Consider the following 230686-nt stretch of genomic DNA (forward strand, 5'->3'; position numbering starts at 1 on the left):
TCGGGCAGGCGCAGCTGGCGCAGCACGAACAACGTGAGCAGCGCGAGGCCGGCCCCGAAGGTGACGACGGCGACGCCGGGCTGGTCGCCTTCGGCGAAGGCCTTCACACCGTAGACGAACGAGATCATGCCGGCCAGCGAGAGCAGCATGCTCGAGATGTCGATCCGGCCGGGGTTCGGGTTCTTGCTCTCCGGGACGAGGGACGGCGCCAGGGCGAGCAGCAGCACCATCACGGGGAGGTTCATCAAGAACGCGGCATGCCAGCTGAACACCTCGATGATCCAACCCCCGATGATCGGTCCCGCGGCTGCCCCGAGGGCTCCGGTCGCGGACCACACCGCCATGGCGATCCGTCGCTGGTCGCGGTCGAGGAACATGTTGCGGATCAGCGAGAGGGTCCCCGGCATGATCGCCGCGCCACCGATGCCCAGCAGCGCGCGGGCGGCGATCAGCATCCAGGGAGCACTCGACAACGCGCCGAGCACCGATGCGACGGCGAACACCACCGCGCCGATCAGCAGCACCTTGCGCCTGCCGAATCTGTCGCCGAGTGCGGACGTCGTGACGAGCAGGCCGGCGAGCATCAACGAATAGACATCGAGGATCCACAGTTGCTGGGTGCCGGACGGCTCCAGGTCCGTGGTGATGTCGGCCAGTGCGAAGACCAGCACCAGGCCATCGATGGCGATGAGCAGCATCGGGAGCACCAGCACGGCCAGGCCCACCCAGGTGCGGGTCGTCGCCCGCTGCGTGGTTCGGTTCATCGGTCCCACTTCCTCGTCGTAGTTACTTCACCATCTGGTGAACTTCACCAAACGGTATACTAATGAGGACGAAGGAGGCCAAATGGCGCGACCGAGCGCACGACCGAAGCTGATCGAGGCCGCACTGCGGGTGGTGGCCGAACGGGGGGTCACCGCGCTGACCCTGGATGCGGTGGCCGAGGAGGCCGGGGTGACCAAGCGCGGCCTGATCTACCACTTCCCGAACAAGCACGCGCTCATGGTCGGGATCCACGAGGAGCTCGCCGCCCGCGTCGAGCGGGACCTCGTCGCCGCCACGGGAGGAGACCCCGAGGGCGCGAGCCTGGTCGACCGCACCAGGGGCTACGTCCGAGCGTCCCTCGAATCGATGACCAACGTGGAGCTGCCGCTCATCATGGAGGCCGCCAACGAGCCGGAGTGGATGGCGCCGTGGGTGCGCGTCTACCGCCGTTGGTTCCCCGAGGACGGGCAGCCCGTGGAGGACCTGGACGACCGGTCGCTGCGTTGCCTGGTCGCTCGCATGGCCGCCGACGGCACCTGGGGGTACGAGAGCATCCTGCCGTCTCCCATGAGTCCCGAGGCACGCGAGCGCCTCACGGCCGCCATCCTCGCCGGGTTGGACGAGGACCAGCAGCCCGGGTGAGTAAGACACCCGGCGGGGCGGGGGCTGGCCGGGCCAGCTACCCGGGAGGGTGGGTGAGAGCGGCGGGTCGGATCAGCTCGACGTCGGCCCTGGCGACGTCATCGCTTCGGCCCGCCGATTCCGAGGACGCCGGCCGGGGCCGACGGGCACACTGTCGCGGTGATCAAGAAGCCACTGGCGCTGGTCGTCGCCGCAGCGACCGTGAGCGCCCTGCTCGGCGCACCGTCTCCGTCCTCGCATGCGGAGCCGACGATCGCCGCCCAGCCGTCCTCCCATCGCGATGCCCGGGCGGCCGACTACCCGTGGGTCGGCAGGTACTCCCCCGCCGACTCCTACTCGCTCACGGTCGTGCGCGGGATCGGCCCGGCCGCCGTCAAACGGGCCCTTGCCCCCCTGGGCGAACGGGTCGGTGACGCGACACCGACACAGGCGTTAATGCAGGTCTTCGACGACGACTTCGACATGGTCGCCGACGTCGTGCAGATCTCGCGGCGCGGATCGGCCGTCGTCGTCTGGGAGCCCTACGGCTACCGCGCCAGCGACGCTCTGGAGCGGCTGAGCCGGCGCGGCGTGGCGTTCAACTTCGGCACCTTCCCGGGCGAGAACTACGTCAGCATCTACCGCGAGGGGAAGTGGGTCCGTTCCTTCGAGCCTCCGTTCTCGCTCTGGCCCGCCGAGGCCCTGCCGATCGAGAAGGGCCTGCGCTTCAAGGGCACTCGGGGCTCTGTGCATCGCAACGTGTGGGCCCTGATGGAGCAAGCGGCCCGAGTCCACATCTCCCAGCGGTGGTTCGAGGGTGAGCACCCCACGTGGGTGCGGCCGTACCGCTGAGCGCGCGCCCGGAGTCGACAGGAGTCCGGGTCAGCATGGGCCGGGACGGACTGGACCGACCGACCTCGATCGCCCCGGAGTCTGCGAACTGGGCGGCCGAAACCTGAACTTGTCGGCCGATATATCGCCCGACAAGTTCATATTTCCCCGGTCGACCGGGGAAATCCCGCCCCGCCCGGCCAGAAAAGCAACCGGCCCGCCCTCGCGTGGAGGACGGGCCGGTGAGCTGACCGATGGGTCAGGCTGGGTGCATCAGCTGGACTCGATCAGAAGTCCATGCCGCCCATGCCGCCGGTCGGGTCGCCCATGGGGGCGGCCTTCTCGGGCTTGTCGGCGACGACGGCCTCGGTGGTGAGGAAGAGCGCCGCGATGGAGGCGGCGTTCTGCAGGGCCGAGCGGGTGACCTTGGCCGGGTCGATGATGCCGGCCGAGATCATGTCGACGTACTCGCCGGTCGCGGCGTTGAGGCCGTGACCCGGCTCGAGGCTGGTGACCTTCTCCGCGACGACGCCGCCCTCGAGGCCGGCGTTGACGGCGATCTGCTTGAGCGGAGCGGAGGTGGCGACGCGGACGATGTTCGCGCCGGTCTCCTCGTCGCCCTTGAGGTCGAGGTCGTCGAAGACCGCGGCACCGGCCTGGATGAGCGCGACGCCGCCACCGGCGACGATGCCCTCCTCGACGGCCGCCTTGGCGTTGCGGACGGCGTCCTCGATGCGGTGCTTGCGCTCCTTGAGCTCGACCTCGGTGGCCGCACCGACCTTGATGACGGCGACGCCGCCGGCGAGCTTGGCCAGACGCTCCTGGAGCTTCTCGCGGTCGTAGTCGGAGTCGGACTTCTCGATCTCGGCGCGGATCTGGTTGACCCGGCCCTCGATCTGGCCCTGGTCGCCGGCGCCCTCGACGATGGTGGTCTCGTCCTTGGTGACCACGACCTTGCGGGCCTGGCCGAGCAGCTCGAGGCCAGCGGTCTCGAGCTTGAGGCCGACCTCCTCGGAGATGACCTGGCCGCCGGTGAGGATCGCGATGTCCTGGAGCATGGCCTTGCGGCGGTCACCGAAGCCGGGGGCCTTGACGGCGACCGACTTGAACGTGCCGCGGATCTTGTTGACGACCAGCGTGGACAGGGCCTCGCCGTCGACGTCCTCGGCGATGATGACCAGCGGCTTGCCGGACTGCATGACCTTCTCCAGCAGCGGCAGCAGGTCCTTGACGTTGCTGATCTTGGAGTTGGCGATGAGGATGTAGGGGTCCTCCAGGACCGCCTCCATGCGCTCGGGGTCGGTGACGAAGTAGGCCGAGATGTAGCCCTTGTCGAAGCGCATGCCCTCGGTGAGCTCGAGGTCGAGGCCGAAGGTGTTCGACTCCTCGACGGTGATCACACCCTCCTTGCCGACCTTGTCCATCGCCTCGGCGATGATCTCGCCGACGGTCGGGTCGGCCGCGGAGATCGAGGCGGTGCTGGCGATCTGCTCCTTGGTCTCGACGTCCTTGGCGACCTTGAGCAGCTCGTCGGAGACGGCGGCGACCGCGGTCTCGATGCCGCGCTTGAGACCCATCGGGTTCGCGCCGGCCGCCACGTTGCGCAGGCCCTCGCGGACCATCGCCTGGGCGAGCACGGTGGCCGTCGTCGTGCCGTCACCGGCGACGTCGTCGGTCTTCTTCGCGACCTCCTTGACCAGCTCGGCGCCGATCTTCTCGTAGGGGTCCTCCAGCTCGATCTCCTTGGCGATGCTCACACCGTCGTTGGTGATCGTGGGGGCGCCCCACTTCTTCTCCAGCACGACGTTGCGGCCCTTGGGACCGAGGGTGACCTTGACGGCGTCGGCGAGCGTGTTCATGCCGCGCTCGAGGCCGCGACGGGCCTCCTCGTTGAAAGCAATCAGCTTGGGCATAACTCCTGGGATTCCTTGCCTGTGGAGTTCGGATCCGGAGGTGGTGGGCTGCCCGCGACGGACGACCGGCCCCGCCCGGCGAACCATTTCTCGCCGGCGGACTGGCCTCAGCTGACACCGCTCCGGTTTGTCACTCTCATGGTATGAGTGCCAGCCTCATGTTTAGCACTCGCCCCCTGAGAGTGACAAGCCCGTGGGCTGCCCGGGCCCTCAGACGAGGGCTTGGGAGGCCCAGCTGGCGACGTAGAAGTCGTTCGGAGGGACGCCGGTGATCTGGGTGGCGACACCGAACTCGTGCGTACCCACCTGCCAGCGCACCAGACTCGGCCGGTCGGTCCGGGACTCGTAGAACACTCCTCCGTCGGGCGCGAACGCGACCACCGGGCAGCACAGCTTCGAACGCCAGTTCTCCGGCGGGATGACCAGCCGGTGCTGCAGCCCGTCCCCACTGACCAGGATCGACTCGGCATCGCCGGTGCCCCCGTCGTACGGGAGCTGCTGGAACATCTCAGACCTCGCCGTGGCGAGTCCGCCGCCCGCGGCAGGGTCGAGCCGGACATCGAGCCGGGCACCGTAGAGGCTGCCCTCGGCGATGTTGACCAGCGGGACGCCGAGGGTGGGCTCGAGGCCGGGGAGCGTGAAGCCGGCCTGCTTGCCGGGGGCCGGGAAGTCGACGTACGGAACCAGCCCGTCGTCGCGCTGCCAGACCACACCGGTCAGCTCTCGACCCGCGAAGCCGGGCGGGTCCACGCGCATCCAGGTGCCCGTGGTGATGTCGAAGATCTCGATGTGGTCGCCTTGGCCGAACCCCAGATATCGGCCGGTGGGCGAGAGCATCGTCGCGGACACCGGGTCGAATCCGTTCTCGCCGTCCGACCTGTCCTTGAGGTGCGACACGTCGAGGTACCGGTTCCCGTCGGCGCCGACGAGGAGGACCCGGTCGGTCCGCTGGTCGCCGCTGACCGCCACCGCGGCCAGGGCGACGCCGAGCGGGCTCGTCTCGGCGGAGACCGTCGCCGGGTCGTCGAGGACACCGAGGTCGATCGTCTCCGGGAGCGCCGTGTCGACCTGCGGCAGTCGCGCCTCCTCCGCCCGCGTCGGCCCGTCCCACATCTCGGTGCCGTCGACGACGGCGTCGGGCTCGGTCGGCGCCGGCTCCGGGTCCTTCGGCGGGGGCGAGGCGGTGTCGGTGAGCCCGGACGGCGGGTTCGTGGGGCCGGCGGGCCGGCCGTCGTCGCGGGCACTCGGCGTCGTGGCCCACCAGGTGCCGCCGGCAGCGGCGACGACGGCGGCGGTGGCCCCGCCGACGATCGCCAGCGAGCGCCGGCGACGCTGACGTCGTCCGGTGCGCCAGGCCGCGGGGGCCAGGTCGAGGTGGGTCTCGTCGGCGACGCGTTCGTGCAGGAGGTCGCGCAGGTCCTCGGTACTCATGTCGGATCTCCGATCAGCTCGGCGAGCTCGGGGGCCGCCTCGCGCAGGCGGCGCAGGGCGAGGTGGGTCTGGCTCTTGACGGTGCCGACGCTCACGCCGAGGGTCTCTGCGGTGTCGCGCTCGGTGAGGTCTGCGTAGTAGCGCAGGACGACGACGGCGCGCTGGCGCGGGGTCAGGCTGGCGAGCGCGTGGTCGAGGAGGAGGCGGCGGTCGGTCCCGTCGCCGTGTGCGTCGGGCCGCTCGGCGACGTCCTCGACGGTGATCTCGCGGCGGTGCTTGCGCCACCACGAGATGTTGCCGCGCACGATCACCTGCCGGGCATAGGCCTCGGGATTCCCGTCGTGGAGACGTCGCCAGCGAGCGGCGACGGCGGCGAGGGCGTCCTGGACGAGATCCTCGGCGCGGTGACGCTCGCCGGTGAGCAGCAACGCGGTACGCAGCAGCGTCTGCTGGCGCGCCCGGGCCCACTGGGTGAAGCCCTCCTCATCGGCATCCATACCCCATCTCAACGCACCAGCGCGCCGGAAGGTTGGAGGGCGACCTCACCGCTCGGGGATCCGGTGCCCGAAGGGAACGTCGTCGTGCAGGCCGAGCGCGGTAAGCACCGAGGGCAGCAGCGCCTCGGCGGTCCGCCGATAGCCCTGACCGCTGGGGTGGAAGCGGTCGATGCTGAACATCTGGTCGGGGTCGGCCAGGAAGTGGGGCCCGACGACGTGCGCCAGGGAGACCGCGTGGGCACCCGCACCGACCGCGGCCGCCGCCTGCGCCGCGGCGAGTTGGCGGGAGGCGACCGAGCCGAGCGCCCGCAGGGGCTGCGGGACCGGGCGCAACGCGCCGAGGTCGGGACAGGTGCCGACGACGACCTCCGCGCCGCGTGCGCGGAGCGCGGCGACGGCGTCCTGGAGATGACCGACCGACGTCGCCACCGGCACCCGGTGGGTCACGTCGTTCCCGCCGACGACGATCACCGCCACGTCGGGCGCGTAGTCGGAGGGGAGGCCCGCGAGCTGTGCGGCGAGCATCGAGCTCTCCGCACCGACGACCGCGGCCACCTGCAGCCGGACCGCGCGGCGGGTCTGCTTGGCCAGTCCCTTCGCGAGCCGGCCGCCGAGAGTGTCCTTCCGACGCTCGGCGCCGAGCCCGGCCGCGATCGAGTCGCCGAGGAGGAGCAGGTCGAGGGGGGCGCCGTACGACGACTTCCAGACCCGCTCGGCGTCCGGCGGGCTCTCCCCCAGCGGCTTGCCGATGAGTCGGCGCGCGGTCGCGGCCTGGCGGCGGAGCAGGGCCGGGGCGCCGATGGAAGCGCCCAGCACTCCCACGCACACCGCCGCAGCGGCGATCAGTCGGGCCCTCACTCGCACGACCTCTGTCCATCACACCGGCCTGAACCGGCGACGACCTGCCGTCGAGCATCGGGTGTCGAATTCGATGCCCGGTCGGCGTCATAGCAGTGACAGGCACCTTCGCCCGAGGAGAGGATCACCGCATGGCCACCACCTACGCAGTCACGCTGATCGGCGACGAGTCGATCTGGGAGGGGCTCGCGCCCGAGGAACAGGCGGGCGTCTTCGCCCGCCACGAGAAGTTCGCGGCCGCGCTCGCCGAGCGCGGTCACCGCATCGTCGCCGGCGCGGAGCTCACTCATTCGCGCGCCACCCGGCAGATCAGGCGGATCGACGGGGAGGTCACAGTGAGCGAGGGTCCCTTCGTCGAGACTGTCGAGCAGATCGGCGGTCTCTACCTCATCGAGAGCGACGACCTCGACGACCTCGTCTCCCTGTGCGCGATCATCACCGACGAGTACGGCGCGGTCGAGGTCCGCGCCACCACGACGGAGGGCCAGTCATGACTCGCTTCATGATCCAGCTGACCGAGCCCGGCCACTTCGCGAAGTGGGCTGCCGCGGACGACGCACTGCGCCAGCGGGTACGAGACGACTTCGCCGCCTTCGACCGGGCCGTCGGCGAGCGCGGCAGCATCGTCAGCGGTGAGGCGCTCAGCGACACGAAGACGGCTCGGACCCTCGGCCCCGGGCCCGATCGCACCCTGACCGAGGGGCCCTTCGCCGAGACCGTCGAGCAACTGGGTGGCTTCTACGTCATCGACGTCGCCGACCTCGATACCGCCGTCGAGCTCGCACGCCTGCTGCCCAGCGAGTACACGCTCGAGGTCCGTGAGTGCCTCGACGTCGAGTAGGTCGAGTAGTCGTCGTTGACTGACGTAGGCCGGTTGCTGCGCGAGGAGTGGGGGCGCCTGCTCGCGCTCCTCGTCGCGCAGTACCGCCGACTCGACCTGGCCGAGGACGGGCTCGCCGACGCCTTCGAGGCGGCCGCGCGCCGCTGGCCCGACGACGGCGAGCCGGCCAATCCCCAGGGCTGGCTGCTGGTGACCGCTCGCCGCCGGATCCTCGACCGCCTGCGGGCCGAGGCCGTCGCCGCGCGCTCGCTCCCGTTGCTGGCCGTCGAGTCCGATCTCTCCCAGGAGGTGAGCCGGGTGCTCGCCGACGGATCGATGCCCGGCGAGACCGGCGTGGTCGACGAGCGGCTACGGCTGGTCCTGCTGTGCGCTCACCCGACCCTCGCGCGCGAGCACGCGGCCGCGCTGAGCCTGCGGCTCGTCCTGGGCGTGCCGACCGCCGACATCGCCCGGCTCTTCCTGGTGCCCACCCCCACCATGGCCGCTCGGCTCACCCGTGCTCGCAAGCGCCTGGCGGGGGCGACCTTCGCCGTGCCCACGGGCGAGGCCCTGCGACGACGCGTCGCCGACGTCGCAGACATCGCCTACCTCGCCTTCACCGCCGGCTACGCGCCCGGCACGGGTGGCGACGTCGTGCGCGTGGCCGAGGCCGGCGAGGCACTCCGGCTGGTGCGGGTGCTGCGTGAGGTGGCTCCGAGCGAGCTGGCCCCCGACGTCGAGGCGCTGCTCGCCCTGATGCTGCTCCAGCACTCACGCCGTGAGGCGCGGGTCGCCGACGGGGCCCTCGTGCTGCTCCCCGACCAGGACAGGCGCCTGTGGCGCGCCGACGAGATCGCCGAGGCGATCGATCTCTTGACGCCGCTGGCGGCCTCGATGCCCTCGACGCCCTACCTGCTCCAGGCCCTGATCGCCGCCGAGCACGCGATCGCGCCCAGCGCCACTGCCACGGACTGGAGGCGGATCGCCGGCTGGTATGCGGAGCTGGAGGAGCTCACCGGATCACCGGTGGTGCGGCTGAACCGGGCGGTCGCGGTGGCCGAGGCCGAGGGCTCCGACGCCGGACTGGCCCTCCTCGAAGGGCTCGACCTTCCGGGGCACCGGCTGCCCGCCGTCCGGGCCGAGCTGCTGGCGCGCGCCGGCCGGGCGCGCGAGGCGCTGGCTGCCTACGACGCCGCACTCGGGGCCTGCGAGCACGAGGCCGAATGCGATCACCTGCGAGCACGACGCGACAGGCTCAGGCGCGACCGCCACGGTCGGGGGTGACGCGCACCCTCGACCGTGGCCGGTCGGGCCCCGCGTGGGTTCAGCCTTGGTACTGGAGGACGGGCACCAACCGGGCCGCCAGCTCCCGCGCGCTCTCGAGCCCGGCGGCGTCGGCATTGGGATCGGCCGTGACGACGACCGTGAGCAGGTCGGTGTCGTCGAACCGGTAGCCGATCGCCCCGGGATAGGTCTCGCAGACGAACGCCGTGTCGCCTTCCGCATCCACGTCGGTGGCCTCGTCGTCACACGCCTCGCGGGTGCCGTCGATGTACTCGGTGAGGTCGAGTTGCACCTTGGTGTAGTTGATCGTGATGTCGGTGTCGGGCCCGACCAGGGTGAAGAAGCAGAGCTCCGGGCCTGCGGCGCCGGCCTCGATCTCCTGCCCGGCCGCGGCGGAGAGGTCCTCGGCGGACGCGAACGCGCAGGCGTCGCCGGCCGGCTCGGTGTCCCCGGCGTCAGCGTCCCCGGTGTCCGTGTCGCCCATGTCGGTGTCGTCGGTGTCGCCCGTGTCTCCGGTGTTGCCGGTGTCGCTCGTCGGCGCATCGGAGGGCTTGTCCTGGTCGCCCTGGTCGTCGTCGGAGCCACACGCGCTCAACGACAGGGCGAGGACGCCGAGCACGGCGGGGATCGCGAGACGGGTGGCGAGCGAAGCGGTCATGGTGGGTCTCCTGGACGTGGGCTGTGGCCGGCCCTTCGCCGGCGACGTCCGGTTCGACGCACGCCGCCCCGACCGGGTTCCCGAGGGCGCGCCGATCCTAGGATCGGGTCCGGATCAGCCGCCGGCGACTGCCGGAATCACCGAGATCTGGGCACCATCGCGCGTCGCGGTGGCGAGGTTGTCGAGGAACCGGACGTCGTCGTTGTCGACGTAGACGTTCACGAACCGTCGCAGCTTGCCGTCCTCGTCGAGGATCCGGCCACGGATGCCGGCGTAGTTGCTCTCGAGGTCGTCGAGCACCTCGGCGAGGGTGGCGCCGTTGGCGCTCACCTCGGACTCGCCGCCGGTGTAGGTGCGCAGGATGGTGGGGACGCGGACGGAGACGCTCATGGTGTGCTCGCTTTCGCAGTGTCAGAGGCCGGTGGCGCGGAAGGCGTCGTAGGACGGCTCGATGGTGGCCGCGGCCGAGACGGAGCCGGAGACGGCGTCGAGTGTCTTCAGGCCGTGGCCGGTGTTGATGACCACGGTCTCGAGCGTCGGGTCGAGCTGGCCGGTCTCGACGAGCTTGCGGGTGACCGCGACGGTCGTGCCGCCGGCGGTCTCGGTGAAGATGCCCTCGGTGCGGGCCAGGGACACGATGCCCGCGCGGACCTCCTCGTCGGTGACGTCCTCGACCGCTCCGCCGGTCTGGCGGCAGATGTCGAGCACGTAGATGCCGTCGGCCGGGTTGCCGATCGCCAGGCTCTTGGCGATGGTGTCGGGCTTGACCGGGCGGATGGCGTCGGTCTCGGCCTTGTAGGCCGTCGAGACCGGCGAGCAGCCGGTGGCCTGAGCGCCGAAGATCCGGTAGGGCTTGTCCTCGACGAGGCCGAGCTCGATCAGCTCCTTGAAGGCCTTGTGCACCTTGGTCAGCTGGGAGCCGGACGCCACCGGGATGACCACCTGGTCGGGCAGCCGCCAGCCGAGCTGCTCGGCGATCTCGTAGCCCAGCGTCTTGGACCCCTCGGCGTAGAACGGGCGGACGTTGACGTTCACGAACGCCCAGCCCTCCTCCTCGCCGGCGATCTCCGAGGCGAGCTTGTTGACGTCGTCGTAGTTGCCGTTCACCGCCACGAGCGAGTCGGTGAAGATCGCGGAGTTCACCTGCTTGGGCTGCTCGAGGTTGCTGGGGATGAACACCACGGTCTTGATGCCGGCTCGGGCTCCGGCAGCGGCGACGGCGTTGGCGAGGTTGCCCGTGCTCGGACAGGCGAACGTCGTCGCGCCCAGCTCGCGGGCCGCGCTGAGCGCGCAGGCGACGACGCGGTCCTTGAAGGAGTTCGTCGGGTTCGTCGAGTCGTCCTTGACCCACAGGTTGTCGATGCCGAGCTCGGCGCCGAGGTTCGCGGCGCGCAGCAGGCGGGTGAACCCGGGCTCGGTGTTGGGGCTCTGCTCGATGTCGGTGGGGACCGGCAGCAGGGCCTTGTAGCGCCAGATGTTGCGCGGGCCGGCCTCGATCTCCTCGCGGGTGACCGAGGGGAAGTCGTAGGCGATCTCGAGTGGGCCGAAGCACTCCGGACAGGCGTAGAACGGGCCGAGGTCGACCTGGTGGCCGCATTCGCGGCACGCGAGGGCCCGGGCGTTGCCGAAGGCCCCCTCACGAAGTCCGCTGCCGGTCTCGGTCGTGGGGCGGTCGAGGGTGGGTGCGCTCACGGAAGTTCCTCCTCCTCATCTTCCCCGGGGCGACGGTCGCATCCGGGCGGAATTGGCACCGTTTCCACCATTCCGTCCGGAGTGGTCCGGAGGCGGAGGCAGGTGGCGGTTGCCGGGACGTCGACGGGCCGTTCCCTCAGTCCCTCGTGATGAGCTGCCGCCCACTCTACGACCATGCGTCTCACCATGCGTCACCCGGTCCCGCCATCCGGACCGGTGCGCCGAGCCGGCCCGCGAGTCCGCGGCTCGGCTTCCGGCACGTTCATCTGGGCGTCACCCGGGCGAGGGGACGACGTCACCCGGTGGCACCAGGGTCGAAAGGTACGCAGCAGCGGGACCCGACCCCACTCTCCGGGAGACGACGTGAGCCATTCGCACGACCACGACCACGAGCACCACCACGAGCACCACCACGAGCACAGCCACGAGCACGAGATCGACGCCGGCGCCGAGGCTGCCTTCGACACCTCCGTGCCCGACGCCGACCTGTCCGGCACCGAGCTGAGCCGCCGCGGCCTGATGCGGGCGGCGGGGGTCTTCGGCGCCGTGACCGCCGGCATGGCCGGGATGAGCGGGGTCTCCCCCGCCCTGGCCGACGACGCCCAGCGCGGGGCCGCGCGGACCTCACGCGGGCCCGGCGGCCTGTACTGGCTGGCCGGTGACCACCACATCCACACCCAGCACAGCTCCGACGGCATGTACACGGTGCTCGACCAGGCCCAGCACGCCCGGGCCAACGGCCTCGACTGGCTCGTCATCACCGACCACGGCGGCGCGACCCACGCCCGGATCGGCGTCGACCTGGTCAACCCCGACATCGTCGCGGCTCGCGCCGAGCTCGACGACACCCTGATCTTCCAGGGCCTGGAGTGGAACATCCCGGCCGCCGAGCACGGCACGGTGTTCGTCGCACCCGGTCGCAACGAGGTCGCGGTGCTCAAGCAGTTCGAGCGCGACTACGACGGCAGCGTCAAGGGTGCGAGCAGCAGCAGCCCGGCGAACGAGGCGCTCGCCGTCTCCGGCATCCAGTGGCTCGGGCAGCAGGTGGACAAGCGCCGCGTGGACGCCGCGCTGTTCCTCGCCAACCACCCGGCGCGCAATGGCATCGACAGCCCGCACGAGATCCGCAACTGGCGCGATGCCGACCCGCGGGTCGCGATCGGCTTCGAGGGCGCACCGGGCCACCAGGCCGCCGGCCTGCCCGCCGGATACGGCCCCGGCTCGGCACGCGGCTACTACGGCAACGCACCGGGACCGAACTCGTTCGCGGCCTACCCCCCGGAGAGCTACCGGACCTGGGGTGGCTTCGACTGGATGACCGCTACCGTCGGCGGGCTGTGGGACTCGCTGCTCGCCGAGGGCAAGCCGTGGTCGATCACCGCCAACTCCGACTCCCACGTCAACTGGACCGACACCGCCAAGCGACCCGACGGATCGACGTCGGAGCAGTTCAACGCCGACGGCCGCTACGGCGACCCGGTCTACGGCGGCGGCGTCAACCTCACCGCCGGCGACTTCTGGCCGGGCTTCTACAGCCGCACCCACGTGGGCGCCACCAAGCCGAGCTACCAGGCGGTGATGCGCGGGATGCGCGACGGACGGATCTGGGTCGACCACGGCGGCCTCGTCAAGTCCGTCGACGTCCGCATCAAGGCCTCCGGACGCGGCGGCGCGTCCAGCGAGAGCCTGGGCGGCACGCTGGTGGCCCGCAAGGGCAGCGACCTGCAGCTGATCGTGACGATCACCGCGCAGGACGTGCCGAACTGGTCGCAGTTCGTGCCCCAGCTCAACCGGGTCGACCTGATCCGGGGAGCGGTCCAGCCGGCGGCGGCGAAGAAGGACCGTGACCTGTTCACCGCGCCCGACACCAAGGTCGTCCGGCGCTGGGACACCTCGCGCCGGTCAGGGACGTTCACGCTGCGCTACGACCTCGGCAAGCTCGAGGAGGCGTTCTACGTGCGCCTGCGCGGCACCGACGGCAACCGCACCCAGGAAGGCTTCCTCGGCCGCTCGATCGACGCCGAGGGCCCGGCGCTCGACGTCGTCGGCGACGCCGACCCGTGGATCGACCTGTGGTTCTACACCAACCCGATCTGGGTCGTGCCGCGCAAGTGAGTGCGTCCTCCCTGGTTGTCGCCGTCGCCGTCGACGCCGGGGCACGCGATGTCGCGGGCGCCGAGCACCTCGTCGGGCTCCTCGACGAGGTGCTCCCGGCCGGGGCGCCGTCGTACGTCGCGAGCACCCACGTGGTCGAGAGCGAGGACGGCCGGCGGGTCGCGGTGGCTGCGTCGTGGGAGCCGGACGGTGCGGATGAGACGGACGAGGCGGCGTGGCTCGCGCGGCTCCTCGCCGCCGTCCCCGGGGCCGCCGCGGTGGTCGGCGCCCGCACGGGCGGTGCACCGGCGGCCGCAGGCGCCCTCGCAGCGGCCCGTGCCCACGCCGCGCGCACGGACGGGCGGGTCGCACGCTTCGGGGGCCAGGCCGGGATCGAGCGGGTGCTGGCCGTCGGGGAGGTCGTCGCCTCGAGCCTCATCGAGGAGGTCGTGGCGCTGGGCTCCCCGCCCTTGCCGCCGGAGACCGTGGTCGACCTGCGCGAGTGGGCCCGCCCCACCTGGCGGGCCGGGCGACTCGTGCTCACCGTCCAGCAGTCCCGCGACGGTCTGGTTCCCTTCGAGTCACGGCACCAGATCGCCTGCTGCGCCGATCACTGAGCCCGGCACTGAGCCCGGCAGAGCTCAGACCCGTCGTCCGGCGAGGTCGCCGGTGAAGCCCCGCAGCAGCTCGAGGACGCCGTCGGGGCCGTCGACGACGACGTCGGCCTGCTCGACCAGCGCGTTCTCCTCCTCCGAGCCGGACGCGACGCGCAGCGTGGGCAGCCCGTCCTCGGCGAGCTCGCCCAGGGCGCCGAAGGCGGGGAGGTCGCCGAGATCGTCACCGGCGTAGAGGAACCCCCCGGCGTCCAGGTCGGCGACCAGGGTGCGCACCGCGCCGCCCTTGTCGGAGCCCGGCGCCCGGATCTCCACCACCGCCCGGCCGGGCTCGACCGCGAGTCCGTGTCGCTGCGCCAGCTCGGTGAGTCGCGGGAGCAGCCGCTCGAAGGCGGCCTCGGGCTCGGCGAGCCGGCGGGTGTGGACGGCGACGGCGAGGCCCTTGTCCTCGACCCAGGCGTCGGCGGCGTCGGCCTCGCGCAGGACCCGCGGCAGGTCGGCCTCGAAGCCGGCCAGGCCCGAGGGCGGCCGTGGTCCGACGACCCGGCGATCCGAGCCGCTCCACCGCTCGTTGCCGTACTGGCCGAAGACGAGCAGCTGGCATCCCTGGGTGGCCAGCGCGTCGGCGAGCTCGTCGAGGCCGCCGAGGGCGACGGCCTGCCGGGCGGGGCGACCGGTGATCACCGCGATCGCCCGCACCTGGCCGCCGAGCTCGGCGAGTGCGGCGTGTGCCTCGGGGTGGATGTGGGCGCGCTCGGGGTCGTCGACGATCGGGGCGAGGACGCCGTCGAAGTCGAGGCCGACGACGACCTCGTCGCCCGCGCGCACCAATGCGGCGTAGCGCTGCTGGCCCTGCGGAGTGAGCTCCATGCGTCGAGGTCGGCGGACCGACGGGCTCAGAGGGGGCCGGTGAGGATGACCGTCAGCCGGTCGAGCCTCATCGCACCGACCGCGGGGGCGGTGCGATCGATCCCGAGGTCGAGGGCCAGCTGCTTGGCGGCGCTCTCGAGCTGCTTGGGATAGAAGACGGTGTTGCCGTTCACGGTGCCGTACCAGTTGTCGGTGCCGACGACCTTCCAGCCGGCATCGGTGGCGCTGGCGCCGGCGCTCCCGGCCAGGCCGCTGATCCCGGAGTTGTTGTAGACCTCGACGTAGACCTTGTCGCGCTGGACGGCCGGCTTCTTTTTCTTCTTCTTCTTCTTCGGCGCGGTGGTCGGCTCGCTGGTGGGTCGCGCCGACGGCGAGTCGCTCGTGGTCGAACGCGAGGGGGCGACGACCTCCTTGTCGGGGGCATCGTCGCCGCGGGTGACGAAGAAGGCCACCGCAGCCATGGCGACCGCGATGATGCTCAGGACCACGACCGGCGAGGGGAAGACCACGCCGCGCTGCGTGGATCGCTCGGACACGATGCGCCCTACAGCTCGAAGCCGAGTCGGCGGGCCGAGCGCTGGCGCTGCCGCTCGGAACGGAGCCGGCGCAGACGGCGGACCAGCAGCGGGTCGGCCTCGATCGCCTCAGGCCGGTCGATGAGGGCGTTGAGGACCTGGTAGTAGCGCGTCGAGCTCATGTCGAACTTCTCGCGGACCGCGCTCTCCTTGGCACCGGCGTACTTCCACCACTGCCTCTCGAACGCGAGGATCTCGCGGTCGCGCTCGCTCAGGGTCCCGGTTTCGGGCGCGCCCTGATTGCTCGCGTCGTCGTGCCGCTGGGCTTCCATCGCTCATCTCCCGCGAGGCTGTCGTCAGATCTGTCGGGACTACTGTAGACGGCGAATCACAGTCATGTCATTCGCCCCGCGCAACCGTACCCGACCGATCGAGCGTGGTGGCGCGAACTCCGGGCCGCCCGAACTGCCTCCGGGCCGCCCAAACGGCGCAATTGCGCGGTCCGGGCCCGCCTACCCGGCAGTAACCGTGCCAACCGGCGCAATTGCGCCGAACGGGTCGCACCAGAGCCGCCCTCGACGGCGCCTCACCCCCGCAGGAACCGGACGACGGCGAGGACCCGGCGGTGGGCGGCGTCGTCGTCGGGGAGGAGGCCGAGCTTGGCGAAGATCCGCTGGGTGTGCTTCTCGATCGCGCCCAGGGTGACGGTGAGCTCCTCGGCGATCGCGGTGTTCGAGCGGCCCTCGGCCATCAGCGCCAGCACCTCGCGCTCGCGGGGGGTGAGGGCGGCGAGCGGGTCGTGGCGGCGTCCCATGAGCTGACGGACCACGAGCGGGTCGAGCACGGTGCCGCCGTCGGCGACGGTCTGGACGGCGGCGAGGAACTCGTCGACGTCGCTGACCCGGTCCTTCAGCAGGTATCCGGTGCCGCCCTGGTCGACCGGGCCGGAGGCGAGCAGGTCGTCGGCGTAGGACACCTCGACGTACTGGGAGAGCACCATCACCCGGGCCTCCGGCCACCCGGTGCGGACCTCGACGGCAGCGCGCAGACCCTCGTCGGTGTGCGAGGGCGGCATCCGGACGTCGACGATCGCGAGGTCCGGACGGTGCTCGAGCACCTCGGTCACGAACGACGGACCGTCGCCCACCGAGGCGACCACCTCGTGGCCGGCCTCGGTGAGCAGCAGCTGGAGACCCTCGCGCAGGAGCACCGAGTCGTCGGCCAGCACGATCCGCAGCGTTCGGGTCACGCTCGCTCGTCCCCCTCCACCGGCGACAGGTCGACCGGGATCGTCGCACGCACGACCGTCGGTCCGCCGACCGGGGACTCCACGTCGAGGCTTCCGTCGACGCCGCCGAGCCGCTGGCCGAGACCGGCGAGACCGCTGCCCTTGGCGAGACTGGCGCCGCCCACGCCGTCGTCCTGGACGACGACGCCGACCCAGCCGTCGGCGTAGGTGACCGCGAGCGCCGCCCGCTCGGCCTGGCTGTGCTTGGCGATATTGGTGAGCGCCTCGGCCACCACGAAGTAGACGGTGGTCTCGACGTGCGGCGGGAGCTTGTCGGGCACCTCGATGTGGGCGCTGACCGGAATGGTGGCCCGCTGGAGGAGCTCGTCGAGCGCGACGCGCAGACCGCGGTCGACCAGCAGCGGCGGGGCGATCCCGCGCGAGAGCGTCCGCAGCTCGCTGACGGTCTCGCGGGCCTGGCGCAGGGCGTCGTCGAGCAGCGCTCCGGCGCGCTCGGGGTCGGACTCCATCTGCTTGCGGGCCCGGCCGAGGTCCATCGTGAGGCGGACCAGGCGCTGCTGGGGACCGTCGTGGATGTCGCGCTCCAGACGGCGCATCGAGGCGGCCTCGGCGAGGCGGGCCGACGTCCGGGCGTCGGAGACCTGGCGCACCTGCGACTGGAGCTTGGCCCGGCTGCACAGCAGTGCGTCTGCGATACCGGCCTGGATCACCGCGCAGCCCCGCATGACCAGGGGGAGGGTGACCAGGGCGACCAGGCCCAGCACGAACTGGAAGATGCTCTCGTCGCGGCGCCCCTCGCCCCAGCCGATCAGCTCGACCAGCGAGGTGTCGCCCTCCGGCAGCCACTGCGACCAGAACCAGTAGGTGAGCCCAGCACCGGCCGTCGCCCACCAGATCATCGCCACGCAGAAGCCGAAGAGGCCGGTGAAGAAGCCCACCAGGCCCCACAGCATGTCGAGCCACGACTGGGGGTCGCGCAGCGGCGTCAGCACCCGGCGCACGAGCGAGGCGTCCGCCGGCGCCTCGAGGTAGACCGGCAGCGGCGCCCGCTTGCCCAGCAGGGTGCGCTGCTGGAAGCGCTCGAGGTGGGCCAGACCGCGCGAGGCGTAGGCGGTGGCGGTGAGGACGGCGAGGCCGACCCAGACCACGAGCAGGCCGAGCCCGGCCGACAGCCCGGCGACGGTCACCACGAATCCGGCGAGCCCGAGCCCGAAGCCGGAGCAGAGGTAGGCGGTGTCCTGGAGTACGCGGCGCAGGAACCCGGGGCGTTCGTGCACCGGCTCGCCCCGCTCGGTCGCGGCGAGAGGCCCGGCCGGCGCGACGCCGGACTCGCGGGCGACGGCGGGCGGCTCGGAGTGAGGTTCGGGACTGGGAAAGATCATCGTGTCTGTCATGACTCCAGGCTCGTGCGCTGGCGCGTCACGCACGATCCTGCCACCACCCGCATCCGGTGTCGGGCTAGCCCGACAACCGGACCGGGCCACGACGCTCACCCTTTCGGTGCGGCGAGCTTCATCTAGGGTCGAGGCGTGCCCGCCGACCTCGTGATCGTCGCCAACCGGCTCCCCGTGGACCGGGTCCCGCTGCCCGACGGCGGCTGGGAGTGGAAGCCGTCGCCAGGTGGCCTGGTGGCCGCTCTCGAGCCCGTCATGCGTGCCAACGACGGCACCTGGGTCGGGTGGCCCGGGGGCCCGGTCGAGGACGCCGATCCGAGCGAGCTCGAGCCGTTCGACGCCGACGGCCTGCACCTGGTGCCCGTCGGACTCACCGCCGAGGAGATCGAGCTCTTCTACGAGGGCTTCGCCAATGGCACGATCTGGCCGATCTACCACGACCTGGTGGCCAAGCCGGAGTTCCACCGCGAGTGGTGGGACAGCTACGTGCGGGTCAACGAGCAGTACGCCGCCAAGGCGGCCGAGGTCGCGGCGGAGGGCGCGACCGTGTGGGTGCACGACTACCAGCTGCAACTGGTGCCCCAGATGCTGCGCGACCTCCGGCCCGACCTGCGCATCGGCTTCTACCTGCACATCCCGTTCCCGCCGGCCGAGCTCTTCGCGCAGCTCCCCTGGCGGCGCCAGATCCTCGAGGGCCTGCTCGGCGCCGACCTGGTCGGCTTCCAGCTGCCCGGCGGCGCCGCGAACTTCGTGCGCCTGGTGCGCCAGCGGGTCGGCTACAAGACCCACCGCGACCTGGTCTACCTCCCCGACGGGCGCACCGTGCGAGCAGCCGCCTTCCCTATCTCGATCGACGTCGCCGGGTTCGAGGAGCTGGTCCACGACGAGTCGGTGCGCGCCCGCGCCGCAGCGATCCGTGAGGCGCTCGGCGGCCCTCGCAAGATCTTCCTCGGCATCGACCGGCTCGACTACACCAAGGGCATCTACGCGCGGCTGCGCGCCTACGCCGAGCTCGTCGAGGCCGGGGAGCTCGACGTCGAGGAGGCCGTCTTCGTACAGGTGGCGGTGCCTTCTCGCGAGCGGGTCGAGCAGTACCGGCTGCTGCGCGACGAGATCGACCGTCTCGTCGGGCGGATCAACGGCGATCTCGGCCGGATCGGCCGCCCGGCGATCAGCTACCTCCACAACTCCTACCCCCGCGCGGAGATGGCCGCCCTCTACACCGCCGCCGACATCATGGTCGTCACCCCCTTCCGCGACGGCATGAACCTGGTCGCCAAGGAGTACGTCGCCTGCCGGGTCCACGACGACGGCGCGCTCGTGCTCTCCGAGTTCGCCGGCGCCGCCGCCGAGCTCCGGCAGGCCTGGCTGGTCAACCCCTACGACATCAACGGCATGAAGGCCGCTCTCCTCGAGGCCTACCACGCCGACGAGAAGGACCTCACCCGGCGGATGAAGGCGATGCGCCGCACGATCCAGCGTCACGACGTCGCCGCGTGGGCCGACAGCTTCCTGACCGAGCTGGCGGAGGTCGCGCCCCACACCAAGAGCCCACGGCAGGCGCGCGGACGATGACCTCGCCCGGAGGCGCTCCTGCCGCCGCAGGCTGGGCCGACGTCGTGTTGATGAGCGACGGGGCCGTGACGTCGGTCGGCGTGCACGAGTCCGGCGCGCCATTGGTCGACGTCGAGAGTGCCGCGGGCGTGGTCGCGTTCACCGGAGACACCGTCGCGGGCCGGCAGCTGCGCGGCCCCGTGCTCGACCGGCTGGCCGAGGCGAACGCCGCACTCCCCCGCGACCTTCGGATCGCCCTCAACGAGGGCTACCGCACACCGCAGCTGCAGCGCTTCTACTTCGAGCGGTACGCCGCTCGGCTGGCTGCCGAGCATCCGCACGCCGACACCGCCACGGTCCACCGCCTGGCCAGCCGGTTCATCTCGCCGCCCGAGGTCGCTCCGCACACGGCGGGAGCCGCCGTCGACGTCGTCCTCACCACCGTCGAGGGCGACCCCCTCGACGTCGGATGCCCGATCGACGCCAGCCCCGAGGACAGCGGCGGGCGCTGCTACACCGCCCATCCGGACGTGAAGGGGGAGGCCGCCACGCTGCGTCGCGAGCTGGTCCGGGCGATGTCGGGAGCCGGCCTGGTGAACTACCCCACCGAGTGGTGGCACTGGTCGTTCGGCGACCGCTACTGGGCGATGGTGACGGGCGCTCGGTCGGCGCTGTTCGGCACCATCGAGTTCGCTGACCCGGCGGGCTCCCTAGGGACAACCGGGTAGGTTCCGGACGTGCACCCAGAGCCGCCGCCGGACGGCCCCGTCCGCCACACCCGGCCGCGTCCGGACGCCTCGCCCAAGATCCCGGCGGGCGACTCATGGGGCACCCCCGAGCCGCCGCCGTCGACCGCGGACCGTCCCCAGACGGCGACGCCCGGCCTTCCGGTGCCGATCGATCCCCCAGGGGCGAACCCGCCGCCGCCCGGTCCGGGGACCGGATGGGACGCACCGGGCGGCCCCCCTCCCCCGGACCGGAGCCGAACCGTCCTCGCCGTCATCCTCGGCGTGGTCACCCTCGCCGTCGTCGTCGCCGGCGTCGCGTTGGGCGTCGTGCTCACCCGGGACGACCAGGGCGAGACCAGCGCCGGTCGCGAGGGCACGGCGCAGCCCGACGGGACCGCGGGCCCCCGTACCGGCGAGAGCACCGCTCCCCAGGCCACTAGTACCTCGTCGCCGGACGACGGAGGGGCCGCCGAGCCGCCGGACACGGCCCCGACCACGCAGCCGCCCGGCGCGGCAGTCCCGTTCAGCTACCGCGAGTTCGGTCAGGACTGGAGCTTCACTCCCCCGGACTCGCTGCCGCTGCGAGCCACCTTCCAGGTGGGCTGGGACTACGACACCTGTGCGCCGGTCGAACTCGCCCGCACCTTCACCCGGATGGGGTGCGTGCGCGCCTCCCAGTGGAGCTACCGCGCGCTGGACAGTCAGGTGGCGCTCACCCACGTCGTCCTGACGATGCCCGATGCCACCTCGGCCGAGGCGGCGGCGCTCAGCGGCCGGATCAAGCCCGGCACCTGGCGCCTGGAGCCGGCGGCGGTCGTGCCCGGAGGGAAGGTCTCCTGGACCGTCGACCACGCCAACGAGTACGTCGTCCTCACCGTGGTGACGCGGCTGCCGGGCGCCACGGTGGAGCAGGCGACCGAGTATCTGGACTACTCCAACGCCGATATCACCGCCGCGCTGCGCTTCCGCTCCTGAGCGCGCCGGCGCCAGGTAGATTCCCCGTGTGGATCTGATCCCCAAGCCCGACCAGGTCGTCTCCGCCGCGGGCAACCTCGCGCACACGGTGTTCTACGGCGGACTCGCCGACCTGCGCCCGATGCCGCGCACGCTCATCGACGACGACAACCTGCGCGAGGTCTACCACTACCGCCCGGCCGCCACCGCCCGCGAGCACGGGGACCCCGTCCTGCTCGTCACTCCGCTCGCCGCACCCGCCCTGTGCTATGACCTGCGCCGCGGTTGCTCGCTGGTCGAGCACCTGGTCACCTCGGGGCGTCCGACCTACCTGGTGGAGTACGGCCAGGTCTCCTTCCGCGACCGCAACCTCGGCATGGAGCACTGGATCGAGGAGGTCGTCCCGGCGGCGATCCGTGCCGCGTCGGCCCACGCGGGCGGCCGGCCGGTCCACGTCGTCGGCTGGAGCCTGGGCGGGCTGTTCTCCCTCCTGACGGCTGCCGCGGATCCCGATCTGCCCATCGCCTCCCTCGCCGTGCTCGGCTCGCCGGTCGACGTCAGCCTGGTCCCGCTGGTCGCGCCGCTGAGACCTCTGCTCAGCCTCGCCGGAGACCGGGGAGGCGTGGTCACCCGCGCCTACCGCCTGCTCGGCGGCGCCCCGACGCCCCTGGTGCGCTGGGCCTTCCAGCTCAGCTCGTTCCACAAGCACATCACCAAGCCGATCGCCAAGGCGACCCACTACGACGACGCCGACTACCTCGCCCAGCTCGAGGCCGTCGACCGGTTCACCGCCGCCATGACGGCCTATCCCGGGCGGACCTTCGGCCAGCTCTACCACCGTTTCGTCAAGGGCAACGCCTTGGTCGGCGGCCGGTTCGAGGTGGGCGATCGCGAGGTCTCGCTGTCCGACGTCCGGGTGCCCGTGCTGGTCTTTGCCGGCGCCAACGACACGATCGCGCCGGTCGGGGCCGTGAAGGCTCTGGTGCCGCTGCTGAGCGGCTCTCCCGACGTCCGGTTCGAGATCGTGCCGGGCGGCCACCTCGGCATGCTCACCGGCCGCGCGGCGCGCACCTCCACCTGGCCGGCGCTCGACGCCTGGATCGGCGAGTGGTCGGCACCCCTCGACCCGGATCCGGGTGCCGCGGACGCGGCGTCCGACCGGTCCACCATCGGCACCTCCAAGCGCCGTCGGCACCGTTCGGGAGCATCGCGCGCGCTGGCGCGCTGAGGCCGAGGGAATCACTGATCGATGCGGGTGGATGCCAGCGTCGTTCGGGTGGTGGCCGGCAAGGCGCCGGCGCCGTCCCGGCATTGATCAGTGGTTCCCAAGGGTTACCCCCCTTTCGGAGTGTGGAGTCCGGCCCGAGGGTTGAAGCACGGATCCCCGCACTCGGAAGGACCGATCCATGTCAGTGATGCCCAGACTCCGTGCCCTGCTCGCCACCGTCGCGCTCGTCTGCGCCGGCCTGGTGGCCTTCGACGTCGCCGCTCCACCGGCCGCACACGCCGATGAGTGCTATACGTGGTCGGGCAACCTCGCCGAGGGCTCCAGCGGCCCGGAGGTCGCCGAGCTGCAGATCCGGGTAGCCGGCTGGATCGGCGACGGCACGAACATCGCCATCGACGGCGAGTTCGGCCCGCAGACCGCCCGCGCGGTACGGGGCTTCCAGGAGGCCTTCGGCCTGGGCGCCGACGGCGTCGCCGGACCCGAGACGTACAACAAGATCTATGAGCTGCAGGACGCCGACTGCTCGCCGGCTCACTTCGACTTCGCCGAGGTGAGCCAGAACTGCGGCACCGGAGGCTACTCGGGCGGCGCGGTCTCGGCTGCGGAGGTCCAGGAGAACCTCAAGCGCGTGATGTGGCGAGCCGAGGCCCTGCGCCAGCGGATCGGCAACCACCCGCTCACCGTCACCGACGGCTTCCGCGACTACTCCTGCAACGACTCCGTCGGCGGCGCCGGCGACAGCCGCCACCTGTACGGCGACGCCCTCGATCTAGTCGGCTACGACTTCTGCTCGTTGGTGAGCGGAGCGACCACGACCGGCTTCGGCGGCATCCTCGGCCCCGGCTTCCCCGGCCACGACGACCACGTCCACATAGACCTGCGCGGCTCCCAGTACTGGAGCGCCCCCGACTGCGGCCTCTGACCGCCGCGCACCAACCCACCCACTCTGCGCTGACCCGTCCGCTATAGCTGACGGGTCAGCGTCAATTTCAAGGTGACCCGTCCGCTATGGCTGACGGGTCAGCGCAGCTGTGGGGACGGTGGGTGGGTGGGTCGGCCTCGCGGGCGGGTTCGAGGCGCCGCCCGACCGGCTCAACCTCCGGCGGCGGGTGGCCGGGGCCGTTAGGGTGCGGCGGTGAGTTCAGCGACGTCGCTGCCGCGTTCGGTGCGGATCGGCTACGGATGCGGGTCGGTGGCGACCGGAGCCTTCGGCACCGTGCCGGGGCTGATGCTGCTCCCGTATCTCACCGACACCCTCGGCGTCACCGCCGTGATCGCCGGACTCGTCGTGGTGCTGCCCAAGGCCTGGGACGTGGTCCTCAACCCGATCGCGGGCCGGATCAGCGACCGGACCGACGACGCCCGCGGCCCGCGGCGCCCCTGGCTGTTGCGGGCCGGGATCGTCCTCGCGATCGGGTTCGCGCTGCTCTTCGCCGCCCCGGACGTCGACTCACGCGTCTTCGAGACCGCGTGGGTGCTCGTGGTCTTCCTCGGCTGCGCCTCGGCGTATGCGTTCTTCCAGGTGCCCTTCGTGGCGATGCCTGCCGAGATCACCGCCGACTACGGCGAGCGCACCCGGCTGATGACCTGGCGCGTCGGCCTGCTCGCCTTCACGATCCTGCTGGCCGGGGCGTCGGCTCCAGCCATCCGCGACGCCGTCGGCGGTCGCGACGGCTACCGCGTGATGGGAGTTGTGATCGGTGCTCTCATTCTCGTGGGCGCACTGGCCGCCTATCGCGGCACCCGATCGGCGCCGGTCGGCACCGTGGCGCCCGGCGCCGGGACGCTGCGCGACCAGCTCCGCATCGTCGCCAGGGCCCGAGACTTCCGGATGCTCCTGACCGGCTTCGTGCTCCAGGCGCTCGCGACGGGGTGCATGCTCGCCGGCGTCGACTACCTCGCCGGGGACGTGCTCGAACGCGACGGCGCCGCGACGGTGCTCTTCGTCTGCTTCGTCGGACCGGCGCTGCTGCTCACCCCGGTGTGGTCGGCGATCGGCGCGAGGGTCGGCAAGCGCCGCGCCTACCTGGCGGCGTCACTGGTGCTGGCGGCGGGTGCCGTCGGCGCCGCCACGGCCCAGGTCGCGCCGGCAGCGGTGGTGTTCGCAGCGGTCGCGGTGGTCGGCGTCGGCTATGCGGGCGCCCAGGTCTTCCCGCTCGCCATGCTCCCCGACGTCGCCGCCGCGGACGCCGCGAGCACCGGTGAGAACCGGGCCGGGGTCTACACCGGCGTCTGGACGGCCGGGGAGACCCTCGGCCTGGCCCTCGGTCCCGGCCTGTACGCGATGGTGCTGGCCCTGGGCGACTACCGCTCAGGCACGACGGGCGACCTGACCCAGCCCGACAGCGCACTCACCGCGATCACGCTCGGCTTCTCAGTGCTCCCGGCCGTGCTGGTGGCGGCGAGCCTGATCTGGCTGATGCGATACCGACTCGACGACCGACTCGACGACCGGCAGGAGGCCGAACCCGTATGACCGAGTCCTTCCACCCGCCGATGGGTGAGCGACTGGCCGCCCTGCGCACGAACGATCTGCCGGTGCACGGCGGCCGGACCCTGGCCTACGTCTACGACTCCGGACTGGCCGAGGTCGATCGGGTCGCGCGGGAGGCGGTCGCCGCCTTCTCCGGGACCAACGGGCTGGACCCGACGGCGTTCCCGAGTCTCCTGCGCATGGAGAACGACCTGGTCGCCTTCGCCGCCGGGCTGGTCGACGGGCCCGACACGGTGGTCGGCTCGATCACCTCCGGCGGGACGGAGTCGGTGCTGCTCGCGGTCCAGAGCGCGCGCGATGCGCGACCCGACGTCGAGCATCCCGCGATGGTGCTTCCCGACACCGCCCATGCCGCCTTCCACAAGGCTGCGCACTACTTCGGCGTCGAGGCTGTGTCGGTGCCGGTCGGCGCCGACTTCCGGGCCGACGTGGCCGCGACCTCGGCGGCCCTGGACCGGCTCGGCGATCGCGCGGTGCTGCTGGTGGCCAGCGCGCCGTCCTATGCCCACGGGGTGATCGACCCCGTCACCGACCTGGCGGCGCTCGCCTCCAGTCGCGGCCTTCGCTGCCATGTCGACGCCTGCATCGGTGGCTGGGTACTCCCCTACGCCGCCCGGCTCGGCCGTGCCGCGGCCCCCTGGACCTTCGCCGTCGACGGCGTCACCTCGATCTCGATGGACCTGCACAAGTACGCCTATGCGCCCAAGGGCACCTCCGTGCTCCTGCACCGCACTCCCGCGCTCCGCAGGGCGCAGTACTTCGCCAGCGCCGACTGGCCCGGCTACACGATGCTCAACTCCACGATGCAGTCGACGCGCTCGGGCGGTCCTCTCGCGGGCGCGTGGGCAGCGGTTCAGTCGATCGGAGACGGCGGGTACCTGGACCTCGCGCGCGAGGTCTTCGAGGCAGTCGACGCCATCGCGGCGGGCATCGCCGACATTCCCGGGCTGCACGTCGTCGCGCGGCCCGACTCGACCCTGATCGCATTGGGCACCGACGAGTCGTGCGATCCGTTCACGATCTGCGACGAGATGTCGGCGCGCGACTGGTACGTGCAACCGCAGATGTCGTTCGCCGGTCGGCCGGCCACGATCCACCTCTCGGTCAGCGCCGCGACCCGGCCCCACGTGCCCGAGTTCCTCACCGCGCTCGCGGAGGCGACCGCCGTCGCCCGTGCGGCAGGACCGGTCGTGGTCGATGCGGCCATCGCGGACTTCGTGGCCGCCCTGGATCCGGCACAGCTCGACGACGCGGAGTTCGACGGCCTGCTGGCCGCCGCTGGCCTGCTGGGCGCCGACGCGGATCCCGACGAAGGCGAGCTCGCCCTGCCGACGCGGATGGCGGAGGTGAACGCGCTGCTCGACCTTGCCGCGCCGCGGCTGCGCGAGGCCGTCCTGATCGCCTTCCTCGACCGGCTGCAGCGTCCTCAGCCGTCGCGAGGGACAGATCCGTGAGCACCTCCCACGGGCGTGACCTGCTGCGGATCCTGCGCGACGAGGGACCGCAGACCAAGGGAAGTCTCGCCCAGCGCCTGGAGACGCCGCGCACGACCTTGAGCGCCACGCTCCTCACCCTGACCGAGAGCGGAGCCCTGGAGGAGGGGGCGGCCGAGCCGAGCTCCGGCGGACGGCGCGCGAAGCGGGTCCAGCTCCACAGCGGACTGCGCTTCGCCGTGGTCTCCCTGGGCGAGCGACGGCTGCGGGTGGCGGTGGTCGGGCCGCAGCTGCGGATCATCGACGGCGTCAGCATCGAGGTCCACGTCGGCGACGAGGTGAGCGCCCACGCCGCCCGGGCCGCGCAGGCGGCCGCCGACCTGTTGGGGCCGGTCGCGCCGGCCTGTCTCGCCGTGGCCGTAGCCGACATCGAGCAGTCCTCGGCGACGGAGTTCGCCGAGGAGGTGGCGAACCGGCTGGGAGTGCCGCGGACGCCAGCGCTCGCGGCGGTCCGCGCGATGGCGGTCGGGGAGCGCCATGCCGGCCGCACCCGGGGGCTCGACGACTTCGTCGCGGTGCGGCTCGGCGACGGCGTCACCATGGCCGCGATGGTCGATGGCCGCGTCCTGAACGGGGCCGCGGGGCGCGCCGGCTCGATCGGCCACCTCCGCGTCGAGGAGTTCGGACCCTCCTGCCGGTGCGGGAGCACCGGCTGCCTCGACGCCTTCGCCGGGCTTCCCGCACTCGGCGAACGGGCCACCGAGGTCGCCGAGCGCGGACGTTCGCCGCGCCTGGCCGCGGCGCTCGCAGCGGCCGGCGAGGTCACCATGACCGACGTCGTCGACGCCGTCCGCGCAGGCGATCCGGTCGTGGTCCAACTGGTCCGCGATGCCGGACGACGGCTCGGCCAGGTGCTGGCGATGCTCACCGCCGCGCTCGACCCGCGCCACCTCGTGCTCGGCGGCCCGGGCGCGGCCCTGGGTGAGCACCTGGTGGCCGAGGTGCGCACCGCCCTGCACCGCAACGCGCCGCTGCGCTCGGTCGACGGCGTGTCGCTCACCCTCAGCGAGATCGGCGAGCGGGCGGTCCTGATCGGGGCCGCGCACGCCGCGGTCGATCACTGGATCGCCGCCACCGCTGCGCTGTCGGAAACTTTTGACGTGAATCAGCATAAGTAGTGCGACTTTCGCCCGAACTCGACAAGTCGTGCGGCCTGATTCGCGGAACGCCCTTGTGGACCGCGAGATCCGGCCTTTAGTTTGGGCGACGCCCCAACAAACCATGTGAAGGGCATCACACCTTTCTCGGGAGGGTGATCGCACACCCCCCAGCCCCGTACCGGGTAAGCCGTCGACTCGGCCACCCGGTACGGGCCCCCCAACCGCGCCTCGGGCTACCCACAGATCAGGCCCCACGAGCGGTAGCGCGGCCCTGCCCGCACGCCCAGCCACCAGCCCAGGAAGGAGTCGGTGATGTCGACCCACGAACAGCCCCCCAGCCCCCACAGCGTCGCCAATCTCGACCTGAGGCGCTCCAACCTCGGCCTGGCGCTGCGCTACCTGCGCGACCACGGGCCGCGGACCCGCGCGAGCCTGGCCTCCGAGCTCGGCATGACGAGGTCGACGGTCTCGACGCTGGTCACCGAGCTGATCCAGCGCGGCCTGGTCACCGACGGCGAGCAGGTCCAGCGCACCACCGTGGGCCGACCGGGCACCGCCGTCGAGCTCGACGGCCGCGGTATCGCCGGTCTCGGCGCAGAGGTGAACGTCAACCACGTCGCAACCCTCGCCCTCGACCTGCGCGGCGAGGTGATCGAGGAGCAGCGGCTCGCGCTGGACGCCCGCTCGCTGGACGCCGACCGGGTGCTGGCCCACCTGGCCGACCAGATCCGGGAGACGGTCGCGCGCCTGGAGAAGCGCAAGGTGCTGCCGATGGGCCTCACGGTCGGCGTGGCTGGCCTGTTCGACCGGACCCGCGACGTGCTCACCCACGGCCCCAACCTCGACTGGCACGACGTCGCGGTGGGCGACATCCTTCGCGAGCAGCTGCGCAGCCGGTTCCCCGTCGTCATCGACAACGAGGGCAACCTCGCCGCCGCTGCCGAGGCGACACCGGGCGACCCCCGTCGGCAGGACCTCCTCGTGCTGCACGGAGAGATCGGCGTCGGCGGGGGGATCGTGGCCGGCGGCCGTCTGCTGCGGGGGAGCCAGGGTTTCGCGGGCGAGTTCGGACACATGATCGTCCAGCCGAGAGGGCGCCAGTGCGGCTGCGGCCGGATCGGCTGCTGGGAGACCGTCAGCGGACTGCGCGCCCTCCTCGAGCTGGCCGCCGACCCCGACGACCCCGTCCGCAATGCCTCGATGGCGATCGACGAGCGCCTGGCCGAGCTCAACCGGCGCGCCGACCTCGGCGACGTCCGCACCATCGAGGCACTCGAGCAGGTCGGGACCTGGGTCGGCATCGGCGCAGCCGTGCTGGCCAACACCCTCAACCCTGCCAGCATCGTGCTCAGCGGCTACTACGCGGCGGTCGGGCACCACATGGTTCCGGCGATCGAGCGCGAGCTCCGCGCCGGCGTCCTGGCTCCCGACTCCGGCGGCACCCAGGTCGAGCTGTCCGCCTTCGGCTTCGCGGCAGCCGTCCGTGGCGGCGCCACCGCCGCGCTCGACGCCGTGTTCGCCGACCCCACCCTCGTCCCCCGACTCACCGACCTCGCAGGAGAGTCCGCATGAACCAGACGCCCGATCCAGCCACCACCGGCTCCACGGACGCCGCCCCGCTGCTCCGGATGACCGGCATCGTCAAGGAGTTCCCGGGCGTCCGCGCGCTCGGCGGTGTCGATCTCGACGTCCGGGCCGGAGAGGTCCACTGCCTGCTCGGCCAGAACGGCGCCGGCAAGTCGACCCTGATCAAGGTCCTCGCCGCGGCGCACCGGCCCGACGAGGGCGAGCTGGTCTGGGACGGCGAGCCGGCCACCTTCGGCTCCCCGCAGGCCGCGATCCGTGCTGGCATCTCCACGATCTACCAAGAGCTCGACCTGGTGCCGCACCTCAGCGTCACCGAGAACATCTTCTTGGGCCACGAGATCTCCCGCGGCGGTTTCGTCCAGCGTGCCCGCGGTCGCGACCGTGCTGCTGCGCTCCTGGCCCGGCTCGGGCACCCGGAGATCTCCCCCTCCCGCACGGTCGGCTCGCTCTCCCCTGCCGGTCAGCAGATCGTCAGCATGGCCCGCGCGCTCTCCCACGACACCCGGCTCCTCATCCTCGACGAGCCGTCCGCCGTCCTCGACGCCGACGAGGTGGCCAACCTCTTCCGCACGATCCGCGGCCTCACCGCAGAGGGCGTGGCCATCGTCTACATCTCCCACCGGCTCGAGGAGATCCGCGAGATCGGCGACCGGATCACCGTGCTCAAGGACGGCAAGACCGTCGCCACCGGACTGCCGGCCGCCTCGACCCCCACGGCCGAGCTGATCCGGCTGATGACCGGCCGCGACCTGGAGTACGTGTTCCCACCCCGTGATGCCGCGACGGTCCCCGCCGGAGACCCCGTCCTCGAGGTCCGCGGGCTGGAGCTTCCCGGTCACTTCACCGGCGTGGACCTGAGCGTCCGTGCCGGGGAGGTCGTCGGCCTGGCCGGCCTCGTCGGTGCGGGGCGTTCGGAGATCCTCGAGACGCTCTACGGCGCCCGCCGCGCCAGCGCAGGCACGGTCGAGGTCGACGGGAAGCGCCTGCCGCGCGGCTCGGTGAACGCCGCGGTGAAGGCCGGCGTGGGCCTGGCACCCGAGGAGCGCAAGAGCCAGGGGCTGCTCCTGGACCAGGCGATCTACTCCAACATCACCGTCTCCTCGCTGCGCCGCTTCGCCAAGGCAGGCTTCCTCGACCGCGGTGCCGAGAAGAGCCGCGCGAAGGCGCTCACCGAGTCGCTCGACGTCCGGCCCGCCGGCGTGACCCGCGCGGTCCGCACCCTCTCGGGGGGCAACCAGCAGAAGGTCGTGCTCGCCCGCTGGCTGCTGCGCGAGTGCCGGGTGCTGCTCCTCGACGAGCCCACTCGCGGCGTCGACGTCGGCGCCCGAGCCGAGATCTATCAGCTGATCCGCACCCTCGCCGACTCCGGTGTCGCCGTCGTCGTCGTGTCGAGCGAGGTCGAGGAGGTGCTCGGTCTGGCCGATCGGGTCCTCGTCGTCCGCGAGGGCCGGGTCGTACACGAAGCACCGGTGGCCGAGATCGACGAGGCCAAGGTTCTCGACCTCGTCATGGAAGGAAGGGTCGCATGAGCGAGAGCAACATCAACCTGTCGAAGGAAGGCACGGGCCCACCGGGCGACAGCCTCGCCGTCGAGCGGGCCGCGCTGGAGACCTCCAAGCGGTCCAACCCGGTGCTGGACCTGCTGCGCACCAGCGTGGGCAGCAATCTCGGGCTGCTCCTGGCCCTGCTGATCATCTGTGCCGTGGGCGCGTTCACCGCCGGCGAGCGATTCGTCGACGGCCAGAACGCACTCACCATCCTGCGGCTCGCCTCGACCATCGGGGTCGTCAGCATCGGCATGACCTTCGTGATCATCAGCGGCGGCATCGATCTGTCGGTCGGCGCCATCTTGGCGCTGGCCTCGGTGTGGTGCACCACGGTGGCCACCCAGAACATGGCCAACGACACCCACTGGCTGGTGATGGTCGGCGCCGCTGTCGCCGTCGGCGCGGGCTGCGGCCTGATCAACGGGGTCCTGGTCGCCTACGGGAAGGTCGTGCCATTCATCGCCACGCTGGCCATGCTGGCCAGCGCGCGAGGACTGGCGGAGATCATCTCCGAGAAGAAGACGCAGATCGTCAACGTCCCCGACTTCAAGAAGGCGTTCACCACCGACCTGCTCGGCGTCTCGCTCCAGATCTGGATCTTCGCCGTCGTCACCGTCATCGGCTGGGTTCTCCTGAACCGGACGACGTTCGGCCGGCGCACGGTCGCCGTCGGCGGCAACCCCGAGGCCGCCCGACTCGCCGGCATCAACGTGAACCGGCAGATCGTCATGGTCTACGTGCTCCTCGGCGTGTGCTGCGGCATCGCGGCCCTGATGCTCGTAGCCCGGACCACCACCGGCAGCTCGACCCACGGCACTCTCATGGAGCTCGACGTGATCGCGGCTGTCGTGATCGGCGGAACCCTCCTCTCCGGAGGGCGCGGCAGCATCGTCGGCACCGTGCTCGGTGTGCTGATCTTCATGACCCTGACCAACGTCTTCACGCTCAACGACCGCTCCATCTCCGAGCAGCTGCTGCTCAAGGGCGCCATCATCGTCGCCGCCGTGCTGCTCCAGCAGCGTCTCGCCAAGCGATCCGACTCCTCGTGAGACACGCGACTCCCGCCGGACCCGGCCGCCTCGTTCCGCCTGCACCGCAGGCGATCTCTCGGAATCCACCCGCAGTATCCCAGCAAGTACTCACCGCAGTTCACATCCAAGTAGGAGCCGCACGATGAAGTCTCTCTCCACCACCCGGAAGGTCGCGCTCTGGGCGACCGCAGCCCTCACGGCCGTGACCCTGTCGGCCTGCACCAGCAACTCCGACGACAAGGACGACAAGGACCTGGGTGGCGGCACCGGCAACGCCGAGGCCGGCTCGAACGACGAATCCGGCGACAAGGTCGTGATCGGCTTCTCCGCTCCCGCCGCCGACCACGGCTGGATGGGCTCGATCACCGAGTCGGCGAAGAAGGTCGCCGACCAGTACGACGACGTCGAGCTGCGGGTCGCCGACGGCACCAACAACGTCGACCTCCAGATCAGCCAGGTCGAGACCTTCATCAACGAGGGCGTCGACGCGATCGTGCTGCTGCCCTTCGACGGCGCCGCGATGACGCCGATCGCGCTCAAGGCGATGGAGGCCGGCATCCCGGTGATCAACGTCGACCGCGAGTTCGACGACCCCAACGCCGCCCGGGTCACCGTGCTCGGCGACAACTACGGCATGGGCATCTCGGCCGGCCAGTACATCTGCGAGCAGATCGGCGACAAGAAGGACGCGGTCATCGCCGAGATCGCCGGCATCGACTCGCTGCCGCTGACCCAGGACCGCAGCCAGGGCTTCAAGGACGCGCTCGCCGAGTGCGGCCAGGACGTCGACAACCGGGTGGCCGCCGACTTCACCATCGAGTCCGGCGAGAAGCAGACCTCCCTCCTGCTCCAGGCGGCGCCGAAGATCGACGCCATCTGGAACCACGACGACGACCAGGGCGTCGGCGTCCTCGCGGCGATCGAGCAGGCCGGGCGCGACGAGTTCTTCATGGTCGGTGGCGCCGGATCGGCCAACGCCATGGAGTCCATCAAGGCCGGGGACGGCGTCCTCCAGGCGACCGTGGTCTACCCCTCCACCCAGGCTGCTGACGGCATCAAGCTGGCCCGGCTCCTGGTGCAGCAGAAGGCCCTCGACGACCTGGTCGAGGTGGAGGTGCCGCGCACCGTCCAGCTCTACGCCCCCGTCGTCACCGCCGAGAACGTCGACCAGTTCCTGCCCAACGCCTTCGAGTCCTGACCCACACCCGGCCGGGCCGGGAACCGATGGTTCTCGGCCCGGTCGCGGAGCGGCCCCCACCGGGCTCGTGCACGGTGACGGGCCTCTTCAATCCTGCCCTCGGACGGAGGAACCATGAGCAACCCCGCCCTTCGCGTGGCCATGATCGGGCACGCGTTCATGGGAGCCGCGCACTCCCAGGCCTGGCGTAGCGCACCCCGATTCTTCGACCTGCCGCTCGATCCGGTGATGAGCGTGCTCGTCGGACGTGACGCAGAGCGTGCCGCCGCCGCGGCTGCTCGGCTCGGCTGGCAGTCCTCGGCCACCGACTGGCGCGAGGTGATCGCCCGCGACGACGTCGACCTCGTCGACATCTGCACCCCCGGCGACTCCCACGCCGAGATCGCGATCGCCGCCCTCGAGGCCGGCAAGCACGTCTTGTGCGAGAAGCCGCTGGCCAACACCGTCGCGGAGGCGGAGGCCATGACGGCGGCCGCGAACGCCGCGGCCGAGCACGGCGTCCGGGCGATGGTGGGCTTCACCTACCGGCGCGTGCCTGCGATCGGCCTGGCCCGCCAGCTGATCGAGCAGGGCCGCGTCGGCGAGATCCGGCACGTCCGTGCGCAGTACCTCCAGGACTGGATCGCCGACCCGATGGCCCCGATGTCGTGGCGCCTGGACAAGGAGCGCGCCGGGTCCGGCTCGCTCGGTGACATCGGCGCCCACATCGTCGACCTCACCCAGTACCTCACCGGCGACCGGATCGCCGAGGTCTCGGGACTGCTGCAGACCTTCGTCAAGGAGCGCCCCCTCGCCGAGGAGCACAGCGGCCTGGCCGGCACCGCCGGCTCGGGAACCGGCACGGTCACCGTCGACGACGCCGCGGTGTTCCTCGCCCGGTTCGGGGGCGGCGCGGTCGGGGTCTATGAGGCCACCCGCTTCGCCAGCGGCCGCAAGAACGCGCTCCGCGTGGAGATCAATGGCTCGCGCGGCAGCATCGCCTTCGACTTCGAGGACATGAACGTCCTGGAGTTCTTCGACGCCACCGAGGACGCCGCCACGGCCGGCTTCCGCCGCATCCTGGCCACCGAGGCCGACCATCCCTACGTCGCCGCGTGGTGGCCCCCCGGGCACGGCCTGGGCTACGAGCACGGCTTCACCCATCAGGTCGTCGACCTCGTCCGCGCCATCGGCGACGACACCGACCCCACCCCCACGTTCGCGGACGGACTCCAGGTCCAGCAGGTCCTGGACGCCGTCGAGAAGAGCTCCGATACCCGCAGCTGGCAGGAGATCCCGTCATGAGCACCTACACCCCCCGTCCCGAGGACAAGTTCTCCTTCGGCCTGTGGACCGTCGGCTGGGAGGGCGTCGACGTGTTCGGTCCCGCGAGCCGCCCGGCGCTCGACCCGGTCGAGTCGACGTACAAGCTGGCCGAGCTCGGCGCCGCCGCGGTCACCTTCCACGACGACGACCTGCTGCCCGACGACGACACCCGTGAGGCGACCCTCGAGCGGTTCCAGAAGGCCCTGGCCGACACCGGGATGCGCTGCGAGATGGTGACCACCAACCTGTTCAGCGACCCGATCTTCAAGGAGGGCGGACTCACCGCCAACGACCGTCGGGTGCGCCGCTACGCCACGGCGAAGGTGCTGCGAAACATCGACCTCGCCGCCTCGCTCGGTGCGGAGACGTTCGTGATGTGGGGCGGCCGCGAGGGCGCCGAGCACGGTGCCAGCAAGAACGTGCAGGCCGCCCTCGACCGGCTCGCCGAGGGCATCAACCTGGCCTGCGCCTACGTGCGCGACCAAGGCTACGACCTCCGCTTCGCCCTCGAGCCCAAGCCCAACGAGCCCCGCGGCGACATCCTGCTGCCGACCGTGGGCCACGCCCTGGCGCTGATCTCGGAGCTCGAGCACCCGGAGATGGTGGGGCTGAACCCGGAGGTCGGGCACGAGGAGATGGCCGGACTGAACTTCGCCCACGGCATCGCCCAGGCGATGTGGCACGGCAAGCTGTTCCACGTCGACCTCAACGGCCAGCACGGCCCGCGCTTCGACCAGGACCTCCGCTTCGGTGCCGGTAACCTGCGCGGTGCCTTCTGGACCGTCGACACCCTGCTCGGCAGCGGCGCCAACGAGCCCTACAGCGGCTACCTGCACTTCGACTACAAGCCACCGCGCGCCGAGGCCGTCGACGGCGTCTGGGAGTCCGCTGCCGGATGCATGCGCAACTACCTGATCCTGCGCGAGCGGGTGCAGGCGTTCCGAGCCGACCCCGAGGTCCAGGCAGCCCTGGACGCCGCCAAGGTGGGCGAGCTCGACGAGCCGACCCTGGGCGCGGAGGAGTCGGTGGCCGACCTGCGCGCCGAGAGCCACGACCGCACCGCTCTGGCCGAGCGCAGCGTCGCCATGGAGGCGCTCGACCAGCTCGCGATGGACCACCTGCTCGGCGTCCGCTGAGCACCCGCACCACCAGTAACCCAGCACCACCGCACGTCCAGCAGCACCGCACGTCCAGCAGCACCGCTCGTCCAGCACGACCGTCACACCAGTCACACCAGGGCCGAACGACCGGGGACCCGCCTCGGAACGCATGGAGCGCATCCATCCACATCCACCACATGGAGAAGGAGAACGTGATGACCAACCTCATCACGCGGTGGCGGAGTAGGAGCCGGCGCGCGCTGGCGACCTCCGTGGCCACGATCCTCGCAGTTCCCCTGGGGGCGACGGTCGGCCTCAGCCTGACGGCCGCGCCGGCCGGGGCCGAGGTCCCCTCGGCCTCGGCGGCCGGCCAGGTCACCTCGGTCGCCGAGGTCGCCGCGAACGCGGCACCCGGCGGCCTGGCCAGGCACGACGGGCACGTCAAGACCGATCCGTTCAAGGCGCTGGTCTTCAGCAAGACCGCAGGCTTCCGCCACGACAGCATCCCCGCCGGGATCGCTGCCATCAAGCAGCTCGGCGTCGAGCACGGCTTCACCGTCGACGCCACCGAGGACGCCACCGCGTTCAACGCCGCCAACCTGGCGCAGTACGACGTGGTGATCTGGCTCTCGACCACCGGCGACGTCCTCGACGACACCCAGCAGGCGGCGTTCGAGGAGTACATCCAGAACGGTGGCGGCTACGCCGGCATCCACGCCGCCTCCGACACCGAGTACAGCTGGCCGTGGTACGGCGAGCTGGTCGGCTCCTACTTCAACGGGCACCCCGACGGGACCCCGACCGCGACCGTCAAGGTCGAGGACCACGCGCACCCCTCCACCGCCGACCTTCCGGCCCGCTGGGAGCGCACCGACGAGTGGTACAACTACAACCCCAACCCGCGGGAGAAGGTCCACGTCCTCGCCTCGATGGACGAGTCCACCTACTCCGGTGGCACCAACGGCCTCGAGCACCCGATCGCCTGGTGCCACGACATGGACGGCGGCCGCAGCTGGTACACCGGCATGGGCCACACCATCGCGTCGTTCTCCGACCCGCTGTTCCTCGGCCACCTCCTCGGCGGCATCCGCACCGCCGCGGGCGTCCAGCCGGCCGACTGCGCCGCAACGCTCGAGGAGAGCTTCGAGAAGGTCACCCTCGACGACAACACCGCCAACCCGATGGACCTCGCCATCGCCGACGACGGCCGGGTGTTCTACATCGACCGCGGCGGCGACGTCCGGATCGTGCTGCCCAACGGCAACGTCGTGAAGGCCGGCTCGGTGCCGGTCTACACCGGACAGGAGTTCGGCCTGCTCGGCCTCGCCCTAGACCCGAACTTCGCGACCAACGGCTGGCTGTATCTCTACTACTCCCCCACCGGCGGCGAGTCCCTCGACCGGGTGTCGCGCTACACCGTCACCGGCAACACGATGGACCCGGCCAGCGCGACCAAGGTCATCGACATCCCGACCCAACGGGTCGAGTGCTGCCACGCCGGCGGCGCCCTGGAGTTCGACCACGACGGCAACCTGTACATCGCCACCGGCGACAACACCAACCCGTTCGACTCCGGCGGCTACACCCCCATCGATGAGCGCGACGGCCGGTCGGCCTTCGACGCCCAGCGCACCGCGGCCAACACGCTCAGCCTCAACGGCAAGGTCCTGCGCATCACCCCGAAGGCCGCGGGCGGCTACGACGTCCCGTCCGGCAACCTGTTCCCGCCCGGCACGGCCAAGACCCGGCCGGAGATCTACGCGATGGGCTTCCGCAACCCCTTCCGGATCGGCCTGAACGAGCAGACCAACAAGCTGATCGTGGCCGACTACGGCCCCGACGCCGGCGCGGACAACCCCAACCGCGGACCGAACGGCCGCGTCGAGTGGAACATCCTGTCCGAGCCGGGCAACTACGGCTGGCCCTACTGCGTCGGCGACAACGCGGCGTACAACGACTTCGACTTCGCCACCAGTGCGCCCGGTCCGAAGTTCAACTGTGCCGCGCCGAAGAACGAGTCGGCCAACAACACCGGTCTGACCGACCTTCCGGCAGCGATCCCGGCCACCATGTGGCAGTCGAACGGCGCACCCACCGGCTCCCCGGAGATCGGCTCGAGCGGTGCCCCGATGACCTCGGGCACCTACAGCTACGACCCCGACCTCGCCTCCGACCGCAAGTGGCCCGCCTACTTCGACAACAAGGCGATCTGGGCCGACTGGAACAACAGCCGCATCTTCACCGTCCAGCTCACCGAGGACGGCAAGGGCTACGACGACATCAACCGGTTCCTCCCGAACCTCGAGCTCACCCGGCCGCACGCCCTGCAGTTCGGGCCGGACGGCGCGCTCTACATGATCGAGTGGGGTAGCGGCTTCGGCGGCAACAACACCGACTCCGGCGTGTACCGCATCGACTACGTGCACGGGAACCGGGCGCCGATCGCCCGCGCCACAGCCGATCCCACGTCGGGTCCGGCACCGCTGCTGGTGAACTTCGACGGCACCAAGTCGCGTGACCCCGACGGCACGCCGATCACCTACGCCTGGGACTTCGACGGTGACGGCACGACCGACAGCACGGAGGTCAGCGCCAGCCACACCTACACCGCGAACGGCGAGTACACCGCGCGGTTGACCGTCACCGACGAGGACGGCCGCTCCGCGGTCTCCAACATCGACATCGTGGTCGGCAACACCGCGCCCACGGTGAACATCGTCGCGCCGCTCGACGGCGGCTTCTTCGAGTTCGGCGACACGATGCGCTACAAGGTCGAGGTCACCGACCCCGAGGACGGCTCGAACATCGACTGTGACCGCGTCGTCGTCCAGCCCGCGCTGGGCCACGACGACCACGACCACGACGACCAGGAGTACATCGGCTGCGAGGGCATCCTCACCGTCAACGGCGACGAGGGCCACACCGGGGCCAACATCTTCGGCACCGTCGTGGCGACCTACACCGACGGCGGCGCCGACGGCGTCCGGCCGCTGAAGAGCCAGGACACGGTGGTCCTGCACACCAAGCGCAAGGAGGCCGAGTTCTTCGACAACACCGGTCGACTCGCCGGCTCGACGTCGGGCGGCGACGCCGGCGTCAAGCGTGAGACCACCACCGACAGCGAAGGCGGCGGCCAGAACATCGGGTTCATCGAGCCGGGCGACTGGATCAGCTGGGACGTGATGAACCTGACGAACATCAACGCGATCTCGTTCCGCGCAGCCTCGCCCTCCAGTGCGACGTGGGAGATCCGCTCGGGCTCGCCCGACGGGCCGGCCCTCGCGACGATCAACGTCCCGAACACCGGCGGGTGGCAGAGCTATCAGAACCTCTCCGCCACCCTCGCGGCACCGAGCACGGTGAGTGCACCGCTCTACTTCGTGGAGACCGCCGGCCAGTCGAACATCAACTGGATCGACTTCGTCGGCGACGGGATCACCGAGAACAAGCGCCCGGTCCTCACCGCGACCGCCGACCGGACCTCCGGGGTCGCCCCGCTCGACGTCGCGTTCACGGCCTCGGCCACCGACCCCGACGGCAACGACCCGATCAGCTACGAGTGGTCCTTCGGTGACGGCGGCGTCGCCAGCACCGCGAACGCCACGCACACCTACACCAAGGCCGGCGAGTTCGTCGCGAAGGTGGTGGCGACCGACAGCCTCGGCGCCAAGGCAAGCAAGACGTTCAAGATCACCGTCGGCGCCCAGGAGGAGACCTGCTTCACCGGTCGCTCCGACGGCTTCGACGGCACCAGCCTGGACACCACGCGATGGGACGCCGTCGTGCGCGGCGACCAGTCGATGACGGTGGCCGACGGCCGCCTTCGGATCCCGCTGACCGCCACCGACATCTACGGCGGCAACGGCACCGCGGTGCCCAACATCGTGCTCCAGCACCTGCCCGGAGGCGCGTTCACGGCGACCACGAAGGTCACTCTGGCTGCCGTGCGGCAGTACCAGCAGGCCGGCCTGATCGTCTACGGCGACGACGACAACTACCTCAAGCTCGTCGTCAGCGGCCGCTCGGCCGAGCCGAACAAGGCCTCGAACATCATCCAGATGTCCAAGGAGCTCGCCGGGACCGCGGTCGAGAGCAACACCCCTGCTCTCGGTGCGGACTTCCCCGACACCGTGTGGCTGCGGCTGAGCAGCCCCGACGGGCTGGCGATCACCGGGTCCTACAGCACCGACGGCACGACCTACACCGCGCTGCCGGACGCACGGAACCTCTCAGGCATCAACGAGCCCCGGATCGGGATGACGGCCTTCGCCAACAACCCGAACGCCGTCGGGATCAACGCCGACTTCGACTACTTCTCGATCACGCCCGACGACCGGGCGACGCCCTGTGCGGGCGATGAGGAGCCGACCTGCTTCACCGGTCGCTCCGACGGATTCGAGGGCAGCGCGCTCGACGTGACCCGCTGGGACGGCGTCGTCCGCGGCGACGACACGATGACGGTCTCGGACGGGAAGCTCAACATCCCGCTCACCGCGAGCGACATCTACGGCGGCGGCACCGCGACGCCGGTGCCGAACATCGTCCTCCAGGACCTTCCGGGCGGCGCCTACACCGCGACGACCAAGGTGAACCTGGCGGCGGTCCGGCAGTACCAGCAAGCCGGACTGATCGTGTACGGCGACGACAACAACTACCTGAAGCTGATGCTCCAGGGCCGGTCGGCGTCCCCGGACAAGGCGGCCACGATCGTGCAGTTCGCCCGTGAGGCGAACGGCACGGCCACCGAGATCAACACCGCCGGGCTCGGGGCGGACTTCCCCGACACGGTGTGGCTGCGACTCAAGAGCGCCAACGGCACCGACGTGGAGGCCTCCTACCGCACCGACGGCTCCGGGTGGACCAAGCTGCCCGGGAGCTACGCGACGCCGCCGATGACGGCTCCGAGGATCGGGCTCACCGCCTTCGCCAACCAGGCAGCGGCTGCGAACATCACCGCGCACTTCGACTGGTTCACCCTCACCCCCGACGACACGGCGACCCCGTGCGAGGACGAGGACACCACCGCACCCGAGGTGGCGACCACGGTGACCGGCGACTACGCGGGCACGGTCCGCTCGCTGATCGACACCCCGATCGGCGGCACGGCCACCCTGACGTCGAGCCGCACCGGCGCGACCGGGGAGACCACGGCCGACGTGGAGCTCACCGGCCTCCAGCCGGGCGCCGGCTACGAGTCCCACCTGCACGTCGGGACCTGCGCCAGCCTCGGTCTGCACTACCAGAACCAGGCCGGCGCGGGCGGTACGCCGCCCAACGAGCTGTGGCCGACCAACCCGGGTTGGACCACAGGGCCACGCATCGTCGCCTCGGCCGACGGGACGTCGTCCGCGACCGCCACGGTGCCCTGGGCACCACGCACCGACGCGCGGGCGCTCGTGCTGCACAAGGAAGGGGCGATCGTCGCCTGCGCGACGCTCGACCTGACCGGACCCGGCACCGTCGTCCTCGACGCCAGCGACGACACCGCGGTCACCTCGGTGGAGTACCGGATCGATGACGGCGCGTGGGTCGCCTACGACGGCCCGTTCGAGATCACCGAGCCCGGCACCCACACGGTGGCCTACCGGGCCTCCGACGCCGCGGGCAACCAGTCCGACGGCACGATCGAGGTGGTCGTCCCCGACGACGGCCCCGACCCGGGAGCACCCACCGTGTCGGTGACCACCTCCCCCGCCACGCCGAACGGCTCCGCGGGCTGGTGGACGCGCCCGGTGACGGTCACCGCCACCGCGACCGGCGGGAGCGGGACCCTCGCGGTCGAGTACCGGATCGGGACCGGAGCCTGGACGGCGTACTCGGCTCCGGTGGCCGTCTCGACGGCCGGCACCCAGCAGGTCTCGGTGCGGGCCACCGACGCCGAGGGGGCGGTCTCCGAGGTCGCCACGGTGACGGTGAAGATCGACCAGACGGCACCGACGCTGACGCTCCGGGGCGTCCGCAACGGCCAGAAGCTGTCGGTCGCCCGAGTGGTGACGGCCAAGGCGATCGCCAAGGACGCGACGTCCGGTGTGGCAAGCACGACCGCCACCCTGGACGGCAAGAAGGTCGCTGTCCCGGTCAAGCTCGACGCCGTCCGGCTGGGGATCGGGAAGCACCGCCTCGTGGTCACGGTGACCGACGCGGCCGGCCTGGTCACCACCAAGGAGATCACCTTCCAGGTGATCGCCAACTACCGCGGCGGCAAGAAGCTGGTCAACCGGCTCGAGCGGGAGAAGCGGATCGGTCCGGCTGCGGCCAAGCAGCTCAAGCTGGCCCTGAACCAGGCCCAGCGCGCCGTCCGGCTCGGCGACGTCCGTGAGGCCCGCGCCGCGCTGAACCGGTTCGACAAGGTGGCCGCAGGGACCAAGGCAGGCGAGGTCCGGTCGGCCCTCAAGGGCCTGTCCCGCGCGCTTCGGGCGAAGCTCTAGCCCCGAGCGCGGAAGGAGACGTCTGGTGAGGGAGATCCGGCATCGCGTCGCGAGAGCGCGCACGCCGTCGAGATCGGAGGGGTCGGCCCGCTCTGACCTCCGACGGTCGCCGGGTCTCCCTCACGGACGGGGGTGTGGACTGGATCCACATCCCGCGACCGGTGCCGGGGCAGGGCGCTCCGCCCCGGCACCGACTCGCTAACCCAGTCTTCAACCCACCAACAGATCCCCCAGAGGAAGAGGTACACACCGATGGCACGACCGATCACCCTGTTCACCGGGCAGTGGGCCGACCTGCCCTTCGAGGAGGTCGCCCGCCTGGCCTCCGAGTGGGGCTACGACGGACTGGAGATCGCCTGCTGGGGCGATCACCTCGACCCGTGGCAGGCCGCCGAGGACGACGCCTACATCCAGGCCAAGCTGGACCTGCTCGACAAGTACAACCTGAAGGTCTACGCGATCTCGAACCACCTCAAGGGTCAGGCGGTCTGCGACGACCCCATCGACGGCCGGCACCAGGCGATCCTGCCGCCACAGGTGTGGGGCGACGGCGACCCGGAGGGCGTTCGTCAGCGCGCGGCGGAGGAGATGAAGCTCACCGCCCGCACCGCACAGCGGCTCGGCGTCGACGTCGTCATCGGCTTCACCGGATCCTCCATCTGGAAGTACGTCGCGATGTTCCCGCCGGCGTCCGCGGAGATGGTGGCCGCCGGCTACCAGGACTTCGCCGACCGGTGGAACCCGATCCTCGACGTCTTCGACGAGTGCGGGGTGAGGTTCGCCCACGAGGTGCACCCCTCCGAGATCGCCTACGACTACTGGACCACGACCGCCGCGCTCGATGCGATCGGGCATCGGGAGGCGTTCGGGCTCAACTGGGACCCCTCGCACTTCATGTGGCAGGACCTCGACCCGGTCTCGTTCCTGTGGGACTTCAAGGACCGGATCTACCACGTCGACTGCAAGGACGTGAAGCTCCAGGTCGGCAACGGCCGCAACGGCCGCCTCGGCTCGCACCTGCCGTGGGCGGACCCCCGCCGGGGTTGGGACTTCGTCTCCACCGGGCACGGCGACGTGCCGTGGGAGCGGTGCTTCCGGATGCTCAACGCGATCGGCTACGAGGGCCCGATCTCGGTGGAGTGGGAGGACGCCGGGATGGACCGCCTGGTCGGTGCGCCGGAGGCCTTGGAGTTCGTGCGCCGCCTGGCTTTCGAGGCGCCCGACGCAGCCTTCGACGCGGCGTTCGCCACCAAGGACTGACCTATGCCGCTGGTACTCGGTGTCGACTCCTCGACCCAGTCGACGAAGGCACTGCTCGTCGACGCCGACGACGGCACGGTGGTGGAGTCACGCACGGCGGCCCACCCCCCGGGCACCGAGGTGGACCCCGCGGCGTGGTTGACGGCGTTCGACCACGCCGCGGGCCCCCTGCTCGCCCGCGCCACCGCGGTGTCGGTGGGCGGGCAGCAGCACGGGATGGTGGCGCTCGACCGCGACGGCGTCCCGGTTCGCGACGCGCTGCTGTGGAACGACACCCGCTCGGCCGCCGCGGCCACCGAGCTGGTCGCGGAGCTGGGTGGACCGCAGGCGTGCGCCGATGCCGTGGGCAGTGTCCTGGTGGCCTCGTTCACCGCCGCCAAGCTCCGCTGGCTGCGCGATCACGAGCCGGACGCCGCTGCCCGGGTCGAGAGCGTGCTCCTCCCCCACGACTACGTCTCGCGGCACGTGAGCGCCGCCGGAACGCAGGCCTTCACCGACCGCGGCGACGCCTCGGGGACCGGCTACTTCGACGCCGCCGGCGACGGATGGCGGCCCGATCTGCTGGCCCGCGCTCTGGGCCGTGAGGCCTCGGTGCCGGTGGTGGTCGAGGGCGGCACGGTCGCTGCGGAGACCGCAGCCGGCAACCCGGTCGCCGCCGGCACCGGGGACAACATGGCCGCCGCCATGGGGATCGGGCTGGAGCCGGGCGACGTGCTGGTCTCGATCGGCACCAGCGGGGTGGTCTCGATGGTCAGCCCCGATCCGGTCGCCGACGGCACGGGCACCGTGACCGGCTTCGCCGACGCCCAGCACGGCTTCCTGCCGATGGCGACCACGATGAACGCCGCCGGGATCCTCGATCTTCAGGGGCGCTGGCTGGGCGTCGACCACGAGGAGCTGTCGCAGCTGGCACTGGCCTCCGGCGCCGGCTCGGGCGGTCTGACGTTCGTTCCCTACTACGGGGGGGAACGAACGCCGAACCGTCCGGACGCGACCGGCACCTGGCGCGGCTTGCGGCCGTCCACCTCGCGCGCCGACCTGGCGCGCGCGGCGTTCGAGGCGCTCCTGTGCTCGCTCGCCGATGCTCGCGACCTGCTGGTCGAGACCTCGGGGGCGGCCCCGCGCCGGACCCTTCTCGTCGGCGGCGCCACCCGCAGCCCGGCGCTCCAGGCACTCGCGCCCAGCTTCCTTCCCGGACCGCTGCTCCTCCCCCCGGCCGGCGAGTACGTCGCCCTCGGCGCCGCCCGCCAGGCCGCCTGGGCCCTCGCCGGCGGCTCGACTCCCCCGGCCTGGCCCGCCTCCGACATCGTCGTGCTCGACGAGGCGAGCGACACCGACCGCCAGGCCGCCCACGACGTCCGGGCTCGCTACGCCTCCGCGCGCGATGCCGACCTCGTCGGAGGTTGAGCAAGCTGGAGGGCGAGGAACGAGCCCGACAGCGCCGACGAAACCTCCCAGCCTCCTCGCGAACGCTGGCACGGAGGGTTTCCGGAGTTTCGTCGGCGCTCGCTTGCGCTCGCTTGCTCAACCTCCGGCGTGGGCGCGATAGCGTCCTCGCCATGGGGCTCCTCCACCCGCTGCTCGCCGCACGCTGGAGTCCGGCCGCGTTCGACGCGGGCGCCGAGGTGAGCGAGGCCGAGGTGGACTCGCTCCTGGAGGCGGCGCGCTGGGCGCCGTCGGCCGGGAACTCCCAGCCCTGGGCGTTCATCGCCGCACGTCGCGGCGAGCCGAACCACGAACGGCTGCTGCGGCATCTGGCGCCGAGCGCACGTCGTTGGGCAGCCGATGCGAGTCTGTTGCTCGCGAACCTGTCGCACCGACTGGTGGAGGACACCGACTGGGAGTACTCGGAGTTCTCCGCCTACGACCTCGGGCAGGCGGTGGCGCACCTGACGGTGCAGGCCCAGAGCCTCGGGCTGGCGGTGCGGCAGTTCCGCGCATTCGACCGCGAGGCACTCACCGCGGAGTTCGACGTACCCGCGCACTGGGAGGTCACCACCATGGCAGCCGTAGGCCGACCCCTCGAGTCCTCCGAGACCCCGCCCGACCGGGAACGGCGACCGACCGAGGACCTGCGCTGGCCGACGGGTGCGAAGACACCGGGCACCCTCGACGGCCTGGTCGAACGCGGGCTGATGGCTGCCGACTGGGCCGAGGCGCTGGCGCCGGTCGAGGCGCAGATCACCGAGATGGGCGAGTTCCTGCGCGCGGAACTGGCGGCCGGGCGACCGTACCTGCCCGCCGGCGACGCCGTGTTCCGAGCGTTCCGCGCGCCACTGGGCGAGGTTCGTGCCCTCATCGTCGGCCAGGACCCCTACCCGACTCCCGGCCATCCGATCGGGCTCAGCTTCGCGGTGGAGCGCGACGTGTGGCCGCTGCCGCGCAGCCTGCTCAACATCTACACCGAGCTGCGCTCCGATCTCGACATCGTGCCGCCACGCCACGGCGACCTCACCGCGTGGGCCGAGCAGGGCGTGATGCTCCTGAACCGATCACTCACCGTGCGCCCGGGGTCTCCGGCGTCCCATCGCGGCAAGGGCTGGGAGTCGATCACCGAGTGCGCGATCCGAGCGTTGGTCGCACGCGCCGAGAGCGGGGCTCCGTTCGTGGCGATCCTGTGGGGTCGCGATGCGCAGTCGCTCCAACCGCTGCTCGGGGACACGCCGACGATCACCTCCGCGCACCCCTCGCCCCTCTCGGCGTCGCGGGGCTTCTTCGGCTCCCGCCCGTTCAGCCGGGCCAACGCGCTCCTCTCCGAACGCGGCGCGGCCCCGATCGACTGGTCGCTGGGCGGAAGCCAGGATGCCGACTCGACACCGGAAGGTATAGTTGAAATATGAACGATCGCATGCCCGCGCTCTACATCGGCCACGGCGCCCCGCCCCTGCTCGACGACCCGGTCTGGTCGGGACAGCTCGCCACGCTCGCAGCGGAGCTCCCCCGGCCGAAGGCGATCCTCATCGTGAGCGCCCACTGGGAGGCCGCGCCCCTCTCGCTCACCGCCGACCGCGTCCCGCTGGTCTACGACTTCGGCGGCTTCGCCGAGAAGTACTACCGGATGACCTACGAGACGCCCGCCGCCCCCTGGCTGGCCGAGCGGGTCGCGGCGATGATGCCGGCCACCGAGCCGGTCCACCAGCACTCGAGCCGCGGGCTCGACCACGGCGCCTGGGTGCCGCTGAAGATCATGTACCCCGACGCGGACATCCCGGTGCTGCAGATGTCGCTGCCCACCCACGACCCGGGCCACCTGCTCGCCCTGGGGGCACGGCTGCGCGAACTGCGCGACGAGGGCGTCCTGATCATCGGCTCGGGCTTCCTCACCCACGGCCTTCCCTTCCTCAAGGACTGGCGGATCGATGCCGACGTGCCCGGCTGGTCCCGAGACTTCGACGCCTGGGCCGCCGAGGCGCTGGCTGCCGGCGACGTCGACGCCCTCGCCTCGTTCCGGGACCTCGCGCCCGGCATGCCCTACGCGCACCCCACCGTGGAGCACTTCTCGCCACTCTTCGTCACCCTCGGCGCCGCCACCGACCCCAGCGCCGCCGGGGAGCAGATCATCGACGGCTACTGGATGGGCCTCTCCAAGCGCTCGCTGCAGGTGGCCTGAGCCAGGCCCTACCGACCGTCGCTGCCAGCGTTTGCCAGTAAGGCTTCGGAGGTTTCGTCGGCGCTGTCGGGCTCGTTCCTCGCCCTCCAGCTTGCTCAACCTCCGAGGGCTGTCCGCTCCGCCGGAGGTTGAGCAAGCGAGCGCCAGCGAGCGCCGACGAAACCCCGGCTCGCTCAACCTCCGAGGTCGGGCTTGCTCAGCCTCCGAGGCCGGTGATCTCGTCGAGTTCGACCAGATCGGCCTCGGTGGGCTCCCAGCGCAGGGCGGCGGCGTTGCGGCGGACCTGTTCTGCCGAGCTCACACCCGCGATCACCGAGGCGACGGCGGGCTGGGCCGCCAGGCCCGCGATGGCGACGTCGATCGGCTCGAGGTCGCGCGCGGCGGCGTAGGCCTCCAGCGCCTCGATCCGGTCCCAGTCGGCCGACTCCAGCCACGGCGCGGGGGCCGACGTCGCGCGGGAGCCGTCAGGCGCGGCCTCGCCGCGGCGGTACTTCCCGGTGAGCAGGCCGTACTCGAGGGGGAAGAACGGCAAGATGCCCAGGCCGTACTCCTCGCACGCGGGCGTCACCTCGTCCTCGACGGTGCGATCGAGCAGCGAGTAGCGGTTCTGCACGCTCACGAAACGCTCCAGTCCCGCGCTGCGAGCGGTCCACTCGGCGTCGGCGATCTGCCAGCCGGCGAAGTTCGAGCAGCCGAGGTAGCCGATCACGCCCTCGTGCACCAGATCGGTCAATGCCGAGAGCGTCTCCTCCATCGGCGTGACGTCGTCGGGCGTGTGCAGCTGGTAGAGGTCGATGTGGTCGGTGCGCAGCCGCCGCAGGCTGGCCTCCACCGCGCGCCGGATGTAGCGCCGCGATCCCCGTACACCGTGATCGACGCCGTTGGCGCCGCGCATGTCCATGCCGAACTTGGTGGCCAGCACGAAGTCGTCTCGGCGGCCCTCCAGCGCCTGGCCGAGCAGCTCCTCGCTGCGTCCGGGCGGGTCGCCGTAGATGTCGGCGGTGTCGAGGAGGGTGACGCCGGCGTCGGTGGCGGCGTCGAGGATGCCCCGCACCCCGTCGAGGTCGACGCGGCGGCCGAAGGCGTTGCAGCCGAGGCCGACCGCGCTCACGATCAGTCCGCTCCCGCCGAGCGGGCGATATTCCATCTGGGTCGCCGTCATGACACCCGACGCTAGTCCAACCCCGATGCCGCCGGTCGGCTCCCCCGGACGCACCCGGAGGTGCAACGATGCGCGGGTGAAGATCCTCTCCATCCAGTCCTCGGTGGCCTACGGCCACGTCGGCAACTCCGCCGCGGTCTTCCCGCTCCAGCGCCTGGGCCACGAGGTCTGGCCGGTGCTCACCGTCCACTTCTCCAATCACACCGGGTACGGCGCCTGGCGCGGGCCGATGCTCGATCCCGGCGACGTCCGCGAGGTGATCGCCGGGATCGCCGATCGCGGAGTCCTCGGCGAGGCGGACGCCGTCCTGTCCGGCTACCAGGGCGACCCGGCCGTCGGCGCGGTCGTGCTCGACACGGTCGCCCAGGTGAAGGCGGCCAACCCGGAGGCCGTGTACTGCTGCGACCCGGTGATGGGTGACCTGGGCCGGGGCATGTTCGTCAAGCCCGGCATCCCCGAGTTCATGCGCGACGAGGTGGTCCCCCGCGCCGACATCGTCACCCCGAACCACTTCGAGCTGAACTTCCTGGCGGGCCGCGACACCACGACCCTCGACGAGGTTCTCGAGGCCGTCGACGTCGTGCGCGCCACCGGGCCGCGCGACGTCCTGGTCACCTCGGTGCTGCACAGCGACTCCGAGCCCGGCACCCTCGACGTCGTCGCGGTCTCCGACGACGGCGCCTGGGCGGTCACCACCCCGCTGCTGCCGATCACCCCGAACGGCTGCGGCGACGTCACCGCGGCGCTCTACCTGGCCCACCTGCGCAGCACCGGCTCGCCCGCCAGAGCGCTCGAGCTCACAACGTCGGCGATCTACGCGATCCTGGAGGCGACCATGGCCGCGGGCACCCGTGAGATCCAGCTGGTCGCGGCCCAGGACGCGATCGCTGCGCCCGAACCACGCTTCGAGGCCCGGCGACTGCGCTGAGCACGTGAGCGGATGGAGCCGGTGACAGGAATCGAACCCGCGACATCTTCTTTACAAGAGAAGCGCTCTACCGTCTGAGCTACACCGGCGCGGCGTCCGCATCGTACTGGTCGACACCGTCATCTCCGCAAGAACGGTCGGGCGCCGCCGAATCCGCGCTGCCATCCTCGGACCCATGACAGACCTGCCACTCCAGGGGCGCGTCGCCCTCGTCGCCGGAGGAACCCGCGGCGCCGGCCGCGCCATCTCGGTCGAGCTCGCGCGCGCCGGAGCCTACGTGTACGCCACCGGCCGCAGCAGCCGGGAGTCCGGCGCCTCGGAGATCCAGCGGCCCGAGACGATCGAGGAGACCGGCGACCTGATCGCCGACGCGGGCGGCGCGGGGGTGGGGCTCGTGGTCGACCACGAGGACCCGGACGCCGTGGCCGCACTCGTCGCGCGGATCGAGTCCGAGCAGGGACGCCTCGACGTCCTGGTCAACGACATGTTCGGCGGCGACCGCTACGCACAATGGGGCACGCCGCTGTGGGAGCACGACCTCGCCGGGGGCCTGCGCATGTTGCGGATGGGCGTCGACACACACCTGATCACCGCTCACCACGCGCTGCCCCTCCTCCTGCGGACCGCGACCCCGCACGCGCCGGGCCTGGTGATCGAGATGACCGACGGCACGCTGGAGTTCAACGCCGCCTTCCGCGAGGGCGTCGGGTTCTACTACGACCTGGTCAAGGCGAACGTCGGGCGGATCGTCGTCGGACTCACCCACGAGCTGCGCGACCTGCCGGTCACCGCGCTCGGCGTGACCCCCGGGTGGCTGCGCTCGGAGCAGATGCTCGACGGCTTCGGCGTCACCGAGGAGAACTGGCGCGACGCCCTAGAGAAGGAGCCGGGCTTCGCCATCTCCGAGTCACCTGCCTACGTGGCCCGCGGCGTCGCCGCCCTCGCCAGAGACGCCGCCGCCTCGCGGTTCGCGGGGACGGTGGTCACCGCGCACCAGCTCGCGCAGGCCTACGACGTCACCGACGTCGACGGCTCTCGCCCCGACTGCTGGGGCTACATCGACCAGCACGGGATCGAGCGGCAGGACGGCGGGGACGTCGAGGCCTACCGCTGAGCTTCCGACGGGCGCACCGGCCCGGGCCCGGGGGGATGGGTCCCGGGCCGGCTCACAAGCCCGTCCCCCCAGGACGGACCGGTCCGTGGTCCGAGCCCTTCGCGACCCCGGTGAGGCGCTCGGCGAGCTCGGGCGGGATCACGCTGTCGGCGTCGCGGAGATCTGAGACGGCCAACTGGGTCCCGACAATCGCGGCATACAGCGGAGGGCAGGTAGGGCACGACTCCAGGTGCCGCTCGAGCAGCCGAGCCTGCTCGGGGAGCAGGTCCCGGTCGAGGTAGTCAGACACCTGGGTCCGCACGCTCCAGCAGTCCATCGGCACTCCCTGCATCGCCTCGCGTCGCGCGGAGGCCGAGGCGAGTGCGTCGACCAGCATCAGGCGCCCGCGCCGCACCCGCTGCTTGGCGGCGGCCAGGCTGATCTTCTGGATCTGGGCGACCTCGGGCACGGTGAGGCCCTCCATGTCGTGCAGCACCACGGCGCTGCGGTGGGTCACCGGCACGCGCACCAGGGCGTCGCGGACGTCGGCAGCGGTCTCGACCCGCTCGGCCATCTCGGCGGCGTCGAGGGTGAAGGACGACTCGCTCCACCGGGACTCGATCTCACTCCAGACGTCGTCGTCGGGCACCTCGCGATCGCGGCGGACGTGGTCGACGAAGCTGTGGTGCAGGATCCGGTGCAGCCAGGTGGACAGCGAGGACTCCCCTCGGAAGCCGCCACGCTCCATCGCCCGCAGCACGGTGGTCTGCACCAGGTCCTCGGCCAGCGCGGCGTCGTTGGTCATCGTCCGGGCGTAGCGCAGCAGCCCGGGCAGGGCGGCTACCAGCGCCTCGTAGTCCATGGACTCATCGGGCTCGAGAGCGCGCGCGTGCTTGCCGGTCACGCGGCCATCCTCCTGGCACTCCCGGGCCCTGCCTGCACCCGTCCGCCATCTCGATCGACGGGCACATCCGGGGTGCCCCGGCCCGGCGGCGCGCTCATCCGCAGCGCCACGATCAGCGCGACGCCGACCACGCAGACCACGAGCGGAGGCACGTCGTCGAGGCTGAGCAGCAGGCCACCCATCACGAGCAGGACACCGCAGACCAGGCACAGACGCTGGTCGCGCGCCGCCAGCGCCGCCCGGCCTCGTGGTTGTCGATTCACATCCCTTAGACGCAGCAACCTCCGAGATCGATACATCGCGGTCCAGACCGCCCGCATAGCGCACACTGGTGCGGTGCCGGACTCCCTGCCGCCTCCGACGCCGTATCCGCTTCGCGAGCGTCACGTCGACATCGGGTACGGATCGATCACCGCGGCGTGCCTACTCGTGCTCGCGGGTCTCATCGCACTCATCGCGTGGCGACCGGGCGACTGGAACGTGGGCACCTGGATCATCGCGATCGGTGGACTCCTCGTCGTGAGCGTGATGCTGGTCTCCGCCCTCAAGGGCGCTCGTTACGAGGTGGTCGTCGACCACAGTGGTGTGCGTCGTTCGGGTCCAGGCGGCGGCGACGTCCCGTGGTCCGCGCTCGTCGACGTCGCCGAACTCCCGACGAGACAACGACATCTCGGGCTGGTGAACACCTGCGGACTGGCCGGGCTGCGCGGCGAGAGCGCCATGGCTAGAACCTATGGGCTGCCCGACGGCACGGTCGTCGTCCATGTCGGGCCGTCCCTGCGACGAGCGATCGAGTCCCATCTAGGCCGCCCGGCGCGACCGATCGCCAAGTCTCGCCGCGCGCGGACCTCAACCTAGGTCGAACTATGCTGTCGGTATGACGCTCACGATCGGGGAACTCGCCGAGCGGTCCGGGGTCGCGCCCAGCGCGCTGCGGTTCTATGAGGAGAAGGGCCTCATCTTCTCCGAGCGCACCACCGGAAACCAGCGGCGCTATCGCAAGTCGACGCTGCGCCGGGTGGCCTTTGTGCGCACTGCGCAGCGGGTCGGGCTGAGCCTGGAGGAGATCGGGACGGCGCTGGCCGACCTCCCCGCCGGCCGCACTCCCACCAAGTCCGACTGGCACCGGATCAGCAAGGCCTGGCGCCCCCGGCTCGACGAGCAGATCCGGCGCATCGAGCTCCTGCGCGACCGGCTCGACAGCTGCATCGGGTGCGGCTGCCTGAGCCTGCGCAGCTGCGCGCTCACCAACCCCGACGACGCGCTCCACGAGCGCGGCTCGGGCGCCGTCCTGCTCGAGCCCTGACCCACACCGCTGCCGCCCGCTACGGTGGGCCGATGGCGCTGCACATCGTTGCCAACCGCCCCGACCCGGCGCTGCTCACTCTCCCGTGGCCGACCCCGCTGGAGGAGTGGAGCGACGAGTACGTCGTGCCGCTCCCCCGCGGCATCAGCCGCCACGTCGTCCGCATCGTCCGCCTCGGTGCGCGCACCTACGCCGTCAAGGAGACGGTGGAGGAGATGGCCTTCCGGGAGTACCGGCTGCTCCGGGACCTCCAGCGTCTCGGCCTGCCCGCCGTGGTGCCGCGCGGCGTCGTGACCGGGCGGGTGGACGCCGCGGGCGAGCCACTGCCGAGTGCACTGCTCACCGAGCACCTGCGTTTCTCCCTTCCCTACCGGAGCCTCTTCGCCCACGGGATGTCCGCCGAGAGCCTTCCCGCCCTGGTCGACGCGATCGTCGTCCTTCTCGCCCGGCTGCACCTGGCCGGCTTCTTCTGGGGCGACGTCTCGTTGAGCAACGTGCTGTTCCGCCGCAACGCCGGCGGGTTCGCCGCCTACCTCGTCGACGCCGAGACCGGCGAGCTGCGCGAGCACCTGTCGACCCAGATGCGGCTCTACGACGTCCAGGTGGCCACCGAGAACATCTTCGCCGAGCTCCTCGACCTCCAGGCCGGTTCGAGCCTGACCACCGACGTCGATGCGCACGACGTGGTCGCGATGCTCACCGAGCGCTATGACGCGCTGTGGGCCGAGCTGACCGGCATCGAGGAGTTCGGCACCGACGAGATGTGGCGTATCGAGCAGCGCATCGAGCGGCTCAACGACCTCGGGTTCGACGTCGAGGAGCTCGACATCGTCACCGACATCGGCGGCGACTCGGTGCGCATCCAACCCAAGGTGCTCGAGCTCGGGCACCACCGCCGCGAGCTCCAGGCCCTTACCGGCCTCAACGTCGAGGACGGCCAGGCCCGCCGGCTGCTCAACGACCTGGCCTCCTTCACCGCGCACTTCGACCTCGGCCGCGAGGACCGCACCCTGGTCGCCACCCGCTGGCTCACCGAGATCTACGAGCCGATCGTGGCGATGATCCCCCCGGAGGCGCGCGGCAAGCTCGAGCCCGCCGAGATCTTCCACGAGATCCTCCAGCACCGCTGGTTCCTCTCCGAGCGCGCCGGCCACGAGATCGACATCTTCGACACCGCCCGCGACTACGTCGACCAGGTCCTGCGCACCAAGCCCGACGAGCTGACCCTCACCGAGGACGCCTAGGACGCGGCGGGGCTGTCGGAGGGGCGGGATTTCCCCGGTCGACCGGGGAAGTCTGAACTTGTCGGCCGGGATCCCGGCCGACAAGTTCAGGTTTTGCCCGCCCAGTGGCCGCCCGGTGCCCGCCAGGTCACCAAGTCGGGCCGGCGGACATCTGTGCATCGACCAGCTCGGACCTGCCAGCCCCCGGTCCCGACACAGCGCCATCCGACCGATTTCGCTCCGACTGGACGGCCGAAACCTGAACTTGGGGGCCGCTATATCGCCCGTCAAGTTCAGGGATCCCCGGTCGACCGGGGAAATCTGAACTTGACGGGTGAAATCCCGGCCGACAAGTTCACAGATCGGCCGCCCGGCCGGCTGGACGGCGCGCGGCGACGGCTCGGCCTCAGAGCTCCGCGCGGGCCTGGCTGATCGCGTACAGGCACACCGACGCCGCGACGCCGGCGTTGAGCGACTCCAGGGTGGTGGCCATCGGGATCGACACCAGGTGGTCGCAGGTCTCGGCGACCAGACGGGAGAGACCGCCGCCCTCGGCACCGACGACGACCACGAGCGGGCCCCGAGCCAGGTCGAGGTCGGCCACCAGCTCGGGCAGCGACATGTCGCCGTCGGCGGCGAGGCCGACCACCATGCAGCCCTCGTCCTGGAAGGCCTTGAGCTGGCGGACCAGGTTGACGGTCTGGGCGACCGGGATCCGCGCGGCGGCGCCGGCGCTGGTCTTCCAGGCCGAGGCGGTCATCCCGGCGGCACGGCGCTCGGGGATCACCACGCCGTGCGCGCCGAAGCCGGAGGCGCTGCGCACGATCGCGCCGAGGTTGCGCGGGTCGGTGATCGAGTCGAGGACGACGATGAGCGGCTTCTCGCGGTTCTGCTCGGCCAGGTCGAGCAGGTCGTCGGGATGGGCGTACTCATACGGCGGGATGCGGGCGGCCAGTCCCTGGTGGACGGCGCCGCCGGTGAGCCGGTCGAGCTCGCCCTTGCTCACCTCCATGAGTCCGACCCCGCCCTCCTGGGCGAGCTTGAACGCCTCGCGCAGCCGGCCGTCACGCTCGGCGCCGTCGGCGACGTAGACGGCCGAGACCGGCACTCCCTCGCGCAGCGCCTCGACAACGGCATTGCGCCCGGCGACCCACTCGGCGTCGCCGCCCTTGCGGGGGCGTCCTGCGGGCGCATTGCGCTTCTTGGCCTGATCGATCTTGTGGGCCTTGTGGTACTCGCGATCCTTCGCCTTCGGCGTAGGGCCCTTGCCCTCCAGGCCGCGGCGGACCCGCCCGCCCGAGCCGGCGGTGGGACGCTTGCTCGACTTGCGCACCGAGCCCTTGCGCTGGGAGTTACCGGCCACTGGTGGTCCCCTCGATGGTCCAGCGGGGGCCGGCCGGGGTGTCCTCCACCTCGATGCCGGCCGCCTTGATCTGATCGCGGATCGCATCCGCCCGGGCGAAGTCCTTCTCCGAGCGAGCCTGCGCGCGCTGCTCGAGCAGACCGGAGACCAGCGCGTCGACGGCGGCGACCAGCGCGGCGTCGTCGCGACCACCGGTGGCCCACGCAGGATCGGCGGGGTCGAGCCCGAGGACGTCGAGCATCGCCCGGACCTGGGCGGCGAGGTCGGCGACCTCACCGGCGTCGGTGGCGCGGTTGCCCTCACGCACGGTGTCGAACAGGACGGCGACGGCCGCGGGGGTGCCGAGGTCGTCGTCCATCGCGGCGGCGAAGGCCTCGGGCACCTCAGCCGGCTCGCCAGGCTCGACCGCCGGCGCGCGGTCGAGGAAGTCCTCGATCCGGCGGAAGCCGACCGCGGCCTCCTCCAGCGCCTCGAAGGAGAACTCGACGTGGGAGCGGTAGTGGGCGCTGACCATGTAGAAGCGCAGCTCGATGCCGCGCACCCGCTCGAGCACCTTCGGCACCAGCAGCGAGTTGCCCAGCGACTTGCTCATCTTCTCGCCGGCGGTGGTGATCCAGGCGTTGTGCATCCAGTACGACGCGAACGCCTGGCCGGCTGCACGCGACTGGGCCTGCTCGTTCTCGTGGTGCGGGAAGCGCAGGTCGACGCCGCCGCCGTGGATGTCGAAGGCCGCGCCGAGGTACTTGCTCGCCATGGCCGAGCACTCGATGTGCCAGCCCGGACGGCCCGGACCGTACGGCGAGGGCCATGCCGCCGACTCCGGCTCGGTCTCCTTCTTCCAGCCCTTCCACAGCGCGAAGTCGCGCGGGTCGCGCTTGCCGCGCGGGTCGGCGTCGCCGGCCGGTTCCATGTCGTCGACCCTCTGACCGGTGAGCTCGCCGTAGGCGGGCCAGGAGCGCACGTCGAAGTAGACGTCGCCCGAGCCGTCCTGCGCCGGATAGGCGTGGCCGCGCTCGATGAGCGTGGCGATCAGCTCCAGCATCTCGGGCACGTGGCCGGTGGCGCCGGGCTCGTAGGTGGGAGGAAGCACGTTGATGCTCGCCAACGCCTGGGTGAGCTCGCCGTGCATGGCGTAGGCGAGGTTGAACCAGGGGCGTCCCTGCTCGGCGGACTTGGCGAGGATCTTGTCGTCGATGTCGGTGACATTGCGGATGAAGGTGACGTCGTAGCCGGTGTGGGTCAGCCAACGCCGCAGGACGTCGAAGTTGACTGCCGAGCGGACGTGTCCGACGTGCGGCTCGGACTGCACGGTGAGGCCGCAGACGTAGATGCCGGCCTTGCCGTCCTCGAGGGGGACGAAGTCGCGCACCTCGCGCGTGGCGGTGTCATAGAGCCGGAAGGTCACGGCGTCAGTCTAGGAGTGCGCTCGGATCGGGGTCGCATCGACGATACCTGTGACGGATGAGGCTGATGTGACGTACCGTGCCGAGGTGAATCTTCCCCGACTCTCCCCCGGCCGACGACTGACCGCCGCGCTGTGCGGGCTCCTCGCCGCCGGTAGCCTGTCCGCGATGAGCACCGAGGAGGCGCAGGCAGCGGCCCCTGCCGCGTCGCGCCAGATCGACTACTCGCAGTGGGACACCGCGGCCCAGCTGCGCACCGGCACCGGCAAGGGCACGATCGTCAAGCGTGGGCGCGTCGCCTTCGCCACGCCGACCGGCGCACGCAAGCTCTCCGGCAAGCGCTACGAGACCGCGACGTGGGACTCCCCGTGGGTGACCCCTGGCTTCTCGTTCACCGAGCTCATCCCGTCCTGGTCCGCTGTGACGCCGCGCGACAGCTATCTCGAGGTGCAGGTCCGCGGACGTGACGCCGCAGGCAAGCTCTCCAGCTGGGACCTCATGGCCCGCTGGGCCGGCACCGACGCGCACGTCCAGCGCACCACGCAGAGCGGGCAGAGCGACGACCTCGCCAGCGTCAACGTCGACACCTGGAGCGCCCCCTCCGGACTCGCCGGCTGGCAGGTGCGCGTCACCCTGGCCCGCAAGGCAGGCACCACTGCCACGCCGTCATTCGACACCGTGGGCGCGGTGGCCTCCCGGCTGCCCAGCACCGCACCGGGCACCTCCAAGCCCGGCGTCGCGCGCGGCACCGTGCTCGACCTGCCGCGCTACTCACAGATGACGCACGTCGGGCACTTCCCGCAGTGGGGAGGTGGCGGCGAGGCGTGGTGCAGCCCCACGTCGACCTCGATGGTGCTCGGCTACTACGGCAAGCTGCCGCGCCCGCGCTCGTACTCGTGGGTGCCTGCGGGCCACACCGACCCGTGGGTCGACTTCGCCGCCCGCAACACCTTCGACCACTCCTACGACGGCACCGGCAACTGGCCGTTCAACACCGCCTACGCCGCACCCCGGGTCGGCAAGGCGTTCGTAACCCGGCTCCGCTCGCTGCGCGAGGCCGAGCGTTTCATCGCCGCCGGCATCCCGCTGGTGGCCTCGGTCGCCTTCGGCGCCGGCGAGCTCGACGGCGCCCCGATCACCTCGACCCCGGGCCACCTGTTGGTGATCGCCGGCTTCACGACCACCGGCGACGTCGTCGTCAACGACCCGGCCTCCTCCACGCGCGCCGGCGTCCGGCGTACCTACGACCGAGGCCAGTTCGAGGACGCCTGGCTCACGAAGTCCGGCGGCCTGGTCTACGTCATCCGCGACGCCGCCCACCCGCTTCCGCCGAACTCGCCCGGCAACTGGTGACCCCGTCCGATGCCGACCCGTCAGCTATAGCTGACGGGTCAGCGTCAGTCCTGCGGTGACCCGTCAGCCATAGCGGACGGGTCAGCGTGCGCTCGGGCCGCCCGCAGGCTCAGGTGGTGGTGAAGGTGACCTGGTCCAGGCCGGTGGCGCCATCGGGCCGGATGTCGGCGACGACGCCGGTCTGCACCAGTCCGGCCTTGTCGGTGGCTCGGACGACGACGGTGTGCTCGCCGGGCTCGACATCCAGGGCCGCCTTCCACTGCACCCACGTGTTCGGGTTGGGGGCGTCACCGAGGACGGCCTCCTGCCACTCGCCGTCGTCGACCTGTACCGCCACCTCGGCGATGCCGGTGCCGGGCGCCCAGGCGCTACCGGCGACGACCACCTGACCCGCGGGCAGCACGGCCTCGGCGTCGGGCACCTCGATGCGGGAGCTGAGCTTGACCGGGCCGAGCTCGGCGAAGCCTCGGTCGGTCCAATAGGGCGTGATCTGGTCGAAGCGGGTGACCTCGAGGTCCACCACCCACTTGGTGGCCGAGACGTGTCCGTAGAGGCCCGGGATCACGGTGCGCACCGGGTAGCCGTGCTCGATAGTGAGCGGCTCGCCGTTCATCGCGACCGCGAGCATCGACCCGCGGCCGTCGGTCATCGCCTCCAACGGGGTGCCGCAGGTCCAGCCGTCCTCGGAGGTCTGGAGGACGGCGTCGGCGTCGGGGAGCGGTCGGGCCTCGGCGAGCAGCGGCGCGAGCAGGACGCCGCTGAACCAGGCATTGCCGACCAGGTCGCCGCCGACCTCGTTGAAGACCGAGACCATGGTGATCCAGGACTCCTCGATCCCGCGGTTCACCAGTTCCTCGAAGGTCAGCTCGAGCTCGTTCTCGACCAGGCCGTGGATCTTGATCGTCCAGTTCTCGGTCTTCAGGGCGGGGCGTACGACCGCGGTGTCCTTGATGAAGAACGAGCCCACGGGGGTCATCCACGCGGACAGACCCTCGACGTCGAGCCGCGCGCCGGGCGGCACCTCGGGGGCGGTCACCGAGCGGACCTGGGTCTTGCGCTCGGCCTCGACCTCCCGCACCTCGCGGCCGCCGAGCCGCCCCGCGACGTAGGCGACCGCGCCGAGCGCCACGACGGCACCCGACACGGCGAGGAACTCCCGACGCCGGCCGCGCCAGGTCTCCCCGTAGACCTCTTGGTCGGGCAGCGCCTGGAGCCGGCCGAGCCGGCGGGCGAGCACGAACAGGGCGAGGACGGCCACCGCGAACCCGGCCGCCACCGGCAGCAGCCACCACCGGGTGGCACCGCGCGCCTGCAGCACGAAGATCCCGCCGAGGAGGGCCAGCAGGAGGTATCCGCCGGCCGCGCCCCACCTGGAGCGGCGCGCGAGGACTCCGAGGCCGATGAACACGCCCAGGCCGAGCAGGAGGAGGACCGGGGTGGTGAACGACGGTCCGGGGACGCCGCGTGCCCAGTCGACCAGCCCCAAGGGCAGCCAGCCGTGCACGCGCTCGGAGACCGCGCTGACCGGGTCGAGCCGTAGGTGCATCCACTCGGCGACGAGGAAGGCGGCCGCGAGTCCGGCGAAGCCGGCCAGGATGCCGACAAGGCCCCAGGCGGCTCCGGACTTCTTCATGCGCAGCATTCTTCCCCAGGTGTCGCCAGGGGCCGATCGGCGGGCATGATCGCCCCCGTGACCGACGCCCTCCCGCACACCACGCCTCCTCTGCCGCGCACCGGGATCGGCGTCGACGTCCATCGCTACGCCGACGGCGTCCCGATGTTCCTTGCCGGCCTCGCCTTCCCTGAGGAGCCGCGCGGCCTCGAGGGCCACTCGGACGCCGACGTCGCCGCTCACGCCGCGTGCGACGCCCTCTTCTCCGCGGCCGGTCTCGGCGACCTCGGCTCGAACTTCGGCACCTCGGACCCGGCCTGGGCCGGTGCGGCCGGCGTCGCGCTGCTGTCCGAGACCGCGCGCCGGGTGCGGGATGCCGGCTTCGTCATCGGCAACGTCGCCGTGCAGGTCATCGCCGTGCGGCCCCGCCTCGGCGCCCGGCGTGCGGAGGCGGAGGCGGCGCTCTCCGCCGCGGCCGGCGCCCCGGTCACGGTGGCCGCCACCACCACCGACGGCCTCGGCCTCACCGGCCGCGAGGAGGGCGCGGCGGCGATCGCGACCGCACTCATCGCCCCGGCGTGACTCACCCTTTGCGAGACTGACGAGGTGTCTGTCGCAGTGGTGATCCTCGCCGCCGGGAGCGGTTCGCGGGTGGGGGCGGAGGTCAACAAGGTCCTGCTCCCGCTCGACGACGCCCCCGTGCTGGCGCATTCGGTGCGCGCCGCGCTCGAGGTCGACGACGTCGCCCGCGTGGTGCTCGTGGTGCGGCCGGGAGAGCAGGAGGCCGTCGCCGAGGCGGTCGCGCCGGTCCTGGGCGACCGCGAGGTGATCGTGGTCGAGGGCGGACATACCCGCCACGACTCCGAGTGGGCCGCCCTGCGGGTGCTCCGTGGCGCGATCGAGGACGGCACGGTCGACGTGGTCGCGATCCACGACGGCGCCCGACCGCTGGCCACCCCGGCGCTGTATGCCGACGTCGTGGCGGCCGCACGCGCGCACGGCGGCGCGATCCCGGTCGTCCCGGCACCGGCACTGCTCGGCCCCGACGGTCCGGTCGGGGGCGCCGTCGCGGTGCAGACGCCACAGGCGTTCACGGCCGCCACGCTGCTCGATGCCTACGAGCGTGCCGAGGCCGACGGCTTCGGTGGCACCGACACCGCGTCCTGCCTCGAGCGCTACGCGCCGGTGCCGGTCGCCGCGGTGCCCAGCGTGCCGAGCAACCTCAAGGTCACCTGGCCCGGCGACCTGGAGACCGCGCTACGACTGCTGCGGCAGCGCCGTGCCGGCCTCGAGCGAACGGACGTCGTCGGCTGAGGTCACCCGTGCCGCCTCGGGCGGCGCCGGCACCAGCAGGACGTCGGTGCGGGCCCGCAACGCGTGCACCAGCACGGGGAAGTCGAGGCTCGGCAGCGCCTCGAGCTCGGCGACCACCCGCGGTGGCAGCACGATCGGCGAGCACACCGCCGCCAACGCCTCCCGGTCGAGCGTGCGGCCGACGAACCCGTCCTCGGAGATCTCCTTGACGGTGTCGGTGACGGGACGTACGCCGACCACCACGACGTCCTCGGCGAGCGAGCGGGCCACGCACGAGGCGATGAACTCCGGCGGTGTCAGGGGGCACAGGCTGTCGTGCAGCACCAGCGCCTGCTCCCCTTCGCGGACCGCGGACCACGGCACGGAGGCGTCGAGGAGCGTGACCTCGGCGGCGCCGAGGGCCCACGCCGCTGCCGCGACGAGCGCCTCACCGTGGATCAGGGAGTAGGGCAGCGATCCGCGATCGTCGTCGACGACGATGCCCCACGCCGTCGGTTCGTCGTCGTACATGGGCCAGACCCTACGAAATGGTGCCGGCCCCCGCACCGAGGTGCGGAGGCCGGCAGCGTGTGGATCGGTAGATCTCAGGAGGCGAGGACCTCGTCGAGGATGGTCTCGGCCTTGTCCTCGTTGGTGTGCTCGGCCAGCGCCAGCTCGGAGACCAGGATCTGCCGGGCCTTGGCCAGCATCCGCTTCTCCCCGGCCGACAGCCCACGGTCACGCTCGCGGCGCCACAGGTCGCGCACGACCTCGGCGACCTTCATGACGTCGCCGCTGTGCAGCTTCTCGAGGTTGGCCTTGTAACGGCGCGACCAGTTGGTCGGCTCCTCGACGTGTTCGGCACGGAGAACGTCGAACACGCGGTCGAGGCCCTCCTTGTCGACGACGTCGCGGACACCCACCAGATCGAGGTTGCACGCGGGCACGCGTACGACCAGGTCCTGCTGAGCGACGATCCGTAGTACGAGGTACTGCCGGTCCTCTCCCTTGATGGTCCGCATCTCGATGTCTTCGATGACAGCGGCCCCGTGATTCGGATAGACGACCGTTTCGCCGACGGTGAAAGTCATATGTGATGAACCCCTTCCTAGGGCTCCATACTACCACGGTTCAGGAACCTCTCAGACAGCGTTTGCGCAGGTCAGAGGCCGGATGGACATGATTTGACCCTTGACAGAACAGGGTTCGTGTGGTGGCGTCGGGGTCACCGGGCCCCTGACCGGCGGTGGTCGATACTTCTCGGCATGGCCGCTCAGCAGCCCCGCGGAGGTGATCAGCACGACGTCGTCGGGCCGACTTCCGGGGCCTCGGACCCCCCGCTCGCCACCGGCCTCGCGGTGCCGGTCGCGGTCTTTCGCAGCAGCCATCCGGTGGCTGCGGCCCTGGTCGCGCTGATGGTGGGCCTGGCCGCACTGGCATCGGGTCGCAGCCCGCGCGAGGCCGCGGTCGTGACGGCGACGACGTGGATCGGCCAGCTGATCCTCGGCTGGCATCGCGATCTGGTCGGGCTCTCCCGGCACGACCGCGCCGGCGCCCCCGCACCCGCCTCCACGCCGGTCCGGACCGGCCGGTTGGAGCCCGGCAGCCTGTGGATGGCGATCGCGGTCGCCGTCCTGCTGGTGGTGCCGCTCTCGATCTCCACCGGAGTCACCGCAGGCACCTACCTGCTCGCCGCGCTCGCGGTCTCCCTGGTCGGCAACGTGCTCGCTCGCAGCGGCTCCGCCGCTGCGCTGGTGCTCGGCGCGATCCTGAGCGCCGTCTCGTGGGCGCTGCTCCCCGCCTACCTGACCTACGGAGGCTGGGGCGGGGCGGCCGAGGGAGCACCCCCGAACCCGACGATCGTCGGCCTCGCCGCAGTCCTCGGGGCCGGCTGGCACCTGGTTCAGGTCTATCGAGCCGGCCCGCGACCGCTCCTCGGCCTCGCGCTCGCCGGCTGCGCCGCCGCGGCCACCGCGATCGCCGTCGTCGGCGCCGTGTCGGGGTGGCAGCAGTCGTGACCGACGCGGTCGCACGGCCCTCCCGTGCACCACGTCGGCGACGAGACCACTAGGCTGGCCCTGCCAGCGATCCGACTTCGTCCCGATCTCACCTCGATCTCACCGTGAAGGCCTGAACCCATGTCTCTCCGGCGTCACTCCTCTCGTCCGCTGCCGCTGCTCGCCGTCGGTGCGCTGCTGGCGGTGCCGCTGCTGTCCTCGTGCGGCTTCGACTACGCCACCGACCGGGTCAACACCATCAGCGCCGGCGTCAACGACCGCTCCGGCCAGGTCGACGTCCTCGGCGCGGTGGTGATCGCAGGCGAGGACAACCGCGGCGTCTTCGCTGCCACCTTGGCCAACAACAGCCTCACCGACGACGACGCGCTCACCGGCATGAGCCAGATCGACGACGAGGCCCACGTGGCGCCGATCGACCCCGCGACCGTCGCGATCGACGTGCCCGCGAACAGCCAGGTGAACCTCTTCGACACCAGCGGCATCGGAGTGCAGGGGTCGTTCGCGGCCGGCGACTTCGTCGAGGTCACCCTCGAGTTCGAAAGCGGCCAGACCACCACGATGCTCATTCCGGTCGTCACTCCGTGCCACCAGTACAGCCCCGAGAAGCTCACCAACCTGGTGCTGCCCAGCGCCGAGCCCGGCCTGGGCGAGGACATCGAGGCCGGCGAGGACGAGATGCAGGGGCAGCCCGGTCCCTACTCCTGCGAGACCGAGATCTCCGAGGGCCCGGCGGAGGGCATCCACTGATGGCCGGCACGCTGATCCTGCTGCGCCACGGCGAGAGCGACTGGAACGCCAAGAACCTGTTCACCGGCTGGGTCGACGTCGGCCTCACCGACAAGGGGCGCGAGGAGGCCACCGCCGGCGGCAGGATGCTCGCCGAGGAGGGCCTGCTCCCCGACGTCGTCCACACCTCGTTGCTGCGGCGCGCGATCGGCACGGCCAACCTCGCCCTCGACGAGTGCGACCGGCACTGGATCCCGGTGCACCGTTCCTGGCGTCTCAACGAGCGGCACTACGGCGCCCTGCAGGGCAAGAACAAGAAGCAGACCCTCGAGGAGTTCGGCGAGGAGCAGTTCCAGCTGTGGCGGCGCTCCTTCGACGTCCCCCCGCCTCCGATCGAGGACGACTCGGAGTTCTCCCAGGCCGCCCTGCCCCAGTACGCCGACCTCGGTGACGAGATGCCGCGCACCGAGTGCCTCAAGGACGTCATCGAGCGTCTCCTGCCCTACTGGGACTCCGCGGTCGCCGACGACCTGCGCGCCGGCAAGACCGTGCTCGTCGCAGCCCACGGCAACAGCCTGCGCGCCATCGTCAAGCACCTCGACGGCATCAGCGACGACGACATCGCGGCCCTCAACATCCCCACCGGCATGCCACTGGTCTACGAGCTCGACGACGACCTGCGCCCGATCCACAAGGGTGGTCGCTACCTCGACCCCGAGGCCGCGGCTGCCGCGGCGGCCGCCGTCGCCAGCCAGGGTCGCTGAGCCGAGGCTCCCCCACGGCCGATACCCGCTGCCGTGTCGGGTCCGGTCGGACCACACGGCGACCCATTCGGCGCAATTGCGTCGTTCGGCACCGTCGCCGGCGCGTTGACCGACCCGTTCCGCGCAATTGCGCCGTTCGGCACCGTCGCCGGCCCGTTGACCGACCCATGCCGCGCAATTGCGCCGTTCGGCACCGTTACCGGCCCGTTGACCGACCCATGCCGCGCAATTGCGCCGTTCGGCACCGTCACCGGCCCGTTGACCGACCCATGCCGCGCAATTGCGCCGTTCGGGTCACCCCCCGAGCGATCCCGAGCAACCTCGAGCCAGGGGGTCGATTCTCAGGAGGCGGCGCGGGGGGTCTCGCCGGTGACGACGAAGACGACGCGGTTGGCCACCGAGACGGCGTGGTCGGCGATCCGCTCGTAGTACCGGCCCAGCAGGGCGATGTCGACGGCCGACTCGACGCCGTCGGTCCACTCGTCGGAGAGCAGCTCGGCGAAGCTCTGCCGCCGCAGCTGGTCCATCTCCTCGTCGTCGCGACCCAGCGCGATCGCGGCCTCGACGTCGCGAGAGGTGATGATCTGGGAGACCCGGATGACCATGTCCTCGGCGACCTCCGCCATCCGCGACACGGTGGGGCGCGCGGCCTCGGGGACGGCGAGCGCGGGCACGCGCAGTCGGGCGATCTTGGCGACGTGGACCGAGAGGTCGCCCATCCGCTCCAGCTCGCTGACCATGCGCAGCGCCGAGACGACGACGCGCAGGTCGCCGGCCACCGGCTGCTGGAGGGAGAGCAGGTTGAAGCAGGCCTCCTCGACGCGCTCGCGGGCCCGGTCGATCTCGATGTCGTCGCTGATGACCTGCTCGGCGAGGGGCACTTCCCCGCTCATGAGTGCCTTGGTGGCCGAGGAGACGGCCGTCTCGACCCGGCGGCAGATGGCGGCGAGGTCGTCGAAGACCGCCTGGAGTTGCTCATCGAACTGATCGCGCATGCGCCGAACCTAGGCGGGCTGGGAGTCCCGCTCGGGCGGATCCGGTGAACGCGGGATGAACAGACGGAAGGCCCCGGCTCTCGACTCGGTGCCCATCCGGGGACCACCGTACGATCCAAGGGTGGATCCCACAATGCAGGCGTTCCTGGCGGCGGTGATCGGGGCCGTCGTGGCCGGTGGCACCGTGCTCGCCTGGCACGTCAGCGACCGGATCCACAACGCCACGCCGACGATCGAGGAGCCGGCGGTCCCGCCTGCAGTCGCGACCGTCCTGTCGGTCCTGCGCAGCAGCGCGGTCGTGGTCGACGACTCCGACGTCGTGCTCAAGGCCTCCGCGCCGTCGTATGCGATGGGACTGGTGCGCGGCAGCTCGCTGATCAGCCCCGAGCTCGCCTCGTTGGTCAGCGAGGTGCGCCGCGACGGCCAGATCCGCGAGACCGAGCTCGTGATGCCGCGCGACCATGCGCCCGACCGGCACGTCACCGTGCGCGTGGCGCCGATCGGCTCGCGCATGGTGCTCGCGCTGGTCGAGGATCGCACCCGTGAGCGCCGCATCGAGGCGGTGCGCCGCGACTTCGTCGCCAACGTCAGTCACGAGCTCAAGACCCCGGTGGGCGCGATCCGGCTGCTCGCCGACGCCGTCCACGACGCCGCCGACGACCCCGACGCCGTGCGCCGCTTCTCCGACCGGATGGTGCTGGAGGGCGACCGGCTCACCGTGCTGGTCCAGCAGGTCATCGAGCTCTCCCGCCTCCAGGGCGACGAGCCGCTCGACTCGCCGTTGCCGATGTCGCTCGACGACGTCGTCGGCCTGGCCGTCGACACCAGCGCCATCGACGCCGCCGACAAGGGCATCTCGGTCGTGGTCGGCGGCGAGCGCGGCCTGAAGGTGCTCGGCAACGAGGAGCAGGTGACGATGGCGGTGGCCAACCTGGTCGCCAACGCCGTGCACTACTCCGACCCCGACTCCACCGTCTTGATCACCACCCGCGTCGAGGACGGGTTCGTGGCGATCGGGGTGGTCGACCAGGGAATCGGCATCCCGTCGGTCGAGATCGACCGCATCTTCGAGCGCTTCTACCGCGTCGACCCGGCCCGCCACCGCTCCACCGGCGGCACCGGCCTGGGCCTCTCGATCGTCAAGCACGTCGCGGCCACCCACGGCGGCGAGGTGAAGGTCTGGTCGGTCGAGGGCCAGGGCTCGACGTTCACCCTCACGCTGCCGCGTGCCGAGGCGCGCGGACCCGTAGGCGAGACGCAACCGGCGTCCGCCGCCCCCACCCCGGACGACGTTCCGGGCGCAACCCCGGAGGAGACCGCGTGACGCGCGTACTCGTCGTCGAGGATGAAGAGAGCTACAGCGAGGCGCTCTCCTACATGCTGCGCAAGGAAGGCTTCGAGGTCGCGATCGCGGCCGACGGCAACGCGGCGCTGACCGAGTTCGACCGCTTCGGTGCCGACATCGTGCTGCTCGACCTGATGCTGCCGGGGATCCCCGGCACCGAGGTGTGCCGCACGATCCGGCAGACCTCGAACGTCCCGGTGATCATGGTGAGCGCCAAGGACGACGAGGTCGACAAGGTCGTCGGACTCGAGCTGGGCGCCGACGACTACGTCACCAAGCCGTACAGCCCACGCGAGCTCGTCGCCCGGATCCGGGCCGTCCTGCGCCGCGGCAGCGACCCCGACCTGGCACCCGACACCCTCGAGGCCGGCCCGGTGCGGATGGACGTCGAGCGCCACGTCGTCACCGTCGGCGGCACCGAGCAGCGGCTGCCGCTCAAGGAGTTCGAGCTGCTGGAGATGTTCCTGCGCAACCCCGGCCGGGTGCTCACCCGCGGCCAGCTCATCGACCGCGTCTGGGGCTCCGACTACGTCGGCGACACCAAGACCCTCGACGTCCACGTCAAGCGGCTGCGGGCCAAGCTGGAGTCTGACCCGAGCGAGCCGAAGTACCTCGTCACCGTGCGCGGCCTCGGCTACAAGCTGGATCTCTGACGGCACTACGCTGCGGCGGTGACCCGCCCGGACTCCGCGCCGCCCACGTGGCTGCCGCTGGCAGCCGTGGCGACCACCCTGACCCTGTGGGCCTCGGCGTTCGTGGCGATCCGGCATCTGGGCTCCGACTTCGGTCCCGGCTCGCTCTCGTTGGGCCGCCTGCTGGTGGGCGTGGTGGCGCTCGGCGTCGTCGCGCTCCCCCGGGGCCTGCCACGACCCAGCCGACGCCAGTGGGTCTCGATCGCGACGATCGGCGTGCTGTGGTTCGGCGTCTACAACGTGGCGCTCAACGAGGGCGAGCGGCGGGTCGACGCCGGCACCGCTGCGATGCTGATCCAGATCTCGCCGGTGCTCATCGCCGTCCTGGCCGCCCTGTTCCTCTCCGAGCGCTTCACGCCTCAGCTGGGGATCGGGCTGGCGCTGGCGTTCTGCGGCGTGGTGATCATCGGCCTCGCCGGATCGCCCGACGGCGGCGACCGTGACCTGCTGGGCGCCGCGTTGTGCGTGCTCGCCGCGGTCGTGTACGCCGTCAGCGTGATCCTGCAGAAGCCGCTGGTCGCCGCGCTCCCGGCGATCCACGTGACATGGCTGGCCTGCACGATCGGTGCGCTCACCTGCCTCCCCTTCGCGGGGCAGCTGATCTCCGAGGTCGGCGACGCGTCCGCGTCGTCGGTGTGGTGGCTGGTCTATCTGGGGGTGTTCCCGACCGCGATCGCCTTCACCCTCTACGCCTTCGCGCTCAAGCACATGAGCGCCTCCAGCCTCGGAGTCACGACCTACATCGTCCCGGTCATCACGATCGTGATGAGCCTGGTCTTCCTTGACGAGGTGCCGCCGACGGCGGCCTACTTCGGTGGCGCGCTGGCATTGGTCGGCGTCGCCGTGGCCCGCCGAACGGCGCGGCCCGCCAACGCGGCCGCACCAGGGCCGCCTACTGGCTGAGCACCTGGGCGAGCCCGACCCGCAGCGACGCGGTCGCGCGGCTGCGCAGCTGGCTCACGCGCGACTCGGTGACGTTGAGCACCTGGCCGATCTCGCCGAGGGTGAGTCCCTCGAAGAAGTAGAGGGCGATGACGATCTGGTCGCGCTCGGGCAGGGTGGCCAGCGCTTGGAGCAGCGACTGGCGCGTGTCCTCGTCCTCCAGCGCCGCGTCGACGGCGGGCGCGAGGTCGTCGAGGGCGGCCACCTCCTCCTCGTCGGCGTGGGAGAACGACGTCGGGCGCTCCCGCAGCTCGCGGAACTCGGCCAGGGTGATACCGGCCTCCTCGCAGATCTCCTCATCCGACGGCGCCCGGTTGAGCCGCTGCTGAAGCTCGTCGCGGGCGCGGTTGACCTCACGCAGCCGCGTACGGACCGAACGGGGAACCCAGTCGGCCGCACGGATGCTGTCGATGATCGCGCCGCGGATCCGCGGGACGGCGTAGGTCTGGAACTGCAGGCCGCGCTCGTGGTCGTACTTGTCGATGGCGTCCATGAGGCCGATGACGCCCTCGGAGACGAGGTCGGCGGACTCGACGGTCTGCGGCAGACCGCTGCGCACGCGGCCGGCGACGTACTTGACCAGTGGGGAGTACTGGATCACCAGCTGGTTGCGCAGCTCGGGCGCTCCGGTGTCCTTGTACCGGCGCCAGAGGTCGTCCACCGACTCGACATCCACCGTCACTGTGCAGCCATCCTCCCCGGACCTTCCCCTCGACGGGGCCGTTTCGCGTGGACACCATAGCCGGTGACCGGCCGCGGCCTCGGGATGATGCGAAAAGGCCGAGCCGCCCCCATGGACGGCTCGGCCTGCTTCGCGGGCCCTGCTGGTCTCGCTCTCAGGAGTCCAGGAACGCCAGGTCGTCGAGGACGACGTTGCTCGCCTTGGGCGCGACGGCCGGCGGGAGCTGCGGGAGATCGGGGACAAGCGGCTCGATCTCGACGATCGGCGGCACGTTGAAGCCCTGCGCCGGGGCGGCCACGGGCGCGGCCGGCTGCGCGGCGGGCGCGGGCTGCACCAGCGGCGTCACCTCGGGCATCGCGACCAGCGCGAGGGCCGGCTCACTGAGGCCCGGCTGCGGCTGCACGGGCGGCAGGTCGAGGTCGGGAAGGTCGGGGAGCGACATCGCGGCGTGCGCGGTCGGGGCGGCGGGCTGCGCGGCCGAGAAGTCCGCGGCGGGCGGCGTCAGCGAAGCCAGACCCGGGTTCGCGTCCAGCGCGATCGGGGCGGCTGCGACAGCAGCGGGGGCGGCCGGCTGCGCGGGGCCCAGAAGGACCCGCGTAAGGGCGGCGAGCTCGGCGCCGAGGCCGCCGGCGGCGAGGGCTCCGAGAGCTTCGGTACCCGCGACCGGCACGGTCACCGGGTGCAGCGGCCGCACCTGCGCGGCGTGGCTGTGCCAGTCGTTGGCCGACATGGTTCCTCCAAGAAGTGGTTCGGGAATGGTGGATGCTGAGTGGATCAACTGGTGTATCGGCTGCCGAGGCGCGGGCCTTGAGTCCGAGCACCCATTCCCGAAATGCCGACCGGCGGCGCCTCGCGAGTGCGAGGCGCCGCCGGTCGAACCGTGGTCGATCCTGTGGATCAGATCAGCAGGCGGTGTCCTTCAGGCCGCCGTCCTGCGAGTCGTACCACCACTCGAGGTCGGTGTAGTCGGTGTTGGTGGCGTGCAGGCAGAAGCCGTCGACGTTGGCGGAGACGACGGTCACCTGGTTCGCACCGGTCTGCTTGAAGTTGTAGTCGCCCGTGGCGCCAGGAGCGAAGTCGGAGACGTTGGCGGAGTACTTGCCGTTGTCGACGAAGTAGGTCTCCTCCAGCGTGGCGAGCGACTTGAGGTCGGACTTCATTCCGGCCTCGACGCCCTTCTCGCGCTGGTTCAGGAACAGCGGGATGGCGATGGCGGCGAGGATGCCGATGATGACGATGACGACGAGGAGCTCGACCAGGGTGAAGCCCTTGTCCTTCTCGTCCATGCTCTTCTGAAGACGGTTGATCATGGTGTTTCCTTCGTTTGGAAGGGGTTCTGCGGCCCTGGCCGCGAACCCGTCGTGGGGTGTGACAACAGAGATGTCGGACGCTCGAACCCCCCGCTTGAGTGTGGTCTGTACCACCGACCGAAATTCTTTCTAAGACTTTCTGCGAGAGCGGTGCTCTGCCAGGAATCACCGGGGTTTCCGAGCCGGAGGTTGAGCAAGCTGGAGGGCGAGGAACGAGCCCGACAGCGCCGACGAAGCCTCACAACCGACCCCGGCAACGCTGGCAAGGAGCGTGGCCGGGGTTTCGTCGGCGCTCGCTTGCGCTCGCTTGCTCAACCCCCGGCCACAGGCAGTCCTCGGAGGTCGAGCAAGCCGGGAGGGCGAGGAACGAGCCCCGACCAGCGCCGACGAAACCTCACAACCGACCTCGGGAACCCTGGCAAGGAGCCTCGCCGAGGTTTCGTCAGCGCTCGCTGGCGCTCGCCCGCTCGCTGCACCCTCCGGCGGAAATGCGGCCGGCGCCGCCGTCCTAGAGGACGACGGCGCCGTGCGTGGATCGAAGGTCGAAGCGGGCTCAGTACTTCGGGGAGACCTCTCCGTACACCTTCTGGCCCCAGCCCGAGCGCACCGGGTCCAGGAAGTACGGCGGGGGCGAGTAGCGAAGCCGGGTGTCGTAGTTGTAGTTCTTCAGGTACCCGGAGCCACCGCTGGTACCCACGGGACCACGGAAGCGCTGCGCGAGCGAGCCGTAGACCTTGAGGGTGCCGAGCTTGGCGCCGCGCTGGTAGTACTGCACGGTGAAGCTGTGCTGGAGCGTGAGCACGGCGGCACTGAGCGTGACGTTGGTGAGCACGGGCCGGCTGTTGTTGCGCAGCAGGTTGTTACCGGAGCTGTTGACCGGGTGGTAGATCTTCACCGAGTTCTCGGCGATCAGCCCGAGCACATCGGTGCCGTTCTCACCACCGGCGTAGGTGATGTCCCCCGTCACGATCACGTTGTTGTCGGTGACCATCGTGACCCGGCCCTTGATCACGCCCTCGATGTACAGGTTGCCATTGCGGCAGGCGTTCTCGGACAGGGCGGTGTTGATGTCGTTGGCGACCGGCAGGCCGTCCCCGATCGCACCGGTCGCGCATGCACCAGCTGCAGGCGTGGTCTGTGCCGCGGGCACGTTCTGCACCATGATCACCTTGTTGTGGGGCAGGGAGACTGTGGCGCCTGACGTGCTCTGCAGGTCTGTGGCCGAGCCGCAGCCTGGGTTGAGCGCCGGCCCTCCGGGGCGGCCGGACCACTTGCTCCAGATCCGCAGGGTTCCGTTGGAATTGGCGATGATCCGGGTCGGCCCGGTGTACAGGCAGCCGAGGTATTCGGGGGCCACGCCGTTCACACCCGGCCCTGCGGGCGTCACGTACTGGCGCATGTCTCCGATGCTGGTCGGCAACTCGATCTCGGCGCGGTAGCCGATGCCCTTGGCGAACGCCGGGCTGGTCGTACCGTTGCTGCGGTAGCAGTAGCGCTGATTCGTAGCACCACGGCACGACGGATAGGACGTCGTCGTGGACCCGTTGAACCGCGGCGACCCGGAGATCAGCATCGCGTCGTTGGTGTGCATCGGCCCGTTCATCACGTCGCCGGTCACGAAGTTGATATCGGAGCAGTCACTGCCGCGCTTCGGTGTCGCCCACCAGTAGCGCGGGCAGTCCAGGGCCCGCGCCGCGCGTTCGCTGGCGGAGGTGTAGACCGCCTCATTCGCGGGATCGACCGTCTCGTACACGGTGTAGTAGAGGAACTCGCCGAAGCCGCCTCGGCGCAGCACGGACTGCACGGTGCGGGTGACTCCCTCGACCCGTCCGGTGGACCTGATCGTGATCGTGCCGTCGATCGGCGTCTCGGACACGTCGATGTCGTAGTGGAACTCGCCCTTGGGCGGTGCCTCCCCCGAGCCGGCACCGGGCAGCGGACCGGGGACCTTACGCCAGCCGAGCGGCGTACCGGCCCCCCAGCTGCACGAGGAACGGGTGCCGGTGACAGCCGGGTTCCCCCTGAGGGCGATGTTGGAGCAGTCGGCGGTCTGCCAGTAGCTGTCGTCCTTGTTGAGCCGAGCGAGATAGTCGTCGACCCCGGATTCCGCCGCCGCCAACGCCTCGTTCCAATTGGCCTGGCGGTCGTTGAACTTCGTGCTGCCGATCGCGTGGTTCAGACCGACCGTCACCAGGGCGATGAGGATCGTCATGGTGACCATGACGACGATCAGTGCCGAACCGCGGTCTCCGGCCAGCCGAGTCGCGGAGGCCGCGGGATGGCTGTCGCCCGAGCGCGAGGTGATCGATGTGGTGGTCATGCTCACTCCGTAATCGTCGAGGAGATCTCGACATTGGGCAGGCGGATCCGCTGGACTGCGGTGAACGGAGGCCAGCGATCCTGGCCGGGGCGGGTCTGGGCCGTCAGGACGACGTCGACACTGGAGATCTTGGCCTTCTGGACCGCACTCAGGGAGCTGCCTGTCATCAGCACGCCGTCGGTGTCGTAGTAGCTGAACACCGCGGCAGTCGGCCAGACGAGGGAGCGGGCGAGCACCCGTCTCTCGACACGACACCCACCGGACCCCGGGGTGCAGAAGGTATAGCTACCACTGGCGCCCGGAGTCGGGTCGATGGTGCGCTGCTCGAGGATCGCGGTGCCCGGCTTGGCCGGATCCTGCAACACGCTCAGCGTGACCAGGCTCGGCCCGATGCTCGAGCGGCCCAGGTTGGCGTGAAACGTGACCTGCGTCGCGGTGGCCAGGGTCACCGCGACGTCCGCACAGGTCGGGCACGAGCCCGCGTCGAGCTGCTGGGGCAGGACAGCAGTACGGAGCACCTTGCTCATCGAGCTCAGCCCGAGTTCGGCCTGGGCGGCGTTGTCGACCCGGTTCTCCATGCCGCCCACGGTGCGGATCGCGGCGACCGCGGTGCTGCCGACCACAACCAAGATCAAGGTGAAGATGCCCAGGGCCACCATCAGCTCGGCCAGGCTCATGCCGGCATCGCGTGGCCGCTCGGCCGGTGCGGCGCCGCCCTCGGCGACCGTGGGTTCAGTGGTTCTCACGGCAGCGTCACCGCCTGCACGGGTCCGCCCTTGGTGACGGTGATGGTCTTGGTGACCGTCGTGCCGGTGCGCCGGATCTGCCAGACGCCGGCGGGCAGGCTCGACTTCAGCGCGCTGTTGACTCCCGGCGGCGTGCCCAGGGTGATGACACGACCGGCGGTGCAGGACATCGCGACGTCGTCCATCGGCACCGCCTCGACGGCCCGCAGGTTGCTGCCGAGGGTGACCGCCACCGGATCGAGCGTCACGACGGTGGACGATGTGTCCCCCCGCTTGACCGCGACGGGCAGGTCCCGAGCAGAGTCCGTGAAGCCCGGCCACGCCGGGTCGTTGGTGCCGCAGCCACCGGCCCATGCCTCGTAACCGGCGGGGTAGGGCCACAGCCCGGTGAGGTTGCGTACCTCGGCGGTGCGGTTCGATGCCGGCGGAGTGGTCACCGTGCCGTCCTCGCGGACGGTGGGGACGGCGCAGTTGCGCATCGCACGCGTTCCGGTGGACGTGAAGGCCTTTGCGCCGCTGGGCAGCAGGCTCGGGTGGCCCAGGCTCACCGGCGTAGAGTTGAGGTTCGTCGGGAGTGGGTACTCGGTCGACGGCGGACAGATGTTCACCGTCATCGCCGCAGCCCGATCGTAGAATAAGCTGCCCTTCCACAGTTGGCCGCTGACCACGGTCGCGGTGAGGGTCGGGTCGGTGACGCCCTGCTGGTTGACGAATCCGCTGGCCGACGCCTTCACGCTGTAGGAGCCGGGTGGGATGTCAGGAAGGAACGCGCATCCGTCGATGGCTGTCGTGTCCGTGCCGCCGCCGGACCCGCCACCGCCAGAGATGGCGGTCGCCGTCACGGTGACGCCGACGCTGGGCTTGCCGTCGGCGTCGATGACCTTGACTCCGATGTGTCCGCGACCATCGGGGAAGGTGCCCTTCGGAGGAGTCATCAAGGTGTCCATCACGACGGGGCTACGTCCCTCCATGCCCTCCCAGGTGACCTCGACCCGCGCGACGTAGTAGTCGAACTCGCCGTTGTCCTGGTCGCAGGGCGATTTGAACGGCTTGTCCATCGGCTGGGGGCTGACGTCGGAGGTGACCGTGTAGGGGATGCCGTCGACGACCAGGGGCTGGCCGGCCGACTGGCCGGGCAAGGGATTCCGGTTCACCTGCTTGTTGATCGCGACCGCCTCCGGCCCGCGCGAGGAGCTGGAGAAGGCGTCCCGGATGATCTCGAGTTCCCGGACGGCGAGGTGGTTGGCGACCGTGCGCCGGCTGTCGTCCTTCGAAACGTCGATCATCGAGGTCAACAGCACGATGAGCGCACTGGCGAGCACGCCGAACAGGGCGCAGGCGACCACGACCTCGATGAGGGTCATACCGTGGTCGCGTTCCACAGCGCGTGCCGCGCGGTCCGAGGCTCGGGGTGGTTGAGCGCCAGGTCGTGACCGCGCGCGCCAACGAGGCGAGAGGTGCATATCAGTGGTATCGGCGCCGCCCCCCGAACACTTGAGCGCGCTACACACCAACGGGTGACTGGTCTGGACCAGGAAACGCCGCAGCCGTCCCGTGGCTCGCGTGCCACGGGACGGCGTTCAGTGCGGATCAGCGGGGATCGAGCATCACTGGATGAGGTCGAAGACCTTGAAGATCGGCATGTACAGGGCGATGATCATGCCGCCGACGACGGTGCCGAGTCCCGCGATCATCAACGGCTCGATGAGCGAGGTGAGGGCCTCGGTCGTGCTCTCGACCTCCTCCTCGTAGAACTGCGCGATCTTGGCCAACATCGAGTCGACCGCGCCGGCCTCCTCGCCGGAGGCGATCATCTGCACGACCATCGTGGGGAAGACGTCGTGTTTGGCCAACGGACCCGCGATCGACTGGCCGCTGGCGACCGATGCGCGGACGTCCTCGAGTGAGCGCTGGATGACGACCGATCCGGTCGTCTCACCCACGATGTCGAGGGCGCCGAGAATCGGGACGCCGGAGGCGAGCAGGGTCGAGAGGTTTCGCGAGAACCGGGTAAGGGCGATCTTCTGGAACAGCGGGCCGAACACCGGGAGCTTGAGCTTGAGGGGGTCGATCACATTGCGGACCTTCGGACTCTGGCTGTTCTTGCGCCACCAGAGGATGAAGACGATGAACGCGATCACCAGGACCGGGGCGACCAGCTTCAACAACGCCGACAGCTGCACCAGGATCCGCGTGGGGAGCGGAAGCTCACCTCCGAGCGACTTGAACATGTCCTCGAAGATCGGGACGATGAACAGCAGCATGCCGATGCACATCAAGATCGCCATCACGAAGACGACCACCGGATAGGTCATCGCGGCCTTGATCTTCGAGCGGAGCTTGACCTCGGCCTCGAAGGCGTCGGCCAGCTCGCGCATCGCGACGTCGAGGAATCCGCCGGCCTCGCCGGCCTTGGTCATGCTGATCATGAACGGCGGGAAGGTGTGGTGCTCGTCGTTGGCGAAGGCACTGGAGAGGCTGTGGCCGTTCTCGACGTCGGCCTTCACCTTGTGGAGCACCTCGCGCAGCGAGGGGTTCTCCAGCTGGTCGGCGAGGATCGAGAGCGCGCGCAGCAGGGTCAGGCCGGCGTCGATCATCGTGGCGAGCTGGCGGGCGAAGACCGCGAGGTCCTTCATCTTCACGCGCTTGCGGCCGAAGCTCAGCTCGCGCTGGAGGCCGGTCCCGGCCTCCTTGACCTCGAGCGGGATGTACCCCATCGCGAGGAGCTTCTCGGCGACGGCGCTCTGCGTGTCCGCCTTGACCCGGCCCTCCTTGAACCGGCCCTCGGCGTCGCGGACCTTGTAGTCGTACAGCCCGGTACTCACTGTCCTGCTCCTCGGTTCGAGGCGACGCGCCACGGGTCGGACGGGTCGGGGCGACCGGTACCGAACGTGAGCGGCGACTGGGTGGCGGCGTGGGTGGCGGCCTCGGTGGCGGCCTCGCTGCCGCCGCCGAGCAGGGTGATGAAGTCACCGATGTTGGAGCAGTACTCCAGGCCCATGTCCTGGCTGATCCGGCCGGCCTTCACGTGCTCGGCGAGGTGGGCGTTGAGGGTCTGCATGCCCTGACGTCCTCCCGCCTGCAACGCACCGGGGATCTGCTGGAGCTTGTCGTCGCGGATCATCGCCCGGATGCCCTCGGTGAGCATCATGATCTCGACGGCCGGGACTCGCCCGCGGCCGTCGACCGAGGGCACCAGGCTCTGGCAGACCACGGACTGGAGGGTCGCAGCGAGCTGGGTGCGGACCTGCTGCTGCTGGTTGGCCGGGAACACGTCGACGATGCGCGACACGGTGTCCTGGGCCGACTGCGTGTGCAGCGTAGCCAGCACCAGGTGGCCGGTCTCGGCGGCGCTGATCGCGACCGAGATGGTGTCGAGGTCGCGGAGCTCGCCGACGAGGATGACGTCGGGGTCCTGACGCAGGACGTGCTTCAGCGCCGTACGGAAGCCGTGGGTGTCGGCCCCGACCTCGCGCTGGTTCACCAGGCAGCCGCGGTGCTGGTGAAGGAACTCGATGGGGTCCTCGATGGTCATGATGTGACCGCGGCGCGTGCGGTTGACCTGGTCGATGATCGCGGCCAGCGTGGTCGACTTGCCAGAACCCGTGGGGCCGGTGACGAGCACGAGGCCGCGCTTGAGGTTGGCCAGCGTGCCGAGGACCGGCGGCATGCCGAGGTCCTCGAGCGGCTTGATCTCCCAGGGGATCATCCGGAGCACGGCGCCGACGGAGTCGCGCTGCCAGAAGACGTTCACCCGGAAGCGGCCGACGCCGTGCGTCGAGTGCGCCAGGTCGAGCTCGCGCTCCTCCTCGAGCGTCTTGCGCTGCTGCTCGGTGAGGATCGCGTAGACGCCCTCCCGCAGCTGCTTGGCCTCCAACGGGGGCTGCTCGGGCATCGGGACCATCGAGCCGCGGATTCGCATCGTCGGCGGGGCGCCCACAGCCAGGTGCAGGTCGGAGGCTCCGGCGCGCGTGGCATAGGTCAGCAGGTGGTCCAGGTCGATCGCAGGAGCGGCGAAGCCGGTCTGCGCCGAGGTGTTATCCCACGACACGGAGCACCTCCTCGATGGTGGTCTTGCCCTGCGCGACCTTGAGGCATCCGTCCTCGCGCAACGTCGTCATCCCTTCCTCACGGGCCAGGCGCCCGATCTCTTCGGTCGAGGCCCGGCGCACCGTCAGCCTCTCGATCTCCTCGGTCACGCTCATCACCTCGTGCAGCGCCATCCGGCCGCGGTAGCCGGTGTTTCCGCACGACGAGCAGCCGACCGGGCGGTAGAGCGTGGTCTGCCCCTCCGGGAGCACCAGGTCCACCGAGTCGAGCTCCTCCTGGTTCGGCACGTACTCGACGGTGCAGCGCTTGCACAGCGCCCGGCACAGCCGCTGGGCCACCACCGCGTCGAGCGAGGAACCGACCAGGAAGGGCTCGATCCCCATCTCGACCAGCCGGGTGAGCGCGCTCGGCGCGTCGTTGGTGTGCAGCGTCGAGAGCACGAGGTGACCGGTGAGCGAGGCCTCGACCGCGATGTTCGCGGTCTCGTGGTCGCGGATCTCACCGATCAGCACGATGTCGGGGTCCGATCGCAGGATGCTGCGCAGCGCGGAGGCGAAGGTGAGCCCTGCCTTCACGTTGGTCTGCACCTGGTTGATGCCCGCGAGCCGGTACTCCACGGGGTCCTCGACCGTGATCACGTTGACGTGCGGCTGGTTGAGGATGTTCAGCGTGGCGTACAGCGTGGTCGACTTGCCCGAACCGGTCGGCCCGGTCACCAGGATCATGCCGTAGGGCTTGCTGTAGGAGGCCTTGAACCGCTCGAAGTTGCCCTCGCTGAAGCCGAGGTCGTCGAGGGTGAGGCGGGTGTTGGAGTTGTCGAGGACTCGCATGACGATCTTCTCGCCCCACACCGTGGGCAGCGTCGCGACTCGCAGATCCATGGTCTGGGTCCCGTGGCTCACCGAGAGCCGGCCGTCCTGCGGGATCCGCTTCTCGGCGATGTTCATGTCGGCCATGATCTTGATCCGGCTGATGATGCCGCTGACGATCGAGCGCGGCGCGCGGTGCGCGTCGGTGAGCACGCCGTCGATGCGGTAGCGCACGCGCAGCTCGTGCTCGGTAGGCTCGAGGTGGATGTCGGAGGCGCGGTCACTGATGGCCTGGCTGATCAGCAGGTTGACGAACCGGACGACGGGGGCGTCCTCGGTGACCTCGGTGAAGTTGTCGAGCTGCTCCGGCTCGTCGGTGACGTCGAGGTCGGATCCCAGCGTCGCGAGCTCGCCCTCGGCGCGGTAGTTGCGGTTGATCTGCTGGTCGATCTCGGAGCGGCCCGCGAGCGCGAACACGACCCGGTGCCGGGTGAGGCGCGCGATGTCGTCCTTGAGGTCGAGGTCGTTGAGCGCGCGCAGCGGGACCGCGACGTGCAGCTCGCCGGTCTTGCGGGCGAACGGCAGCACCGAGGAGCGGCGGGCAAACTCGCCGGGCAGCAGCGCCGCGGCGGCGGCGTCGATCGGGATCTCGGTGAGATCGACGAACTCGACGCCGGCGGTGTGGGCAGCAAGCCGCATCAGCGAGTTGCGGTCGACGACGCCGCGCGCGACGAGCGACTCGACGACCGACTGGTTGGGGGCCGCCGTGGCGGACGCCAGAGCGACGTCCTCCGGCGTCACGAGGTTCGCCGAGAGCAGCGCCTCGATGGTGTCCCCGACTGTCGTCAGCACGTGGGTGTCTCCGTTCCTGGCAAGGCTTGAGGAAGTAGCACGGCCAAGTGGGCTGGCCTCGATGGAATGTCTCGGCAGCCCTGACGGGAGACTTGAGGCTTACTGGGTCAGCAGCTCCAGCGCCCGGGACGGGTCTTGCTGGTAGCGCACGATCAGCTCGGCGGTGGCCTCGTCGATGCGGTCGTGCAGGCCACGCCGGTAGGATGTGAGGGTCTTCTCGGCCGCGCCAAGGCGCTCGAAGGCCTCCTCGGTGCCCGCTGCGTCGGTAGGCATGACCCACACGGCTTCGAGGTCAGGGAGGTCCGGGAGCGGATCGGCTGCTCGGACCCGGTGGAGGGCCGCCCTGACCTGGCCGCGCCCGGTGTCGCCGAGGACGCGGCCCAGTGCGTCGACATCGAGCACCGGTGAGTCCGCGAGAGCGTCGGCTCGTAGCAGGTCGACCCGGGCATGGATGAGTCGACGCCAGTAGGAGATCCGCTCCTCCTCCGCGCGGAGCTTCTCGCGGTAGGCGCGCAGCTCCGGGAGGCTCACGTCGGCAAGATGGGGTGAGGCCACGGCATCGGTGACCGTACGGCGTTGTCCGCTCGGCGGCAGGGAGTCGTCACTCACCGCGCCAGCCTAACGCCCAGGGGACGCCGAGAGCCCCCGATCACCCCGGAACCGGAAGGTTCGAGGCGGTCGAGGGCTCGGAGGGCCAAGTCGGGTAGCCGATCAGACCGGCAGGGTCGAGTTCCACCCGGCCCGCCGCAGCATGACGGCGAGGTCGTGTGGCTTCGAAGCGGTGTTGCGAGCGGTCTCCTCGTCGATCACGCCGGTGGTCACCAGGGTGAAGAGGTGCTGGTCGAAGGTCTGCATGCCCGAGTACTCGCCGGAGGCGATGATGTCGGGCACGAGGTGGGTCTTCTCGGGGTCGGCCACAGCCTCCGCGAAGCGCGCGTCGCGCACGGCCACCTCGGACACGACCACCCGTCCGCCGTCGGCGCGGCGGATGAGGCGCTGGCACACGACCCCCTCCAGCGCCCCCGACAAGACGGCGCGGACACGCTGCTGCTCCTCGGCCGGGAAGAACTCGATCAGCCGGTGCACGGTCTCACGGGCGTCGTTGGTGTGCATCGAGCCCATCACCAGGTGACCGGTCTCGGCCGCGGTCATGGCGGCATGCACCGTGTCGCGGTCGCGGAGCTCGCCGATGAGGATCACGTCGGGGTCCTGCCGCATCGCGGCCCGCAGCGCGTTGGGCCAGTTGCGGGTGTCGCTGCCGAGCTCGCGCTGGGTCACCGTCGCGACCCGGTCGGTGTGCATGACCTCGATGGGGTCCTCGATGGTGAGGATGTGCACCTGACGCTCGTGGTTGATCAGGTCGATCATGCCGGCGAGTGTGGTCGACTTGCCGGAACCGGTGGGGCCGGTGACCAGTACCAGGCCGCGCTGCTTGCGGGCCAGGTCGAAGACCGCCGGCGGCAGGTCCAGGCCGGTCAGGGGCGTCGGCTCGTCGCGCACCCGACGCATGATCACGCCATCAGCCCCGCGGGTCCGGAAGGCGTTGGCGCGGAACCGGCCGAGTCCTTCGACCACCACGGCGTAGTCGGCCTCGAGTCGCTCGAGGAACTCCATCCGGGTCGCGGGCGACATGGTCGCCGCGACCATCTGGGAGACGAGCCCCGGCTCGAGCGGTGCGGTGGTGGCGTCCTCGAGCGCGCCGTCGACGCGGATCTTCGCGATCGCCCCCGGGCGCAGGTGCAGGTCGCTGGCCTCGCGGCGCACGGTCAGCTCGTACAGGCTGTCGAGCAGCTCTCGGGCCAGCGGGTCGCTGGTGTCTTCGGCGGCGTGCAGAGCGGGACGCTCCACGGGCTCGGCGTTGGGCGCGGCCAAGGTTTCCGACATCTGGGTGACTCCCTTTCCCGGTCTCTGCATGGACCGCTGTGTCGACCACTGTGTCGGCGATCGGTCCCACGGACTTGACCCCTCAAGTGGCCGGCTCCGGCCGCCGATGCAGGAGGTGCTCGCCTTTCGAGCGGTAGGACCCTGCACTGACCGGCCACTCCGGTCAGTCGCCGGCCCTCCCCCCACATTCCACTCAGATCTCGCGAGGCCACTCGCGAGGACCTGAGCACCGAGCACGAACCACCTGTCGCCTCTAGCCGGGAGAACCCACCCATGCCATCCACCGTCGTCGGACTCGATATCGGAACGTCGTCCGTCCGCGCCGTCGAGGTCTCCGGCCGCGGCCGCAGCGCCAAGGTCCGCAAGGGCGGCCGTGTCGAGCTTCCCGCCGGCGCGGTCGAGGGCGGCCAGCTACGCAACCCGGCCGAGGTCACCAAGGCCGTCCGCCGGCTCTGGCACGAGCAGCGCTTCAGCAGCAAGGATGTCCGCATCGGAGTCGGCAGCGGCTCGGTGCTGGTGCGCCCGGTCGAGCTCGACTGGATGCCCGCCCAGGACCTGAAGAAGGCGATGCGCTACCTGGTCGCCGACCTGCTGCCCGTACCGGTCGACGAGGCCAACATCGACCACGTGGTGCTCGGCGAGTTCGAACGCGACGACAAGCGCATGGTCCGCGTACTCCTGGTCGCCACTGCCCGTGACGGCGTCGACGAGGTCGTCCGCGCCGTGCAGGCCGCCGGCCTCCGGCCCGTCGCGGCCGATCTGGCACCCCTCGCACTGGTGCGCGCGGCGATGCACAACCCGGGGGTCGAGGGCCGCGCCGGCACCGAGGCCGTGGTCGACGTCGGTGCCGAGAAGATCTCGGTGATCATCCACAGTGCTGGGCTTCCCCGCTTCGTCCGGGTGATCCCCGGCATCGGCGGACACACGCTTACCCAGGCGCTCAGTGAGGCCACCGGCGAGGACGCCGCGACCTCCGAGCTGCGCAAGCGGGCCGCGATCCTCGACGCGCCCGACCAGGTGTCTGCCGTGGTCCGGCTGGCCGCCCAACGGTTGGCCAATGAGATCCGCGACACGCTGCGCTTCTATACCGCCGCCGACGCAGACAACCCGCCGGACCGTGTCCTACTGACCGGCCTCGGCGCCGCAAACCGCGGCTTCGCCGAGCTGGTCGCCGCCACCACCGGCCTCCCGTCCCACATCCTTCCCGCTCCGACCGCGGGCCGCCGCAACGGCGGGAGCCAAGACATCGACCTGACCGTCTCCTACGGTCTCTGCCTGGGGGTTCCGGCATGAGCAAGCTCCTTCCCACCTTGACCAAGGATCGCGACACCGCATCGGCCGCCAAGAGCGAGCGGCCGACACCCGGCCGCCGTCGCGCAACGCCGATCTCGGCGTCGGTCAATCTCCTCTCGCCATGGGTCTTCGAGGAGATGCGCGTACGCAACCTGCGCCAGCGCTTCATCGTGGCAGGGATCGTGGTGCTGGTGATCCTGGCTGCCACCTGGGGCCTGATGCGGTTCACGCTCGCCAACGCGAAGGACGACCTTCGTAAGGACGAGGCTGCAGCCGTCGAGCTCCAGCGCCAGATCAACGAGCTCGGCGATGTCAAGGTCTACGTCGGGAACGTCACGATCCGCGGCAAGGACGTCGCCGAGATGATGGCGTACGAGGTATCGGTCTCGAAGGCTCTCGACGCGCTCGCCGCGTCGCTCCCCAACGGCGCCAAGTACACCTCGGTGAAGATCACACTGCCGGAGAACCCGCTGCTCCTTCCGCCGAACGGCAGCGATGCGACCGGCCCCGTGTGCCCCGGCCCGGACCCGTTCGACACTCTCGACAGCGTCGGCTGCATCGAGGTGACCGGAGAGGCCAAGAGCCGCGCCGACGTCGCCGACATGATCAACGCCCTGAGCAAGGAGTCGATCCTCGCTGCGCCGTTCGTCGGCGTCACCAACACCAACGAGAACAACGAGGGCAACGCGCCCATCGAGTTCAGCGGATCCGCCGCGATCTCGAAGGAGGGCCTCACCGGCCGCTACGACGAACTGGCCCCCGGAGGCAGCGCTGACCCCGCCAGCGACAGCACCGGCGCCGAGGGAGAGAACTGATGAACCTCAAGTCCGCACCTGTCACCATCCTGCTGGGATCGGTAGCACTCGTGCTGCTCGTCGCTCTGGGCTGGATGGCCCTGATCAGCCCCGCACTCGGTGCGATCGGAGAGACGGGCGATGCCCGAGCCGCAGCCCAGGACCGTGCCGACTCGGCAACCGCCGAACTCACTCGGCTCCGCGGCCAACAGGCCAACCTGCCCAAGACCGAGAAGCAGGCGGACCGTCTCAACGCGATGTGGCCGGCCACCGCAGACCAGCCGGCGTTCTTCGGCCAGGTGGCCGACGCCGCCTCTGCTGCCGGAATCAGCCTCGATGACCTCACTGTGCTGAGCCCCGGTGTTCCGGCGCTCGTCGGAGTCGACCCCAACGCGCCTGACACGGCCGCGCCCAAGCCCGAGGACGCCTCGGTCAGCGACATCGCGGCCCAGGAGGTCACGATCGGCGCAAAGGGCGACTACGAGAGCCTCGCGAAGTTCATGGCCGCGCTCGAGCAGATGCCCCGCGCGCTGCTCGTCTCCACCGCCACGTACGAGGACGACGGCGGCGAGGGCCCGGTCCTCACCGTGGTCGGCAAGACCTTCGTCGCCCCGCCGCTCACCCCACCGGCGTCGTGACGACGGGGACGACGCAGGCAACCATGACAGCGGCCCGCTCCCCTCGGGCCGGTATCGACCCGCTCACCGGACTCTCGGTCCGCGAGGAGCTGCTCCAGACCGGTCCCGGCCTCCTGGCCCGATCGACGTCGGCGCACCCGGTCGCCCTGCTCGTCCTCGACCTCGACGACTTCAAGGTCCTCAACGACTCGGCCGGGCACCACGTCGGTGACGCCGTCCTGGCCGAGACCGGGGCGCGCCTGCGCGCCGCGGCCGGTCCGGAGGACCTCGTGGTCCGGCTCAGCGGCGACGAGTTCGCCGTGGTCACCGCTCCCCTGCTCCACCGCGGCGCCGGGGGCACCCTGGCCGCCGCGCTGATCGACGCGATCACCACTCCGCTGGAGATCGACGACCTGCGCCTGACCATCGGCGTCTCGGTCGGAGTCGCCGTCCACGACGAGGACGGCGGCACCATCGAGGAGCTGGTCCGTGCCGCCGACCAGGCGATGTACGCCGCCAAGTCGGCCGGCACCGGCCAGTGGCGTGCCTGCTCCCCCGACACCGGGCGCGAGCCCGGCCTGACCCGGCGGCTCCTCGACGACCTGCGCGCGGGCCTGGCCGCCGAGCAGCTGGTGCTCCACTACCAGCCGCAGGTGGCCGTCGCCTCCGGCAAGATCGTCGGCTTCGAGGCGCTCGCCCGCTGGGACCACCCCGAGCACGGCCTGCTGCCGCCGCGGGAGTTCATCCCGCTCGCGGAGCGCTCGGGGCTCATGGGCCCGCTCACCGACGCCGTCCTGGAGCGCTCGCTGCGCGACCTCCCGCGCCTGCAGGAGGCCGCCCCGGGCGCCCGACTCTCGATCAACGTGACGCCGCGCCACATCCTGGCCCGCGGGCTGGTCGGCGACCTGCGCGCCCATGTCGATGCCCACGGCGTGTCACCGCGCGACGTCGTCCTCGAGATCACCGAGCCCCTGGGACGCCCCTCGCCGGAGACCCTGGTGACCCTCGACGAGCTCAGCGAGGCCGGCTTCGGCATCAGCATCCGCGGCTTCGGCACCGCCCGGTCCTCGTTGACCGTGCTCTGGAGCAACCCCGCGGTCCGCGAGGTCAAGGTCGACCCGACCATCGTCGCCGCCATCGCCGACGACGACGGCGGCCGGGTGAGCTCGCTCGGTCCACGCCGCACCGCACGTCTGGTGCGCGCGCTGGCCAGTGCCGCCCACGGACTCGGCATCCGCGTGGTCGCGGAAGGAGTCGAGGACCCGGCTGCCTTCCGCGCGCTGCGCGAGCTCGGCTGCGACATCGTCCAGGGCTTCGGCCTGTGCGAGCCACAGAGCCTCGAGGACGCGATCGCCTGGAGCCGCGCCCGACGCCAGGAGCGCGCGGCCGCGCTCAAGTAGCCTCAAGTAGTGGGCTAGCCATGCCGATGAGGTTGGTGTCATTCGTCCGATCCACCATCTGAACCGGAGGGCCTCATGCCTCCCCTGCTCATGCTCCTCGCACCGGTCCTCCTGATCGCGCTCGCCGGGCTTCTCGTGCTCCGGCGCCGCCAGGCGGCCGAGGGGCCGAAGCCGCAGGCGGCCACCGGCAAGCGCAGCATCCGCTCGTCCCGCGAGGACCGCTCCAGCGAGCCGAGTGCGGCCGGGTCGGCGGGCGCCGCCTCCGGCGCGCCGCTGACCGGCGGAGACGACGAGGTCCGCCTCCTCCGCCTGCAGGTCGAGACCCTGACCGAGGCGCTCGACGTCGCCAACGGTCGCGGCCCCGCCGCCCCGGCCGCCGCCGCCACGCCCGCCGCGCCGGCCGCCCCCACGCCGTCCGACCTGCCGGATCTCCCGAGCCTGTCGACCACGACCGCCACGATGCCCGCAGTCGAGCCGCTCGTCGCCCAGCCGACCCAGGCCGCTGAGCCCGCCGCGCCGGTCGCACCGGTGGCACCCGTCGTGCCGACGCCGGTCGCCGACGGCGTCTCGCTGGCCTACACCGATCTCTCCCGCTCGCTGGCCGGCCTGGGCCGGCTGCGCGAGGCCGCCGTGGCCCAGTGGGCCGCCGACCTGCGCATCCTGGCGCCGTTGCTGCCCGGCCGCGCCGAGGAGCTCGCCGCCGCCGTCGCGAGCCTGGACGCCGAGCCCGCCGCCGTCATCGCCAGCGCCCGTGCGGCGGCCACCGCCATGATCGACCCCTCGGTCGAGCTGAGCACCGTCTTCGCCGATGTGGCCCACCTCTCCGGCGCCGTGCCGGTCGGCGGCGCGGTCGAGCCGCGCGCCGACGTCTCCGCCGACGTCCTGCCCGACAACGTCGTCCGCGCCCTCGAGACCGTCCTGGTCGGCTCCGCCGAGCACGGCGGCGACGCGATGGAGGTCTCCGTCGGTCTGCGCTGCGACGTCGTCGCCCACCTGGCGCCGAGCGAGATCCCGGCACGTACCGCCAGCGACGTCGTCCGCGACGTCCTCGAGCCGCACGAGCGCGACCGGTTCGACGCCGCCCTGGCAGGTCTCGCGTCGTGAGCGACCTGGTCGTCCCCCACGGCGTCGTCATCGCCCTAGCCGGAGTCTTCGGGCTGCTGATCGGCTCGTTCCTCAACGTGGTCGTCCACCGCGTGCCAGCCGGGCTCTCGGTCGTGCGGCCGCCGTCGGCGTGCCCCGGTTGCCAGCACGAGATCCGCGGCCGCGACAACATCCCGGTGATCTCCTGGCTGCTGCTGCGCGGCAAGTGCCGCGACTGCAAGATGCCGATCCCGGCCCGCTACCCCGTCGTCGAGGCGGCCACCGGCGTCGCGTTCGCGCTGACCGCCTGGCGCTTCACCGACCCGGTCCTGCTGCTCGCCTCCCTCGTCGTGGTCGGCGCCGGCATCGGCCTGGCCCTCATCGACATCGAGCACCAGCGGCTGCCGTTCGCCATCACCCGGGTCACCACGATCCTGGTCGTGCTGGTCGTGGTGGCCGGCGCCGCCACCGGCAGCGAGATCGACTGGCGCGCCGTCGCCGTCTCCGTGGCCAGCTGGGGCGGTCTGTACGCGCTGCTCCACTACGGCTCGGGCGGCCGGGCGATGGGTCTGGGCGACGTCGCACTCGCGCCGGTGCTCGGCCTGGTCCTCGGTCTCGTCGGCTGGCCGGCCGCGCTGATCGGCCTCTTCGCCGGCTTCGTGCTCGGTGCGGTGATCCTGATGCCGCTGCGGGTCACCGGCCGGATCGGTCGCCGGGTCGCGGTCCCCCACGGGCCGTTCATGCTCGCAGGAGCGGCGCTCGGGCTGTTCGTCGGGCTGCCCCTCAGCGACATGTACGCCCGCGTGGTCGGGCTCGCCTGAGCCGTTCACGGAGCGTCGAGCGCCTGACGTCGTCACGTAAGACATCACGCTTCGCACCCGTCACGCGGTCTAGATCACTACCCAAATTTGTGGGAAACCTTCCCGAGCACCCCTGATCTCGGTCAGACTCGCTACTGGTCACGTCGCCTCCCCCCGCACGAACCCGTGCACGACGTGTGCCCAGGAGGTCCGATGCATCCCCCCGTCCTCGTCGTCGGGCACGACGACGACCGGCTGCGCGCGACCCGTGACGCGCTCGCCCTCGGGCGGCTCACGAACCCCGTGGTCGCGGTCGCTGACGCCGGGGACGCCAGCGCCTACGTGCTCGGACATCCGCCCTACGAGGACCGCGAGGCCCACCCGCTTCCCGCGGTGGTGGTCACCGACCTGCATCTTCCGGGCGGCAGCGGGCTCGACGTGCTGCGGACGGTGCGCAGCCACCTGGTGCTGCGTCGTACGCCGGTCGTCGTGATCGGCGACGACGCCAGCCAGGAGGAGATCACCGCGGCCGAACAGCTCGGGACCGCCGCCTTCCTCGGCCAGCACGTGGCCGCGCACGTGCTGGTCGGCGTCATCCGCGACACCGGTGTGCCGTGGGCCGTCGGTCACGTGGAGGCACCCGACGCCCTAGAACTCGTCGGAAGCGACGCGTGAGGCCCATGCCCCAGACGACGAGCCTCGGCCTCGACCAGCACGGCGCGACCCTCCCGGCGACCACCTCGCTGGTCTCCACGATCGCCGAGCTGCGCTCAGGCCACAGCGACCACCGGCACACGCTCGTCCTGCTCGCCGCCTCGGTGTCCAACGCCGCCGAGATCACCGACGTCCATGGCGCCCAGGCCCTCGAGGTGGTCACCACCGAGGTCACGCGCCGCGCCGTCGAGCACGAGGACATCAAGGTCCGCCTCCTGCGCTCCTCTCCCCTGGGCGGCTTCCTCGCCGCCGTCGTCGCCAGCCGCGGGGTCGCCCGTGCCCAGGTCGAGAACCTGCTCGCCGACGTCCGCGGGCTCGTCGACCTTCCCGGCGACCAGGTCTGGCCGGTCCTCACCGTCGGCGCTGCCGAGTGCGACGTCGACGACCGGATCTGGTCGGTCATCCGCGACGTCCGCTCCGCCGTCGTCGCCGCTGGTCGTGAGGCACCCGGCGCGACCCGCTGGCACGCCGGAGAGTCGAGCTACAACGTCAACGAGGAGCTGAGCCGGGTCCGCGACCTCGCCGTCGCCCTCGCCGGCGACCCCGAGCAGCTCCAGCTGCACTACCAGCCGGTGCACGATCTGCGCGACGGCGGCGTGGTCGCGGCCGAGGCACTGCTGCGGTGGACCCACCCCCAGCGAGGCCCGATCTCACCGATGCTCACCGTCGAGGCGGCCGAGCGCACCGGCCTGATCGTCCCGCTCGGCCGGCTCGTGCTCGACCGCGCGCTCGAGCAGACGGCGGTCTGGCTGCGCAGGCTGCGACCCGGCTTCCGGATGCACGTCAACGTCTCCCCCATCGAGCTGCGGGAACCGTCCTACATCGACCACGTCGAGGCGGCCCTCCTCCGCACCGGCGTCCCGGCCGGCAACCTGCTGCTCGAGATCACCGAGACCGCGCTGCTCGCCGACGAGCCCGCCGTCCACGACACGCTGCTGAAGCTCCGCGAGCTGGGCGTCGGCCTCGGCGTCGACGACTTCGGGACCGGCTACTCCTCGATCGCGCACCTGAACCGGATGCCGATCGACACCGTCAAGGTCGACCGCTCGCTCATCTCGGGCGTCGCGACCGACGCCGAGGAGTTCCACCTCACCCGCGCCGTCCTCGGCCTGGTCGACACCCTCGGGTTCACCGTCGTCGCCGAGGGCATCGAGACCGCCCTCGAGGCCGCCCACCTGAAGTCGATGGGCTGCGCCCTCGGCCAGGGCTACCACCTCGGCCGCCCCGTCCCCGCCGAGTCGTTCCTCCCGGGCGCGGACTCAGCCACCTCCTCCGGCCGGATCGCCACCGCCTGACCCGGGCGCGCCACCCATTTGCGCTGACCCGTCCGCTATAGCTGACGGGTCACCGGCCAGTTGCGCTGACCCGTCCGCTATAGCTGACGGGTCAGCGTCATTTCGGATCGGATTCGGCCTCGAGCCAGCCGCGGAAGGCCTCGAGGTTGCGCAGCGACTCCCCGCGCAGGCGGCGCCACTCCCACTCCTTGCGGATCGAGGAGGCGAAGCCGAGCTCGAGGATGGTGTTGAACGACTCGTCGGCGGTCGTGAGCAGCGCCCCGAGCAGCCGGTCGAGCTCCTCGGGCGTGACGGCGGCGAGGGGCAGTCGGCCGTCGAGGTAGATGTCGCCGAGGCGATCCACCGCGAAGGAGACGCCGTAGGTGCGCAGGTTGCGTTCCAGGAGCCAGCGGTAGACCCGCTCGTGGTTCTCGTCGGGGGCACGGCACACGAAGGCGTGGAGGCCGACCGCATGCTTGCCGACGTCGATCCGCACCGGCGTCTGGAGCTTGCGCTCCCCCGGCAGGGCGAACGAGTAGGACTCCGCGCCCTCACTGCCGGACTCCTCGAAGTCCAGCTCGCTGGCGCTCAGATAGGCGCGGACCACCTCGGCCGGCGTGGGAGTCATGCCACCGACTCTCGCATGTGGTGCCTCGCCTTGCGGTAGACCTCGAGCATGTGGTCGGCGGTGGCCTCCCACGAGAAGTCCTGGGCCTGGGCCAGCGCGCCCTGCGCCAACCTGTCGCGGAGCGCCGGGTCGTCGACGATCCTGCCGAGCGCGTCGGCCCACGCGGCCGGGTCGTGGGAGTCGACGAGGATCCCGCTGACGTCGTCGCGCACGACCGTGGTGAGGCCGCCGACCGCAGCCGCCACGACCGGCGTCCCGCAGGCCTGCGCCTCGACCGCGACCAACCCGAACGACTCGTTGTACGACGGCACCGCGACCAGCGTCGCCGCGGCATACCACTGGGCGAGCTCGGCCTGGGTGACCGGCGGGACGAACCGGACGACGTCGTCGATGCCCAGCTCGGCGGCCAGCGCGGCGAGCGCGGAGGGGCGCTCCAGCCCGGTGCCCGACGGGCCACCCACGATGGGGACGACCAGCCGTTCCCGCAGGCTCGGATCGCGCGCGAGCAGCTCCGCGACGGCCTTCAGCAGGACGTCAGGGGCCTTGAGCGGCTGGATCCGCCCGGCGAAGAGCAGCACCAGCGACCCCGGATCGAGGCCGAGTCGGTCGCGCACCTCGGCGACGGGGGCTGGTCCGAAGACGTCGAGGTCGACGCCGGGATGCACGATCTCGACGCGGGCCGGGTCGGCGTCGTACAGATCGATGAGCTGGGTGGCCTCGAGGTCGGTGTTGGCGACCAGCACGTCGGCTGCCTCGACCACCTGCTCCTCACCGATCACCCGCGCCATCGGCTCGGGGGTGTCGCCGTCGGCGAGCGCGCCGTTCTTCACCTTCGCCATCGTGTGCATGCTGTGGATCAGCGGCACCCCCCAGCGGTCCCGCGCCAAGGCCCCGACCTGGCCCGAGAGCCAGTAGTGGGAGTGGACGACGTCGTAGTGACCCACCGGATGCGCGGCCTCGGTACGCAGCACCTCGCGCGCGAAGACGCACAGCTGGCCCGGGAGCTCGTGCTTGGTGAGGCCCTCGAAGGGACCGGCGGCGATGTGGCGGACCAGGACGCCGTCGCCGAACGACACGACCGGGTCGAGCGCGGAGCTCGTGGCGCGGGTGAAGATGTCGACCTCGACGCCGCGTGCCGCCAGCCGCTTGGCGAGCTCGACGACGTAGACGTTCATCCCGCCGGCATCGCCGGTGCCGGGCTGGTCGAGCGGGGAGGTGTGCAGGCACACCATCGCCACCCGTCTCACCTCCGACACGTTGCTTCCCAACGCATCCCCGGCGTCCGGAATTCCCGGCGTCCGTTCCATGGATCCACCCCCGACACTGCGCGCCCGCTCGCGGCATGATCGTGCCATGACCGCTCCAACCAGCCGCACCGCCGTCGTGACCGGCGCCAGCAGCGGCATCGGTGCCGCCACCGCCCGGGCGCTGGCCGCCGAGGGCTTCCACGTGTTCTGCGCCGCGCGACGCACCGACCGGGTCGCGGCGCTCGCCGCGGAGATCGGCGGCACGGCCGTGACCTGCGATGTCACCGACGCCGCCTCGGTCGCAGCTCTCGCCGAGACCGTCGGGCCGCGGCTCGACGTCCTGGTCAACAACGCCGGCGGCGCGTTCGGCGCCGAGCCGGTCGTCGAGTCCGACGTCGAGGAGTGGCGGCGGATGTACGACGTCAACGTGATCGGGCTGGTCCAGGTGACCCGCGCCCTGCTGCCCGCGCTCCTGGCCGCCGAGGACGGCGCCGGCATCATCTGCAATGTCGGCTCGACCGCCGGTCGGATCGCCTACGAGGGAGGGGGCGGCTACACGGCCGCCAAGCACGGCACCCAGGTCGTCACCGAGACCCTCCGCCTCGAGCTCTTCGACCAGCCGGTGCGGGTCACCGAGATCGCGCCCGGCATGGTCCGCACCGACGAGTTCGCCATGGTCCGATTCGACGGCGACGCCGAGCGCGCCGCCGCCGTCTATGCCGGGGTGGCCGAGCCGCTGGTCGCCGAGGACGTCGCCGACGCGATCACCTGGATGGTCACCCGCCCCCGCCACGTGAACATCGACGAGCTCGTCATCCGGCCCCGCGCCCAGGCCAGCCAGTTCAAGGTCGACCGGAGCTCGGCCGGGGACTGAGCCGGCTCCCCCGCACCGGAGGTCGAGCAAGCCCGACCGGCGCCGCCGAGACCTCCGGCCCGCACCACCCGACCCTGAGGATGAGCAAGCTGGCGGGCGAGGAACGAACCCGACAGCGCAGACGAAACCTCGCAACCGACCTCGGAGACCCTGGCCCGGACGGTCACCGGGGTTTCGTCGGCGCTCGCTGGCGCTCGCTTGCTCAACCTCCGGCGGAGGGGCCCGGGGTTTCGTCGGCGCTCACTTGCTCAACCCCCGGACGGCGCCAATGGCACACTGGGCGCGTGCAGACCATCGGACTGATCGGCGGGATGAGCTGGGAGTCCAGCGCCGCGTACTACGAGATGCTCAACACCGGCGTGCAGGAGCGTGTCGGGGGCCTCGCCTCGGCGAAGGTCGTCCTCGCCTCGCTCGACTTCGCCGAGCTCACCGCCTTGCAGGAGCAGGAGAGGTGGGACGACGTGGCGGCCCTGCTCTCCGACGCCGCGCGCTCGGTCGAGGCGGCCGGCGCCGACTTCGTCGTGCTGTGCACCACGACGTTCCACCAGGTTGCCGACCAGGTGGCCGACGCGGTGTCGATCCCGGTCCTGCACCTCGCCGACGTCGTGGCGCAGGCGTGCAAGGCGCAGGGGATCGACTCGGTCGGCTTCCTCGGCACCGAGTTCGCGATGTCGCACGACTTCTTCGTCGACCGGCTCGCCTCGCACGGCCTCACCGTGCGCGTGCCCGACAAGGCCGACCACGCCGAGCTGAACCGGATCATCTACGACGAGCTGGTGCACGGGGAGGTGCTGGACACCTCGCGGCGCACGGTCGTCGGGTTGATCGACCAGCTCTGGGACGCCGGCGCCGGCGGCGTCGTCCTCGGCTGCACCGAGCTCGAGCTGCTCGTGCACCAGGCCGACTCCGAGCTGCCGCTCTTCCCCTCCACCACGCTGCACGTCACAGCCGCGCTCGATCGCGCGCTGGCCTGACGTCGTCCGGCCCGTAGAAGGCCGCGGATGGGGCGATCCATCCGCGGCCTTCGACTCGAGCGGGACAGGGCAGGTCAGCGCGCGGTCCTGGCCAGGGCGCGGGCCATCTGCACGACGTGCGAGCTGTCGATCCGCTTGGTGTCGCGCTGGATCCAGGAGCGCTCGATGCGCTTGCCCTTCAGCACGTAGGCCTCGACTTCCTGCGCTGGGCTGCTACCGACGTAGGTGGAGGTGGTGCGGAAGCCGACCTGGGCGTCGCCGAGCTTCGGCACCTTCACCGGACGCATCGTCCGGGTCAGGTCGTCCTCGGTGTGAGTGCCGACGCAGCGCTCGGCATAGCTGGTGAGCCTCGCGAAGCCCTTCTTGGCCTTGGCACGCGTGGCGAACTCGTAGACGAAGAACGTCGGGTCCTCGCGGCCGTCGAAGAAGGGGAGGCCGCCGTCGCGCTGCAGGTAGGTGAGGTACTTCACCGAGCTGGCGCGGTAGGCCCGGGCGAAGTTGACGCAGTCGCTCCCATAGGTCTCCAGGGCGACGGCCCGGCTGATCTCCGGGCTGCCCCCGCGAAGGAAGGGATAGATCTTCGCGATCTGCTTGACGGTCGGGAAGTCGGCCTTGGTCACCGTGCGGGCCGCTGCGGGGTCGGGATCGGCGGCGAGCGCCGAGGTGCCCGCGCCGGAGGCCAGCAGGCAGAGTGCGAACAAGGGAGCGAGGAGGGCGCCCAAGCGCCGTCGAGTGGTGTTCATGTCCGTAGGACGCAAGGTTGGCGGCAGAGGTTGCTTTTCGATGCCGACCCCCGTTCTCGCAGCCGCCCGGAATCCTCGCCGATGCGGGCCTGAGCCGGTGCCGTTACTAGACTGGATCGGCGCATTCGCGCCCGCGACGTCTCCTCGACCTCGCCGTTCCTCGCACAGACCAAGGCTTCGTCATGTCCGACCGGACCCGCACTCGCTCCGACCTCCGCAATGTCGCCATCGTGGCGCACGTCGACCACGGCAAGACCACGCTCGTCGACGCCATGCTCCGTCAGGCCGGCGCGTTCACCGCCCACCAGGCCGAGTCGGTGGCCGAGCGGGTCATGGACTCCGGCGACCTCGAGCGCGAGAAGGGGATCACGATCCTCGCGAAGAACACCGCGGTGCACTACGAGGGCCCGGCCGCCGGCGGCGAGCCGATGGTCATCAACATCATCGATACCCCCGGGCACGCCGATTTCGGCGGCGAGGTCGAGCGCGGCCTGTCGATGGTCGACGGCATCGTGCTGCTCGTCGACGCCTCCGAGGGCCCCCTGCCCCAGACCCGGTTCGTGCTGCGCAAGGCGCTCAACGCCGACATGCCGGTGATCTTGGTGGTCAACAAGACCGACCGCGCCGACGCGCGGATCAGCGAGGTGGTCGACGAGACCTACGAGCTGTTCATGGACCTGCTCGACGACTCCCACAGCCAGGACGCCCTCGACTTCCCGGTCGTCTACGCCTCCGGCAAGGCCGGGATCGCCTCCACCGAGCAGCCCGCCGACGGCGCGATGCCCGACGGCGACAATCTCGAGCCGCTCTTCCAGACCATCCTCGACACCATCCCGGCGCCGACGTACGACGAGGGCGCGCCCCTCCAGGCCCACGTCACCAACCTCGACTCCTCGCCCTTCCTCGGGCGTCTCGCGCTGCTGCGGATCCGCCAGGGCACCCTGCGCAAGGGCCAGCAGGTCGCCTGGATGCGTCGCGACGGGAGCCAGAAGCCGGTGAAGATCACCGAGCTTCTCGTCACCGAGGGCCTGGAGCGCAAGCCGGGCGAGTCGGCGGGGCCCGGCGACATCGTCGCCGTCGCCGGCATCCCCGAGATCACGATCGGCGAGACCCTCGCCGACCTCGAGAACCCGATCGCGCTGCCGCTCATCCACGTCGACGAGCCGGCCATCTCGATGACCATCGGCACCAACACCTCGCCGCTGGTGGGCCGGGTCAAGGGCGCCAAGGTCACCGCGCGACTGGTCAAGGACCGGCTCGACTCCGAGCTGGTCGGCAACGTGTCGCTGCGGGTCCTCCCCACCGACCGGCCCGACGCGTGGGAGGTGCAGGGTCGCGGCGAGCTGGCACTGGCGATCCTCGTCGAGCAGATGCGCCGCGAGGGCTTCGAGCTGACCGTCGGCAAGCCGCAGGTGGTCACCAAGGAGATCGACGGCAAGGTCCACGAGCCGGTCGAGCGCCTGACGATCGACGCCCCCGAGGAGTACCTCGGCACCATCACCGAGCTCCTCGCCACCCGCAAGGGCCGGATGGAGCAGATGACCAACCACGGCACCGGCTGGGTCCGGATGGAGTTCCTGGTGCCGGCTCGCGGGCTCATCGGCTTCCGCACCGAGTTCCTCACCGACACCCGCGGCACGGGCATCGCCCACCACATCTCCGAGGGCTACGAGCCGTGGGCCGGGGAGATCCGCTCGCGGAACTCCGGCTCCCTGGTCGCCGACCGCGCCGGTGCGGCGTCGGCGTACGCGATGACGTCGCTGCAGGAGCGTGGCGTCCTCTTCGTGGAGCCGACCACCGAGGTCTACGAAGGCATGATCGTCGGCGAGAACTCCCGCGCCGACGACATGGATGTGAACATCACCAAGGAGAAGCAGCAGACCAACATCCGCTCGGCCACCTCCGACAACTTCGAGAAGCTGATCCCGCCGCGCCGGCTCTCGCTCGAGCAGTGCCTGGAGTTCTGCCGCGAGGACGAGTGCGTCGAGGTGACCCCCGACCACGTCCGCATCCGCAAGGTCAACCTCGACGCGAACGAGCGCGCCAAGCTCGCGAGCCGGGCCCGCAAGGCGAACAAGTAGACGAAGGTGACGCCGTCGGGCCGCGCGTCACCACGGGCTCTCGACGATCCCCTTGACGATCAGGAACAGCCCGATCCCGGCCAGCGCCAGCACCAGGAGCGTGCGGCCGTGGGTGTCGACGAAGTGTGAGAGGTCCTCGACCGCCCTGCGTGCTCCGGGGAGCCGGTCGATCAGCAGCGGGAGCCAGGCCGGAAGGCACGCCCCGACGACCATGACCACCACCCCGACTGCGATGCCGGCGGGGCCGACGCCGCTGCTGGCGACGTTCTTGGACGCCGCCACCACCAGCGGGAGGGTCGTGAAGTTGGTCGCCATGGAGAAGAGCCCGAAGGCGTAGGCGGCGTGGTGGCGGTGGTGTGACTGGCCCGCGGCCTTGGGGTGCCGGGGTCGTCGATCGCCGCGCACGCGGACCAGAAGCGCGATCACCACCAGCAAGGCGCCCAGGGTGAGGTCGAGGCCGGCGCTCAGGCGGGGCGCGCTCGGCAGGGACACCGTCCGGCCGATGGTGAGCACGAGGCCCACCACCACGAGCACGATGGTGGCCGTGCCGGCGAGGTAGCGCAGCGCGGCCCAGCGGCCTCCGGACCCGCTGAGCACGAGCATCTGCTCGCTGAACATCATCGGACTGACGCCGGATGCCAGCGCCATCGGGATCAGGTAGCTCAGCAGATGTCCCATCGGCCGCAGCCTAGAGGACCACGGCATGAGTCGATATGTTCAGCGCCCATGGGGATCACCACGCTGCTCGTCGGCGCCGGCTTCGTCATCCATCTGGCGGTAGCAGCGCGGGCGATCACCCGGCCGAATCGCACCCCGGCCTCCCGCGTGGCGTGGGTCGCGGTGATCATGGCGCTCCCGGCGATCGGGGTGATCGGCTACCTGTTCCTCGGCGAGACCAGCATCGGGCACGACCGGGTCCGTCGTCTCAGGCAGGCGCTCGACTCGATGCCGCCCCCCTCGCAGGCCGAGCCCGCGGCGGTCGCCGCGGTCCCGGCGTGGGCGGCCTCGTCGTTCGGCGTCGCGGGTTCGATCAACGGCTTCCACCCCGTCACCGGCAACCGGATGACGGTCCTCGGCGATCCCGATCTCCCGGCCACCGAGCCGATGACCGATTCCAATATCGCCATCGACACCCTCATCGCCGACATCGGGCGCGCCCAGCACACGGTGCATCTCGGCTTCTACATCTGGCTCGACGACCACAACGGCGGCCGGGTCACGGACGCCGTGTGCGAGGCGGCCCGCCGCGGCGTCACCTGTCGCGTGATGGTCGATGCCCTCGGCTCGCGCGCCTTCGTGAAGTCGCCGCGCTGGACGCAGCTGCGTGATGCCGGGGTGAAGACGGTGGCCACCTTGAACGACATCCCGCGCCTCGGCATCTTCCCGATCGGACGCCCCGACCTGCGCAATCACCGCAAGATCGCGGTCATCGACAACACCATCGGCTACTGCGGCAGCCAGAACTGCGCCGACCCGGAGTTCCGGGTCGAGGCGAAGTACGCGCCGTGGATCGACATCCTGCTGCGACTCGAGGGGCCGGTGGTGCGCCAGGAGCAGTACATCTTCCTCGCGACGTGGATCGCCGAGAGCGGTGAGGACGTCGGCGCGCTCGTCACCGAGGAGCCCGCGCCGACGCGGCACGTGTCCGGCGGGACGGCATTGATGTCGGGCACGGGACCGACCGATCCCGGCAACCCGATGTCGGACCTCTTCGTCACCACGATCTATGCCGCGCAGCGGGACCTGACCATCACCACGCCGTACTTCGTCCCCGACGAGGCGCTTCTTCGCGCGGTGTGCGCCGCGCCGCTGCGCGGCGTGCGGACCCGCATCGTGTTCCCGGCGCGCAACAACTCCACCCTGGTTGGCGCGACCTGCCGCAGTACCTACGGAGCCCTCCTGGCTGCCGGGGTCGAGGTCTACGAGTACCCGCTCGGCCTGCTCCACACCAAGTCGATCACCGCCGACGGCGAACTCGCCCTGGTCGGCTCGGCGAACATGGACCGGCGCAGCCTCCAGCTGAACTTCGAGAACAACCTGCTCCTCGCCGACCCGGCGGTCACCGCGGCCGTCCTGCGCAGGCAGGAGAGCTACCTCTCGGTCTCGAAGCGGGTCCCTTCCGATGAGGCGGCGAGGTGGCCCTGGCACCGCCGGCTGATCGACAACGCGATCGGGATGCTGTCGCCCCTGCTGTGACGCCCGCCGCGGATCGGGTGCATCGACCACATCCGCGCAGCCGGCTGCCCGTCTGCGCGGATGTGGTCGCCCCCCAATGGGCGGCGGCCAACGCCGGCGACGAGACGCCGACCGGCACTGTCGCCAGACGTCGCCCACGGCCCCGGGATGCCGCTGATCGGACGCTCTCATCGCAACTCGGCTCCTGACTCGCATCTCAGGGTGAATCGGGGGTGAGAAGACCGGGACAACCGGGGTGAATTGGGGGTGATGCGAGCTCCGGGTTCGCTCAGAGCACCGTTGATGCGGTTGAGTCTGGCTCCGGGGAGCGTGCGTGTTCGGGACGTACGCCCGATCGACGCGAACCGGGGGGTACGCGATGAAAGGACCGCTGTGCCTGGCCCACGTGCCTGGCCCGAGGTCGGCGCGACCCGGCGCGGACTCGGATCCGCCGGCCATCGCATTCGTGCTGTCCACCTCCTCCGGCACGCCGATCCACTCCGGCACCCTCGCAAGCGCCACGCCCCTCGCACGGTGGCTGCGCGACGACGTCGACGTGGTCGTGATCGCGGACTACGGGCTGCTGTATGCCCCCGGCTGGGGGCCTATCGGGGCCCAGGTACCACCCGAGAGCATCCATCTCCTCGCACCCCATCGCGCCGGAGCCGAGCTGAGCGCGACCGGCGTGCTCGATGCCTGGCTCCGTGGAACCCAGAGCACCGCCCTGAGCGAGGTCGACCCGGACGCCCTGACCGCGTGCCTCACCGAGCGCCGGCAGGTCCAGCGCCGGGCCCGACGCGCGCGAGCAAGCGTCGAGGACCACGTCCGCGTGTCGGCTCCGACGTACGCGGCGATCGTCGAGCGGGACGGGAGCATCGACGTCCGGATGTTCCCGATCCTGGCGCGCTATCCGACTCCCGCCTCGCTTCGCGCCGCCGGGCCGATCCAGCTGAGCCGGTTGCTGCACGGCTCGGGCACCGACCGTCGCAGCCTCCTGGAGGCCCTGCTCTCGCTCGGGGCCGCCGAGGCGGACCGGTTCGCGGACGTCGACGGAGCCGACCCGCGTCGGGTGTGGCAGGCGACCGATCTGGTCGCCGCCGTCCTGCCCGGCCTCGTCGACGAGCACGCCGCCCTCGAGCGGCAGCTCTCGGCGATCGATCACACGCTTTTCCGGCTCGGCGCCACCACCGCTGAGACGCGGTCGGAGTCCGACGACGTCGCCCCCCTCGCCGTGACCCTGCCGGCCACGCCGCCGACGCCGCCCGTCGTACGCGACGACGCCGCCGGCGCGGACCTGCTCGCCCTGGCCCGCGCCCTCCGGGACGGGTTGTATCGCACCCCCTCGGCCGGGCATGCCGGGTACGAGCGCTACCGCTCGCTGCGGGAGGGGCACGCTCCCGACCTCTCACCGTCGGCGCAGCTCGAGCTCGAGCGGATCGGTCAGCACCTGGCCTACGCGACCGGGGATCTCACCGCCGCGACCCGCTACCGCGCTGCGGCGGAGATCCTCGAGAACGCCCATACCGAGCCCGTCCCCGCCCATCTTCGCGCAGACGGCGTGCTGCTCGACGGGCTCACCGACTCCGACACGATCGACGTCGCCATCGGCTTCGAGCGCCTGCGAGCCGCGCTCGGCTCGGACCTGGTGGGCCACGCGACGCCGGCGCTGGTCACCGAGGCGCGGGGATTCGCGGCGCTGGTGCTGGTCCTGGTCGGTGACCTGCCCCAGGGCGACCGGATGCTGCAGGCGACGCAGCTCGAGATCGACGCCCATGGGCTCGGTGGTGCCGCCCGAGCGGCGGCCGACGTCACCTGGATGCTGCGGACGGGCGCCACGGTGGGTGCCCGGCGGGCGCACTTCGCCCGAGCGCGCGACGACGCCGCGGCGCACTCCCTGGGCACCGCCTATCGCAGTCACTTCCACTACGCCACGATGCTGACCTCCTACATCTCCGGCCAGATCGAGCTCGCCACCGCCAGCTACGGGGAGATCCTCCAGGAGGCCCGCTGGGCGCGCTACGAGCATCGCCTGCAGGCGATGTCGCATCTGTCCTACGCACTGCTGCTCGCTGCGCGGGGCCAGTTCGGCGCGGCCCAGGCCGAGCTGGCCGCGGCCCTGGAACGCCATCGTGCCCCCACCCCGGCCATGCTCGTCGTGCACGGACTCATCGCCCTGCGCCTGGACCTGGCTGCGGGCCGGACGGCCCGATCCCTCGGCGAGACCTCACCCACCGGGCCGCTGTGGCCCGAACGGGTCCAGCAGACGCTGCCCCGTTTCGTGCCGGCCGCCCTCCTCACGCGGGGCGCCGCGCTGTGGCGCGACGGCATGCAGAGCGCCGGAGCAGAGCTCTTCGCGCGTGCGACTCGGCAGTCCTCCCTCCACGACGAGTTCCTCGCGCTCGCGGGCGCCGAGACCGAGGAGTACCGGTCGTGGCTGGCCGGACTCGACCCGGAGAACCTCCCCGACGACGTCGCCACCGAGCTGCGTGACGCGCTGCTCGCGCGCCCGATCCTCGTATCTCACAGCCTGCCGGTGCTCACCGGGCAACAGACCCGCATCCTGGGGCGGCTGGCGATGGGGCAGAGCACCGCCTCGATCGCCAAAGAGCTCGGCATCACCCAGAACACCCTGAAGAGCCACCTGCGCCTGCTGTACCGCAGGCTGGGCGCCTCCTCACGCAAGCAGGCGGTCATCCTCGCCGAGGAGTACGGCCTGCTGCACTGATACCGGCGGGCCCCGACGGCAGGATTCGGTCGTTCCGCCGGCTCGACGACGCGCGTAGGGTCGACGCATGACGGGGGACCTCGCAGTGTTCGTGCAGACGTTCTCGGTCGTGACCGAGGCCTTCGTCTGGCTCGTGCTCGCGCTCGTGTGCCTCGCGCGAGCCCGGCGGGACGGCGTCCTGTGGGCGGCCCTGGCCGCACTGGGAGCGACGTCGTTGCTCGTCCCGGCGCTGACCGCGGCCGCGATCCGCCTGCAGCTGGTGGTCTTCGACTCGGCGCAGATGCTGGTCCGCTACTCCGTCACTCCCCTGCCGACGCTGTATCCGCTGCTGCGCGTCGTCGGCGGCGTGCTGCTCCTGGCCGCACTCCTCGTCGGACGCCGACAGATGGCGGTACGCCCTGTCGCCGCGCGCGGACTTGGGGGACCATGAGGCCATGAACTCGGTCAATCACGCCCGTCAGCACGCCCTCGGCGACCTGCCGCGTCGCAGTGCCGCCCGCCATCCCGACAAGACGGCGATCATCGACGGGCCCACCCGGTTCACCTTCGCCGAGTTCGACTCGGTGGTCGACCGGGTCGCGGCCGCCCTCGTCGACGCTGGCCTGGCCAAGGGCGACCGACTGGCCCTGTTGAGCCACAACTGCTGGCAGTTCGCCGTGCTGAACTTCGCCGCGGCCCGGGTGGGCGTGGTGCTGGTGCCGATCAACTTCATGCTGGGTGCCGACGAGATCGCCTACATCCTCGATCACAGCGACGCCGCCGCCTTCGTCGTCGAGGACGGCCTGTTCGACGTGGCCGACGCGGCGCTGCGGGCCCTGGGTCGCGACATCCGGCTCCGCGCGGTGATCCGACTCGACGACACCTCCGACTCCGCCGACCCGCTCGCAGACGGCTGGATCGACTTCCAGGAATGGGACGATCGCGACGGCGTCCCGCCGGACGTCGAGGTGGCCGACGACGACCCGGTCCGGATGATGTTCACCTCCGGCACGGAGTCGCGGCCCAAGGGAGCACTGCTCACCAGCCGATCGCTCATGTGGCAGTACGTGTCCTGCGCGATCGACGGCTCGATGTCGTCCGACGACGTGGAGCTGCACACCCTGCCCCTGTATCACTGCGCCCAGCTCGACTGCTTCCTCGGCGTCGACGTCTATCTCGGTGCCACATCGGTCATCCTCCGCGGCCCGGACCCGGCGGCCGTGCTCGCCGCGATCAGCGAGCACGGCGTCACCAAGTACTTCGCGCCACCGACGGTGTGGATCGGACTGCTGCGCTCCCCCGACTTCGAGGGCGCCGACCTCTCGACGTTGCGCAAGGGCTACTACGGCGCCTCGCCGATGCCGGTGGAGATCCTGAAGGAGATGCGCGAGCGACTGCCCGAGGTCTCCCTGTGGAACTTCTACGGCCAGACCGAGATGTCGCCGCTGGCCACCATCCTCGGCCCCGAGGACCAGTTCACCTATGCCGGATCGGCCGGCCGTGCCGCGCTCAACGTCGAGACCCGCATCGTCGATCCCGAGGGCAGCTCGGTCGACCCGCTGCCGGTCGGCGAGGTCGGCGAGATCGTGCACCGCTCTCCGCACGCGACCCTGGGCTACTACCGGGACGAGAAGAAGACCGCCGAGGCGTTCGCCCACGGCTGGTTCCACTCCGGCGATCTCGGCTACCTCGACGAGGGCGGCCGCCTGTACGTCGTGGACCGCAAGAAGGACATGATCAAGACCGGGGGCGAGAACGTCGCCAGCCGTGAGGTCGAGGAAGCCATCTACGCGATGCCGGGCGTGGCCGAGGTGGCGGTGTTCGGCGTTAGCCACCCTCGCTGGGTGGAGGCCGTCGCCGCCGTCGTGGTCCCGAAGGACGGTGCCGACATCACCGCCGACGACGTCGTCGCCCACGCCCGCTCGACGCTCGCCGGCTACAAGGCCCCCAAGTACGTCGTCCTCGCCGACTCGCTGCCCAAGAACCCCAGCGGGAAGATCCTCAAGCGGGACCTGCGCGACGAGCACGCCGACATCGCCGCCGACTCCGCCACCTGACTCACCCACGTGACGCTGACCCGTCCGCTATAGCTGACGGGTCAGCGCCGATCCAAGGTGACCCGTCCGCTATAGCTGACGGGTCAGCGTTCGGTGGGGGCGCGCTCGGAGAGGAGGACGGCGGCGAGCGCGCCGCCGAGAGCACCGAAGAGGTGGCCCTGCCAGGAGATGCCGGGCTCGCCGGGTAGCACCCCGAGCAGGACCCCGCCGTAGAGGAAGAAGAGCAGCACGCCGAGGGCGATCTCGCCGATCTTGCGGTTCACGATGCCACGCAGCATCAGGTAGACCAGCCAGCCGAAGATGAGGGATGAGGCCCCGAGGTGGATCGTGTGCGACGGCGCCAGGAGCCAGACGCCCACGCCGGCGACCAGCCAGATGATCGCCGTCGCGGCGAGCCCGCGAGCGACGCCGGTCAGCAGGAGCAGGAAGAGCAGCACCAGCACCGGGACGGTGTTCGCCTCCAGGTGCAGCCACCCACCGTGCAGGAGCGGCGCGGCCAGGATGCCGAACAGGCCCTCGTCGGTGCGTGGCGTGATGCCGTACTGATCGAGGCGGTGGTCGGCGAGGGCGTCGATGATCTCGATCACCCAGAGCACGACGACGAATCCCACCGCCCCCAGGGCTGCGACCGCGAGCGCGGAACGTGGCTGGTCGTCTCGGGGCGTGCTCACGTACCCACCCTGCCAGGTCCGAGGTCGCGGGCGGTGCGTCGCGGGCTACCGCACGCACACGCGGCGCCGGGGATGCTCCCCGGCGCCGCGCGCGATCGAACTCGTCCTGATCAGCGGATCTTGAAGTCGCTCCTGTTCACGGCGTAGAACCCGCCGCTCTTGGCCGCGACGATGATCCGTGCCTTCTTGGTGCTCACGCCCTTCGGCAGGCGCACCATCTGCCGGCCGTCGTTCGCGGTGGCCTTCGCCAGCGTGCGCGACCAGCTCCGACCGCCGTTGGTGGACAGGTAGATCGTCACCTTCTTGCTGAGCTTCTTGGTGCCGTTGACCTTCCACACAACCGGGATCGTCGACCCCTTCTTGGCCACGTAGCCCTTCTTGGCCTGGGAGTTGACCACCAGCGGACCGGTGCCCTTGGCGACGACCACCTTCACGTTGCGGTAGGCGATGCCGCCCCGGCCATCACGCACCGTGAGTCGGAAGTGCATCGTGCGCTTGCCCATGCCGGGCGTGCCGAGATAGGCCCCGGTCGGCAGGAACTCCGAGTAGCACTCCACGAGCTTCGGGTCCAGCGGGATGTTGGGCCCGTCGTCCGGTGGCGGCGGCGGGGCCTTCGGGCAGCGACCGGTCCGGGCGTTGGTGTTGCCCGACAGCACCTGCGCGAGATCGGGGAAGTAGCGCGTCCCGTCGCTCGTCGGGTGGTTCTGCCCGGGCGCGGGAGACTCCAGCGCGGCCTCGTCGCTCACCAGCGCCGCGGACCCGAAGATCCGGAACAGCGGTCCGTAGATCTTGCGGTTGGACGGCAGCGCGGTGCCCTCGTGTCCGCGGGCGTCGTCGGTCTGCTCCCACATGTAGGTGAGCGGGTCGCCGTCGGCGTCGCGCGCCTTGCCCGAGAGCAGGAACGGCGTGCGCGCGGGCACCTTGCGGACGACGTCGACCGAGGTCACCGACGGCGCGTGGTTGGCGGTGGGGAGCAGGGTCGTGCCGCCGTTGTCGGCCTTGCCGCCGCGAGCGGTCTCACCCACGAACCCGTGGACGCCGGCGCTGCCGCCGGTCACGGTGATCGAGGGCTGGTTGGTGTGGGCACCCGGGGCATCGGGCGCGCTGGTGGAGGCGAAGATGACCTGGAACCCGGTGTCGCCGGGCTCCTGGATCGGCGCGGGGTACTCGGTATAGCTGCCGTAGGGGTCGTATCCCCACTCGGCGATCGTGACGTCCTGACCGGTGAGGGCCTCCACCTTCGCCTCGATCGCGGCGCGGTCGTCGCTGGCGGCGATCGTGGCGCTGGCGCCGCGGAAGCCGAGCGTGACCGTGGAACCGGCCGCTCCGAACCCGCTCAACGACACGGTCTGCACCTCGACGACGTCGGGCAGCTTGGCTCCGGTGTAGGCGTTGACCTCGTCGAGGGTGCGCGCGGAGAAGTACGGGTCGGAGTGGTCCTGCAGGTTGTCCTGGCGGCAGATACCGGCGTAGGCCATCACCGAGGAGCCGGACCCGGGCTCGACCGAGGTCTCGGCGTTGCGGTTGCCGCCCGAGCAGGCCCGGTAGATCCCGTTGAAGGTGTGGTTGCCCGAGAACTGGTGGCCGATCTCGTGGGCGACATAGTCGATCGCGAAGAAGTCGCCCTTCGGTTCCGGCAGGCCAGTGCACCCGCCGCCCTTGTAGTCGGCCCCGACGACGCCGAGGTAGGCGACGCCCCCGCCGTTGACACCGAGAGCGATGTGCCCGACGTCGTAGTTGTCGGCCCCGATCACCTGACCGAGCACGATCCGGTTGCGCGCCAGCGTCTCACCGCTGCAGAAGTCGAGATCGCCGAACTGGTCGGCAGGCGGGTCGTCGGGGTAGATCACGCTGCGGAAGCAGGGCTCCGCACCGCAGGGTCCGTTGGGGCCGGTGGCCTTGGCCGGGGTGTCGAAGTTCAGGTCGTCGGTGCGATTGATCAACTGCAGGGTGACGGCGAGATCCTGCTTGTAGATCTGGTTGACCCGGTTGATCAGCGTCGCCTTCTCGGCCAGCACATTCTCGCTACCGAAGTACGCGGCGTAGGACGGGTCCGAGGTAAGCGCGAGCCGGTACCGCTTCTCCACCACGGTGCCCGCTGCCCGGTCGGAGGTGCCCCGGGCGCGACGGGCGGTGGCGTGGCGGACCTCCGGGGCCTGCTGCTCGGCGAAGGCCTGCTCCGGACGGGTCGTGTCGCTGCCGTAGAACGACAGGTGCGTGGTCGTGCCGCGGCGGTCGTAGGCCGGGTCGACGTACCAGGCGCCCTGGCCCTGCGGACCGCGGACGGCGGCGTGCAGACCCATCGGCGTGACGTCGAGCGCCACGGTGTAGCCCGGGTTCGACAGCGAGCGGCCGAAGTAGGTGGAGATCTCCGGATGCGCGGCCGCGAGTCGCGGTGCGAGCACCGCGGTGCGCTGCACCGAGAACCGCTCGGTGGCGCCGGTCGGCGTCGGCAGCGCGAAGTCGACGCCGCCGCCGTCGCCCTCGGCGGGTGCTCCGGCCAGCGCCGCGCGAGCACCGGCGAGGTCGACCCGGACGGCGGAGTAGCGGTCGGGGTGTACCCGGATCTTGTCTCCGGTCGGCTTGAAGCCGTCGAGCGGCCGGAAGACCGGATCGCGGCCTGCTGCGGGTGCGGCGGCCGAGTTGGCCGGTCCGGCTGGCACCAGGGCGGCGGCCAGGACGACCGCTGCGGCGCCGGCCAGCCATCGGACCGCACGCACCCGGCCGGGCCGGGCTGTGGAACGAATGGGTCGCATGACGTGAACTGCTCCTCCCCGCCCGAGCAGGCGCCCGGACCCTCAGCACCCTAAGCACGAGCGCCGACGTCGGCCAGACCCCTGGGACGGATATCTCCGGTCGTGGAATGCGGTGCCCGGCATCGAGGAGTTCGGACCTTCGGTCTCCCCGGCTCCCGACCTCATCTACATTCAGGGCGTGCAGATGATCTTCGGGCCCCGGTCCGGCAACCTCGACGACAACGAGGTGGCCGGGGCCTATCCCTGGCCGGACGGCCCCTGGGTGCGCTCGATGATGGTGACCACCCTCGACGGCGCCTTCCACGGACCCGACGGCCTGAGCGACTCGATCTCCTCCTCGGTCGACAAGGCGGTCTTCGACGCCGTACGCCGGTTCGCCGACGCCGTCCTCGTGGGAGCCGGCACCATCCGGGCCGAGCGGTACGGCGCGATGCGGGTACGACCGGCCGACCTGGCTGCCCGTGCCGCGGCCCGGCAGGCGCCGGCGCCCGTCGTGGCGGTCGTCAGCGGATCGCTCGACCTGCCGTGGGACACCGGTCTCTTCACCGGGTCCTCGCTGCGTCCCATCGTGTTCACCGGCCCGGATCCGGATCCGGCCGCGCGCGCCGAGGCCGAGGCGCACGCCGAGGTCGTGTGCTGCCCCGCCGACCTCGCGGTCGACGGCCGTCCCCCGGCCAGCTTCCTGATCGACACCCTGATCGGGCGCGGCCTGCGCCGGATCGTCTGCGAGGGCGGCCCCCACCTGCTCGAGGAGCTGGTCGCGGCCGACCTGCTCGACGAGGCCGACCTCACCCTCTCCCCCGTCTTCGCCGGCCTCAGTCACGCAGCAGGCACCGGCCTGAAGGAGGTGGCTCGATTCGAGCTGGTGCATCTCCTCGAGGCCGAGGGCTTCTTGATGGGCCGCTACGTGGCGCCGGGGCGCGGTCGATCCGAGTCATGATCCGCCTGGCCGACCTGGCGGCCCTGGCCGCCGAGTACGCCGACGACCTCGCTCACCCAGTCGCTCCTCTCCGGTTCGGCGGCCGGACGCTCGACACCGACGTCTCGCCGGTGGTGATGGGGGTGGTCAACCTGTCGCGCGACTCCAGCTACCGCGAGAGCGTGGTCACCTCCGCCGACTCGGCGCTGCGCCGGGCGCGGGTCCTCGTGGCCCAGGGCGCCGACCTCGTCGATCTCGGCGCCGAGTCCAGCAATGGCACCTCGGCGCGGGTCGACGCCGAGGCGCAGACCGCCCAGCTGGTGCCGTTGATCCGCGAGCTGGCGCGCGAAGGGGTCGCGGTCTCGATCGAGAGCTACGAGGCAGCGACGGTTCGCGCGGGGCTGGAGGCCGGGGCGCAGGTGGTGAACCTCACCGGCTCCCACCAGGACGCGGAGATGTTCGACCTGGCGGCGGCCCACGACGCGGCGGTGGTGCTGTGCCACGTGCGGGGACCCCATGCCCGCGACCTGACGGCCGCCGCGGCGTCGAGCGGGGCGGCGGATCCCTTCCCCGCCATGCTCGATCAGTTCGCCCGGCGGCTGGACGACGCTCGGTCCCGCGGCGTCACCGCGCTCGCGATCGATCCGGGACTCGGCTTCGGGTTCTCCTTGGACGACCAGCGGGCCAGGGCCCGTCACCAGACGGCGGTGCTGGCGCAGACGTTCCGGCTGCGGCGGCTCGGCGTGCCGGTGTGCCACTCGCTGCCGCACTCGTTCGAGCTGTTCGAGGACCAGTTCCGCACCGCCGAGGGGTTCTTCACCGTGTGGGCCCACCTCGGCGGCACGGGTGTCTACCGGACCCACGAGGTGCCTCACGTCGTCGCCGTCCTCGGCGCGCTCGGCGAGCTGTCGGTCAGGGCTTGAGGGTCGCGACGATGCCCGCGACCAGCGCCCGGGCGTAGCGCGCGCGACCGGAGGCGCGGCTCATCACCTGCGCGTCGGCGTCCGACCGCATGTTGCCCAGCTCGACCATGACGGTCGGGATGTCGGAGAGGTTGAGGGTGCCCAGGTCGCGCCGGACGTCGAGGCCGTCCCCACCGGCGATGTAGGTGGCGTAGGGGAAACCGGCCTGGCGCAGTGCGGCCCTGGTCCGTAGAGCGAAGCGCTTCGAGGGTGCGGCGATGTCGTCGGTCCACGGCGCCCGGTCGGGCGGGCGGATCACGTGGAAGCCTCGCGCCCCCGCCGCGTAGGACCCGTCGGCGTGGATGCTGAGCTTCAGGTCGGCGCCGCTGCGATTGCCCTTGCGGCCACGGACGTCGACGCACGGGCCCCAGCGGTCCTCGGAGTTGGCGGTGCGGGTGAGCACCACCCGCGCCCCGAGCCGCTCGAGCCGGTGCCGCACCAGCGTGGCGACCTGCCACGTGAACGTCGCCTCGGCGTATCCGGCCTCGGTCTCGGTGCCGACGGTGTTGCACGGCTTGCGCATCCCGCCGGCCGGTACGCGGCGGGCGATCTCGCCGGGGAAGTTCCGATTGCCGAGCTGGTGGCCCGGGTCGAGCACGATCACCCGGTCCTGCAACGGCTTGCGAGGGGTCGGTAGAATCGACGACGAGCCTTCGGGCTGGTCGGTCCGGGGCGCCGCCGACGTGGACGTGCCCGGGGACGCCGAGCCCGACGGCTCGCCGGCGCAACCCGCGACCAGGACGAGCGGGAGCGCGAGGCTCAGGAGCAGCGCCGCGACGGGTCTCACTCGTAGCCCAGGATCTCCTGGCGTCGATCGGCCCACTTGAGTGCGGAGTCGATCGCGTCGTCGATCGTGAGCTCGCTGCTCCAGTCGAGCAGCCGGGCCGAGCGATCGACGTTGGCGAACGCACCGGCGACGTCACCGGGCCGTGGACCGGACTCGGTGAGCGGCACCGCCGACCCGAAGACCCGCTCGAAGGACTCGACGAGCTCGCGCACGGTGACGCCCTCGCCGTTGCCGACGTTGATGACCACCGACGGCGCCTCCACCTCGGCGAGCACGTCGTCGAACCGCTCGACGGCGCGCACGTGCGCCCGGGCGAGATCCCACACGTGGATGTAGTCGCGGATACCGGTGCCGTCGCTGGTGGGCCAGTCGGTGCCGGTGATGGTGAACGACGGCTTCTGGCCGCGCGCGGCGAGCACGAGCTGCCCGAGCACGTGCGAGGGCTCCTTGACGTAGATGCCCGACTCGAGGTCGGGGTCTGAGCCGATCGGGTTGAAGTAACGCAGGATCACCGCCCTCAGGTCGGTGGCGACGGCCAGGTCCTGCAGCACCTCCTCGATCATCCGCTTGGTGCGGGCGTAGGGAGAGCCGGGGGCCAGGACATCGTCCTCGACGACCTCGAAGTCCTCGGTGCTGGCATACAGGCTCGCCGAGGACGAGAACAGCACGCGGGGCAGCCCGAGGCCGGTCAGCTGGTCGAAGAGCTCCAGCGACTTGGCGACGTTGTCGCGGTAGTACTCATAGGGCTTCTCGACCGACTCCGGCACGACGATCCGCGCCGCCATGTGGATGGTGGCGTAGATGTCGGGGTGGTCCTCGGCGATCCGCGCCAGCAGGTCGCGGTCGGCGATGTCGCCCTCGTAGAAGATCCGGTCGCGGACGAACGCGCGCGGACCGTTGAGCAGCGAGTCCAGGATGATCGGAGTGTGTCCGGCCTCCTCCAACGCCTTGGCGGTGATCGAGCCGATGTAGCCGGCGCCGCCGGTCACGAGAACCTTCATGCACCGACCCTACGTCGCGCGCGGCCGCTGTCCGCCTGCGGCACCGACGACCTCCCTCCCGTCGTCGGAGCCGCAGGCGATCACGAGCGACCCCGAGAAGGGAGCAGCCCCCGGCCGGCTGGGGGGATGTCGGCCGGGGGGCTCTCGTCGGACGCCCCATGACGTCCACCCGCTAGGGGTTCACTCGAAAGGAGCAGGCTCAGCCTCTCCCGGAGGGAGGTGCCCGCACATCGGCTGGGGGGTTGTCCTCGACTGGCCCGAAATGACTAGTCCAGCCGACCGGACGGCTATCGCCCGGCGCTGGCGGTCGGGCTATCGATCGGCGGTGGCCGGTCGCTCGGACTTCTCGTCGAGCAGGTCGAGGAGGTAGCGCCCGTACCCGCTCTTGAGCAGACCGTCGGCGAGCGCGGCGAGCTGGGTGTCGTCGATCAGGCCCATTCGCCAGGCGACCTCCTCGGGTGCTCCCACCTTGGTGCCCTGACGCGCCTCGATGGCGCGCACGTAGTTGCCGGCGTCGTTGAGGTCGTCGAAGGTGCCGGTGTCCAGCCACGCCGAGCCGCGCGGCAGCACCTCGACCTGGAGCCGCCCCTCGTCGAGGTAGAGCCGGTTGAGGTCGGTGATCTCGAGCTCGCCACGGGGAGAGGGGCGCAGGCCGCGTGCCTTCTCCACGACGTCGGGGCCGTAGAAGTAGAGCCCGGGGACGGCGTACCGGCTGCGCGGGGCGGCCGGCTTCTCCTCCAACGAGATCGCCCGTCCCTCGGCGTCGAACTCGACGACGCCGTAGGCCGTCGGGTCGGCCACGCGATAGCCGAAGACGGCGGCGCCGTCGAGGTCGGCGAAGCGGCGCAGGCGGGTGCCCAGGCCCGCCCCGTGGAAGATGTTGTCGCCGAGGACCAGCGCGACGCGGTCGCCGTCGATGTGTCCTTCGCCGATCAGGAACGCCTGCGCCAGGCCGTCGGGAGAGGGCTGCACGGCATAGGAGATGGAGATTCCGTAGCGGGAGCCGTCGCCGAGCAGGCGCACGAACTGGTCGGCCTCGTGGGGCGTGGTGATGACGAGGACATCGCGGACGCCGGCGAGCATCAGCGTCGAGAGCGGGTAGTGGATCATCGGCTTGTCGTAGACAGGCATCAGCTGCTTGCTCACCGCGTGGGTGATCGGGTGGAGCCGGCTGCCGGTGCCGCCCGCCAAGATGATGCCGCGCATGGTTCTCCTCGCCTGTGCCTGTCGTGGCCCGTGGTGACCGTCCTGCCCGCCACAGCATGCCGCACGACGTCGACCGAGGCGGCGATCCGGCCACGCGCGGCGCGTACCCACAAGTCGTGAAAAGCCCGTCGAGCACTCAAGTCCGACTCCGGCGGACCGTAGCGTCGGCGCATCCAGCGGGGGGACCGATCCCCGCACGTGCCGGGGAGGGTGCCGATGTCGATTCTGCCGTTGTCGCTCCTGCTCGGGGAGTCCAGCAGCCCCCGGCTGCGGCTGCCTCGGCCGTCGCGCACGATGCAGTTCCTGCCCGTCGCGGCGTTCCTGCTCGACGCCGTCCTGGCGACCATCGCCACCCTGATCGGCTTCGCCGCTCGCGACCACTGGCCGTTCTGGTCCAACGACCTCGCCGAGCAGGTCGGGTATGCCGCGCCTGCGGTGGTCGTCGGCTGGCTGGTCGCGATCTGGCTCGCCGGCGGGTACTCCACCAGCCTCTTCGACGCCGGCACCGACGAGTTCCGCCGGGTCGCCAGGGCCACTCTCGCGACCGCGGCCGCCATCGGCGTCGGGGCCTTCCTGCTCAGATTCCCGCTGTCTCGGGGCTTCTTCGTCCTCGCATTCGGACTCGGCATCCCCGCGCTCCTCGTCGGCAGGCTCATCCTGCGCCGCGGTGTCCAGCGCTCCCGCAGGCACGGGTCGCTCTCCCACAGCGTCCTCATCGCGGGCATGCCCGACTGCATCGACGACGTCGCCAGCGTGCTGGCCCGCGAGGCCGGCCTCGGCTACCGGGTGGTCGGTGCTCTCACCCCGACGATCACCGACCAGACCGCCGGGAAGGTCCCGGTCCTCGGGCTGTGCACCGACGTCGTGGAGCAGGTCCGCAGGTCCGGCGCCGACGTCGTCTTCATCGCCGGCGGCGGGGTGACCTGCTCGGCGGAGATGCGGCAGATGGTGTGGGACCTCGAACCCGAGCACGTCCAAGTGATCGTCGCCCCCAGCGTGTCCGACGTCTCCGGGAACCGGGTCCACGTGCGCCCCGTGGGCGGCCTGCCTCTCATCCACCTCGATCCCCCCGGCGCCATCGACGCCGCGCGGTGGGGCAAGCGCCTCTTCGACGTCGTCGGTGCGGCCGTGCTGATCGTCCTGCTCGCACCTCTCTTCGGCTACGCCGCGGCGCGGATCTGGCTGCACGACCGGGGGCCGGTGGTCTTCCGGCAGGTACGGATCGGGCGCGACGGCCAGCAGTTCTCGTGCCTGAAGTTCCGCACGATGGTGATCGACGCCGAGGCACGTCTCGCGCGACTCCAGGCCGAGACCGGCCACAGCGGCGGGCTCTTCAAGCTCGCCGCGGACCCCCGGATCACCAAGCCCGGCCGCCTGCTGCGGCACTTCTCCATCGACGAGCTCCCGCAGCTCTTCAACGTGCTCGCCGGGGACATGAGCCTGGTCGGTCCGCGTCCGCCGCTGCCCACCGAGGTCGCCCGGTACGACGACATCACCTCGCGCCGCCTCCACGTCCGCCCCGGCATGACCGGTCTGTGGCAGGTCTCCGGCCGCTCGGACCTCTCCTGGCCCGAGGCGATCCGGCTCGACCTTTACTACGTCGACAACTGGTCGATGTTCCAGGACCTCTCGATCCTGCTGAAGACCTTCGGCGCCGTCCTGAACTCCCGCGGCGCGTACTGACTCTCGGTTGCCGCCGCGAAGCCCGGGCGTGCCGATAGCCCCGCCTGTGGGCGGGGTGTCGGGGCGGGGTCGTCAGGGCTCGGCGAAGGCGAGTGCTGGGCTGAGTTGGGTGGTGCCGTGGTGGTCGCGGCGGTAGGTGTCGCCTGAGGGCGTGGCCCACAGATACGAGCCGGGGTGTTCGACGATGTAGCGCCAGGCTCCGTGGGTCTTCGCTCGGTGGTGCCGCCGGCAGAGTGGGGCGAGGTTGCAGGTGCAGGTCGCGCCGCCGCGGCGGTGGGGGCAGACGTGGTCGAGGTCGCACCGGATCGCTGACTTGTGGCAGTGCGGGAACACGCACGTCAGATCACGCATTTCGATCTGCCGGCGGAGCCGGTCGGGTGCTTCGTACGCTTCGACGTGGACAGCCTGATTGAGGTCGATCACGGGTCGGATGAATATCTTCGCCGCGTCGTTGACCCAGTCCTTGATGGTCTCGACGGTGACCGGAGACCTGCTGGTCTCGCACCGGCCGAAGTGGGGGCTGTCGGCGTGGACGTGCACCACGACCGACGCGCCGGCCAGGTCGAGGGCCTGGTCGCCGCGGGCCAACTCACCCAGCACGATCGACCGCCTCACATCCAGGGAGTCTTCGGATCCGGCCTCGGCGAGCCGCTTCGCGCCGGCGCGGAGCGCGGTCTCCAGGTCGTGGGCGTCGGGCGTTGAGAGGATCGCGTCGACCGGGACGTTGCCGTGGGGGTCGGCCAGGTGGAGGTCGACGAACACCCGCCGCCGGTCGGTCTTGGGTTCTGTGGCCTCATCGGGGGCGAAGCGGAGGACCGCCTCCTCGACCAGGCGGCGGATCTGGACCAACGAGATCTTGGTGACCGCCTGGGCGAGGCGCTGGTCGACGTAGGCCGCACCCTCGGGCGGGAGCGCGATGGTCGCCCGGGCGATGTGGCGGGCCTTCCACACCACCAACCGCCCGGCGGTGACCGCCGCCCACAGCCTGGGGAGCCGGTGCCGCAGTTCAAGGGCCTCACCGAGGTACTGACACCCGCTCTCCGACGACAGCCCCAAGGTGGCGCCGAGGTCGTAGGCCGCGAACTCATCGACCACCGGCGCACCCGGACCGGCCAGGTGGAGGGGGCACTCTCCGAACGACATCGGATCGGGCTGGTCGCCGATGGTGTGCTCCGAGGCCCAGGCCAGGACCGCGTGGAGCTTGGTGATCTCGGCTTCCCGCACGCCGGCCTCGGCGGCGCGGACCGCGGCGAGGGCCGGGTCGAGGTTGCGGGTGCGGGTGGTTGTGGGCATATCTGACTCTACCTCGGCCTGCGTTTATTCGCTAGTGCGTTCTAGTCGAACTGTGGACTGGTTCTCGGTGGTCCCGATGGGTGTGTCGGTTGCCGGGGTTTCGTCAGCGCTCGCTGGCGCTCGCTTGCTCAACCTCCGGCGGGACGGGCGATTCTTCGGAGGTTGAGCAAGCCGACGAGTGAGGAACGAACTCGTCGGCGCCGACGAAACCTCGCCACCGGCCTCGGAAACGCGAGCTGTGCGAGTCGGCGTACTCGGAGTGAGCAGGGGTGGCCGCGCAGGCGGCGGCGCGGGCGGAGCCCGTGCCGTTAGCGCGTCGACCAGCCGATCGAGCGAGGCTCGCGGTCAAGGACGGACGAAGTCCGCCACGCAGTGGCGCGAGCGCAGCGAGCGTCCTTGACGGCGAGACTCGATCGGCTACGCGCGCGGCCACCCCACCACCCCGTGTCAGCCGATCGACCGAGCGCAACACGAACCCGCCACAGTCGCGCATTCAGTCGCCGGGGTTTCGTCAGCGCTCGCTGGCGCTCGCTTGCTCAACCTCCGGCCGACCAGCCCGCGTCAGACGTTGAGCAGCCGGACCATTGAGCGACAGCCTCGCCCTGCAAGGATGCAGCCATGCCGAGCGCGCTCATCACCGGGATCACCGGGCAGGACGGGCTGTACCTGGCCGAGCTCCTGGTGGCCAAGGGCTACGACGTCCACGGCCTGATCCGTGGGCAGAACAACCCCAAGCGCGATCTCGTGCGCGAGCTGCTGCCCACCGTCACCCTGCACAACGGCGACCTCACCGACATGTCGAGCCTGATCCGGGCGCTGCGCGACTCCGACCCCGACGAGGTCTACAACCTCGGAGCCGTCTCGTTCGTGGCCTACTCGTGGGAGCAGGCGGCGTTGACGACGGACGTGACTGCCAAGGGTGTGCTGACGCTGCTGGAGTCGCTGCGACTGCACACCGGCGACGATCCGAGCCGGGTGCGCTTCTACCAGGCCTCGAGCTCGGAGATGTTCGGCAAGGTTCAGGAGTCGCCCCAGCACGAGCGGACACTGCTGTGGCCGCGCTCCCCGTACGGCGTCGCGAAGGTCTACGGGCACCACATGACGATCAACTATCGCGAGTCCTACGGGATGCACGCCTCCTCCGGGATCCTGTTCAACCACGAGTCCCCGCGCCGCGGACAGGAGTTCGTGACCCGCAAGATCAGCCGGGCGGTCGCACGCATCCACCTCGGCCTCCAGGACGAGCTCGTGCTCGGGAACCTCGACGCCGAGCGCGACTGGGGTTTCGCCGGCGACTACGTCGAGGCGATGTGGCTGATGCTCCAACAGCCCCACGCCGACGACTACGTGATCGCGACCGGTGAGACCCATTCGGTGCGGGAGTTCGTCCAGGCAGCGTTCGCGCACGTCGGCGTGGAGGATTGGCAGCCCTACGTCCAGCATGACGAGCGCTTCATCCGCCCCGCCGAGGTGGATCATCTCGTCGGCGACGCGTCCAAGGCACGCGAGCGTCTCGGCTGGAAGCCCAAGGTCGGGTTCACCGAGCTCGTCGCGATGATGGTCGAGGCCGACCTCGCGGCGGCCCGCTCGGGCTGGTGAGCCGATGACGTCGCGCTCCTTCATCACCGGCGCCGGCGGCCAGGACGGCGGCTACCTGGCCGAAGCGCTGGCGGCCCGCGGCGACGAGGTGCATGTGCTGGCGCTTCCCGGCGAGCCGCTGCCCGACGTCCCCGAGACCGCCCACGTGCACCGCGGCGACGTCACCGACGTCGAGGCGACCCGCCGCCTGATCCTCGACCTCGCCCCCGACCGAGTGTTCAACCTGGCCGCGTTGAGCTCGGTCGCCCAGTCATGGGCCGAGCCCGATCGCACCGCGCAGGTCAACGGCACCGCGGCGGTGGCGCTGCTCGAGTCGGCTCGGCTGCTCGGCGAGCGCGGCGCCGACGTCCGGTTCGTGCAGGCCTCGAGCGCCGAGATCTTCGGCCATCCGGACGCCTCGCCACAGGACGAGGCCACATCGGTCCGGCCCACCAATCCCTACGGCGCGGCGAAGGCGTACGCCCACCTGGCGGTCGGCGTCTATCGGGCTCGCGGCCTGCACGCCTCGAGCCTCGTGCTCTACAACCACGAGTCCCCTCGGCGCCCGGCCCAGTTCGTGACCCGCAAGGTCACCAGTACGGTCGCCGCGATCGCGAACGGGCGCGCCGACCGGCTCACTCTGGGCACCCTGGAGCCGCGCCGCGACTGGGGCTGGGCGCCCGACTACGTGACCGCCATGATCGCCGCCGCAGACGCGCCGCAAGCCGACGACTACGTGATCGCGACCGGGGTCGCCCACTCGATCCGCGATCTCGTGTCGACGGCGTTCGCGCGCGTCGGCATCGACGACTGGGAGCCGCTTGTCGAGCTCGACCCGGCACTCGCGCGCCCGAGCGACGCGCCGGAACTGGTCGGCGATGCCACCCGCGCACGCACCGCCCTCGGCTGGACGCCGACGGTCGACTTCGAGGAGATCGTGGCCCGCATGGTCGACGCCGACCTCGCGACCCTTCAGCGCTCCCGTGGCAGCACCTGACAGGATCGCGGCGTGCGTCGTGTCGTAGCCCCGCTGCTCGCGGTCACCGTCGCGCTCGTGCTCGCCGACTCGGCGGTGGTCACCCTCGCCCTGCCCGACATCCTGCAGCACCTGGACGCCTCGGTCACCGAGGTCGCCTGGGTCCTGATCTCCTTCAACCTGGTGCTCGGCGTCGCGGCGGTGCCGTCGGCGGCGCTGCTGCGCTGGATGAGCCCACGAGTGCTGGGCGCTGTCGGAATCGCGGCCTTCGCCGGCGCCTCGGCCTGGTGCGCGGCTGCGGGATCGATCGAGATCCTGATCCTCGCCCGGTGCATCCAGGCGCTCGGGGGCGCCCTGGCCCTGGTCGCCTGCCTCGAGCTCATGGTCGCCGTGTGGGGCAGGCAGCGCGGCGTCGCGATCTGGATCGGCGCCGGAGTCGTCGGGACGGCGTTCGGACCGGTCGCCGGCGGCCTGCTGACCCAGGCGATCTCCTGGCAGGCGATCTTCGTGGTGCAGGTGCCCTTCGCGGTGCTGGCCGTTCCCGCGGCGCTCGCGATCCGGATCCCGCGCACGCCTCCGCCTCCCGAACGGCACCGCCCCGCGCTCCTCCCGAACCTCACCTTGGCGCTGCTCTCCGCCGCCTTGACCGCCGCCCTCTTCCTGCTGGTGCTGCTCCTGGTCGAGGGGTGGCGCCACTCCCCCGCGACGGCGGCGGTGACCGTGTCGGTCGTCGCGATCGCGGCCCTGGTCTCGGCGCCGCTGGCGCGGCTGCTGGCACCGCCGGTGGAGGTCGAGGTCGCCACCGGCTGCCTGCTGGTGGCCGGCGGCCTTGCCGGTCTCGCGCTGCTTCCGTCGTCCCACCTCGGCTGGACGATCGCGCCGCAGGCCCTGGTCGGTCTCGGCCTCGGGCTCACCGTCGACCGCCTCACCGTGGTCGCGATGGAGATGCGGCTCCCGCGCCCCCGCCACGCCGCCTGGACCATCAGCGCGCGCCACCTCGGAGTCGTGCTCGGCCTGCTGATCCTCACCCCGGTGTTCACCCATGACCTGCAGGACGCCGAGGAGCCGGCCCAGGAGGCGATCACCTCGCTGGTCATCGACGCCCCCTTGAAGGCCGAGGACAAGATCGCGCTCGCGCGCCGGCTCAGCGACGAGCTCGAGGGCCAGCGCGGCCAGGTCCCCGACCTGCACCCGGCGTTCGAGAAGGTGAAGGTCGAGCCCCGGGAGAAGCCGGCCCTGGCCGACCTCGAGGCAGCGCTGACCCTCCAGCTCGAGCGGGCCGCCACCCACGCCTTCCGCGACTCCTTCCTGATCGGTGGCGGTCTGGCGCTGCTCGCGCTTCTCACCGTGCTCATCCCGCGGCGCCGTACGCGAGCAGCGATGCCCCCGCCGCCGCACGGCCCGCCGTCCCCCGCGCCGCCACCTCAGCCGCCGACGGTCGTTCCGGCACCGCCTCCACCGCACGTCGCACCACCGACGGTGATCACGCCACCGGAGCAGGCGCCATGAACGAGACCGCGAGCCTCCGGCTGCGCGCCGTCACGATGGTGGTCCTCGCCCTCGCTCTGGTCGGCGGCGTCCTCGGCGTCCAGATCGCGCACGGCGGCGGCACCTTCGAGCCCCTCAAGGTCGCCGACCCCTGCGTCGAGCGCGAGGTCACCAGCCGGGCCGACGGCATCGAAGGGCTCACCGAGCGACTGGTGCTGCTCGGCATCGACGGCGCCGCCTGCCGGCTCGGCGTGAGCCGGGAGGCCCTCACCCTCGAGCTCGGACAGGGTGGGGCCCGCTCCGACGCCGAGATCGACGCGCTGCGCGAGGGACTCAAGGAGGGGGTGCGGCAGATGGCCGATGACGGCACCCTGCCGCCGGCGTCCGAGCTCGTCGACGAGGCACTCGACTCCGCCGACCTGAACGGCTTCTTGGAGGCCGCGATCCGCGCGCTGCCGGACTCGGTGATCGACTCGGCGTTGAAGACCGACGACGTGCTCATCCGCGCGATCGACGACCTCGACCTGCGCGACCTGCTGCGCAACCTGAACAGCACCGACGAGCTGAACTCTCAGATCGAGGCCGCCGTCACCGAGGCGGTGAAGGAATCCCTCCTCGACCGGCTGCGCAACCTGGTCTAGCCAGTGGGGGCGTCGGGGTCGAGGAGGAGGACGCCGTTCGCGTCCTCTCGCAGATCGGGATCGTGCGCGAGCTCGTAGGCGAGGCGGGCGTGCAGCCACTCCGGGGTGGCGCCGTGCACGGCCAGGTCGGACTTGAGCTGCCCGGCATCTGCGCGCATCGCCGCGGCGAACGCGGGGTGCGTCATCAACGCCCGCCGATCGATCCGGCCTTCACGGTAGTCCCACACCGCCGCATGCAGCGACGGATCGTTGTGGCGGGCGAGAAGCTCGCGGAGTCGATCGGTCTCCTCGGGGGTCACTTGCCGGGTCCGTTCACGTCGGGTGCGTCGTAGCCGGCCTCCGGGAAGCCGAGATCGTGGATGCTGGCCACCAGGCTGGAGAACACACCAAGGAGCTCCTGGACCAGGATCAACAGTGCGTCGACCCGCGTGACCACCTTGCCCACGGCCCCGACGATCTTCTTCAACCGCTCGGCCTGGCGCCACGGGAGGACGGTGTCCTTGACGAAGTCGTCGAACGACTGCCCCCACGGAAGGATCTCGATGAGGTCCTGGACGGTGTCGAGCAACAGGTCCATGGCTTGGTACATGGCCTGGAGCCGGAAGCGGATGCCGGTGGTCAGCAGATAGATCGCGTACTCGTGGTCGTCGGCCTTGCCGCCGACCTTCTCCATCCAGGCCGCCGTCGCGGAGGCCGCCTTCCCAGACCAGTTCGGCGCGCCGCCGTACTCCGCGTTGCCCTGGTAGAAGGGCGGGCCGCCCGGCGGCTCTACCCAGTTGCCGGTGAACTTGGCCGGCACCCCACGGACGTCGGCGGAGACCTTGGTCCAGAACGCCGAGAGGTTGTCGAGGGCACCGATGACCTTGCCGAGCTTCTCCCAGTCGCCCTTGAGCTTCTCCCGGAAGATACGGAGGGGGTCGACGATCCCGGCCGCGGTCGTCCAGCCGCTGATCGAGTCCAGGCCCACGATGTACTCGACGTTCTCGGAGAACTGGAGCAGCTGATCGAAGCCCTCGAAGCCGTTCACCTCGGCGGTCACGAAGGAGTAGTCGTGCACCCACACACTCGGATCACCGCCCATGTAGACCGGCGCCGGCCCTGAGTCGGTGTCCATGACGGCGTCGATCTTCGCCGCCTGCGCCGCATCCACGGACTGGTAGTCGTCGGCCATCTTCGTCAGGGCCAGGCCCGCGTTGCTGAATGCGGTGAACGCCGTCCCGCGGGTGCCGTAGTCGTCGAGGAGCTCGACGCGCAGGTCGTCGTTGGCGACCCGGGCGATCTCGTTCAGGAAGGTGCCGCCGGTGTCGACGTGCACGTTGTTCTCCACGCAGGTGCGCGCCATGCCGACCGCGAGGGCCAGCCGGTGCATGTCCAGGCCGGCGCCTCGCACCACTTCAGGATCGACGGAGAAGCCACTCACGCACAGTCGATTCCCCACGACGGCCGCCGGGGAACCCGGGACCGTCGTCGTCGAGTCGATGCCACCGGTCATCTAGGGTGGCCCGGTGCAGCGCATCCTCGTGACCGGCGGTGCCGGGTTCATCGGCTCCAACTTCGTCCACCACCTTGTCGACCACACCGACGCGGCCGTGACCGTCCTCGACAAGCTCACCTACGCGGCATCCCGCGAGTCGATCGAGGGTCTGCCGTCCGAGCGGGTCTCGCTCGTGGTCGGCGACGTCGCCGACCAGCCGCTGGTCGAACGCCTCGCCGGCGAGCACGACGCGATCGTGCACTTCGCCGCCGAGTCGCACAACGACAACTCGCTGAGCGAGCCCGGCCCGTTCATCCAGACCAACATCGTCGGCACCTTCTGTGTGCTGGAGGCGGCCCGCAAGCACGGCACCCGGCTCCACCACATCTCCACCGACGAGGTCTACGGCGACCTCGAGCTCGACGACCCCGCGCGGTTCACCGAGGCCACGCCGTACAACCCGAGCAGCCCCTACTCCGCAGCCAAGGCCGGGTCCGACCACCTGGTGCGCGCCTGGGTGCGCAGCTTCGGCGTCCAGGCCACGCTGAGCAACTGCTCGAACAACTACGGCCCCTGGCAGCACATCGAGAAGTTCATCCCGCGCCAGATCACCAACGTGCTCGACGGCGGCCGCCCCAAGGTCTACGGCGCCGGCACGAACGTGCGCGACTGGATCCACGCCGCCGACCACTCCTCGGCGGTCCTCACGATCCTCGAGCGCGGCTCGATCGGCGAGACCTACCTGATCGGCGCCGACGGGGAGAAGAACAACCTCGAGGTCGTCTCGATGATCCTCGAGCACCTCGGCCGTCCGGCCGACGACTACGACCTGGTCGCCGACCGCGCCGGTCACGACCTGCGCTACGCCATCGACTCCACCAAGCTGCGCACCGAGCTGGGCTGGACGCCGTCCTACTCCGACTTCGGCGCCGGCCTGGCGGACACCATCGAGTGGTACCGCGAGCACGAGGACTGGTGGCGCCCCCACAAGGACGCCACCGAGGCGGCCTACGCCGCCAAGGGCCAGGCATGAGCACCCCAAAGGGCACCCCGTGAGCGGGACCGACCTCGCCGTCGAGACCACCCCCATCCCGGGTCTGCTCGTCGTCCGGCTGCCCGTGCACGCCGACGCTCGCGGCTGGTTCAAGGAGGGGTGGCAGCGCGCGAAGATGACCGCTCTCGGCCTCCCCGACTTCGGACCGGTGCAGCAGAACGTCTCGTTCAACACCCGCCGCGGCGCGACCCGTGGCATCCACACCGAGCCGTGGGACAAGTTCGTGTCGGTCGCCACCGGACGCGCGTTCGGGGCGTGGGTCGACATGCGCGAGGGCCCCGCCTTCGGCACCGTGTTCACCATCGAGCTCGACCCGTCGGTGGCGGTGTTCGTCCCGCGCGGCGTCGGCAACAGCTACCAGACCCTCGAGGACGGCGTCGCCTACAGCTACCTGGTCAACGACCACTGGCGTGCCGGTGAGTCCTACCCGGCGCTGGACCTCGCCGATCCGGACGCCGCGATCGACTGGCCGATCCCGCTGGCCGAGGCCGAGATCTCCGAGAAGGACAGGCACAATCCGCGGCTGGCCGAGGTCACCCCCATGGAGCCGTTGCGCACGCTCGTGCTCGGCGCCGGCGGCCAGCTCGGCCGGGCGCTCGTGGCTGCGATCCCCGGCGCCGTCGGGGTCACCCGGGCCGACCTCGACATCGCCGACGCCGCAGCCGTCGAGGCCTGGCCGTGGCACGAGTACGACGTCGTCGTCAACGCAGCCGCCTACACCGCCGTCGATGCGGCCGAGACGCCCGAGGGGCGCGCCGAGGCCTGGCGGGTGAACGCGGTGGCGCCGGCCACCTTGGCCCGGGTCGCCAACGAGCACCGCCTCCTGCTGGTGCACTACTCCACCGACTACGTCTTCGACGGCCACCTCGCCCACCACGTCGAGGACGAGCCACTGGCCCCGCTCGGCGTCTACGGCCAGTCGAAGGCCGCCGGCGAGCTGGCCGTGGCCTGCGCGGAGCGGCACTACCTCCTGCGCACGTCGTGGGTGATCGGCGAGGGCCACAACTTCGTCCGCACGATGCAGCGCCTGGCCGGCGACGGCGTCTCGCCGGCCGTGGTCGACGACCAGTTCGGCCGCCTCACCTTCACCGACGAGCTCGTCCGCGCGACCCTTCACCTCATCGACTCCGGCGCCGGCTACGGCACCTATCACGTGAGCAACGGCGGCGATCCGATGTCCTGGGCCGACGTCGCACGCCGCGTCTTCGAGCTCAGCGGGCGCTCGGCCTCCGATGTCGGCTCCACGACCACCGCCGAGTACGGCGCCGGCAGGTCGCTCGCGCCGAGACCCCGGCACAGTGAGTTCGACCTGACCCGGATCCGGGCCACCGGCTTCGAGCCGGAGGACGCCTCGGCAGCGTTGGAGCGCTACTGCGGGACGGCGTCGCGCCCGTAGTCGTCGTGGAGGCGACAGATGTCGTCCTCCTCGCAGTAGGCGCCGAGCTGCACCTCGATGAGGACCAGCAGCTCCTCGCCGTCGTTGGCGATCCGGTGGGCCTGACCGATGTCGACGCGCACCGACTCACCGGGACGCACCACGAGCGTGGAGCCGTCGATGACGCACGTGGCGCGGCCCGAGACGACGGTCCAGTGCTCGGCTCGGTGGGCGTGGGTCTGGTAGCTGAGCCGATGCTCGGGATGCACCGTGATCCGCTTGACCTTGTAACCGGGGCCTTCGTCGAGCACGGCCCAGGCACCCCAAGGACGCGTGACGTGGTCGCCGCTCACAGGCTCTCCGATTCCGTTGCCGGTTCTCTTGCAGGGTGAAACTGGTGAGTAACCTACTCTAGACCCTGCCCCCAGGCCTCAGCGCCGACGCAGGCTCGCCAGGGCGGGCCGGACGTCGGCGAGGTAGACCAGCGCGGCGATCAGCAGGGCCAGGTTGATCAGCGTCAGCCCGATCGGCACGAAGTACAGCAGCACGCCGATGCCGAGGATCGTGTTCCAGGCGGTCTTGGTGAGCTTGTTGGCGGCGTCATAGGCCTCGGCGGGGTACAGCAGCGAGTTGACGAAGCTGAACACCGCGATCGCAAGGCAGGCGAGCGAGACCACCGCCATCACATCGGCCTGGATCTGGAACACGTTCATGGTGCGGGACAGCCTAGATCACGGCCCCCCGGCACTGCCCCCGCTCGACGCTGACCCGTCAGCTATAGCGGACGGGTCAGCGCAAGATCGACGGTGACCCGTCAGCTATGGCTGACGGGTCAGCGCAAGGAGGGAGAGAAATGGGCCGAGCCCCGCAGCTCATACCTGCGGGGCTCGGTGGGGGTGGCCGGCGGGCCGGCCGACCTGACGGGCAGGCCTCCACTTTCAGAACAGTGAGAGCTGCCCGTCGTCGTCTCTTCAGGCCGACGGCGCCTGGGTGCTGCTGCCGGCGCTGGAGCCGGTGTTGCTCGAGGTGTTGCTCGAGGTGCTGGCCGAGGTGCTGGCCGACGCGGACGAGGCGGGGGCAGCGGTCTTCTTGGCAGCGGGCTTCGCGGCCGGCTTCTTCGCCGCGGCCTTCTTGGCCGGCGCGGTCTTCTTCGCGGCGGGCTTGGAGGCCTTCTTCGCAGCCGGCTTGGTCTTCACGGCGGGCTTGCGCGGGGCGGGCTTGGTCGCGGTCTCGGTCTTGGCGGCCGGGATGGTGGTGTTGACCTTCACCTCGACGGTCGCGCTGGAGGGCAGCTTGGTGCCGCGGACGACGGCCTCGCCGCGCTTGGCGAGGTCACCGTAGGCGTCGCCCAGGACGGTCTGGACCTTGGCGGGGAACGCCTTGGCCTCGGCCTGGAGCTCGGCGACGCGAGCCTCGATCTGGGCACGACGGGCGGCGGCACGCTCCTGGGCGGTGGCACGCAGCTTGTCGGCGTCGAAGTCGGAGGCGCCCTTCTGCACGTCGGTGACGAGGGTCTCGACGTCCTTCTGGTATCCGGCCAGCTTCTTCTGCACGTCGGCGACGTACTCCTTGACGGTCGCGACGGCGAGGTCGCCGGCACCGACGTAGGCGTACAGCGGGGTGCGGACGGCGGCGGGGATCTCGAGGGACTTGAAGTCGATCTTGGTCTTGGCCATGATTCAGCGCTCCTTCTTCTCTGTCTTGCTCTTCTTGGTGGTCTTGTCGGTCTTGCTGGACTTCGGCGTCTCGCCGGCGGCGTCCTGGCCGACGGTGTCGCGTTCAGCGGCGTTGAGCGCGAGGAACGACGAGTAGACGTCGAGCAGGGACTGCTTCTGCCGCTCGGTGAGGCCGACGTCGCCGAGGACGGCGAGCTCGACCGACGAGACAGCTCCGTCGCCGGGACCGGGCCCGACGATTCCGGCGCGCAGGTAGAGCTGCTCGGCGGAGATGCGCAGCGCCTTGGCCAACTGCTGGAGGACGTCGGCCGACGGCTTGCGCAGGCCGCGCTCGATCTGGCTCAGGTAGGGGTTGGACACCCCGGCCTGCTGGGCGAGCTGGCGCAGTGAGAGCCGCGAGGCGACCCGCTGCTCCTTGAGGTACTCGCCGAGCGACTCGACGGCCTCTCCCACCTTGCTCTTCGCCATGCCTCCACAGTGCTAGCAACAGCTAGCAAAATGCAAACTCTGCAAGCGTGGGACTGGTCACACGACGCCGGCGCGGCGCAGCGGACCGGCTCAGAACACCGCCCGGATCTCCCCCACCCGCACTCCGCCGCCCAGCAGCGGCAGCTCCCCGGTCGCGTCCACCGCGGAGGAGTCGATGCCGGATCGCCGCAGCGCGGCGGCCATCAGCACCGGCCGCACCCGCGGGGCCCCGTCGTCGGTCTTGAGCGCGAACGCCCGGCCGTCGGGGAGGGCGACGGCGTAGCACGACTCCGCGCCGGCCTTCCCGATGACTCCGGGCAGCGCCCGCAGCAGCGCCAGCTCGTCGCGATGGGTACCGGAGACGAACTCGGGGTAGGCCCGGATCGCGTCGGCGATGCGGCGCGCGGGCCCCTCCTCGGCCACGGCGAGCGCGCGGAACGCACGCGCCAGCCCGGTCAACGACGTCGACAGCAGCGGGGCGCCGCACCCGTCGACCGCCACGACCGCGACCGGCTCTCCGGTGACCTCGGCGAACGTCTCGGCGATCGCGACCTGGAGGGGGTGGGTGGGCTCGAGGTAGGTGGCGGTGTCCCAGCCACGGAGCACGCAGGTGGCGAGCATCGCCGCGTGCTTGCCCGAGCAGTTCATCGAGATCGAGTCGCGTTCGCGCCCGGCCCGCAGGGCGCCCTCGCGCGCGACGTCGTCGAGGGGGAAGTCGGCAGGCGTCTGGAGGTCGGCCTCGGTGAGCCCAGCGCCGGCGAGGATCCGCCGGACGCCGTCGAGGTGGAAGTCCTCCCCGGAGTGCGACGCGCACGCCAGGGCGAGGAGGTCGTCGGGAAGGTCGAGCCCCAGACGCACCATCGCCAGCGCCTGGATCGGCTTGTTGCACGAGCGCGGCAGGATCGGCACGTCGACCGCACCGATCGCCCACTCCACCGCGCCGTCGGGAGCAAGCGCGACCACCGACCCGTAGTGGTGCCCCTCCACGAACCCGGAGCGGACGATCTCCGCGACGACGGGAGCGCCCGACTGGTCCAACTTCATAGTGCCCATGAAGTCAGGTTATCGACGCGAGTTTGGCATGATCTGGTCCGTGTCGAGCCCCCAACACTGTCCGACCGCGCGCGAGCTCGACGACCTCGAGCTGATCGCGTCCGGCGCCGCCCCCGTGAGCGCCTTCGGGACGCCGGACAGCCCGCTGACCCTCACGCTGCCGGACGATCTGGTCGCCGAGCCGACCGTCGAGCTGGTCGACCCCGAGGGCCTGCCCCTCGCGCGGGCGCACCTCGAGGCCGACGGCTCGCGCCGCGTCGAACCGCTGACTCACGCCGAGTACGGCCCGTTCCGGCGCCTCTACCTGCGCCCCGACGACGTCCGCGCCCGCTACGCCGGCCGCACGTTCGTCCCGGTGACCGGCCCGGTCACCGACGTCCAGTTCGACCAGCTGCAGACCCTCGGGCCGCTCGTCCTGCTCGCGCTGGTCGGTCACGGCACTCCCGAGCTGTCCGCGCCCGCGCTCCTGCGGGCCACCCTGCGGGTGGCCGACCTGCTGCCGGACGCCGCGGTGGTCGCCGTCCCGCTCGCCACCCACGACGACGCCGAGGCCGACCACCGGCTCGGCTTCGAGGTCGCCGGTGCCTATGCCGGCGACGACCCGGTCGTCGGGCTGACCGACGCCGGCGAGCCACTCCCCCAGCTCGACGACATCATCGACGCCGACCTGCCCGAGCCCGAGCGTCAGGGCCTGGTGCTCTTCTTCACCGGCCTGTCCGGCAGCGGCAAGTCGACCCTCGCCCGTGCGCTGATCGACCGGCTCCTCGAGCACGGCGGACGCAGCGTCACCAGCCTCGACGGCGACGTCGTGCGCCGCAACCTGTCGGCCGGACTCACGTTCAGCAAAGCCGACCGGGAGACCAACATCCGCCGGATCGGCTGGGTGGCCGCCGAGATCAGCCGGCACGGAGGCGTCGCGGTGGTCAGCCCGATCGCGCCCTTCGCCGAGACCCGCGCCCAGGTGCGCGAGATGGTCGAGGACGCCGGCGGCGCCTTCTTCCTGGTCCACGTGGCCACCCCGCTGGAGGAGTGCGAGCGACGCGACCGCAAGGGCCTGTACGCGAAGGCGCGCCGCGGTGAGATCCCGGAGTTCACCGGCATCTCCTCCCCTTACGAGGAGCCCGAAGACGCCGACGTCCGGGTCGACACGACCGGTCGCAGCATCGATGATGCCCTCGGCGACGTCATCGCCGCACTCGCGGAGGCCGGATACCTCGACCTGACCACCCCTGTCTCGGAGGAGCAACGCTGATGGACCTCTTCACCGCCACGGCACTCGGCATCCTCGCCGCCGGCTTCTTCGTCGGCATCGTGGTCGGCCTGACCGGCATGGGCGGCGGGGCGCTGATGACGCCGGCGCTGCTGTTCTTGGCCCCCCACCAGTCGGCTGCGGCCGTCGTCGCGGCCGACCTCACCGCCGCCGCGGTCTACAAGACCGGCGGCGCGTTGGTCCACTCCAAGGAGGGCTCGCCCAACCTCCAGCTCGCGAAGTGGCTGATCCTCGGCTCGGTCCCGATGGCCCTCCTCGGTCCGTATGCGATCAAGACCTTCACCGACCCCGAGAACCTCGACCAGACCCTGAAGTTCGCGATCGGCATCGCCCTGCTGCTCGCGGCCGCCACCTACGCGCTGCGGCTCTACATCAACCTGCGCCGCGTTCGCTCCGGGGGCTACCTGGGGGATGAGAACCCGCGGATCCGGCCGGTGCCGACGTTCCTGGTGGGCGCGCTCGGCGGCCTCCTCGTCGGCATCACCAGCGTCGGATCCGGCTCGGTCATCATGGTCGCGCTGCTCATGCTCTATCCGGGGCTCTCGGCGGTGAAGCTCGTGGGCACCGACCTGGTCCAGGCCGTCCCGCTGGTGCTGGCCGCGGCCATCTCGAACATCGCCATCCACGGTCTCGACTGGGAGCTGCTGATCCCGCTGCTCATCGGCTCGATCCCGGGCACGATCCTCGGCAGCCGACTGGCACCTCGGGTCCCGCAGTCGTTCATCCGGCGGGCGATCGTCGTGGTGCTCACCATGTCGGGCGTCGCCCTGCTGGGCAAGGCCGGCTGGGAGCCGTTCGGCAAGGACGGTGCGCCGTACTTCATCGCCGCCACCGGTGTCGCCATGATCGTCCTGGTGCCGCTGGTGTGGGGGGTCCTGCGCAAGGGCCAGGGCCTGCCGATGTTCGGCGCGCCCTACGTCGCGGACCTGGAGGGCACCAGCGAGGCAGACCGCAAGGCCTCGCCGTCCCACTGAGCGGCCGCATCGGCAGCAGGTGGGCACCCGATGACTCCCGGACGCCGAGGATCGCCGACGAACCGGCTCCTGATCGTCCTGGTCATGGTCGTGCTGACCCTGCTCTCGCTCATCCTGCTCAAGGGCGACGGACCCGGCTCGGGCGAGATGCTGATCGCCTTCACCCAGGAGAACGGCGTCAACTCCCGCGACCTGCCGATCCTCGGGCTGTGGCTCACCGGCATGGTCGCGTGCGGCGTCCTGCTCTGGCGGGAGCGCTGACCCGTCCACTGCTCAGGCACCACGCCGAAGTATGGTGACAGGATCGACATACTCGTCGTGTTCGTGCCGATCCGGGCGCGCGGCTACGATGCTGGCTGCTGTACGTACCGAACGCGCTGTCCTTCGAGAGGGCCCCATCTCACCTATGACCACCACGCATGCCGACTACCGGTTGAGCCAGCTGGATCAGCTGGAGGCGGAGTCGATCCACATCTTCCGCGAGGTCGCCTCGGAGTTCGAGAAGCCGGTCTTGATGTTCTCTGGCGGCAAGGACTCCATCGTGATGCTCCGCCTGGCCGAGAAGGCGTTCTATCCGGCGAAGATCCCGTTCCCGATCATGCAGATCGACAACGGCCTGGACTTCCCCGAGGTCATGGAGACCCGGGACAACTGGGTGAACCGGCTCGGCGTGAAGCTGGTCGTGGCCTCGATCGACGACGCGATCGCGCGGGGGATCGTGGTCGACGACGGGAAGACCTCCCGCAACCGGCTGCAGACCCCGACGCTGTTGAACGCGATCGAGGAGAACGGCTTCACCGCGGCGTTCGGTGGCGGCCGGCGCGATGAGGAGAAGGCCCGCGCCAAGGAGCGCGTCTACTCCCACCGCGACGAGTTCGGCCAGTGGGACCCGAAGAACCAGCGCCCCGAGCTGTGGAGCCTGTACAACGGGCGGCTGCATGCCGGGGAGCACATGCGGATCTTCCCGATCTCGAACTGGACCGAGCTGGACGTGTGGGACTACATCCGTCGCGAGGACATCGAGATCCCCAGCATCTACTTCGCCCACCAGCGCCGCGTGTTCGAGCGCGACGGGATGCTGATGAGCGAGACCCCGCTCAACCCGCTGCGGTCCGGAGAGACCGTCGAGGAGCGCACCGTCCGGTTCCGCACCTGTGGCGACATGACCCTCACCGGCTGCGTGGAGTCCTCCGCGGCCACGCTGGACGACATCATCGAGGAGATCTCGGTGGCCCGGCTCACCGAGCGGGGCGCCACCCGTGGTGACGACCGGTTCTCCGAGGCCGCCATGGAAGACCGCAAGAAGGAAGGCTACTTCTGATGGCCACCACCACTGGCCCTGCTGAGGGGCAGATGGATCTGCTGCGTTTCGCGACGGCCGGGTCGGTCGACGACGGGAAGTCGACGCTGATCGGCCGGCTGCTGTACGACAGCAAGTCGATCTTCGCCGACCAGCTCGACGCGGTGGAGAAGACCTCCGAGGCCCGCGGCGACGACTACGTCGACCTCTCCCTGCTCACCGACGGGCTGCGCTCCGAGCGCGAGCAGGGCATCACCATCGACGTCGCCTACCGGTACTTCGCGACCCCGAACCGCAAGTTCATCATCGCCGACACCCCCGGGCACGTGCAGTACACCCGCAACATGGTCACCGGCGCCTCCACCGCCGACCTGGGCCTGGTGCTGGTCGATGCCCGTCAGGGCCTGACCGAGCAGTCGCGACGCCACGCCGTCCTCCTCTCGCTGCTGCGGGTGCCGCACCTGGTGCTCGCGGTGAACAAGATGGACCTCGTCGACTACTCCCAGGAGGTCTACGAGAAGATCCACGCCGAGTTCACCCAGTTCGCCACCAAGCTCAACATCCCCGACCTGGAGGTCATCCCGATCTCCGCGCTGGTCGGGGACAACGTGGTCAACCGGTCCGAGAACATGACCTGGTACTCCGGCCCGACCCTGATGCACCACCTCGAGCACGTCCACGTCGCCTCCGACCGCGACCTGGTCGACGTGCGATTCCCCGTTCAGTACGTCGTGCGACCCAAGTCCGACGAGCACCACGACTACCGCGGCTACGGCGGCCAGGTCGCCGGCGGCGTCCTCAAGCCGGGCGACGAGGTCGTGGTCCTCCCCTCCGGCATGACCTCGGTCATCGAGGGCATCGACCTGTTCGACGAGGAGGTCGCCGAGGCGTTCCCGCCGATGTCGGTCACCGTCCGCCTCGCCGACGACGTCGACGTCTCCCGCGGCGACATGATCGCCCGCGTCAAGAACGCGCCCACGCCGTCCCAGGACATCGACGCGATGGTCTGCTGGATGACCACCACCCCGCTCAAGCCGCGGCAGAAGCTGGCCATCAAGCACACCACCCGCACCGCCCGCGCGCTGGTCAAGGACATCCAGTACCGCCTCGACGTCAACACCCTGCACCGCGACCAGGACACCAAGGAGCTCGGCGTCAACGAGATCGGCCGCGTCCAGCTGCGTACCACCGTCCCACTGCTGTGCGACCCCTACTCGCAGAACCGCACCACCGGCTCGTTCATCCTCATCGACGAGGCCACCGGCGTCACCGTCGGCGCCGGCATGATCAACTCCGGCAGCTGACCCACCGGACATCGCCGAAGGGCGGGCCGCACCACCAGGTGCGACCCGCCCTTCGTCGTCTCCAACGGAACCCTCACCGCCAACGTCCCCCGAGGAGGGTCAGGAGGTTTCGTCTGCGCTGTCGGGCTCGTTCCTCGCCCTCCAGCTTGCTCAACCTCCGTCGGACTCCCGGCACTCGGCGCACAGCCCGAACACCGTGAGGTGTCCGACGTCGGCGACGAAGCCGAGCTCGTTCTCCAGTCGCCGGGTGAGCAGTCCGGCGGTATCGACGTCGACGGAGATCACCGTGGCGCAGCTGCGGCACTTGAGGTGGAAGTGCTCGTGGTCGCCGACCGCGTGGTAGGTCGGCGCGCGGTCGGTGAGGTGGGTGTGGCGGATCAGGCCAAGATCCTCCAGCACGTCCAGGGTGCGGTAGACCGTGGACGCATTGACCGACGACGCCCGCTGCTGCACGTGGGCGAGGACCTCGTCGGGGGTCGCGTGGTCGAGCTCCTCGATCGCCTCGAGGATCAGCTCGCGCTGCGGGGTGAGTCGATAGCCGCGGGCCCGGAGGTCCGCGCGCCAGTCAGACACGCTGCAGTCTCGCCCACAGGTGCGGCTGCAGCTCCTGACCCTCGGCCTCCATGTCGTAGGCGTAGAGCAGGTCGCCCTCGACGTTCCCGTAGAGCCGAACGCCGGAGACGATCTCCTTGGCCGTCTCGGTGTAGCCGACGCCCGCCGTCCGGAGCTCGATCTTGCCGTCCTGGGCGGCGCCGTACCAGATCTCGCTGACGCCGATGTTGTGCGCCAGCACCAGCTCCAGCTTGCCCTCGGGGAGGCAGCGCAGGAAGCCGGCCTCCTGGGCGCCCTGGCGCAGGGTCTCGCCGTTCTCGTCGATCACCCACGAGCGGGCGAAGTAGTAGAAGAACGGACGACCGTCCTGCTGGAAGACGATCTCCTGCTTGTACTCGTAGGCGTCGATGGTCGGGTAGTCACCGCGGCCGTTTCCGTTCCACGTGCCGAGCAGCCACGCCACGGGGCCACAGTCGGGGTGCAGGTTCTCCGGGATCTGGAAGGGCATGGGCGCCAGTCTAGTGTTCGGTCGACCTTGCCCTGAAAGGACGAATGGCTCCGCGCGGGCGCTCCGGCCCGGATAATCAACCCCGGTAGTCGAGCGACGCGGCACGATGCGCTCGCCCAGCGGGTCCACGACCAGGCGTTCGGGACCCGCGTGCAGCCCGACACCGTCCAGGCGCTCGGGTGGGACCCCGCGACCGGCGAGGTCACCGACCCGTAGTCACGACCGTGGTCGGGTTCCGAGCAGCACGCGGGCCTCGTCCGGCGTCATCGGACGGCGCTGGGCCAGCTCGCCCATCGCCACGGCCCGCTCGACGAGCTGGCTGTTGCGCTCCACCGGGACGCCGCGGGCCAGGGTGAGCACGTCCTCCATGCCGACGCGCAGGTGGCCGCCCTTGCTGAGCGCGGCCAGGCCGACGGCGAGCGTGGTGCGGCCGATGCCGGTGGCGCCCCAGGAGGTGACGGCGTCCGGGAGTGCGGCGACCGCGGCGACGAGGGCGTCGGCGGTGCCGGGCATGCCACCGGGCACGCCCATCACGAAGTCGACGTGCACGCGACCGCCGTACGGCAGGCCGTGGGTCTTGAGCAGCCGGTGCAGGGCGGCCACGTGGCCGAGGTCGAACAGCTCGAACTCGGGCACGACCTCGCGCTCCTGGCTGAGCTGGTAGAGGTCGCTGATGAACGGCCACGGGTTCAAGAACACGTCGTCGCCGAAGTTGGTGGTGCCCATCGTCAGGCTGCACGAGTCGGGCGCGGCGTCGAGCACCTTGAGACGGTTCTCGAGCGGGTCGTGCACCGACCCACCAGTGGAGAGCTGGACGACGAGCCCGGTGTTCTCGCGCAGCGCCGCGACCGTGTCGGCCAGGCGGGCGGGCTCGAGGGTGGGCTGGTGCTCGTCGTCGCGGATGTGGACGTGCACCATGGCCGCGCCGGCGGCCTCGCACTCCTGGGCGGCGGCCACTAGCTCGTCGAGGGTGGTCGGGAGCTGGGGGCAGTCTGCCTTGCTCGTCTCGGCCCCGGTGGGGGCGACGGTGATGAGCAGGGCCTCGGGCGGCACGGTGGGTCGATCGGACATGCCCGCATGGTGTCAGACTTCGCACGTGCGAGCGGTCATCCAGCGGGTCGAGCAGGCCAGCGTCACCGTCGACGGCGACGTCGTCGGCTCGATCGAGGAGCCTGGGCTGCTGGTGTACCTCGGGATCACTCACACCGACGGGTCCGCCGAGGTCGAGTGGATGGCCCGCAAGACCTGGGGGCTGCGGATCCTTCGCGAGGAGCGGTCGGCCTCCGACGTCGGCGCGCCGGTGCTGGTGGTCAGCCAGTTCACTCTCTACGGCGACGCCCGGAAGGGCCGGCGCCCCACGTGGGAGGCAGCCGCACCCGGCCAGGTCAGCGAGCCGCTCTACGAGTCGTTCTGCGCCGAGCTCGAGGGGCTCGGCGCAACCGTGGCTCGCGGCGTCTTCGGCGCGGAAATGCGTGTCTCGTCGGTCAACGACGGCCCGTTCACCGTCGTCCTCGAGCGCTAAGCCTGGATCCAGGCCAAGCGTGATCGACCCGCGAATCGCCCGGTCCCGGCACCTCAGATCAGGTTCCGCGTCCGGGCGACCGCCAGCGCATCACTGCGGCGAGACACCGAGAGCTTGAGATAGATGCTCGACACGTGGGTCTTGACGGTGTTCTCCGAGACGAAGAGCGCGGCCGCGACGTCGGCATAGGTCGCCCCGCGAGCGAGTTCGTTGAGGACCGCGCGTTCGCGGGGACTCAGCGAGATCGACTGGCCGCTGGATCGAGCCTGTTCCCGCTCACGCGGCGTCGCCGTCGTCGCGGCGAAGTGCGCCACCGCACCGGCCTGACCTGCGACCGAGGCAAGTATCTCCTTCAGCCATGGGGTCGAGCAGCGGGCATCGAGTCGGTCCAGCAGCGATTCGACGGTCGCTCCATGGCGGCTCCACCCGTAGAACGGCGTCGCATTGCGACGCACGTCGGTGATCGTCACCGCCTCCTTGAGGCTCGCCAAGGCATCGGGCTCCTCGCCCAACGCGTCCAAGAGCTGCGCGACGCACACCAACGCCATGGCGCGAATCGGAGGTTGTGGGTGGCTCGGCCTCTCCGCCGCCTTGCGGAACGCCGCCACCGCTGCGCGTGGGTCCCCCCTCAGGTCCGCACGCAACCCGTCCACGAAAGCCTCCGCCGCAGCCGCACCGATCGTGCCGAGGCTCTCCGAAAGCTGGCGCAGCGTCAGGTCCTCATAAGAGAGGTTCGCATAGACGGCGCGCTCCACGGCCAGAGCGACGGTGAGATGGGCGGGAAGGGCCTCTGCCACCGGGAGCTTGAGCGGCATGTCGAGAATCCGCTCGGCCTCGACCACCGAGCCTCTCACCATGGCGATCCGGGCCTCGCGCATCCGCACCCAGTAGCGGGTGCACAGATCCGCGGGGTGGACCTCGACTCCTTCGTCCGGACCGCCAGCGAGGAGACGCTGCATTCGCATGACCCGATGCGGAAGGTCCATCATGCCCGCCAAGGCGAGTGCCAGCTCCGCCCGCGCGATGGCGAATCGCTCCAGTGGCGTCGTCCCCGAAGCCAACAACGCGATCGTCTCGTCGGCGGCCCTGCGGCAGATGTGCTCGCGGCCTTGCATGTACTCGGTGAAGGCCAGGTGAGACTTCGCGGATGCCGCGAACGCCACCAGACCCCGGCTGTGGAAGAGTCCGATCGCCATGGTGAGGTTCACCTCGGCGCGGGACAGGTCACCGAGCCAGTTCTGACAGATGCCGAGCTCGGTGAGCAGCACAGGAATGGTCGCGCCGCTCCCCGCGAACGGACTCACTGCGACCCCGACGCCGATTGGTGGCGGCCCCTGCGCCTGGGCCACCACGCGGATCGCGTTCGCCACCGCATCGGCGATCGGCTCCAGGCCCAGCCGGGCACGCATCATGCGAGCGCAGGCCACCTCGGTCTCCGGTAGGGGATCCGGCCCGAAGGCGGTCATCAGCACCTGGTCGAGCCAGTGCCGACTGGCAACGACGTCGCCGGCGAACCAGCGCTCGCAGGCGACCGCGAACCACGCCTGCGGATGGGCCGCGATCGAGCCGGGGAAGCGGCGGACGAACTCGGCGATCCGGAACCCGCCGTCGCGGCCGACGATCTCGATGCCCTCGGTCGCGAGAAGCTCTGCCGCCGCGTTCGGCTCGGCGACCGAGATCAGCCGGTCGAAGGAACGGGAGGTGTCGCCTCGCGCGATGTCGATCCGGACTGCCCGGGCCACGGTGGATCGCGCCCGGGCGACGTCGACCCCGCCGACCGCGATCCGGCGGCGGATCACGTCGGCCAGAAGCGGGTGGATGCGATAGCGCGCGTCGTCCGGATCGAGTCCATCGGTGTCCGGATCGGACAGCCGGGTCACCAACAACCCGCTCGTCTCCAGCGCTCCGAGGATGTCGCCGGCTGCCGCGTCGTGCGTGAGGTGCTTGGCGGTCGAGGCGCTGACGACCTCCTCGGTACCTACACAGAGCAGCAGGTGACGCTCGCGCGGCGCCAGGGAGCCGAAGACCTCGTCTGCCATCTGGTCGCCGGGGTGCGCGCTGTCGCGCCTGAATCGTTCGGCTGTGGCTCGCGGGTCGGGCTGCGCCGCGATTGCCCGAGCCGTCAACACCAGGACCGCCGCCCACCCCTGGGCGTGGGAGACGATCGAGCGCACCACGTCCGGGTCCGTGGTCTGCGCGTGGGACGCGACCAGCGTCGCGGCCTCCTCGCCGGACATGCGGAGCAGCGAACCGTGCAGCATGGTGAAGTGGCCGAGCATCTCGGGCACCAACCGAGTCAACGGTAGGTCCCATTGGGAGATCAGAAGCAGGCGGATCGTCTCCGGAGCGGTGCGCAGTCGCTCATCGATCAACTCGACGGCGCTGCACGGGAGTCGGTGGGCGTCGTCGATCACCACCAGATCGGGCACGCCGGCGTCCTCGCCGTCGGGGTCGGCCTTACCGGCCGCGCGATCGAGCAGGTCCGCGATCCGAGGTGCCGACCACGAGGCGTCGCCCTCCACCCAGTGCACGGGTCCGGCGCTGCCGCGTCGAGCCGCCGTGCGCACCCAGCCGGCGACTCCCAGCGTCTTGCCGGCACCGGGCGGCGCCACCAGGAGGGTGACGGCCCCGGCGGTCGCACGATCGATCTTCTGCCACAGGCCGACGCGGGCCAGATAGGTACGAGGCAGCCGCGGCACGTTCGGTGGTGCGTTGTGGGGTTCGCCTCCTGCCGCGCTACCAGCGCCGGCGAAGGTGCTTGGGGGACGCATCAACTCTTCTCCACCCTGGATCTGGGTGGCTCCAGAAGCTCGAGCGGTCCCCCACGCCGTCTCGTGAGTCCTGGGGCCGAACTGGCGGATGCGATGGCACTCCGGTCACCGCACTTGGGCGCGAACCCCGGAGTCGCACTCCGATGATATCGCCGCCGAGCGGTGGGCGCTCGGAGGTTCTCCAGGCGGGACTCCGGTGTCGATTCCGACCACGGCGTCGACCGGATCAATCGACGAACACCTCGCGCAACGCGGCCTCCTGCTCGTCACTCAGGTTGGTGAAGATCAGCTCGCCCATGGTCTCGCCCTCGAAGGCCGCCCGCAGCTTGTCGACCACCACGTCGGAGGCAAGGACGAACAACGCCGAGGTGCCCGGGATCACCTCGTCGCGCACCTTGTTGATGAAGGTGTCGTTGATGCCGACGTCGTTCAACGAGCCCGCCAGCGCTCCGGTCGCGGCACCCACCGCGGCGCCGATGAGCGGCATGAAGAAGATGAGCCCGAAGAGCAGCCCCCAGAAGGTGCCGCTCAGTGCGCCAGCTGCGGCGGTGTTGAACAACTGCTCGGTCTTGGGCTTGCGGCGTCCCTCCTCCCACGAGACGACCGCCGCGTCGTGGACGGTCAGGATCCGCTCCCGCGCCAGCCGCTGTACCACCGCGGACGCCTCCTTCGCGCCCGTCGGGGTGTCGTACCTCCACACGGTCAACGTGCCCATTTCGCGCTCCTCCGCACCAGCATGCTTCTCGTCAATCTCGCTTCACATAATTGGTTTCCGAGCCCGAAATCCCCTCACCCGAAATCGGTGAACACGCAAGCGACGTCAGCTCCTCTTACCGGGCAGTGACGGTTGCCCTTGACGCCGGATCGCAGCGCCGCACCGTGCTGGCTCACAGCGCCGCGCACCGCGTTGGGGGACGCCGGTCGCAGCCCGCTGATCTCACCCCGTTTCGGTGACCCGAGCGTGCGTACGCCGTCCCTACTGTCACCGCATAGACCGACGACGCCCAGCGAGCTCGGACTCGGGTACTCAGCAAGGGAGTGCGGATGAGCGCGACAGATACCACCACGCGAACTCCGGTGCTCACCTTCTGGACGATGACCGGGATGGTCGTCGGCAGCATGGTCGGTGCCGGAGTCTTCTCCCTTCCGCGTCGCTTCGCCACCGAGACCGGGATCCTCGGAGCGCTGATCGCCTGGACGATCGCCGGACTCGGCATGCTGATGCTCGCCTTCGTCTTCCAGCAGCTCGCCATCCGCAAGCCCGATCTCGACGCCGGCGTGTACGCCTACGCGAAGGCAGGCTTCGGTGAGTACCTGGGGTTCTTCTCAGCCTTCGGGTACTGGGCCAGCGCGTGCGTCGGCAACGTCACCTACTGGGTGCTCATCATGTCGACGCTGGGCGCGATCCTCCCGATCCTCGGGAACGGCGACACGATCCTCGCCGTCGGTGCGTCCAGCGTGTTCGTCTGGTTGTTCCACCTCCTGCTCCTGCGCGGCGTTCGGGAGGCTGCGGCGATCAACCGGATCGTCACGATCGCCAAGCTGGTCCCGATCCTGGTCTTCGTGCTCCTCGCGGTATTCGCCCTCGATACCGGCGTGCTGGCTGACAACTGGACCGGAGGCGCCGGCTACGACACGCTGTTCGACCAGGTTCGCGGCACGATGCTGATCACTGTCTTCGTCTTCCTCGGCGTCGAGGGGGCCAGCGTCTACTCGCGTCACGCCATCCGAAGGGAACACGTCGGTCGAGCCACGATTCTCGGGTTCGTCAGCGTGTTCTGTGTCTTCGCCTCCGTCACCATCGTCTCCTACGGGATCCTGCCGGCCTCCGAGATCGCCGAACTCCGGCAGCCCTCGATGGCCGGGGTCCTCGAGGCCGCCGTCGGCGAGTGGGGCCAGGTGCTGGTGAGCGTCGGCCTCATCGTCTCGGTCCTGGGCGCCTACCTGGCCTGGACGCTGATGGCGGCCGAAGTGCTGGTCGTAGCCGCCAAGGACGGCGACATGCCGCGGTTCCTGGCGGCGTCCGACGCCAAGGACGTTCCCATCGCCTCCTTGGTCATGACCTCGGCGCTGATCCAGCTCGTGCTGGTCGTCAGCCTCTTGTCGGAGGACGCGTTCAACTTCGCCCTCGACCTCACCAGCGCCCTGACCCTCATCCCGTTCCTGCTGGCCGCGGCGTACGCCCTCAAGATCGCCGTCAATGGCGATGGCTATGCCGAGCATCCGCGAGGACGCCGACGAGAGCTGGGTGTAGCGATCCTCGCCACGATCTACACCACCTTCCTTCTCTTCGCCGCCGGGCCCCGCTTCGTCCTCGTGTCGTTCATCGTCTATGCGCCGGCAACGATCCTGTTCGTGATGTGTCGTCGCGAGCAGGGCCGGACCTGGTTCTCGCCTCGCGAGCTGGTGATCCTGGCCGTCTCGGTGACCGGCGCGATCACCGGCGTCGTCGCGCTCGCCGCCGGATGGATCTCGATCTGACGAGGCATCCCCCCGCTCTGCACCACGCAGGAACCGATCCGGAAAGGAAGCGACCATGACCACTACGACCGAGCCCGACTGCGCTGAGCGTGTCCCGCACGGCGTGCACTCCGAGGTGGGGACCCTCCGTAAGGTTCTGGTCTGCTCCCCCGGACTGGCGCACCACCGCCTGACGCCGCGCAACAGCCACGACCTGCTCTTCGACGACGTCATGTGGGTGGAGCAGGCGAAGGCCGACCACGCCGAGTTCGTGGGCGAGCTCATCCGGCGCGGCGTCGAGGTCGTCGAGATGCACGACCTGCTGGCTCGCACGATGGAGACGCCGGGCGCCCGTGACTGGCTGCTGGACCGAAAGGTCACCCCGAACCAGGTCGGCCTGGGACTGGTGGACGCCACTCGCGACTTCTTGGAGTCGCTCTCGCCCGACGAGCTGGCCGTCCACCTGATCGGCGGCCTATCCCCTGCGAACCTGCCTGAGGAGAGCCGCTCGGAGTACCTCAGTCTCGCCCGGGAGTCGGTGGGTCCTCGCGAGTACCTCGTTCCGCCGCTCCCCAACACTCTCTACACACGCGACACCACGTGCTGGATCTACGGCGGAGTCACCTTGAACCCGCTGTACTGGTCCGCGCGGCGCGAGGAGACTCTGTTGATGAAGTGCGTCTATGAGTTCCATCCGGACTTCATCGACGCCAGGATCTGGTGGGGCGACCCGGAACTGGACTGGGGGTCCGCGACGTTCGAAGGCGGCGACATCATGCCCGTCGGCAACGGCGTCGTCCTGATGGGGATGAGCGAGCGCACCTCGCGACAGGCCATCACCCAGGTAGCGGCGGCCCTCTTCGCCCGGGGCGCAGCCCAGCAGGTGATCGTGGCGGGCATGCCCAGCCTGCGTGCGGCGATGCACCTCGACACCGTGTTCACCTTCGCCGACCTCGACATCGTCACCGTCTACCCGCGGATCGTCGAGGACATCCACACCTTCTCGCTCTACCCCACCAGCCCCGCACCCGGCGTGAAGGTGGTCGACGAAGGCTCGGCCAAGTTCGTCGACGTCGTCGCGCGGGCGCTCGGCCTGCACACGATCCAGGTCATCGAGACCGGCGGCGACGAGTACGCCGCCGAGCGCCAGCAATGGGACAGCGGCAACAATGCGGTGGCCCTCGAGCCCGGGGTGGTATTCACCTACGACCGCAACACCGAGACGAACGCACTGCTTGAGAAGGCCGGCATCGAGGTGATCCCGATCGCCGGTGGCGAGTTGGGCCGGGGTCGAGGCGGCGGCCACTGCATGACATGCCCCCTCATCCGCGACCCGGCCGGATACTGAGGACATCGTGGCCATCCGCCGCACTCGACCGCTCGCGCGTCTCGCGTGCGTCGTCACCCTCGTCTGCCTCGCGTCCGGCTGCGCCGACGACCGTACGGACGGTCGCGACGACCCCGACACGATCGTCGAGGACGAGCAGACCCAGCTCGCCGACCGCGCCTTCACGACGGACGTCGTCACCGGAGGGACGCTGGTTCCGGGGTCGATGATCGAGCTTTCCTTCGACCATGGCGTGATGGCCGCACGTGCAGGGTGCAACACCCTGGTCGGCCCCTATAGCGACGCGGACGGCATGCTGCGGTGGACGTCAGGGCCGGCGTCCACCTTGCAGGTCTGCCCCTCGGGCGGTCTGGACGCCCAGGAGAGATGGCTCGCCGACCTGCTGACCACCGGAATGAAGATGGATTCCGGGCCTGCGGACCTCACTCTGGTCTCGGGCGCGGTCCGCATGGAGTTGAACGAGGTGCCGGCGCCGACGCCGAACGGATCGAATCTGCTCGGCACCTCGTGGTCTCTCATGACGATCACCGAGCACGAGACCACCGCTCTGCTGCCCGAGGGCCTGGACGCACCCACGCTCGTCTTCGAGGTCAGCGGCAAGGTGAACATCACGACCGGGTGCAACCTCGCCCACAGCGCGGTCGACCCCGGCAGCGACACTCTGGTCTTCGAGCCGCCTGGGACTTCTCGGAGAGCCTGCCCCAGCGAGGAGGCGACCCGCATCGAGCGGCTGATCCTCTCGACCCTCGACGGGGAGGTCGATCACGAGATCGACCACACCGGGCTGCTCGTGCTCAGCCAGGGCGAACAGGCGCTCGCCTGGGCCGCTGCCCCGGCGTGAGCAACTCCCAAAAGCGCCGCGGTGACCCACGAGGCCATGGCTCGTGGGTCACCGCGGATCTTGCGCGTCGCTCTTGGACGGCAGGATCAGGCTTCGCTGGGGAATCACTGATCAATGAGGGTGGATGCCAGCGTCGTTCGGGTGGTGGCCTGGCAAGGAGTCGGCGCGCAGGCAGACTGGGCGTCTTTCAAGCGTCCGGCAACGCCGCCAGGGTGCCGCCCGGGCGGCGCTGGCGCCGTCCCGGCGTTGATCAGTGGTCGCCTAGAGGGCGACGGTCACCTCGGCGACGCTGCCCACGGCCGCCTGCACGCTGCGGTCTACCGGGTCGGCCTTCGGGGCGAGGGTGCGCAGGGTCCACTGACCCTCGCCGGCGAAGAACCTGAAGTGCCCGGTGGCCGAGGTCGGGACCTCGGCGGTGAACTCACCGGTCTTGTCCAGCAGCCGAACGTAGGCGTTGCCCACCGGCTCGCCGGCCCGCACTACCTGCCCCTGGATCACCGCCTCCTTGGCGACGTTGACGCCGTCGAGCGAGAGGCCGCCTTCAGTTGCTCCGCACATCTCAGGCCTCCCCGGGCTCGTCACCGAGGGCGATCGGAACGCCCACCAGCGAGCCGTACTCGGTCCACGAACCGTCGTAGTTCTTCACGTTCTGGTGGCCGAGGAGCTCCTTGAGCACGAACCAGGTGAGCGAGGAGCGCTCGCCGATCCGGCACAGGGCGATGGTGTCCTTGGAGTCATCGATGCCGACCTCGTCGTAGAGCTTCTTGAGCTCCTCGTCGGACTTGAAGGTGCCGTCGTCGTTGGCGTTCTTGCTCCACGGCACGTTGAGCGAGGTCGGGATGTGTCCCGCGCGCTGCGACTGCTCCTGGGGCAGGTGCGCCGGAGCGAGGAGCCGTCCGGCGTACTCGTCGGGGCTGCGGACGTCGATCAGGTTCTGGACGCCGATCGCGGCGACGGCGTCGTCGCGGAAGGCGCGGATCGAGCGGTCCTGCTCCTGGGCGGTGTAGCTGGTCCGCGCCCGCTCGGGGAGGACGTCGGTGAGCTCGCGGGAGTCGAGCTCCCACTTCTTGCGGCCGCCGTCGAGGAGCTTGACGTCCTGGTGGCCGTAGAGCTTGAAGTACCAGTAGGCGTAGGCGGCGAACCAGTTGTTGTTGCCGCCGTAGAGGATCACGGTGTCGTCGTTGGCAACACCCTTGCTCGAGAGGAGGTCCTCGAACTGGGCCTTGTCGATGAAGTCGCGGCGCACCTGGTCCTGAAGCTCGGTGGTCCAGTCGAGCTTGATCGCTCCCCGGATGTGGCCCTTGTCGTAGGCGGTGGTGTCCTCGTCGACCTCGACGATCACGATGCCGTCGGTATCGAGGTTGTCCTCGACCCACTGGGCCGTGACGAGAGCGTTCTCGCGGGTCATGTCGTGTTGCCTTTCGGTTGGGTGCTGCAGATGCGGCGGGAGTCGGAGAGAGGTACGGCGGGCCTTGGGTTCGCTCGGCCGGGCGGCATGACGACATGCCAGAACGCGGGGACGAGCGGGCAGCCTGCTGAGCCGAGGTCAATAGTGCACTATGTCAGTCGAGATTAACTGGACATGCGCGCACACCTGGCAACGAGGTGCCCGTCAGAGCATTCGACACAGCGCAGAGCGCGTACGGCAGTGATCCACTGCCCGGCGCTTGGTCAGCCATGTCGTCGACATATGAGGAACAGTACGGATGGAAGCCGGTTCATTCCCGCTTTGGTCTCACTATGTGAGCACAGTATCCACTATTCGAGATCACCCGCCGGCGAAGGGCGGCAGGAACTCGACCGAGTCACCCGGCGACACCCACACCCCACCGGGATCCTCGGTCGCCACCGGACGATCGCCGACCAGCACCGAGCACACCGCCAGGACGTCGGCGAGGCGGGTGTCCGGGTGTGCGGCGAGCACGCGGGCGCGAAGCTCCCGCAGCGTGATCGGCTCCTCGACGGCGACAGCCTCGGCGTCCACCCCGGCGGCGGCACGAGCCGAGGCCCAGTAGCGGACGGTCACGACGCCGGTCTCACCGGTTGCCGAATCGATGCGGGCGTGGCTCACGCTTCGGTATTCTGGCCCCTGGCCGCTCGGCGGTCGACCCGGCCGGAGCCCAATGTCGTGTTTCGGTCTCACCCGCACCGCTGGGAGGGACCCGATGATGATCAGCGCCCCACAGGCCATCCGATGAGCGCCCTACTCCTGCTGACCAGCGCCCTCCAGCCGTCGGCCGAGGTGCTCCCGGCCCTCGCTCTCCTCCCCCACCACGTGCGCGTGCTGCCCGCCGAGGCAAGCGCCCTACTGGAAGCGCCGACCTCCGACGTCCTCCTCGTCGACGGGCGCCAGGACCTCGTGGGAGCGCGCAGCCTGTGCCGCCTGGTCCGCACCACCGGCACCGACGAGCCGATCGTCCTGATCGTCACCGAGGGCGGTCTCGCGGTCGTGACGCACGACTGGGGCGTCGACGACGTCGTCCTGCACACCTGCGGTCCCGCCGAGCTCGACGCGCGGATCCGCCTGGCCACCGGACGCGCCGCGGCCGGCCGGGAGGCGGCCGACCCCGACTCGCACGTCATCCGCTCCGGCGAGGTCGTGGTCGACGAGGCCACCTACACCGCCCGCATCGGATCGCGCGCGCTCGACCTCACCTACAAGGAGTTCGAGCTCCTCAAGCACCTCGCTCAGCACCCGGGCCGCGTGTTCACCCGTCAGCAGCTGCTCCAGGAGGTGTGGGGCTATGACTACTTCGGCGGCACCCGCACCGTCGACGTGCACGTCCGCCGGCTGCGCGCCAAGCTCGGCACCGACAACGAGACCCTGATCGGCACCGTCCGCAACGTCGGCTATCGCTTCGTCGTCCCAGCCGCCGAACAGGATGCCGTCGACGACGCCGACCGCCTGGCCTCCGGCGCGCATCGCGTACCCGAGACCAGGTCCTAGCCTGGATTCACCACCCGGAGGCGGACTGGACGGCCCAAACCTGAACTTGTCGGGCGGGATATCGGCCCCCAAGTTCAGACTTCCCCGGTCGACCGGGGAAATCCCGCCCCCGCGCTACCGCAGCTTCGGCCGCACGTGCAGCCCGACCTCGGGGTCGACGATGACCTCCTGAGCCGCGGCGACGCCGTCGACCATCAGCTCGGCGTCGAGCGGGGTGTTGCGCTTGAGCAGCGCCAGCGCGATCGGGCCGAGCTCGTGGTGGCGGGCGGCCGAGCCGACGAAGCCGATCGCCTTCTCGCCCAGCAGCACCTCCGCGCCGGTCTCGGGAAGCCGGTTCTCGGAGCCGTCGAGGTGCAGCAGGGTCAGCCGGCGCGGCGGTCGGCCCAGCGTGTGCACCCGGGCCACGGTCTCCTGACCGCGGTAGCAGCCCTTGTCCAGATGCACCGCGCTGCCGATCCAGCCGGCCTCGTTGGGGATCGTGCGATGGTCGGTGTCGACGCCGAATCGAGCCTCGCCGCGCGCGATGCGCAACGCCTCGTAGGCCCACAGGCCCGCGGGCGGCTCGGTGGCGGCGGCGTAGGTCGTCAGGTCGGCGCGCGGGATCAACCGGTGCCCGGTCGAGGGGCGCCAGGTCAGCGCCAGCTCGGGCGTCACGTCGGTGATCTCGACGCGCGACATGAACTTCATCCGCTCCAGGAACTCCACCAGCGCGGCCGAGGCGCCGGGCTCGGTCCACACGGTGAGCGCCGTGCCGTCGTCGTGACCGCGGAACTCGTGCTCGACGTGACCCTGGGGGCTCAGGATCAGCGCCTGGGTCTCGACGCCGGGCTCGAGGTCGCGCAGATGCTGGGTGGTGAGGTCGTGCAGCCAGGTGAGCCGATCGGGGCCCTCGATCCGGAGCACATCGTGGTGGGAGAGGTCGACGAAGCCCTCGCCCGACTCCAGGATCCGCTGCTCGCCGTTGAACGAGCCGTAGTGGGCCGCCACCGCGGCATCGACGCCATTGCCGGCGACCGCACCGTCGAGTTCGAGGAGGGGGCTGCTCATGTCCATCACTGTGCCAGAACGCCGTCGTCGGCCCCACTGTTCCCCGTCCGGCCGGCCAGCGACGCGCCCGACAGGCGCCACTAGGCTGGCGCGATGAGTCGACCACTCGCCGTGAAGATCACCTGCGGAGCCGAGGCGGCCGAGCGGGCCAACCAGGGCCTGACGGTCTCGGCCGCGGCGGTGGCGGCCGGCGCCGAGGTGTCGTTGTGGCTCACCGGGGACGCCGTGTGGTTCGGCGTCCTGGATCGCTGTCCCGATCTCGGCCTGGAGCACGCCACCGCCGCGAGCGACCTGGTGGACGCCGTGCGCACCGGCGGCCAGATCACCGTCTGCTCCCAGTGCGCGCTGCGCCGCGGCCTCACCGAGACCGACCTGGTCGAGGGAGCCCGGATCGCCGGAGCCGCGGCGTTCGCCGAGTACGTGCTGCGCCCCGACGTCCAGGCGCTGGTCTACTGATGTCGGCCGACCGGCTCGCCGCACTCGACGCCGTCCGGGAGGCCTGCGTGGCCGGGGACGGGGTGGATCCGCTCGACGAGGCGGTCGCCCTGGCCCTCAAGCACCACGGGCTCGACGGCGCCGACCTGTGGGCCGAGGACGGCGGCTTCGCGCTGGTCCGCGACGAGGAGCTCACTCTCGCCGTCGCGCCGCAGGCACGCGGGAGGGGGATCGGACGACGTCTGGCCCAGAAGGCCACCGAGACGGGTACCGCCCAGCGCGCCTGGTCGCACGGCGGCCATCCCGCCGCCGCGCGCCTGGCCGACGAGCTCGGCTGGACCGCGACCCGCGACCTGTGGGTCCTGCGGCGTCCGACCGCGGAGCCGCTGCCTGCGCTCGAGGTCCCCGACGGCATCTCGATCCGCGGGTACACCGCGGCCGATGCCGACCAAGTTCTCGCCGTCAACGCCGCCGCGTTCGCCCACCACCCCGAGCAGGGCTCTCTCGACGCCGCCGGCCTGGCCCAGCGGATGGCCGAGCCGTGGTTCGACCCGGCCGGCCTAATCCTGGCGACCGAGGGCGAGACCCTGCTCGGCTTCCACTGGACCAAGCAGCACTCCCCCGACCTCGGCGAGGTCTACGTCGTCGCGGTCGGGCCGGCCGCGCAGGGCCGCGGCCTCGGCAAGACCCTGACCCTCGCCGGCCTGCACCATCTCGCCGGTCTCGGGGTCGCCGAGATCCTCCTCTACGTCGAGTCCGACAACGCTCCGGCCGTGCACGTCTACACCGCCCTCGGCTTCACCCACGCCGCCCGCGACACCCACGTCCAGTACAGCCGGCACTAGCCCCGGGCTCGGAAGACACCCCGGAAGACACCCGGAGGACAGCGGCGCGTCCGGCCCCCGAGAGCCGCCGCGCGCGGACACCCCCCGTTCACTGAACGGTGCCAAGATGGGGGCATGACTCTCGAGATCGTGACCGACCCGGCGGCGGCGAACACCGGAGTCCCCGACGAGACCTACGACGTCGAGGCTCCCTACACGCCCGACCCGGAACTGGTCGCCGCGGTCGAGAAGTACGACGACCGGTTCTTGGACCGCGAGCTGTCCTGGCTGCGCTTCAACCAGCGGGTCCTCGAGCTCGCCGAGGACGAGCGCCTCCCACTGCTCGAACGGGCCCGGTTCCTGGCGATCTTCACCAGCAACCTCGATGAGTTCTTCATGGTGCGAGTCGCCGGCCTGAAGCGACGTATCGCGACCGGGCTCGCGGTCCGGGCGGCGTCGGGGATGATGCCGCGCGAGGTGCTCGAGCAGATCTGGACCACCACCCGCGAGCTGAGCCTGCGCCAGGCCGAGCTGTTCCGCGACCAGATCGTGCCGGCGCTCCGCGAGCACGACATCGAGCTGGTGCGCTGGGACGAGCTCTCCCCCGAGGAGCAGAAGTTCAGCAAGAAGCTCTTCAAGAGCCGCATCTTCCCGGTCCTGACCCCACTCGCGGTCGATCCGGCCCACCCCTTCCCCTACATCTCGGGGCTCTCCCTCAACCTCGCCGTGGTCATCCGCAACCCGCAGACCGGCAAGGAGCACTTCGCGCGGGTGAAGATCCCGCCGAACTTCGATCGGTTCGTGCGCCTGGAGACCGCCGGCAGCGGCACCCGCTTCGTCCCGCTCGAGGACGTCATCGGTGCCCACCTGAAGCGGCTGTTCCCCGGCATGGAGGTGCTCGAGTCGCACATGTTCCGGGTCACCCGCAACGAGGATCTCGAGGTCGAGGAGGACGACGCCGAGAACCTGCTCGCCGCGCTGGAGAAGGAGCTGCTCCGCCGCCGCTTCGGGCCGCCGGTCCGCCTCGAGGTCGAGGAAACGATGTCGCAGAGCGTCCTGGAACTGCTCAAGGACGAGCTCGACATCAGCGACGGCGAGGTGTTCCGGCTGCCCGGCCCCCTCGACCTGCGTGGCCTGCACGGGATCGCCGACCTCAACTACGAGGAGCTGAAGTACCCGGCGTTCGTGCCGACGACGCACCCGCGGCTCGCCGAGGTGGAGTCCGCAGCGCCGGTCGACGTCTTCAAGGCGGCGCGCCGCCACGACGTCCTGCTGCACCACCCCTACGACTCCTTCGCCACCTCCGTACAGCGCTTCATCGAGCAGGCCGCCGCCGATCCGCACGTGTTGGCGATCAAGCAGACCCTCTACCGCACCTCCGGCGACAGCCCGCTGATCGACGCGCTCATCGATGCCGCCGAGGCCGGCAAGCAGGTGCTGGTCATCGTCGAGATCAAGGCCCGCTTCGACGAGCACGCCAACATCCGGTGGGCCCGCAAGCTCGAGCAGGCCGGATGTCACGTCGTCTACGGCCTGGTCGGCCTCAAGACCCACTGCAAGCTCGCGATGGTGGTGCGCGACGAGCCCGAGGGAATCCGCCGCTACACCCACATCGGCACGGGCAACTACAACTCCAAGACGGCCCGCCTGTACGAGGACCTCGGCCTCATCACCACCGACGAGCAGATCGGCGAGGACGTCGCCCACCTGTTCAACAACCTCAGCGGCTGGTCCCGCAACGCCTCCTACCAACAGCTGCTCGTCGCGCCCGATTCGGTGCGCTCGGGGCTGGTCGAGCAGATCCACGCCGAGATCGCCCACCACAAGGAGGGGCGTCCGGCGGCGATCCGGATCAAGGCGAACTCGGTGGTCGACGAAGCCGTCATCGACGCCTTGTACCTCGCCTCGCAGGAGGGCGTGCCCGTCCAGCTGCTGGTCCGCGGCATCTGCGCGCTGCGCCCCGGCGTCCCCGGGCTGTCGGAGAACATCACCGTGCGCTCGGTGCTCGGGCGATTCTTGGAGCACAGCCGCGTCTTCGCCTTCGAGAACGGCGGCGATCCGGTCACCTGGATCGGCTCGGCCGACATGATGCACCGCAACCTCGACCGTCGTGTGGAGGTCCTGGTGCGGCTGCCCGACCCCGAGAGCGGGCGCGAGATCCGCGACTGGCTCGACCTGGCCTTCGCACCCACGACCGATGCCTGGGAGCTCGGCAACGACGGCACGTGGACCCGCAATGTGGGTGATGTTCATCTCCAGGAGACCCTCATCGAGAGGCAACGGCACCGCCGCAGCGCGAGCTGAGGTCGCAGGAGACACCCGGCGGCAGCCCCGCTCCGACCGACATTCGGGGCGACGGTTTGCGCGTCCCCCGATCCGACCCCCTACATTGGTGTGCGCTTCATTCCCGCCTCACCAGGAGTTCACGTGGGTCTGCGATTCCGTCCGGTCGACTCGGCGTTCTTCGAGTTGTTCACCGAACAGGCCCGGCACCTGGTCACCGGTGCCGCCCTTCTCGCCGAGATGATGGCCGAGACCTCCGACAAGGAGGACGTCGCAGCACGGATGCGTGCCGCCGAGCACGACGCCGACGAGACGACCCACGCGCTGGTCCGGCGCGTCAACAGCACGTTCATCACGCCGTTCGACCGCGAGGACATCTACGCCCTCGCCTCCGGGCTGGATGACGTGATGGACGAGATGGACGAGGCGGTCGACCTGATCCTGCTCTACGAGGTCAAGACGATGCCGCCCGAGCTCTCCCAGCAGGTCGAGGTGCTCCAACGCTGCGCCGAGCTGACGGCGGAGGCGATGCCGAAGCTGCAGTCCATGAAGTCGCTCGAGGAGTACTGGATCGAGATCAACCGGCTCGAGAACGCCGGCGACAAGAACCACCGGCGTACCTTGGCCAAGCTCTTCTCCGGCGAGTTCAAGACGATCGAGGTGCTCAAGCTCAAGGACATCGTGGAGGCCCTCGAGGCGGCCATCGACGCCTTCGAGACGGTGGCCAACGTCGTGGAACAGATCGCGGTCAAGGAGAGCTGAGCTCTTGACCACCACCTTGGCGATCGTCATCGCCGTCGTCGTCGTCGCGCTGGTCTTCGACTACACCAACGGCTTCCACGACGCCGCCAACGCGATCGCCACCTCGGTCTCGACCCGAGCGCTCACCCCACGGGTCGCCCTTCTGATGGCAGCGGTGATGAACTTCGTCGGCGCCTTCCTCGGCCAGAAGGTGGCCAAGACGGTCTCGGAGGTCATCGAGTTCAGTCCAGGGGACTTGGAGGATCGCACGATCCATTCCCTGGTGATCGTCATGGCCGGGCTCCTCGGGGCGATCACCTGGAACATGGTCACCTGGTACTTCGGGCTTCCGTCGTCGTCCTCGCACGCGCTGATCGGAGGCCTCGGAGGCGCTGCGATCGCCGGCGGGGTGACGGTCAACTGGGACACGGTGGTCAACAAGGTCCTGATCCCGATGGTGCTCTCCCCCCTGTTCGCCTTCGGCGCTGGGTTCGCACTGATGACCGCGATCATGTGGGCCTTCAGACGGGCCAATCCGACGAAGGCCAATCGGGGCTTCCGCGTCGCGCAGACGATCTCGGCGTCGGCGATGGCGCTGGGGCACGGGCTCCAGGACGCGCAGAAGACGATGGGCGTTATCTTCCTGGCCCTGGTGGCCGGCGGCTATGCCGCCGATGGCGACGACCTTCCGATCTGGGTGATCGGCGCCGCGGCCGGTGCGATCTCGCTGGGCACGTACGCGGGAGGGTGGCGGATCATGCGAACCCTCGGGCGCCGGATCATCGACCTGGACCCCGCCCGCGGCTTCGCAGCCGAGTCCGTGGCGGCCTCGGTGCTCTACACCACGGCCTACGCCATCGAGGCTCCGATCTCCACCACCCACACCATCACCTCGGCGGTGATGGGCGTCGGGGCGACCAAGCGGCTCTCGGCGGTCCGCTGGGGCGTGGCCCGCAGCATCCTCGCCGCCTGGATCCTCACCTTCCCGATGGCGGCCGCGGCCGCCGGCGCCTGCTACTACGTGGCGCACTTCTTCATCGAGGTCCTCTGACCCTGGCGCGGTCCTCTCAGCCGAAGCGGCCCGAGATGTAGGCCTCGGTGGCGGGATCGTCGGGGTTGGAGAACATCTTCTTGGTGGGGTTGAACTCCACCAGGTGCCCGGGCTCACCGGTCGCCTTGAGGTTGAAGAAGCCGGTCTCGTCGGAGACCCGCGCCGCCTGCTGCATGTTGTGGGTGACGATCACGATCGTGTAGTCGGACTTCAGCTCGTGGATGAGGTCCTCGATCGCGGAGGTGGAGATCGGGTCGAGCGCCGAGCACGGCTCGTCCATGAGCAGCACCTGCGGCTCGACGGCGATCGCACGGGCGATGCACAGCCGCTGCTGCTGACCGCCGGACAGGCCCATGCCGGGCTTGCCCAGTCGGTCCTTGACCTCGTTCCAGAGGTTCGCGCCGCGCAGCGACTTCTCGACGATCTCGTCTGCCTCGTTGCGCTTCATCCGCTTGGAGTTGAGCCGGTTCCCGGCCAGCACGTTGTCGTAGATCGACATCGTCGGGAACGGGTTGGGCCGCTGGAAGACCATGCCGATCTGGCGGCGGACCGCGACCGGGTCGACCGAGGGGTCGTAGAGCGACTGGCCGTCGACGACGACCTTCCCTTCGACCCGGGCGCCGGGGATGACCTCGTGCATCCGGTTGAGGGAGCGCAGGAAGGTCGACTTTCCGCAGCCGGACGGCCCGATGAAGGCTGTCACGGAGCGGGCCTTGATCGTCATGTTGACGCCCTGGACGGCGAGGAAGTCGCCGTAGTAGATGTCGAGGTCAGAGACGTCGATGCTCTTGGCCATGGTCTGTCGTTTCCCTTTTCCTAGTTACCCGTCTTGGGGGCGAAGAACTTGCCGAAGATCCGGGCGACGAGATTGAGCGCCAACACGATCACGATCAGCACGAGCGCCGCACCCCATGCGAGGTCCAGCGTCTCCTGCCGGGAGTTGAATGAGTAGATCTGCACCGGAAGCGTAGTCATCGCGCCGTCGAAGGGGTTCGTGTTCGTCTTCGATGCCAGTCCGGCGATGAGGAGCAGCGGCGCGGTCTCGCCGATCACTCGGGCGATGGCGAGGGTGATGCCGGTGATGATCCCGCCGATGGTGGTGGGGATGACCACCTTCATGATCGTGCGCCACTTCGGGGTGCCCAGGGCGTAGGCGGCCTCGCGCAGGTCGTTGGGCACCAGGCGCAGCATCTCCTCGGTGGCCCGCACGACGATCGGGATCATCAGCAGGGAGAGTGCCACCGAGCCACCGATGCCGGCTTGGAAACCGGAGCCGAAGATCAAGGTGAACAGAGCGAAGGCGAACAGACCCGCGACGATCGAGGGGATCCCGGTCATGACGTCGACCAGGAAGGTCACCGTCCGCGCCAGCCGGTTCCCCTTGCCGTACTCGACCAGGTAGATCGCGGAGAGAACACCGATCGGCACCGAGATGATCGTGGCGCCGATGGTGATGATCAGGGTGCCCATGATCGCGTGGTAGATGCCCGGCGGCTGGTCCGGCGCGGTCGCGAAGAGCGAGTAGGTGAGGAACTCGCTGTTCACGACCGGGGCGCCCTTGCGGATCACGGTCCAGATGAGCGAGACCAGCGGCACCATGGCGATGACGAACGACGTCCAGATCAGGCCGGTCATGAGCCGGTCGACCGCGGCGCGCCGCCCCTCGACCGCGAGCGACCAGGCCGGCAGCGCCAGCAGGAAGACCAGACCACCGACGATGACCGAGCCGACGACCGGCCAACCGAGCACGACATGGCAGAACGCCGCGACCCCGACGCCGATCGCACCGATCAGCTGCGGCGCGAAGCGCGGGAGGCGCGCGGAGGTCAAGGGGATGGAGGCCCGCTTGCTCGGGGCGTCGGGCTTCTCGAGGTTGGGGGTGCTCATGCGCTCGCCATCTTCCGCTCGGAACGGTCGACGATCCATCGGGCCGCGAAGTTGACCAGGAACGTCAGCAGGAACAGCACCAGACCGGTCGCGATGAGCACGGAGAGCAGCTCGTCGGAGCGCTCCTTGTACTTGCTCGCGATGTTGGCCGCGATCGAGGAGTTGCCCGGCAGCAGGAGCCGGAAGTCGGTCCACGCGCCGAGGGAGAGGACCATGGCGACGGCCATCGTCTCGCCGAGCGCGCGGCCCAGGCCGAGCATCGTCGCCGACACCATGCCGGAGCGGCCGTAGGGGAAGACGGTGAGCCGCATCATCTCCCAGCGCGTGGCGCCGAGCGCGAGGGCCGCCTCCTGGTTCAGGCGTGGCGTCCGGGAGAAGACCTCGCGGGTGATCGCGGTGATGATCGGCAGGATCATGATGGCGAGTACGACTCCGGCGGTCACCAGGGTGCGTCCGCTGCTGGAGATGTCGCCGGTGTTCGGGTCGCCGGCGAAGATCGGGATCCAGCCGAGGTACTTGTTCAAGAACTCGAAGATCGGGACCATCTTGGGGGCCAGGACGATCACGCCCCACAGGCCGAAGACGACGCTGGGCACCGCGGCCAGCAGGTCGACCAGATAGGCCACGGGCACCGCGATGTACTTGGGGGCGTAGTGGCTGATCACCAGCGCGATGCCCCATGCCAGCGGCACGGCGATGATGAGCGCGATGATCGCGGCGATCACGGTGCCGCCGAGCAGCGGTGCGACGTAGCCGAGGAAGTCGGTGGCCCGCGGGCCGTAGACGTCGGCGGCCTGGGTGAAGCCCGGGGCTCCCTTGATGAAGAGGAAGACGAAGACGCCGGCGAGCGCGGCCAGGATGATCAGGCTGGCCCCGAGGGTGAGCGCCGCGAAGAGCCGGTCACCGAGGCTGGTCACCGCCTTCGGCCTGGCCTCGCCGGGCCCGTTCTTCGGCCCGCGCCTCGGGCCCTGCATGGTGGTCGTCACGCGGTGTGTCCTTCGATGAGTCGCGTCTCGGGCTGAGCCCGGGTCATGCGCGCGGGTGGGGACCGAGAGCCTCGGTCCCCACCTGACGCCGAGGTTCAGCCGCCGATGCTGGCGACGATCTCCTGTGCCTTCTTCGCCGTCGCTTCCGCGAGCGGTGCGGAGCCGGCCTCCTCGGCGGCGCGCTCCTGACCCTCGGTCGAGACGATGTACTCCAGGTAGCCCTTGACGTTCGCCTGGGTCTCCTCGTCGTCGTAGCTCTGGCAGGCCAGCAGGTACGACAGCAGGACGACCGGGTAGGCGCCGGCCTCGGTGGTGGTGCGGTCCAGCTCGACAGCCATGTCGACGTCGGAGGCACCCTCCACACCCGGGGAGACCTCGAGCACCTTGGCGGCGCCCTCGGCCGACGGGGCGACGTACTCGTCGCCGACCTTCACCGACACCCGGCCCAGACCCTCGACCTGGCTGTTGTCGGCGTAGCCGATCGCACCCTCGATGTTGGTGATCTGCTGGATCACACCGGAGGTGCCCTCTGCGGCCTCGCCCCCGACCGGGAACGCGTCGTCGGCCTCGTAGGACCACGACTCGCTGGCCTTGCCGAGGTAGTCGGTGAAGTTCTTGGTGGTGCCCGAGTCGTCGGAACGGTGGACCGGCGTGATCTTGAGGTCCGGGAGGTCGGCGCCGTCGTTCTCGGCGACGATCGCCGGGTCGTTCCACTTGGTGATCTTGCCGTCGAAGATCTTCGCGATCGTGTCGGCCGACATGTTGACCGAGTCGACGTCGGGCAGGTTGAAGGCCACCGCGATCGGCGAGACGTAGGCCGGGATCTGGATCGGCTCGCTGCCGCAGGTCTTGGTCGCGTCGCTGAGCTGGCCCTCCTCGTCGGTCATCGCGGAGTCGGTGCCGGCGAAGGCGACCGCGCCGTCGGTGAACTGGGCGCGACCGTCGGTGGAGCCGATGGGGTTGTACTGGATCTCGAGGCCGTCGTTGGAGCCCTGGACGGCGATGGTCCAAGCCTCCTGCGCCTTCTCCTGGGAGGTGGCGCCGGCACCCTTGAGCACGCCGGACAGGCCGGAGCTCTCCGGACCGTTGTCGGCCGCGTTGTCGTTCTTGGTGTCCTCGTTCGCGGCGCCGCAGGCGCTCAGCGCGAAGATCGTGGCCGCTGCGATGCCGGGGATGAGGGCCCGGCGAACGGAAGTGCGAATCACTTCGTGTCTCCTGTTTCCATCGTGGGGTGACGACGTCACTGTGCTGACCACAGATGGACGGTTCCGGCGCCGACGGTGAACGAGGGGTGAACTCGAACCGCCCACTCGGCGACGATTGGCTGTGACGCAGGCAACATCTGGATGAACGCCGCCCAGCGGCCCTTGACGTCGGGCCACGGATGCGGTTTCCCGGGCGCGTGCGAGCCGCCGGCTGCCGGAGGCTGAGCAAGCCAGCGCCGACGAAACCCCGGCAATCCGCGCTGCCACGTTGCCGGAGGTTGAGCAAGCGAGCGCCGACGAAACCCCGGCAACCGGCGCTGCCACGTTGCCGGAGGTTGAGCAAGCGAGCGCCAGCGAGCGCCGACGAAACCCCGTCAACCGGCGCTGCCAAGGCTCCGAGACCGCCTAGGAGACCAGGTGGCGTTCGACGCCGACGATCTGGTCCTTGCGCACGTGCAGGACCAGCATCTCCCCCGGCTCGAGGGCGACCGGCACGACGCCGAGTTCCTCCATGACGCCGGGAAGCACCGGCCGGTGGGTGCACAGCAGGGTCGGCCGGTCGTCGGAGAGGACGTCGCCGGCCAGCTCCGCGACGGCGTCCGGGGAGGCGTGCTCCTCCGACAGGGCTGGTGTCGACTCCAGCACCAGCTCCGCCTCGGCGACGTAGGGCTCCACCGTCTGCAGGCACCGCGTGCTGGTCGACGAGATGACGCGGTCGGGTGCGTAGGCGGCCAGGGCGCCGACCATTCGGTCGGCCTGCCGTTCGCCGAGACGCAGGAGCGGGCGGTCGCGGTCCTTTCCTCGCCAGGTGCGTCGCGCGCGGGCCTTGGCGTGCCGCAGGACCACGATCGGGCGCGTCCGACGACGTCGCTCGATCGCCTCGGCCAAGGTGGCGCGGTCGTACTCGTAGGTGAGCAGGTCGGCGGCCTCCTCGACCGGCACCCACCGGACCTCGTCGATCTCCGCGTTGGGCCGGTAGCCGCTCACGTCGTCAGAGCCGACGACCCGGCCCACCCAGTAGTGGACGGTCTTGTGGCCGGCGGCGACCGGGTAGTGCTGGTCGGTGAGCGGGAGGCCGAGGCGGATGTGCAGGCCGGTCTCCTCGGCGACCTCGCGGACCGCTGCCGACGTCCGGTGCTCGCCCCGATCGAGCTTTCCCTTGGGGAAGGACCAGTCGTCGTACTTCGGACGATGGACCAAGAGCACCTGGCGTCCGGGCCGGAAGACCACGGCACCGGCGGCGAACACGAGTTTCGGAAGCGACCCGGGCACGGCGCTCAGGCTATGCCCTCATCGGCACTGCCACCGAGGTGCGGGGTCAGTTCTCGGTCAACGGGGCGCTGGGCACCGGGACGACGCCGAGGATCCGGTCGATCTGGTCGATCGGGAGCCGGTCGTCGGACTCGCTTGCGGCGATGATCAGGTTGGTGGTGAGCTCTACCTCGCCGAGCAGGTCGATGTCCTCCAGGGACACGTCGAACTGGTCGTACATCAAGGCCCTCACTCTCGGTCGTCTCCCACCCTACGACGCCGGTGCCCCTCGCCGGTCGGCAATGGCCGATCATTCGGAGGTTTCCGGCGCCGTCGAGCCTGGCCCGAACGCGAACGAGGCCCCGCCGTCGGCGGGGCCTCGTCGCAGTGGTCAGCTGTCCAGCTGGTTTCAGAGGGGGCGAACGTTCTCCGCCTGCGGGCCCTTGGGGCCCTGGGTGACGTCGAACTCGACCTTCTGGTTCTCGTCCAGGGACTTGTAACCCTGGGTCTGGATCGCCGAGTAGTGCACGAAGACGTCGTCGCCGCCGTCCTCCTGCGCGATGAAGCCGAAGCCCTTCTCGGCGTTGAACCACTTCACGGTGCCCTGAGCCATTGCTCATTTCTCCTTAGTCGGGGCGAGAGCCGCCACTTCAGCGACCCACAACAGCTGCGGTGACACGTCGCTCCGACCTATGGGATATGACCACAAACCAGAAACGCCGTTGGATCACGTACTCCTTAGGCGTCAGACCAGCTGGAACTTGCATCTGTTGCGTGGCCGACAGTATCAAGGGCGCCCGCCGAACGGCATCCCCCCGCCAGGGGGTGGTAGGCGAGCGCCTCGCAGAGTCCGGGCGGGACGCTCGCCGTCGTTGCTCCGACGTCGCTCCGATACAGTGCGCGCACCGTCTGGGTCGCGTGTCGACGAGCGATCCCGAGGCGATGGGCCCCTAGCTCAATTGGCAGAGCTGAGGACTTTTAATCCTTAGGTTGTGGGTTCGAGTCCCACGGGGCCCACCAGCCCGGTCCGGCGTGATCAGACCGCGCGCAACTGGTCGAACAGCGACGGCGGCAGGTCGAAGAGCGGGTCGCGGTTGAGCTCGGCGCGGGCCAGCGTCGTCAGGTGCGCCTCGTCGGGGCCGTCGAAGATCCGCATCGCGCGGTGCCAGCCGTACATCATCGCCAGCGGCGTGGAGTCGGTGACGCCGGCGCCGCCGTGCAGCTGGATCGCGCGGTCGATCACCGAGGTGACCGCACGCGGGACGGCCACCTTGGCGGCGGCGATGAGGTGGCGGGCGGCCTTGTTGCCCTCGCTGTCGATGACGAACGCCGCGTGGTAGCACAGCGCGCGTGCCTGCTCGAGCTCGATGCGCGACTCGGCGATCCGCTCGCGCACGGCGCTCTGCTCGGCGAGCGGGCCACCGAAGGCCTGGCGCTCCTTGGCCCGCGCGACCATGAGGGCCAGGGCACGCTCGCCAGCGCCCAGGGCGCGCATGACGTGGTGGATGCGGCCTGGGCCGAGCCGGGCCTGGGCGGCCGCGAAGCCGCCGCCCTCCTCGCCGAGGAGGTTCGTCACCGGCACCCGGACGTCGGTGAGCTCGACCTCGGAGTGACCGTGCTGGTCCTGGCGGCCGAACACCGGGAGCGAGCGCTGGATGTCGACGCCGGGCGTGTCGACCGGAACGATCACCATCGACTGCTGCCGGTGGGGCTCGGCGTCGGGGTCGGTCTTGCCCATCACGATCAGGACCTTGCAGCGGGGATCGGCGGCGCCGGAGATCCACCACTTGCGTCCGTTGATGACGTACTCGTCGCCGTCGCGGACGATGCGGGTCTCGATGTTGGTGGCATCGGAGGAGGCGACCCGGGGCTCGGTCATCGCGAATGCGGACCGGATCTCGCCGGCCAGCAGCGGGGCGAGCCACTCGCGCTGCTGCTCCTCGTTGCCGATCAGGTGCAGCAGCTCCATGTTGCCGGTGTCGGGCGCCTGGCAGTTGATCGCCTCCGGGGCCAGCTCGTTGCTCCAGCCGGAGAGCTCGGCGATCGGGGCGTACTCGAGCTGGGTGAGTCCGCTCTCCGAGGGCAGGAAGAGGTTCCACAGCCCGCGGGCGCGGGCCTTCTTCTTCAGCTCCTCGATGACCGGCGGCACCGTGTGGTCGTCCTCGCCGGCCTCGTGCCGGTAGGTCTCGTACTCCAGCTCGGCCGGGAAGACGTCCTCACGCATGAACGCGAGCATCTCGTCGTAGAGGCGCGTTGCGTCCTCGCTGGGCGCGGGATAGGCGGGAGACATCCCGGATGGACCGAAGGACATGGCGGCTCCTTGACGTGGACAGACGGGTGGGGCCCAGTCTCGCACCATCGACCGGAGAAACCGAACGAGCGTTCAGATGCTGAGTGGGGCTCCGCCCCGGTCAGATCTTGAGCCCGCGCTCGCCGGCGTCGGTGAGGCGAGCCTCCTCCGCGGCGCGCGCCTCCAGCTCCTCGCGAGCGCGCCGCTCGGCGTCCTCGTCGACCGGCGGCGACACCAGGTCCGCGGCCCCGCCGACGCGCGAGAGCGCCGTCCGGGCGAAGATCTGCTGCTCGGTGGCGGTCCGCTCGGACCGGCCGCGCCCCAGGAACGAGACGAACCAGTGCATCACCGCACTGACCCGGTTCTTGAACCCGGTGATGTAGAACAGGTGGACCGCCAGCCACATCAGCCAGGCGATGAACCCGGTGAGCCGGATCTTCCCGATCGTGGCGACGGCGTTGAACCGGCTGATCGTGGCCATCGAGCCCTTGTCGAAGTACTTGAACGGCTTCTGGGCAGGCTTGCCCTTGAGCCGGCCGTTGATCTCCTTGGCGGCGTACTTCGCCCCCTGGATGGCCACCTGGGCCACCCCGGGGAGATTGTCGAGGGCGATCATGTCGCCGACCACGAAGACCTCGGGATGCCCCGGGAGCGTCAGGTCGGGGTTGACGCCGATCCGGCCGGCACGGTCCAGCGGCGCCCCGGTCTGCTCGGCCAGCGTCTTGGTCAGCGACGACGCCTGGACGCCGGCGGCCCACACCTTGGTGTAGGACTCGATGCGCTGCTCGGTGCCGTTCTTGAACTTCACCGTCAGGCCGCTCTCGTCGACCTCGGTGACCATCGCCCCGAGCATCACCTCGACCCCGCGCTTCTCCAGCTTCTCCTTGGTCCACAGTCCCAGCTTGTGCCCGAACGGCGGGAGCACCTGCGGGGCGGCGTCGACGAGGATCACCCGCGCGGCGCGGGTGTTGATGGCGTGGAAGTCACGCTTGAGCGTGCGGTGGGCCAGCTCGGCGATCTGACCGGCCATCTCGACCCCGGTGGGTCCGGCGCCCACGACGACGAAGGTGAGGAGCGCGTCGACGTCCTCGCCGCGGCTGGCGCCGAGCTCGGCGAGCTCGAAGGCGCCGAAGATGCGCCCGCGAAGCTCCAGGGCGTCGTCGATGCTCTTCATTCCGGGGGCGAACTCGGCGAACCGGTCGTTGCCGAAGTAGGACTGGCCGGCGCCGGCAGCCACGATGAGCGAGTCGTAGGGCACCGTGATCTCGCGGCCGAGGACCTCCGAGGTGACCGTGCGGCCCTCCAGGTCGATGTCGGTGACCTCTCCGAGCAGCACCCGGGCGTTGTCCTGCCCGGCCACGACCTCACGGGTCGGAGGCGCGATCTCGCCCTCGGAGAGGATGCCGGTGGCCACCTGGTAGAGGAGCGGCTGGAACAGGTGGTGGGTGGTCTTGGCGATCATCGTGACGTCGGCATCGGCGCGCTTGAGCGCACGGGTCCCGAAGAGCCCCCCGAAGCCCGAGCCCACGACCACCACCTGGTGCCTGTCGGGGTGGACAGGCGCGACGCTCGCCGGGCTGTCCGCTCCGTTCGACGGGGTCGACTGGCTCTGGCTCTGCTGCGACTCGCTCGACATGATGGGCTCCGCGATCGGGGACTGGTACTACCGAGTAGCAACCATTCTCCCGCGCCAGGCGTTCCCAACGCCAAAGGACCGGCCACGTCTCCTCGATCACAGTGCGTCGGGCGTGCGTCGGGCACGCGTCGGGCACAGGGGGTCGGGCCGGGCCGGACACCGGTGAGAACCGGTGAAAACATTTTCAACTTCCCTGGTTTGTCCCGTCAGGGACCGGGTATGGGAGTCAGGATTCGGCGGTTCCGAATCGCCTTCCGCCCCACCGTTGCTCGAGCTCGGAGTTCTTCACGTGCCCTTGAATCGGCCAGCACTCACCCTGGGTGCCGGACCCCGCAGCGTCCAGGACGCGCGACGGTGGGTCGTGAGCACGCTGCGGGAGATCGGGCGCGACGACCTCGTCGAATCGGCGGAGCTGGCCATCTCCGAGATCGTGACCAACGCCCTGCTGCACGGGACGCCGCCGATCGTCGTCCGGGTCCGCGGCACCCGGGAGCACCCGCGGATCGAGGTTGCCGACCAGTCCACGGAGGCCCCCACCCTGCCGCAGCCCCCCACCGGCGACGAGCTCGAGGACCTCCTGACCGTCGGCCGCGGCCTCTCGATCGTCGCGCGCGCCTCGGAGGCGTGGGGCGCCGAGATCGAGGACGACGGCAAGACCGTCTGGTGCACCCCGGCGGCAGAGTTCGCCGACGACGAGGGGCCGACCGGACTGATCACCGGGCTGCTCGGGGGCGCCCCCACCGGCGAGGTCCCCGTGGATCCGATGCGCTTCCGGCTGCTCGCGGTCCCGGTACGGGACTACACCTCCTTCCACAACCACTTCCGCGAGCTGCGTCGCGAGGTGCGGCTGCTGGCGATGGCCCACGAGTCCGACTACCCGTTGGCCTCGACCCTCGCCGAGGTGTTCAACCAGCTCGGCCGACCGCTCACCCTGGCCACGATGCGCGAGGAGGTGCGCCGCGCCCAGGAGTCGGACCTGCCCACCGTCGACCTCCAGGTCGAGATGGGGCGCGAGGAGGCCCGCGGCGTCGCCAGGTTCATCGAGCTGCTCGATCTCACCGATGCCTTCGCGCGCGAGGAGAAGATGTTGTCCCTGGCCCGCGACCCACGGCAGGTGGCGTTCCAGTCGTGGTTCCTCGGCGAGTTCGTGCGGCAGGCCGAGGGGCTTCAGCCGACCCCCTGGCGCGCGCCGGCCGACCGGGAGGCCGACGCGCCCGTCGAGCGCCGCTCGAGCGTCTCCTGACACTCGCGGGCGGCATCACCTGAACCACCGGTGTCAGGCGTATCCGAGCTCGTGCAGCCGGTCGTCGTCGATGCCGAAGTGATGCGCGATCTCGTGGACGACGGTGATCCGGACCTCCTCGGTCAGGTGCGCCTCGTCCTCGCAGAAGTCGAGCAGCGGGTTGCGGAAGATGAAGATCCGGTCGGGGAGCTCCATGCCGCCCATCATGATGTCGTTGCGGTCGGTGAGCGCGATCCCGTCGTAGAGCCCCAGCAGGTCGTCGGGCTCCCCGTCGGGCGGTTCGTCCTCGACCAGCACCACCACGTTGCGCACCAGCGAGGCCAGCTCGTCCGGGATGTCGTCGAGGGCACGCTCGACCAGTTCCTCGAAGGCGGCACGGTCGAGTTCCATCGGCACAGGGCCTATCGTGCCGGAGCCGGAAAATGCGATTCGCTCCAGGCCATCGACCTGGAGCGAATCTCTGCGACCCCGACGGGACTCGAACCCGCGGCCTCCGCCGTGACAGGGCGGCGCGCTAACCAACTGCGCTACGGGGCCAGTGCTCCAACGAGTGGAGCGGTGGAACTGTAACGCACCCCGACGCCGCGTCCCAATCGGGACCCGATCGGGCCCCGACCACGGCGTCCGGCTCGCGGTGCGGCACTCCGTGGAGCGGACCACCTGCCTGCTGCTGGCACCCCCAACGGGATTCGAACCCGTGCTACCGCCGTGAAAGGGCGGGGTCCTGGGCCGCTAGACGATGGGGGCCTGAACCGCGCCCATCCTAGAGGGTGCCGGCGCCGGGTGCGGACAGGCAGGTCGCCGGGTTCTCCACCCGCGGGTAGGTTGCTCCACAACGGGGCATGATCGAGTAGCCGGTCGACCCCGATCGCAACCGCACGCTCGACGACAGGATCCCGCACGCATGACCTCGTTGACCAAAGGCACCAACGCCCCCCTCGACGCGACGCAGGTGACGGTGACCGTCGACGTCGCCGCCAACGCCGACCTCTCCGTGCTGCTGCTCGCCGCGGGCGGGAAGGTCCGCAGCGAGAGCGACTTCATCTTCTACAACGCCCCGAACGGCCCCGGTGTCCAGTGCAAGCCCCCGGCCGGTGGCCAGGGCTGGCAGGTGGCGATCGACCTCAACGCGATCCCCGCAGACGTCGAGATCGTGCGCCTGGTCACCTCCCTGGACGACGGCGGCAAGACGTTCGGCCAGGCGGGCCAGCCCGTCGCACGGGTCAGCGATGCCTCCGGCAACCAGCTGATCGACTTCGCGATGACCGATCTGTCGAGCGAGACCATCGTGATGCCGATCGAGATCTACCGGCGCCAGGGCGCCTGGAAGGTGCGCGCGGTCGGCCAGGGCTACGCCGGCGGCCTGGCCGCCCTCCTCGGCGACCACGGCATCGATGCCAGCGACGACCCGGCCCCGGCCGCGCCGGCCGCCCCAGCCGCCCCCGCGGCTCCCGCAGCGGCTCCGGTTCCGCCGCCCCCGGCTCCGGCCGCCCCGGCCGCCCCGGCGGCCGCGACTCCCCCGCCGCCGGCCCCGACCTACGGCGCACCCACGACCCCGCCGTCCTCCCCGACGCCGCCGCCCCCGGCTCCGGCGTCCTCGGCACCCCCGCCGCCCGCGCCGGCCGCACCGGCCGCCCAGAGCGGTGGGGGCGTGAATCTCACCAAGGGACGCCCGGTCAACCTGACCAAGGGCCAGTCGGTCAACCTGGTCAAGGACGGCAACCAGCGCCTCACCGTGGTGCGGATGGGCCTGGGCTGGGACCCGATCAAGAAGGGCGGCTTCTTCGGCAGCCGCGAGGTCGAGGTCGACCTGGACGCCTCGGCTGTGCTTTTCGCCGGCGGGCAGCCCGCCGACCTGGCGTTCTACAACAACCTCACCACCCGCGACGGCTCGATCCAGCACATGGGCGACAACCGCACGGGCGAGGGCGAGGGCGACGACGAGGTCGTGGCTGTCGATCTGACCCGGGTGCCGGTGCACGTCGACACCGTGTTCTTCATCGTCACCAGCTACGAGGGCCAGACCTTCGAGCAGATCCAGAACGCGTTCTGCCGCCTGGTCGACCACCAGGACGGCGAGCTCGCCCGCTACACCCTGGCCGGAGGCATGCCCTACACCGGCATGGTGATGGCCAAACTGACCCGCGAGGGCGACATCTGGAAGTTCCACGCGATCGGCGACGGCATCCAGGCCCGCACTCCGATCGACGCGATGCCACTGCTGAACGCCTACCTCGGCAAGTAGGAGTCGTGGCTGAGCCCATCGCCCTGCGCAGCGGGGAGAACCGTCCCTGGCCTGATGCCCGGATCACGGTCTACGTCGCGGGGGCCCAGGTCTCGGGCCTGGCCCTGGGCGCCGACGGCCGCGCGGTCGACGGCGCCCCGTGGATCGACCGGCTCGCGTCCACCCGCGGCGGTGTGCAGCATCTCGGCGGCGACGTCGAGGGGCTCACGATGCACCTGCCCGACGTCGATGAGTCCATCGCGCGGATCGTCGTGGTGGCGACCGGTTTCGCCTCCGCGCCGACCGCGCAGCTCCTCACGACCGACGGCACCGTGGCGTTCACCGTGACGCCCGAGCAGCTCAGCACCGAACGCGCCCTCGTGATGGCCGAGGCCTACCGCCGCGACGGCGCCTGGAAGGTCCGGGCGCTCGCCCAGGGGTACGCCGGCGGCCCCGGCGCGCTCGCGGCGGCGTACGGCGCTCCGGCGCCGGCCTCGGCCTCCCCGCCTCCGCCGCCTCCCCCGGCACCGGCACCCGCTCCGCCGCCGGGCGGCCAGGCATCGGCGCCTCAGGGCGGCCCTGGTCCGCTGACCGTCGAGGACCCGATCCGCCAGATCGGCATGATCCTCAACGACGCCTCGCGCACCACGGCGTCCTTCGAGTCCTCCGAGCAGTTCGCCGAGCAGCGGCACGAGCAGGAGCTCGAACGGATCGTCGGCGACCCGTCGATGCGGATGGGGCCGGCCGGCGACGCCGCCCGCGCGGAGGCCACCGCGCGGCGCGACAAGCTCGTCGCCGACGCACGCGCCCGGCATACCGCCGACCTCGCCCAGCTCACCGCCGAGCTCGACGGCCTCGCCCAGGTGCTGCCCGCCTCGCTGGCGCCGTGGTCGGCGCCGGGCTGGCACACCCACCGGCCCGACGAGGAGACTCCCTGGGCCTTCCGGCTCGGCGAGCTGAGCCTGGAGTCGGCGCCGCAGTTCCGGTTGCCGATGGTGCGCGCCCTCCCCCTGGCGCCCCCGATCTGGATCGAGCTCGAGGACGGCGGCGACGTGATCGCCTCGCGCATGATGAGCGCGCTCACCACCCGGCTGATCGTCGCCCTACCGCGCGCCCCCCGGGTGAGCGTCATCGACATCGGCGCCCGCGCCGGGCTTGCCCACCTGCCGTCTGCGGCGCCGCCGGCCACCGACCCGACCGCGGCCGCGGAGGTCCTCCGCGAGCATGTCGAGCACGTCAACCTGGTCACGCTCGCGCGCCGCTCGGGCAGTCTGGAGGATCTCGCTCCGGAGCACTTCCCCGGTCGGCTGCTGCTGATCCCCGACTTCCCCCACGGACTGGACGACTCCTCGGTGACCGCCGTGCACCAGCTGGTCCTCAACGGCGCGGAGGCCGGGCTCAACCTGGTGCTGTCCGGACGACGTCCGGAGAGTCTTGGGATCGCCGTCCTGGACCTGCTCTACGACTCCTGCATCCGGGTCCCGACGGCGCCCGGTGGCGACCTCATCGACGCCTTCGGCGGCGTCAACTGGGTCTTCCATCCCGATCTGGGTCCCGACGACCCGATCGTCGCCGATCAGGTCCAAGCCACCGTGTCGCGCCGCGTGGCCGAGCGGGATCGGCCGTAGCTGCTGCCGATGCGGGCGCGGTCCGCGCCGATGTGTATGCTCTCCTGCGTCCGGAATGCTCGTGCGACGGCGTCGTACTCCGGAGTGGGGCAGGTAGCTCAGTTGGTACGAGCGTCCGCCTGAAAAGTGGAAGGTCGGCGGTTCGACCCCGCCCCTGCCCACCGAGCAGCGAGCACCCCCTCCGGATCTCCGGAGGGGGTGCTCTCGTCTAGGCGCTGCGCCTTTGGCACGCTGGCGGCATGACCGTCATCAAGATCAACGCCATCACCGTCCCTGCCGACTCCGGCGACGAGCTCGCTCACCGGTTCGCCGCCCGGGCCGGCGCCGTCGACGGCGCCGAGGGCTTCGAGGGCTTCGAGCTCCTCCGCCCCACCGACGGCCGCGACCAGTGGCTGGTGATCACCCGCTGGCGCGACGAGGACGCCTTCCAGGGCTGGTTGAACTCCCAGGACTTCGCCGAGGGACACCGCTCGGCCGCCGAGCGCGCCGGCGGCGACGCCCCCGCCCCGGTCTCGACCCACAGCGAGGTCTGGAGCTACGACGTCGCGGGTGGCTCGACGCCGCAGTAGCGACCACGCTCCCGGTCGCGGAGGTTGAGCAAGCCGGGAGGGCGAGGAACGAGCCCGACCGGCGCACACGAAACCCCGCAACCCACCTCGCGAACGCTGGCAGGCACGGTCGCCGGGGTCTCGTCAGCGCTCGTCGGCGCTCGCTTGCTCAACCTCCGGGGAGGCTAGCGGTCCAGGCGGCGCAGCGACTCGACGAAGCCGGGGTCGGGCCCGGAGCCGCGGCGGAGTCCGGCGACCACCTCGGCCGGCAGGTCCTCCAGGCCGCGGATCTCCTGCCGCAGCCGCTCCATCTTGGTGTCGAGGCTGGCGGCGTTGTCGGCCGCCTCACGCAGTCCGGCGAGCAGGTCGTCGGGCACGTCGCGCTGGTACTTGTAGTAGATCTTGTGCTCCAGGCTGGCCCAGAAGTCCATGGCGATGGTGCGGAACTGCACCTCGACCGGGATCGGCATCGAGCCGTCGGAGAGGAAGACCGGGACTCGCACGATGGCGTGCAGGCTGCGGTAGCCGTTCGGCTTCGGCTCGGAGATGTAGTCGCGCACCTCGACGACCTCGATGTCGACGTGCTTGGCGAGCAGCTCGAAGACCCGGACGACGTCGGAGACGAAGGAGCAGACCACGCGAACGCCCGCGACGTCGCACACCCGCTCCTGCACCTCCTCCCACGTGGCGCTGCCGTCGACCGGAAGCCCCTTGCGCATCATCTTGTCGCGCAGCCCCTCGGGGCTCTTCAGCCGCGAGCTCAGGTGCTCGATCGGGTTCTCGTCGTGCAGGTTGGCGAACTCGTCGCGCAGGATCGAGAGCTTGGTGACGACCTCCTCCATCCCGAACTTGTGGAAGAGCAGGAACCGGCGCAGATCCTCCAGGAACGACACGTCGGGCGCCTGATCCAGACTCACAGGCACAGCCTAGGCGTCCGGGTCCAACCGCGTTTTCGCTGACCCGTCAGCTATAGCGGACGGGTCAGCGCAAATCTCACGTCGACCCGTCAGCTATAGCGGACGGGTCAGCGTAGATGGCGGGTCGCGGCCCTGGCGTGATGGGGCAGGTGGTGCCGGAGGTGAGGGAGTCGACGCCGGCGCGGGCGGCCACGGCGGCGACGTAGCCGTCCCAGGCCGACGGCGAGGACGTCGGCGCGGCACCGGTGTCGCGGGCGGCCCGCACCCACGCGGTGAGCTCGCGGCGGTAGGCGTCGGCGAAGTGTGCGACGAAGTCGTCGCGGATCACGACGCCGTCGACGCCGTCGGTGCGCAGCCGGATCGGCGCGCGCGGCTCGAGGGTGGCCGAGGCGTGGGTGCCGACGGCCTCGCAGCGGACGTCGTAGCCGTAGCGGGCGTTGACGAAGACCTCCACGGTGGCCATCACCCCGCCCCGGGTCCACAGCGTCGCCAGCTGCGGGTCGAGGAAGCCCTCCGCCATCGGCGACTCGACCCGGATCGCGGTCAGCTCGTCGTCGAGGAGCCACGCGACGACGTCCAGCTCGTGCACCATCGACCCGGTGATCAGGCCCGCGCTGTCGGTGCTGGTGGAGCTCGAGACGTTGCGATGGACGGCGTGGATCAGGCGCACCGCGCCGAGCGAGCCCGAGCCGATGGCCTCGCGCAGGCCGACGAATCCGGGGTCGTAGCGGCGCATGAAGCCGAGCTGGATCAGCCGACGCCCGAGCGCGACCTCCGCGTCGACCACCGAATGCGCCTCCTCGGCGCGCGGGGAGAGCGGCTTCTCGCACAGCGTCGGCTTGCCGGCGTCGAGGCAGGCCAGAGCCAGCGGCGCGTGGGTGTCGTCGGGAGAGGCGATGACGACGGCGTCCACCTCGGCCGAGTCGACCACCGCCTGCGCGGACGACGCCGCGCGGGCCCCGACCTCGGAGGCGATCGCCTCCGCACGCCCCACGTCGAGGTCGTAGACCTCGGCCACGACGGCGCCGGGCACCTCCGCGGCGAGCATCCGGGCATGGGCCGCGCCCATCGCGCCTGCTCCGATGACGCCGACGCGCAGCGGATCCCTCACGGCCGCACCCACCGGCGTTCGTCGGCCGAGGTCGTCATCGCCTCGACCACCTCGGCGGCGGCGACGGCGTCGTGGATCGTCGCGCCGACGGCGACGCCGGTGTCGATGGAGGCGAGCAGGCGGTGCGCCTCGATCACCTTCAGGTCGTCGTAGCTCATCGCGATGCCGGTGCCCGGCTGGAAGGCACCGAGCTCGCCGTGGGAGGGGGTCATGAGCTCGGTGGCCCAGGCGCCGTCCTGGAAGTCCTGGTCGAGACAGACCCGCAGCTCGCCCATCCGCCGGAAGTCCCACGCGAGGGCGCCGGCGGTGCCGTGGACCTCGATGCCGTAGGTGCACTGCTCTCCCACGGCCACCCGGCTGGACTCCAGCATTCCGCGGGAGCCGTCGGCGAAGCGCAGCAGGGCACTGGCGTAGTCCTCGTTCTCGACCTCGCCGAGGGCACCGCTCCCGCGCTCGAAGTGGCGGGCACCGGCCACCCCTTCGGGCCGCTGTGGGATGAACGTCGCACGGTCGGAGACCAGCTCGTCGATCTCGCCCACGACCCCGCCGACGACGTAGCGCGCCAGGTCGGCGGCATGGCAGACCAGGTCGCCGAGCACACCGCTGCCGGCGAACTCGTTGCGGAAGCGCCACGACAGCGCTCCGTCGGGGTGGGCGGCGTAGTCGGCGAGGAACCTGACGTCGGTGTGCTCGACCGTCCCGATCCGACCGTCTGCGACGAGCGCCCGGGCCCGCTCGACCGCCGGGGCGTTGCGGTAGTTGAAGCCCACGGCCGAGTGCACGCCGGCGGCCTCGACCGCCGCGGCGATCTCGCGGGTCTCGGCCAGACTCCGCCCGGCCGGCTTCTCGAGCCAGAGGTGCTTGCCCGAGGTCGCCGCGGCGACGGCGACGTCACGGTGGATGAAGTTCGGTCCGGCCACGCACACGAGGTCGAGGTCGTCGCGCGCGACGAGCTCACGCCAGTCGTCAGTGCGCTCCTCGAAGCCGTACGCCGCCACGGCCGCGGTGGTCCGCTCGTCGTGCACCGGCTCGGCCACGACGACCAGCCGCGGACGGATGCCGAGGCCCGGGTAGTGGTGCGCGAGACGGCTCAGGCTGCGGGCGTGGACCTGGCCCATCCAGCCGAGACCGACGACGCCCACTCGCAGCTCCCGGGGCTCGTCAACCTGGTCGTGAGCATCGCTCACGGCAGCTCGGCCTTCATCTCCTCGGCAATCCCGGCTCCGCCGTCAGTGGCCTGGAGCTCGTCGACGAGCGACTCCAGCTCGGCACCGCCGGCCATCATCCGCACCAGCTCGTCGAGGGTGAGCTCGGCCTTCGCGAAGTCGCCCATGCTGCGTCCGCGACGCAAGAGGAGGAACCGGTCACCGACCGGGTAGGCGTGATGGGGGTTGTGGGTGATGAACACGACGCCGAGGCCGCGGTCGCGCGCCTTGGCGATATAGCGCAGCACGACCCCGGACTGCTTGACGCCCAGCGCGGCGGTGGGCTCGTCGAGGATGAGCACCTTCGCACCGAAGTAGACCGCGCGGGCGATCGCGACGCACTGCCGCTCACCCCCTGAGAGCGTGCCGATCGGCTGCTCGACGTCACGCAGGTCGATGCCCATCGCGGCCAGCTCGTCGCGGGTGATCTGCTTCATCGCCGCGACGTCGAGCCGGCGCAGCGGCGGCACCCCGCGGGTGACCTCGCTGCCGAGGAAGAAGTTGCGCCACACCGGCATCAGCGGCACGACCGCGAGATCCTGGTAGACCGTGGCGATGCCGAGGTCGAGCGCCTCGCGCGGGCTGCCGAACCGGCGCTCACTACCCTCCACGAGCAGGGTGCCTTCGGTGTGGGCGTGCGCGCCGGCGAGGACCTTGATGAACGTCGACTTGCCGGCGCCGTTGTCGCCGAGCACGCAGGTGACCTCGCCGCCCCGCACGGTCGTGGAGATGTCGGTCAGCGCGATCACGCTGCCATAGCGCTTGCCCAGGTGGCGGACCTCGAGCAGTGGCGCTGCGGCGTCGGTCTTCTCGGCGCTCATCGCTTGGCACCTGCCGCCCAGTTGCGAACCCACTCGTTGAGCAGCACCGCGCCGAGCAGCATCACGCCGAGGAAGGCGTAGAGCCAGTCGTTGTCCCAGCCGGAGTAGACGATGCCCTGCTTGACCATGCCGTAGATCAGCGCGCCGAACGCGGCACCGATCGCCGAGCCGTAGCCGCCGGTCATCAGGCACCCGCCGACCACCGCGCAGATGATGTAGATGAACTCCTGGCCGACGCCGGTGTTGCTCTGCACCGTGGAGGTGCGGAACAGGATCAGCATGCCGACCAGCCAGCCCGCGCCCGCGGTGGTCATGAAGAGCGCCACCTTGGTCCGGAACACGGGGACGCCGACCTGTCGCGCCGCGATCTGAGCCCCGCCGCTGGCGAAGATCCAGTTGCCGGCGCGGGTGCGCAGCAAGACCCAGGTGGCCACGATGGTGACGCCGATCCACCACAGCAGCGAGACCCGCAGGGCGCCGCCGTCGATCGTGATCGGCGAGGACCCGAACAGCGCCTTTGCCTGGTCGTAGTAGGGCACCTTGGTCATGCCCTGGATCGCGACGTCGCCCGTGAGCGCCTTGAGCCCGGCCAGGTCGACGCCGCGCAGCACGAAGTACGTGCCGAGCGTGACGATGAAGCTCGGCAGCCCGGTCTTCATCACCAAGATGCCGTTCAGCGCACCGATCAGCAGCGCGAGCGCCAGCGAGACTCCGATCGCGGCCCAGATGTTGAGCCCGTACTCGCGGGTGAGCACGCCGACGACCAGGCCGGTGAAGCCGGTCATCGCGCCGGCCGACAGGTCGAACTCCCCGCCGATCATGAGCAGCGCGACCGCCACCGCCATGATCCCGATCGTCGCGGACTCCTGGAGCCAGGTGCTCGCGCCGCGACCGGTGGCGAACACGTCGGTGGTGAGTGCGAAGAAGGCGAAGATCGCCACCGCCGCCACGACCGCTCCGCTCTCGGGACGGCGCGTGGCACGCGTGAGCGCGGAGGCGCGCATCAGCCGCTCGTCGGCTGGCGGCTCGCCGGTGACGGTGGTCATGTCTTCTCGTTCGCTCCTCGTGCCGACCTGCTGGTCAGCGGGTGCCGTTGGCGGCGTACTCGGCGACCTCGGCGGCGTTCTCCTTGGTGACGAAGGCGGGGCCGGAGTTGACCGGCTGACCGCCGCCGACGTCGTTGCCGTTGATCGACTTCAGGTACAGGGTCGTGATGCCCAAGAAGCCCTGCACGTAGGGCTGCTGGTCGACGGCGAAGAGGATCTTGCCGCTCTCGATGTCGGCGACGACGTCCTCGCTGAGGTCGAAGGTGGCGACCTTCGCCGAGGAGCCGGACTCCTCGACGGCGCTCACGGCGTCGATGGCGTATTGGCCGCCGAGGGTGAGCACGCCGTCGATGTCGGGCTCGGCCTGGAGCTTGGCGGTGATCGCGGCCTGGACGGCGCTGTCGTCGGTGCCGTCGACCTGGAGGTTGGTCATCGTGGCGCCGAGCGCCTCGGCCGCCGCCCCGCAGCGCTCCTCGTGGCCGATGTTGCCGGCCTCGTGGATCACGCAGATGACGTTCTTCAGCCCCTCCTCCTTGAGCTTCTCGCCGACGGCGGTGCCGGCGATGGTCTCGCTCTGGCCGATGTGGGTGATCGCGCCGAACTCGGCGAACCGGTCGACACCGGAGTTGATCGTGACCACCGGGATGCCGGCGTCGACGGCCGCCTTGATGCTCGACTCGAGCCCGTCGGGGTTCGCCATGGAGACGACGATCCCGTCGACCTCGTCGGCGACGGCGCCGTCGATGAGCTGCGACTGCGCGTCCGGCTTCTCGGAGGCGCTGTAGACGACCTCGACGCCGTAGTCGTCGCCGGCCTTCTCCGCGCCCTTCTTCACCCGGTCCCAGAACGCGTCGCCCGGTGCGCCGTGGGTGATGACGGCGTAGGTCAGGTCACTCGACTTGACCTCTTCGGGCTTGTCCTCGTCCCCGGTCCCGCTGCAGGCCGTGAGCACGGTCGCGGCCAGGGCGAGGGCACACCACGCGGTGAGCTTCTTCATGTCTGGTTCCTTCGTTCGGTCTCGAGAGGGCTCGACAACTCGGCGAGATCGGTGCCTGCGCGCCGCGCCTGACCCCCGATCATGCCGAGTCGGGTGCCGCCCCGGAAGGACCACCCCGTTCCGCCACGCCGTACGGACTCGGATCACTCGGCCTCAGATGGTGCTGTTGACCGGCCTTGCGGGCCTCGTAGTCGGCTCGCGCGGCGCGCGCGGAAGCATGCTCGGAGACCTCGGCCACGGGCACGTCCCACCAGGCCGGACTGTCCGGCGCGGAGGCCGTCGGGTCGGTCTCCACGTGGATCACGGTGCACCGCCCCTCGCGCGCGGCGGCTCGGGCCACGCGGACGGCCTCGGTCAGCTCCTCGACGGTGAGCGGGCACACCACGGTGGCGCCGAGGCTCGCGGCATTGGCGGCCAGGTCGACCGGCAACGGGCCGCCGTCCGCTGCGCGGAACCGGGTGCCGAAGCGCTGGGTGCCCACCGACTCCGACAGCGCGCCGATCGAGGCGTAGCCGTGGTTCTGCACCAGGACCACGACCAGGCCGACTTCCTCGGCGATCGCGGTGACCAGCTCGCTGCTGAGCATCAGCCAGGACCCGTCACCCACCAGCACGACCGGAACGCGGTCCTCGGCGAGGTCGCGCACGGCCAGGCCGACGCCGAGCCCGCCGGCCACCTCGTAGCCCATGCAGGAGTAGCCGTACTCGACGTGATAGCCCTTGCGGTCGCGGGTGCGCCACAGCCGGTGGAGGTCGCCGGGCATCGAGCCGGCCGCACACACGACGACGTCGGCGGGCTCGGTGGCCTCGTTCACGGCGCCGAGCACCTGGGTCTGGGTGAACCCGCCCTCGGCGGGCGGCGGGGCCGCGTAGGCGGTGGCGACGACCTCGTCCCACGCGCGGGCGAGCGACTCCGCGCGGTCGGTGTGCTCCGGCGGCGCGGCCCAGTCGTCGAGCGCGGCGGTGAGCTCCTCGAGGCCGGTGCGCGCGTCGGCTACGAGGGCGGCGGCGGAGAGCTTGTGGGCATCGGCCGCGCCGATGTTGAGGTTCACGAAGCGCGCATCCGGGGCGAAGGCCGTCCGGGAGGCGGTCGTGAAGTCGCTGTAGCGGGTACCGACGCCGATGATCAGGTCCGCCTCGGCGGCCAGGGTGTCGGCGGCGGCGGTACCGGTGGCCCCGATCGCTCCGACGGCACGCGGGTGGTCGTAGGGAAGCGAGCCCTTCCCGGCCTGGGTCTCGGCGACGGGGATGCCGGTGGTCTCGGCGAAGGATCGGAGCGCGTCGTCGGCGCCGCTGTAGATCACCCCGCCCCCCGCGATCACCAACGGACGCCGCGCGCTGCGGAGCAGCGCGACGGCCCGGTCGAGCGCCGCGGGCTCGGGACGTGGCCGGGGGACGTGCCAGGTGCGCTCGGCGAACAGCTCCTCGGGCCAGTCGTGCGCCTCGGCCTGCACGTCCTGCGGCAGTGCGAGGGTGACCGCCCCGGTCTGTGCGGGATCCACCAGGACCCGGGTGGCCTGGAGCAGGGCGCTCGGCAGCTGCTCGGGACGCAGGATCCGGTCGAAGTAGGCCGAGACGGGGCGCAGCGCGTCGTTGACCGAGACGTCGCCTCCGGTCGGCGACTCGAGCTCCTGGAGCACGGGCGGAGCAGGCCGGGTGGCGAACACGTCTCCGGGCAGCAGGAGCACCGGCAGCCGGTTGATCGTGGCCAGCGCGGCCCCGGTGACCAGATTGGTCGCCCCGGGCCCGATCGAGGTGGTGACCGCCATCGCGGCCAGCCGGTCGCGGTGGCGCGCATAGGCCACCGCCGCGTGCACCACGCCCTGCTCGTTGCGGCCCTGCAGGTAGCGCAGTGGACCGTCCACGGGCGTGTCGGCCGGCCCATCAGCCAGCAGCGCCTCACCGAGACCTGCCACGTTGCCGTGGCCGAAGATCCCCCAGCAGCCGGCGAAGAACCTCGAGCGGACGCCGTCGCGCTCGACGTACTGGACGGCGAGAAATCGCACGAGGGCCTGGGCGACGGTGAGCCGGATGGTCAACGGTCCTCCTCGGGGACGGCGGATCGGGCGTCGAACGGCAGCCGAGGATCGACGGGCTCCTGGGCCCATTCCTCGCGTACCCAGGCGAAGTCGGGGTCGTCGCAGATCCGCCAGGCCCGCTCGGCACCCGGCCCGGCCATCACGTTGAGGTAGTAGAGGTCGTGCCCGGGCGCGGCGACCGAGGGTCCGTGCCAGCCTTCGGGCACCAGCACGACGTCGCCGGTGCGGACCTGCACGGTGAGGTCGACCTCGGGCCTGCGGTGGCCGCGCACCTGGTGGAGCGCGACGCCGTCACCGACGGCCCCCGGGGCGATCTCGAAGTAGTAGATCTCCTCGAGCCGTGTCTCCTCCGGGCTCTCCTCATCGTGCTTGTGCGGCGGCCACGACGACCAGTTGCCACCCGGGGTGAGCACCTCGCAGACGAGGATCCGGTCGGCAGCGAGCACCCCCGGCATCCCGAGGCCGTGCACCTGACGGCTCGCGCGCCCTGCGCCGCGCAGCTCCAGCGCCACGCCCGCAGCGGGCAGGTGCACCGGATCCAGACGCCGTTCGCACCGCGCCGTGCAGAGGGCGAACCGACCACCGTGAGCGCTGCGCAGGTGCACCTCGCTGTCGCGTGGCACATAGGCGACGTCGGTGGGCCCGGCGAACACCGAGTCCCTTCCGCTGAGCTCGATGACGATGCCCTCCGGGTCGATCGTGAGGCTCACGGCGCCCTGCAGGGGCACCAGTACCGCCTCACTGCCGCCTGTGGTCGTGGCGAGCGTGCCGCCGGGATCCAGCTCGACGATCCGCAGCCCGCAGTAGTCCCATTCCGCGCGGTCCGGGTCGAGGTCGAGAGCCCAGTCGTCGTGGGAGGTGGCGCCGGCGCGGACGACGAGCCGGTCGGCGTCCGCGCTCATCGGCCGCCTCCGGAGGCGAGATGAGCCTCGAGCTCGGCACGGGTCGGCATCGCGTCGGCACAGGCGAGCCGTGCAGCGACGTAGGAGCCCGCCGCGTTGGCAAGGGTGAGGGTGGTGCTCAGGTCCAGCCCGGTGAGCAGTCCGTGGACGAGCGCGCCACCGAAGGCGTCACCGGCCCCGAGCCCGTTGACGACGTCGACCGGCACCGCAGGCACGACGACCTGCTCGATCCGTCCGTCGTCGTGCCGGCGACTGCCCAGGACGCCGCCGGGGCCCTGCTTGATGATCGCGAGTCGCACCCCGGCGGCGTGGAGTGCCTCGGCGGCTCGTTCCGGGTCGGACTCCCCCACCCCGACGCGGCATTCCTCGGTGTTGCCCACGACCACGGTGACCAAGGGCAGCGCCTCCTCGACGGCGACGCGAGCAGTGCTCTCGTCAGGCCAGAACATGGAGCGGTAGTCGAGGTCGAGCACCGTGACGGCATCGACGTCGCGCCGGTGCCGTGCTCGCAGTGCCGTGAGGTGGGCGGTGCGGCTGGGCTCGCGGGACAGGCCGGTGAGCGTCGTCCAGAACACCCGCGCGGCGGCGATCGCGTCGAGGTCGAGCTCGGCGGCGTCGATCTCGAGGTCGGGGGCGGTGGGGTTGCGATAGAAGTAGAGCGGGAAGTCGTCGGGCGGGAAGAGCTCACAGAACACCACCGGCGTGGGAAGACCGTCCACGACGCCCACCCAGCGCGGGTCGACCCCGAAGCCGGCGACCGCAGTGCGCACGAACCTGCCGAACGGGTCGGCCCCGGTGCGGGTGATCACGGCACTGCGGTGGCCGAGACGAGCGGCCGCGACGGCGACGTTGGTGGCGCTGCCGCCGAGGAAGCGGCCGAACCGGGTGACCTCGTCGAGCGGCACGCCGCTCTGCAGCGGGTAGAGATCGACGCCGACCCGGCCGATCGTGACGAGGTCGAAGGGCGCGGTCACGAGGCCGAGCCTTGGTGGCCGGTGAGCACTCCGCGCAGGTACGCCAGGCTCCGGCGGACCTCGCCGGCCGGGTCGGCAGAGGTGCCGTCGTCGAGCATCACGTCCTGCTCGAGCACGTACCACCCGGCGTAGCCGGCGGTCTCCAGCGCGGCGACGATCGCGGGAACGTCGAGGACTCCGTCGCCCAGCGCGGTCCACAGGCCGGCCGCCACGGCGTCGGCGTAGGACAGCGAGCCCGTGCGGACGCGGGCGGCGAGGTCGCCGTCGACGTCCTTGAGGTGCACGTGCCCGATCCGGTCGGGGTGGGCACGCGCGATCGCCGCCGGGTCGGCTCCGGCCACGGCGAGGTGCCCGGTGTCGAGGCAGAGTCCGAGTCCGGTGTGGTCGAGCACGCGACGGACGTCGTCGGCGTCCTCGATAAGCGTGCCGAGATGCGGATGGACGACGGCGCGGACACCACGCTGGGACGCGTGCTCGGCGATCAGGTCGAGTCGGGCGAGCAGCCCGTCCCAGCCGGCGACGTCGAGGTCGCGCGGCCTCATCTCGTAGTCCTCCCGGCCCGTGGCAGCAGCCAGGACGAGGGTGTCGGCGCCGACCGCGAGCGCGAGGTCGAGGTAGGCGGCGACGTCAGGCAGGGGGTCGTGGTCAGGCTCGTGGAGCACCGCCGGAAGGAAACCGCCGACCGCCGTCAGCCCGTGACGCTCGAGCAGGGCCGCACGCGCGGCCGGCGCGTCGGGCAGGAAGCCCTCCGGGCCCAGTTCGGTGGCCCGCAGCCCGAGCGCCCGCATCTGGGCGAGCACGCGATCGGCCGGAAGCTGCCGTCCCCAGCCGGGCACCTCGCAGACACCCCACGAGACGGGCGCTCCCGCGATTCGGGAGTCGGCGCCAGCCCTCATGTGGACCTTCTCTCGCTCGTGCCGGGCACCCTACCCGTCGACCGTGCTGCCCGGCCTTCGAGTCTTCCCACAACCGCCGATCACGGCAAGGTCAGGAGACCCGCTCAAGCGTGTCGAGGTGATACCGGCTGCCACGACAGCTCAAGGTGAGCTCGACCGGCCCTCCGGACCGCACCGCACCCACGACGTCGGCCTCGGCGACCTCGACATCTCGGGGGTCGACCGTCAGCTCCACGGTGATCCGGGAGTATCGATCGAACGGCAGGCCGGCGCCCGAGGTGAGGTCGGCGATCACGCTTCGCAACTGGTCATCCTCGTTGGCCTGCACCGAGACGAGTGAGCCGCGGAATCGCGCAGCGCTGGTGAGCCGGCAGTCGGGCGGCTCGCGGAGCTGCGCGAGCACGGCCGCGACCTCGGCCTCTGTCGCTGAGGAAGCGGTGTAGATCGCGCCGTCCTCGGTCTGAACCGCGATGTCCGGGTCGGCGCCTGGGAGTGTCGCGATCGACACTGCACGCCTGGCTGCGACGCCATTGCCGTCGTCACAGCCGGTCACGTTCGCGGACTCCAGCGACTCACCAGCGCGGGGGACCATGGGCAGCGGTCCGGTCGCGACGTACTCGACACCCGACAGCGTGAAGGCTGCAGCGCAGTCGCCATCCTCGCCTCGCGTGGGTTCACGTGCGCTCGAGTGACCGACGAATAGCGTCACGGCGACGACGGCAACGGCCGCCAACCCGCCTGCCAGCAAGAGCGGTCCGGCATGGTCGTGCGAGGGCCCCTTCCGACCGTTCTGCCCGTCTCCGCTGTTCAATCGCCCACTCCATCGCCGACGGCCCCGAAGAAGGCCGAAAGCATGCTGACCCGCGGCTCGCGGCGCGTCAATCACCCCATCGGGCTCGCCGCGCACGGGACGACGGAACTCAAGGCGTTGGCGCCCTATCGATGCAGCACCGATTTCCAGATCCTGCCGCGCGGGGCGCCTACCGTCGGCGACAATGGGCCGTTGACGCCCCACGTCTCGCGCCCAGGAGTAGCCGTGCCGAACAGCCGTCGCAACCCGTTCGAGGGTGTGACCGACTTCGTCACCGAGCTGTCCCGGCTTCGCGCGGTCGGCCTCCCGCCCACCGAGGTGGAGATCGTCGAACGCACCCACGCCTCGGCCTGGCTGCCGACCACCGACATCCTGGCCCGCGGCGACGACGTCGTGATCCGCATCGAGCTGGCCGGGGTCGACCCCAGCGACATCGACCTGGCCCTGCATCACGGCGTCCTCACCGTGTCGGGGTCGCGGACCTCCACCGCGGACGACGAGACCGATGCGGTGTTCTACGTCCGGGAGCGCTTCCACGGCGAGTTCCGCCGGCTGATCCGGCTGCCCGAGGGCACCGTCGCCGACGACGTCACGGCGGTCTTCGCCGACGGCCTGGTCGAGATCACGGTCACCGGGGCGGCCGCTCGCGACCAGAGCACCCGGATCACCCTCGACGACCGGTCCCCCGAACGCACCGCGCGCCGGGTGGTCCCCCGGCAGGACTGATCCCCCGCCGTCAACCGGATCCTTCCGGCCCTCGAAGCCTGCCTACCGGCGGGTTCGGAGTTTGCAGGGGTTGACCGGCGGAGAAATTCCTTCGCGTGGAGGCAACGCCGCCTCCACCATTCTCGGGAGGAAACACCATGGGTGTGCAATCGATTCGTCATGTCCTGACACGGACGTCGGTAAGGCTCGCCGCGCTTCTGCTCGGCGTCCTTGCGCTGCTCGTCCCACTACAGAACTCCACGGCGGCGCCCGCGGGCGCCACCCCGGCTGCGACCCCAGCCGCAGCTCCCGCCGCGGCGGCTGCGGGCGCGCCCCGGCTGTATCTGCCGGTGCCGGTAGGCGCCAGGGTCAAAGCGGGCGGTCCACACAACTGGCGCGGCGTGCCCGGTTCGGTCGACTTCGGGTCGATGTCGAACAACATCCCGCTGCAGGTGACCGCCGCCGCGGGCGGCGTCGCCGAGGTGCGCGACCACCAGGGCTTCAGCCGCTGCTGGGTGATCATCCACCACCCGAACGGCTGGGATACGCACTACTACCACCTCAAGGGCGTGCCGGACACCCTCGACGGCAAGACCGTCCATCCCGGTGACCCGCTCGGCTGGGCCGGTCAGCCCCTCTCCGATCCGCCATCAGGCACCGAGACCTGCGGCACTGGATCCGCGAACTTCCGCCATCTGCACTTCGTGCTGTTCCACAACGGGGTTCCGGTGCCGATCGACGGCACCTCGATGGGCGGGTACACCGTCCACGCCACGGGTGGCAACTACTGCGGCTACTGGACGCGCGACCGGGACGGCGCAACGGTCACGCCCCGCGGTGGCTGTGGTGCGCAACCGTCGCTTCTGAACAACGAACTGGTGCCGACCCGAGAGCCTCTCGCCGACGGGAACTTCGTGCGCACCGCCAACGGCAACGTGTTCCGAATCGCCGGCGGAGCCCCGATCCACGTCCGGTCGTGGGCGCCGTTCGGCGGACCGCAGCCGTACTCCGACATCACCTATGAGCAGTTCGGCCAGCTCCGCGGCTATCCGCGCGACGGCACCCAGCTCAGCCGGGCCGGCTCCGGCCAGGTCTACGTCGTCGTGGGCGGCACGCCACTGGCCGTGTCCGCGTGCCGGATCGGGAGCACGAACTTCTGCGACCGGGTGATCCCGGTCGACCCGGGCGCCATCGACGGGTTCGACCACCTGACCCGGGTGCCGGTCGACGGCACCGCGATCACCAGCGCACAGGACGGCACCGTGTGGACCTTCGCCGGTGGCGCTCCGCTGCAGGCCTGGTCGTGCCAGTTCGGCGAAGTCAATCTCTGCGCGAACGCGGTCGCGGTGGACCGGGAGGCTGTCGACCGGCTCGACCACATGAACCCGGTCCCGGCCGACGGCACCCGGATCAAGGCAGCCGACGACGCGACGGTCTACGTCGTCGCCGGCGGCGCCCCGATCCCGACGTCGTCGTGCCGGATCGGCGGCCAGGACTTCTGCTCCAACGTGGTGACGGTGCACCCACGGGCCATCGCCGCCCGGGACCACCTGACCGCGCAGCCGAACCCGGGCACCCGTCTCACGCTGGTGCAGTCCGGCCGCGTGGTGATGTACGACAACGGCAGGTGCGTTCCCGCCGGTGACGGCCTCTCGGTCGCGATCGACGAGACGCACAGCCCCTGCCGCTGAGCCGGCGCTCGCCGGCGCGCTGGCTCGGAGGTTGAGCAAGCCAGGAGGGCGAGGAACGAGCCCGCCTGACAGTCGGCCGCCGACGAAACCTCGCAACCGACCTCGCCAACGCTGGCAGGCACGGTCGCCGGGGTTTCGTCGGCGCTCGCTTGCTCAACCTCCGGCCGCAGGAGCTGCGACGAAGGAGCAGATCCGTCGCGGTCGGAGGTTGAGCGAGCCCCGCGGCTGAGGAACGAAGCCGCGACGGGCGAGACCAAACCCTCGCAAGCCACCTCGGGAACGCTGGCAGCGACGGTTGCCGGGGTTTCGTCGGCGCTCGCTTGCGCTCGCTTGCTCAACCTCCGGCCGAGGTGTTGCCGGGGTTTCGTCGGCGCTCGCTTGCGCTCGCTTGCTCAACCTCCGGCCGGCCGAGCCGGCGTCAGTTCCGGGTGACGATGCGCCGCCACGGGCCAGGTGGCACGTCGCGGCCGTCGACGAAGCGCCAGGACACCCGGTCCCGGTCGCCGTTGAGGTGGCGGAAGCCCAGGCAGCCGTTGAGGGCGGGTGAGACGTCCATCCCGGCGCCGTTGAAGCGACGGTTCGCGGGACGGGCGTCGCGGTGGCCGAAGACGTAGCGGGCGTCGTGATAGCGGGCGGGGCCGGCGTCCTGGATCTGGCCGTAGCAGGTGCGGCCCCGGCGGCGGATCTCCACCCAGCGGTTCTTCATCAGGCTGACGTGTGGATTGTCGATGTCGTCGACATAGCGCGGGCGATGCGCCCACGGCACCACGTCGCCACGACGCCGGAAGCCGATCGGATCGTTGAGGTCGTCGTAGGGCAGGTCGAGGTAGAACGGGTTCTGCTTGGGGGTCATCCGGCGTGGGAACCAGCCGTCTCGGCGGAACCGGCGCTCGGTATGACACACCTCCTTGCGGATCACGCCGTCGCAGCCGCCGTAGTTGCGATACCAGTGGTCGTCGTAGGTGGAGATCATCTGGCTGCCGTCGGGGGCATCGGGATCGAAGATCTCGCCCACCCAGAACGTCGTGGCCACGATCCGGGTGTGCCATGGGTAGCGCACGCCCGGCCGCTCCTCCGCGGACGCGGGCGAGCCCGAGCCCCCGGTGACGACGAGCAGCGTGGCGGTCACCAGCGCGGCGATCGCCGCCCCCACCAGTCGAACTGCCGTGCGGCGTGCGCGGATCATGTGTCCCCCCGGTCTCTGCGTGCTGCACTTCGACCCGACCAGAGGAACACGAGAGCGGCGCCCGGACAACCCCGGGCGCCACGACTCACTCGTTGCGAGCCGCCAGCCGCAGCCAGGTCGGCACCACCGTGTCCGGGTTGAGCGACATCGACTCGATGCCCTGGTCGACCAGCCACTCGGCCAGATCGGGATGGTCGGACGGGCCCTGGCCGCAGATGCCGACGTACTTGCCCTGCTCCTTGCAGGCCGCGATCGCCAGGCCGAGCATGTGGAGGACGGCGGGGTTGCGCTCGTCGAAGCCGTCGGCCACCAGCGAGGAGTCGCGGTCGAGGCCGAGGGTCAGCTGGGTCATGTCGTTGGAGCCGATCGAGAAGCCGTCGAAGTGCTCGAGGAACTGGTCGGCGATCACCGCGTTCGAGGGCAGCTCGCACATCATCACGACCTTGAGGCCGTTCTCGCCGCGCACCAGCCCGTGCTGGGCGAGCAGGTCGATGACGCCGCGTGCCTCGTCGACGGTGCGGACGAACGGGATCATGATCCACAGGTTCGTCAGCCCCATCTCGTCGCGCACGTAGCGCAGCGCCTCGCACTCCATCGCGAAGCACTCCGCGAAGCCCGGCGAGAGGTAGCGCGCCGCGCCGCGGTAGCCCAGCATCGGGTTCTCCTCGTCGGGCTCGTAGAGCTCGCCGCCGACGAGGTTGGCGTACTCGTTGGACTTGAAGTCGGAGGTCCGCACGATCACCGGCGACGGCGCGAAGGCCGCACCGAGCATGCTCACCCCCTCCGCGACCCGCTGCACGAAGAAGTCGCGCGGGCTGGGATAGGCCGCGATCGTCTCCTCGATCTCGGCGCGCAGGTCGGGGTCGAGCGAGTCGGGGTCTCGCTGCAGGTCGAGCAGCGCCTTCGGGTGGATGCCGATCTGGCGGTTGATGATGAACTCCAGCCGCGCGAGCCCGACGCCGGAGTTCGGGAGCTGGGCGAAGGAGAACGCCTGGTCGGGCGTGCCGACGTTCATCATGATCTTGACCGGGACGTCGGGCATCGTGTCGAGCTCGGTGCGCTCGACCGCGAAGTCGATCAGCCCGTCGTAGACCAGCCCGGTGTCGCCCTCGGCACACGAGACCGTGACCTCGCGACCGTCCTCGAGGTCCTTGGTGCCGGTACCGGAGCCGACGACGGCGGGGATGCCGAGCTCGCGGGCGATGATCGCCGCGTGGCAGGTGCGGCCACCACGGTTGGTGACGATCGCCGAGGCGCGCTTCATGATCGGCTCCCAGTCGGGGTCGGTCATGTCGGCGACCAGCACCTCGCCGGGCTGGAACTCGTGCATCTGGTCGATGGTGCGCAGGACGCGCACCGCCCCGGCGCCGATCCGCTGGCCGATGGCGCGACCCTCGACCAGCACCGGCCCGGATCCGTTCATCGAGAACCGCTCCAGCGCACCGCTGCGCCGCGACTCGACCGTCTCCGGGCGCGCCTGGAGCACGTAGAGGAGCCCGTCGACGCCGTCCTTGCCCCACTCGATGTCCATCGGGCGGCCGTAGTGCTCCTCGATCACCAGTGCGTGCCGCGCGAGCTCCTCGACCTCCTCGTCGGTGAGGCTGAGCAGGCGGCTCTGGCTGGGCTCGACCTCGACGAACTCGGTCGTGCGTCCCACGGTGGCGTCGTCGGTGTAGACCATCTTGGTGGCCTTGCCGCCCACGCCGCGCTTGAGGATCGCGGGGCGGCCGGCCTTCAGCGCCGGCTTGTAGACGTAGAACTCGTCGGGGTTGACCGCTCCCTGCACCACGCCCTCCCCGAGGCCGTAGGCGGAGGTGATGAAGACGGCGTCGCGGAAGCCGGACTCGGTGTCCATGGTGAACATGACGCCCGAGGAGCCGATGTCGGAGCGCACCATCCGCTGGACGCCGGCGGACAGGCCGACGTCCTCGTGGGCGAAGCCGTGGTGCACGCGATAGGCGATGGCGCGGTCGTTGTAGAGGGAGGCGAAGACCTCCCGGATCGCGAGCAGCACCGCGTCGATGCCGCGGACGTTGAGGAAGGTCTCCTGCTGGCCGGCGAACGAGGCGTCGGGCAGGTCCTCCGCGGTGGCCGAGGACCGCACCGCGAACGAGGCTCCGTCGGGGCCGCCCGACTCGGCGACCAGCTGGTCGTAGGCCGAGCGGATGTCGGCCTCCAGGTCCGGCGGGAACGGCTGAGCGACGACGGCCTCGCGGATCTCGCGGCCGACCTCGGCGAGCCGGCGCACGTCGTCGGTGTCGAGACCGTCGAGCAGACCGGCGATCCGGTCGGTGAGTCCGCCGTTGCCGTCGACGTCGGTCTCGAGGAACCGGTGGAACGCCTCCGAGGTCGTCGCGAATCCGTCGGGCACGCGCACGCCGAGGTCGGTGAGGTGGGAGACCATCTCGCCGAGCGAGGCGTTCTTGCCGCCGACCTGCTCGAGGTCGCCGAGCCCCAAGGTCGAGAACCAGCGGACGTTCGCCGAGCTGTCCGTCACGCTGTCGGGGCCTGCGGTGTCGTTCACGTGCTTCCTCCTGAGTTGTCGAGCCGTGTGGTCGCGCGCGTCGCCCGGCTCGGGACGCCGCCGTTCTTCTTGAGGGTCTGCAGGATCAGGGCGGCCATCTCCTCCACCGACTTGGTCGAGGAGTCGATGACCGGGACGCGGTGCGCGGCGAAGAGCTCCTTGGCGCGGCGCAGCTCCCACCGGCACTGGGCCGGTTGGGCGTAGCGCGAGCCGGGACGCCGCTCGTTGCGCACCCGGCTGAGCCGGTCGACGGTGGTGGTGATGCCGAAGCACCGGTCGGCGAACTCGCGCACCGGACGCGGGAGGTCGGCGTCCTCGAGGTCCTCCTCGACCAGGGGGTAGTTCGCGACGAACAGGCCGTGCTGGAGCGCGAGGTACATGCTGGTCGGCGTCTTGCCGCACCGCGAGGGCGCCAGCAGGATCACGTCGGCGCGGTCCAGCGCGCGCACGCTCTGCCCGTCGTCGTGCTCGATCGTGAACTCCACCGCCGCCATCCGCGTGTTGTAGCTCTTGACGTCGCCGACGCCGTGCAGCCGGGCGACCTCGCGGACGCCGCGGCGGCCGAGGATCTCCTCGATCCGGCTCATGTGCATCTCGAAGAAGTCGATCATCGGCGCCCGGGTGGTGGCCAGCTCGTGCCGGATCACGTCCTCGGCGGCGGTGGTGAAGGCCAGCGGCGCGACGGGGCCGTCCATGGCGGCGTCGAGCATGGCGACCACCTCGCGTGCCCGCTCGACGGTGGTGATGAACGGGATGGTGGTGCGGTCGAAGGCGAGGTCGGGGAACTGGAGCAGCAGCGCATTGCCCATCGTCTCGGCGCTGATTCCGGTGGAGTCGGACAGGAAGAACACCGGGACGGCGCCAGGGGCGGTTCCGTTCTCGCTCGGCATAGGCACACTCTGCTGTACCGCGCGCCATCGCGCGACCCGCGCCACGGAGTGGGACCGGGTGACTCAGTTGGGCTCGTGCTGTGCTCGGCGCAGTGCGGGAGCCGCTCCCCAGAGGATCGCGAAGAACACGACGACCGCGATGCCCGCGACCAGACCCACGGTCCGGCTCACGGCGACGTCGAACACCAGTGCCACAACGCCCGCGCAGGTCAGACCGAGCAGCACGAGTCCCGCCTGCGCCGCGTGGTGGCCCGACTGCACCAGCCAGGCGCGCTGGTTGCGCCGGAACACCAACCGGTGGAACGCGACCGGCGAGAGCACGAACCCCGTGGTGGCCACCGAGCCCGAGAGCACGCACAGGTACATCGCGACCTGGACGTCGTCGAGGGAGTCCCAGCGGCTCGAGAAGGGCACCGTGAGCAGGAAGCCGGTCAGGATCTGCACGCCGGTCTGCACGACCCGCACCTCCTGGAGCAGCTCGTTCCAGTTGCGGGTCAGCTTGGCGCGCTCGGTCTCCGGCTCGTCGGGGAACCCCAAGCCGTGCACCGCATCACTCATGGCACGACGGTAGTCCCAGCGACACCGCGGACGCCCTTCGTCCGGAACCCGTGCGAGGGTGTCGCACGTGCGGACCGGAGCGGAGGCGAGTCTCACCTGGCGCCAGGCATTGGGCTGGCGGCTGCGACGGCAGTTCCTCGGGCCCTGCGCGACGTCGGTGCCGGACGTCGTGGCGCGGCTGGGCGCCGTGCCGTCGATGGACCGCCGGCTGGCCCGGCTGGCGGTTGGGGTCCGGTGCCCCTCGGCCGGACCGGACTCCCTCGATCGCGCCGTGGAGGACGGCGCGGTGATCACCGCCTTCGCCTTCCGGGGAGCCCAGCACCACCTCTCCCCCGTCGACGGCGGTGCCTATCTCGCCCTCCGCGCGGCGGGGCGCCAGTGGGAGCGAGCGAGCTGGGTCGAGCACTACCGGCTGCCCGCCGAGGCGTGGTCCGACTTCCGCGCGGCGGTGAGGGAGGCACTGGCCGCAGGATCGCTCACCATCGGCGAGCTCGGCGAGGCCCTGGCCGAGCAACGCGACTACCGGCATCTGGCTCCGGTGTTCGCCGACGGCGCGGGCACCCTCGTCAAGCCGCTCTCCTGGCAGGGCGACCTGAGCATGGTCGCCCCGCGTGACGGGCAGCTCACCGTGCGCGGCCTGGCCGGCAACCCCAGATGGGGTGGCCTGCCCGATCTCGACGTGGCCGGACCGTGGGCGATCCTCCAGTACTTCGGCACCTACGGACCCGCGACCCACGAGCACGTGCACTACTGGCTCGGGGAGGGCCTCAGCGCCGGCCGCGGACGCCTGCGCTCCTGGCTCGCCGGCCTCGGTGAGCGCCTGGCACCGGTCGACGTCGAGGGCACCTCCGCCCTCGTGCTCCGCGACGACCTCGACGATCTCCTCGAGATGGAGGACGAGCCCGAGTCGGTCTGGCTGCTGCCCGGCCACGACCAGTGGGTGATGGGCGCAGGCACCAAGGACCCCCATGTGGTCCCGGCCGAGGCCCGCACGGCGATGACCCGCAAGGCGAACCCGGTGCTGGTCGACGGCGTCGTGCGCGGCACGTGGACGCGCGAGCCCGACGGCGAGGTCACGATCAGCTGGTTCGACGGGCCGACTCCCTCCGAGCACGCCGGCGAGCGCGCCGTGCGACGCCTGCTCTCCCCCGCGAGCTGAGCACGTGAGCGCAGCGGACCCGAGCCGCCCGCATGATCAGTAGGTGTAGAAACCGCGCCCCGTCTTGCGGCCGAGCAGGCCGGCGTCGACCATCCGTGCCAGCAGCGGCGGCGGCGCGTAGAGCGGCTCCTTGAACTCCTCGTAGAGCGACTCGGCGACCGCCTTGGTGGTGTCGAGGCCGATCAGGTCGGCCAGCGCCAGCGGGCCCTGCGGGTGTGCGGCGCCGAGCACCAGGCCACGGTCGATGTCCTCGGCGGTGGCGAAGCCGGACTCGAGCATCCGGATCGCGGAGAGGATGAACGGGATCAGCAGGGCGTTCACGACGAAGCCGGCACGGTCCTGGCACAAGATCGCCTGCTTGCCCAGCTGGCCCTCGACGAAGTCGCGGGAGCGCTCGGTGGTCTCCTCCGAGGTGAGCAGGCTGGGGACCAGCTCCACGAGCGCGAGCACCGGGACGGGGTTGAAGAAGTGGATGCCGAGCACCTGCTGCGGGCGCTCGGTGACGACACCGAGCTTCATGATCGGGATCGAGGAGGTGTTCGAGGCGAGGATCGCGTCGGGACGGGTGACGATCGCGTCGAGCTGCTTGAACAGCTCGACCTTGGCCGCCTCCTGCTCGAGGATCGCCTCGACCACCAGGTCGCGGTCGGCAAGCGCCTCGAGGTCGGTCTCGACCCGGACCCGGTCGAGCACCTCCTCGGCGGAGTCGAGCTTGCCGCGATCGACGGCGCGGCGCAGCGACTTCTCCAGGCGCGCTCGTCCCGCGTCGCCGGCCGCCGCATTGGCCTCCACCACGACGACGTCGAGGCCCTGGCGTGCCGTCACCTCGACGATGCCGCTCCCCATGAGCCCGAAGCCCACGACGCCTACCTTGCTGATGCTCATCCTCGCTCCTTGCGCTCGACTCGGGTCCCATCATGGTGCCGTCCCGGATGGTCCGAGCCTCCGGGGGCGTCCGGGCCCCAACCCGGCAGGCTCAGCGCGACGCCGCAGGCCGATACCAGATGCGGCGTGAGATGCCTCACCGCGCCCCGCTGGCGGGAACCAGAACGTTTGCCACGGCGTCTCATCGGAGATGAACTCATGACGCCCGGATCGTTACGATAGGACGTCCACCACGCCGCAGCCCGCGGCACTCAACTCAGCCGCGGAAGCAGGTTCTCTGGTGTCGGAGCAGCTCGTCGACGAGCCGGTCGAGGCGACCGCGCCGTCCGACGAGACGAGCACGACGCCCTGGCAGGCCCTGCTCTGGGCGCTCCGGGTCTCCTGGCTCGGCGCCATGGCCTGCGCCCTGGCGCTGGAGCTCTCCGGTCTCATCGGCGAGGAGTCCTACTGGTGGCACGCGACCTTCGTCGACGGCCTCAGCTACGTCATGGACTGCGTCGTCATCTGGATCATCATGGTGGTCCTCATCGGGCTCACCAACCGGGTCGTGCTCTCGCTCGGGATCGTCGCGGTCGGCACGGTCACCCTCGCGGCCGCGAACCGGGTCAAGCTCGGTCTGCGCTCGGAGCCCGTCTATCCCAGCGACGTCGACTTCCTCCGCGAGCCGAAGTTCCTCCTGAGCCAGGTCTCCACCGGCATGCTGATCCTCGCCGGCGTCGGGCTGGCGGGCCTCCTCGTCCTGGCCTGGTATCTCGGACGCCGCTTCGAGCCGCCGATGCCGCGGATCTGGCCGACCGGCCAGCCCCTGCGCGTGCAGTGGACGGCGGTGATCGTGCGCGCCCTGATCGTCACCCTCGCGATCGGGATGCTCCAGAGCACCCGCGGGTTCAACGACCCGGGCAATCCGTGGCGTGGCCTCTACGAGGTCGGCGACAGCCAGCGTTGGCGGCCGTGGAACCAGCGCAACAACTACCTCGCCAACGGCTTCGTCGGTGGGTTCCTCTCCAACATGCCGACCGTGGCGATGCAGACCCCGGACAACTACTCCGAGGAGACCATGGACGCGCTCGCGACCCGCTACGAGCGCGCCGCGGCCCGGATCAACCGCGACCGAAGCGGCTCCCTCGACGGCGCGAACGTCGTCGTCGTGCTCAGCGAGTCGTTCAGCGACCCGACCCAGCTCGAGGGCTTCGAGCTCGAACGCGATCCGATCCCCAACATCCGCAAGATCATGCAGCAGGGCACCTCGGGCACCATGCTGGCGCAGCTGCTCGGGGGCGGCACCGCGAACATGGAGTTCGAGGCACTCACCGGCGAGTCGATCGCGCTCTTCGAGCCGCAGCTCACCACGCCGTACCAGATGCTGGTGGCCGACTACGACCAGTACCCCTCGGCGGTCGGCTGGTTCAAGTCCCACGGACACGACCCGGTCGCGGTGCACCCGTACCTCACGTCGTTCTACAAGCGCGACAAGGTCTACCAGACCTTCGGCTTCGACCGGTTCATCCACGACACGACGATGACCGAGCAGGAGCGGATCGACGACAACGAGTTCATCTCCGACCAGTCGGCCTTCGACGAGGTCTCCAAGCAGATCGCCGACTCCGACGAGCCGCTGATGGTCAACCTCGTCACGATGCAGAACCACATCCCCGTCGACGGCAACTACCGCGAGCCGATCCCGGTCACCGGCGTCGACGGCGACCAGGCCGAGCGGATCGGCCAGTACGCCCGGGGGCTCAGCTACACCGACGAGGCCGTCGCGAACTTCCTGTCCGGCCTGAAGAAGTCGAAGGAGCGCACCGTGGTCGTCTTCTACGGCGACCACCTGCCTGGCATCTACGACTCCTCGATCGCCGACCAGAACCCCGACCTCGGGCTCTACACCACGCCGTTCTTCATCTGGGACAGCAAAGGCACGCCGCAGCAGCAGCTTCCGCAGACCAGCCCCAGCCAGTTCCTGCCGCTGCTCTACGACACCGTCGACGCCCCCATCCCGCCGTACTACGTGCTGCTGAACCGCCTGCGCAAGCACATCAGCGCCATGGAGCAGGGCCGCTACATCACTCCCGACGGCCGCCAGGTCACCGAGGAGCAGCTCGGCCCCCGCGCCCGCCGCCTGCTCGAGGACGCCCGCCTGGTGCAGTACGACTTCTCCATCGGCGACCGGTACTCCGTCGAGCGCATGTGGCCCGGCTCGCTCAACCCCGAGACCGACTGACCACTTCCCCCACCCCTCTTATCCACAGGCAACGGGCCCGCCAGTGCGCTGACCCGTCAGCTATAGCGGACGGGTCAGCGGAAATCGGGAGGGTCGGAACCCGGGTGGGGGTCTGGAGCGTCCTTGAGGTGTGGGCGGGAACGCGAGCATCGACTTCGGCGAGTACGTCGCCTCGCGGTGGCCGCGCCTGGTGCGCACCGCCGCGCTGCTCGGCTGCTCTCCCGCCGAGGCCGAGGACGTCGTGCAGAGCGCGCTCGAGCGGTGCCTGCGCAGGTGGTCGGCGGTCGAGCGGGCCGAGGACCCCGACGCCTACGTGCACCGGGTGGTGCTCAACGCCTTCTACTCCGCCCGCCGACGCCGTTGGACCGGAGAGCGACCCACCGAGAAACTGACGGAGCGCATCGTCGACGACGAGACGGCGCAGGTCGACGACGCCACCTCGGTCGACCGAGCGCTGAACCGGCTCCCCCACGACCAACGCGCGGCCGTGGTGCTGCGCTACTACGCCCACCTGGGCGAGCAGCAGATGGCCACCGTGCTGGGCGTGGCCCCCGGCACCGTCAAGAGCCGGCTGTCTCGCGCCCTCAAGGCGCTCGCGCTCGACCCCGACCTCGTCGAACTGAGGGATCTGCGATGACCGAGAAGAACCTGATCGACCTCCTCGAACGGGCGGCCGACCGCACCCCGATCGGATCGCCGCCGGTCACCGCGATGCTGGAGCGCCACCGCCGGTCCCGACGTCGCCGGGTCGCGCTTGCGGCGGCCGGCGCGGTGGCCGCCGTCGCCGCGACCGGCGTCGGGGTGGCTGTCTGGGCACCGAGCGGCGACGGCTCCTCCTTCGCAGACGGCAACACGCTCACGTCCGCGCCGGACCAGGCATCAGAGCCGGCGGGAGGACCGGACGAGGTCACCTCCTTGGAGGGGGCGTGGCGGGTGGTCGCACTGGTCGGGTCCGGCGGCCGGTCGGTCCTGTCGGATGCCGGGCGAGACGCGTTGCGCCTGACCTTCGACGCGGACTCGGTGAAGGGCACCACCGAGTGCAACCGGCTCGGCGGCGAGTACACCCTCGTCGGGGAGAACCTGCGCTTCGAAGGGCTGGAGTCGACCCTGGTCGGATGCGACGAGTCACCCCTCTTCGATCGGCTCGCGAAGGTGCGCCACGTGTCGGTGACCGACGGACAGGTCTATCTCCACGCCGCCAACTGGATGATCCTCGTCGTCCTCGAGCCCTCGTCCTGACCCACTACCGTGGGCGCGTGTCCGCCCTCGACCTGCCGGCGTTCGCGGAGGCGGCGCGGCTGCGCCCGGTCTCGGTCGTGCAGCCCGGCAGCACGCTCCCCCGCGCCCCGTACGCCGCCGCCGAGACCGACGTGCGGGGGCCGGCGGCGCAGGCTTCCTTGAGCTCAGGCAGCAGCGTCTTCCGGGCGACCTGGGAACGCGGCGTGGTCGCACTGGAGATCACCACGACCGCCGGGACGACGCGCCACGTGAGCCGCCGCCACGGCCGGGTCTCCGACGTCACGAGCCTGGCCGTGAGCCTTACCGGGCCCACGGTGACCGCCTTCGTGCGCACCGGCTCCGGCGCCTCCTGGACGGCGCGCGCGATCGTGGACCTGACCCAGCACGAGTCGGCACCCGACGTCCACGACGAGGGCTGGCTCGCCGGCCTCGCCGGAGACGGTGACCGGGCCGGCACGTTCGGCCAGCTGGGGCTGCGTGACGTCAGGGCGGTCTCCCGGGCCGACGGTGCGGCCTACCACGACGACGGCCGGGTGCTGCTCACCGCCACCAGCGCCGGGCCGGCCGGATTCCGCAGCGCCCACAACTCCGTGTGGTCCTTCGACCCCGAGACGCTGGAGCTGGCCCACCGCGCCGATCTGTTCTTCCGGCGCCCCGAACGACCTGGCGTCTTCGGCGACCACGCGAGTCATCTCCTGCTCGACGACGGCGAGTGGCTGGTCGCGGCCAGCACCTGGGGCGACTTCGATCGCCACACCCACCCACGGGTCACCACGACGCTGGCCCGCCTCGGCGGCCCCGCCGCGCCGGACGGGATCCGGATCCTCGACACCACCCCCCTCGCTCTGCCCACCGCGGGACTGGAGTCCGTCGGCCGGTGGGACCCGCACCTGGTGCGCACCGCCGAGGGCTGGCTGGTCGCCTTCGTGAGCGCGCGCCGGTTCTTCTCCTTCCACCCCGCGCTCGCCGCGGGGCCCGATCTCGACCGGCTGAGCCTGCGCTCGGCAGCACGGGACCGCACAGCCACCGAGGGCCCGATCCTGCACCGGCTCGGCGAGCAGTGGCGCGTTCTCGCCTCGGACGGGCGCGACAACCCACGCGGCCGACGCGCGGCGTACCCGGTCTTCGATCTCGATTTCGTCGAGCAGGGCGCGGTCCGCGCGGACTATCCGTCGAACATCCCGTGGCCGACGCTCATCACGACACCGTCGGGGCCGATGCTCATCGGCTTCGACGGCACGCCGGCAGGCGGTCCGCTGCTCGGCTATGGAACGCACGGAGATCTGGTGGTGCAGCGACCCGCTTCGGCGTAGTATGACTACTAACTCAGTGGTTGTTGTCGATTTCGGGGAGCTAGAGATGAGCGTGTCGCATCACCACCCGAGCCACGGGTCCCGGCGGACACCGAGCGGACGTCGACGGAGCGGTCTGGACCAGGATCTGGTCGCGATCCTCGCCATGGTGGCGATCTTGTGCCTCACTGCGCTCTGTTTCGCACTCCAGGCACACCTCCCCCGCTGACACCCCGCTGACACCCCGCTGACACCGCGCTGGCACCACGCTGAAACGCGCCGATCGGCCCGATGAGCGCCCCAATGACGGCGGTCCGCCCGCCTCTGCGCTACGGTCGAGTGCTGCGCGGCCCTGACTTCCCGGGACCCGCACCCCTGACCACCACCCGAGAGGATGAGACAACTTCATGAACCGCACCGAGCTCCGTGAGGCCATCGCTACCGAGACCGGCCTCAGCGGCGCCCAGGCCGACCAGGCGCTCTCCGCCGTGCTCGACGCCATCACCGGCGCGCTGGCCAAGGGCGACAAGGTCACCCTCCCCGGCTTCGGCACCTTCGAGACCCGTGAGCGCGCCGCCCGCCAGGGCCGCAACCCGCAGACCGGCGAGACCATCGACATCGCCGCCAGCGTCGCCCCGGCCTTCAAGGCCGGCGCCGCGCTGAAGAAGGCCGTTTCGCCGAGCTGACCATCGCTCGACGGCCCAGCCGTCCCGACGCACGACCACCGAGGCCGGTCCCGCATCCGCGGGGCCGGCCTCGCTGCTCGTGGAGGCCAGACGAAACCGCGCCAGTCCTCTGAGGTTGAGCAGGCCGGGGGGCGAGGAGCGAGCCCGACCGGCGCCGGTAGCCGGGGTTTCGTCGGCGCTCGCTTGCGCTCGCTTGCTCAACCTCCGGCCGCAGGCCGACTCCCCGGAGGTTGAGCAAGCCGGACGAGTGAGGAACGAACTCGTCCGGCGCCGACGAAACCTCGCAACCGACCTCGCCAACGTTGGCAGCGACGGTTGCCGGGGTTCGATCAATCAACGAGCGCTCGCTTGCGCTCGCTTGCTCAACCTCCGGCCGCAGGCCGACTCCCCGGAGGTTGAGCAAGCCGGACGAGTGAGGAACGAACTCGTCCGGCGCCGACGAAACCTCGCAACCGACCTCGCCAACGTTGGCAGCCACGGTTGCCGGGGTTCGATCAATCAACGAGCGCTCGCTGACGCTCGCTTGCTCAACCTCCGGCCGCAGGAGCTGCGACGGGCGATCGCGCGTCGGGCTTCGGCGTATGAGGTGGGTCACGATTAGGGTGGAGGGCATCCGCGCCACCCCTGCGGATGACCCCAGGACGCCACACCCCTGCGCCCGCCACACCGATCGAACGGACACGACCCATGTCATCAGCCACCCCAGTCACGACGCCGACGAACCAGGACGTCTTCGAGCTCGGCGCCGAGCACGAGCAGGTCGTCTTCTGCAACGACCCCGCCAGCGGACTGCGCGCCATCGTCGCGATCCACTCCACCGCACTCGGCCCCGCCCTCGGCGGTACCCGCTTCCACGCCTACGCCTCCACGGCCGACGCCGTCGCCGACGTCCTCGACCTCTCCCGCGGCATGTCCTACAAGGCCGCGCTGGCCGGCCTCGACCTCGGTGGCGGCAAGGCGGTCATCATCGGCGACCCGAACACGCTGAAGTCCGAGGCGCTGCTGCGCGCCTACGGCCGGTTCGTGGAGTCGCTGTCGGGTCGCTACTACACCGCCTGCGACGTCGGCACGTTCTCCGAGGACATGGACCACATCGCCCGCGAGTGCCAGTACGTCACGGGTCGGACGGTCGCCCACGGCGGCGCCGGCGACAGCTCGGTGCTCACCGCCTACGGCGTCTACCGCGGCATGCTGGCCGCGGCGGAGGCGGCCTGGGGCGGAGAGGACGCCGATCCCGCCGTGCTGGAGGGCCGCCTGGTCGGCGTGGCGGGGGTCGGCAAGGTCGGACGACACCTGGTCGGCCACCTCGTCGAGGCAGGCGCCCGGGTCGTGGTCACCGACGTGTGGGCGCCGGCCCTGGACCGCATCCGCGAGGAGTACCCCTCCGTCGAGGTGGTCGAGTCCACCGAGGCACTCATCGCCCAGCCGCTCGACGTCTACGCCCCGTGCGCGCTCGGCCAAGCCCTCACCGACGACGTCGTGGAGCAGCTCACCGCGAAGGTCGTGTGCGGCGCCGCGAACAACCAGCTCGCCCACCCGGGGATCGAGAAGAAGCTCGCCGACCGGGGCGTGGTCTACGCACCCGACTACTGCGTCAACTCCGGTGGCCTGATCCAGGTCGCCGACGAGCTCGAGGGCTTCTCCTTCGAGCGCGCGCAGCAGCGCGCCAGCGGCATCTACGACACCACTCGCGACGTCTTGGAGCTGGCCGCATCCGACGGCGTCGCCCCGGCCACCGCGGCCGATCGGCTCGCGGAGAAGCGGATGCGCGACGTCGGTCGCCTGCGCGGTATCTGGCTGCGCTGAGCGCGACCTACGACGACACACGACCGCTCCAGGCCGCGGACTCGATCCGCGGCCTGGAGTCCGGTCGGTGCGTCAGTCGCGCGAGCGGTCGGCGTAATCCGACCACTCGTCGTGCTCGTCCGCCTGGTCGGCGGCGTCGGAGTCGCCGTGCAACTCCTTCGCCAGCGCGCCGAAGTCCGTCTCGTGAGTACGGTACTTCAGGTCGCGCGCGACCTTCGTCTGCTTGGCTTTAGCTCGGCCGCGGCCCATAGGGTCCAGCCCCCTCGCACACTTGGCCGGGCGCCTCGGGCGTCCCGGACTCTCTCAACAGGATCTCGTGGGTGTAACGCTACCTGTTAGGTGTCTGTTCCGGCACGTCGGCACCGTGATCGACCCCCACGATTTTCCGCGCCGGGCCCTTCGGGCCTACCAGTTCGGGTGCTGACCGGTGAGCCGGACGGTCCCGGACTGCTCCGGATCGACGTCGATCTCGCCCGCGACCCAGGCCCGCACCTCCCGGCCCGAGAGCAGCTCCAGCGCGGCCGGCACCGACTCCGGAGGCAGCACGACGACCATCCCGACCCCGCAGTTCAAGGTGCCCTCGAGGTCGGCCTGGCTGATCGCGCCGACCTGGCGGACGACGTCGAAGACCGGCTGCGGGTTCCAGGTGGCCCGCTCGACGGTGGCCCGCAGCTCCTCCGGCATCACCCGCGCCAGGTTGGCCGCCAGGCCGCCTCCCGTCACGTGCGACATGGCGTGCACCTCGACGGCGTCGGCGAGCGCGAGACAGGTCTTGGCGTAGACCAGGGTGGGCTCGAGGAGCTCCTCCCCCAGCGTGCGGCCGAACTCGGCGACGTCGCGGTCCAGCGACCAGCCGGCCTTCTGGAGCAGCACGTGGCGCACGAGGGAGTAGCCGTTGGAGTGCAGGCCGGACGAGGCGAGCGCGAGGACGGCGTCTCCGGGGCGGACCCGGCCCGGGCCGAGCAGCCGGTCGGCCTCGACGACGCCGGTGGCCGCTCCCGCGATGTCGTACTCGTCGGGGCCGAGCAGGCCGGGGTGCTCGGCAGTCTCGCCGCCCACCAGCGCGCAGCCGGCCTCGATGCAGGCATCGGCGATGCCCTTGACGATGGCCGCGATCCGCTCGGGGATCACCGACCCGGTGGCGATGTAGTCGGTCATGAACAGCGGCTCGGCGCCGCACACGACCAGGTCGTCGACGACCATGCCGACCAGGTCGAAGCCGATCGTGTCGTGCTTGTCGAGCGCCTGGGCGATCGCGACCTTGGTGCCGACGCCGTCGGTGGAGGTGGCCAGGAGCGGCCGCGTGTAGCCGGTGAGGGCGGAGGCGTCGAAGAGCCCCGCGAAGCCTCCGAGCCCGCCGATCACCTCCGGGCGCGTGGCCCGGCCCACCGATCCCCGCATCAGCTCGATCGCGGTGTCGGCTGCCTCGATGTCGACGCCGGCGCGGGCGTAGGCGTTCTGCTGCTGGGTCACGTCGTTCCGTTCGGCGTCGGGATGGACTCGGGTGTGGACTCAGGGGTTGTTGAGGACGGGGAGCGCCTTGTCGGTCGCGCTCATCGAAGCCTCGAGCAGGTGCTTCCCCAGGAGGCTCTCGTCGGGCAGCTCCACCGGGTACTCGCCGGTGAAGCAGGCGGTGCACAGCTGGCTGATCGGCTGGTCGGTGGCATCGACCATGCCGCCCAGGGAGATGTAGCCGAGGCTGTCGGCGCCGATGCTGGCAGCGATCTCCTCAGGACTCAGCCCGTTGGCGATCAGCTCGGCGCGCGTGGCGAAGTCGATCCCGTAGAAGCATGGCCAGGTAACCGGCGGGCTCGAGATCCGCACGTGCACCTCGGCGGCGCCGGCCTCGCGCAGCATCCGCACCTGGGCCCGCTGGGTGTTGCCGCGCACGATGGAGTCGTCGACGACGACGACGCGCTTGCCGCGGATCATGTGGTCCAGCGCGTTGAGCTTGAGCCGGATGCCGAGCTGGCGCAGGGTCTGACTCGGCTGGATGAAGGTGCGTCCGACGTAGGCGTTCTTCACGAAGCCCTGTCCGAACGGGATGCCGCTCTCCTCGGCGTAGCCGGCCGCCGCCGGGGTGCCCGACTCGGGCACCGGGATGACCAGGTCGGCCTCGACCGGGTACTCCCGGGCCAGCTGGCGGCCCATCTCGACGCGCGACTCGTGCACGCTGCGGCCGTTGATGGTGGCGTCGGGACGCGCGAGGTAGACGTACTCGAAGACGCAGCCCTTGCGCTCGGGCTCGGCGAACTTGTGAGAGCGCAGTCCGTTCTCGTCGATCACGACCATCTCGCCAGGCTCGATCTCGCGCACGACGCTCGCCCCGATCGTCGCCAGTGCGGCGTCCTCGCTCGCCACGACCCAGCCGCGCTCGAGGCGGCCCAGCACCAGCGGCCGGATGCCCTGCGGGTCGCGGGCGGCGTACAGGGTGTCCTCGTTCATCCAGACGAAGCAGAACGCCCCCTTCAGCAGCGGCAGCACCTCCAGGGCGCGCTGCTCCAGGGAGGTGTCGGGGTGGTGGGCCAGCAGCGCGGTGACCAGGCCGGTGTCGTTGGTCGAGGTCTCGACCGGGCGGGCCCGCAGGTCGAGCTCGTCGTCGGGGCCCGGGAGCGCCTCGACCAGCTCGCGCAGCTCGTGGGTGTTGATGAGGTTGCCGTTGTGGGCCAGCGCGATCGAGCCGTCCGCGGTCGGCCGGAAGGTCGGCTGGGCGTTCTGCCAGGTGCTGGCGCCGGTGGTGGAGTACCGGGTGTGGCCGATCGCGAGATGTCCCTGCAAGGAGGCGAGCGTGGTCTCGTCGAAGACCTGGGAGACCAGGCCCATGTCCTTGTAGACCAGGATCTGGCGGCCGTTGCTCACCGCGATGCCCGCCGACTCCTGCCCGCGGTGCTGGAGGGCGTAGAGGCCGAAGTAGGTCAGCTTGGCGACGTCCTCGCCGGGGGCCCAGACTCCGAAGACACCGCAGGCGTCCTGGGGTCCCTGCTCGTGGGGATCCAGCGCCGCGGTGAGCCTGCCATCACCGCCGGGACGTGGGCCACGACTGCTCATGTAGGGCACGGCCACCATTCTAGATCGCAGAGCCCGATCGGCCGCACCGTGGGCTCTTGCGCCAACTCGCGGACATCGCCCCCGCGCGGTCTTAGGCTGAGGCACACGCTTCCCACTCCTAGGCCATCCCGTGTCGAACGCCCCCCCACGCAATCGCGCCCCGATCGACGTCTCCACCTGGTCCGATGCCGGATCACGCGAGGCGCTGGCCCTCGTGGCGTCCTCGGTGGCCGAGATGGTGGGCTTCGAGATCGCGATCATCAGCGTCGTGCGCGGCGAGTCGATGTTCTCGGTCGCCGTCGAGGGGCGCAGCGGGGCCACGTCGGCGATGATCGGCGTCGCGACACCCATGTCGGTGGTCGCCCCGGAGTTCGAGCGCGCCGACGACTGGGGCAGGTTCCTCTTCGTGCCGCACGAGCGGCTCGGCCCGGACGTCGACCCCGCGGCGGGGTGGTGGATCCCCGACATCGTGCCCATCGACGCCGAGGACGCCTGGCACCCCCTCGACCTGCTGATCGCTCCCCTGTACGCCGACTCAGGCAGCCTGATCGGGCTGCTCTCGATCGACGTGCCCACCTCGGGGCGACGTCCCGACCTGCATCAACGGCACCTCATGGAGCGCTACGCCGCGCAGGCCGAGCGCACCTTGCGGCTCGCCGTCGAGCGCGAGGAGCTGGCCGAGCGGATCCGGCTGGCCGAGGCCGCGCGCCGGGTGGTGCGCTTCGCGACGTCCCTCGACGACGTCGAGAGCGTGCTCGACGACTGCCGCTACCCGCTCCTGGAGGCCTTCCGCGCCGACTACCTGGAGATCCGCACCTACGCGACCACCGAGCCCGCCGAGCTGCCCGAGGCGGGATCGCCCCCGACCGGCCTCCCGGCGGAGCTGGCCGAGGCGATCCGGACGACCGCGCGGCGTTGCTGGGACGAACAAGAGGTGCTGGTGATCGGCGCCGACCTGGCGCACGGCCGGTTCGTCGACGCCGAGACCAACGCCCGGCTCATCGAGGCCCACACGCTGCTCGGGATGAGCACCTCGATGCTCGTCCCGCTCGGCGCCGCTCACGCGAGCATCGGGCACCTGCTGTTCGGTCGCAAGGACCCCGCCATGGCGTGGAGCTCCGACGAGCGGGCCGGGATCCTGGACATCGCGCGCGACATCGGTCAGGTCGTGGTGCACTCGCGCACCCTTGCCCGCGAGCAGCGCCTGGTCGCCGAGCTGCGCCGGCTCGCGGCCTACAAGTCGCAGGTGCTCTCGATGGTCTCCCATGAGCTGAAGAACCCGTTGGCGGCGATCTCGGGCTACGTCGAGATGCTCGAGAGCGATCCGGGGATCACCGGCACCGGGCAGCTCTCGCTCGGCGCGCTGGACCGGGCGACGCGCCGGATGGGCCGGCTGGTCGACGACCTGCTCGTGCTCTCCGAGGTCGAGGACCCCGAGGCCACCGTGCCCACGTCCCTGCTCGACGTGCGCCCGGTGGTCGAGGACGCCGTCGAGCTGATGCGGGCCGCGGCCCGCCGCGATCTCGACCTCCAGGTCAGGGCGCCCGAGCATCCGGTGCTGGTCTGCTGCTCGCCGTTCGACCTCGACCGCGTGCTCACCAACCTGGTGAGCAACGCGGTGAAGTACAGCCCGCGCGGCGGCCAGGTGACCGTCAGTGTCGACGAGGGCCCCGACCACGTCGAGATCGCGGTGAGCGACGCCGGCATCGGGATCTCCCCCGAGGACCAGCAGCACCTGTTCACGGAGTTCTTCCGTTCCACCAACCCCCGAGCCCTGGCCCAGCCCGGGACGGGCCTGGGCCTGACGATCAGCTCACGGATGATCGAACGCAACCGCGGCCGGATCGAGGTCGAGTCCCGGCTGCATCACGGCAGCACCTTCCGCGTCGTCCTCCCCCGCCCCGCCACCGACTGACGGCAGGGCCACCACTCGGGTGCGAGGTGGGTCGGCTCAGGTGTGCGCCGCCCCAGCGCGACCACGGGCGGCGAGGGCGAGGATGCCCTGGGCCACCTCGGCGGCCTGCGAGCGGATCTCGGGGATCGCCGTCGACTCCCACAAGGTGCCCTTGCGCGGGGGGCCCACCGCGAACAGACCCGGGACGACGCCGTCGTCGCCGAGGAGAGCGCCGTTCTCCGTGGTGTCGATGCCTAGGAGCAGGGGGTCAGGGCGGACCAGGCCGCGCTCGCGCAGCGCGAGCAGGAGCGGGTCGTCGGAGCGGGTGATGTCGGTGGACGGGCCGGTGCAGTTGACCACCGCGCTGGCGGTGAGCGGGGTCGCGACGCCGGCGACGCGGACCTGGCAGGTGGCGCCGCGGTCGGCGATGGAGACGAGCCCCCCACCCAGCACGCTGAGCCTGCCGTCGTCGGCGTAGGCCCGGATCCGGTCGGCCACCTCGGGCGCCATCCGGTGCCGGTGGATCTCCCACTCGCGCGCGTAGACGTCGAGGAAGCGCCGCCGCTCGGCCAGCGGCAGCCGGCGCCACAACGACGTCGTCGCCGACCGCAGGCCGTCCACGACCGCGCGCCAGCCGACGCCCTGAGCCGCCGCGGCCGCCACCTGGTCGCGCACGTGAGCGGCCAGCAGGTCGGCGGTGAGCTCGCCCTCCGGGACCGGCTGGACCCAGGCTGTGGACTGCTGGGCGACGTGCTGCTGCGGCAGCAGGCCGTGCCGGCTGACCATGACGACGCGGCGGGCGGCCCCCTCCTCCAGCAAGGTGATGACGGTGTCGACCGCGGTCAGTCCGGTGCCGACCACGACGATCGTGGCGTCGTCCGGGAGCAGGCGCAGGGCGGCCAGGTCCCAGGGGTTCGGCAGGTGCCAGGGTGCGTCGGGCAGCAGGTCGCCGTCGACCTGGAGGGCCCGCGGGTGCTGGTTGCCGTAGGCGAGGACGACCGAGTCGGCGTGGGTGACGACGTCGCGGGTGTGCAGGTCGAAGCCGGAGCCGTGCGGGACGACGTCCTCGACCCGCCCGGCTCGGATGCTGAGCCGGTGGCCGCCGGTGCGGAGCACGCCGGCGAGCCGGTCCTGGAGATAGGTGGCGAAGTCGAGCCGGGGAAGGAACGCCTGCGGGTCGTGGCTGCGTCCGGTGGCGCGCGCCCAGTCGATGAGGTCGGAGGGGATGTCGGCGAAGGCGCTCATGTGACGCGAGCGCACGTTGAGCAGGTGGTGGGGGTCGTTGGTGCCGTAGGCGATGCCGCGGCCGACGATGCCCGTGGTCTCGTGGATCTCGACTCGCAGCTCCGGGTCGTCGGAGCCCGCGAGGAGCTGGATCGCGGTGAGGACGCCGCTCGCCCCGCCCCCGATGATGGCCGTGCGATGACCGGGCGCGGCCCGCCCGGCGGCGTCGGCGGGGGGAGGGGAATCGACGTGCACGACTGACATGCCCTAACTGTAGCGACCAAGTATAGAAAGTTCGGTATCGACCGGCCCGCTCCACACGGTGTTCTTGCTCACCGGTCGCCGGCGAGGACCACGGCGGGAAGAAAGACGGGACCGGCCGGCGATCGATCAGCCGGCCGGCCCCACGTCGTCAGGGAGCTCGCGGACGCCTACTGGTCGCCGAGGTTGCGCAGCAAGAACGCCTCGGCGAGCACGACCTTCTCGAACTCGGCCAGGTGCAGGCCCTCGTTGGCGCCGTGGGCGCGGGTGTCGGGGTCCTCGACGCCGGTGACCAGGACGCTGGCCTCGGGGAACGCCTCGAGGAACTCGGCGATGAACGGGATCGAGCCGCCCACGCCCATGTCGACCGGCTCGGTGCCGTCCCACGCCTCGGTGAACGCCGCGCGTGCGGCGTCGTAGGCAGGGCCGGTGGCCTCGATCGAGGTGGCCTCGCCGGTGTCGACGGTCGTGATCGTGAGCTGGGCCCCCCACGGGACGTTGCGCTCGAGCTGCTCGGTGAGCCGGGCCAGGGCGTTCTCGGTGGTGTCGCCGGGGGCGATGCGCAGGCTCAGCCGGGCTCGTGCAGCAGGGGTGAGGGTGTTGCTCGCGCCGGCGACCTTGGGGGCGTCGAGCCCGGTGATGGTGAGCGACGGCTGGGTCCACAGGCGCTCGACGACGGGGCCGTGGCCGACCCACTCGACGCCCGGCGCCGCACCGCTCTCGGCGCGCAACCGCTCCTCGGGGTACTCGACGTCGGCCGCCGGGCCGCTGTGCAGGCCCTCGATCGCGAGTCCGCCGTCGTCGTCGTACAGGGAGGACAGCAGCCGGGCGAGCGTCATGATCGCGTCGGGCACCAGGCCGCCCCACATGCCCGAGTGGACGGCATGGGTGAGCGTGCGGACCTCGACGTCGACGCGCACCAGCCCGCGCAGGCTGGTGGTGAGAGCCGGGACGCCGATGTCCCAGTTTCCGGAGTCGGCGATCACGATCACGTCGGCGCGCAGGGCCTCCTTGTGCTCGGCGAGCAGCTCGGGAAGCGTGTCGGAGCCGACCTCCTCCTCGCCCTCGATGAACATCGTGACGCTCACCGGCAGGTCGTCGCCGAAGACCCGCAGGGCACCGAGGTGGGCGGCGATGCCGGCCTTGTCGTCGGCGGCGCCACGCGCGTAGAGCCGCGGCCCGTGCGCACTGTCGCGCTCGGTGGGCTCGAACGGCGGGCTGTCCCAATCGGCGTGGTCGTTCTCCGGCTGGACGTCGTGGTGGGCGTAGAGCAGCACCGTCGGGGCGCCCTCCGGGCCGGGCTTGTGCGCGATGACCGCAGGCCCGCCGCCGTCGGCGGCGACGATGTCGACGCTCGCGAACCCCTCGGCCCGGAACAGGTCGGCCACCGCCTCCGCACTGCGCTGCACCTCGGCGGCACGCTCCGGATCGGCGCTGACCGACTCGATCCGCACCAGATCCTCAAGATCGCTCCGGATGCCCGGAAGCAGTTCGGTGACGCGGTCCCTGATGGCGCTGCTGTCGATGCTCATGCTCGCAAACCTATCGGCCCGCGACGGCTCCGCCAGAAAGCGGCAGGTACGGCGCGAGGTCGGTGCGCTCCCCCGATGCGCTCGCCCGCGCGGCGTCGAGGGCGTCGGGCCAGGTGAGCTCGCCGACGGCCAGGGCGATCCAGGTCCGGGCGTCGGTCTCGACCACTGCGGGCGGCGTGCCGCGGGTGTGCCGCACGCCCTCGATCACCTGGACGGCGGCGAAGGGCGGGACCCGCACCTCGACCGAGTGCCCCGGCGCTCGTGCCTCGAGGAGCGCCAGATAGTGCTTGACCAGCAGCTTGAGGTCGGCGCGGGTCGCGGTGTCGTCCGCGAGCCGTGCGTGCGCCTCGCGCACCTCGGCGGGATCGGCGGGACGCAGGCGGGCAGGCACGTCGAGCGACGTTACCGACTCGCCAACGCCTCCACGAAGCCGGCGAGTCGTTCCTCCGGCTCCCAGCCGGTGGCCCGCGCTCGGGAGAGATCCAGGCAGCAGGGGCGGGCCAGGGTGTCGACGGCGTACGGCGTGAGCAGCGGCTCGCGCCCGGTGAGAGCGGCGGTGCGCTCGACGATCCGGGCAGCGCCGTCGACGATCGCGATCGGCAGGTGGGACACCCGGGCCGAGAGGACCGCGGCGACGACCCGGTCGCGGCGTACCGGCGCCGGATCGGCGACGTTGTAGGCACCAGCCGGCCAGCCGAGAGCCGCGACACACGCGCTCGCGAGGTTGTCGACGTGGGTGAGCGAGAGGTCGACGTCGGCGCCGGGGAGGACGATCCGCCCGCAGCGGACCGCGCGCCGCAGCCGGGGCAGGAGGTGCGGGTCGCCGGGGCCGTAGACGGCGCGCGGGCGGAGCACCACCGCGCCCGCGGCCAGCGCGAGCCGATCGCCGAGGGCCTTGGTGCGCCCGTAGGCGTTGAGATGACCGCCCTCGGTCGGATGGCTCTCCGGCACGAGAGAGCGGTCGAGACGAGGGTCGTAGACGCTGGCCGAGCTCACCCACACCACAGGCACCTCACGGAGCCGGACGGCGTCGAGGAGCCGGGCGGCGCCGTCGACGTTGACCCGCTCGAACTCGGCGTCGTCGGCGCCGGGGCGCGGGTCCCCCACGGCGGCGGCGAGATGGACCACCGCCTCGACGGCGGCGAGGTCGGGGACGTCGGCGGCGGCGTCCCAGCCGCGCCACTCGGCGTCCGCCACCGGTCGACGGCCGAGCGCGACGACGCCGTGACCGTGCGCTCGCAGCGCCCGCACCACCGCGCTGCCGCAGAACCCGCTGGCGCCGGTGACCGCGATCCTCATGGGCTGCTCCCGACGTCGCTCCGGGCGGCCACGACGAGGGTGCGCCAGGCCGGCAGCGCCGCGCGTCGGTCGGCAGCGCAGCGCACGACCCGGGGCGCGTACGGGGCGAGGGCGGCGAGGACGTCGTCGAGCTGGGTCCGCGCGAGGTGCGCCCCCGGGCAGGCGTGCGCGCCGGCGCCGAACACCAGCTGTCCGATCGCGGGCGACGCCGGGGCGTCGACGTCGGGGTCGCGGCGGTGTGCCTCGACGGCGTGCCGCACCATCACCAGCAGCTGATCGTCGGGAGTGATCGGGCAGCCGTCGAGCTCGGCCGCGGCAGCCGGGACCCGGGGCAGCAACGGCGTCGGCGCGAGCACCCGAAGCAGCTCTGCGACGAGCACCGGACGGCGGACGGGGTCGAGCGCATCGGGCCAGAGGTCGGCGTCCGCGGCCCAGGCGACGGCGCGCGGCACGGCCGCATAGGTGGTGTTCACCGCGGCGAGCGCGAGCATCTTGCCGAGCGGGTCGACCCGGCCGTCGAAGGCATCGACGAGATCGTCGCGGAACCCGAGGCGTCTCCACGAGGGCACCTCTGCCGCGGCGGCCGACGACGCCGTCCGGCGGGCCGCGCGGGCGAGCTCGACGCACTCGGCGGGCGTGAGCTCGAGGCCGAGCAGGGCGGCGGTGGTACGGCCGGAGATCTGGTCGGCGACGTCGCAGAGGTCGATCTCGTCGCCACGAGCGAGCGCTGCTCTCATCTCATCGAGCACGGGTCGCCAGACGGGGCGCAACTGGGCCACGCCGCGCGAGTCGAGGCGTCGCGCCAGGTCGCGGCGGGCCAGTCGGTGCGCGTCTCCGGTCTGGTCGAACAACGCACCGCTCCCCTCGTGGCGCCGGATCGCACCGCCGGTGGTGCGCTCGGCCACGCGATCGAGTCGGATCTCGGTGAGCGTTCGGCGAACGGCGTCCGTGCCGCTCACCACGACTCGCGAGCCGGCTCGGCGAACCGGACTCCGCCGCAGGGCGGCGAAGGCTGCGAAGAGAACGGGGTGGGAGGCGAGGTAGACGCGGCGGTCGCGGCGGCGCGCGCGCGTGTGATCACTGCTCACCGCACGTGCACCTCGTCGGACGAAGCGGGCCGGTAGCGCCGGTCCCAGTACCAGAGCAGGGTGTTCTTGACGCCCCACTGGCGCAGCCGGCGCAGGCTGTTCTCGACGACGACCTCCTCGGCGCGCACCACACGGGGCGTCACCTGCCGGGCGCGGTTGAGCAGGGTGACGTCCTCGGGGCCGTCCTCGAGTGGACGTCGCACCGCACCGCCCGCACGCTCGTAGACGTCCGCGGCGATGGCGAACGAGTGTCCGTGGGTGAGCACGTACGGCGCGAGGTACTCCGGTCCGCGGTGCGCCCCGCGATAGCGACCGTAGACGGCGAGCGTGCGCTGGACGGCGGGCAGCAGCCGTCGCTCGGCCAGGGTCGGGTGCTCGTCGCGACGAGGGATGCTGGCGCCGCACACGACGTCCGCCCCGCGGGCGAACCGCTCGCGGATCCGGGCGATCCAGTCCGGTCGCGGCAACGCGTCGGCGTCGGTGCGGGCGAGGAGGCCGGCGCCGTGGGCGATCGCGAACCGCGCGCCGGCGTCGACGGCGCAGCCGACGCCGCGTTCGGGCTCCTCGACCACGTGCACGGGGAACGGCGCGGAGGCGGCGAAGCGGCGCACCACGGCGACGGTGTCGTCGGTGGAGCCGTTGTCGGCGACGACGACCTCGACATCGCGGTCGGTCTGTGCCGCCAGAGCGTCGAGGGTGGCGCCGATCCCGGCCGCCTCCTGGTAGGCCGGAACGACGACCCACAGACGCCGGTCGTCCGCGGGCGCCGGACGCGACCACGACTCGAGCACCGAGGCGATCGAGAGCGCACGGAGCACCGCGCGCACCGAGAGCGCGACCCACACCGCGGTCGCGACGAGCGCGGCGACCGCCCCGAAGATCGCATCGCGGCCCGAGGCGGTGCGATCGAGGTAGACGCCGCCGACGGTGCCGAGCAGCAGCACGACACCGGACGCCGCGGCGGCGGCGACCGCGGTGCGGCGCGGCGACGGACGGTCGGCGCGCGGCCAGGGCAGGAGCCGCATCGCGGCGAAGACCAGGGCCAGCAGGGCGCTGGCGCCGATCAGCCGACCGGTTACGACGGCGTCCGGCGCGGCGACCAGCGCAACGGCGGCCGCGACCGCGACGTACAGGGCGAGCGCCAGCCAGACGTCGCGCAGGTTGTCGGCGATCGGATTGCCCGAGCCGTTGTCCTGGGCGCACATCGCGCGGAAGGAGGTGCGCAGCGCGCGGACCGAGCGCACCGTCGCCCAGGCCACCATCACGATCGCGAGCCAGGGCAGCGTGCGACCGAGGTCCTCGGCGGCGCCGCGGACCACCGTCGCCACCGTGTCCGGAAGAACCCGGCCGGCCGCGGTGCGGACCGTCCGGGCGACGGCCCCCTCGCCGACGCCGACCCAGTCGAGCACGGTCCCGACCAGCAGGAGGGCAGGCACCAGCGCGAGCAGGAGCGAGTAGGTGGCCGCACTCGCCAGCGCGTCGCCGTTGGCGCGCGTGTAGCGGACGTGGGACGCCATGAGGAGCTCGCGTCGACGTCCGCGCAGGCCGATGCTCACCCGCCCAGCCTCGCGGCAGCGAGCGCGGCGGTGGCCCCGCGGTCCGGCTTGCGGGACCGGCCCGAGGTCGGGATCGTGGCGACGACGACAGCGTCGGGACGTGCGGCACCGAGCGCGGTCAGCGGCTCGCGCAGGCTCCGCCGGACGGCGTCCGGGGAGTGTCCCGGCTCGGGCTCGACCACGAGCACCAGACGCTCGTCGAGGTCGGCCCCGGGCACGCCCACCAGCAGCGCCTGCGCGACCCCGGGCACAATCAGCCCCGGCTCGAGGAGCCCCGGATAGATGTTCTCCGCTCCACGCAGGACCATGTCCTTGAGGCGGCCGTGCAGCACGATCCGCCGGCCGACGACCTCGCCGCGGTCGCCGGTGGCGATCTCCTCGAGCGGCCCCCCGCCGAGGTAGCGGGCAGCGGCCCCGGGACCCGCGATCAACACCTGACCCGCCTGGTCCGTGCGCGCCGTCATGCCTGCCACCAGGTCGCCCACGAGATCACCGCTCTCGTCGTAGGACGCCTTCACCCTGGCCTCGACGGCCGCGACCGGGAACGCCTCGGTGAGCGCGTAGACACCCCATGCCTCCTGGGCTCCGGCGGTGCGCAGCCGTTCGAGCAGTCTCGCGGAGACCGGTGCCGAGCCGGTGAACACCCGACCGGTGAAGCGGGCGCCGTCATCGAGCAGATCGCGCGCCTGCGGAGGGGTGAGATAGGTGAGCTGCGGGCGAAGGCCGGCGAGGGCGCGGCGGTCGGCGCGACGGCACACCGGCGCTCCGGCCAGCAGCGCCGGCGTCATCGCGAAGAAGGTCGCGCCGACCACGGGATGCTGCGGCCGGACGTCGGTCAGGTCGGTGACCGCGGTCAGGCCGGCCGAGAGCGAGGCCACGGTGTGCACCACGGCCCGCGGATCGCCGGTGGTGCCGGAGGTGAAGATCACCAGGGCCTCGGCGTCCTCGCCGCTGCGGTCGGGAGACGGCGTGAGCGGGATCCGGCGCGGCGGCACGAGCACGGGTGCGATGGCGTCGAGCTCGGCGAGCCGCAGGCCGGTCGCCCGGCGCACGACCGGCGCGGCCCAACCGGCGGCGGCCCGGACGACGGGATCGGCGATCACCGTGCTGACGTCGGCGGCGCGCAGGCGCGCGGTGAGGAGCTCGGGCGGCACGGCGGGGTCCACCAGGGCGACCCGGACGCGGAGCCGGAGCGCGGCCAGCACCACCGCCAGGGCCGAGGGGCCGGGGCGCACGGCGAGTGCGACGGTGTCTCCCGCGGCGAGGCCGCGCTGGTGAAGGAGACCTGCGATCCGGAGCGCGCGGTCGGCGATCGCGCCCCGACGCACGATCGCGCGGCGCGCCAGACCCTCGGCGAGGAACGCCGGCTCGTGGGGGGTCGAGCGGAGCCGTGGCAGGAGGTCGTCGATCATTGCGGCGCCGATCATCGCGGGTCGGCCGTGCGCCGGCCTGGGCCACGGTCGAGGTACCACCGTGCGGAGCCGAGCACGCCGTAGGCATAGATCCGGCGCATCGAGTTCTCCGACACCATGGCGCGACGCTGCTGGATCCGGGTGGTGCAGCGACGCACCCGGTTGAGGAAGGTGCGATCGGTGGGCGACGGCATCCGCGGCATCCCGCCGCACCGCAGGTAGAGGTCGGCGGTGATCGCCATGTTGTTGCCGGCATGCATCTGGTAGGGCACCAGGTAGTCCGGCCCGCGGTTCTTGCTGCGATAGCGACCGAAGAGCGCGGCGGCGACGACCATGCCGCGGAACGCCGCGCGAGCCGCCGGCCGGTTCTCATCGCGGCGTGCGACCAGGTGGCCACACACGAGCTCGGCACCGTCGGCGAAGCCGCGTCTGATCTCGCGGATCCAGTCTCGCCGCGGCAGGCAGTCGGCGTCGGTGCGCGCCAGGTACGCGGCGCCGGCCGCGATCGCCGTCCGGAACCCGGTGTCGACCGCGCAGCCGACCCCCTTCTCGGGCTCGTCGAGCACGTGGACCGCGAAGGGAGCCGTCGGCGCGAAGGCGCGCGCCACCTCGGCGGTCTTGTCGGTGGAACCGTTGTCGACCACGACGAGTGTGAAGTCGACGTCGTCCTGGGCGGCCAGGGCGGCCAGGGTCTGGGGCAGGCGCTGCTGCTCGTCGAACGCGGGCACGATCACCCACAGAGCGCTCATGCCTTCTCCCACATCATCGACATCACCGACACCCCGCCGCCGAGTCCGAGCAGCAGCACCTGGTCACCCGGGGCAAGCCGCTCCCACTGCCGGCTCAGCTGGAGCGGGAGGGTCGCGGAGGCGATGTTGCCGACGACGTCGACGGTGCGATCGACCAGGTGCGGCGGGGTGCCGGTGACCTCGCAGAACCGGTCCAGATAGGGCACCGCGACCTGGTGGACGAGCACCGCGGCCAGGTCGTCCATGGCGAGGCCGGCGTGGGCGAGGGTCGAGTCGACGATCGCCGGACCGATCTTCTCGAACACGCGACGCAACTCGTGCCCGGCACCGGAGAAGTAGAGCAGGTCCTCGTCGCGGGGGTGGCGCGATCCACCGCCGAAGATCCCGCCGACGTCCCAGTGCTCGCTGTGGGTCTCGGTCTCGGTCCGACCGAGGCCGCCGGACGCGACGGGCTCGACCACGCACGCGGCACCGGCGTCGCCGAAGGTGTATCCGGCGAAGTGCTCGACGGCGCTGCGCAGGCTCTCGACCTGCCAGCGGATCGAGAGGCTCGGCGTCTCACCGGTGACCACCAACGCGGTACGCGCGCGGCCGGTCTCGATCATCGCCCTGGCGAGATCGAGACCGTTGATGAAGCTGTTGCAGGCATTGGTGACGTCGAGGCAGTGCGCGTTCGTGCCGAGTGCGTGCTGGACGACGTGGGCGGTGGCGGGCTCGACGAAATCGCGGGTCGCGGAGGCGAAGAGGAGCAGGTCGACCTCGGCCGGGTCGCGACCGGCCCGCTCGAGCGCGGCACGACCGGCGTCGATCGCGAGGCTCGATGCCCACTGCTCACCCTCGACGACCACGTGCCGGGAGCGAATGCCGGTGATGCGCTCCAGGAGTCCCGCCGGGAGCCCGAATCCGGAGGCTCGCTCGATGCGCGCCTGCACGTCGTCGGTGGTCAGCACGGTCGGGGGAAGCACATGGGCCGCGGCGGTGATGCCGACCCGTGGCGGAGGTTGGGAGCGCACAGGGGGTCCTCTCGGTGAAGGTGCTGCCGAGACTAGGGATGGATGGGGCGCGACGAATGAGTATCGCTACGCATCCTCGGCCGTGGGCCGACCGGGATGGGGTTGGAGTACCCCGTAATAGAGGTAGGTACGCCGCTCGGTGCCGTCCTCGAGCATGTCGAGCTCGCTCTGGCGTCTCGCGCTCCACCCGACCACCACGGCGTCGAGCTCACGGGCGAGGTCCTCGGCCTCGTCCTTGCTCAGCCGGAGCGCGGAGCTGACGATCTGGCGGACGGTGTCAGGGGTGCGCTCGGCAGCCCAGGCCTGCTGGACTACGTACTGCCCCCAGCTCGCGGCGTTGTCGCGGAAGACGGCCGAGGCGGCCGCACCACCCGGTGTCGCCTCGAGCTCCTCGAAGCTGACGGTCGTGCCGGCGTCGTCGACGATCTTCCACACCCGGTCCCGACGGTCGCGCGCGGCGTCTGGGTCCTCGCGTACCAGGCCGTACTTGGCCAGCTGGCGCAGGTGGAAGCTCGCCTGATTGGCCGGGATGTCGAGCTCGCGCGCGATGTCGGCCGCGCGCAGCGGCCCCTGGGCGTCGAGCTCGTCGAGGATCTGGTTGCGCACCGGGTGCGCGATGGCGCGGAGCACCTGCGGGTCGTGGATCGTACGGGGGCTTCGTCGTGGCTGTTCCGGCACGTACGGGAGTCTACCGAGTTGCGCACCAACTATTGCGCAACACTTATTGCGCAACATATGGTGCGGATATGTCCTCGTACCGCAGCCTGGCCCGGAACCGCGACTTCACCGCGCTGTGGATCGGCCAGACCGCCTCCACCCTCGGCAGCCGGATGAGCATGTTCGTGTTCCCGCTGCTCGCATTCGCGCTCACCGGGTCGGCCTTCATGGCGGCGCTTGCCGAGGCGCTCCACCTGCTCGGCATGGCGGCGACGCTGCTGCCGGCCGGCGTCCTCGCCGATCGGCTCGACCGGCGTCGCGTGATGCGCCTGGCCAGCGGAACGGGCGTCGCGCTGTACGCCTCGCTCGCGCTCGCCGGAATCCTGGGACAGCTCGGCATGGTCCACCTCCTCGGGGTCTCGCTCGTCACCGGCGTGTGCGCCGGCGCGTTCGCGCCGGCCGAGACCTCCGCGGTGCGCACGGTCGTCTCCACCGAGGAGCTGCCGACCGCGCTCGCCCAGAACCAGGCCCGCGAGCATGTCGCCGGCCTCATCGGCGCCCCGCTCGGCGGCGCGCTGTACGCCGTCGCGCGCTGGCTCCCGTTCGCCGCGGACGCCGTCACGTACGCGATCTCGTGGGTGATGCTCGGCCGGATCCGCACCGACCTGAGCGCGATCCCGCACGTGGGGGATCCGCGCCGCCTGCGCACCGACCTGGCCACCGGGGCTCGCTTCGTGCTCGGCCAGCCGTTCTTCCGCACCCTGCTGTGCTGGTCGGCGCTGACCAACCTGCTGGTGAACGCCCTGTTCTTCGTGGCCGTCCTGCGCCTGATCCAAGACGGCGTCGACCCGGTCCATCTCGGCCTCGTCGAGACCGTCGCCGGCGCGGCCGGGATCCTCGGGGCGATCGCGGCACCCTGGATCATCGACCGGTTCGCCACCGGAGCCCTCACCGTCGTCATCGCGTGGAGCTTCCTGCCGCTGCTGATCCCGCTCGCCCTGTGGAACAGCCCCGTCGTCGTCGCGTCCGCGCTGGCGATCGTGCTGCTGCTCAATCCTGCGGGCAACGCCGGCATCGGCGCCTACCGGCTGGCCGTCACGCCGCCGGACCTGGTCGGCCGGGTGCAGTCGTTCAGCCAGTTCGCCTCCATGGCGGCGATGCCGCTGGCGCCGGTCCTCGGCGGCGCGGCCCTCACGGTCCTCGGCGGAACCCGGGCGGTGCTCGCGTTCGGACTCCTCGTGGCGGCGACCGCGCTGATCCCGACCCTGAGCCACACGATCCGCGCGGTGCCGCGGCCGGCGGTGTGGCGCGCCGCGCTCGAGGAGATCGGGGACGACGCCACGCCCGTCGCCGCGGTCGCCTGAACGCTGCGGGGCCTACGGGGCGCGGGACGCAGAGGCCAGCAGGTCGGCCATCCGACGACATGCGCCGCGCAGCTCGTCGGGCGACTCGATGACGAACGGGGCTCCGATGTGCCCGAGCACCATCGCCGGCCAGGTGAGGTCGTCGGTGTTCCATTCGAGCAGGCACTCACCCGAGTCGAGCTCGGAGACGGTGCCCCAACCACCCACGGCCCGGCGCACGTCGTCGAGAGGGGCGGCCACTCGCACCCGGACGTCGTAGCGACTCGGGATCCGGCGGAACCCGGCCTGGACGAAGGCGAGGGCGCTCTCGGCCGGCAGGTCGCGGGGGCGGACCCGCTGGCCGGTGGGGGCGACGTCGCTGATCCGGTCGACCCGGAAGGAGCGCCAGTCCTGGCGATCGCGGTCGTAGCCGACCAGATACCAGCGGCGTCCGAGCGAGACGAGTCGATGCGGCTCGACGCGGCGATGGGTCGGATCCGCGCCGCGGCCCTGGTAGCCGAAGGTGAGCGGCTCGTCGTCGCGGCAGGCCTGGGCGAGCGTGGTGAGCAGGACGGCGTCGACGCTCGGCCCGCGACTCCCCCACGGCCCTGCGGTGTCGGTCTGCGAGGTGAGCGCGTCCATCCGACGACGCAGGCCGGGCGGCATCAGCGCGATCACCTTGGTAAGCGCCTGGACCGAGGTCTCCTGGAGTCCGCCCACGGAGCCGGCCGCGGCGGTGCGCAGACCGGCAGCGATCGCCACCGCCTCGTCGTCCTCGAGCAGCAGCGGCGGCAGCGACCCACCGGCCCGCAGCTGGTAGCCGCCGGCCACGCCGCGGGACGCGTCGACGACGTAGCCGAGCTCGCGCAGCCGCTCGATGTCTCGGCGCAGCGTCCGACCGCTGACGCCGAGGCGCTCGGCGAGCTCCTCGCCGGGCCAGTAGCGGTGGGTCTGGAGCAGGGAGAGGAGGGAGAGCATCCGGGCGCTGGTGGACATTGATCCAGACTCGTCTCGATTCAGGACAGAAGTTGACCTAAGGCGACTCTAGCGTCGCCGTCATGACAACTCATCAAGACACCAGGGGGCCGGTGATCCGGACCCACGCCCTCACCAAGACCTTCACCCGGCACAAGCAGAAGGTGGAGGCCGTGCGAGGCCTCGACCTCGAGATCGCCGACGGCGAGCTCGTCGCCTTCCTCGGCCCCAACGGCGCCGGCAAGTCGACGACGCTGCGGATGCTCACCACCCTCATCGCTCCCACCTCCGGCTCCGCACGGGTCGCCGGCCACGACGTCGTCACCGACCAGCGCGCCGTGCGGCGGGCGATCGGCTACGTCGGGCAGGGCAACGCGGCCGGCCACCAGCAGCGTGGCCGCGACGAGATCCTCAGCCAGGCACGGGCCCATGGCCTCAGCCGTACCGAGGCCAACTCTCGCGCCGACGAGCTCCTCGCCGCCTTCGACCTCACCGAGCACGCCCGGCGGCCGGTCTCCACTCTGTCCGGCGGCCAACGGCGACGCCTCGACGTCGCCATCGGGCTGGTGCACCGCCCGCGACTGATGTTCCTCGACGAGCCGTCGACCGGCCTCGACCCGCAGAACCGGGTCAACCTCCAAGAGCAGGTGCAGCGCCTAAACCGCGAGCTCGGCACCACGATCGTGCTCACCACCCACTACCTCGAGGAGGCCGACGCCATCGCCGACCGGGTGATCGTGATCGACCACGGCCAGGTGATCGCCGACGACACCGCCCAGCGCCTCAAGTCCGGACTCGGCGACCTCGTCTCGCTCGGCTTCACCTCCTCCGCGGACGCCGCTGCCGCGGCCGACCGGGCGCTGCGTCTCCCTGGCGCCGCCGTCGATCTCACCGGCGCCGACGTCGAGGTGCGCGTCGCCCACGGCCGCGAACTCGCCCCCGGCCTCCTCACCGACCTGGCCGCCACGGGAACGCCCGCCTCCCGGGTCGAGATCGCCGGCGCGACCCTCGACGACGTCTTCCTCCACCTCACCGGTCGCAGCCTGCGCGAGACCCCCACCGACCAGCACGCCCACGACGAAGGAGCAGCAGCATGAGCACCGCCACGATCGACACCGCCGCCCCCGCCCGGGCCGGAGTGGAGCCGGCCACCCCCGGCTTCCTGGCCAACACCCTCAGCGTGATGACCCGGCAGCTGCGACCGATGCTCCACGAGCCGGCCTCCATCCTGTTCGCGATGGTCCAGCCCCTGGTGTTCCTCGCGCTGTTCGCGCCGCTGCTCCCCGACGAGGGCGTGGGCGGATCGGCGCTGCAGTGGTTCGTGCCCGGCATCATCGCGATGACGGCATTGATGGGCGCCTCGATGACCGGGGCTGACCTCTCCCAGGAGATCAACACCGGCTCCCACGAACGGCTGCTCGTCTCGCCGCTGAGCCGCTCGTCGCTGCTGGTCGGGCGAGCCCTCAAGGAGGTCGTCCCGATGCTCGCGCAGGGAGTGCTGATCGTCGCGGTGGTCACGCCCTTCGGCTTCGACCTGCACCCGCTCGGCGTCCTGGCCGGCCTGGCGATCCTCTCCCTGTTCAGCATCGGCGTGGGCGCCCTGTCCTTCGCGCTCGCCCTGGTCGCCAAGGGCCAGGACTGGCTGTTCTGGACCGTCCAGCAGACGCTGATCTTCCCACTGCTGCTGCTCGCCGGCGTCCTCCTGCCGATCGGCCCCGACGCCCCGGGCTGGCTGCGCCTGCTCGCCGACCTCAACCCCCTCGGCTACATCATCGAGGCCGAGCGCGCCCTGTTCGCCGGCGACTTCCCCCTCGACACGGTCGGCGCCGGCGCCCTCGCCGCCGCCGCGGTGGCCGCCCTCGGCGTCGTGGTCGGCCTGCGCACCATGCGCCGTGCCTCCTGACCGCCGCCCGACCAACTCACCCAGGCGCTGACCCGTCAGCTATAGCGGACGGGGCAGCGCTCATGGGCGGTCCGAGAGCCGCCTCACTAGGCTGCGGGGCGTGAGCGACCTCGACCGGCTGGACGCGACCCGGGTGCGTGCGACGGTCGATCGGCTCCGGTCGCGGGTGGCGGCACGGTTCGCCGGCCGGGGCATCGAGAAGGTCGCCGGGAGACTCGGAGAGCTGGTCGCCGAGATGGAGGGGGCGACGCCGGAGATCAACCGGCGCCTGCGGCGCACTCGCATCGCCTGCCGCGCGCTGGCCGCGCTCGTGCTGGTAGTGACCGTCATTGCCCTCGGCCTGGCACTCCGCGATGCGCTCGGCCGGGAGGACGGCGTCGACTGGCTGCCGCTGATCGAGTCGACCGTCAACGACGTCGTGTTCGCGGCCTTGGCTCTGTGGTTCCTGTACTCGTTCCCCGACCGTCTCCAGCGCGGCCGGCTGCTCGCCCTGCTGCACCGGCTGCGGTCGCTGGCCCACGTGATCGACATGCACCAGCTCGCCAAGGACCCCGAGCGGCTCCGCGCCGACTACCGGGGCACGGCGCAGAGCCTCGACCCCGGCCTGAGCGCGACCGAGATGGTGCACTACCTGGAGTACTGCTCGGAGCTGCTCAGTCTGGTCGGCAAGGCCGCCGCGCTGGTCGCCGAGGAGTCGCAGGACGCGCTGGTGCTCGATGCCGTCGGCGACATCGAGACCCTCACCACCTCACTGAGCCGCAAGATCTGGCAGAAGATCTCGATGCTCAACCAGGGCGCCCGTCCGGCCTGATTCCCTCGAGGATGCTCAGGATCCGCTGCCAGACAGCGGAGTCCGGGTCGATGACCTCGAAGTGGTCTCCGGCGAACTCGACCAGCTCGGCCTCGGCCCCGGCGGCGCGGGCGGCGGCCACGTAGTCGCGCGACTGGGACGGCGGGACGTCGTCGTCGGCGGCGCCGTGCACGCACCAGACCGGGACGTCGAGCGGGACCTGCTGGGCGGGGTCGTAGCGCTCGTCGGCCTCGCTCGGGCGATGCCCCAGCAGTGCGGCGGCGGCGTCGTCGCTCAGGCCGTCGGCGGAGGCGGCGCGGAGGTCGAGGACGCCGGCCTGGGAGATCACGTGGGTGACCGGAATCCCGGCGCGGGAGGACCATCCGTACCGCTGCCGGGCGGCGGCCCAGGCCGCGAGGTGGCCGCCGGCGGAGTGACCGAGCGTCACGACGGTCGACAGATCGAGGGCGCGCGCGGGCGCGAGCGCGGCCAGCGCGTCGATGCCGGCGGCGACGTCGTCGAAGGTGGCCGGGGCGCCCCCGCCGCTCCCCAGCCGCCGGTACTCCAGGTTCCAGGCGGCCCACCCCTGCTCGGCCAGGGAGGCCGCGAGCGGCGTGCCGAGGGCACAGTCGTAGCGGTCGCGCCAGAAGCCGCCGTGGATCACGACGACGACGCCGCGCGCCTTCCCGTCCGGCAGGTGCAGGTCACCGAACTGGCTGGGATCCTCGCCGTAGGGGATCCGCGTCGTCACGGCTCGGCCTGGATCAAGGCTCGGCCCGGTTCAAGGCTCAGTCCTGGGCCGGGCGGGACGTGCGGTAGTCGAGGTCGGCGTACTCGGGGTGGCGCTTGAGGTATGCCTGCACGAACGGGCAGATCGGGAGCGCCTTGAGGTCGCGGGCCCGGACGTCGTCGAGCGCGGCGCCGATCAGAGCGCCGCCCACGCCCTTCCCCTCTGAACCCGGGAACACCTCGGTGTGGGTGAAGACCACCGAGTCGGGCGTCTCCTGGTAGTCGGCGAAGCCGAGGAGGGTGTCGCCGTCGCGGATCTCGTAGCGGCTCTGGTCGGAGTTGTTGACGACGTCGAACGAGGGGGAATCGGTCACCGGGTCATTCGACCCGATCGCACGGCCTCGGACAAGGCCCCTCACCGATCGAGCGCATAGAGCTCGAGACGTGAACAGTGCGTGCACCGGTAGGCGATCACCGACAGCTTGGCATTGCGCACCCGGCCCTTGGCGTTGCCGAACGCGCTGCGCCGCAGCTGCCCGGCGATCCAACGCACCCGGCCCTGCCGGTCGTCGTCGACCCAGCCCTCCTGATACGTGGTGCTGCCGCAGTTGGGGCACGGGTAGGCGGTGTAGTCGCCCTCGGTCTGGCTCACGCCATGGCCACCGGGAGGGTGGCCATCCAGGCCGAGCGCAGCTCGAGCAGGTTGATCTCGAACCCGCCGTCGACGACCAGGACGTCGCCGCCGGTGACGCCGAGGCCGGTGAGTGGGACGTCGTGGCGTGCGGCCAGGTCGGTGAGCGCGTCGACGTCGGCGGCGGCCACGCTCACCAGCACTCGCCCGGGCGTCTCTGCGAACAGCGCCACGAAGGGGTCGGCGTGCACGCCGGCCAGGTCGACCCGCACCCCGCACAGGTTGCCGAGGGCGGACTCGACCAGCGCCTGGGCCAGGCCGCCGTCGGAGAGGTCGTGGGCGCTGGCGAGGAGGCCGAGCTCCTGGCCGCCCTCGTGGAGCAGCGCGGCGAGCCGCTTCTCGGCGTCGAGGTCGACCGCCGGAGGCAGGCCCCCGAGGTGGCCGTGCACGACGTGGGCCCATTCCGAGCCGTCGAGGTCCTCGCGGGTCTCGCCGAGCAGGAACACCCGGTGCCCCGGCTGGTCGCCCTCGACGGAGGGCCACGCCGACGGCGTCCGCTTGGTGACGTCGTCGACGACGCCGAGCACGGCGACCACCGGCGTCGGCAGGATCGGCGTCTCGGCGGTCTGGTTGTAGAGGCTGACGTTGCCGCCGGTGACCGGGATGCCGAGCGCGAGGCAGGCGTCCTTGAGGCCGCGGCAGGCCTCGGCGAACTGCCACATGACCGCGGGGTCCTCCGGTGAGCCGAAGTTGAGGCAGTCGCTCACCGCCAGTGGGACGGCGCCTCCGGCGGCGACATTGCGGTAGGCCTCGGCCAGCGCGAGCTGGGCGCCGGCGTACGGGTCGAGCTTGGCGAAGCGACCGTTGCAGTCGGTGGCGACCGAGACGCCGAGGTTGGTGCTCTCGTCGATGCGGATCATCCCGCTGTCCGACGGCTGGGCCAGCACGGTGTTGCCGCGGACGTAGCGGTCGTACTGGTCGGTGACCCACGACCGGTCGCACAGGTTCGGGCTCGCGGCCAAGCGCAGGACGGTCTCGCGCAGCTCCTCCTCCGACGCCGGGCGGGCCAGCGCCCCTGAGCCGTCGGCCTGGAGTGCGTCCTGCCAGTCCGGGCGGGCCAGTGGGCGCTGGTAGACCGGGCCGTCGTGGGCGACGGTGCGCGGGTCGACGTCGACGATCGTCTCGCCGTGCCAGTCGACGACGAGCCGCCCGTCGCCGGTCACCTCGCCGATCACGGTGGCCTCGACGTCCCACTTCTCGCAGATCGCGAGGAAGGTGTCGACATCGCCGGGCTCGACGACGGCCATCATCCGCTCCTGGCTCTCGCTCATCAGGATCTCCTCCGGCGAGAGCGTGGGGTCGCGCAGGAGCACCTTGTCGAGCTCGACGTGCATGCCGCCGTCGCCGGCCGCCGCCAGCTCCGACGTGGCGCACGAGATGCCGGCGGCGCCGAAGTCCTGGATGCCGGCGACGATGCCGGCGGCGAAGAGCTCCAGGGTGCACTCGATGAGCAGCTTCTCCATGAACGGGTCGCCGACCTGGACGCTGGGGCGCTTGGCCGGGCCGTCCTCGTCGAAGGTCACCGAGGCGAGGATCGAGGCCCCGCCGATGCCGTCGCCGCCGGTGCGGGCGCCGTACATGATGACCTTGTTGCCGGCGCCGCTCGCCTTGGCCAGGTGCAGGTCCTCGTGACGCATCACACCGACGCACAGGGCGTTCACGAGCGGATTGCCGAGGTAGCTCTCGTCGAAGACGACCTCGCCGCCGATGTTGGGAAGGCCGAGGCAGTTGCCGTAGCCGCCGACGCCGGCCACCACTCCCGGGAGCACCCGCCTGGTGTCGCCGTCGGCGTCGAGGGGACCGAAGCGCAGCGAGTCCATGACCGCGATCGGACGGGCGCCCATGGCCAGGATGTCGCGGACGATCCCTCCGACACCGGTGGCCGCGCCCTGGTACGGCTCGACGTAGGACGGGTGGTTGTGGCTCTCGATCTTGAAGGTGACCGCGTAGCCCTGGCCGATGTCGAGGACGCCCGCGTTCTCGCCGATGCCGGCGAGCATCGGACCCACCGGCGTCTCCTGCGGGATCTCCCCGAACTGCTTGAGGTGCACCTTCGAGGACTTGTAAGAGCAGTGCTCACTCCACATGACCGAGTACATCGCGAGCTCGGCGCCGGTGGGGCGGCGGCCCAGGATCTCGCGGATCTTCTGGTACTCCTCGGACTTGAGCCCGAGCTCGGCCCAAGGCAGCTCCCGCCCGGGGTCGTCGGCGGCGTGGGAGACGGTGTCGAGGACCGGGGCGGCGTGGGGCGCAGGCACGGAGCCAATCTATCCGCCGATCCCCCGCGGATCGGCGGCGGATCGGCCCGGACCGGGCAGCGGGGAGAGAACTTTTCAGATTCGTTGTATCTGACCCCGATCTGCGCGCTCTGACTCGGTGAAGGCCGGAGCACCTGCCCCTCGGTCTGGGGGGGTTGAGGGGCGGGTGCCCGGCCCTGTCAGGGGTCGGTTCGGATAAGTTGCCTGGTCGAAGCCGTCGACAGCGGTCGACAGCACTCGCGACGGGCCGCGGTGCGGCCGAGGAGGCGACCCGGCATGCCCACCTACTGTGCTCACTGCGGCGCGACCCACGACACCGCAGCAGGTGGCGCCTACTGCTCGAACTGCGGACAGCCGGTCCATCCCCAGGCTCCTCCGCAGGGCGCGCCGTACGCCGGCCCGCCGCCCTCCGGGTACCCACAGGGGCCGCCGACGGGCACGCCCGCGGGGCCGCCGCCAAGTGGCTGGGCGGGCCCCCCACCACAGGGCCCGCCCCCCACCCAGGCATTCCAGCCCGGCCAGCCCGGCCAGCCGAGCCAGCAGCAGCCCTGGCACCCGGGGCAGCCGTACCAGCCTGTGCAGCACCCGCAGCCCACCGCGAAGATCAACCCGTTCCAGGGATGGCCGCTGGCCGACTACCTCCGCGACGCCGCCGCTGCTGTAGCCCTGTTCGCCTGCCTCGGGATGCCGTGGGACTTCGGCGATGAGGCCTTCGACCCGTTCAACCACGCCGGCGAGCGCTGGTGGGTGGTCATCGCGGCCCTGCTCGCGGTGGTCTCCTTGGCGGTGCCTTACCTGGAGAAGGCCCGCGCGATCCCGAACTGGGGACCTCAGCACTACCTGCTCACCAAGCTCGCGCTCAACGCACCCCTCGTGCTCAGCGTGCTCGCCGCAGTCATCTTCGAGCTGGTCGCCATCAACGACGACGCCGACGGCGGCCTGGGCAGTGGCATGGCGATGGCGCTGGCCGGTGTGGCACTGGCCATCCAGCCGCGGGCGGCCGAGGAGATGCCCGGCTATCCGCAGGATCGGCGTTGGACCACGCTCGCCCGAGCGACAGCGGCCTCGGCCGTCGTCCTGACCGTGCTGCTGTTCGCGCTCTGGGTGCTCCACGGCGCGCTGAGCGACGACGCGGACGTCCTCGACGGCTCCGGACTCAGCGCCGGGATCGACATCTTCGATCCCTTCACCGACTTCGTGGCGATCCTCATCGCCTTCCTCGTGATCCCGCTGGCGATGTTCGGCTATCCCGCGTACCAGCTGGTGTTCGGCGCGCGAAGCGCCGCGTGGCGGCGCGCCCTGGCGACGGTCGGGTTCTCGGTGGTCGTCGTGGCGCTGTTCGCCCTCGCCTCCGACCACGACGGCCTGTTCTTCTGGCCCGAGGTCGAGAAGTGGAACGGCTACTTCGGCGGCTACCTCCCCGGCGCCGGCGGCCTGCTGGTCGGAGCGGCCGCGGGCTTCGCGGTGTCGCGGCCGATGGAGCGCGCGACCGCCGCCCACGACGCGCTGCAGGACTGCCGCGAGACACTCTCCGCCGTCCTCCAGCTGTCGATCGCCGGCTCGGCGCTGGCCGTGGCGGCAGTGCTCTTCCATGCCTTCGAGGCGGACTTCGGTGCCGCGACGATCGTCTCGATGGTGCTGCTCCTGCTTGCCGCCGGCGCGGGTGGCTACGGCTTCACGCTGCTCTCCGACCTGCGTCGACACCGCGTCGTGCTGCTCGGGATCCTCGGCGGGACAGCCCTGCTGGGCCTGATCGCGATGATCGTCCTCAACGGCGACGACAACACCTTCGTCAACAACGGCTACACCGTCGCCGCGTGGATCTCGCTGCCGGCGCTCGGCGCCTACGCACTCACCGCTCCCCCGCAGGTTCGCAGCGCGCTCGGCCCACTGGTGGCCGGCGGCGGCGCCTCCGGCTTCCCGCAGGGCCCGCCCCAGGCCTATCCACAGCAGGGCTATCCCCAGCCGCAGCCACCACAGGCGCCTCCCGGTCAGCCCGGGCAGTGGGGACCGCCGCAGGCACCACCGCATGGGCAGCCCGGACAGTGGGGACCGCCCCCGCCGGGCCAGTGGGGGCCGCCGCCGGCTCAGTGAGCCGCGGTCCGGCGAGGCCGAAAACCGGGGTGCGAGAACTACACGTTTGTAGTTCCTGCGACTCGTGTTACTGGTGTGATTTCTGAGGTTAGAGTGCTGATTCGCGACGGATCATCACCTACTTCCCCAGGAGTTTCTCCGCCATGAGCTTCACCCTGCGCAGGCACCGATCGGCCCCCACAGCCAGCCGCCGATCGGCCACCGCCAGAGCCGTCTCCGGCCTGGCCACGCTCTCCGCGATCGCACTGACGCTCGGCGTCACCTCGGTCACCGGACCGGCATCGGCGGCACCGGCCGAGCGGACCCTCCCCAGCGCGTCCCCCGCCCTGACGGCCGGGATCGGCGAGCGCGCCGCGGACCCCCTCCCCCCGACGCCGGGCGACTTCACCGGCTACGGCTTCGACCAGTGCCTCGCGCCGAGCCAGTCGGCGATGGACGCCTGGCTGCGTCGCTCGCCATTCCTCGCGGTCGGCATCTACATCTCCGGGGACTCCCGCGCCTGCCGCTCGCAGCCCAACCTCACCCCGCAGTGGATCCGCACCCAGCTGCTCAAGGGCTGGCGCCTGCTGCCGATCACGCTCGGCCCGCAGGCCTCCTGCCAGCCGCGCTTCCCGCGCTACTCCGACGACTTCAAGATCAGCCCGGTCAAGGGGAAGGCCGGCAACTACGGCGAGGCCCGCAAGATGGCCCGTGACTCCGCGGCCAGCACGGTCGCCGACGCCCGTGCGCTGGGCATCCCGGCCGGCAGCACGCTGTGGTACGACCTCGAGGGCTTCGACATCACCAACACCGCCTGCCGCGAGTCGGCCCTGGCGTTCTTGAGCACGTGGGTGACCAACGTCCGCCGCCTCGGATATGTCACCGGCGTCTACTCCAGCGCCGGCTCCGGCATCAAGGCGCTCGACGACGCCCGGGTCAACCGTCCGGGCTCGGTGACCCTCCCCGACCGGATCTGGGTCGCCCGCTGGGACGGCGTCGCCAACACCTCCACGTCCTACCTCCGCCCGGACGGCTGGATGCCGGGCGGTCGCGTCAAGCAGTACCGCGGCGGGCACGACGAGGTGTGGGGCAAGGTCCGGATCAACATCGACAGCAACTTCCTCGACCTCGGGCGCGGCTCGGTCGCACCGCCGGAGAACCACTGCGGCGGCGTCCAGGTGAACTTCGGCCGCTACGGCGCGCTGAAGATCGCCGCCAGCGGCGAGAGCCGCCGACCGGGTCGGCTCAAGGCACTCCAGTGCCTGCTCACCGAGCGCGGCTACTTCCGCGGCCAGGTCACCGGCAAGTACTCCGCCCCGCTCCTAGACGCCGTCCGTCGGTGGAAGGCCGCACGCGGTCAGGCGACCGGCGACACGTGGTACCCCCGCGACTGGATGACCCTGCACGGCTTCGGCTCCTCGCCGGTGCTCAAGGTCGGCTCGGCCGGCCCGGACGTGCGCCGCGTCCAACGTGCGATCAACAGCGCCAACATCGGCACGAAGGTGCCGCTGCACGGCACCTACGACGCGACGACCGCCGCTGCGGTCAAGACCTACCAGCGCCGGTTGAAGATGCCGGCCACCGGGATCGTCGACGGCGCCACCTGGGGCAGGATCCGCGCCGGGGCCCGCTGACCGCGCCCGCTGACCGCGCTAGTCGGTCGGGGCGTCAGTGGCGGCCGGCGACGACGTCGGCCGCCCGGGCCAACCACGACGCCGACGCCTTGCCGGAACGGTCCTCGGCATGGTCGGCCGCCCGGTAGGCCGCATAGATCCCGGAGACGCCCAGCCAGCGCAGGGGCTCCGGCTCCCAGCGCCGGGTCGGGGCGTCGGGGGCCTCGACCCACGGCAACGAGGTGAGCTCGGTGTCGCGCTCGAGCACCAGGTCGGCCAGGCTCCGTCCGGCGAGGTTGGTGGCGGTGACGCCGGTGCCGACGTACCCGCCGGCGTGGCCGAGGCCGGTGGCCGGGTCGAACCGGACCCGAGCCGCCCAGTCGCGCGGGACGGCGAGCACCCCCGACCACGCGTGCGCGATCGGGACGTCGCGGGCCGCCGGGAAGAAGTCGCCCAGCAGCCCGGCCAGCGCCTCAACCGTCGCGACCGGGGTCGCGCCGTCGTCGTCGATGCGTGATCCGTAGCGGTCGGGATGGCCGCGTCCGCCGAAGGCGATCCGGCCGTCGGCGGTGCGCTGGGCGTACATATAGACGTGGGCGAGGTCGCCGAGCGCTTCGCACCCGCTCCAACCGATCTGCGCCCAGGCCTCGGCGGGCAGCGGCTCGGTGACGACGAGCGAGGAGTTCATCGGCAGCCACGTCCGGCGCTCACCCGGCAGCCGGGCGGTGAACCCCTCGGTCGCACGGAGGACCACCGGCGTGAGCACCCGGCCGCGGCGCGTCTCCACCACCCCGGGCCGGATCGCTTCGACGTGGGTGTCCTCGTAGATGGGGACACCGAGACGCTCCACGGTCTCGGCGAGACCGCGGACCAGTTTGGCCGGGTGGATCCGCGCGCAGTGCGGCTGCCACATGCCGCCGAGCGCGCCGTCGACCGCGACCCGCGCCGAGGTCGCCGCCGCGTCGAGCAGCTCCCAGTCGGTGCCGGGCCAGTCCTGCTCGGCCTGGACCGCGGCTTCGAGGCGAGCCAGCTGCGCGGGGGTCCGGGCAACGTTGAGCTCGCCGCCGAGCCGGACGTCGGCGTCGATGCCCTCGGCGCGGGCGACCTCGACGACCTCGGCGACGGTGTCGGTCAGGGCCTGCTGCTGGCGACCGGCGCCTTCGCGGCCGTGGGCGGCGACGTACTGCTCCACACCGCCGGTGACGGTGTTGGTGAGCCAGCCCCCGTTGCGACCCGAGGCGCCGAAGCCGGCGAACCGGGACTCGACGACGACCACGCGGAGGCCGGGCTCGGCACGCTTGAGGTAGTAGGCGGTCCACAGCCCGGTGAAGCCCGCACCGACGATGCAGACGTCGGCGGTGATCGGCCCCGGCAACGCCGGACGTGGTGCGGGCCGGCCGAGGTCGGCCCACCAGAAGGACACCGCGCCATTGGCGGTCGCGTTCGCCGTCATGGCGTCATGGTGTCAGGGGTCTTCGACGTCGAACTCGATGGTGGCGATCGGATTCTCGAACTCGGAGATGCGGAGGGAGACCTGGAGGGTCCAGGCGCCGGACGTCGGGATCACCGCCTCGCTGGTGTAGCTGCCGGTCGACTGGAAGGTGAGTGGCAGCGCCCCAAGATCGACGTCGTCGGAGCGCAGGCTCACCACCGGAGCCTCGACCCCCTCGACCGGCACCCCGGAGGCGGTGACGAGCTCGATGGTGAGCGTGTTCTTGCCCGTCGTCTGCGGCGACATCGACGCGCGCACCTCTCGTTCCCCGAGAGAGGCGGTCTTGATCTCGCGCGGCGCGAACTCCGAGCCGGAGGGCGTCAGCGGCGCGTCGACGGCCGGGCTCTTGTCGACGAGGAAGCCGGTGATCAGGAGGACGACGACGAGCATGGCCACCTCGGCGCCGGTCGCCTTGGCGAGCAGGCGTGCGGTGGCGCGGCGCTCCTTGCGACGTGCGGTCTCCTCGACCTGCGGCAGCAGCTTCCAGCGGTTCCACGCGGCGATCAGCACGACCGCGACCGCGGCGAGGATCTTCACCAGCAGCATCTGGCCGTAGGCGGTGTCGAAGAGCGCCGAGACGGAGCCGAGGATCCGCCAGGCGACGAAGGTGCCGGTGACGACGAGCGCAACCAGGATGCCGGCCGCCAGGCCGGAGAACCGAGCGAGCAGCTCGCCACCGAGAGTTCCCCGGTCGGCGAGGTCGACCAGCGCCAGCGTGAGCGCGATGAGGCCCCCGAACCACACGCTGCCCGCGAGCAGGTGCACCATGTCGGCTCCGACGACGAGCCACTCCGGCGTCTCGGCGCGGGTGTGCCCGACCAGCGCCGGCGCGATCGCGGCCACGAGCACGGCACCCACCGCGAGTCGACCGCGCAGGAGGCTCGGCGTCCCGCCGCCCAGGAGCGCGACGCCCGCCGCGGTCCCGAGGATCACCGCGGCCGTCGTGAGGTACTCGGTGGTCGAGAGCGTCGACCACGTGCTCGACCTGCCGAGCAGGCCGGCGCCCCCGCCGAGCACATAGACCGCGGTGAGCGGGAGCGCGAGCAGCCAGGCGATCGCGGTGAGGCCGGCCCCGACCCGCGCGGCCAACACGATTCGCCCGCGTGCAGGCTCAGCCTGGGGGTCGCGCGGCAGGAGCAGTACGGCGAAGCCGACGAGGCCCGCGGCGCCCAGGAGCCCGAGGTAGCCGAGCCAGCGGACCAGGCTCAGGACCCACGGTGCTCCGGTGCCGCTGGCCGGGGCGCCACCCTGGGGCGCCTCCACGACGTCGCTGGGCGCACCGACGGAGAAGGTGAGCGAACCGGAGATCGGGTGCCCGTCCTCCGAGACGACGCGCCACACGACGACCAGGGTGCCCTCGCCGACGTCCTGGTCGAGGGTGACGGCGAGCGCGGTGCCGCTCACGCTCGAGGTCGACTCGACCGGGGTGCCCGCGGCGTCGAAGACCTGAACGCCGTCGGGAACCCCGAGGACGGTCTCGTCGAAGGTCAGGTTGATCGCCTCCGGCGCCGTCTCCAGGACGGCGCCCTCGGCAGGGTCGGTGGAGACGAGGGTGGCGTGCGCGCTGGCCGGGCCGGCACTGCCCACGACGACGGCCAGGGCGGCGAGCAGGACGACCACGATCGCCAGGGGGCGCGCGAGGGGGCCGGCGCGCAGGCGGATCCGGTACATGGGCTCGCTTCCTCGACTGGTCGACGCAGGCCCGGGTGACCGCGATCACTCTGCTAGCACTGAACCAGCCGGTCGAACTCCTGTCAAGAATGTGAACCCGTCACGTGCGCGATTGCCCAGCGGCCCGCCTGATGGCTAGAGTGTGATTCACATTACCGAACCCAGGTCGCCCATATGGACGGTCCCGCTTGTGGGTCCCGTATCTGGGCGATCTCCCACGAAGGGGATCCCCCATGCCCAACATCACCGTCGAGCTCCTCAAGGGCCGCACCGTCGAGCAGCGCCGCGACTTCGCCCAGGCCGTCGCCGACAGCGCCGTGGAGATCCTCGGCGCCCGCCGCCAGGACGTCCGGATGGTCTTCAGCGAGATCACCCCCGACATCGTCGCCAACGGCGGCGTGCTGGCCAGCGAGGACGAGAGCCGCGCCGGCGTGGTGGCCGCGCTCGCCGACGAGGGCTGAGCGGCCGGGCCACGCTCTGGGCTCGGCCGCCTGCGAGGCCGGAAGGCGACCGATCGGTCGCCTTCCGGCCTCGTTGCGTTGCGGGAGCGATCGTTCCCGACCGTCCCGGCCGAAGCGGAACGACACTGCGGGCCCGGAGGAGAACCTCCGGGTCCGCAGCGTTCAGATCGGACTCAGCGTCTGGGCTGGACCTTGATCGTGACGGTCTTGGTCGCCTTCGTCAGCAGGTCACTGCCGAGGTAGGAGATCTTGACCTTCATCTTGCCCTTCTTGGTCGCCTTGGCGAGCTTCAGAACGACCTTGCCGTTCTTCACCTTGCCGACCACGACCTTCTTGCCCTTGACCCAGGCCTTGACCTGGCCCGTGACCGGAACGCCGGCCGGAGCCTTGACCGTGACGGTGACCTTGGCCCGGGCACCCTGCTTGATCCGCTTGGGCGCCTTCACCGTGATCGTCGACGTGGCCTTGGCGACCTTCACCGTCACGGTGCCAGTGGCCGCGGTGTGACCCGCGTCCCCGGCGTAGCGCACCGTCAGGGTGTACGTGCCAGGCTTGAGCGCCTTGGCGGCGAGCGCGATCGACGCCTTGCCCGCCGACAGGGTGCCGGTGCCCAGGACGGTGGTCCCGTTCAGCACCTGCACCTGGCCGGTGGCCGTCGCCGGGTTGGTCGTCACCGCGACGGTGCCGGCCTTGCCGTAGACGATCGAGCCCGCACTACCGGTGACCGACGTCGTCACCACCGGCGGGTCACCCTTCTCCTTCACCTCGATCGTCACCGTCGCCGGCTCGGAGTCGAGCGCGCCGTCGTTGGCGAGGTAGGTGAAGGTGTCGGTGCCGACGAAGCCGGCCTCGGGGGTGTAGGTGAACGACCCGTTCGCGTTGAGCGTCACCGAGCCGTGGCCGGGCGTCGAGGCGCCGGTCGCGGTGAGGGTGGAGCCGTCCGCGTCGTTGTCGTTGGCGAGGACGCCGGGTGCCGGGACCGTGAGGGCAGCGCCCTCGGTGGTCTCGTAGGCGTCGTCCCGTGCGGTCGGAGCCGAATCAGCCGGACCGCCCTCGTACAGCTCGGCGACCAGGTCGTCGCTCATGCCGTAACCGAAGAGCTGGAAGTCGTCGATCAGACCGTTCCAGCGCTGGTCGGCCCAGCTGGTGCCACCGAGGAAGTTGGCCACGGTGTTGCCACCGACGCCCACGTCCCCGATGCCGAGGGTGTAGTCCTCGCGGGTTCCGACGAGCTCGCCGTCGAAGTAGAGCTTCCCGACCGACCCCTCCATCGCGAACACCACGTGGGTCCATTCGTTGAGCGCCAGGTCGTTGCCCGCACCGAGCACCAGCCGCTCCTCCCCGGCCTTCGGGGTTCCCGGCGCCTTGAACGTCGCCGCGAATCCGGACGGCGTGTTGTTGGCGCCGGCCTGACTGTTGGACTGCAGGAGGAAGTAGGTGTCCGTGCTGCTACCGATCTGCAGGAGGGTCACCCAGTTCGGCAGCTGGTTGGGGCGAGCCCACATCGAGACGGTGAACTCGTCATCGAGCCCGGCCTCGACGTTGTCGGGCATCTTGATGTGGTTGTTCGTCGTCGACGCACCACCCGGGAAGGATGCCGCGCCACCGAGCTGACCGTCGGGCGTCCAGGTGGTCGCACCCATGAGGGTGGCGTCCCCGATGTCGCCGTTCGAGCCGGTGTTGGCCGCCGCGGTGCCCGTGCCCTCGTCGAGGGTGTAGTGCACCAGGGCGTCCGAGCCGTCCAGCGGCCGCTTGACCGTGTGCTCCACGGAGGCCTGCGAGGTGCGGAAGCCGGCACCCGGCACATACCGGACCTCGACGTCGTGCGCACCCGGGTCCAAGCCACCGGCGAGCTTCGGGAACGTCGCCGCCCCGGCGCTCAGGGTGACCGCGTCCCCGACCTTCTTGCCGTCGATCCACAGCTCCACGCTGCCGGCCGGCGCCGGACCGCCGGCCGCCGCGACCTGGGCCTTGACGGTCAGGTCCTGACCGTAGGCCGACGGCGAGCCGGGGGTGACCGCCACCGTCGTCGTGGTCGCGGTGAGACCGGCGACCTCCTCGACCTCGATGGTCACCGTCGCCGCCTCGGAGGTGCGGGAGGCGTCGGCGGCCTTGTAGGTGAAGGTGTCGGTGCCGAAGTAGCCGGCGTCCGGCGTGTAGCTGAACGAGCCGTCGGCGTTGAGCGTGAGGTCACCGTGCTCGGGCTGGGTGGCCTCGGTGGTCGTGAGCGCGTCGCCATCGGCGTCGGTGTCGTTGCCCAGCACACCGGGAGCCGCGACCTCGAGGGCCACACCCTCCTGGGTCTTGTAGCTGTCGTCGACGGCGACCGGGGCCTTGCTCGAGACGCCGGTGAAGACGTCCTTGACCTCGGCCTCCGACAGCTCGTAGCCGAACATCTGGAAGTCGTCGACCTGACCGTTGAAGCGCGGGTCGTTGAAGCTGATCCCGCCGATCATGTTCGCCGTCGACTGCCCGTCGACCGCGACCTCGCCGAGGTTGATCGACACGTCGTTGCGGGAGGCCACGAGCACGCCGTTGAAGTAGATCTTCACGACGTTGTCGTTGGCCGTGACCGCCACGTGGGTCCACTGGTTCAGCGGCAGGTCCTGGTCGCCCGGGAGCATAATGCGCTCCTGGAGCACCTGGCCGGCCTGCTTGAAGGTGGCACCGAACCCGCGGTCGCCGTTGATGAGCGACGACTGCAGCACGAAGAAGGAGTCGGTGCTGCTGCCGATCTGGAGCAGCGGCACCCAGTTCGGCAGTGCCCGGGGGTTCGCCCAGAGCGAGACCGAGAAGTCCTCGGTCATCCCCGCGGAGATGTTGTTCGGCAGGGTGACGTGGTTGCCGGAGCCGCCGTCGCCACCGGGCAGGTTCACACCCGCACCGAACTTGGCGCTCGGCGTCCAGCCGACCGTGCCACCGAGCGTGGCGTCGCCGATGGAGGGGTCGCCTCCGGTGTTGACGGCGACGGTGCCCTGACCCTCGTCGAAGGCGTAGTGGATCGGCACACCCTCGCCGACCGGCGGGCGCTCGACGGTGTGGGTGAGGGAGCCGACCGAGTCACGCCATCCGTCGGCGGCGGTGAACCGCACCTCGATGTCGTGCTCGCCCGGTGCCAGCCGCTCGGGCAGGGCCGGGAAGGTGGCCGCACCATTGGCGAGGTCGACCGTGCCGCCGACGGCGTTGCCGTCGAGCCACAGCTGCACGCTGCCCTGCGCGGGAGCGTTGCCCTCGTCCTTCACGGCGGCCTTGACGGTCAGCGCCTCACCGAACGGCGACGGGGACGCCGGGGTCACCGACACCTCCGTGGTCGTGCGCAGCGCGCTTCCGGCCGAGTAGAGCGCGGCCACGTCGTCGGTGGACAGCGCCGTCTCGTAGAGCCGGACGTCGTCCATCCGGCCGTCGTAGGCCGGGTCGGGGAACCCGTTGCGGCCGAGCCAGTTGTTGCTGGTCGGGCCGACGTCGCTCATCGTGAGCGTGAGGTCGGTGCGCTGGGCGACCTGGACGCCGTTGAGGTACAAGGTGCCGGTGGCGCCGGTGCGGGTGAACACCACGTGGTTCCACGCGTTGGCGTTCACGTCCTTGGTCGGCGTCGCGTACACCCGCTCCTGCAGGTCGCTGCCCTTCTTCTTGAACGTCGCCGCCAGACCCGAGTTGCCCGGGTTGCGGGCCTGGGTCTGCATCTGGATCTGGAAGAAGCTGCCGGCGTCACCAAGGCCATCGCCGAGGTGGAACATGCCGATCCAGTTCGCCTTGGCGTCCGGACGGACCCAGAACGACGTGGTGAAGCTGTCGGCGTTCTGGAGCAGGTTGTCGGGCAGGTCGACGGCGTTGGTGTTCTCGCCGCCGGGCAGGTCGACACCGTTGCCGTACACGCCGTTCGGCGTCCATGCGGTGGCGCCGGTGAGCGTGGCGTCGCCGACCGAGACGTCGGTACCGGTGTTGGCCGCGGTGGTCCCGCTGCCCTCCTCGAACTCGTAGTGGACCTGCGGGTCGTTGACGCCCGCCTCGGTCGCGGTGATCACGAGGTCGTCGAGCATCATGCCGGCGGTGGTGCCGTCGGCGGCCGCGAGCGTGATGGTCTCGCTGCGCGAGGACGCGGTGAAGGTGTCGACGAACGTCTTGTAGGTCAGCGCTCCACCGCTCTGCGACGGGTTCGCTGTCGTCGCGGTGAGGGTCGCGTCGAGGTCGCCCACGTTGAGGTCGACATTCGCGTCGGCCGTCCCGGTGGACCGGCTGTCACGGGCGTACTTGACCGAGATCAGGTACTCGTGGCCGGGGTCGAGGTTGGTCAACGTGCGCTCGAGGCTGCCACTGGTGCCGAGGCCCAAGGCGTAGCCGACGTAGCCGAAGCCACCCTGGCTCGCGCCGGTGCTGCGGACCAGCTGGACGGCGTTGGAGACCGACCAGGGGTTCATCCGGCCGTTACCGGCCTCCACGTCGCGGATTGCCGGCGGGTTGGCCGAGCGCCACTCGGTGGGGAGCTTCGGGTACTCGAACTGGTCGACGACCATCGGAGTCCGGCTCTCGAGCCGCACCGTCGGGTCGATGTCCATCAGCGAGGCGACCGACGGGACGCCGGCGGCATTCCACACGACCAGCATGTAGGCGCCCGGAGTCGCGTAGGTGGCGTCGGCCGGAGCGGTGATGCTGAGCGAGTCTCCGGTCTGGGTGAAGTCCAGCTCCTGGAAGCTCTGGTCGTTGTTGAAGCCGTGGGTCACGGTGCCGTTGCGCATCAGCGAGACGCGGGTGATGGGCTCGCTGGCGGTGATCTGGAAGGTGCCGTCGTAGCCGATCTTCTTCGGCGCCTTGGTGATCTCCGGACGCGCGGCGAGCTCGTCACCGTCGTAGAGATAGGACGGCGTGTAGTACTCGACGTCGGTGTAGTCGTGCGGGCCTGGGGCTCCGCCGCCTCCGACCATGACGCGACCGTCCGGGAGGAGCAGGGCGCTGGAGTGGTAGAGCCGCATGCGGGCCGACGGGTTCTCGATCGTGCGCCACTCACCGGTCTGGGGGTTCCAGATCTCAGCCGAGGTGACGTACTGGCCGGCGCCGTTGTTCTCGCTGCTCCCGCCGGTGACCAGGACCTCGCCGTTGGGCAGCAGGGTCGTGGTCGGCCAGTGGCGGGCGTACTGCATGGGCGCGATCGGCGTCACCACGGGGTTCTCGGTGCCGCCGGTGATGTCGATGATGAACGCGGCGCGGGCACCTGCGGGTCCGCCACCGTTGGCCCACCATCCGCCGCCGACCTGGAGGATCTTGCCGGGGGCGAACATCGCGGCGCTCGAAGTGGCGCCGACCGGCCGGCCCAGTGCGCCCTGGTCGGCGACGTTGGCGGGCAGGGTGCCGCGCAGGTCGAGCTTGCCGTTGCCGCCGTTGGCGTAGGGGTCGAGCTCGAACATCTGGGTGCCGCTGATGTTGAACAGCGTTCCCTTGCCGGGGACGACGAAGGCGCGCGGGTACCACCAACGGTTCTCGTCGGGTCCGTTTCCGTTCCCGCCGTCGCCGTAGGCCGCGGCGCTGGTGGCGCCGGTGAGGAGCTTCCAGCCGGTGCCGGCACCGGGGGTGTTGATCTCGGGAGTGATGACGCCGGGACCGCCGGGACCGCCGCGGATACTGCCGCCCTGCACGACGATGTCGCCCTGGGGCGTCGTGGTGCCGGTGGGGTACCACCGCGGGTAGTTCATCGGGGCCTCGTCCTTGATGCCCTGGTTCTTGGTGTAGCTGGTGACACCGATGGCGGCGTCGTTCGGGGCGTTGCCGCCGAGCTGGTCATCGCCGCCGACCGTCACCACGGCGCGACGCCGCGGGTCCTGCACCTGCATCGAGCAGAACAGGTCTGTATAGGTGGAGTTGGCCTGGACCCCGTCGCGGACGTTCGCGAGGGTGCGCGGGTCGGCGGGGTCCCAGATGTCGAACTCGGTCTGACCGCCTTGGACCACGCAACCGTTGCCGCCGAAGTCGTAGGGGTTGGCGTCGGTGCATCCGGTCGAGACGGATCCGAAGCTCTGCACGGTGCCGTCTGCCAGAAGGGAGGCGTTGATGGGCATGTTCGGCCACGGCGTGACCGCGCTCCAGGCGCCCTCCTCGTCCTTGGCCGGCGGGGAGCAGTCGGCTGGCAGCAGGCCAGCGGAGTAGGCGATGCCGTTCTTCAGCTGGGTGCGCATGAAGGGCTCGGCGTAGGCCGTGCCCTCATGGCCCAGACCGGTGTACCAGGATCGGCCCTGATCGATCGTCTGGCACCAGGTGATCGGGTGGTTCGTGCCGTTCTGACCCATGCCGTACGAGGCCTCGTCGGCAC

206 protein-coding genes, 5 tRNA genes, 1 pseudogene and 1 riboswitch (2 of these 213 cut by a window edge) are annotated in these 230686 nt (G+C 71.0%); of the genes and pseudogenes, 103 read left to right on the forward strand and 109 right to left on the reverse strand.

Going from position 1 to position 230686, the window contains the following annotated elements; genetic code table 11:
* On the reverse strand, positions 1 to 764 hold the beginning of the coding sequence (locus tag WMR31_RS02160) for an MFS transporter (RefSeq protein WP_340537124.1). Its footprint begins 775 nt before the window's first position; the window shows 764 of its 1539 coding nt (coding positions 1–764); the start codon lies at positions 762 to 764; its stop codon lies off the left edge, out of view.
* 82 nt (positions 765 to 846) lie between these two features.
* Between WMR31_RS02160 and WMR31_RS02165 the strand changes: the two genes are divergently transcribed.
* Together WMR31_RS02165 and WMR31_RS02170 are read left to right on the forward strand one after the other, a co-directional pair.
* Positions 847 to 1407, forward strand: a complete 561-nt coding sequence (locus WMR31_RS02165) for a TetR/AcrR family transcriptional regulator (RefSeq protein WP_340537125.1) — start codon at positions 847 to 849, stop codon at positions 1405 to 1407.
* Between the two features lie 159 nt (positions 1408 to 1566).
* The gene (locus WMR31_RS02170) at positions 1567 to 2238 is read left to right on the forward strand and encodes a DUF6461 domain-containing protein (protein ID WP_340537126.1); all 672 of its coding nucleotides are present in this window, start codon (positions 1567 to 1569) and stop codon (positions 2236 to 2238) included.
* Between the two features lie 266 nt (positions 2239 to 2504).
* Here the strand turns inward: WMR31_RS02170 and groL are convergent, their stop codons facing one another.
* From groL to WMR31_RS02190, 4 genes are all read right to left on the reverse strand, one after another.
* Positions 2505 to 4130 (reverse strand): chaperonin GroEL, encoded by a 1626-nt coding sequence (groL, locus tag WMR31_RS02175; RefSeq protein ID WP_340537127.1) that lies wholly within the window; start codon positions 4128 to 4130, stop codon positions 2505 to 2507.
* A 210-nt stretch (positions 4131 to 4340) separates the two neighbouring features.
* A complete protein-coding gene (locus WMR31_RS02180; protein WP_340537128.1) occupies positions 4341 to 5561 on the reverse strand; it encodes a hypothetical protein in 1221 nt (406 codons plus the stop codon).
* On the reverse strand, positions 5558 to 6058 hold the full coding sequence (locus WMR31_RS02185; protein ID WP_340537129.1) for a SigE family RNA polymerase sigma factor: 501 nt from the start codon (positions 6056 to 6058) through the stop codon (positions 5558 to 5560). The genes WMR31_RS02180 and WMR31_RS02185 overlap by 4 nt, the downstream gene beginning before the upstream one ends.
* Before the next feature lie 45 nt (positions 6059 to 6103).
* On the reverse strand, positions 6104 to 6916 hold the full coding sequence (locus WMR31_RS02190) for an SGNH/GDSL hydrolase family protein (RefSeq protein ID WP_340537130.1): 813 nt from the start codon (positions 6914 to 6916) through the stop codon (positions 6104 to 6106).
* Positions 6917 to 7047: 131 nt separating this feature from the next.
* On the opposite strand from WMR31_RS02190, the gene WMR31_RS02195 reads away from it, so the two are divergent.
* Genes WMR31_RS02195 through WMR31_RS02205 form a run of 3 tightly spaced genes read left to right on the forward strand, consistent with a single transcriptional unit; the run spans position 7048 to position 9020 of the window.
* Positions 7048 to 7410: a YciI family protein gene (locus tag WMR31_RS02195; RefSeq protein WP_340537131.1), complete on the forward strand. Its 363-nt coding sequence runs from the start codon at positions 7048 to 7050 to the stop codon at positions 7408 to 7410.
* Positions 7407 to 7757 carry a YciI family protein gene (locus WMR31_RS02200; protein WP_340537132.1) on the forward strand — a complete coding sequence of 117 codons (351 nt, stop codon included), beginning with the start codon at positions 7407 to 7409 and terminating at the stop codon, positions 7755 to 7757. The genes WMR31_RS02195 and WMR31_RS02200 overlap by 4 nt, the downstream gene beginning before the upstream one ends.
* A 15-nt stretch (positions 7758 to 7772) precedes the next feature.
* Positions 7773 to 9020 (forward strand): RNA polymerase sigma factor, encoded by a 1248-nt coding sequence (locus WMR31_RS02205; RefSeq protein ID WP_340537133.1) that lies wholly within the window; start codon positions 7773 to 7775, stop codon positions 9018 to 9020.
* A gap of 40 nt (positions 9021 to 9060) precedes the next feature.
* Here WMR31_RS02205 and WMR31_RS02210 read toward each other — a convergent pair whose 3' ends face one another.
* From WMR31_RS02210 to thrC, 3 genes are all read right to left on the reverse strand, one after another.
* Positions 9061 to 9678 (reverse strand): hypothetical protein, encoded by a 618-nt coding sequence (locus WMR31_RS02210; RefSeq protein ID WP_340537134.1) that lies wholly within the window; start codon positions 9676 to 9678, stop codon positions 9061 to 9063.
* Positions 9679 to 9792: 114 nt separating this feature from the next.
* Entirely contained in the window at positions 9793 to 10068 is a 276-nt protein-coding gene (locus tag WMR31_RS02215) for a MoaD/ThiS family protein (RefSeq protein WP_340537135.1), read from the reverse strand.
* A 21-nt stretch (positions 10069 to 10089) separates the two neighbouring features.
* On the reverse strand, positions 10090 to 11370 hold the full coding sequence (gene thrC, locus WMR31_RS02220) for a threonine synthase (protein WP_340537136.1): 1281 nt from the start codon (positions 11368 to 11370) through the stop codon (positions 10090 to 10092).
* Positions 11371 to 11382: 12 nt separating this feature from the next.
* A riboswitch (SAM riboswitch) is annotated at positions 11383 to 11526 on the reverse strand.
* Between the two features lie 207 nt (positions 11527 to 11733).
* Here thrC and WMR31_RS02225 point away from each other — a divergent pair.
* Both WMR31_RS02225 and WMR31_RS02230 read left to right on the forward strand, forming a co-directional pair.
* The gene (locus WMR31_RS02225) at positions 11734 to 13485 is read left to right on the forward strand and encodes a PHP domain-containing protein (RefSeq protein WP_340537137.1); all 1752 of its coding nucleotides are present in this window, start codon (positions 11734 to 11736) and stop codon (positions 13483 to 13485) included.
* A complete protein-coding gene (locus WMR31_RS02230) occupies positions 13482 to 14081 on the forward strand; it encodes a hypothetical protein (protein ID WP_340537138.1) in 600 nt (199 codons plus the stop codon). The genes WMR31_RS02225 and WMR31_RS02230 overlap by 4 nt, the downstream gene beginning before the upstream one ends.
* 24 nt (positions 14082 to 14105) lie before the next feature.
* On the opposite strand, the gene otsB is transcribed toward WMR31_RS02230, so the two are convergent.
* From otsB to WMR31_RS02255, 5 genes are all read right to left on the reverse strand, one after another.
* A complete protein-coding gene (gene otsB, locus WMR31_RS02235) occupies positions 14106 to 14948 on the reverse strand; it encodes a trehalose-phosphatase (protein WP_340537139.1) in 843 nt (280 codons plus the stop codon).
* A gap of 26 nt (positions 14949 to 14974) precedes the next feature.
* Positions 14975 to 15484: a LytR C-terminal domain-containing protein gene (locus WMR31_RS02240; RefSeq protein ID WP_340537140.1), complete on the reverse strand. Its 510-nt coding sequence runs from the start codon at positions 15482 to 15484 to the stop codon at positions 14975 to 14977.
* Between the two features lie 8 nt (positions 15485 to 15492).
* Positions 15493 to 15795, reverse strand: coding sequence for a DUF3263 domain-containing protein (locus WMR31_RS02245; protein WP_340537141.1), 303 nt, complete (start codon positions 15793 to 15795; stop codon positions 15493 to 15495).
* A gap of 254 nt (positions 15796 to 16049) precedes the next feature.
* Positions 16050 to 16700, reverse strand: coding sequence for a response regulator (locus WMR31_RS02250; RefSeq protein WP_340537370.1), 651 nt, complete (start codon positions 16698 to 16700; stop codon positions 16050 to 16052).
* An 8-nt stretch (positions 16701 to 16708) separates the two neighbouring features.
* Positions 16709 to 18106: a sensor histidine kinase gene (locus WMR31_RS02255; protein ID WP_340537142.1), complete on the reverse strand. Its 1398-nt coding sequence runs from the start codon at positions 18104 to 18106 to the stop codon at positions 16709 to 16711.
* Between the two features lie 135 nt (positions 18107 to 18241).
* On the opposite strand from WMR31_RS02255, the gene WMR31_RS02260 reads away from it, so the two are divergent.
* From WMR31_RS02260 to WMR31_RS02355, 20 genes and pseudogenes are all read left to right on the forward strand, one after another.
* On the forward strand, positions 18242 to 19681 hold the full coding sequence (locus WMR31_RS02260; RefSeq protein ID WP_340537143.1) for an alpha,alpha-trehalose-phosphate synthase (UDP-forming): 1440 nt from the start codon (positions 18242 to 18244) through the stop codon (positions 19679 to 19681).
* Entirely contained in the window at positions 19678 to 20388 is a 711-nt protein-coding gene (locus tag WMR31_RS02265; RefSeq protein ID WP_340537144.1) for a M15 family metallopeptidase, read from the forward strand. The genes WMR31_RS02260 and WMR31_RS02265 overlap by 4 nt, the downstream gene beginning before the upstream one ends.
* 9 nt (positions 20389 to 20397) lie before the next feature.
* Positions 20398 to 21363 (forward strand): hypothetical protein, encoded by a 966-nt coding sequence (locus WMR31_RS02270; protein ID WP_340537145.1) that lies wholly within the window; start codon positions 20398 to 20400, stop codon positions 21361 to 21363.
* Positions 21364 to 21391: 28 nt separating this feature from the next.
* Positions 21392 to 22570, forward strand: coding sequence for an alpha/beta fold hydrolase (locus WMR31_RS02275; RefSeq protein ID WP_340537146.1), 1179 nt, complete (start codon positions 21392 to 21394; stop codon positions 22568 to 22570).
* 178 nt (positions 22571 to 22748) lie between these two features.
* The gene (locus tag WMR31_RS02280) at positions 22749 to 23492 is read left to right on the forward strand and encodes a D-Ala-D-Ala carboxypeptidase family metallohydrolase (RefSeq protein WP_340537147.1); all 744 of its coding nucleotides are present in this window, start codon (positions 22749 to 22751) and stop codon (positions 23490 to 23492) included.
* Between the two features lie 213 nt (positions 23493 to 23705).
* Positions 23706 to 25046 carry an MFS transporter gene (locus tag WMR31_RS02285; RefSeq protein ID WP_340537148.1) on the forward strand — a complete coding sequence of 447 codons (1341 nt, stop codon included), beginning with the start codon at positions 23706 to 23708 and terminating at the stop codon, positions 25044 to 25046.
* Positions 25043 to 26518, forward strand: coding sequence for a pyridoxal phosphate-dependent decarboxylase family protein (locus WMR31_RS02290; RefSeq protein WP_340537149.1), 1476 nt, complete (start codon positions 25043 to 25045; stop codon positions 26516 to 26518). The genes WMR31_RS02285 and WMR31_RS02290 overlap by 4 nt, the downstream gene beginning before the upstream one ends.
* On the forward strand, positions 26515 to 27675 hold the full coding sequence (locus WMR31_RS02295) for an ROK family protein (protein ID WP_340537150.1): 1161 nt from the start codon (positions 26515 to 26517) through the stop codon (positions 27673 to 27675). Before WMR31_RS02290 ends, WMR31_RS02295 begins: the two co-directional genes overlap by 4 nt.
* A gap of 294 nt (positions 27676 to 27969) precedes the next feature.
* On the forward strand, positions 27970 to 29229 hold the full coding sequence (locus tag WMR31_RS02300) for an ROK family protein (RefSeq protein ID WP_340537151.1): 1260 nt from the start codon (positions 27970 to 27972) through the stop codon (positions 29227 to 29229).
* The gene (locus WMR31_RS02305) at positions 29226 to 30773 is read left to right on the forward strand and encodes a sugar ABC transporter ATP-binding protein (protein ID WP_340537152.1); all 1548 of its coding nucleotides are present in this window, start codon (positions 29226 to 29228) and stop codon (positions 30771 to 30773) included. The genes WMR31_RS02300 and WMR31_RS02305 overlap by 4 nt, the downstream gene beginning before the upstream one ends.
* Positions 30770 to 31840, forward strand: a complete 1071-nt coding sequence (locus tag WMR31_RS02310) for an ABC transporter permease (protein ID WP_340537153.1) — start codon at positions 30770 to 30772, stop codon at positions 31838 to 31840. The genes WMR31_RS02305 and WMR31_RS02310 overlap by 4 nt, the downstream gene beginning before the upstream one ends.
* 124 nt (positions 31841 to 31964) lie before the next feature.
* Positions 31965 to 33020 (forward strand): substrate-binding domain-containing protein, encoded by a 1056-nt coding sequence (locus WMR31_RS02315; RefSeq protein WP_340537154.1) that lies wholly within the window; start codon positions 31965 to 31967, stop codon positions 33018 to 33020.
* A gap of 114 nt (positions 33021 to 33134) precedes the next feature.
* Complete coding sequence (locus WMR31_RS02320; RefSeq protein ID WP_340537155.1) at positions 33135 to 34304, forward strand: Gfo/Idh/MocA family protein; 1170 nt, start codon at positions 33135 to 33137, stop codon at positions 34302 to 34304.
* Positions 34301 to 35461, forward strand: coding sequence for a xylose isomerase (gene xylA, locus WMR31_RS02325; RefSeq protein WP_340537156.1), 1161 nt, complete (start codon positions 34301 to 34303; stop codon positions 35459 to 35461). The genes WMR31_RS02320 and xylA overlap by 4 nt, the downstream gene beginning before the upstream one ends.
* Before the next feature lie 179 nt (positions 35462 to 35640).
* Positions 35641 to 41853 carry a ThuA domain-containing protein gene (locus tag WMR31_RS02330; protein ID WP_340537157.1) on the forward strand — a complete coding sequence of 2071 codons (6213 nt, stop codon included), beginning with the start codon at positions 35641 to 35643 and terminating at the stop codon, positions 41851 to 41853.
* Positions 41854 to 42105: 252 nt separating this feature from the next.
* Positions 42106 to 43113: a sugar phosphate isomerase/epimerase family protein gene (locus WMR31_RS02335; protein ID WP_340537158.1), complete on the forward strand. Its 1008-nt coding sequence runs from the start codon at positions 42106 to 42108 to the stop codon at positions 43111 to 43113.
* 3 nt (positions 43114 to 43116) lie between these two features.
* Positions 43117 to 44520 (forward strand): FGGY family carbohydrate kinase, encoded by a 1404-nt coding sequence (locus WMR31_RS02340; RefSeq protein ID WP_340537159.1) that lies wholly within the window; start codon positions 43117 to 43119, stop codon positions 44518 to 44520.
* Between the two features lie 152 nt (positions 44521 to 44672).
* A pseudogene (locus WMR31_RS02345) lies at positions 44673 to 44876 on the forward strand (nitroreductase family protein); the annotation flags it as partial.
* A 372-nt stretch (positions 44877 to 45248) separates the two neighbouring features.
* Entirely contained in the window at positions 45249 to 45953 is a 705-nt protein-coding gene (locus WMR31_RS02350; RefSeq protein ID WP_340537371.1) for a uracil-DNA glycosylase, read from the forward strand.
* Positions 45950 to 46723: a dioxygenase family protein gene (locus tag WMR31_RS02355; RefSeq protein ID WP_340537160.1), complete on the forward strand. Its 774-nt coding sequence runs from the start codon at positions 45950 to 45952 to the stop codon at positions 46721 to 46723. Before WMR31_RS02350 ends, WMR31_RS02355 begins: the two co-directional genes overlap by 4 nt.
* 196 nt (positions 46724 to 46919) lie before the next feature.
* Here WMR31_RS02355 and WMR31_RS02360 read toward each other — a convergent pair whose 3' ends face one another.
* Positions 46920 to 47885 carry an aldo/keto reductase gene (locus WMR31_RS02360; RefSeq protein ID WP_340537161.1) on the reverse strand — a complete coding sequence of 322 codons (966 nt, stop codon included), beginning with the start codon at positions 47883 to 47885 and terminating at the stop codon, positions 46920 to 46922.
* A gap of 76 nt (positions 47886 to 47961) precedes the next feature.
* Between WMR31_RS02360 and pdxY the strand changes: the two genes are divergently transcribed.
* A complete protein-coding gene (pdxY, locus tag WMR31_RS02365; protein ID WP_340537162.1) occupies positions 47962 to 48813 on the forward strand; it encodes a pyridoxal kinase PdxY in 852 nt (283 codons plus the stop codon).
* Between the two features lie 13 nt (positions 48814 to 48826).
* Here the strand turns inward: pdxY and WMR31_RS02370 are convergent.
* Positions 48827 to 48902: transfer RNA gene (locus WMR31_RS02370), tRNA-Thr, on the reverse strand.
* An 86-nt stretch (positions 48903 to 48988) separates the two neighbouring features.
* Between WMR31_RS02370 and WMR31_RS02375 the strand changes: the two genes are divergently transcribed.
* A complete protein-coding gene (locus WMR31_RS02375) occupies positions 48989 to 49927 on the forward strand; it encodes an SDR family oxidoreductase (RefSeq protein WP_340537163.1) in 939 nt (312 codons plus the stop codon).
* A 52-nt stretch (positions 49928 to 49979) separates the two neighbouring features.
* On the opposite strand, the gene WMR31_RS02380 is transcribed toward WMR31_RS02375, so the two are convergent.
* Complete coding sequence (locus tag WMR31_RS02380; RefSeq protein ID WP_340537164.1) at positions 49980 to 50810, reverse strand: sigma-70 family RNA polymerase sigma factor; 831 nt, start codon at positions 50808 to 50810, stop codon at positions 49980 to 49982.
* Positions 50807 to 51073: a hypothetical protein gene (locus WMR31_RS02385; RefSeq protein WP_340537165.1), complete on the reverse strand. Its 267-nt coding sequence runs from the start codon at positions 51071 to 51073 to the stop codon at positions 50807 to 50809. The genes WMR31_RS02380 and WMR31_RS02385 overlap by 4 nt, the downstream gene beginning before the upstream one ends.
* Positions 51074 to 51146: 73 nt before the next feature.
* On the opposite strand from WMR31_RS02385, the gene WMR31_RS02390 reads away from it, so the two are divergent.
* From WMR31_RS02390 to WMR31_RS02400, 3 genes are read left to right on the forward strand one after another with little or no spacing between them, the layout of a single operon-like run.
* A complete protein-coding gene (locus WMR31_RS02390) occupies positions 51147 to 51668 on the forward strand; it encodes a hypothetical protein (protein WP_340537166.1) in 522 nt (173 codons plus the stop codon).
* Positions 51669 to 51687: 19 nt separating this feature from the next.
* Positions 51688 to 52116, forward strand: coding sequence for a redox-sensitive transcriptional activator SoxR (gene soxR, locus WMR31_RS02395; RefSeq protein ID WP_340537167.1), 429 nt, complete (start codon positions 51688 to 51690; stop codon positions 52114 to 52116).
* 32 nt (positions 52117 to 52148) lie between these two features.
* Positions 52149 to 53360 (forward strand): DUF4032 domain-containing protein, encoded by a 1212-nt coding sequence (locus tag WMR31_RS02400; RefSeq protein ID WP_340537168.1) that lies wholly within the window; start codon positions 52149 to 52151, stop codon positions 53358 to 53360.
* Positions 53361 to 53745: 385 nt separating this feature from the next.
* Here WMR31_RS02400 and rlmB read toward each other — a convergent pair whose 3' ends face one another.
* Both rlmB and cysS read right to left on the reverse strand, forming a co-directional pair.
* Positions 53746 to 54702 carry a 23S rRNA (guanosine(2251)-2'-O)-methyltransferase RlmB gene (gene rlmB / locus WMR31_RS02405; RefSeq protein WP_340537169.1) on the reverse strand — a complete coding sequence of 319 codons (957 nt, stop codon included), beginning with the start codon at positions 54700 to 54702 and terminating at the stop codon, positions 53746 to 53748.
* The gene (gene cysS / locus WMR31_RS02410) at positions 54692 to 56107 is read right to left on the reverse strand and encodes a cysteine--tRNA ligase (protein ID WP_340537170.1); all 1416 of its coding nucleotides are present in this window, start codon (positions 56105 to 56107) and stop codon (positions 54692 to 54694) included. Before cysS ends, rlmB begins: the two co-directional genes overlap by 11 nt.
* Before the next feature lie 85 nt (positions 56108 to 56192).
* Here cysS and WMR31_RS02415 point away from each other — a divergent pair, with 85 nt between their 5' ends.
* Positions 56193 to 57458 (forward strand): C39 family peptidase, encoded by a 1266-nt coding sequence (locus WMR31_RS02415; protein WP_340537171.1) that lies wholly within the window; start codon positions 56193 to 56195, stop codon positions 57456 to 57458.
* 109 nt (positions 57459 to 57567) lie between these two features.
* On the opposite strand, the gene WMR31_RS02420 is transcribed toward WMR31_RS02415, so the two are convergent.
* Positions 57568 to 59091, reverse strand: coding sequence for a molybdopterin-dependent oxidoreductase (locus WMR31_RS02420; RefSeq protein WP_340537172.1), 1524 nt, complete (start codon positions 59089 to 59091; stop codon positions 57568 to 57570).
* Positions 59092 to 59148: 57 nt separating this feature from the next.
* Between WMR31_RS02420 and ispF the strand changes: the two genes are divergently transcribed.
* Both ispF and WMR31_RS02430 read left to right on the forward strand, forming a co-directional pair.
* Positions 59149 to 59652 carry a 2-C-methyl-D-erythritol 2,4-cyclodiphosphate synthase gene (ispF, locus tag WMR31_RS02425; protein ID WP_340537173.1) on the forward strand — a complete coding sequence of 168 codons (504 nt, stop codon included), beginning with the start codon at positions 59149 to 59151 and terminating at the stop codon, positions 59650 to 59652.
* 24 nt (positions 59653 to 59676) lie between these two features.
* On the forward strand, positions 59677 to 60384 hold the full coding sequence (locus WMR31_RS02430; RefSeq protein ID WP_340537174.1) for an IspD/TarI family cytidylyltransferase: 708 nt from the start codon (positions 59677 to 59679) through the stop codon (positions 60382 to 60384).
* On the opposite strand, the gene WMR31_RS02435 is transcribed toward WMR31_RS02430, so the two are convergent.
* Together WMR31_RS02435 and WMR31_RS02440 are read right to left on the reverse strand one after the other, a co-directional pair.
* Positions 60328 to 60894 (reverse strand): 2-C-methyl-D-erythritol 4-phosphate cytidylyltransferase, encoded by a 567-nt coding sequence (locus WMR31_RS02435; RefSeq protein WP_340537175.1) that lies wholly within the window; start codon positions 60892 to 60894, stop codon positions 60328 to 60330. The genes WMR31_RS02430 and WMR31_RS02435 overlap by 57 nt on opposite strands.
* A gap of 74 nt (positions 60895 to 60968) precedes the next feature.
* The gene (locus tag WMR31_RS02440) at positions 60969 to 61454 is read right to left on the reverse strand and encodes a CarD family transcriptional regulator (protein ID WP_340537176.1); all 486 of its coding nucleotides are present in this window, start codon (positions 61452 to 61454) and stop codon (positions 60969 to 60971) included.
* A 174-nt stretch (positions 61455 to 61628) separates the two neighbouring features.
* Here WMR31_RS02440 and WMR31_RS02445 point away from each other — a divergent pair, with 174 nt between their 5' ends.
* The 3 genes from WMR31_RS02445 to WMR31_RS02455 all read left to right on the forward strand — a co-directional run bounded on the left by WMR31_RS02445 (position 61629) and on the right by WMR31_RS02455 (position 63871).
* Positions 61629 to 62381 carry a hypothetical protein gene (locus tag WMR31_RS02445; RefSeq protein ID WP_340537177.1) on the forward strand — a complete coding sequence of 251 codons (753 nt, stop codon included), beginning with the start codon at positions 61629 to 61631 and terminating at the stop codon, positions 62379 to 62381.
* A 120-nt stretch (positions 62382 to 62501) separates the two neighbouring features.
* Positions 62502 to 63128, forward strand: a complete 627-nt coding sequence (locus tag WMR31_RS02450) for a hypothetical protein (protein ID WP_340537178.1) — start codon at positions 62502 to 62504, stop codon at positions 63126 to 63128.
* Positions 63128 to 63871 carry a phosphoglyceromutase gene (locus WMR31_RS02455; RefSeq protein WP_340537179.1) on the forward strand — a complete coding sequence of 248 codons (744 nt, stop codon included), beginning with the start codon at positions 63128 to 63130 and terminating at the stop codon, positions 63869 to 63871. Before WMR31_RS02450 ends, WMR31_RS02455 begins: the two co-directional genes overlap by 1 nt.
* A gap of 341 nt (positions 63872 to 64212) precedes the next feature.
* Here the strand turns inward: WMR31_RS02455 and phoU are convergent, their stop codons facing one another.
* Complete coding sequence (phoU, locus tag WMR31_RS02460; protein ID WP_340537180.1) at positions 64213 to 64866, reverse strand: phosphate signaling complex protein PhoU; 654 nt, start codon at positions 64864 to 64866, stop codon at positions 64213 to 64215.
* Positions 64867 to 64987: 121 nt separating this feature from the next.
* Between phoU and WMR31_RS02465 the strand changes: the two genes are divergently transcribed.
* Genes WMR31_RS02465 through WMR31_RS02475 form a run of 3 tightly spaced genes read left to right on the forward strand, consistent with a single transcriptional unit; the run spans position 64988 to position 67806 of the window.
* On the forward strand, positions 64988 to 66190 hold the full coding sequence (locus tag WMR31_RS02465) for a sensor histidine kinase (RefSeq protein WP_340537181.1): 1203 nt from the start codon (positions 64988 to 64990) through the stop codon (positions 66188 to 66190).
* Positions 66187 to 66864: a response regulator gene (locus WMR31_RS02470; RefSeq protein WP_340537182.1), complete on the forward strand. Its 678-nt coding sequence runs from the start codon at positions 66187 to 66189 to the stop codon at positions 66862 to 66864. The genes WMR31_RS02465 and WMR31_RS02470 overlap by 4 nt, the downstream gene beginning before the upstream one ends.
* A gap of 18 nt (positions 66865 to 66882) precedes the next feature.
* A complete protein-coding gene (locus WMR31_RS02475; RefSeq protein ID WP_340537183.1) occupies positions 66883 to 67806 on the forward strand; it encodes a DMT family transporter in 924 nt (307 codons plus the stop codon).
* On the opposite strand, the gene WMR31_RS02480 is transcribed toward WMR31_RS02475, so the two are convergent.
* The 11 genes from WMR31_RS02480 to WMR31_RS02530 all read right to left on the reverse strand — a co-directional run bounded on the left by WMR31_RS02480 (position 67796) and on the right by WMR31_RS02530 (position 80498).
* Positions 67796 to 68527 carry a FliA/WhiG family RNA polymerase sigma factor gene (locus tag WMR31_RS02480; RefSeq protein ID WP_340537184.1) on the reverse strand — a complete coding sequence of 244 codons (732 nt, stop codon included), beginning with the start codon at positions 68525 to 68527 and terminating at the stop codon, positions 67796 to 67798. The two genes, WMR31_RS02475 and WMR31_RS02480, sit on opposite strands and share 11 nt — an antisense overlap.
* Before the next feature lie 154 nt (positions 68528 to 68681).
* Positions 68682 to 69257 (reverse strand): hypothetical protein, encoded by a 576-nt coding sequence (locus tag WMR31_RS02485; protein WP_340537185.1) that lies wholly within the window; start codon positions 69255 to 69257, stop codon positions 68682 to 68684.
* 172 nt (positions 69258 to 69429) lie between these two features.
* Positions 69430 to 69837, reverse strand: a complete 408-nt coding sequence (locus tag WMR31_RS02490; protein ID WP_340537186.1) for a type IV pilin protein — start codon at positions 69835 to 69837, stop codon at positions 69430 to 69432.
* 553 nt (positions 69838 to 70390) lie between these two features.
* The gene (locus WMR31_RS02495; RefSeq protein ID WP_340537187.1) at positions 70391 to 72157 is read right to left on the reverse strand and encodes a pilus assembly PilX family protein; all 1767 of its coding nucleotides are present in this window, start codon (positions 72155 to 72157) and stop codon (positions 70391 to 70393) included.
* Positions 72158 to 72159: 2 nt separating this feature from the next.
* A complete protein-coding gene (locus tag WMR31_RS02500) occupies positions 72160 to 72903 on the reverse strand; it encodes a PulJ/GspJ family protein (RefSeq protein ID WP_340537188.1) in 744 nt (247 codons plus the stop codon).
* A complete protein-coding gene (locus WMR31_RS02505; protein ID WP_445321587.1) occupies positions 72900 to 74366 on the reverse strand; it encodes a carboxypeptidase regulatory-like domain-containing protein in 1467 nt (488 codons plus the stop codon). The genes WMR31_RS02500 and WMR31_RS02505 overlap by 4 nt, the downstream gene beginning before the upstream one ends.
* 144 nt (positions 74367 to 74510) lie before the next feature.
* Positions 74511 to 75728 (reverse strand): type II secretion system F family protein, encoded by a 1218-nt coding sequence (locus tag WMR31_RS02510; protein ID WP_340537190.1) that lies wholly within the window; start codon positions 75726 to 75728, stop codon positions 74511 to 74513.
* Entirely contained in the window at positions 75725 to 76954 is a 1230-nt protein-coding gene (locus tag WMR31_RS02515) for a type IV pilus twitching motility protein PilT (RefSeq protein ID WP_340537191.1), read from the reverse strand. The genes WMR31_RS02510 and WMR31_RS02515 overlap by 4 nt, the downstream gene beginning before the upstream one ends.
* Complete coding sequence (locus tag WMR31_RS02520; RefSeq protein WP_340537192.1) at positions 76941 to 78614, reverse strand: GspE/PulE family protein; 1674 nt, start codon at positions 78612 to 78614, stop codon at positions 76941 to 76943. The genes WMR31_RS02515 and WMR31_RS02520 overlap by 14 nt, the downstream gene beginning before the upstream one ends.
* A gap of 99 nt (positions 78615 to 78713) precedes the next feature.
* Positions 78714 to 79223 carry an RsiG family protein gene (locus WMR31_RS02525; RefSeq protein WP_340537193.1) on the reverse strand — a complete coding sequence of 170 codons (510 nt, stop codon included), beginning with the start codon at positions 79221 to 79223 and terminating at the stop codon, positions 78714 to 78716.
* Positions 79224 to 79325: 102 nt separating this feature from the next.
* On the reverse strand, positions 79326 to 80498 hold the full coding sequence (locus WMR31_RS02530) for a type IV pilus twitching motility protein PilT (RefSeq protein WP_340537194.1): 1173 nt from the start codon (positions 80496 to 80498) through the stop codon (positions 79326 to 79328).
* Positions 80499 to 80771: 273 nt separating this feature from the next.
* Here WMR31_RS02530 and pilM point away from each other — a divergent pair, with 273 nt between their 5' ends.
* From pilM to WMR31_RS02570, 8 genes are all read left to right on the forward strand, one after another.
* Positions 80772 to 81791, forward strand: coding sequence for a type IV pilus assembly protein PilM (pilM, locus tag WMR31_RS02535; protein ID WP_340537195.1), 1020 nt, complete (start codon positions 80772 to 80774; stop codon positions 81789 to 81791).
* Positions 81788 to 82606 carry a PilN domain-containing protein gene (locus WMR31_RS02540; RefSeq protein WP_340537196.1) on the forward strand — a complete coding sequence of 273 codons (819 nt, stop codon included), beginning with the start codon at positions 81788 to 81790 and terminating at the stop codon, positions 82604 to 82606. The genes pilM and WMR31_RS02540 overlap by 4 nt, the downstream gene beginning before the upstream one ends.
* A complete protein-coding gene (locus tag WMR31_RS02545) occupies positions 82606 to 83223 on the forward strand; it encodes a hypothetical protein (protein ID WP_340537197.1) in 618 nt (205 codons plus the stop codon). The genes WMR31_RS02540 and WMR31_RS02545 overlap by 1 nt, the downstream gene beginning before the upstream one ends.
* Before the next feature lie 23 nt (positions 83224 to 83246).
* Positions 83247 to 84602, forward strand: a complete 1356-nt coding sequence (locus tag WMR31_RS02550; RefSeq protein WP_340537198.1) for a putative bifunctional diguanylate cyclase/phosphodiesterase — start codon at positions 83247 to 83249, stop codon at positions 84600 to 84602.
* A 75-nt stretch (positions 84603 to 84677) separates the two neighbouring features.
* Complete coding sequence (locus WMR31_RS02555) at positions 84678 to 85706, forward strand: hypothetical protein (protein WP_340537199.1); 1029 nt, start codon at positions 84678 to 84680, stop codon at positions 85704 to 85706.
* On the forward strand, positions 85703 to 86506 hold the full coding sequence (locus tag WMR31_RS02560) for a prepilin peptidase (protein ID WP_340537200.1): 804 nt from the start codon (positions 85703 to 85705) through the stop codon (positions 86504 to 86506). The genes WMR31_RS02555 and WMR31_RS02560 overlap by 4 nt, the downstream gene beginning before the upstream one ends.
* A 192-nt stretch (positions 86507 to 86698) precedes the next feature.
* Positions 86699 to 87160, forward strand: coding sequence for a response regulator (locus tag WMR31_RS02565; protein WP_340537201.1), 462 nt, complete (start codon positions 86699 to 86701; stop codon positions 87158 to 87160).
* A 5-nt stretch (positions 87161 to 87165) separates the two neighbouring features.
* Positions 87166 to 88494 (forward strand): EAL domain-containing protein, encoded by a 1329-nt coding sequence (locus tag WMR31_RS02570; protein WP_340537202.1) that lies wholly within the window; start codon positions 87166 to 87168, stop codon positions 88492 to 88494.
* Positions 88495 to 88591: 97 nt separating this feature from the next.
* Here WMR31_RS02570 and WMR31_RS02575 read toward each other — a convergent pair whose 3' ends face one another.
* Positions 88592 to 89101 (reverse strand): type III secretion system chaperone family protein, encoded by a 510-nt coding sequence (locus WMR31_RS02575; RefSeq protein ID WP_340537203.1) that lies wholly within the window; start codon positions 89099 to 89101, stop codon positions 88592 to 88594.
* Positions 89098 to 90348 (reverse strand): D-inositol-3-phosphate glycosyltransferase, encoded by a 1251-nt coding sequence (mshA, locus tag WMR31_RS02580; RefSeq protein ID WP_445321588.1) that lies wholly within the window; start codon positions 90346 to 90348, stop codon positions 89098 to 89100. The genes WMR31_RS02575 and mshA overlap by 4 nt, the downstream gene beginning before the upstream one ends.
* Before the next feature lie 106 nt (positions 90349 to 90454).
* On the opposite strand from mshA, the gene WMR31_RS02585 reads away from it, so the two are divergent.
* Together WMR31_RS02585 and WMR31_RS02590 are read left to right on the forward strand one after the other, a co-directional pair.
* Positions 90455 to 91222 carry an SDR family NAD(P)-dependent oxidoreductase gene (locus WMR31_RS02585; protein WP_340537204.1) on the forward strand — a complete coding sequence of 256 codons (768 nt, stop codon included), beginning with the start codon at positions 90455 to 90457 and terminating at the stop codon, positions 91220 to 91222.
* Positions 91223 to 91506: 284 nt separating this feature from the next.
* Positions 91507 to 92196: an aspartate/glutamate racemase family protein gene (locus WMR31_RS02590; RefSeq protein WP_340537205.1), complete on the forward strand. Its 690-nt coding sequence runs from the start codon at positions 91507 to 91509 to the stop codon at positions 92194 to 92196.
* Positions 92197 to 92270: 74 nt separating this feature from the next.
* Here the strand turns inward: WMR31_RS02590 and WMR31_RS02595 are convergent, their stop codons facing one another.
* Positions 92271 to 92939 (reverse strand): hypothetical protein, encoded by a 669-nt coding sequence (locus tag WMR31_RS02595; RefSeq protein ID WP_340537206.1) that lies wholly within the window; start codon positions 92937 to 92939, stop codon positions 92271 to 92273.
* Positions 92940 to 93121: 182 nt separating this feature from the next.
* Between WMR31_RS02595 and typA the strand changes: the two genes are divergently transcribed.
* Entirely contained in the window at positions 93122 to 95020 is a 1899-nt protein-coding gene (gene typA / locus WMR31_RS02600; protein WP_340537207.1) for a translational GTPase TypA, read from the forward strand.
* Between the two features lie 27 nt (positions 95021 to 95047).
* Here typA and WMR31_RS02605 read toward each other — a convergent pair whose 3' ends face one another.
* On the reverse strand, positions 95048 to 95698 hold the full coding sequence (locus tag WMR31_RS02605; protein ID WP_340537208.1) for a GAP family protein: 651 nt from the start codon (positions 95696 to 95698) through the stop codon (positions 95048 to 95050).
* A 48-nt stretch (positions 95699 to 95746) separates the two neighbouring features.
* Here WMR31_RS02605 and cls point away from each other — a divergent pair, with 48 nt between their 5' ends.
* The 4 genes from cls (at position 95747) to WMR31_RS02625 (ending at position 101956) form a co-directional block, all read left to right on the forward strand.
* Positions 95747 to 97216 carry a cardiolipin synthase gene (cls, locus tag WMR31_RS02610; protein ID WP_340537209.1) on the forward strand — a complete coding sequence of 490 codons (1470 nt, stop codon included), beginning with the start codon at positions 95747 to 95749 and terminating at the stop codon, positions 97214 to 97216.
* 358 nt (positions 97217 to 97574) lie between these two features.
* A complete protein-coding gene (locus WMR31_RS02615; RefSeq protein ID WP_340537210.1) occupies positions 97575 to 99920 on the forward strand; it encodes a helix-turn-helix transcriptional regulator in 2346 nt (781 codons plus the stop codon).
* 67 nt (positions 99921 to 99987) lie between these two features.
* Positions 99988 to 100350, forward strand: a complete 363-nt coding sequence (locus WMR31_RS02620; protein WP_340537211.1) for a hypothetical protein — start codon at positions 99988 to 99990, stop codon at positions 100348 to 100350.
* A gap of 4 nt (positions 100351 to 100354) precedes the next feature.
* Entirely contained in the window at positions 100355 to 101956 is a 1602-nt protein-coding gene (locus WMR31_RS02625) for a fatty acyl-CoA synthetase (protein WP_340537212.1), read from the forward strand.
* 83 nt (positions 101957 to 102039) lie between these two features.
* On the opposite strand, the gene WMR31_RS02630 is transcribed toward WMR31_RS02625, so the two are convergent.
* Positions 102040 to 102627, reverse strand: a complete 588-nt coding sequence (locus WMR31_RS02630) for a rhomboid family intramembrane serine protease (protein WP_340537213.1) — start codon at positions 102625 to 102627, stop codon at positions 102040 to 102042.
* Positions 102628 to 102737: 110 nt separating this feature from the next.
* Positions 102738 to 105383, reverse strand: a complete 2646-nt coding sequence (locus WMR31_RS02635; RefSeq protein ID WP_340537214.1) for a reprolysin-like metallopeptidase — start codon at positions 105381 to 105383, stop codon at positions 102738 to 102740.
* A 112-nt stretch (positions 105384 to 105495) separates the two neighbouring features.
* Between WMR31_RS02635 and WMR31_RS02640 the strand changes: the two genes are divergently transcribed.
* Both WMR31_RS02640 and WMR31_RS02645 read left to right on the forward strand, forming a co-directional pair.
* Positions 105496 to 106323 (forward strand): dihydrofolate reductase family protein, encoded by an 828-nt coding sequence (locus WMR31_RS02640; protein WP_340537215.1) that lies wholly within the window; start codon positions 105496 to 105498, stop codon positions 106321 to 106323.
* A complete protein-coding gene (locus WMR31_RS02645; RefSeq protein WP_340537216.1) occupies positions 106320 to 107225 on the forward strand; it encodes a dihydropteroate synthase in 906 nt (301 codons plus the stop codon). The genes WMR31_RS02640 and WMR31_RS02645 overlap by 4 nt, the downstream gene beginning before the upstream one ends.
* Here WMR31_RS02645 and WMR31_RS02650 read toward each other — a convergent pair.
* From WMR31_RS02650 to rfbA, 3 genes are all read right to left on the reverse strand, one after another.
* Positions 107215 to 108051 carry an N-acetylmuramoyl-L-alanine amidase gene (locus WMR31_RS02650; protein WP_340537217.1) on the reverse strand — a complete coding sequence of 279 codons (837 nt, stop codon included), beginning with the start codon at positions 108049 to 108051 and terminating at the stop codon, positions 107215 to 107217. The two genes, WMR31_RS02645 and WMR31_RS02650, sit on opposite strands and share 11 nt — an antisense overlap.
* On the reverse strand, positions 108048 to 109052 hold the full coding sequence (gene galE, locus WMR31_RS02655; protein WP_340537218.1) for a UDP-glucose 4-epimerase GalE: 1005 nt from the start codon (positions 109050 to 109052) through the stop codon (positions 108048 to 108050). The genes WMR31_RS02650 and galE overlap by 4 nt, the downstream gene beginning before the upstream one ends.
* A 312-nt stretch (positions 109053 to 109364) precedes the next feature.
* The gene (gene rfbA, locus WMR31_RS02660; RefSeq protein ID WP_340537219.1) at positions 109365 to 110258 is read right to left on the reverse strand and encodes a glucose-1-phosphate thymidylyltransferase RfbA; all 894 of its coding nucleotides are present in this window, start codon (positions 110256 to 110258) and stop codon (positions 109365 to 109367) included.
* Between the two features lie 216 nt (positions 110259 to 110474).
* Here rfbA and WMR31_RS02665 point away from each other — a divergent pair, with 216 nt between their 5' ends.
* Positions 110475 to 111941, forward strand: coding sequence for a sugar transferase (locus tag WMR31_RS02665; RefSeq protein ID WP_340537220.1), 1467 nt, complete (start codon positions 110475 to 110477; stop codon positions 111939 to 111941).
* Positions 111942 to 112013: 72 nt separating this feature from the next.
* On the opposite strand, the gene WMR31_RS02670 is transcribed toward WMR31_RS02665, so the two are convergent.
* Positions 112014 to 113234: an HNH endonuclease signature motif containing protein gene (locus WMR31_RS02670; RefSeq protein WP_340537221.1), complete on the reverse strand. Its 1221-nt coding sequence runs from the start codon at positions 113232 to 113234 to the stop codon at positions 112014 to 112016.
* Positions 113235 to 113852: 618 nt separating this feature from the next.
* Here WMR31_RS02670 and gmd point away from each other — a divergent pair.
* The 4 genes from gmd to WMR31_RS02690 are packed head-to-tail and all read left to right on the forward strand — an operon-like array spanning position 113853 to position 117917.
* Entirely contained in the window at positions 113853 to 114833 is a 981-nt protein-coding gene (gmd, locus tag WMR31_RS02675; RefSeq protein ID WP_340537222.1) for a GDP-mannose 4,6-dehydratase, read from the forward strand.
* A gap of 4 nt (positions 114834 to 114837) precedes the next feature.
* Entirely contained in the window at positions 114838 to 115809 is a 972-nt protein-coding gene (locus tag WMR31_RS02680) for a GDP-mannose 4,6-dehydratase (RefSeq protein WP_340537223.1), read from the forward strand.
* Positions 115810 to 115821: 12 nt separating this feature from the next.
* Positions 115822 to 117297 carry an MFS transporter gene (locus WMR31_RS02685; RefSeq protein ID WP_340537224.1) on the forward strand — a complete coding sequence of 492 codons (1476 nt, stop codon included), beginning with the start codon at positions 115822 to 115824 and terminating at the stop codon, positions 117295 to 117297.
* Positions 117294 to 117917, forward strand: coding sequence for a hypothetical protein (locus WMR31_RS02690; protein ID WP_340537225.1), 624 nt, complete (start codon positions 117294 to 117296; stop codon positions 117915 to 117917). Before WMR31_RS02685 ends, WMR31_RS02690 begins: the two co-directional genes overlap by 4 nt.
* Here the strand turns inward: WMR31_RS02690 and WMR31_RS02695 are convergent.
* Both WMR31_RS02695 and WMR31_RS02700 read right to left on the reverse strand, forming a co-directional pair.
* Positions 117914 to 118216: a hypothetical protein gene (locus WMR31_RS02695; RefSeq protein WP_340537226.1), complete on the reverse strand. Its 303-nt coding sequence runs from the start codon at positions 118214 to 118216 to the stop codon at positions 117914 to 117916. The genes WMR31_RS02690 and WMR31_RS02695 overlap by 4 nt on opposite strands.
* Complete coding sequence (locus WMR31_RS02700; RefSeq protein WP_340537227.1) at positions 118213 to 119337, reverse strand: hypothetical protein; 1125 nt, start codon at positions 119335 to 119337, stop codon at positions 118213 to 118215. The genes WMR31_RS02695 and WMR31_RS02700 overlap by 4 nt, the downstream gene beginning before the upstream one ends.
* A gap of 85 nt (positions 119338 to 119422) precedes the next feature.
* Between WMR31_RS02700 and rfbB the strand changes: the two genes are divergently transcribed.
* Positions 119423 to 120424, forward strand: a complete 1002-nt coding sequence (rfbB, locus tag WMR31_RS02705) for a dTDP-glucose 4,6-dehydratase (RefSeq protein WP_340537228.1) — start codon at positions 119423 to 119425, stop codon at positions 120422 to 120424.
* 19 nt (positions 120425 to 120443) lie between these two features.
* Complete coding sequence (locus tag WMR31_RS02710) at positions 120444 to 121841, forward strand: sugar nucleotide-binding protein (protein WP_340537229.1); 1398 nt, start codon at positions 120444 to 120446, stop codon at positions 121839 to 121841.
* Here the strand turns inward: WMR31_RS02710 and WMR31_RS02715 are convergent.
* The 5 genes from WMR31_RS02715 to WMR31_RS02735 form a co-directional block, all read right to left on the reverse strand.
* Positions 121814 to 122173 carry a phosphomannose isomerase type II C-terminal cupin domain gene (locus WMR31_RS02715; RefSeq protein ID WP_340537230.1) on the reverse strand — a complete coding sequence of 120 codons (360 nt, stop codon included), beginning with the start codon at positions 122171 to 122173 and terminating at the stop codon, positions 121814 to 121816. The two genes, WMR31_RS02710 and WMR31_RS02715, sit on opposite strands and share 28 nt — an antisense overlap.
* A gap of 78 nt (positions 122174 to 122251) precedes the next feature.
* Positions 122252 to 122533, reverse strand: a complete 282-nt coding sequence (locus WMR31_RS02720) for a DUF2516 family protein (protein ID WP_340537231.1) — start codon at positions 122531 to 122533, stop codon at positions 122252 to 122254.
* A 258-nt stretch (positions 122534 to 122791) separates the two neighbouring features.
* On the reverse strand, positions 122792 to 123496 hold the full coding sequence (locus WMR31_RS02725) for a hypothetical protein (RefSeq protein ID WP_340537232.1): 705 nt from the start codon (positions 123494 to 123496) through the stop codon (positions 122792 to 122794).
* Between the two features lie 3 nt (positions 123497 to 123499).
* Positions 123500 to 123964 carry a helix-turn-helix domain-containing protein gene (locus WMR31_RS02730; protein ID WP_340537233.1) on the reverse strand — a complete coding sequence of 155 codons (465 nt, stop codon included), beginning with the start codon at positions 123962 to 123964 and terminating at the stop codon, positions 123500 to 123502.
* A gap of 90 nt (positions 123965 to 124054) precedes the next feature.
* Entirely contained in the window at positions 124055 to 125017 is a 963-nt protein-coding gene (locus WMR31_RS02735; RefSeq protein WP_340537234.1) for an asparaginase, read from the reverse strand.
* Between the two features lie 40 nt (positions 125018 to 125057).
* Between WMR31_RS02735 and cysC the strand changes: the two genes are divergently transcribed.
* From cysC to WMR31_RS02760, 5 genes are all read left to right on the forward strand, one after another.
* Positions 125058 to 126269 carry an adenylyl-sulfate kinase gene (gene cysC / locus WMR31_RS02740; RefSeq protein ID WP_340537235.1) on the forward strand — a complete coding sequence of 404 codons (1212 nt, stop codon included), beginning with the start codon at positions 125058 to 125060 and terminating at the stop codon, positions 126267 to 126269.
* A complete protein-coding gene (locus WMR31_RS02745; RefSeq protein WP_340537236.1) occupies positions 126269 to 127261 on the forward strand; it encodes a sulfite exporter TauE/SafE family protein in 993 nt (330 codons plus the stop codon). The genes cysC and WMR31_RS02745 overlap by 1 nt, the downstream gene beginning before the upstream one ends.
* A gap of 30 nt (positions 127262 to 127291) precedes the next feature.
* A complete protein-coding gene (locus WMR31_RS02750) occupies positions 127292 to 127522 on the forward strand; it encodes a hypothetical protein (protein WP_340537237.1) in 231 nt (76 codons plus the stop codon).
* Between the two features lie 145 nt (positions 127523 to 127667).
* Complete coding sequence (gene cysD, locus WMR31_RS02755) at positions 127668 to 128582, forward strand: sulfate adenylyltransferase subunit CysD (protein WP_340537238.1); 915 nt, start codon at positions 127668 to 127670, stop codon at positions 128580 to 128582.
* On the forward strand, positions 128582 to 129865 hold the full coding sequence (locus tag WMR31_RS02760; protein ID WP_340537239.1) for a sulfate adenylyltransferase subunit 1: 1284 nt from the start codon (positions 128582 to 128584) through the stop codon (positions 129863 to 129865). Before cysD ends, WMR31_RS02760 begins: the two co-directional genes overlap by 1 nt.
* 150 nt (positions 129866 to 130015) lie before the next feature.
* Here the strand turns inward: WMR31_RS02760 and WMR31_RS02765 are convergent, their stop codons facing one another.
* The 3 genes from WMR31_RS02765 to WMR31_RS02775 form a co-directional block, all read right to left on the reverse strand.
* Positions 130016 to 130438 carry a Fur family transcriptional regulator gene (locus tag WMR31_RS02765; RefSeq protein ID WP_340537240.1) on the reverse strand — a complete coding sequence of 141 codons (423 nt, stop codon included), beginning with the start codon at positions 130436 to 130438 and terminating at the stop codon, positions 130016 to 130018.
* The gene (locus WMR31_RS02770) at positions 130431 to 130925 is read right to left on the reverse strand and encodes a heme-binding beta-barrel domain-containing protein (RefSeq protein ID WP_340537241.1); all 495 of its coding nucleotides are present in this window, start codon (positions 130923 to 130925) and stop codon (positions 130431 to 130433) included. The genes WMR31_RS02765 and WMR31_RS02770 overlap by 8 nt, the downstream gene beginning before the upstream one ends.
* A 216-nt stretch (positions 130926 to 131141) precedes the next feature.
* A complete protein-coding gene (locus tag WMR31_RS02775; RefSeq protein WP_340537242.1) occupies positions 131142 to 131996 on the reverse strand; it encodes a beta-keto acid cleavage family enzyme in 855 nt (284 codons plus the stop codon).
* Positions 131997 to 132021: 25 nt separating this feature from the next.
* Here WMR31_RS02775 and dtd point away from each other — a divergent pair, with 25 nt between their 5' ends.
* Positions 132022 to 132447: a D-aminoacyl-tRNA deacylase gene (gene dtd / locus WMR31_RS02780; RefSeq protein ID WP_340537243.1), complete on the forward strand. Its 426-nt coding sequence runs from the start codon at positions 132022 to 132024 to the stop codon at positions 132445 to 132447.
* Between the two features lie 53 nt (positions 132448 to 132500).
* Here the strand turns inward: dtd and WMR31_RS02785 are convergent, their stop codons facing one another.
* Together WMR31_RS02785 and WMR31_RS02790 are read right to left on the reverse strand one after the other, a co-directional pair.
* Positions 132501 to 135218: a LuxR C-terminal-related transcriptional regulator gene (locus tag WMR31_RS02785; RefSeq protein WP_340537244.1), complete on the reverse strand. Its 2718-nt coding sequence runs from the start codon at positions 135216 to 135218 to the stop codon at positions 132501 to 132503.
* Between the two features lie 226 nt (positions 135219 to 135444).
* On the reverse strand, positions 135445 to 135933 hold the full coding sequence (locus tag WMR31_RS02790) for a DUF1269 domain-containing protein (RefSeq protein WP_340537245.1): 489 nt from the start codon (positions 135931 to 135933) through the stop codon (positions 135445 to 135447).
* Positions 135934 to 136262: 329 nt separating this feature from the next.
* On the opposite strand from WMR31_RS02790, the gene WMR31_RS02795 reads away from it, so the two are divergent.
* Genes WMR31_RS02795 through WMR31_RS02805 form a run of 3 tightly spaced genes read left to right on the forward strand, consistent with a single transcriptional unit; the run spans position 136263 to position 139867 of the window.
* A complete protein-coding gene (locus WMR31_RS02795) occupies positions 136263 to 137699 on the forward strand; it encodes a basic amino acid/polyamine antiporter (protein ID WP_340537246.1) in 1437 nt (478 codons plus the stop codon).
* 55 nt (positions 137700 to 137754) lie between these two features.
* Complete coding sequence (locus WMR31_RS02800; protein ID WP_340537247.1) at positions 137755 to 139026, forward strand: arginine deiminase; 1272 nt, start codon at positions 137755 to 137757, stop codon at positions 139024 to 139026.
* Between the two features lie 7 nt (positions 139027 to 139033).
* On the forward strand, positions 139034 to 139867 hold the full coding sequence (locus tag WMR31_RS02805) for an META domain-containing protein (protein WP_340537248.1): 834 nt from the start codon (positions 139034 to 139036) through the stop codon (positions 139865 to 139867).
* 261 nt (positions 139868 to 140128) lie between these two features.
* Here WMR31_RS02805 and WMR31_RS02810 read toward each other — a convergent pair whose 3' ends face one another.
* The 3 genes from WMR31_RS02810 to WMR31_RS02820 form a co-directional block, all read right to left on the reverse strand.
* Positions 140129 to 140425, reverse strand: a complete 297-nt coding sequence (locus tag WMR31_RS02810) for a DUF1416 domain-containing protein (RefSeq protein ID WP_340537249.1) — start codon at positions 140423 to 140425, stop codon at positions 140129 to 140131.
* Position 140426: 1 nt separating this feature from the next.
* The gene (locus WMR31_RS02815) at positions 140427 to 141275 is read right to left on the reverse strand and encodes a sulfurtransferase (RefSeq protein WP_340537250.1); all 849 of its coding nucleotides are present in this window, start codon (positions 141273 to 141275) and stop codon (positions 140427 to 140429) included.
* A gap of 360 nt (positions 141276 to 141635) precedes the next feature.
* A complete protein-coding gene (locus tag WMR31_RS02820) occupies positions 141636 to 141938 on the reverse strand; it encodes a MoaD/ThiS family protein (protein WP_340537251.1) in 303 nt (100 codons plus the stop codon).
* A gap of 123 nt (positions 141939 to 142061) precedes the next feature.
* On the opposite strand from WMR31_RS02820, the gene WMR31_RS02825 reads away from it, so the two are divergent.
* On the forward strand, positions 142062 to 142814 hold the full coding sequence (locus tag WMR31_RS02825; RefSeq protein ID WP_340537252.1) for a winged helix-turn-helix domain-containing protein: 753 nt from the start codon (positions 142062 to 142064) through the stop codon (positions 142812 to 142814).
* A gap of 114 nt (positions 142815 to 142928) precedes the next feature.
* Here WMR31_RS02825 and ygfZ read toward each other — a convergent pair whose 3' ends face one another.
* Positions 142929 to 143867, reverse strand: coding sequence for a CAF17-like 4Fe-4S cluster assembly/insertion protein YgfZ (gene ygfZ, locus WMR31_RS02830; protein WP_340537253.1), 939 nt, complete (start codon positions 143865 to 143867; stop codon positions 142929 to 142931).
* 87 nt (positions 143868 to 143954) lie between these two features.
* On the opposite strand from ygfZ, the gene WMR31_RS02835 reads away from it, so the two are divergent.
* From WMR31_RS02835 to WMR31_RS02855, 5 genes are all read left to right on the forward strand, one after another.
* Entirely contained in the window at positions 143955 to 144317 is a 363-nt protein-coding gene (locus tag WMR31_RS02835; protein WP_340537254.1) for a DsrE family protein, read from the forward strand.
* The gene (gene mshD / locus WMR31_RS02840; protein ID WP_340537255.1) at positions 144317 to 145141 is read left to right on the forward strand and encodes a mycothiol synthase; all 825 of its coding nucleotides are present in this window, start codon (positions 144317 to 144319) and stop codon (positions 145139 to 145141) included. The genes WMR31_RS02835 and mshD overlap by 1 nt, the downstream gene beginning before the upstream one ends.
* Before the next feature lie 114 nt (positions 145142 to 145255).
* Positions 145256 to 147424 (forward strand): RNA degradosome polyphosphate kinase, encoded by a 2169-nt coding sequence (locus tag WMR31_RS02845; protein WP_340537256.1) that lies wholly within the window; start codon positions 145256 to 145258, stop codon positions 147422 to 147424.
* A gap of 123 nt (positions 147425 to 147547) precedes the next feature.
* Complete coding sequence (locus tag WMR31_RS02850; protein ID WP_340537257.1) at positions 147548 to 148165, forward strand: DUF47 domain-containing protein; 618 nt, start codon at positions 147548 to 147550, stop codon at positions 148163 to 148165.
* Positions 148166 to 148169: 4 nt separating this feature from the next.
* Positions 148170 to 149195, forward strand: a complete 1026-nt coding sequence (locus tag WMR31_RS02855; RefSeq protein ID WP_340537258.1) for an inorganic phosphate transporter — start codon at positions 148170 to 148172, stop codon at positions 149193 to 149195.
* Positions 149196 to 149211: 16 nt separating this feature from the next.
* Here WMR31_RS02855 and pstB read toward each other — a convergent pair whose 3' ends face one another.
* The 7 genes from pstB to WMR31_RS02890 all read right to left on the reverse strand — a co-directional run bounded on the left by pstB (position 149212) and on the right by WMR31_RS02890 (position 155137).
* Complete coding sequence (gene pstB / locus WMR31_RS02860) at positions 149212 to 149991, reverse strand: phosphate ABC transporter ATP-binding protein PstB (RefSeq protein ID WP_340537259.1); 780 nt, start codon at positions 149989 to 149991, stop codon at positions 149212 to 149214.
* A 20-nt stretch (positions 149992 to 150011) separates the two neighbouring features.
* Positions 150012 to 151082: a phosphate ABC transporter permease PstA gene (gene pstA / locus WMR31_RS02865; RefSeq protein WP_340537260.1), complete on the reverse strand. Its 1071-nt coding sequence runs from the start codon at positions 151080 to 151082 to the stop codon at positions 150012 to 150014.
* Positions 151079 to 152068: a phosphate ABC transporter permease subunit PstC gene (pstC, locus tag WMR31_RS02870; protein WP_340537261.1), complete on the reverse strand. Its 990-nt coding sequence runs from the start codon at positions 152066 to 152068 to the stop codon at positions 151079 to 151081. Before pstC ends, pstA begins: the two co-directional genes overlap by 4 nt.
* A 95-nt stretch (positions 152069 to 152163) precedes the next feature.
* On the reverse strand, positions 152164 to 153273 hold the full coding sequence (locus tag WMR31_RS02875; RefSeq protein WP_340537262.1) for a phosphate ABC transporter substrate-binding protein PstS: 1110 nt from the start codon (positions 153271 to 153273) through the stop codon (positions 152164 to 152166).
* A gap of 405 nt (positions 153274 to 153678) precedes the next feature.
* The gene (locus WMR31_RS02880) at positions 153679 to 154545 is read right to left on the reverse strand and encodes an NUDIX hydrolase (RefSeq protein WP_340537263.1); all 867 of its coding nucleotides are present in this window, start codon (positions 154543 to 154545) and stop codon (positions 153679 to 153681) included.
* A gap of 46 nt (positions 154546 to 154591) precedes the next feature.
* Positions 154592 to 154765, reverse strand: coding sequence for a hypothetical protein (locus WMR31_RS02885; RefSeq protein ID WP_340537264.1), 174 nt, complete (start codon positions 154763 to 154765; stop codon positions 154592 to 154594).
* A 168-nt stretch (positions 154766 to 154933) separates the two neighbouring features.
* Positions 154934 to 155137: a cold-shock protein gene (locus tag WMR31_RS02890; protein WP_134720686.1), complete on the reverse strand. Its 204-nt coding sequence runs from the start codon at positions 155135 to 155137 to the stop codon at positions 154934 to 154936.
* A 331-nt stretch (positions 155138 to 155468) separates the two neighbouring features.
* Here WMR31_RS02890 and WMR31_RS02895 point away from each other — a divergent pair.
* Positions 155469 to 155544, forward strand: a tRNA-Lys gene (locus WMR31_RS02895).
* 16 nt (positions 155545 to 155560) lie between these two features.
* Here the strand turns inward: WMR31_RS02895 and WMR31_RS02900 are convergent.
* Together WMR31_RS02900 and WMR31_RS02905 are read right to left on the reverse strand one after the other, a co-directional pair.
* Positions 155561 to 156835, reverse strand: coding sequence for an acyl-CoA dehydrogenase family protein (locus tag WMR31_RS02900; RefSeq protein ID WP_340537265.1), 1275 nt, complete (start codon positions 156833 to 156835; stop codon positions 155561 to 155563).
* A gap of 100 nt (positions 156836 to 156935) precedes the next feature.
* Positions 156936 to 158450 carry an NAD(P)/FAD-dependent oxidoreductase gene (locus WMR31_RS02905; protein ID WP_340537266.1) on the reverse strand — a complete coding sequence of 505 codons (1515 nt, stop codon included), beginning with the start codon at positions 158448 to 158450 and terminating at the stop codon, positions 156936 to 156938.
* A 289-nt stretch (positions 158451 to 158739) separates the two neighbouring features.
* Between WMR31_RS02905 and WMR31_RS02910 the strand changes: the two genes are divergently transcribed.
* The gene (locus tag WMR31_RS02910) at positions 158740 to 159693 is read left to right on the forward strand and encodes an ATP-binding protein (RefSeq protein ID WP_340537267.1); all 954 of its coding nucleotides are present in this window, start codon (positions 158740 to 158742) and stop codon (positions 159691 to 159693) included.
* Between the two features lie 33 nt (positions 159694 to 159726).
* On the opposite strand, the gene WMR31_RS02915 is transcribed toward WMR31_RS02910, so the two are convergent.
* The 3 genes from WMR31_RS02915 to WMR31_RS02925 form a co-directional block, all read right to left on the reverse strand.
* Entirely contained in the window at positions 159727 to 160083 is a 357-nt protein-coding gene (locus tag WMR31_RS02915) for a metallopeptidase family protein (RefSeq protein ID WP_340537373.1), read from the reverse strand.
* Positions 160084 to 160156: 73 nt separating this feature from the next.
* A tRNA-Asp gene (locus tag WMR31_RS02920) sits at positions 160157 to 160230 on the reverse strand.
* Between the two features lie 134 nt (positions 160231 to 160364).
* Positions 160365 to 160440: transfer RNA gene (locus WMR31_RS02925), tRNA-Glu, on the reverse strand.
* A gap of 157 nt (positions 160441 to 160597) precedes the next feature.
* Between WMR31_RS02925 and WMR31_RS02930 the strand changes: the two genes are divergently transcribed.
* The 4 genes from WMR31_RS02930 (at position 160598) to WMR31_RS02945 (ending at position 164114) form a co-directional block, all read left to right on the forward strand.
* On the forward strand, positions 160598 to 161938 hold the full coding sequence (locus WMR31_RS02930) for a TerD family protein (protein WP_340537268.1): 1341 nt from the start codon (positions 160598 to 160600) through the stop codon (positions 161936 to 161938).
* Between the two features lie 5 nt (positions 161939 to 161943).
* The gene (locus tag WMR31_RS02935; RefSeq protein WP_340537269.1) at positions 161944 to 163545 is read left to right on the forward strand and encodes a TerD family protein; all 1602 of its coding nucleotides are present in this window, start codon (positions 161944 to 161946) and stop codon (positions 163543 to 163545) included.
* Between the two features lie 87 nt (positions 163546 to 163632).
* A tRNA-Phe gene (locus WMR31_RS02940) sits at positions 163633 to 163706 on the forward strand.
* Positions 163707 to 163784: 78 nt separating this feature from the next.
* Positions 163785 to 164114 (forward strand): antibiotic biosynthesis monooxygenase family protein, encoded by a 330-nt coding sequence (locus WMR31_RS02945; protein ID WP_340537270.1) that lies wholly within the window; start codon positions 163785 to 163787, stop codon positions 164112 to 164114.
* A 164-nt stretch (positions 164115 to 164278) separates the two neighbouring features.
* On the opposite strand, the gene WMR31_RS02950 is transcribed toward WMR31_RS02945, so the two are convergent.
* From WMR31_RS02950 to WMR31_RS03000, 11 genes are all read right to left on the reverse strand, one after another.
* Positions 164279 to 165010: a GTP pyrophosphokinase gene (locus WMR31_RS02950; protein ID WP_340537271.1), complete on the reverse strand. Its 732-nt coding sequence runs from the start codon at positions 165008 to 165010 to the stop codon at positions 164279 to 164281.
* 76 nt (positions 165011 to 165086) lie between these two features.
* On the reverse strand, positions 165087 to 166121 hold the full coding sequence (locus tag WMR31_RS02955; RefSeq protein WP_340537272.1) for a Gfo/Idh/MocA family oxidoreductase: 1035 nt from the start codon (positions 166119 to 166121) through the stop codon (positions 165087 to 165089).
* Positions 166118 to 167308, reverse strand: coding sequence for a Gfo/Idh/MocA family protein (locus tag WMR31_RS02960; RefSeq protein ID WP_340537273.1), 1191 nt, complete (start codon positions 167306 to 167308; stop codon positions 166118 to 166120). Before WMR31_RS02960 ends, WMR31_RS02955 begins: the two co-directional genes overlap by 4 nt.
* The gene (locus WMR31_RS02965; RefSeq protein ID WP_340537274.1) at positions 167305 to 168147 is read right to left on the reverse strand and encodes an ATP-binding cassette domain-containing protein; all 843 of its coding nucleotides are present in this window, start codon (positions 168145 to 168147) and stop codon (positions 167305 to 167307) included. The genes WMR31_RS02960 and WMR31_RS02965 overlap by 4 nt, the downstream gene beginning before the upstream one ends.
* Complete coding sequence (locus WMR31_RS02970; RefSeq protein WP_340537275.1) at positions 168144 to 169193, reverse strand: ABC transporter permease; 1050 nt, start codon at positions 169191 to 169193, stop codon at positions 168144 to 168146. The genes WMR31_RS02965 and WMR31_RS02970 overlap by 4 nt, the downstream gene beginning before the upstream one ends.
* Positions 169194 to 169227: 34 nt before the next feature.
* A complete protein-coding gene (locus WMR31_RS02975) occupies positions 169228 to 170190 on the reverse strand; it encodes a substrate-binding domain-containing protein (protein ID WP_340537276.1) in 963 nt (320 codons plus the stop codon).
* 79 nt (positions 170191 to 170269) lie between these two features.
* A complete protein-coding gene (gene iolD / locus WMR31_RS02980; RefSeq protein ID WP_340537277.1) occupies positions 170270 to 172228 on the reverse strand; it encodes a 3D-(3,5/4)-trihydroxycyclohexane-1,2-dione acylhydrolase (decyclizing) in 1959 nt (652 codons plus the stop codon).
* On the reverse strand, positions 172225 to 173130 hold the full coding sequence (iolB, locus tag WMR31_RS02985; RefSeq protein ID WP_340537278.1) for a 5-deoxy-glucuronate isomerase: 906 nt from the start codon (positions 173128 to 173130) through the stop codon (positions 172225 to 172227). Before iolB ends, iolD begins: the two co-directional genes overlap by 4 nt.
* The gene (gene iolC, locus WMR31_RS02990) at positions 173127 to 174104 is read right to left on the reverse strand and encodes a 5-dehydro-2-deoxygluconokinase (RefSeq protein WP_340537279.1); all 978 of its coding nucleotides are present in this window, start codon (positions 174102 to 174104) and stop codon (positions 173127 to 173129) included. The genes iolB and iolC overlap by 4 nt, the downstream gene beginning before the upstream one ends.
* Entirely contained in the window at positions 174101 to 175000 is a 900-nt protein-coding gene (locus WMR31_RS02995) for a TIM barrel protein (RefSeq protein WP_340537280.1), read from the reverse strand. The genes iolC and WMR31_RS02995 overlap by 4 nt, the downstream gene beginning before the upstream one ends.
* A 91-nt stretch (positions 175001 to 175091) precedes the next feature.
* A complete protein-coding gene (locus WMR31_RS03000) occupies positions 175092 to 175907 on the reverse strand; it encodes a DUF6281 family protein (RefSeq protein WP_340537281.1) in 816 nt (271 codons plus the stop codon).
* A gap of 129 nt (positions 175908 to 176036) precedes the next feature.
* On the opposite strand from WMR31_RS03000, the gene WMR31_RS03005 reads away from it, so the two are divergent.
* Positions 176037 to 176537 carry an Hsp20/alpha crystallin family protein gene (locus tag WMR31_RS03005; protein WP_340537282.1) on the forward strand — a complete coding sequence of 167 codons (501 nt, stop codon included), beginning with the start codon at positions 176037 to 176039 and terminating at the stop codon, positions 176535 to 176537.
* Between the two features lie 407 nt (positions 176538 to 176944).
* A complete protein-coding gene (locus tag WMR31_RS03010) occupies positions 176945 to 178207 on the forward strand; it encodes a M23 family metallopeptidase (RefSeq protein WP_340537283.1) in 1263 nt (420 codons plus the stop codon).
* A 418-nt stretch (positions 178208 to 178625) separates the two neighbouring features.
* On the opposite strand, the gene WMR31_RS03015 is transcribed toward WMR31_RS03010, so the two are convergent.
* From WMR31_RS03015 to WMR31_RS03030, 4 genes are all read right to left on the reverse strand, one after another.
* Positions 178626 to 179393: a hypothetical protein gene (locus WMR31_RS03015; protein WP_340537284.1), complete on the reverse strand. Its 768-nt coding sequence runs from the start codon at positions 179391 to 179393 to the stop codon at positions 178626 to 178628.
* Positions 179394 to 179478: 85 nt separating this feature from the next.
* Complete coding sequence (gene ppsA, locus WMR31_RS03020) at positions 179479 to 181917, reverse strand: phosphoenolpyruvate synthase (protein ID WP_340537285.1); 2439 nt, start codon at positions 181915 to 181917, stop codon at positions 179479 to 179481.
* Positions 181914 to 182807 (reverse strand): pyruvate, water dikinase regulatory protein, encoded by an 894-nt coding sequence (locus WMR31_RS03025; RefSeq protein WP_340537286.1) that lies wholly within the window; start codon positions 182805 to 182807, stop codon positions 181914 to 181916. The genes ppsA and WMR31_RS03025 overlap by 4 nt, the downstream gene beginning before the upstream one ends.
* Positions 182808 to 182870: 63 nt before the next feature.
* On the reverse strand, positions 182871 to 183365 hold the full coding sequence (locus tag WMR31_RS03030; RefSeq protein ID WP_340537287.1) for a DUF6328 family protein: 495 nt from the start codon (positions 183363 to 183365) through the stop codon (positions 182871 to 182873).
* Positions 183366 to 183432: 67 nt separating this feature from the next.
* Between WMR31_RS03030 and WMR31_RS03035 the strand changes: the two genes are divergently transcribed.
* Positions 183433 to 184524 carry a DNA glycosylase AlkZ-like family protein gene (locus tag WMR31_RS03035; protein WP_340537288.1) on the forward strand — a complete coding sequence of 364 codons (1092 nt, stop codon included), beginning with the start codon at positions 183433 to 183435 and terminating at the stop codon, positions 184522 to 184524.
* Positions 184525 to 184560: 36 nt separating this feature from the next.
* Here WMR31_RS03035 and WMR31_RS03040 read toward each other — a convergent pair whose 3' ends face one another.
* Entirely contained in the window at positions 184561 to 185403 is an 843-nt protein-coding gene (locus WMR31_RS03040; protein ID WP_445321592.1) for a 3-hydroxybutyryl-CoA dehydrogenase, read from the reverse strand.
* A 286-nt stretch (positions 185404 to 185689) separates the two neighbouring features.
* Between WMR31_RS03040 and WMR31_RS03045 the strand changes: the two genes are divergently transcribed.
* From WMR31_RS03045 to WMR31_RS03070, 6 genes are all read left to right on the forward strand, one after another.
* Positions 185690 to 187630 (forward strand): LTA synthase family protein, encoded by a 1941-nt coding sequence (locus WMR31_RS03045; protein WP_340537290.1) that lies wholly within the window; start codon positions 185690 to 185692, stop codon positions 187628 to 187630.
* A 130-nt stretch (positions 187631 to 187760) separates the two neighbouring features.
* A complete protein-coding gene (locus tag WMR31_RS03050) occupies positions 187761 to 188267 on the forward strand; it encodes a SigE family RNA polymerase sigma factor (protein WP_340537291.1) in 507 nt (168 codons plus the stop codon).
* Complete coding sequence (locus WMR31_RS03055) at positions 188264 to 188869, forward strand: META domain-containing protein (protein WP_340537292.1); 606 nt, start codon at positions 188264 to 188266, stop codon at positions 188867 to 188869. The genes WMR31_RS03050 and WMR31_RS03055 overlap by 4 nt, the downstream gene beginning before the upstream one ends.
* A 17-nt stretch (positions 188870 to 188886) precedes the next feature.
* The gene (locus tag WMR31_RS03060) at positions 188887 to 190182 is read left to right on the forward strand and encodes a hypothetical protein (RefSeq protein ID WP_340537293.1); all 1296 of its coding nucleotides are present in this window, start codon (positions 188887 to 188889) and stop codon (positions 190180 to 190182) included.
* 386 nt (positions 190183 to 190568) lie between these two features.
* Positions 190569 to 190847, forward strand: a complete 279-nt coding sequence (locus WMR31_RS03065) for an HU family DNA-binding protein (protein ID WP_340537294.1) — start codon at positions 190569 to 190571, stop codon at positions 190845 to 190847.
* A gap of 687 nt (positions 190848 to 191534) precedes the next feature.
* A complete protein-coding gene (locus WMR31_RS03070) occupies positions 191535 to 192653 on the forward strand; it encodes a Glu/Leu/Phe/Val family dehydrogenase (protein ID WP_340537295.1) in 1119 nt (372 codons plus the stop codon).
* Between the two features lie 72 nt (positions 192654 to 192725).
* On the opposite strand, the gene WMR31_RS03075 is transcribed toward WMR31_RS03070, so the two are convergent.
* The 3 genes from WMR31_RS03075 to purF form a co-directional block, all read right to left on the reverse strand.
* Positions 192726 to 192902 carry a DUF3073 domain-containing protein gene (locus WMR31_RS03075; RefSeq protein ID WP_340537296.1) on the reverse strand — a complete coding sequence of 59 codons (177 nt, stop codon included), beginning with the start codon at positions 192900 to 192902 and terminating at the stop codon, positions 192726 to 192728.
* A 156-nt stretch (positions 192903 to 193058) separates the two neighbouring features.
* Positions 193059 to 194126, reverse strand: a complete 1068-nt coding sequence (gene purM, locus WMR31_RS03080) for a phosphoribosylformylglycinamidine cyclo-ligase (RefSeq protein WP_340537297.1) — start codon at positions 194124 to 194126, stop codon at positions 193059 to 193061.
* 39 nt (positions 194127 to 194165) lie between these two features.
* The gene (purF, locus tag WMR31_RS03085) at positions 194166 to 195701 is read right to left on the reverse strand and encodes an amidophosphoribosyltransferase (protein ID WP_340537374.1); all 1536 of its coding nucleotides are present in this window, start codon (positions 195699 to 195701) and stop codon (positions 194166 to 194168) included.
* Positions 195702 to 195831: 130 nt separating this feature from the next.
* Between purF and WMR31_RS03090 the strand changes: the two genes are divergently transcribed.
* Positions 195832 to 197616, forward strand: coding sequence for a sensor histidine kinase (locus WMR31_RS03090; protein WP_340537298.1), 1785 nt, complete (start codon positions 195832 to 195834; stop codon positions 197614 to 197616).
* A 36-nt stretch (positions 197617 to 197652) separates the two neighbouring features.
* Here WMR31_RS03090 and WMR31_RS03095 read toward each other — a convergent pair whose 3' ends face one another.
* The 10 genes from WMR31_RS03095 to WMR31_RS03140 form a co-directional block, all read right to left on the reverse strand.
* Complete coding sequence (locus WMR31_RS03095; RefSeq protein ID WP_340537299.1) at positions 197653 to 199083, reverse strand: FAD/NAD(P)-binding protein; 1431 nt, start codon at positions 199081 to 199083, stop codon at positions 197653 to 197655.
* Between the two features lie 167 nt (positions 199084 to 199250).
* A complete protein-coding gene (locus WMR31_RS03100) occupies positions 199251 to 200612 on the reverse strand; it encodes a dipeptidase (RefSeq protein ID WP_340537300.1) in 1362 nt (453 codons plus the stop codon).
* 10 nt (positions 200613 to 200622) lie between these two features.
* A complete protein-coding gene (locus WMR31_RS03105) occupies positions 200623 to 201003 on the reverse strand; it encodes a sterol carrier family protein (RefSeq protein WP_340537301.1) in 381 nt (126 codons plus the stop codon).
* 11 nt (positions 201004 to 201014) lie between these two features.
* A complete protein-coding gene (locus WMR31_RS03110) occupies positions 201015 to 201911 on the reverse strand; it encodes an NAD-dependent epimerase/dehydratase family protein (protein WP_340537302.1) in 897 nt (298 codons plus the stop codon).
* Positions 201908 to 202999 (reverse strand): hypothetical protein, encoded by a 1092-nt coding sequence (locus WMR31_RS03115; RefSeq protein WP_340537303.1) that lies wholly within the window; start codon positions 202997 to 202999, stop codon positions 201908 to 201910. The genes WMR31_RS03110 and WMR31_RS03115 overlap by 4 nt, the downstream gene beginning before the upstream one ends.
* Complete coding sequence (locus WMR31_RS03120) at positions 202996 to 204555, reverse strand: glycosyltransferase family A protein (RefSeq protein WP_340537304.1); 1560 nt, start codon at positions 204553 to 204555, stop codon at positions 202996 to 202998. The genes WMR31_RS03115 and WMR31_RS03120 overlap by 4 nt, the downstream gene beginning before the upstream one ends.
* The gene (locus tag WMR31_RS03125; RefSeq protein WP_340537305.1) at positions 204552 to 205967 is read right to left on the reverse strand and encodes an AMP-binding protein; all 1416 of its coding nucleotides are present in this window, start codon (positions 205965 to 205967) and stop codon (positions 204552 to 204554) included. The genes WMR31_RS03120 and WMR31_RS03125 overlap by 4 nt, the downstream gene beginning before the upstream one ends.
* Before the next feature lie 11 nt (positions 205968 to 205978).
* The gene (locus tag WMR31_RS03130) at positions 205979 to 206716 is read right to left on the reverse strand and encodes a glycosyltransferase family A protein (RefSeq protein WP_340537306.1); all 738 of its coding nucleotides are present in this window, start codon (positions 206714 to 206716) and stop codon (positions 205979 to 205981) included.
* Entirely contained in the window at positions 206713 to 207729 is a 1017-nt protein-coding gene (locus WMR31_RS03135; RefSeq protein ID WP_340537307.1) for a 3-oxoacyl-ACP synthase III family protein, read from the reverse strand. The genes WMR31_RS03130 and WMR31_RS03135 overlap by 4 nt, the downstream gene beginning before the upstream one ends.
* A 66-nt stretch (positions 207730 to 207795) precedes the next feature.
* The gene (locus WMR31_RS03140) at positions 207796 to 208407 is read right to left on the reverse strand and encodes a helix-turn-helix domain-containing protein (protein WP_340537308.1); all 612 of its coding nucleotides are present in this window, start codon (positions 208405 to 208407) and stop codon (positions 207796 to 207798) included.
* 68 nt (positions 208408 to 208475) lie between these two features.
* On the opposite strand from WMR31_RS03140, the gene WMR31_RS03145 reads away from it, so the two are divergent.
* The gene (locus WMR31_RS03145; RefSeq protein WP_340537309.1) at positions 208476 to 209750 is read left to right on the forward strand and encodes an MFS transporter; all 1275 of its coding nucleotides are present in this window, start codon (positions 208476 to 208478) and stop codon (positions 209748 to 209750) included.
* 12 nt (positions 209751 to 209762) lie between these two features.
* On the opposite strand, the gene WMR31_RS03150 is transcribed toward WMR31_RS03145, so the two are convergent.
* On the reverse strand, positions 209763 to 210725 hold the full coding sequence (locus tag WMR31_RS03150) for a helix-turn-helix transcriptional regulator (RefSeq protein WP_340537310.1): 963 nt from the start codon (positions 210723 to 210725) through the stop codon (positions 209763 to 209765).
* Between the two features lie 62 nt (positions 210726 to 210787).
* On the opposite strand from WMR31_RS03150, the gene WMR31_RS03155 reads away from it, so the two are divergent.
* The 3 genes from WMR31_RS03155 to WMR31_RS03165 all read left to right on the forward strand — a co-directional run bounded on the left by WMR31_RS03155 (position 210788) and on the right by WMR31_RS03165 (position 213418).
* Positions 210788 to 211801: an ABC transporter ATP-binding protein gene (locus tag WMR31_RS03155; RefSeq protein WP_340537311.1), complete on the forward strand. Its 1014-nt coding sequence runs from the start codon at positions 210788 to 210790 to the stop codon at positions 211799 to 211801.
* Positions 211798 to 212607: an ABC transporter permease gene (locus tag WMR31_RS03160; protein ID WP_340537312.1), complete on the forward strand. Its 810-nt coding sequence runs from the start codon at positions 211798 to 211800 to the stop codon at positions 212605 to 212607. Before WMR31_RS03155 ends, WMR31_RS03160 begins: the two co-directional genes overlap by 4 nt.
* A 100-nt stretch (positions 212608 to 212707) precedes the next feature.
* Entirely contained in the window at positions 212708 to 213418 is a 711-nt protein-coding gene (locus tag WMR31_RS03165; protein WP_340537313.1) for a hypothetical protein, read from the forward strand.
* Here WMR31_RS03165 and WMR31_RS03170 read toward each other — a convergent pair.
* The 4 genes from WMR31_RS03170 to purL are packed head-to-tail and all read right to left on the reverse strand — an operon-like array spanning position 213393 to position 217075.
* Positions 213393 to 214148, reverse strand: coding sequence for a prolyl oligopeptidase family serine peptidase (locus WMR31_RS03170; RefSeq protein ID WP_340537314.1), 756 nt, complete (start codon positions 214146 to 214148; stop codon positions 213393 to 213395). The genes WMR31_RS03165 and WMR31_RS03170 overlap by 26 nt on opposite strands.
* Before the next feature lie 37 nt (positions 214149 to 214185).
* Positions 214186 to 214500 carry a GNAT family N-acetyltransferase gene (locus tag WMR31_RS03175; protein ID WP_340537315.1) on the reverse strand — a complete coding sequence of 105 codons (315 nt, stop codon included), beginning with the start codon at positions 214498 to 214500 and terminating at the stop codon, positions 214186 to 214188.
* A gap of 41 nt (positions 214501 to 214541) precedes the next feature.
* Complete coding sequence (locus tag WMR31_RS03180; RefSeq protein ID WP_340537316.1) at positions 214542 to 214778, reverse strand: hypothetical protein; 237 nt, start codon at positions 214776 to 214778, stop codon at positions 214542 to 214544.
* The gene (gene purL, locus WMR31_RS03185; RefSeq protein ID WP_340537317.1) at positions 214775 to 217075 is read right to left on the reverse strand and encodes a phosphoribosylformylglycinamidine synthase subunit PurL; all 2301 of its coding nucleotides are present in this window, start codon (positions 217073 to 217075) and stop codon (positions 214775 to 214777) included. The genes WMR31_RS03180 and purL overlap by 4 nt, the downstream gene beginning before the upstream one ends.
* Before the next feature lie 276 nt (positions 217076 to 217351).
* On the opposite strand from purL, the gene WMR31_RS03190 reads away from it, so the two are divergent.
* Together WMR31_RS03190 and WMR31_RS03195 are read left to right on the forward strand one after the other, a co-directional pair.
* The gene (locus tag WMR31_RS03190) at positions 217352 to 219169 is read left to right on the forward strand and encodes a DUF7937 domain-containing protein (protein ID WP_340537318.1); all 1818 of its coding nucleotides are present in this window, start codon (positions 217352 to 217354) and stop codon (positions 219167 to 219169) included.
* A 143-nt stretch (positions 219170 to 219312) separates the two neighbouring features.
* On the forward strand, positions 219313 to 220782 hold the full coding sequence (locus tag WMR31_RS03195; RefSeq protein ID WP_340537319.1) for a glycoside hydrolase domain-containing protein: 1470 nt from the start codon (positions 219313 to 219315) through the stop codon (positions 220780 to 220782).
* A 34-nt stretch (positions 220783 to 220816) separates the two neighbouring features.
* On the opposite strand, the gene WMR31_RS03200 is transcribed toward WMR31_RS03195, so the two are convergent.
* Together WMR31_RS03200 and WMR31_RS03205 are read right to left on the reverse strand one after the other, a co-directional pair.
* Positions 220817 to 222214 carry an NAD(P)/FAD-dependent oxidoreductase gene (locus WMR31_RS03200; protein WP_340537320.1) on the reverse strand — a complete coding sequence of 466 codons (1398 nt, stop codon included), beginning with the start codon at positions 222212 to 222214 and terminating at the stop codon, positions 220817 to 220819.
* Positions 222215 to 222226: 12 nt separating this feature from the next.
* A complete protein-coding gene (locus tag WMR31_RS03205) occupies positions 222227 to 223924 on the reverse strand; it encodes a copper resistance CopC/CopD family protein (protein WP_340537321.1) in 1698 nt (565 codons plus the stop codon).
* Positions 223925 to 224157: 233 nt separating this feature from the next.
* Here WMR31_RS03205 and WMR31_RS03210 point away from each other — a divergent pair, with 233 nt between their 5' ends.
* Entirely contained in the window at positions 224158 to 224385 is a 228-nt protein-coding gene (locus WMR31_RS03210) for a tautomerase family protein (protein WP_340537322.1), read from the forward strand.
* Between the two features lie 173 nt (positions 224386 to 224558).
* Here the strand turns inward: WMR31_RS03210 and WMR31_RS03215 are convergent, their stop codons facing one another.
* Positions 224559 to 230686, reverse strand: the 3' portion of a protein-coding gene (locus tag WMR31_RS03215) for a LamG-like jellyroll fold domain-containing protein (RefSeq protein WP_340537323.1). The gene runs 604 nt beyond the window's last position; 6128 of the gene's 6732 nt are visible here — the last part of the coding sequence; its start codon lies beyond the right edge, outside the window — the gene reads right to left on this strand; the stop codon is at positions 224559 to 224561.

The sequence above is a fragment of the Nocardioides epinepheli genome, assembly GCF_037936805.1.
In the GTDB taxonomy this organism is placed as follows: Bacteria; Actinomycetota; Actinomycetes; order Propionibacteriales; family Nocardioidaceae; genus Nocardioides.

Bases quoted from the DNA above. Each gene is read 5' to 3' on its own strand.
- WMR31_RS02165 (WP_340537125.1), top strand. From the start codon at position 847: ATGGCGCGACCGAGCGCACGACCGAAGCTGATCGAGGCCGCACTGCGG.
- groL (WP_340537127.1), bottom strand. From the start codon at position 4,130: ATGCCCAAGCTGATTGCTTTCAACGAGGAGGCCCGTCGCGGCCTCGAG.
- WMR31_RS02180 (WP_340537128.1), bottom strand. From the start codon at position 5,561: ATGAGTACCGAGGACCTGCGCGACCTCCTGCACGAACGCGTCGCCGAC.
- WMR31_RS02185 (WP_340537129.1), bottom strand. From the start codon at position 6,058: ATGGATGCCGATGAGGAGGGCTTCACCCAGTGGGCCCGGGCGCGCCAG.
- WMR31_RS02195 (WP_340537131.1), top strand. From the start codon at position 7,048: ATGGCCACCACCTACGCAGTCACGCTGATCGGCGACGAGTCGATCTGG.
- WMR31_RS02200 (WP_340537132.1), top strand. From the start codon at position 7,407: ATGACTCGCTTCATGATCCAGCTGACCGAGCCCGGCCACTTCGCGAAG.
- WMR31_RS02210 (WP_340537134.1), bottom strand. From the start codon at position 9,678: ATGACCGCTTCGCTCGCCACCCGTCTCGCGATCCCCGCCGTGCTCGGC.
- WMR31_RS02215 (WP_340537135.1), bottom strand. From the start codon at position 10,068: ATGAGCGTCTCCGTCCGCGTCCCCACCATCCTGCGCACCTACACCGGC.
- otsB (WP_340537139.1), bottom strand. From the start codon at position 14,948: ATGGAGCTCACTCCGCAGGGCCAGCAGCGCTACGCCGCATTGGTGCGC.
- WMR31_RS02245 (WP_340537141.1), bottom strand. From the start codon at position 15,795: ATGGAAGCCCAGCGGCACGACGACGCGAGCAATCAGGGCGCGCCCGAA.
- WMR31_RS02255 (WP_340537142.1), bottom strand. From the start codon at position 18,106: ATGACAGACACGATGATCTTTCCCAGTCCCGAACCTCACTCCGAGCCG.
- WMR31_RS02265 (WP_340537144.1), top strand. From the start codon at position 19,678: ATGACCTCGCCCGGAGGCGCTCCTGCCGCCGCAGGCTGGGCCGACGTC.
- WMR31_RS02280 (WP_340537147.1), top strand. From the start codon at position 22,749: ATGTCAGTGATGCCCAGACTCCGTGCCCTGCTCGCCACCGTCGCGCTC.
- WMR31_RS02290 (WP_340537149.1), top strand. From the start codon at position 25,043: ATGACCGAGTCCTTCCACCCGCCGATGGGTGAGCGACTGGCCGCCCTG.
- WMR31_RS02300 (WP_340537151.1), top strand. From the start codon at position 27,970: ATGTCGACCCACGAACAGCCCCCCAGCCCCCACAGCGTCGCCAATCTC.
- WMR31_RS02305 (WP_340537152.1), top strand. From the start codon at position 29,226: ATGAACCAGACGCCCGATCCAGCCACCACCGGCTCCACGGACGCCGCC.
- WMR31_RS02310 (WP_340537153.1), top strand. From the start codon at position 30,770: ATGAGCGAGAGCAACATCAACCTGTCGAAGGAAGGCACGGGCCCACCG.
- WMR31_RS02315 (WP_340537154.1), top strand. From the start codon at position 31,965: ATGAAGTCTCTCTCCACCACCCGGAAGGTCGCGCTCTGGGCGACCGCA.
- WMR31_RS02320 (WP_340537155.1), top strand. From the start codon at position 33,135: ATGAGCAACCCCGCCCTTCGCGTGGCCATGATCGGGCACGCGTTCATG.
- xylA (WP_340537156.1), top strand. From the start codon at position 34,301: ATGAGCACCTACACCCCCCGTCCCGAGGACAAGTTCTCCTTCGGCCTG.
- WMR31_RS02330 (WP_340537157.1), top strand. From the start codon at position 35,641: ATGACCAACCTCATCACGCGGTGGCGGAGTAGGAGCCGGCGCGCGCTG.
- WMR31_RS02335 (WP_340537158.1), top strand. From the start codon at position 42,106: ATGGCACGACCGATCACCCTGTTCACCGGGCAGTGGGCCGACCTGCCC.
- WMR31_RS02340 (WP_340537159.1), top strand. From the start codon at position 43,117: ATGCCGCTGGTACTCGGTGTCGACTCCTCGACCCAGTCGACGAAGGCA.
- WMR31_RS02350 (WP_340537371.1), top strand. From the start codon at position 45,249: ATGGCTGCCGACTGGGCCGAGGCGCTGGCGCCGGTCGAGGCGCAGATC.
- WMR31_RS02355 (WP_340537160.1), top strand. From the start codon at position 45,950: ATGAACGATCGCATGCCCGCGCTCTACATCGGCCACGGCGCCCCGCCC.
- WMR31_RS02360 (WP_340537161.1), bottom strand. From the start codon at position 47,885: ATGACGGCGACCCAGATGGAATATCGCCCGCTCGGCGGGAGCGGACTG.
- WMR31_RS02375 (WP_340537163.1), top strand. From the start codon at position 48,989: ATGACAGACCTGCCACTCCAGGGGCGCGTCGCCCTCGTCGCCGGAGGA.
- soxR (WP_340537167.1), top strand. From the start codon at position 51,688: ATGACGCTCACGATCGGGGAACTCGCCGAGCGGTCCGGGGTCGCGCCC.
- WMR31_RS02400 (WP_340537168.1), top strand. From the start codon at position 52,149: ATGGCGCTGCACATCGTTGCCAACCGCCCCGACCCGGCGCTGCTCACT.
- WMR31_RS02420 (WP_340537172.1), bottom strand. From the start codon at position 59,091: ATGAAGAAGTCCGGAGCCGCCTGGGGCCTTGTCGGCATCCTGGCCGGC.
- WMR31_RS02435 (WP_340537175.1), bottom strand. From the start codon at position 60,894: ATGTACGACGACGAACCGACGGCGTGGGGCATCGTCGTCGACGACGAT.
- WMR31_RS02440 (WP_340537176.1), bottom strand. From the start codon at position 61,454: ATGACTTTCACCGTCGGCGAAACGGTCGTCTATCCGAATCACGGGGCC.
- WMR31_RS02445 (WP_340537177.1), top strand. From the start codon at position 61,629: ATGGCCGCTCAGCAGCCCCGCGGAGGTGATCAGCACGACGTCGTCGGG.
- WMR31_RS02450 (WP_340537178.1), top strand. From the start codon at position 62,502: ATGTCTCTCCGGCGTCACTCCTCTCGTCCGCTGCCGCTGCTCGCCGTC.
- WMR31_RS02455 (WP_340537179.1), top strand. From the start codon at position 63,128: ATGGCCGGCACGCTGATCCTGCTGCGCCACGGCGAGAGCGACTGGAAC.
- phoU (WP_340537180.1), bottom strand. From the start codon at position 64,866: ATGCGCGATCAGTTCGATGAGCAACTCCAGGCGGTCTTCGACGACCTC.
- WMR31_RS02485 (WP_340537185.1), bottom strand. From the start codon at position 69,257: ATGTCGGCCAACGACTGGCACAGCCACGCCGCGCAGGTGCGGCCGCTG.
- WMR31_RS02490 (WP_340537186.1), bottom strand. From the start codon at position 69,837: ATGATCAACCGTCTTCAGAAGAGCATGGACGAGAAGGACAAGGGCTTC.
- WMR31_RS02495 (WP_340537187.1), bottom strand. From the start codon at position 72,157: ATGACCACCACATCGATCACCTCGCGCTCGGGCGACAGCCATCCCGCG.
- WMR31_RS02505 (WP_445321587.1), bottom strand. From the start codon at position 74,366: ATGCACCTCTCGCCTCGTTGGCGCGCGCGGTCACGACCTGGCGCTCAA.
- WMR31_RS02530 (WP_340537194.1), bottom strand. From the start codon at position 80,498: ATGTCGGAAACCTTGGCCGCGCCCAACGCCGAGCCCGTGGAGCGTCCC.
- pilM (WP_340537195.1), top strand. From the start codon at position 80,772: ATGCCATCCACCGTCGTCGGACTCGATATCGGAACGTCGTCCGTCCGC.
- WMR31_RS02540 (WP_340537196.1), top strand. From the start codon at position 81,788: ATGAGCAAGCTCCTTCCCACCTTGACCAAGGATCGCGACACCGCATCG.
- WMR31_RS02545 (WP_340537197.1), top strand. From the start codon at position 82,606: ATGAACCTCAAGTCCGCACCTGTCACCATCCTGCTGGGATCGGTAGCA.
- WMR31_RS02550 (WP_340537198.1), top strand. From the start codon at position 83,247: ATGACAGCGGCCCGCTCCCCTCGGGCCGGTATCGACCCGCTCACCGGA.
- WMR31_RS02555 (WP_340537199.1), top strand. From the start codon at position 84,678: ATGCCTCCCCTGCTCATGCTCCTCGCACCGGTCCTCCTGATCGCGCTC.
- WMR31_RS02565 (WP_340537201.1), top strand. From the start codon at position 86,699: ATGCATCCCCCCGTCCTCGTCGTCGGGCACGACGACGACCGGCTGCGC.
- WMR31_RS02570 (WP_340537202.1), top strand. From the start codon at position 87,166: ATGCCCCAGACGACGAGCCTCGGCCTCGACCAGCACGGCGCGACCCTC.
- WMR31_RS02575 (WP_340537203.1), bottom strand. From the start codon at position 89,101: ATGACTCCCACGCCGGCCGAGGTGGTCCGCGCCTATCTGAGCGCCAGC.
- WMR31_RS02585 (WP_340537204.1), top strand. From the start codon at position 90,455: ATGACCGCTCCAACCAGCCGCACCGCCGTCGTGACCGGCGCCAGCAGC.
- WMR31_RS02595 (WP_340537206.1), bottom strand. From the start codon at position 92,939: ATGAACACCACTCGACGGCGCTTGGGCGCCCTCCTCGCTCCCTTGTTC.
- typA (WP_340537207.1), top strand. From the start codon at position 93,122: ATGTCCGACCGGACCCGCACTCGCTCCGACCTCCGCAATGTCGCCATC.
- WMR31_RS02605 (WP_340537208.1), bottom strand. From the start codon at position 95,698: ATGGGACATCTGCTGAGCTACCTGATCCCGATGGCGCTGGCATCCGGC.
- cls (WP_340537209.1), top strand. From the start codon at position 95,747: ATGGGGATCACCACGCTGCTCGTCGGCGCCGGCTTCGTCATCCATCTG.
- WMR31_RS02615 (WP_340537210.1), top strand. From the start codon at position 97,575: ATGAAAGGACCGCTGTGCCTGGCCCACGTGCCTGGCCCGAGGTCGGCG.
- WMR31_RS02620 (WP_340537211.1), top strand. From the start codon at position 99,988: ATGACGGGGGACCTCGCAGTGTTCGTGCAGACGTTCTCGGTCGTGACC.
- WMR31_RS02625 (WP_340537212.1), top strand. From the start codon at position 100,355: ATGAACTCGGTCAATCACGCCCGTCAGCACGCCCTCGGCGACCTGCCG.
- WMR31_RS02635 (WP_340537214.1), bottom strand. From the start codon at position 105,383: ATGCGACCCATTCGTTCCACAGCCCGGCCCGGCCGGGTGCGTGCGGTC.
- WMR31_RS02645 (WP_340537216.1), top strand. From the start codon at position 106,320: ATGATCCGCCTGGCCGACCTGGCGGCCCTGGCCGCCGAGTACGCCGAC.
- galE (WP_340537218.1), bottom strand. From the start codon at position 109,052: ATGAAGGTTCTCGTGACCGGCGGCGCCGGCTACATCGGCTCGATCACC.
- rfbA (WP_340537219.1), bottom strand. From the start codon at position 110,258: ATGCGCGGCATCATCTTGGCGGGCGGCACCGGCAGCCGGCTCCACCCG.
- WMR31_RS02665 (WP_340537220.1), top strand. From the start codon at position 110,475: ATGTCGATTCTGCCGTTGTCGCTCCTGCTCGGGGAGTCCAGCAGCCCC.
- WMR31_RS02670 (WP_340537221.1), bottom strand. From the start codon at position 113,234: ATGCCCACAACCACCCGCACCCGCAACCTCGACCCGGCCCTCGCCGCG.
- gmd (WP_340537222.1), top strand. From the start codon at position 113,853: ATGCCGAGCGCGCTCATCACCGGGATCACCGGGCAGGACGGGCTGTAC.
- WMR31_RS02680 (WP_340537223.1), top strand. From the start codon at position 114,838: ATGACGTCGCGCTCCTTCATCACCGGCGCCGGCGGCCAGGACGGCGGC.
- WMR31_RS02690 (WP_340537225.1), top strand. From the start codon at position 117,294: ATGAACGAGACCGCGAGCCTCCGGCTGCGCGCCGTCACGATGGTGGTC.
- WMR31_RS02720 (WP_340537231.1), bottom strand. From the start codon at position 122,533: ATGAACGTGTTCCAGATCCAGGCCGATGTGATGGCGGTGGTCTCGCTC.
- WMR31_RS02725 (WP_340537232.1), bottom strand. From the start codon at position 123,496: ATGGCCAAGACCAAGATCGACTTCAAGTCCCTCGAGATCCCCGCCGCC.
- WMR31_RS02730 (WP_340537233.1), bottom strand. From the start codon at position 123,964: ATGGCGAAGAGCAAGGTGGGAGAGGCCGTCGAGTCGCTCGGCGAGTAC.
- WMR31_RS02735 (WP_340537234.1), bottom strand. From the start codon at position 125,017: ATGGGCACTATGAAGTTGGACCAGTCGGGCGCTCCCGTCGTCGCGGAG.
- WMR31_RS02745 (WP_340537236.1), top strand. From the start codon at position 126,269: ATGGACCTCTTCACCGCCACGGCACTCGGCATCCTCGCCGCCGGCTTC.
- WMR31_RS02750 (WP_340537237.1), top strand. From the start codon at position 127,292: ATGACTCCCGGACGCCGAGGATCGCCGACGAACCGGCTCCTGATCGTC.
- cysD (WP_340537238.1), top strand. From the start codon at position 127,668: ATGACCACCACGCATGCCGACTACCGGTTGAGCCAGCTGGATCAGCTG.
- WMR31_RS02760 (WP_340537239.1), top strand. From the start codon at position 128,582: ATGGCCACCACCACTGGCCCTGCTGAGGGGCAGATGGATCTGCTGCGT.
- WMR31_RS02770 (WP_340537241.1), bottom strand. From the start codon at position 130,925: ATGCCCTTCCAGATCCCGGAGAACCTGCACCCCGACTGTGGCCCCGTG.
- WMR31_RS02775 (WP_340537242.1), bottom strand. From the start codon at position 131,996: ATGTCCGATCGACCCACCGTGCCGCCCGAGGCCCTGCTCATCACCGTC.
- WMR31_RS02785 (WP_340537244.1), bottom strand. From the start codon at position 135,218: ATGCGTCCCCCAAGCACCTTCGCCGGCGCTGGTAGCGCGGCAGGAGGC.
- WMR31_RS02790 (WP_340537245.1), bottom strand. From the start codon at position 135,933: ATGGGCACGTTGACCGTGTGGAGGTACGACACCCCGACGGGCGCGAAG.
- WMR31_RS02795 (WP_340537246.1), top strand. From the start codon at position 136,263: ATGAGCGCGACAGATACCACCACGCGAACTCCGGTGCTCACCTTCTGG.
- WMR31_RS02800 (WP_340537247.1), top strand. From the start codon at position 137,755: ATGACCACTACGACCGAGCCCGACTGCGCTGAGCGTGTCCCGCACGGC.
- WMR31_RS02810 (WP_340537249.1), bottom strand. From the start codon at position 140,425: ATGTGCGGAGCAACTGAAGGCGGCCTCTCGCTCGACGGCGTCAACGTC.
- WMR31_RS02815 (WP_340537250.1), bottom strand. From the start codon at position 141,275: ATGACCCGCGAGAACGCTCTCGTCACGGCCCAGTGGGTCGAGGACAAC.
- WMR31_RS02825 (WP_340537252.1), top strand. From the start codon at position 142,062: ATGAGCGCCCTACTCCTGCTGACCAGCGCCCTCCAGCCGTCGGCCGAG.
- ygfZ (WP_340537253.1), bottom strand. From the start codon at position 143,867: ATGGACATGAGCAGCCCCCTCCTCGAACTCGACGGTGCGGTCGCCGGC.
- WMR31_RS02835 (WP_340537254.1), top strand. From the start codon at position 143,955: ATGAGTCGACCACTCGCCGTGAAGATCACCTGCGGAGCCGAGGCGGCC.
- mshD (WP_340537255.1), top strand. From the start codon at position 144,317: ATGTCGGCCGACCGGCTCGCCGCACTCGACGCCGTCCGGGAGGCCTGC.
- WMR31_RS02845 (WP_340537256.1), top strand. From the start codon at position 145,256: ATGACTCTCGAGATCGTGACCGACCCGGCGGCGGCGAACACCGGAGTC.
- pstB (WP_340537259.1), bottom strand. From the start codon at position 149,991: ATGGCCAAGAGCATCGACGTCTCTGACCTCGACATCTACTACGGCGAC.
- pstA (WP_340537260.1), bottom strand. From the start codon at position 151,082: ATGAGCACCCCCAACCTCGAGAAGCCCGACGCCCCGAGCAAGCGGGCC.
- WMR31_RS02885 (WP_340537264.1), bottom strand. From the start codon at position 154,765: ATGTACGACCAGTTCGACGTGTCCCTGGAGGACATCGACCTGCTCGGC.
- WMR31_RS02890 (WP_134720686.1), bottom strand. From the start codon at position 155,137: ATGGCTCAGGGCACCGTGAAGTGGTTCAACGCCGAGAAGGGCTTCGGC.
- WMR31_RS02900 (WP_340537265.1), bottom strand. From the start codon at position 156,835: ATGTCCTTCGGTCCATCCGGGATGTCTCCCGCCTATCCCGCGCCCAGC.
- WMR31_RS02905 (WP_340537266.1), bottom strand. From the start codon at position 158,450: ATGTCGAGCGAGTCGCAGCAGAGCCAGAGCCAGTCGACCCCGTCGAAC.
- WMR31_RS02915 (WP_340537373.1), bottom strand. From the start codon at position 160,083: ATGGAACTCGACCGTGCCGCCTTCGAGGAACTGGTCGAGCGTGCCCTC.
- WMR31_RS02930 (WP_340537268.1), top strand. From the start codon at position 160,598: ATGACCTCGTTGACCAAAGGCACCAACGCCCCCCTCGACGCGACGCAG.
- WMR31_RS02945 (WP_340537270.1), top strand. From the start codon at position 163,785: ATGACCGTCATCAAGATCAACGCCATCACCGTCCCTGCCGACTCCGGC.
- WMR31_RS02965 (WP_340537274.1), bottom strand. From the start codon at position 168,147: ATGAGCGCCGAGAAGACCGACGCCGCAGCGCCACTGCTCGAGGTCCGC.
- WMR31_RS02970 (WP_340537275.1), bottom strand. From the start codon at position 169,193: ATGACCACCGTCACCGGCGAGCCGCCAGCCGACGAGCGGCTGATGCGC.
- WMR31_RS02975 (WP_340537276.1), bottom strand. From the start codon at position 170,190: ATGAAGAAGCTCACCGCGTGGTGTGCCCTCGCCCTGGCCGCGACCGTG.
- iolB (WP_340537278.1), bottom strand. From the start codon at position 173,130: ATGAGCGCGGACGCCGACCGGCTCGTCGTCCGCGCCGGCGCCACCTCC.
- WMR31_RS02995 (WP_340537280.1), bottom strand. From the start codon at position 175,000: ATGAGGGCTGGCGCCGACTCCCGAATCGCGGGAGCGCCCGTCTCGTGG.
- WMR31_RS03010 (WP_340537283.1), top strand. From the start codon at position 176,945: ATGTCGAACAACATCCCGCTGCAGGTGACCGCCGCCGCGGGCGGCGTC.
- WMR31_RS03015 (WP_340537284.1), bottom strand. From the start codon at position 179,393: ATGATCCGCGCACGCCGCACGGCAGTTCGACTGGTGGGGGCGGCGATC.
- WMR31_RS03025 (WP_340537286.1), bottom strand. From the start codon at position 182,807: ATGCCGAGCGAGAACGGAACCGCCCCTGGCGCCGTCCCGGTGTTCTTC.
- WMR31_RS03030 (WP_340537287.1), bottom strand. From the start codon at position 183,365: ATGAGTGATGCGGTGCACGGCTTGGGGTTCCCCGACGAGCCGGAGACC.
- WMR31_RS03055 (WP_340537292.1), top strand. From the start codon at position 188,264: ATGACCGAGAAGAACCTGATCGACCTCCTCGAACGGGCGGCCGACCGC.
- WMR31_RS03065 (WP_340537294.1), top strand. From the start codon at position 190,569: ATGAACCGCACCGAGCTCCGTGAGGCCATCGCTACCGAGACCGGCCTC.
- WMR31_RS03070 (WP_340537295.1), top strand. From the start codon at position 191,535: ATGTCATCAGCCACCCCAGTCACGACGCCGACGAACCAGGACGTCTTC.
- WMR31_RS03075 (WP_340537296.1), bottom strand. From the start codon at position 192,902: ATGGGCCGCGGCCGAGCTAAAGCCAAGCAGACGAAGGTCGCGCGCGAC.
- purF (WP_340537374.1), bottom strand. From the start codon at position 195,701: ATGAGCAGTCGTGGCCCACGTCCCGGCGGTGATGGCAGGCTCACCGCG.
- WMR31_RS03095 (WP_340537299.1), bottom strand. From the start codon at position 199,083: ATGTCAGTCGTGCACGTCGATTCCCCTCCCCCCGCCGACGCCGCCGGG.
- WMR31_RS03100 (WP_340537300.1), bottom strand. From the start codon at position 200,612: ATGAGCATCGACAGCAGCGCCATCAGGGACCGCGTCACCGAACTGCTT.
- WMR31_RS03110 (WP_340537302.1), bottom strand. From the start codon at position 201,911: ATGAGGATCGCGGTCACCGGCGCCAGCGGGTTCTGCGGCAGCGCGGTG.
- WMR31_RS03125 (WP_340537305.1), bottom strand. From the start codon at position 205,967: ATGATCGACGACCTCCTGCCACGGCTCCGCTCGACCCCCCACGAGCCG.
- WMR31_RS03130 (WP_340537306.1), bottom strand. From the start codon at position 206,716: ATGAGCGCTCTGTGGGTGATCGTGCCCGCGTTCGACGAGCAGCAGCGC.
- WMR31_RS03145 (WP_340537309.1), top strand. From the start codon at position 208,476: ATGTCCTCGTACCGCAGCCTGGCCCGGAACCGCGACTTCACCGCGCTG.
- WMR31_RS03150 (WP_340537310.1), bottom strand. From the start codon at position 210,725: ATGTCCACCAGCGCCCGGATGCTCTCCCTCCTCTCCCTGCTCCAGACC.
- WMR31_RS03155 (WP_340537311.1), top strand. From the start codon at position 210,788: ATGACAACTCATCAAGACACCAGGGGGCCGGTGATCCGGACCCACGCC.
- WMR31_RS03160 (WP_340537312.1), top strand. From the start codon at position 211,798: ATGAGCACCGCCACGATCGACACCGCCGCCCCCGCCCGGGCCGGAGTG.
- WMR31_RS03190 (WP_340537318.1), top strand. From the start codon at position 217,352: ATGCCCACCTACTGTGCTCACTGCGGCGCGACCCACGACACCGCAGCA.
- WMR31_RS03195 (WP_340537319.1), top strand. From the start codon at position 219,313: ATGAGCTTCACCCTGCGCAGGCACCGATCGGCCCCCACAGCCAGCCGC.
- WMR31_RS03200 (WP_340537320.1), bottom strand. From the start codon at position 222,214: ATGACGGCGAACGCGACCGCCAATGGCGCGGTGTCCTTCTGGTGGGCC.
- WMR31_RS03205 (WP_340537321.1), bottom strand. From the start codon at position 223,924: ATGTACCGGATCCGCCTGCGCGCCGGCCCCCTCGCGCGCCCCCTGGCG.
- WMR31_RS03210 (WP_340537322.1), top strand. From the start codon at position 224,158: ATGCCCAACATCACCGTCGAGCTCCTCAAGGGCCGCACCGTCGAGCAG.